Source organism: Kribbella qitaiheensis (assembly GCF_042657745.1).
GTDB classification, from domain to species: Bacteria; Actinomycetota; Actinomycetes; order Propionibacteriales; family Kribbellaceae; genus Kribbella; species Kribbella qitaiheensis.
This window is the reverse complement of the sequence record NZ_JBHSKE010000006.1, coordinates 1-223899: the sequence shown is the minus strand read 5'-3', so window position 1 is coordinate 223899 and position 223899 is coordinate 1. Positions and strand designations below refer to the sequence as shown.

At 68.6% G+C, this 223899-nt stretch carries 219 protein-coding genes, 1 tRNA gene and 1 riboswitch; of the genes, 134 read left to right on the top strand and 86 right to left on the bottom strand.

The window, feature by feature from the left end:
- Positions 1–279: 279 nt before the first annotated feature.
- A complete protein-coding gene (locus tag ACFPJ1_RS05490) occupies positions 280–1095 on the bottom strand; it encodes an ABC transporter permease (protein ID WP_380101760.1) in 816 nt (271 codons plus the stop codon).
- Complete coding sequence (locus ACFPJ1_RS05485; protein ID WP_380101758.1) at positions 1092–2066, bottom strand: ATP-binding cassette domain-containing protein; 975 nt, start codon at positions 2064–2066, stop codon at positions 1092–1094. The genes ACFPJ1_RS05490 and ACFPJ1_RS05485 overlap by 4 nt, the downstream gene beginning before the upstream one ends.
- A gap of 88 nt (positions 2067–2154) precedes the next feature.
- Here ACFPJ1_RS05485 and ACFPJ1_RS05480 point away from each other — a divergent pair, with 88 nt between their 5' ends.
- Positions 2155–3123, top strand: a complete 969-nt coding sequence (locus ACFPJ1_RS05480) for a helix-turn-helix transcriptional regulator (RefSeq protein WP_380101756.1) — start codon at positions 2155–2157, stop codon at positions 3121–3123.
- Between the two features lie 26 nt (positions 3124–3149).
- Here ACFPJ1_RS05480 and ACFPJ1_RS05475 read toward each other — a convergent pair whose 3' ends face one another.
- Positions 3150–4079: an NADP-dependent oxidoreductase gene (locus ACFPJ1_RS05475; RefSeq protein ID WP_380101755.1), complete on the bottom strand. Its 930-nt coding sequence runs from the start codon at positions 4077–4079 to the stop codon at positions 3150–3152.
- 104 nt (positions 4080–4183) lie between these two features.
- Between ACFPJ1_RS05475 and ACFPJ1_RS05470 the strand changes: the two genes are divergently transcribed.
- Together ACFPJ1_RS05470 and ACFPJ1_RS05465 are read left to right on the top strand one after the other, a co-directional pair.
- On the top strand, positions 4184–4831 hold the full coding sequence (locus ACFPJ1_RS05470; protein WP_380101754.1) for a TetR/AcrR family transcriptional regulator: 648 nt from the start codon (positions 4184–4186) through the stop codon (positions 4829–4831).
- Positions 4832–4900: 69 nt separating this feature from the next.
- On the top strand, positions 4901–5389 hold the full coding sequence (locus ACFPJ1_RS05465) for a VOC family protein (RefSeq protein WP_380101753.1): 489 nt from the start codon (positions 4901–4903) through the stop codon (positions 5387–5389).
- A 48-nt stretch (positions 5390–5437) separates the two neighbouring features.
- On the opposite strand, the gene ACFPJ1_RS05460 is transcribed toward ACFPJ1_RS05465, so the two are convergent.
- Entirely contained in the window at positions 5438–6253 is an 816-nt protein-coding gene (locus ACFPJ1_RS05460; RefSeq protein ID WP_380101751.1) for a phytanoyl-CoA dioxygenase family protein, read from the bottom strand.
- Positions 6254–6339: 86 nt separating this feature from the next.
- Positions 6340–7290, bottom strand: coding sequence for a prolyl aminopeptidase (pip, locus tag ACFPJ1_RS05455; RefSeq protein WP_380101750.1), 951 nt, complete (start codon positions 7288–7290; stop codon positions 6340–6342).
- A 49-nt stretch (positions 7291–7339) separates the two neighbouring features.
- On the opposite strand from pip, the gene ACFPJ1_RS05450 reads away from it, so the two are divergent.
- Complete coding sequence (locus tag ACFPJ1_RS05450; protein ID WP_380101748.1) at positions 7340–7828, top strand: MarR family winged helix-turn-helix transcriptional regulator; 489 nt, start codon at positions 7340–7342, stop codon at positions 7826–7828.
- On the opposite strand, the gene ACFPJ1_RS05445 is transcribed toward ACFPJ1_RS05450, so the two are convergent.
- Both ACFPJ1_RS05445 and ACFPJ1_RS05440 read right to left on the bottom strand, forming a co-directional pair.
- Entirely contained in the window at positions 7781–8467 is a 687-nt protein-coding gene (locus ACFPJ1_RS05445) for a 2OG-Fe(II) oxygenase (RefSeq protein ID WP_380101747.1), read from the bottom strand. The genes ACFPJ1_RS05450 and ACFPJ1_RS05445 overlap by 48 nt on opposite strands.
- A gap of 37 nt (positions 8468–8504) precedes the next feature.
- Entirely contained in the window at positions 8505–9434 is a 930-nt protein-coding gene (locus tag ACFPJ1_RS05440; protein ID WP_380101745.1) for a UbiA prenyltransferase family protein, read from the bottom strand.
- Positions 9435–9678: 244 nt separating this feature from the next.
- Here ACFPJ1_RS05440 and ACFPJ1_RS05435 point away from each other — a divergent pair, with 244 nt between their 5' ends.
- Positions 9679–10446 (top strand): SDR family NAD(P)-dependent oxidoreductase, encoded by a 768-nt coding sequence (locus ACFPJ1_RS05435; RefSeq protein ID WP_380101744.1) that lies wholly within the window; start codon positions 9679–9681, stop codon positions 10444–10446.
- A 62-nt stretch (positions 10447–10508) separates the two neighbouring features.
- Here ACFPJ1_RS05435 and ACFPJ1_RS05430 read toward each other — a convergent pair whose 3' ends face one another.
- Together ACFPJ1_RS05430 and ACFPJ1_RS05425 are read right to left on the bottom strand one after the other, a co-directional pair.
- On the bottom strand, positions 10509–10835 hold the full coding sequence (locus tag ACFPJ1_RS05430; protein ID WP_380101743.1) for a hypothetical protein: 327 nt from the start codon (positions 10833–10835) through the stop codon (positions 10509–10511).
- Position 10836: 1 nt separating this feature from the next.
- Entirely contained in the window at positions 10837–11292 is a 456-nt protein-coding gene (locus ACFPJ1_RS05425) for a helix-turn-helix domain-containing protein (RefSeq protein WP_380101742.1), read from the bottom strand.
- A 205-nt stretch (positions 11293–11497) separates the two neighbouring features.
- On the opposite strand from ACFPJ1_RS05425, the gene ACFPJ1_RS05420 reads away from it, so the two are divergent.
- Positions 11498–12052: a TetR/AcrR family transcriptional regulator gene (locus ACFPJ1_RS05420; RefSeq protein WP_380101741.1), complete on the top strand. Its 555-nt coding sequence runs from the start codon at positions 11498–11500 to the stop codon at positions 12050–12052.
- A gap of 37 nt (positions 12053–12089) precedes the next feature.
- Here ACFPJ1_RS05420 and ACFPJ1_RS05415 read toward each other — a convergent pair whose 3' ends face one another.
- Complete coding sequence (locus ACFPJ1_RS05415; protein ID WP_380101740.1) at positions 12090–13019, bottom strand: aldo/keto reductase; 930 nt, start codon at positions 13017–13019, stop codon at positions 12090–12092.
- Between the two features lie 105 nt (positions 13020–13124).
- Here ACFPJ1_RS05415 and ACFPJ1_RS05410 point away from each other — a divergent pair, with 105 nt between their 5' ends.
- Both ACFPJ1_RS05410 and ACFPJ1_RS05405 read left to right on the top strand, forming a co-directional pair.
- A complete protein-coding gene (locus ACFPJ1_RS05410; RefSeq protein WP_380101739.1) occupies positions 13125–13610 on the top strand; it encodes a GNAT family N-acetyltransferase in 486 nt (161 codons plus the stop codon).
- Between the two features lie 191 nt (positions 13611–13801).
- Positions 13802–14647 carry a DUF3152 domain-containing protein gene (locus tag ACFPJ1_RS05405; protein ID WP_380101738.1) on the top strand — a complete coding sequence of 282 codons (846 nt, stop codon included), beginning with the start codon at positions 13802–13804 and terminating at the stop codon, positions 14645–14647.
- A gap of 4 nt (positions 14648–14651) precedes the next feature.
- On the opposite strand, the gene ACFPJ1_RS05400 is transcribed toward ACFPJ1_RS05405, so the two are convergent.
- Positions 14652–15017, bottom strand: a complete 366-nt coding sequence (locus ACFPJ1_RS05400; protein WP_380101737.1) for a VOC family protein — start codon at positions 15015–15017, stop codon at positions 14652–14654.
- A 91-nt stretch (positions 15018–15108) separates the two neighbouring features.
- Entirely contained in the window at positions 15109–15663 is a 555-nt protein-coding gene (locus tag ACFPJ1_RS05395) for a MarR family transcriptional regulator (protein ID WP_380101735.1), read from the bottom strand.
- Between the two features lie 266 nt (positions 15664–15929).
- Between ACFPJ1_RS05395 and ACFPJ1_RS05390 the strand changes: the two genes are divergently transcribed.
- From ACFPJ1_RS05390 to ACFPJ1_RS05365, 6 genes are all read left to right on the top strand, one after another.
- The gene (locus ACFPJ1_RS05390) at positions 15930–16160 is read left to right on the top strand and encodes a hypothetical protein (protein ID WP_380101734.1); all 231 of its coding nucleotides are present in this window, start codon (positions 15930–15932) and stop codon (positions 16158–16160) included.
- 176 nt (positions 16161–16336) lie between these two features.
- Positions 16337–16702: a VOC family protein gene (locus ACFPJ1_RS05385; protein WP_380101733.1), complete on the top strand. Its 366-nt coding sequence runs from the start codon at positions 16337–16339 to the stop codon at positions 16700–16702.
- Between the two features lie 154 nt (positions 16703–16856).
- A complete protein-coding gene (locus ACFPJ1_RS05380) occupies positions 16857–18011 on the top strand; it encodes a sensor histidine kinase (RefSeq protein WP_380101731.1) in 1155 nt (384 codons plus the stop codon).
- Positions 18008–18658: a response regulator gene (locus ACFPJ1_RS05375; protein ID WP_380101729.1), complete on the top strand. Its 651-nt coding sequence runs from the start codon at positions 18008–18010 to the stop codon at positions 18656–18658. The genes ACFPJ1_RS05380 and ACFPJ1_RS05375 overlap by 4 nt, the downstream gene beginning before the upstream one ends.
- Positions 18659–18723: 65 nt before the next feature.
- Positions 18724–19314, top strand: a complete 591-nt coding sequence (locus tag ACFPJ1_RS05370; RefSeq protein WP_380101728.1) for a hypothetical protein — start codon at positions 18724–18726, stop codon at positions 19312–19314.
- A 9-nt stretch (positions 19315–19323) separates the two neighbouring features.
- On the top strand, positions 19324–20472 hold the full coding sequence (locus tag ACFPJ1_RS05365; RefSeq protein ID WP_380101727.1) for an epoxide hydrolase family protein: 1149 nt from the start codon (positions 19324–19326) through the stop codon (positions 20470–20472).
- A gap of 3 nt (positions 20473–20475) precedes the next feature.
- Here ACFPJ1_RS05365 and ACFPJ1_RS05360 read toward each other — a convergent pair whose 3' ends face one another.
- On the bottom strand, positions 20476–21204 hold the full coding sequence (locus ACFPJ1_RS05360; protein ID WP_380101726.1) for a M23 family metallopeptidase: 729 nt from the start codon (positions 21202–21204) through the stop codon (positions 20476–20478).
- Between the two features lie 178 nt (positions 21205–21382).
- Here ACFPJ1_RS05360 and ACFPJ1_RS05355 point away from each other — a divergent pair, with 178 nt between their 5' ends.
- Positions 21383–23143, top strand: a complete 1761-nt coding sequence (locus tag ACFPJ1_RS05355) for a histidinol-phosphatase (protein ID WP_380101725.1) — start codon at positions 21383–21385, stop codon at positions 23141–23143.
- A complete protein-coding gene (locus ACFPJ1_RS05350; RefSeq protein WP_380101724.1) occupies positions 23140–23718 on the top strand; it encodes a hypothetical protein in 579 nt (192 codons plus the stop codon). The genes ACFPJ1_RS05355 and ACFPJ1_RS05350 overlap by 4 nt, the downstream gene beginning before the upstream one ends.
- Positions 23719–23904: 186 nt before the next feature.
- Here ACFPJ1_RS05350 and ACFPJ1_RS05345 read toward each other — a convergent pair whose 3' ends face one another.
- Positions 23905–26157, bottom strand: a complete 2253-nt coding sequence (locus tag ACFPJ1_RS05345; protein ID WP_380101723.1) for a HelD family protein — start codon at positions 26155–26157, stop codon at positions 23905–23907.
- A gap of 132 nt (positions 26158–26289) precedes the next feature.
- Between ACFPJ1_RS05345 and ACFPJ1_RS05340 the strand changes: the two genes are divergently transcribed.
- The 4 genes from ACFPJ1_RS05340 (at position 26290) to ACFPJ1_RS05325 (ending at position 29719) form a co-directional block, all read left to right on the top strand.
- A complete protein-coding gene (locus tag ACFPJ1_RS05340; protein ID WP_380101721.1) occupies positions 26290–27648 on the top strand; it encodes a M4 family metallopeptidase in 1359 nt (452 codons plus the stop codon).
- Positions 27649–27743: 95 nt separating this feature from the next.
- Complete coding sequence (locus ACFPJ1_RS05335; RefSeq protein WP_380101720.1) at positions 27744–28277, top strand: NADPH-dependent FMN reductase; 534 nt, start codon at positions 27744–27746, stop codon at positions 28275–28277.
- A gap of 72 nt (positions 28278–28349) precedes the next feature.
- Positions 28350–29369: an LLM class flavin-dependent oxidoreductase gene (locus ACFPJ1_RS05330; RefSeq protein ID WP_380101719.1), complete on the top strand. Its 1020-nt coding sequence runs from the start codon at positions 28350–28352 to the stop codon at positions 29367–29369.
- Positions 29370–29419: 50 nt separating this feature from the next.
- Complete coding sequence (locus ACFPJ1_RS05325; RefSeq protein ID WP_380101718.1) at positions 29420–29719, top strand: YciI family protein; 300 nt, start codon at positions 29420–29422, stop codon at positions 29717–29719.
- Between the two features lie 4 nt (positions 29720–29723).
- Here the strand turns inward: ACFPJ1_RS05325 and ACFPJ1_RS05320 are convergent, their stop codons facing one another.
- The gene (locus ACFPJ1_RS05320; protein WP_380101717.1) at positions 29724–30224 is read right to left on the bottom strand and encodes an Lrp/AsnC family transcriptional regulator; all 501 of its coding nucleotides are present in this window, start codon (positions 30222–30224) and stop codon (positions 29724–29726) included.
- Between the two features lie 127 nt (positions 30225–30351).
- Between ACFPJ1_RS05320 and ACFPJ1_RS05315 the strand changes: the two genes are divergently transcribed.
- Positions 30352–31509 carry a trans-sulfuration enzyme family protein gene (locus ACFPJ1_RS05315; protein WP_380101716.1) on the top strand — a complete coding sequence of 386 codons (1158 nt, stop codon included), beginning with the start codon at positions 30352–30354 and terminating at the stop codon, positions 31507–31509.
- 4 nt (positions 31510–31513) lie between these two features.
- Here ACFPJ1_RS05315 and ACFPJ1_RS05310 read toward each other — a convergent pair whose 3' ends face one another.
- The gene (locus tag ACFPJ1_RS05310; RefSeq protein ID WP_380101715.1) at positions 31514–32095 is read right to left on the bottom strand and encodes a ClpP family protease; all 582 of its coding nucleotides are present in this window, start codon (positions 32093–32095) and stop codon (positions 31514–31516) included.
- Positions 32096–32218: 123 nt separating this feature from the next.
- Between ACFPJ1_RS05310 and ACFPJ1_RS05305 the strand changes: the two genes are divergently transcribed.
- Positions 32219–32575, top strand: coding sequence for a helix-turn-helix domain-containing protein (locus tag ACFPJ1_RS05305; RefSeq protein WP_380101713.1), 357 nt, complete (start codon positions 32219–32221; stop codon positions 32573–32575).
- A 22-nt stretch (positions 32576–32597) separates the two neighbouring features.
- Positions 32598–33596 (top strand): pyridoxal-phosphate dependent enzyme, encoded by a 999-nt coding sequence (locus ACFPJ1_RS05300; RefSeq protein WP_380101712.1) that lies wholly within the window; start codon positions 32598–32600, stop codon positions 33594–33596.
- Here ACFPJ1_RS05300 and ACFPJ1_RS05295 read toward each other — a convergent pair.
- Positions 33580–34464, bottom strand: a complete 885-nt coding sequence (locus ACFPJ1_RS05295; RefSeq protein WP_380101711.1) for a hypothetical protein — start codon at positions 34462–34464, stop codon at positions 33580–33582. The genes ACFPJ1_RS05300 and ACFPJ1_RS05295 overlap by 17 nt on opposite strands.
- Before the next feature lie 124 nt (positions 34465–34588).
- Between ACFPJ1_RS05295 and ACFPJ1_RS05290 the strand changes: the two genes are divergently transcribed.
- The 3 genes from ACFPJ1_RS05290 (at position 34589) to ACFPJ1_RS05280 (ending at position 37629) form a co-directional block, all read left to right on the top strand.
- Complete coding sequence (locus ACFPJ1_RS05290; protein ID WP_380102370.1) at positions 34589–35155, top strand: DUF4865 family protein; 567 nt, start codon at positions 34589–34591, stop codon at positions 35153–35155.
- A 105-nt stretch (positions 35156–35260) separates the two neighbouring features.
- Positions 35261–36517: an MFS transporter gene (locus tag ACFPJ1_RS05285; RefSeq protein ID WP_380101710.1), complete on the top strand. Its 1257-nt coding sequence runs from the start codon at positions 35261–35263 to the stop codon at positions 36515–36517.
- 179 nt (positions 36518–36696) lie between these two features.
- Positions 36697–37629: a DMT family transporter gene (locus ACFPJ1_RS05280; RefSeq protein ID WP_380102369.1), complete on the top strand. Its 933-nt coding sequence runs from the start codon at positions 36697–36699 to the stop codon at positions 37627–37629.
- A gap of 22 nt (positions 37630–37651) precedes the next feature.
- Here ACFPJ1_RS05280 and ACFPJ1_RS05275 read toward each other — a convergent pair whose 3' ends face one another.
- Complete coding sequence (locus ACFPJ1_RS05275; protein WP_380101709.1) at positions 37652–38350, bottom strand: TetR/AcrR family transcriptional regulator; 699 nt, start codon at positions 38348–38350, stop codon at positions 37652–37654.
- 72 nt (positions 38351–38422) lie between these two features.
- On the opposite strand from ACFPJ1_RS05275, the gene ACFPJ1_RS05270 reads away from it, so the two are divergent.
- On the top strand, positions 38423–39340 hold the full coding sequence (locus ACFPJ1_RS05270) for an SDR family oxidoreductase (protein WP_380101708.1): 918 nt from the start codon (positions 38423–38425) through the stop codon (positions 39338–39340).
- A gap of 23 nt (positions 39341–39363) precedes the next feature.
- Here ACFPJ1_RS05270 and ACFPJ1_RS05265 read toward each other — a convergent pair whose 3' ends face one another.
- On the bottom strand, positions 39364–40170 hold the full coding sequence (locus ACFPJ1_RS05265) for an MBL fold metallo-hydrolase (RefSeq protein WP_380101706.1): 807 nt from the start codon (positions 40168–40170) through the stop codon (positions 39364–39366).
- A 108-nt stretch (positions 40171–40278) separates the two neighbouring features.
- The gene (locus ACFPJ1_RS05260; RefSeq protein ID WP_380101704.1) at positions 40279–40875 is read right to left on the bottom strand and encodes a LysE/ArgO family amino acid transporter; all 597 of its coding nucleotides are present in this window, start codon (positions 40873–40875) and stop codon (positions 40279–40281) included.
- A 91-nt stretch (positions 40876–40966) separates the two neighbouring features.
- On the opposite strand from ACFPJ1_RS05260, the gene ACFPJ1_RS05255 reads away from it, so the two are divergent.
- The gene (locus tag ACFPJ1_RS05255; RefSeq protein ID WP_380101703.1) at positions 40967–41854 is read left to right on the top strand and encodes a LysR family transcriptional regulator ArgP; all 888 of its coding nucleotides are present in this window, start codon (positions 40967–40969) and stop codon (positions 41852–41854) included.
- A gap of 63 nt (positions 41855–41917) precedes the next feature.
- Positions 41918–42115, top strand: coding sequence for a hypothetical protein (locus tag ACFPJ1_RS05250; protein ID WP_380101702.1), 198 nt, complete (start codon positions 41918–41920; stop codon positions 42113–42115).
- On the opposite strand, the gene ACFPJ1_RS05245 is transcribed toward ACFPJ1_RS05250, so the two are convergent.
- Both ACFPJ1_RS05245 and ACFPJ1_RS05240 read right to left on the bottom strand, forming a co-directional pair.
- The gene (locus ACFPJ1_RS05245) at positions 42084–42980 is read right to left on the bottom strand and encodes an SCO6745 family protein (protein WP_380101701.1); all 897 of its coding nucleotides are present in this window, start codon (positions 42978–42980) and stop codon (positions 42084–42086) included. The genes ACFPJ1_RS05250 and ACFPJ1_RS05245 overlap by 32 nt on opposite strands.
- 35 nt (positions 42981–43015) lie before the next feature.
- Positions 43016–43528, bottom strand: a complete 513-nt coding sequence (locus ACFPJ1_RS05240; RefSeq protein ID WP_380101699.1) for a GNAT family N-acetyltransferase — start codon at positions 43526–43528, stop codon at positions 43016–43018.
- Between the two features lie 121 nt (positions 43529–43649).
- Between ACFPJ1_RS05240 and ACFPJ1_RS05235 the strand changes: the two genes are divergently transcribed.
- The gene (locus ACFPJ1_RS05235; protein ID WP_380101697.1) at positions 43650–44846 is read left to right on the top strand and encodes a calcium:cation antiporter; all 1197 of its coding nucleotides are present in this window, start codon (positions 43650–43652) and stop codon (positions 44844–44846) included.
- 41 nt (positions 44847–44887) lie between these two features.
- Here the strand turns inward: ACFPJ1_RS05235 and ACFPJ1_RS05230 are convergent, their stop codons facing one another.
- Both ACFPJ1_RS05230 and ACFPJ1_RS05225 read right to left on the bottom strand, forming a co-directional pair.
- Positions 44888–46324, bottom strand: a complete 1437-nt coding sequence (locus tag ACFPJ1_RS05230; RefSeq protein ID WP_380101696.1) for an ankyrin repeat domain-containing protein — start codon at positions 46322–46324, stop codon at positions 44888–44890.
- Between the two features lie 153 nt (positions 46325–46477).
- On the bottom strand, positions 46478–46846 hold the full coding sequence (locus ACFPJ1_RS05225; RefSeq protein WP_380101695.1) for a YybH family protein: 369 nt from the start codon (positions 46844–46846) through the stop codon (positions 46478–46480).
- Between the two features lie 184 nt (positions 46847–47030).
- Here ACFPJ1_RS05225 and ACFPJ1_RS05220 point away from each other — a divergent pair, with 184 nt between their 5' ends.
- Together ACFPJ1_RS05220 and ACFPJ1_RS05215 are read left to right on the top strand one after the other, a co-directional pair.
- Positions 47031–47468 carry a hypothetical protein gene (locus ACFPJ1_RS05220; RefSeq protein WP_380101694.1) on the top strand — a complete coding sequence of 146 codons (438 nt, stop codon included), beginning with the start codon at positions 47031–47033 and terminating at the stop codon, positions 47466–47468.
- Positions 47469–47583: 115 nt separating this feature from the next.
- Positions 47584–48252, top strand: coding sequence for a TetR family transcriptional regulator (locus tag ACFPJ1_RS05215; RefSeq protein ID WP_380101693.1), 669 nt, complete (start codon positions 47584–47586; stop codon positions 48250–48252).
- Between the two features lie 24 nt (positions 48253–48276).
- Here the strand turns inward: ACFPJ1_RS05215 and ACFPJ1_RS05210 are convergent, their stop codons facing one another.
- A complete protein-coding gene (locus ACFPJ1_RS05210) occupies positions 48277–48792 on the bottom strand; it encodes a DinB family protein (RefSeq protein WP_380101692.1) in 516 nt (171 codons plus the stop codon).
- Positions 48793–48880: 88 nt separating this feature from the next.
- On the opposite strand from ACFPJ1_RS05210, the gene ACFPJ1_RS05205 reads away from it, so the two are divergent.
- From ACFPJ1_RS05205 to ACFPJ1_RS05195, 3 genes are all read left to right on the top strand, one after another.
- Complete coding sequence (locus ACFPJ1_RS05205) at positions 48881–49318, top strand: hypothetical protein (protein ID WP_380101691.1); 438 nt, start codon at positions 48881–48883, stop codon at positions 49316–49318.
- The gene (locus ACFPJ1_RS05200; RefSeq protein ID WP_380101689.1) at positions 49315–50106 is read left to right on the top strand and encodes an alpha/beta hydrolase; all 792 of its coding nucleotides are present in this window, start codon (positions 49315–49317) and stop codon (positions 50104–50106) included. Before ACFPJ1_RS05205 ends, ACFPJ1_RS05200 begins: the two co-directional genes overlap by 4 nt.
- A gap of 185 nt (positions 50107–50291) precedes the next feature.
- Complete coding sequence (locus ACFPJ1_RS05195) at positions 50292–52154, top strand: DEAD/DEAH box helicase (protein ID WP_380101688.1); 1863 nt, start codon at positions 50292–50294, stop codon at positions 52152–52154.
- Between the two features lie 74 nt (positions 52155–52228).
- Here ACFPJ1_RS05195 and ACFPJ1_RS05190 read toward each other — a convergent pair whose 3' ends face one another.
- On the bottom strand, positions 52229–52792 hold the full coding sequence (locus tag ACFPJ1_RS05190; protein WP_380101686.1) for a CGNR zinc finger domain-containing protein: 564 nt from the start codon (positions 52790–52792) through the stop codon (positions 52229–52231).
- 172 nt (positions 52793–52964) lie between these two features.
- On the opposite strand from ACFPJ1_RS05190, the gene ACFPJ1_RS05185 reads away from it, so the two are divergent.
- From ACFPJ1_RS05185 to ACFPJ1_RS05175, 3 genes are all read left to right on the top strand, one after another.
- Entirely contained in the window at positions 52965–53858 is an 894-nt protein-coding gene (locus ACFPJ1_RS05185) for a phosphotriesterase family protein (RefSeq protein ID WP_380101685.1), read from the top strand.
- Positions 53859–53915: 57 nt separating this feature from the next.
- On the top strand, positions 53916–54284 hold the full coding sequence (locus ACFPJ1_RS05180; protein WP_380101684.1) for a DUF1304 domain-containing protein: 369 nt from the start codon (positions 53916–53918) through the stop codon (positions 54282–54284).
- Between the two features lie 76 nt (positions 54285–54360).
- A complete protein-coding gene (locus ACFPJ1_RS05175; RefSeq protein ID WP_380101683.1) occupies positions 54361–55755 on the top strand; it encodes an MFS transporter in 1395 nt (464 codons plus the stop codon).
- 4 nt (positions 55756–55759) lie between these two features.
- On the opposite strand, the gene ACFPJ1_RS05170 is transcribed toward ACFPJ1_RS05175, so the two are convergent.
- Positions 55760–56398, bottom strand: coding sequence for a LysE family translocator (locus tag ACFPJ1_RS05170; RefSeq protein WP_380101682.1), 639 nt, complete (start codon positions 56396–56398; stop codon positions 55760–55762).
- A 147-nt stretch (positions 56399–56545) separates the two neighbouring features.
- A riboswitch (cobalamin riboswitch) is annotated at positions 56546–56610 on the top strand.
- Positions 56611–56663: 53 nt separating this feature from the next.
- Between ACFPJ1_RS05170 and ACFPJ1_RS05165 the strand changes: the two genes are divergently transcribed.
- The 6 genes from ACFPJ1_RS05165 to ACFPJ1_RS05140 all read left to right on the top strand — a co-directional run bounded on the left by ACFPJ1_RS05165 (position 56664) and on the right by ACFPJ1_RS05140 (position 62046).
- On the top strand, positions 56664–56867 hold the full coding sequence (locus ACFPJ1_RS05165; protein WP_380101681.1) for a CbtB domain-containing protein: 204 nt from the start codon (positions 56664–56666) through the stop codon (positions 56865–56867).
- Between the two features lie 35 nt (positions 56868–56902).
- Positions 56903–57670 (top strand): CbtA family protein, encoded by a 768-nt coding sequence (locus ACFPJ1_RS05160; RefSeq protein ID WP_380101680.1) that lies wholly within the window; start codon positions 56903–56905, stop codon positions 57668–57670.
- On the top strand, positions 57667–58233 hold the full coding sequence (locus tag ACFPJ1_RS05155) for a histidine phosphatase family protein (protein WP_380101679.1): 567 nt from the start codon (positions 57667–57669) through the stop codon (positions 58231–58233). The genes ACFPJ1_RS05160 and ACFPJ1_RS05155 overlap by 4 nt, the downstream gene beginning before the upstream one ends.
- 176 nt (positions 58234–58409) lie before the next feature.
- Complete coding sequence (locus ACFPJ1_RS05150) at positions 58410–59702, top strand: alpha/beta hydrolase (protein ID WP_380101678.1); 1293 nt, start codon at positions 58410–58412, stop codon at positions 59700–59702.
- Positions 59699–60088: a hypothetical protein gene (locus ACFPJ1_RS05145; RefSeq protein ID WP_380101677.1), complete on the top strand. Its 390-nt coding sequence runs from the start codon at positions 59699–59701 to the stop codon at positions 60086–60088. Before ACFPJ1_RS05150 ends, ACFPJ1_RS05145 begins: the two co-directional genes overlap by 4 nt.
- Before the next feature lie 263 nt (positions 60089–60351).
- Complete coding sequence (locus tag ACFPJ1_RS05140; protein WP_380101676.1) at positions 60352–62046, top strand: HNH endonuclease signature motif containing protein; 1695 nt, start codon at positions 60352–60354, stop codon at positions 62044–62046.
- 1013 nt (positions 62047–63059) lie between these two features.
- Here ACFPJ1_RS05140 and ACFPJ1_RS05135 read toward each other — a convergent pair.
- From ACFPJ1_RS05135 to ACFPJ1_RS05125, 3 genes are read right to left on the bottom strand one after another with little or no spacing between them, the layout of a single operon-like run.
- A complete protein-coding gene (locus ACFPJ1_RS05135; RefSeq protein ID WP_380101674.1) occupies positions 63060–63461 on the bottom strand; it encodes a VOC family protein in 402 nt (133 codons plus the stop codon).
- Between the two features lie 43 nt (positions 63462–63504).
- On the bottom strand, positions 63505–64356 hold the full coding sequence (locus tag ACFPJ1_RS05130; RefSeq protein ID WP_380101672.1) for a fumarylacetoacetate hydrolase family protein: 852 nt from the start codon (positions 64354–64356) through the stop codon (positions 63505–63507).
- 25 nt (positions 64357–64381) lie between these two features.
- On the bottom strand, positions 64382–65077 hold the full coding sequence (locus ACFPJ1_RS05125; protein WP_380101671.1) for a GntR family transcriptional regulator: 696 nt from the start codon (positions 65075–65077) through the stop codon (positions 64382–64384).
- A 144-nt stretch (positions 65078–65221) separates the two neighbouring features.
- On the opposite strand from ACFPJ1_RS05125, the gene ACFPJ1_RS05120 reads away from it, so the two are divergent.
- From ACFPJ1_RS05120 to ACFPJ1_RS05105, 4 genes are all read left to right on the top strand, one after another.
- A complete protein-coding gene (locus ACFPJ1_RS05120; protein WP_380101670.1) occupies positions 65222–65380 on the top strand; it encodes a hypothetical protein in 159 nt (52 codons plus the stop codon).
- Positions 65371–65556 (top strand): hypothetical protein, encoded by a 186-nt coding sequence (locus ACFPJ1_RS05115; protein ID WP_380101669.1) that lies wholly within the window; start codon positions 65371–65373, stop codon positions 65554–65556. The genes ACFPJ1_RS05120 and ACFPJ1_RS05115 overlap by 10 nt, the downstream gene beginning before the upstream one ends.
- Positions 65557–65651: 95 nt before the next feature.
- A complete protein-coding gene (locus ACFPJ1_RS05110; RefSeq protein WP_380101668.1) occupies positions 65652–66755 on the top strand; it encodes a mandelate racemase/muconate lactonizing enzyme family protein in 1104 nt (367 codons plus the stop codon).
- 34 nt (positions 66756–66789) lie between these two features.
- A complete protein-coding gene (locus ACFPJ1_RS05105) occupies positions 66790–67635 on the top strand; it encodes an amidohydrolase family protein (RefSeq protein WP_380101666.1) in 846 nt (281 codons plus the stop codon).
- Here the strand turns inward: ACFPJ1_RS05105 and ACFPJ1_RS05100 are convergent, their stop codons facing one another.
- Both ACFPJ1_RS05100 and ACFPJ1_RS05095 read right to left on the bottom strand, forming a co-directional pair.
- On the bottom strand, positions 67636–68376 hold the full coding sequence (locus ACFPJ1_RS05100) for a PT domain-containing protein (RefSeq protein WP_380101665.1): 741 nt from the start codon (positions 68374–68376) through the stop codon (positions 67636–67638).
- A 67-nt stretch (positions 68377–68443) separates the two neighbouring features.
- Positions 68444–69487, bottom strand: a complete 1044-nt coding sequence (locus ACFPJ1_RS05095) for a DNA polymerase IV (RefSeq protein WP_380101664.1) — start codon at positions 69485–69487, stop codon at positions 68444–68446.
- Between the two features lie 86 nt (positions 69488–69573).
- Here ACFPJ1_RS05095 and ACFPJ1_RS05090 point away from each other — a divergent pair, with 86 nt between their 5' ends.
- On the top strand, positions 69574–70443 hold the full coding sequence (locus ACFPJ1_RS05090; RefSeq protein WP_380101663.1) for an NAD-dependent epimerase/dehydratase family protein: 870 nt from the start codon (positions 69574–69576) through the stop codon (positions 70441–70443).
- A 22-nt stretch (positions 70444–70465) separates the two neighbouring features.
- On the opposite strand, the gene ACFPJ1_RS05085 is transcribed toward ACFPJ1_RS05090, so the two are convergent.
- Positions 70466–70939 carry a GNAT family N-acetyltransferase gene (locus tag ACFPJ1_RS05085; protein WP_380101662.1) on the bottom strand — a complete coding sequence of 158 codons (474 nt, stop codon included), beginning with the start codon at positions 70937–70939 and terminating at the stop codon, positions 70466–70468.
- Between the two features lie 207 nt (positions 70940–71146).
- On the opposite strand from ACFPJ1_RS05085, the gene ACFPJ1_RS05080 reads away from it, so the two are divergent.
- From ACFPJ1_RS05080 to ACFPJ1_RS05070, 3 genes are all read left to right on the top strand, one after another.
- The gene (locus tag ACFPJ1_RS05080; RefSeq protein WP_380101661.1) at positions 71147–71305 is read left to right on the top strand and encodes a hypothetical protein; all 159 of its coding nucleotides are present in this window, start codon (positions 71147–71149) and stop codon (positions 71303–71305) included.
- Between the two features lie 108 nt (positions 71306–71413).
- Positions 71414–71725, top strand: a complete 312-nt coding sequence (locus tag ACFPJ1_RS05075; protein WP_132191678.1) for a WhiB family transcriptional regulator — start codon at positions 71414–71416, stop codon at positions 71723–71725.
- Positions 71726–71765: 40 nt separating this feature from the next.
- On the top strand, positions 71766–72179 hold the full coding sequence (locus ACFPJ1_RS05070) for a PaaI family thioesterase (RefSeq protein ID WP_380101660.1): 414 nt from the start codon (positions 71766–71768) through the stop codon (positions 72177–72179).
- A gap of 13 nt (positions 72180–72192) precedes the next feature.
- Here ACFPJ1_RS05070 and ACFPJ1_RS05065 read toward each other — a convergent pair whose 3' ends face one another.
- Positions 72193–72516 (bottom strand): TFIIB-type zinc ribbon-containing protein, encoded by a 324-nt coding sequence (locus ACFPJ1_RS05065; protein ID WP_380101659.1) that lies wholly within the window; start codon positions 72514–72516, stop codon positions 72193–72195.
- A gap of 52 nt (positions 72517–72568) precedes the next feature.
- Positions 72569–72979: a nuclear transport factor 2 family protein gene (locus ACFPJ1_RS05060; RefSeq protein ID WP_380101658.1), complete on the bottom strand. Its 411-nt coding sequence runs from the start codon at positions 72977–72979 to the stop codon at positions 72569–72571.
- 77 nt (positions 72980–73056) lie between these two features.
- On the opposite strand from ACFPJ1_RS05060, the gene ACFPJ1_RS05055 reads away from it, so the two are divergent.
- Both ACFPJ1_RS05055 and ACFPJ1_RS05050 read left to right on the top strand, forming a co-directional pair.
- A complete protein-coding gene (locus ACFPJ1_RS05055; RefSeq protein ID WP_380101657.1) occupies positions 73057–74775 on the top strand; it encodes an AAA family ATPase in 1719 nt (572 codons plus the stop codon).
- A gap of 242 nt (positions 74776–75017) precedes the next feature.
- On the top strand, positions 75018–76457 hold the full coding sequence (locus tag ACFPJ1_RS05050) for an alkaline phosphatase PhoX (protein WP_380101656.1): 1440 nt from the start codon (positions 75018–75020) through the stop codon (positions 76455–76457).
- A 67-nt stretch (positions 76458–76524) separates the two neighbouring features.
- Here ACFPJ1_RS05050 and ACFPJ1_RS05045 read toward each other — a convergent pair whose 3' ends face one another.
- Both ACFPJ1_RS05045 and ACFPJ1_RS05040 read right to left on the bottom strand, forming a co-directional pair.
- Positions 76525–78432 (bottom strand): penicillin-binding transpeptidase domain-containing protein, encoded by a 1908-nt coding sequence (locus ACFPJ1_RS05045; protein WP_380101655.1) that lies wholly within the window; start codon positions 78430–78432, stop codon positions 76525–76527.
- Positions 78433–78636: 204 nt separating this feature from the next.
- Positions 78637–79395, bottom strand: coding sequence for a VOC family protein (locus tag ACFPJ1_RS05040; protein ID WP_380101654.1), 759 nt, complete (start codon positions 79393–79395; stop codon positions 78637–78639).
- A 130-nt stretch (positions 79396–79525) separates the two neighbouring features.
- On the opposite strand from ACFPJ1_RS05040, the gene ACFPJ1_RS05035 reads away from it, so the two are divergent.
- Complete coding sequence (locus ACFPJ1_RS05035) at positions 79526–79855, top strand: L-rhamnose mutarotase (protein ID WP_380101653.1); 330 nt, start codon at positions 79526–79528, stop codon at positions 79853–79855.
- On the opposite strand, the gene ACFPJ1_RS05030 is transcribed toward ACFPJ1_RS05035, so the two are convergent.
- Positions 79852–80559: a pirin family protein gene (locus tag ACFPJ1_RS05030; protein WP_380101652.1), complete on the bottom strand. Its 708-nt coding sequence runs from the start codon at positions 80557–80559 to the stop codon at positions 79852–79854. The genes ACFPJ1_RS05035 and ACFPJ1_RS05030 overlap by 4 nt on opposite strands.
- 119 nt (positions 80560–80678) lie before the next feature.
- Between ACFPJ1_RS05030 and ACFPJ1_RS05025 the strand changes: the two genes are divergently transcribed.
- The gene (locus ACFPJ1_RS05025; RefSeq protein WP_380101651.1) at positions 80679–81584 is read left to right on the top strand and encodes a hypothetical protein; all 906 of its coding nucleotides are present in this window, start codon (positions 80679–80681) and stop codon (positions 81582–81584) included.
- A gap of 31 nt (positions 81585–81615) precedes the next feature.
- Here ACFPJ1_RS05025 and ACFPJ1_RS05020 read toward each other — a convergent pair whose 3' ends face one another.
- Positions 81616–82131 (bottom strand): DinB family protein, encoded by a 516-nt coding sequence (locus ACFPJ1_RS05020; RefSeq protein WP_380101650.1) that lies wholly within the window; start codon positions 82129–82131, stop codon positions 81616–81618.
- Between the two features lie 127 nt (positions 82132–82258).
- On the opposite strand from ACFPJ1_RS05020, the gene ACFPJ1_RS05015 reads away from it, so the two are divergent.
- The 3 genes from ACFPJ1_RS05015 (at position 82259) to ACFPJ1_RS05005 (ending at position 87513) form a co-directional block, all read left to right on the top strand.
- Positions 82259–84139 (top strand): caspase, EACC1-associated type, encoded by a 1881-nt coding sequence (locus ACFPJ1_RS05015; RefSeq protein ID WP_380101649.1) that lies wholly within the window; start codon positions 82259–82261, stop codon positions 84137–84139.
- 496 nt (positions 84140–84635) lie between these two features.
- A complete protein-coding gene (locus ACFPJ1_RS05010) occupies positions 84636–86792 on the top strand; it encodes a hypothetical protein (protein WP_380101648.1) in 2157 nt (718 codons plus the stop codon).
- 229 nt (positions 86793–87021) lie between these two features.
- Positions 87022–87513 (top strand): YcxB family protein, encoded by a 492-nt coding sequence (locus tag ACFPJ1_RS05005; RefSeq protein WP_380101647.1) that lies wholly within the window; start codon positions 87022–87024, stop codon positions 87511–87513.
- 756 nt (positions 87514–88269) lie between these two features.
- Here ACFPJ1_RS05005 and ACFPJ1_RS05000 read toward each other — a convergent pair.
- Positions 88270–89718: a S1C family serine protease gene (locus ACFPJ1_RS05000; RefSeq protein ID WP_380101646.1), complete on the bottom strand. Its 1449-nt coding sequence runs from the start codon at positions 89716–89718 to the stop codon at positions 88270–88272.
- Positions 89719–90247: 529 nt separating this feature from the next.
- On the opposite strand from ACFPJ1_RS05000, the gene ACFPJ1_RS04995 reads away from it, so the two are divergent.
- Entirely contained in the window at positions 90248–90601 is a 354-nt protein-coding gene (locus ACFPJ1_RS04995) for a MerR family transcriptional regulator (RefSeq protein WP_380101645.1), read from the top strand.
- Between the two features lie 54 nt (positions 90602–90655).
- Here ACFPJ1_RS04995 and ACFPJ1_RS04990 read toward each other — a convergent pair whose 3' ends face one another.
- Entirely contained in the window at positions 90656–92479 is a 1824-nt protein-coding gene (locus ACFPJ1_RS04990) for a sensor histidine kinase (RefSeq protein ID WP_380101644.1), read from the bottom strand.
- Complete coding sequence (locus ACFPJ1_RS04985) at positions 92476–93168, bottom strand: response regulator transcription factor (protein ID WP_380101643.1); 693 nt, start codon at positions 93166–93168, stop codon at positions 92476–92478. Before ACFPJ1_RS04985 ends, ACFPJ1_RS04990 begins: the two co-directional genes overlap by 4 nt.
- A gap of 138 nt (positions 93169–93306) precedes the next feature.
- On the opposite strand from ACFPJ1_RS04985, the gene ACFPJ1_RS04980 reads away from it, so the two are divergent.
- On the top strand, positions 93307–94305 hold the full coding sequence (locus tag ACFPJ1_RS04980; protein WP_380101642.1) for an acetamidase/formamidase family protein: 999 nt from the start codon (positions 93307–93309) through the stop codon (positions 94303–94305).
- A 9-nt stretch (positions 94306–94314) separates the two neighbouring features.
- Here ACFPJ1_RS04980 and ACFPJ1_RS04975 read toward each other — a convergent pair whose 3' ends face one another.
- Together ACFPJ1_RS04975 and ACFPJ1_RS04970 are read right to left on the bottom strand one after the other, a co-directional pair.
- Positions 94315–95286, bottom strand: coding sequence for an LLM class F420-dependent oxidoreductase (locus ACFPJ1_RS04975; protein ID WP_380101640.1), 972 nt, complete (start codon positions 95284–95286; stop codon positions 94315–94317).
- Entirely contained in the window at positions 95283–96245 is a 963-nt protein-coding gene (locus ACFPJ1_RS04970; protein ID WP_380101639.1) for a DMT family transporter, read from the bottom strand. The genes ACFPJ1_RS04975 and ACFPJ1_RS04970 overlap by 4 nt, the downstream gene beginning before the upstream one ends.
- Before the next feature lie 75 nt (positions 96246–96320).
- On the opposite strand from ACFPJ1_RS04970, the gene ACFPJ1_RS04965 reads away from it, so the two are divergent.
- The gene (locus ACFPJ1_RS04965; protein ID WP_380101638.1) at positions 96321–96815 is read left to right on the top strand and encodes an Lrp/AsnC family transcriptional regulator; all 495 of its coding nucleotides are present in this window, start codon (positions 96321–96323) and stop codon (positions 96813–96815) included.
- Between the two features lie 107 nt (positions 96816–96922).
- Positions 96923–98134 carry a pyrophosphate--fructose-6-phosphate 1-phosphotransferase gene (locus ACFPJ1_RS04960; protein ID WP_380101637.1) on the top strand — a complete coding sequence of 404 codons (1212 nt, stop codon included), beginning with the start codon at positions 96923–96925 and terminating at the stop codon, positions 98132–98134.
- A 58-nt stretch (positions 98135–98192) separates the two neighbouring features.
- Here ACFPJ1_RS04960 and ACFPJ1_RS04955 read toward each other — a convergent pair whose 3' ends face one another.
- Entirely contained in the window at positions 98193–98633 is a 441-nt protein-coding gene (locus ACFPJ1_RS04955) for a low molecular weight protein-tyrosine-phosphatase (protein WP_380101636.1), read from the bottom strand.
- A 19-nt stretch (positions 98634–98652) separates the two neighbouring features.
- Complete coding sequence (locus ACFPJ1_RS04950; RefSeq protein ID WP_380101635.1) at positions 98653–99039, bottom strand: phage holin family protein; 387 nt, start codon at positions 99037–99039, stop codon at positions 98653–98655.
- Positions 99040–99161: 122 nt separating this feature from the next.
- Between ACFPJ1_RS04950 and ACFPJ1_RS04945 the strand changes: the two genes are divergently transcribed.
- From ACFPJ1_RS04945 to ACFPJ1_RS04910, 8 genes are read left to right on the top strand one after another with little or no spacing between them, the layout of a single operon-like run.
- Positions 99162–100397 carry a DUF4185 domain-containing protein gene (locus ACFPJ1_RS04945; protein WP_380101634.1) on the top strand — a complete coding sequence of 412 codons (1236 nt, stop codon included), beginning with the start codon at positions 99162–99164 and terminating at the stop codon, positions 100395–100397.
- Complete coding sequence (locus tag ACFPJ1_RS04940; protein WP_380101633.1) at positions 100394–101098, top strand: FadR/GntR family transcriptional regulator; 705 nt, start codon at positions 100394–100396, stop codon at positions 101096–101098. The genes ACFPJ1_RS04945 and ACFPJ1_RS04940 overlap by 4 nt, the downstream gene beginning before the upstream one ends.
- Before the next feature lie 53 nt (positions 101099–101151).
- Positions 101152–102450 (top strand): ABC transporter substrate-binding protein, encoded by a 1299-nt coding sequence (locus ACFPJ1_RS04935; protein ID WP_380101632.1) that lies wholly within the window; start codon positions 101152–101154, stop codon positions 102448–102450.
- The gene (locus ACFPJ1_RS04930) at positions 102447–103379 is read left to right on the top strand and encodes a carbohydrate ABC transporter permease (RefSeq protein WP_380101631.1); all 933 of its coding nucleotides are present in this window, start codon (positions 102447–102449) and stop codon (positions 103377–103379) included. Before ACFPJ1_RS04935 ends, ACFPJ1_RS04930 begins: the two co-directional genes overlap by 4 nt.
- A complete protein-coding gene (locus ACFPJ1_RS04925) occupies positions 103376–104200 on the top strand; it encodes a carbohydrate ABC transporter permease (protein ID WP_380101630.1) in 825 nt (274 codons plus the stop codon). The genes ACFPJ1_RS04930 and ACFPJ1_RS04925 overlap by 4 nt, the downstream gene beginning before the upstream one ends.
- A gap of 10 nt (positions 104201–104210) precedes the next feature.
- The gene (locus ACFPJ1_RS04920; RefSeq protein ID WP_380101628.1) at positions 104211–104978 is read left to right on the top strand and encodes an SDR family NAD(P)-dependent oxidoreductase; all 768 of its coding nucleotides are present in this window, start codon (positions 104211–104213) and stop codon (positions 104976–104978) included.
- A complete protein-coding gene (locus tag ACFPJ1_RS04915; RefSeq protein WP_380101626.1) occupies positions 104975–106201 on the top strand; it encodes an enolase C-terminal domain-like protein in 1227 nt (408 codons plus the stop codon). The genes ACFPJ1_RS04920 and ACFPJ1_RS04915 overlap by 4 nt, the downstream gene beginning before the upstream one ends.
- Positions 106198–108261: a glucosidase family protein gene (locus tag ACFPJ1_RS04910; protein WP_380101625.1), complete on the top strand. Its 2064-nt coding sequence runs from the start codon at positions 106198–106200 to the stop codon at positions 108259–108261. The genes ACFPJ1_RS04915 and ACFPJ1_RS04910 overlap by 4 nt, the downstream gene beginning before the upstream one ends.
- A gap of 7 nt (positions 108262–108268) precedes the next feature.
- Here ACFPJ1_RS04910 and ACFPJ1_RS04905 read toward each other — a convergent pair whose 3' ends face one another.
- Positions 108269–108937 carry a GntR family transcriptional regulator gene (locus tag ACFPJ1_RS04905; RefSeq protein WP_380101624.1) on the bottom strand — a complete coding sequence of 223 codons (669 nt, stop codon included), beginning with the start codon at positions 108935–108937 and terminating at the stop codon, positions 108269–108271.
- A gap of 219 nt (positions 108938–109156) precedes the next feature.
- On the opposite strand from ACFPJ1_RS04905, the gene ACFPJ1_RS04900 reads away from it, so the two are divergent.
- The 5 genes from ACFPJ1_RS04900 (at position 109157) to ACFPJ1_RS04880 (ending at position 114634) form a co-directional block, all read left to right on the top strand.
- Entirely contained in the window at positions 109157–110731 is a 1575-nt protein-coding gene (locus tag ACFPJ1_RS04900; protein ID WP_380101623.1) for a phage tail tip lysozyme, read from the top strand.
- An 11-nt stretch (positions 110732–110742) separates the two neighbouring features.
- Positions 110743–111357 (top strand): PEGA domain-containing protein, encoded by a 615-nt coding sequence (locus ACFPJ1_RS04895; RefSeq protein WP_380101622.1) that lies wholly within the window; start codon positions 110743–110745, stop codon positions 111355–111357.
- A gap of 99 nt (positions 111358–111456) precedes the next feature.
- Entirely contained in the window at positions 111457–112329 is an 873-nt protein-coding gene (locus tag ACFPJ1_RS04890; RefSeq protein WP_380101621.1) for a dimethylarginine dimethylaminohydrolase family protein, read from the top strand.
- A gap of 349 nt (positions 112330–112678) precedes the next feature.
- A complete protein-coding gene (gene hisC / locus ACFPJ1_RS04885) occupies positions 112679–113773 on the top strand; it encodes a histidinol-phosphate transaminase (RefSeq protein ID WP_380101620.1) in 1095 nt (364 codons plus the stop codon).
- A 126-nt stretch (positions 113774–113899) separates the two neighbouring features.
- Positions 113900–114634, top strand: a complete 735-nt coding sequence (locus ACFPJ1_RS04880; protein ID WP_380101619.1) for an SDR family NAD(P)-dependent oxidoreductase — start codon at positions 113900–113902, stop codon at positions 114632–114634.
- A gap of 215 nt (positions 114635–114849) precedes the next feature.
- On the opposite strand, the gene ACFPJ1_RS04875 is transcribed toward ACFPJ1_RS04880, so the two are convergent.
- Positions 114850–115440, bottom strand: coding sequence for a hypothetical protein (locus tag ACFPJ1_RS04875; RefSeq protein ID WP_132191651.1), 591 nt, complete (start codon positions 115438–115440; stop codon positions 114850–114852).
- Positions 115441–115968: 528 nt separating this feature from the next.
- Entirely contained in the window at positions 115969–116931 is a 963-nt protein-coding gene (locus tag ACFPJ1_RS04870) for an EamA family transporter (protein ID WP_380101617.1), read from the bottom strand.
- A 195-nt stretch (positions 116932–117126) separates the two neighbouring features.
- On the opposite strand from ACFPJ1_RS04870, the gene ACFPJ1_RS04865 reads away from it, so the two are divergent.
- The 5 genes from ACFPJ1_RS04865 to ACFPJ1_RS04845 all read left to right on the top strand — a co-directional run bounded on the left by ACFPJ1_RS04865 (position 117127) and on the right by ACFPJ1_RS04845 (position 123364).
- Positions 117127–118455 (top strand): phytase, encoded by a 1329-nt coding sequence (locus ACFPJ1_RS04865; RefSeq protein ID WP_380101616.1) that lies wholly within the window; start codon positions 117127–117129, stop codon positions 118453–118455.
- Positions 118456–118812: 357 nt separating this feature from the next.
- On the top strand, positions 118813–119988 hold the full coding sequence (gene pdhA, locus ACFPJ1_RS04860; RefSeq protein WP_380101614.1) for a pyruvate dehydrogenase (acetyl-transferring) E1 component subunit alpha: 1176 nt from the start codon (positions 118813–118815) through the stop codon (positions 119986–119988).
- Position 119989: 1 nt separating this feature from the next.
- Positions 119990–120967 (top strand): alpha-ketoacid dehydrogenase subunit beta, encoded by a 978-nt coding sequence (locus tag ACFPJ1_RS04855; RefSeq protein ID WP_380101613.1) that lies wholly within the window; start codon positions 119990–119992, stop codon positions 120965–120967.
- Complete coding sequence (locus tag ACFPJ1_RS04850) at positions 120967–122406, top strand: dihydrolipoamide acetyltransferase family protein (protein ID WP_380101612.1); 1440 nt, start codon at positions 120967–120969, stop codon at positions 122404–122406. Before ACFPJ1_RS04855 ends, ACFPJ1_RS04850 begins: the two co-directional genes overlap by 1 nt.
- A 124-nt stretch (positions 122407–122530) precedes the next feature.
- Positions 122531–123364: an EamA family transporter gene (locus tag ACFPJ1_RS04845; protein ID WP_380101611.1), complete on the top strand. Its 834-nt coding sequence runs from the start codon at positions 122531–122533 to the stop codon at positions 123362–123364.
- 348 nt (positions 123365–123712) lie between these two features.
- Here the strand turns inward: ACFPJ1_RS04845 and ACFPJ1_RS04840 are convergent, their stop codons facing one another.
- Together ACFPJ1_RS04840 and ACFPJ1_RS04835 are read right to left on the bottom strand one after the other, a co-directional pair.
- A complete protein-coding gene (locus ACFPJ1_RS04840) occupies positions 123713–125164 on the bottom strand; it encodes a S8 family peptidase (RefSeq protein ID WP_380101610.1) in 1452 nt (483 codons plus the stop codon).
- A 164-nt stretch (positions 125165–125328) separates the two neighbouring features.
- A complete protein-coding gene (locus tag ACFPJ1_RS04835; protein ID WP_380101609.1) occupies positions 125329–126225 on the bottom strand; it encodes an SDR family oxidoreductase in 897 nt (298 codons plus the stop codon).
- A 191-nt stretch (positions 126226–126416) separates the two neighbouring features.
- Here ACFPJ1_RS04835 and ACFPJ1_RS04830 point away from each other — a divergent pair, with 191 nt between their 5' ends.
- The 5 genes from ACFPJ1_RS04830 (at position 126417) to ACFPJ1_RS04810 (ending at position 131283) form a co-directional block, all read left to right on the top strand.
- Positions 126417–127193 carry a GntR family transcriptional regulator gene (locus ACFPJ1_RS04830; protein WP_380101608.1) on the top strand — a complete coding sequence of 259 codons (777 nt, stop codon included), beginning with the start codon at positions 126417–126419 and terminating at the stop codon, positions 127191–127193.
- Positions 127190–128533, top strand: coding sequence for an MFS transporter (locus ACFPJ1_RS04825; RefSeq protein WP_380101607.1), 1344 nt, complete (start codon positions 127190–127192; stop codon positions 128531–128533). The genes ACFPJ1_RS04830 and ACFPJ1_RS04825 overlap by 4 nt, the downstream gene beginning before the upstream one ends.
- Positions 128534–128635: 102 nt before the next feature.
- Entirely contained in the window at positions 128636–129622 is a 987-nt protein-coding gene (locus ACFPJ1_RS04820; RefSeq protein WP_380101605.1) for an ATP-binding cassette domain-containing protein, read from the top strand.
- Positions 129619–130437, top strand: coding sequence for an ABC transporter permease (locus tag ACFPJ1_RS04815; protein ID WP_380101604.1), 819 nt, complete (start codon positions 129619–129621; stop codon positions 130435–130437). Before ACFPJ1_RS04820 ends, ACFPJ1_RS04815 begins: the two co-directional genes overlap by 4 nt.
- A gap of 219 nt (positions 130438–130656) precedes the next feature.
- Entirely contained in the window at positions 130657–131283 is a 627-nt protein-coding gene (locus ACFPJ1_RS04810) for a TetR/AcrR family transcriptional regulator (RefSeq protein ID WP_380101602.1), read from the top strand.
- Here ACFPJ1_RS04810 and ACFPJ1_RS04805 read toward each other — a convergent pair.
- Complete coding sequence (locus ACFPJ1_RS04805) at positions 131280–134621, bottom strand: ATP-binding protein (RefSeq protein ID WP_380101601.1); 3342 nt, start codon at positions 134619–134621, stop codon at positions 131280–131282. The genes ACFPJ1_RS04810 and ACFPJ1_RS04805 overlap by 4 nt on opposite strands.
- Positions 134622–134704: 83 nt before the next feature.
- Between ACFPJ1_RS04805 and ACFPJ1_RS04800 the strand changes: the two genes are divergently transcribed.
- Entirely contained in the window at positions 134705–136051 is a 1347-nt protein-coding gene (locus ACFPJ1_RS04800; protein ID WP_380101600.1) for a serine hydrolase domain-containing protein, read from the top strand.
- Between the two features lie 252 nt (positions 136052–136303).
- Positions 136304–136948: an NYN domain-containing protein gene (locus ACFPJ1_RS04795; protein ID WP_380101599.1), complete on the top strand. Its 645-nt coding sequence runs from the start codon at positions 136304–136306 to the stop codon at positions 136946–136948.
- Positions 136949–136991: 43 nt separating this feature from the next.
- On the opposite strand, the gene ACFPJ1_RS04790 is transcribed toward ACFPJ1_RS04795, so the two are convergent.
- From ACFPJ1_RS04790 to ACFPJ1_RS04775, 4 genes are all read right to left on the bottom strand, one after another.
- The gene (locus tag ACFPJ1_RS04790) at positions 136992–137513 is read right to left on the bottom strand and encodes a DinB family protein (protein ID WP_380101598.1); all 522 of its coding nucleotides are present in this window, start codon (positions 137511–137513) and stop codon (positions 136992–136994) included.
- Positions 137514–137648: 135 nt separating this feature from the next.
- The gene (locus ACFPJ1_RS04785; RefSeq protein WP_380101597.1) at positions 137649–139181 is read right to left on the bottom strand and encodes an acyl-CoA synthetase; all 1533 of its coding nucleotides are present in this window, start codon (positions 139179–139181) and stop codon (positions 137649–137651) included.
- Between the two features lie 66 nt (positions 139182–139247).
- A complete protein-coding gene (locus tag ACFPJ1_RS04780; protein ID WP_132191635.1) occupies positions 139248–140363 on the bottom strand; it encodes a DUF5938 domain-containing protein in 1116 nt (371 codons plus the stop codon).
- Between the two features lies 1 nt (position 140364).
- A complete protein-coding gene (locus tag ACFPJ1_RS04775; protein ID WP_380101596.1) occupies positions 140365–141168 on the bottom strand; it encodes an SDR family NAD(P)-dependent oxidoreductase in 804 nt (267 codons plus the stop codon).
- Positions 141169–141353: 185 nt separating this feature from the next.
- On the opposite strand from ACFPJ1_RS04775, the gene ACFPJ1_RS04770 reads away from it, so the two are divergent.
- Positions 141354–141974: a TetR/AcrR family transcriptional regulator gene (locus tag ACFPJ1_RS04770; RefSeq protein ID WP_380101595.1), complete on the top strand. Its 621-nt coding sequence runs from the start codon at positions 141354–141356 to the stop codon at positions 141972–141974.
- A gap of 7 nt (positions 141975–141981) precedes the next feature.
- Here ACFPJ1_RS04770 and paaK read toward each other — a convergent pair whose 3' ends face one another.
- The 3 genes from paaK to paaI are packed head-to-tail and all read right to left on the bottom strand — an operon-like array spanning position 141982 to position 144950.
- Positions 141982–143301 (bottom strand): phenylacetate--CoA ligase PaaK, encoded by a 1320-nt coding sequence (gene paaK / locus ACFPJ1_RS04765; RefSeq protein ID WP_380101594.1) that lies wholly within the window; start codon positions 143299–143301, stop codon positions 141982–141984.
- Between the two features lie 21 nt (positions 143302–143322).
- Positions 143323–144528 (bottom strand): 3-oxoadipyl-CoA thiolase, encoded by a 1206-nt coding sequence (gene pcaF, locus ACFPJ1_RS04760; RefSeq protein WP_380101593.1) that lies wholly within the window; start codon positions 144526–144528, stop codon positions 143323–143325.
- Entirely contained in the window at positions 144525–144950 is a 426-nt protein-coding gene (gene paaI / locus ACFPJ1_RS04755; protein WP_380101592.1) for a hydroxyphenylacetyl-CoA thioesterase PaaI, read from the bottom strand. The genes pcaF and paaI overlap by 4 nt, the downstream gene beginning before the upstream one ends.
- 113 nt (positions 144951–145063) lie before the next feature.
- On the opposite strand from paaI, the gene paaN reads away from it, so the two are divergent.
- The 9 genes from paaN to ACFPJ1_RS04710 all read left to right on the top strand — a co-directional run bounded on the left by paaN (position 145064) and on the right by ACFPJ1_RS04710 (position 156908).
- Positions 145064–146749 carry a phenylacetic acid degradation protein PaaN gene (gene paaN, locus ACFPJ1_RS04750; protein ID WP_380101591.1) on the top strand — a complete coding sequence of 562 codons (1686 nt, stop codon included), beginning with the start codon at positions 145064–145066 and terminating at the stop codon, positions 146747–146749.
- Positions 146750–146857: 108 nt separating this feature from the next.
- Entirely contained in the window at positions 146858–148228 is a 1371-nt protein-coding gene (locus ACFPJ1_RS04745) for a serine hydrolase (protein ID WP_380101590.1), read from the top strand.
- Between the two features lie 74 nt (positions 148229–148302).
- On the top strand, positions 148303–148821 hold the full coding sequence (locus ACFPJ1_RS04740; protein WP_380101589.1) for a flavin reductase family protein: 519 nt from the start codon (positions 148303–148305) through the stop codon (positions 148819–148821).
- 75 nt (positions 148822–148896) lie between these two features.
- Complete coding sequence (locus ACFPJ1_RS04735) at positions 148897–149928, top strand: zinc-dependent alcohol dehydrogenase family protein (RefSeq protein WP_380101588.1); 1032 nt, start codon at positions 148897–148899, stop codon at positions 149926–149928.
- A 208-nt stretch (positions 149929–150136) separates the two neighbouring features.
- A complete protein-coding gene (locus tag ACFPJ1_RS04730) occupies positions 150137–151414 on the top strand; it encodes an ABC transporter substrate-binding protein (RefSeq protein WP_380102368.1) in 1278 nt (425 codons plus the stop codon).
- A gap of 43 nt (positions 151415–151457) precedes the next feature.
- Positions 151458–152360: a carbohydrate ABC transporter permease gene (locus ACFPJ1_RS04725; RefSeq protein WP_132191624.1), complete on the top strand. Its 903-nt coding sequence runs from the start codon at positions 151458–151460 to the stop codon at positions 152358–152360.
- Positions 152357–153256 carry a carbohydrate ABC transporter permease gene (locus ACFPJ1_RS04720; protein ID WP_380101587.1) on the top strand — a complete coding sequence of 300 codons (900 nt, stop codon included), beginning with the start codon at positions 152357–152359 and terminating at the stop codon, positions 153254–153256. Before ACFPJ1_RS04725 ends, ACFPJ1_RS04720 begins: the two co-directional genes overlap by 4 nt.
- 163 nt (positions 153257–153419) lie before the next feature.
- A complete protein-coding gene (locus ACFPJ1_RS04715) occupies positions 153420–155063 on the top strand; it encodes a hypothetical protein (RefSeq protein WP_380101586.1) in 1644 nt (547 codons plus the stop codon).
- Between the two features lie 51 nt (positions 155064–155114).
- Positions 155115–156908, top strand: coding sequence for an NHL domain-containing thioredoxin family protein (locus ACFPJ1_RS04710; RefSeq protein ID WP_380101585.1), 1794 nt, complete (start codon positions 155115–155117; stop codon positions 156906–156908).
- Here the strand turns inward: ACFPJ1_RS04710 and ACFPJ1_RS04705 are convergent.
- The 6 genes from ACFPJ1_RS04705 to ACFPJ1_RS04680 all read right to left on the bottom strand — a co-directional run bounded on the left by ACFPJ1_RS04705 (position 156898) and on the right by ACFPJ1_RS04680 (position 163581).
- Positions 156898–157146: a DUF6458 family protein gene (locus ACFPJ1_RS04705; protein ID WP_132191622.1), complete on the bottom strand. Its 249-nt coding sequence runs from the start codon at positions 157144–157146 to the stop codon at positions 156898–156900. The genes ACFPJ1_RS04710 and ACFPJ1_RS04705 overlap by 11 nt on opposite strands.
- A gap of 182 nt (positions 157147–157328) precedes the next feature.
- Complete coding sequence (locus tag ACFPJ1_RS04700) at positions 157329–158099, bottom strand: DUF4097 family beta strand repeat-containing protein (protein ID WP_380101584.1); 771 nt, start codon at positions 158097–158099, stop codon at positions 157329–157331.
- 116 nt (positions 158100–158215) lie between these two features.
- Positions 158216–159481: a hypothetical protein gene (locus tag ACFPJ1_RS04695; RefSeq protein ID WP_380101583.1), complete on the bottom strand. Its 1266-nt coding sequence runs from the start codon at positions 159479–159481 to the stop codon at positions 158216–158218.
- Complete coding sequence (locus ACFPJ1_RS04690; protein ID WP_380101582.1) at positions 159478–160140, bottom strand: hypothetical protein; 663 nt, start codon at positions 160138–160140, stop codon at positions 159478–159480. The genes ACFPJ1_RS04695 and ACFPJ1_RS04690 overlap by 4 nt, the downstream gene beginning before the upstream one ends.
- Complete coding sequence (locus ACFPJ1_RS04685) at positions 160140–161474, bottom strand: hypothetical protein (RefSeq protein WP_380101580.1); 1335 nt, start codon at positions 161472–161474, stop codon at positions 160140–160142. The genes ACFPJ1_RS04690 and ACFPJ1_RS04685 overlap by 1 nt, the downstream gene beginning before the upstream one ends.
- Before the next feature lie 247 nt (positions 161475–161721).
- Positions 161722–163581, bottom strand: coding sequence for an acyl-CoA dehydrogenase (locus ACFPJ1_RS04680; protein WP_380101579.1), 1860 nt, complete (start codon positions 163579–163581; stop codon positions 161722–161724).
- 113 nt (positions 163582–163694) lie between these two features.
- Here ACFPJ1_RS04680 and ACFPJ1_RS04675 point away from each other — a divergent pair, with 113 nt between their 5' ends.
- From ACFPJ1_RS04675 to ACFPJ1_RS04665, 3 genes are all read left to right on the top strand, one after another.
- The gene (locus tag ACFPJ1_RS04675; protein ID WP_380101578.1) at positions 163695–164222 is read left to right on the top strand and encodes a histidine phosphatase family protein; all 528 of its coding nucleotides are present in this window, start codon (positions 163695–163697) and stop codon (positions 164220–164222) included.
- Between the two features lie 103 nt (positions 164223–164325).
- Complete coding sequence (locus ACFPJ1_RS04670; RefSeq protein ID WP_380101576.1) at positions 164326–165663, top strand: MFS transporter; 1338 nt, start codon at positions 164326–164328, stop codon at positions 165661–165663.
- Position 165664: 1 nt separating this feature from the next.
- The gene (locus tag ACFPJ1_RS04665) at positions 165665–166849 is read left to right on the top strand and encodes an anhydro-N-acetylmuramic acid kinase (protein WP_380101575.1); all 1185 of its coding nucleotides are present in this window, start codon (positions 165665–165667) and stop codon (positions 166847–166849) included.
- A 237-nt stretch (positions 166850–167086) separates the two neighbouring features.
- Here ACFPJ1_RS04665 and ACFPJ1_RS04660 read toward each other — a convergent pair whose 3' ends face one another.
- The gene (locus tag ACFPJ1_RS04660; protein WP_380101573.1) at positions 167087–167560 is read right to left on the bottom strand and encodes an AAA family ATPase; all 474 of its coding nucleotides are present in this window, start codon (positions 167558–167560) and stop codon (positions 167087–167089) included.
- Positions 167561–167683: 123 nt separating this feature from the next.
- Here ACFPJ1_RS04660 and ACFPJ1_RS04655 point away from each other — a divergent pair, with 123 nt between their 5' ends.
- The 3 genes from ACFPJ1_RS04655 to ACFPJ1_RS04645 all read left to right on the top strand — a co-directional run bounded on the left by ACFPJ1_RS04655 (position 167684) and on the right by ACFPJ1_RS04645 (position 169857).
- Positions 167684–168733 (top strand): DNA polymerase III subunit beta family protein, encoded by a 1050-nt coding sequence (locus tag ACFPJ1_RS04655; RefSeq protein ID WP_380101571.1) that lies wholly within the window; start codon positions 167684–167686, stop codon positions 168731–168733.
- 112 nt (positions 168734–168845) lie between these two features.
- Positions 168846–169439, top strand: coding sequence for an MFS transporter (locus tag ACFPJ1_RS04650; RefSeq protein ID WP_380101570.1), 594 nt, complete (start codon positions 168846–168848; stop codon positions 169437–169439).
- A gap of 121 nt (positions 169440–169560) precedes the next feature.
- Positions 169561–169857, top strand: coding sequence for a hypothetical protein (locus tag ACFPJ1_RS04645; protein WP_380101569.1), 297 nt, complete (start codon positions 169561–169563; stop codon positions 169855–169857).
- Between the two features lie 137 nt (positions 169858–169994).
- Here the strand turns inward: ACFPJ1_RS04645 and ACFPJ1_RS04640 are convergent, their stop codons facing one another.
- The gene (locus ACFPJ1_RS04640; RefSeq protein WP_380101568.1) at positions 169995–170585 is read right to left on the bottom strand and encodes a TetR/AcrR family transcriptional regulator; all 591 of its coding nucleotides are present in this window, start codon (positions 170583–170585) and stop codon (positions 169995–169997) included.
- 208 nt (positions 170586–170793) lie between these two features.
- Here ACFPJ1_RS04640 and ACFPJ1_RS04635 point away from each other — a divergent pair, with 208 nt between their 5' ends.
- The 5 genes from ACFPJ1_RS04635 to ACFPJ1_RS04615 all read left to right on the top strand — a co-directional run bounded on the left by ACFPJ1_RS04635 (position 170794) and on the right by ACFPJ1_RS04615 (position 177632).
- A complete protein-coding gene (locus tag ACFPJ1_RS04635) occupies positions 170794–172467 on the top strand; it encodes a DUF8094 domain-containing protein (protein ID WP_380101567.1) in 1674 nt (557 codons plus the stop codon).
- A gap of 55 nt (positions 172468–172522) precedes the next feature.
- On the top strand, positions 172523–173182 hold the full coding sequence (locus ACFPJ1_RS04630; protein WP_380101566.1) for a G5 domain-containing protein: 660 nt from the start codon (positions 172523–172525) through the stop codon (positions 173180–173182).
- A 119-nt stretch (positions 173183–173301) separates the two neighbouring features.
- Positions 173302–173745 carry an NUDIX domain-containing protein gene (locus tag ACFPJ1_RS04625; protein ID WP_380101565.1) on the top strand — a complete coding sequence of 148 codons (444 nt, stop codon included), beginning with the start codon at positions 173302–173304 and terminating at the stop codon, positions 173743–173745.
- 50 nt (positions 173746–173795) lie between these two features.
- Positions 173796–175013, top strand: a complete 1218-nt coding sequence (locus ACFPJ1_RS04620) for an epoxide hydrolase family protein (protein WP_380101564.1) — start codon at positions 173796–173798, stop codon at positions 175011–175013.
- 96 nt (positions 175014–175109) lie between these two features.
- Positions 175110–177632 carry a polysaccharide lyase family 8 super-sandwich domain-containing protein gene (locus ACFPJ1_RS04615; protein WP_380101563.1) on the top strand — a complete coding sequence of 841 codons (2523 nt, stop codon included), beginning with the start codon at positions 175110–175112 and terminating at the stop codon, positions 177630–177632.
- A 288-nt stretch (positions 177633–177920) separates the two neighbouring features.
- Here ACFPJ1_RS04615 and ACFPJ1_RS04610 read toward each other — a convergent pair.
- Positions 177921–177994: transfer RNA gene (locus tag ACFPJ1_RS04610), tRNA-Gly, on the bottom strand.
- Between the two features lie 231 nt (positions 177995–178225).
- Between ACFPJ1_RS04610 and ACFPJ1_RS04605 the strand changes: the two genes are divergently transcribed.
- Together ACFPJ1_RS04605 and dcd are read left to right on the top strand one after the other, a co-directional pair.
- Complete coding sequence (locus ACFPJ1_RS04605) at positions 178226–178669, top strand: MarR family winged helix-turn-helix transcriptional regulator (protein WP_380101562.1); 444 nt, start codon at positions 178226–178228, stop codon at positions 178667–178669.
- 127 nt (positions 178670–178796) lie between these two features.
- A complete protein-coding gene (gene dcd / locus ACFPJ1_RS04600; RefSeq protein ID WP_132196992.1) occupies positions 178797–179372 on the top strand; it encodes a dCTP deaminase in 576 nt (191 codons plus the stop codon).
- 55 nt (positions 179373–179427) lie between these two features.
- Here the strand turns inward: dcd and ACFPJ1_RS04595 are convergent, their stop codons facing one another.
- The 4 genes from ACFPJ1_RS04595 to ACFPJ1_RS04580 form a co-directional block, all read right to left on the bottom strand.
- Complete coding sequence (locus ACFPJ1_RS04595) at positions 179428–180927, bottom strand: PQQ-binding-like beta-propeller repeat protein (RefSeq protein ID WP_380101561.1); 1500 nt, start codon at positions 180925–180927, stop codon at positions 179428–179430.
- Positions 180928–181050: 123 nt separating this feature from the next.
- Positions 181051–181269 (bottom strand): hypothetical protein, encoded by a 219-nt coding sequence (locus tag ACFPJ1_RS04590; protein ID WP_380101560.1) that lies wholly within the window; start codon positions 181267–181269, stop codon positions 181051–181053.
- 72 nt (positions 181270–181341) lie between these two features.
- Positions 181342–182169: a DUF4097 family beta strand repeat-containing protein gene (locus ACFPJ1_RS04585; RefSeq protein ID WP_380101559.1), complete on the bottom strand. Its 828-nt coding sequence runs from the start codon at positions 182167–182169 to the stop codon at positions 181342–181344.
- A complete protein-coding gene (locus ACFPJ1_RS04580; RefSeq protein WP_380101558.1) occupies positions 182166–182921 on the bottom strand; it encodes a hypothetical protein in 756 nt (251 codons plus the stop codon). The genes ACFPJ1_RS04585 and ACFPJ1_RS04580 overlap by 4 nt, the downstream gene beginning before the upstream one ends.
- 110 nt (positions 182922–183031) lie before the next feature.
- Here ACFPJ1_RS04580 and ACFPJ1_RS04575 point away from each other — a divergent pair, with 110 nt between their 5' ends.
- A complete protein-coding gene (locus ACFPJ1_RS04575; RefSeq protein ID WP_380101557.1) occupies positions 183032–183826 on the top strand; it encodes an SDR family NAD(P)-dependent oxidoreductase in 795 nt (264 codons plus the stop codon).
- Positions 183827–183903: 77 nt separating this feature from the next.
- Here the strand turns inward: ACFPJ1_RS04575 and ACFPJ1_RS04570 are convergent, their stop codons facing one another.
- From ACFPJ1_RS04570 to ACFPJ1_RS04555, 4 genes are all read right to left on the bottom strand, one after another.
- Positions 183904–184713, bottom strand: coding sequence for an SCO4651 family lipoprotein (locus ACFPJ1_RS04570; protein WP_380101556.1), 810 nt, complete (start codon positions 184711–184713; stop codon positions 183904–183906).
- Positions 184714–184812: 99 nt separating this feature from the next.
- Positions 184813–185532, bottom strand: a complete 720-nt coding sequence (locus ACFPJ1_RS04565) for an SCO4651 family lipoprotein (RefSeq protein WP_380101555.1) — start codon at positions 185530–185532, stop codon at positions 184813–184815.
- Between the two features lie 163 nt (positions 185533–185695).
- Positions 185696–187843: a (Fe-S)-binding protein gene (locus ACFPJ1_RS04560; RefSeq protein WP_380101554.1), complete on the bottom strand. Its 2148-nt coding sequence runs from the start codon at positions 187841–187843 to the stop codon at positions 185696–185698.
- A 180-nt stretch (positions 187844–188023) separates the two neighbouring features.
- Entirely contained in the window at positions 188024–190873 is a 2850-nt protein-coding gene (locus ACFPJ1_RS04555; protein WP_380101553.1) for a M36 family metallopeptidase, read from the bottom strand.
- Positions 190874–191264: 391 nt separating this feature from the next.
- On the opposite strand from ACFPJ1_RS04555, the gene ACFPJ1_RS04550 reads away from it, so the two are divergent.
- Genes ACFPJ1_RS04550 through ACFPJ1_RS04535 form a run of 4 tightly spaced genes read left to right on the top strand, consistent with a single transcriptional unit; the run spans position 191265 to position 193713 of the window.
- Positions 191265–191678 carry an RbsD/FucU family protein gene (locus ACFPJ1_RS04550; protein WP_380101552.1) on the top strand — a complete coding sequence of 138 codons (414 nt, stop codon included), beginning with the start codon at positions 191265–191267 and terminating at the stop codon, positions 191676–191678.
- Between the two features lie 55 nt (positions 191679–191733).
- Positions 191734–191997 carry a hypothetical protein gene (locus ACFPJ1_RS04545; protein ID WP_380101551.1) on the top strand — a complete coding sequence of 88 codons (264 nt, stop codon included), beginning with the start codon at positions 191734–191736 and terminating at the stop codon, positions 191995–191997.
- The gene (locus ACFPJ1_RS04540; protein WP_380101550.1) at positions 191994–193142 is read left to right on the top strand and encodes a GH116 family glycosyl hydrolase; all 1149 of its coding nucleotides are present in this window, start codon (positions 191994–191996) and stop codon (positions 193140–193142) included. Before ACFPJ1_RS04545 ends, ACFPJ1_RS04540 begins: the two co-directional genes overlap by 4 nt.
- A gap of 16 nt (positions 193143–193158) precedes the next feature.
- A complete protein-coding gene (locus ACFPJ1_RS04535) occupies positions 193159–193713 on the top strand; it encodes a hypothetical protein (RefSeq protein WP_380101549.1) in 555 nt (184 codons plus the stop codon).
- On the opposite strand, the gene ACFPJ1_RS04530 is transcribed toward ACFPJ1_RS04535, so the two are convergent.
- The 3 genes from ACFPJ1_RS04530 to adh form a co-directional block, all read right to left on the bottom strand.
- The gene (locus ACFPJ1_RS04530) at positions 193699–194448 is read right to left on the bottom strand and encodes an NYN domain-containing protein (RefSeq protein ID WP_380101548.1); all 750 of its coding nucleotides are present in this window, start codon (positions 194446–194448) and stop codon (positions 193699–193701) included. The two genes, ACFPJ1_RS04535 and ACFPJ1_RS04530, sit on opposite strands and share 15 nt — an antisense overlap.
- Positions 194449–194605: 157 nt before the next feature.
- A complete protein-coding gene (locus ACFPJ1_RS04525) occupies positions 194606–194983 on the bottom strand; it encodes a DUF779 domain-containing protein (RefSeq protein WP_380101547.1) in 378 nt (125 codons plus the stop codon).
- A 4-nt stretch (positions 194984–194987) separates the two neighbouring features.
- Positions 194988–196511, bottom strand: coding sequence for an aldehyde dehydrogenase (gene adh / locus ACFPJ1_RS04520; protein ID WP_380101546.1), 1524 nt, complete (start codon positions 196509–196511; stop codon positions 194988–194990).
- A gap of 117 nt (positions 196512–196628) precedes the next feature.
- Between adh and ACFPJ1_RS04515 the strand changes: the two genes are divergently transcribed.
- Positions 196629–198077: a GAF domain-containing protein gene (locus ACFPJ1_RS04515; protein WP_380101545.1), complete on the top strand. Its 1449-nt coding sequence runs from the start codon at positions 196629–196631 to the stop codon at positions 198075–198077.
- Between the two features lie 114 nt (positions 198078–198191).
- Here the strand turns inward: ACFPJ1_RS04515 and ACFPJ1_RS04510 are convergent, their stop codons facing one another.
- On the bottom strand, positions 198192–199205 hold the full coding sequence (locus ACFPJ1_RS04510) for a LacI family DNA-binding transcriptional regulator (RefSeq protein ID WP_380101543.1): 1014 nt from the start codon (positions 199203–199205) through the stop codon (positions 198192–198194).
- A 173-nt stretch (positions 199206–199378) separates the two neighbouring features.
- Here ACFPJ1_RS04510 and ACFPJ1_RS04505 point away from each other — a divergent pair, with 173 nt between their 5' ends.
- The 5 genes from ACFPJ1_RS04505 (at position 199379) to ACFPJ1_RS04485 (ending at position 203285) form a co-directional block, all read left to right on the top strand.
- On the top strand, positions 199379–200317 hold the full coding sequence (locus ACFPJ1_RS04505) for an amidohydrolase family protein (protein WP_380101542.1): 939 nt from the start codon (positions 199379–199381) through the stop codon (positions 200315–200317).
- A 55-nt stretch (positions 200318–200372) separates the two neighbouring features.
- Positions 200373–200936, top strand: coding sequence for a cysteine dioxygenase (locus ACFPJ1_RS04500; RefSeq protein ID WP_380101541.1), 564 nt, complete (start codon positions 200373–200375; stop codon positions 200934–200936).
- A 94-nt stretch (positions 200937–201030) separates the two neighbouring features.
- Positions 201031–201843: a class I SAM-dependent methyltransferase gene (locus ACFPJ1_RS04495; protein ID WP_380101540.1), complete on the top strand. Its 813-nt coding sequence runs from the start codon at positions 201031–201033 to the stop codon at positions 201841–201843.
- Positions 201836–202396 carry a bifunctional DNA primase/polymerase gene (locus ACFPJ1_RS04490; RefSeq protein ID WP_380101539.1) on the top strand — a complete coding sequence of 187 codons (561 nt, stop codon included), beginning with the start codon at positions 201836–201838 and terminating at the stop codon, positions 202394–202396. The genes ACFPJ1_RS04495 and ACFPJ1_RS04490 overlap by 8 nt, the downstream gene beginning before the upstream one ends.
- 13 nt (positions 202397–202409) lie before the next feature.
- Entirely contained in the window at positions 202410–203285 is an 876-nt protein-coding gene (locus ACFPJ1_RS04485; protein WP_380101538.1) for a GNAT family N-acetyltransferase, read from the top strand.
- A gap of 99 nt (positions 203286–203384) precedes the next feature.
- Here ACFPJ1_RS04485 and ACFPJ1_RS04480 read toward each other — a convergent pair whose 3' ends face one another.
- Positions 203385–204509 carry a TIGR03118 family protein gene (locus ACFPJ1_RS04480; RefSeq protein ID WP_380101537.1) on the bottom strand — a complete coding sequence of 375 codons (1125 nt, stop codon included), beginning with the start codon at positions 204507–204509 and terminating at the stop codon, positions 203385–203387.
- A gap of 115 nt (positions 204510–204624) precedes the next feature.
- Here ACFPJ1_RS04480 and ACFPJ1_RS04475 point away from each other — a divergent pair, with 115 nt between their 5' ends.
- Positions 204625–205020, top strand: a complete 396-nt coding sequence (locus ACFPJ1_RS04475; protein ID WP_380101536.1) for a RidA family protein — start codon at positions 204625–204627, stop codon at positions 205018–205020.
- Positions 205021–205132: 112 nt separating this feature from the next.
- The gene (locus tag ACFPJ1_RS04470; protein ID WP_380101535.1) at positions 205133–205951 is read left to right on the top strand and encodes a PhzF family phenazine biosynthesis protein; all 819 of its coding nucleotides are present in this window, start codon (positions 205133–205135) and stop codon (positions 205949–205951) included.
- On the opposite strand, the gene ACFPJ1_RS04465 is transcribed toward ACFPJ1_RS04470, so the two are convergent.
- Entirely contained in the window at positions 205948–206586 is a 639-nt protein-coding gene (locus ACFPJ1_RS04465; RefSeq protein WP_380101534.1) for a hypothetical protein, read from the bottom strand. The genes ACFPJ1_RS04470 and ACFPJ1_RS04465 overlap by 4 nt on opposite strands.
- Positions 206587–206916: 330 nt before the next feature.
- Between ACFPJ1_RS04465 and kdpF the strand changes: the two genes are divergently transcribed.
- From kdpF to ACFPJ1_RS04430, 7 genes are all read left to right on the top strand, one after another.
- Complete coding sequence (gene kdpF / locus ACFPJ1_RS04460; protein WP_132197031.1) at positions 206917–207006, top strand: K(+)-transporting ATPase subunit F; 90 nt, start codon at positions 206917–206919, stop codon at positions 207004–207006.
- Positions 207006–208667, top strand: a complete 1662-nt coding sequence (gene kdpA, locus ACFPJ1_RS04455; protein WP_380101533.1) for a potassium-transporting ATPase subunit KdpA — start codon at positions 207006–207008, stop codon at positions 208665–208667. Before kdpF ends, kdpA begins: the two co-directional genes overlap by 1 nt.
- 62 nt (positions 208668–208729) lie before the next feature.
- Positions 208730–210748, top strand: a complete 2019-nt coding sequence (gene kdpB, locus ACFPJ1_RS04450; protein ID WP_380102367.1) for a potassium-transporting ATPase subunit KdpB — start codon at positions 208730–208732, stop codon at positions 210746–210748.
- A 15-nt stretch (positions 210749–210763) separates the two neighbouring features.
- Positions 210764–211411, top strand: a complete 648-nt coding sequence (kdpC, locus tag ACFPJ1_RS04445) for a K(+)-transporting ATPase subunit C (RefSeq protein WP_380101532.1) — start codon at positions 210764–210766, stop codon at positions 211409–211411.
- A gap of 23 nt (positions 211412–211434) precedes the next feature.
- The gene (locus ACFPJ1_RS04440) at positions 211435–214011 is read left to right on the top strand and encodes a sensor histidine kinase (protein WP_380101531.1); all 2577 of its coding nucleotides are present in this window, start codon (positions 211435–211437) and stop codon (positions 214009–214011) included.
- Positions 214008–214685 carry a response regulator gene (locus tag ACFPJ1_RS04435; protein WP_132197041.1) on the top strand — a complete coding sequence of 226 codons (678 nt, stop codon included), beginning with the start codon at positions 214008–214010 and terminating at the stop codon, positions 214683–214685. Before ACFPJ1_RS04440 ends, ACFPJ1_RS04435 begins: the two co-directional genes overlap by 4 nt.
- A gap of 21 nt (positions 214686–214706) precedes the next feature.
- Positions 214707–215723, top strand: coding sequence for a magnesium and cobalt transport protein CorA (locus tag ACFPJ1_RS04430; RefSeq protein WP_380101530.1), 1017 nt, complete (start codon positions 214707–214709; stop codon positions 215721–215723).
- 48 nt (positions 215724–215771) lie between these two features.
- Here the strand turns inward: ACFPJ1_RS04430 and ACFPJ1_RS04425 are convergent, their stop codons facing one another.
- A complete protein-coding gene (locus ACFPJ1_RS04425) occupies positions 215772–217604 on the bottom strand; it encodes an APC family permease (protein WP_380101529.1) in 1833 nt (610 codons plus the stop codon).
- A 180-nt stretch (positions 217605–217784) separates the two neighbouring features.
- Here ACFPJ1_RS04425 and ACFPJ1_RS04420 point away from each other — a divergent pair, with 180 nt between their 5' ends.
- A complete protein-coding gene (locus ACFPJ1_RS04420; protein ID WP_380101528.1) occupies positions 217785–218630 on the top strand; it encodes a hypothetical protein in 846 nt (281 codons plus the stop codon).
- A gap of 173 nt (positions 218631–218803) precedes the next feature.
- On the opposite strand, the gene ACFPJ1_RS04415 is transcribed toward ACFPJ1_RS04420, so the two are convergent.
- The 3 genes from ACFPJ1_RS04415 to ACFPJ1_RS04405 form a co-directional block, all read right to left on the bottom strand.
- Positions 218804–220225: an aromatic amino acid lyase gene (locus tag ACFPJ1_RS04415; RefSeq protein ID WP_380101527.1), complete on the bottom strand. Its 1422-nt coding sequence runs from the start codon at positions 220223–220225 to the stop codon at positions 218804–218806.
- 908 nt (positions 220226–221133) lie between these two features.
- The gene (locus ACFPJ1_RS04410; RefSeq protein ID WP_380101526.1) at positions 221134–221379 is read right to left on the bottom strand and encodes a type B 50S ribosomal protein L31; all 246 of its coding nucleotides are present in this window, start codon (positions 221377–221379) and stop codon (positions 221134–221136) included.
- Entirely contained in the window at positions 221376–222521 is a 1146-nt protein-coding gene (locus tag ACFPJ1_RS04405; protein WP_380101524.1) for a CobW family GTP-binding protein, read from the bottom strand. Before ACFPJ1_RS04405 ends, ACFPJ1_RS04410 begins: the two co-directional genes overlap by 4 nt.
- Positions 222522–222678: 157 nt before the next feature.
- Between ACFPJ1_RS04405 and rpmG the strand changes: the two genes are divergently transcribed.
- Both rpmG and rpsN read left to right on the top strand, forming a co-directional pair.
- Complete coding sequence (rpmG, locus tag ACFPJ1_RS04400) at positions 222679–222846, top strand: 50S ribosomal protein L33 (RefSeq protein ID WP_132197053.1); 168 nt, start codon at positions 222679–222681, stop codon at positions 222844–222846.
- Positions 222847–222855: 9 nt separating this feature from the next.
- Positions 222856–223161, top strand: coding sequence for a 30S ribosomal protein S14 (rpsN, locus tag ACFPJ1_RS04395; RefSeq protein ID WP_380101523.1), 306 nt, complete (start codon positions 222856–222858; stop codon positions 223159–223161).
- The last annotated feature ends 738 nt before the right edge of the window (positions 223162–223899 follow it).

Sequence of the window (223899 nt, the reverse complement as noted above, 5' to 3'; positions counted from 1 at the left end):
CTCAACCGGCTCACCCCACGACGGCAACGGACCAACACCTACGACCTCACACCCGACGGACAACGAGTCGCGATCTTCTACACCAAAGTCCACGACCGCCTCCTCAGCCCCCCTCGCCGCCGACCAACCCCCCGGCCCCCACCGAGATACGACAAGCCTGGCCACCCATCGACCGCCACGTCCGCAGCCGCATCGACCACGAACGCCTCGCACAGGCCGCCTGAAAACTCACGACAAACGCCACACTCCTAGCAGCCAAGCACCGCTAGCGCCGCAGCCTCACGTTGCCGAGCGCAACATGGTCCGGATGCCGACGGTGAGCCCGAGGGCAACGGTGATCAGTGCGGCGAGCCAGCCCCAGAGCACCGCCATCGAAGTGACGTCACCCGAGAACAGCGCACGCTCCGCGTCGACCAGGTACGAGAGCGGGTTGAACTTCGATGCGACCCGCATCCACTCCGGCCCGATCTCCAGCGGCAGCAGCATCCCCGACAGGATCATCAGCGGGAACAGGAACGTCTGCTGTACCACCCAGAACATCCAGTCCTGCTTGCGTACCGCGATCGCCAGCGCGTAGCTGAACGAGCCCAGCCCGATCCCGAACACCGCCAGCAACGCGAGCCCGAGGATCGCGCCGTCCAGGTGCAGGTCGAACCCGAACGGCACCATCACCGCGATCACGATCACCGCCTGGCCGAGCAGCGGGACCATCTCCTTCAGCGCCCGGCCGACCAGCAGTGACGACCGGCTCAGCGGCGTCACCATCATCCGCTCGTGCGCCCCGGTCTGGAACTCGAAGAGCAGGTTCGCCCCGGTCGCCGAGGTGCCGAACAAGGTCGTCATCACCAGGATCGCCGGCACGAACCACTGCCAGACGCCTCCGTCGAGCGACCCGCCCATCGACCCGGCCAGCAGCGGCCCGAAGAGGCCGAGAAAGATCAGCGGCTGGATCATCCCGAAGAGCAAGGAGAACGGGTCGCGCAGTACCGGCTTCAGTTCGCGGGTCATCACGATGCCGGTGTCGCGGAGCAGACTCCGGCGCCCCGCGGCGGCCGGCGTACCGAGGTGCACGGAAGAAGCGGTCAGGGTGGTCATGCCGCGGCCTTTCCGGTGGAGTCGGCCTCACGCAGGCTGCGGCCGGTGAGGTTGAGGAAGACGTCGTCGAGCGTCGGCCGGTGCACCTGCGCGGTCGCGACCGGTACGCCGGCGTGCTGGGCGGCGGTGATCAGTTCGGGCAACGCTGTCGGGCCATCCGCGACCCGCACGGTGATCCGGTCGCTCTCGGCCATCAGATCCTTCGCGCCGGGCAACTTGTCCGCCAGCCGGGCCAGCTCCTGCAGGTTGCCAGGGGCAACGGTCAGCTGGAGCAGGTCGCCGGCCAGCCTTGCCTTCAGGGCGTCGGCGGTATCGTCCGCGATCACCTCGCCGTGGTCCACCACGACTACCCGCTCGGCCATCGAGTCGGCCTCGTCAAGGTAGTGCGTGGTCAGCACGATCGTCATCGAGTACTGCTCGCGCATCCGCAGGATGTGGTCCCACAGGTTCGCGCGGTTCTGTGGGTCGAGGCCGGTCGACGGCTCGTCCAGGAAGAGCAGGCCGGGCGCGTGCACCAGGCCCATCGCGACGTCCAGCCGGCGACGCTGACCCCCGGACAGGTCGGACACCTTGCGGCGCGCGAGGTCCTTCAGTTCGAGCGACTCCAGCAGTTCCTCCGCCCGCTGTCGGGCCGCGCGCCGGTCGAGGCCGTAGATGACGCCCTGGCCGTACAACTCGTCGCCGACCCGCTGGGAATGCCCGGCGCCGTTGCCCTGGCCGACGTACCCGATCTGCCGGCGGACCTGGCCGGGCTCGGCGGCAACGTCGTACCCGGCGACCTTCGCGGTGCCGGAGGTCGGGGCGATCAGGGTGGTGAGCATCCGCAGCGTGGTGGTCTTGCCGGCACCGTTGGGGCCGAGCACGGCGACGAGTTCGCCCGGTTCGACGTCCAGGCTGATGCCGCGGACCGCGTGCACTGTCTCGGTGCGACTCACCACGAAGTCCTTCGTGAGCTCTCGGGTGCTGATCACGGGTCGTCTCCTTCGTCGGGGTTCTTGGGGACGACATTTCCAGGAGTAGAGGACAGGTTCTGGCCGTCACCCGTGGCAACCTGAGGTCATGTCCGAAACCTCGGCTCGACTTCTCTCGCTGCTGTCCCTGCTCCAGGCGCGCCGCGACTGGCCGGGCGCGCTGCTGGCCGAACGGCTGGAAGTGAGCCCGCGCACGGTCCGCCGCGACGTCGACCGGCTGCGCGACCTCGGTTACCCGGTGCGGGCGACCAAGGGGCCCGACGGCGGCTACCGCCTCGACGCGGGCGCCGACCTGCCTCCGCTGCTGTTCGACGACGACCAGGCGATCGCGGTCGCCGTCGCGCTGCAGACCGCGACGACCACCGTGACCGGCATCGAGGAAGGCGCCCTGCGCGCGCTCGCCACGGTCCGCCAGGTGATGCCCGCGCGACTACGGCAACGTGTCGACGCGCTGCAGGTCACCACGGTCGACCGGTACGCCGATTCGCGCCGGATCAAGGTGGACTCCGAACACCTGATCGCGATCGGTACCGCGCTCCGCGCCCGCGAGGTAATGCGCTTCGACTACGCGTCTCCTGGTACATCGGAGGACGAGTGGGTGCCGCCGCGTCGGGTCGAGCCGCACCATCTGGTGACCTGGGGCGGCCGGTGGTACCTGGTCGGCTGGGACCTGGACCGGAACGACTGGCGCACCTTCCGGGTGGACCGGATGTTGCCGAAGACCCCGACCGGGCCGCGCTTCACCCCGCGTGAACTCCCCGCGCCCGACGTCGCGACGTACATCTCGAGTCGTTTCCAGAGCCGGGACCAGTGGCCGTGCCGCGGTACGGCCATCCTGCAGGCGAAGGCCTCGGACATCGCCCGCTGGGCGGGCCGCGAGGCCCTCGTGGAGGAGGTCACCGCGACGTCCTGCCGCCTCACCCTGAACGGGTGGTCCTGGACCGGCCTGGCCGCCACCTTCGGCATGTTCGAGACCGACCTCGAATTCGTCGGCCCACCCGAACTGAAGGAGGCGGCCATCAACCTCGCCGGCCGCTACAACTCGGCGGCGTCCTAGCTTCCGCCGCGGCTGTGCGCCGCGGATCAGCGGATGGTGATGACCAGTTTGCCGAGTTTGTGGTTGCCGAAGTCGGTGACGGCCTGGGGTGCCTCGTCGAAGGTGTAGGTGTGGGCGACCGGGACCTGGAGGCTGCCGTCAGCCGTTGCCTTGAGCAACTTCGCGAGTTGCTCGCTGGTTGCGTCCGCCATCACCGGGAGGACGGTGATGTCCTCGCGACCGGTCTGCTCCGGGGTCGCTCCCTGCGCTGACGCCAGCCGTCCGCCTGGCTGGAGGACCCCGGCCACGGTGGCGGGGTCGCCGGCCGCGTGGATGACGGCGGTCACGCCGTCCGGTGCGACTGCCTGGACGGCGGCGCTGAGGTCGCCGGTGTAGTCGACGACCTCGTGCGCGCCCAAGCCGCGAACGAAGGCGGCCGCTCCGGGGCGAGCCGTGCCGATCACCTTCGCCCCTGTCGCGGCGGCCAGCTGTACTGCGATCGCTCCGACTCCGCCGGTCGCGCCGGACACCAGGACCGTGTCATCGGCGGTGAGCTTCAGGGCGTCGAGCAGAGCGGTCGCGGTGAGGCCGACGAGGCCGAGCCCGGCCGCCTGGCTCGAGCTGACGGCTTCGGGGATCACGGCGGTCGTGCCTGCGTCGACCGTCACGCTGTCGGCGATTGCGCCCTTGCCCGGGTTCATCCCGGTGATCGCCCCGGCCACCCGATCTCCGACCTGGACGTTGGTGACGCCGTCGCCGACTGCCTCGACGCGGCCGGCGAAGTCGCGGCCCAGGGCGACCGGGAAGGTGTGCGGCAGCAGGTCCCACAGGTATCCCGCCGCCGTCGCCGCGTCGATCCCGTTCACCGACGCAGCCTCGACCGCGACCCGGACTTGACCTGCCTCGGGGGTCTGGGTCGGTACTTCCTGGATCGCGGGCTTCTCGTCGCGTCCCGCAATCGCCAATGCGCGAGCCATCTGCAGCCACCTTCGAAGTCACTACCGGGGATTGGTCCTGCTTAGCGCCGACGGTACCACCGATAGCGGGGACTGCTCCTCACTTAGCCCCGTATGCTGGCGCCATGCCGACCGAGAACCTGCGGGCCGATGCCGAGCGCAACCGCCGGCTCCTCGTCGAGACCGCGCGGGCCGTCTTCGCCGAGCGCGGTCTCGATGCGCCTCTGGACGAGATCGCCCGCCGCGCGGGCGTCGGCAACGCCACCCTCTACCGCCGTTTCCCGGTTCGCCGGGATCTGATCGCCGCGGTCTTCCTCGACACCCTCCGGCAGGTTGTCGATGCCAGCGAACGCGCCCTGGCCGAACCCGACCCATGGAGCGCGTTCGCCGGTCACCTGGTCTTCCTGGGCGAACTCCAGGCGAGCAACCGCGCCCTGGCCGATCTGCTCACCGCGTCGATCAGTGGCAAAGGGGAGTTGGCCGAGCTCCGCGGGATCGCATTCGACAACCTCAACCAGTTGATCGACAACGCCCAGGACGCGGGTGTCCTGCGCGCCGACTTCGGCCACGCGGACGTAGTACTGATCCTGATGGCGGGCGCCGGCCTGATCCAGCGAACGGCCGACGCCGCACCCACCGCCTGGCGGCGCCACCTCTCCTACGTCCTCGACGGTCTCCGGGCCCCCGGTCCCACCCCGGCCACACCCGCCCCCACCGATCGTCAGGTCCTGGCTGCCATGCGCACTCTCACCCGAACCAGCGGGTGCGCCTGAGTCGCGCCCTCGAGTGATCGGTGAAGGTAGAGGACACAATCCGTCCTCTACCTTCGTGAGACTGGAGGCATGACGAAGAATCCCGGTGGTAAGGGCACTGTCACGCCGTACGTCTCTGTTCGGGGCGCGGCGGCCTGGCTCGAGTTCGTGGAGCGCACGTTCGAGACCGAGAAGGCGTTCCGGGTGTTGAACGAGGACGGGACGATCGGGCACGCAGAGGTCACGGTCGGCGACTCGGTACTGATGGCGTTCGACGCGCGGCCGGACTGGCCGGCCACGCCGAGCTTGCTCAGTGTGTACGTGGACGACGTGGACACGGTGCTGGCGCGGGCTCTGGAGGCGGGTGCGACGGTGGTGACCGAGCTGACCACGTCGAGGATCGTCGGCGATCGCGGCTGCCGGATCAAGGACCCGCAGGGCAACATCTGGTGGCTCCAGACCCACCTGTACGACGTCGATCCGGCGACGCTGCCCGAGTTGTTCGCGGATCCTGCCGAGGCGGCTGCGATGAAGGCGCTGCAGGACTCCTTCGACGCCGAGATGCGCAGCCGCCTCTGACCCAAGTCAGCTTCGCGGGGTGGTGAGTGAAGCCGGAGCTGAGCCGGGTCAGCCGGCGTACAGGACCGGGTTCAGCGGGGACGAGATCGTCTCGCCGGCCGCGTTGCCCGGCATCCAGGCGGCCAGGTCGGCCTCCTGGAAGTTGTTGGCCGGCGGCGCGATCTCCATCGCCGCGTCCACGTAGATGATCGTCATCACCCGCCGCGGTATGTCGGTACCGTTCGGCGCCGCGTGGTGGAACGTCCAGCCGAGGTGGTAGCTCACCTCGCCCAGTTCGTACGGTTCGACGACTTCTGGGAACGACTGCTCGGCCAGCGCCTTCTGCAGCACCCGCTCGGACTCGTCGCTGATGGGCAGGTCCCGCCCGTGCTCGAAGGTGTGACTCCCAGAGGCGAAGGCCAGCGGTCCCATCTCCAGCGGTGTCTCCTGCAGCGGGATCCACACCGTCACGCACCGATCCGTGGCGAACGGCCAGTAGTACTGGTCGGCGTGCCATGGCGTCACCCCGCCGCCGGACTCCTTGTAGAGCGCCTGGTCGTGGTACAGCCGGACCGACCGGACGCCGAGCAGTTGCGCCGCGATGCGGGCCAGCCGCGGCGACGAGACGAACTCGAGCACCTGCTCGCTGTCCTGCCAGAGGTTCGTCACCTGCAGGAACGCCTTGCCGTAGGTGTCGCGCTCCTCCAGCGGCAGGTCCTGGGTGTTCAACTCGATCACCTTGCCGGTGATCTCCGGCTCGTACCGCGTGACGGTCTCCGGGCTGAGCACGTTCTTCAGCTTGACGAACCCGTGCTCGGCGAACCGCGCGATCGCGTCGCGGTCGAGGCTGTAGTCCGACTCGAGATCAGTCCGGGTCACCGTCATCCCAACAGGGTCCAGGCGCGATCAATCGTTGTAAAGATGAGCGATCAACTTTTCTGCCGCCGATCCGGCCGGTGGCGATGCCTGAGTCAGCCGGCGAAGCGGTCGATCGCGGCCAGCACTAGGTCGGAAACACTCGCGCTGCTCGCCCCGTGGCCGGCATCCCCGACGATGTGCAACTCGGCGTCGGGCCACGCCTGCGCCAGGTGCCACGCGGTGTCCGGCGGGCTGCTGATGTCGAGCCGCCCGGTGATCAGTACGCCGGGGATGCCCGCCAGCTTCCCGGCATCGCGGAGCAGTGCACCGTCTTCCACCCAGGCCGCGTGTCCCCAGTAGTGCGAGACCAGCCGCGCGAAGCGGAGTCGCAGTACGGGGTCTTCGTAGCGCGGGTCCGGCTGGTAACCGGAGTACGTCGCGACATGGGTGTCCTCCCATTCGCACCAGGCCCGGGCCGCTCGGTCGCGGACGGCCGGATCCGGGTCGTGCAGCAGGCGGGAGTAGGCCAGGGCGAGGTTCCCGTCCCGCTCGTCCTCCGGTACGACGTCGCGGAAGCGGGCCCACTCCTCGGGGAAGATGCGGCCCATGTCGCGGGTGATCCACTCGACCTCGCGGGGAGTCGTGCTGGTGACGCTGAACAGGACGATCTCGGAGACCGACGACGGGTGCTGCTCGGCGTACGTGAAGGCCAGGGTGGCTCCCCACGATGCCCCGAGGATGAGCCACTTCTCGATGCCGAGGTGCTCGCGCAACTGCTCGAGGTCCGCGACCAGGTGCCAGGTGGTGTTGGTGCTGAGGTCCGCGTCCGGCTCGGCGGCGTCCGGCGTACTGCGCCCGCAGCCGCGCTGGTCGAACAGCACAACCTTGTACTTCGCCGGGTCGAAGTAGCCGCGCCAGAACGGCCGGGCGCCGGAGCCAGGTCCACCGTGCAGCACGACCGCGGGCTTGCCGTCGGGGTTGCCGCAGACCTCCCAGTAGACGAGCTGGCCGTCTCCGACGTCGAGCATGCCGTGGTCGTACGGTTCCGTGTCCGCCGGGTACATCGAGGGGCCTCCGTGATGCTGGATATAACAGTGCTGTTAGATTACTACCATGGACGGCGCGATCGGCACTCAATTGCGGCATGTGCTCGAGTTGCTCGACGGGGACGTGGCGAAGGTCTACCTGGAGCTCGGCCTGCCGGAATACCGGCCGCGGTTCTCGCCGATCGTCCGCACGATCGTTGCCGAGGGCCCGTTGTCGATCCGCGACCTGGCGACTGCGGTCGGAGTGACGCACTCAGCCGCGAGCCAGACGGTCGCGCAGTTGCAGCGCGCCGGATTCGTGACCCTGCAACCCGGCTCGGACGCCCGGCAGCGGATCGTCCACCTCACCGACAAGACGCGCGAACTGCTGCCGACCATCGAGGCCGAGTGGAAGGCGACGACGGCCGCTATGGCTGAGTTGGACGCTGAGCTGTCGGTACCGCTCGGTCGAGTCCTGGCTGAGGTGGTTGCAGCAGTCTCCCAGCGGTCCTTCCAGGAACGGATCAGCTCACGCGGCGTCGTGGAAAACCAGGCCCAGCGTGTGGCGGAGTCCTGACCGGACCGCGCTCACGCCGTGCCGCACCGGAGACGCGGACCAGCCGCGCGCGGACTTCACCGGGCGGTCGCGAGTGGTGAAGATCAGCCCGTGCCCCTGCGGCAAGGACGTGACCGTACCGCGGGACTGCGCGCGCGGCCGCTGCTCGACCAGGAGGAACTCGCCGCCGACGTGATCCACGCCCGGCCGGTCCAGCCCGATCACCACCTGCAGCGGGAACACCAGGTCGCCGTACAGATCGCGGTGCAACGCATTCCAGTCGCCGGCCTGGTACTTGAGCAGGATCGGCGTCGGCTTGACCTGCCCGGCCTGGTGACAGGCGTCGAGCCACTCGTCGAGCGTGTCGGGCCAGGGCGCGGGTCGCCCCAGCCGCGCGGCCCAGTCGCGCGCGATCGGCAGCAGGTGCGGATAGAACGCCTCCCTCAGTTCGGTGATCACCTCGGGCAGCGGGTGGTCGAAGTACCGGTACTGCCCCGAGCCGAACCGGTAGCGGGCCATGTCGATCGTGGAGCGGAACCGGTGCACCTCGTCGTACAGGCCGGAGATCTCGGTGCACTGCTCGGGCGTGAGCAGGGGCGGTGTGAGCGCGCAGCCGTGCTCGTCGAGTTCCGCGGTCAGCTTCTGCCAGTCGAAGTCCATACCCGTAGAACGGACCGCGGCCGGGATGTGTGAGTGCTCAGAGCACGCCGGTGTACGTCAGCGCGAACGTGCCACAGGGGAACAGGAAAAGCGACGCGAGTACGACGACACCCTTGAAGGTCATCCCCGGCCCGATCAACCGCCGGTACGCCGCGACGAGCACCGGCACCATCACGATCTCCAGCGCCAGCATGCTCCGCGGAATCACCGCGTCGAGCGCGGCGAGTACTACGGACAGCCCGGCGGCCGCGATCCAGAACGCGAAGCCCAGCCGGTACGTCGTACTCGCGCCGAGGCGAACCGCGATCGTCCGGTAGCCCGCGGCGCGATCCGCCTCGAGATCGGCGAGCGTGGTCGGGAGGTAGAGCCCGATCGCGGCCAACGTGCCCTGCAATGCCATCAGCCACGGGAAGTCGCTGAGGTCCGGGTTCACCGCGGCCCAGCCGGCGAGCGGGCCGAAGGTGCCCAGGGCAAGGGAATTCACGGCGACGTCGAACCCGGCCCGCGTCTTCAGCCGCACCGGCGGCACGCTGTACGCCCAGCCGAGCACCAGGGCGAGCACGACGCCCAGGGTGAACACGACACCGACGAGCAGGCCCACGGCGATCGAGGCAATCCCGGCCGCGATCGCGACTTGCTTGGCGCCCGTGAGTGTGACGCGGCCATCCAGGAGCGGTGACTTCGACTTCCGGGGGTTCAGCAGGTCGCCCGGCAGGTCGTACGCGTCGTTGATCGCCAGCACCGCCAGCCACAGCAGCGGGCCCATCACAACTGCGCCGATCAGCAACCGGGGCCAGTCCTCGACGGGCGGCACCAACCGATGTGTGGCCAGCAGAATCCCTACGTAGTAAGGAACTACCGACACTACCCAGAACGCCGGGCGACCCACCGCCAGCACGTCCTTGATCCGCGCGCCGGTCGAGCGTTTCGCCGGCGCCGCCACCCTCGGTCCCACCACTGTGGTCACGAGATCCACACTGCTCCCGCAGCGGTCAGCCTTCCTCCCTCCACCGGGTGAGTCGGCTCACTCGCAGGGCTTGCTCAGCCGTGGATGTGGGCAAGAACACCGGCTTCGAGCGCCGGTCACGGCTGACAAGCATCAGGTCTTATGTGCGCGGCCGCCGAACACTATGCGAGAGATTCCGCCGCAGGTGCCCCGGGTGGGGAGCTACGGGCACTAGGGTGCTTCTACACCGATGGAGGAGGCAGCAGTGTCTGGACGTCTGACGGACGAGGTAGTGCTGGTCACCGGCGCCGCCCGGGGTATCGGCCGCGCAGTAGCCGCCAAGGCAGCCGAGGAAGGCGCCGCGGTCGCGCTGCTCGACATACTGGCTGATGAGCTCGCCGGCACCACGGAGGAGATCAGGAAGACCGGCGCGACGGTGGCTGCCGCGGTCGGCGACATCACCGACGAGGACTCCGTCCGCCGATCCGTCGCCGAGTTGACCGAGGAGCTCGGCAGGCCGATCACCGTGCTCGTCAACAACGCCGGCAAGAACGCGTACGCCGACGCCACTCAGATGACCGTCGAGGAGTGGGACAGCGTCTTCGACGTAGACCTCAAAGGCGCCTGGCTGATGGCGCGCCAGGTACTGCCCGCGATGATCGCCGCCCGGCACGGCTCGATCGTCAACATCGCCTCGATCCACTCGAACCTGACCACCGCCGGCATGTTCCCGTACGCCGCGGCGAAGTCCGGCCTGGTCGGCATGACCCGCAGCCTCGCCCTCGACGTCGCCCCGCACGACGTCCGCGTCAACGCCGTCAGCCCCGGCTTCATCGGCACCGACCTGCTCGAAGAGTTCTTCGACACCATCCCCGGCGCCCGCGACTCCGCCCTCCAGGTCCACCCCCTCGGCCGCATCGGCACCCCCGAGAACGTCGCCGAAGTCGTCTGCTTCCTGGCCTCCCCAGCCGCCGCCTTCGTCACCGGCGCCAACTGGTCCGTAGACGGCGGCCTAGGCATCCGCTACGCCTGACCAGGTACGCCGACCCACGCCGCTCCTCTGTCGCCGGGAGTTCCCCCGGCCGGAGTCAGTCGTCAGCCGCGAAGGGCGGCGACTGTGCCGAGCAAGCCGAGGTGTTCGAGTGCGTTCAGGACGTCGTCCACGGTGCCCGGTGGGTTCTTCCAGGTATCGGCCATGCGCTGAACCTGGGCGTAGACCGCCTGCTGGTCGAGGTCGATGAGGTCCAGCAGGAACTCATCAGCACTCATGGCCTCGAGGTTCCATCCACCCAGCGCATCCGCCGGGAAGTCGTTCAGGTTCTCGGTGACGATGACTTGGGCGTTGGCCTTGATCGCCGCGGCCAGCACGTGCCTGTCGCCGGCATCAGGAAGCTTCAGGACCTCGATGCCGATGAATGCCACGTCAGTACAGGCCCATCTCCCGGTTGAGCTCGGTCAGCTCGTCTGCCACCTCGCGGCGTTCCTGGTCGTCCTTGCGCAGGTAGTCCAGCAGCGAGTCCGCTCGCACCCTGCGGTGCTTCCCGACCTTGCGGTACTCGATCTTGCCGTCGTCCAGCAGCCCGATCAGGTACGGCCGGGAGACGTTCAGCAGGTCGGCAGCCTGTTGGGTCGTGAGTTCGGCGTGCGTGGGAACTACGGAGACGGCCTGTCCGGCGGCCATGTGAGTGAGGATCCGGGCCAGGAGTTCGAGGGCTCCTCGCGGAACCACGAGGGTGTCGGGGTCATCGTCGACCACCAGACGGACATCGCGGTCGTCGTGATGGCTGGCCAGGTATCGCTGCACTCGCCTCACCGCGCCGGTGGCGGTCCGGATCGCCGAGGCATCCGGGCGTACGGATGACAGTTCTGCGGCACTCATGGAGTTGCTCCTTCCGGCGATCCGCTGGGTGGTCGACCAGAGTCCGCCAAAAGCAGTATCCGCAATAAACGAAACAAACGCAACAGATGCCCAAGACCGGCCGAGGGCTGGGCGGGGTGACCTAGAGTGGACGGCGTACCGGAGAGTTCTCCGGTGGAGTGTGCCGACGGTCCGGGCGTCGGTCTCAACCGAACGAGGAGCAGTCGTGGCCGAGCAGCGGACGGTGGCGATGCGCGCCGATGCTCAGCTGAACCGCGAGCGGATCCTCGCCGTCGCGTACGAGGCGTTCGCCGAAGACCCGAGGGTCTCGATGAACGCGATCGCCAAGCGCGCCGGCGTCGGAGCGGGCACGCTGTACCGGCACTTCCCCACCCGCGAGGACCTCGTGCTGGCCGTCTATCAGCAGGAGGTCCAGACGCTGGTGGAAGCCGTCGACGGCATTCTCGACGAGAATCCACCGCTGGATGCCCTCCGCGTGTGGTTCCTGCGGCTGGCTGCGTTCGTGCGGGTCAAGCACGGTCTTGGCGAGGCGCTCCAGACGGCCACGGCGCAGGATGTGGTGAACTCGACCGCCGCGCCGGTGATGCAGGCCATCCGGACCCTCCTGCAGGCGTGCGAGGACGTCGGCGAGGTCCGCCCGGGCCTCGATCCTGCCGACGTCCTGCAGCTGATGGGCTTCCTCTGGACCGTTGCTCCCGGCAATGACGGAGAGGAGCAGGCCAGACGCGTGCTCGAACTCGCGATCCGCGGCCTGAAGTAGCCGCCGGCAACAAAGCACCTGCTCTGCTCGGTTCGACCTACAGGAAGGTCTCCTGCAGGTCCGACTGAGTGGCTGTCCCCGCTGAAGCGATGCTGTTGATCGCCTGAAGGTCCTCAGCACTCAGCTCGAGGTCCTGCGCGGCCAGATTTTCGCGAACGTGCGCCAGGTTCGTCGTACCGGGAACCGGCATCATCGCGGGCGACTGCGCCAGCAGCCAGGCGAGTGCGATCTGCGAACTGGTCGCTCCGTGCCGGACGGCGATCGGTTCGATGACGCGACGGGCAGCCTCCGGGCCGGCTGTGTCTATGGGTGCGCCGGGCGTGCTGAGCGACACCGGCTGCCAAGGGGAGAAGACCAGGCCGGCTTCGGTGGCCGCCTCGAGCAGCTCGGCCTCCTGCTGGGCGACGACGTTGTAGTGAGCGGTGACCGCGGCGATCTCAACGATCGACCGGGCCGCACGCAGTTGCTCCGGGCTCACGTTCGAGAGGCCGATGTGCTTGATCAATCCCTGCTGCCGGAGTTCCGCCAGGGTGCCGACCTGCTCCTCGAACGAGGCGTCCTGCGCCCAGCCGGTGTGCAGGTAGTACAAGTCGATCTGCTCGACACCGAGGCGCCGGGCGCTCAGGTGCGCGGCCTGCCGCAGGTAGTTGGCGTTGCCGATCGGGCTGAGCGACGAGAGCTCTCTGCCGCCGCGGACGAAGCCGCCCTTGGTCGCGATGACCAGCTGCTCGGGATACGGGTGCAGCGCCTCGCGGATGAGCAGTTCGTTGGTGTGCGGCCCGTAGGCGTCGGCCGTGTCGATCAGCGTCACACCGTCCTCGACGGCCTGCCGCAGCAGCCTGATTCCGCCTTCACGATCGGCGTACTCGCCCCAGAGGCCCTCGCCGGTGAGCCGCATGGCGCCATAGCCGATCCGGCCGACCTCGAGGTCGCCGCCAAGTGTCAGTCGCGTTCTGGTGGGTGCCACAGTCCTGAGCCTTTCGTCGGGTGATTCGCTTAACCGGAGATTTCTCCACTTTAACGGAGAGTTCTCCGGTTACCAACCCTGGCCTCAGCGGGAGATGATTTCGGGGTGACTGGGATCGAGGTACGACGGGCCAAGCCGGATGACGCGGAGGCGCTAGTCAGGCTCAGGGGATTGATGCTTGCGGCGATGGGCCAAGACATCGGTGGTGCGGACGCACCATGGCGGGACTCCGCGCTGCGGTTCTTCACCGAGCAACTCGCCTCGCGGGAGACGTTCGCCGCGTTCGTCGTCGACGACCCGGAGATCGGGGTGGTCGCCGGCGCCGCAGGGAACTGCAACGTGCACCCGCCCGGCCCGAATGACCTCAGCGCGACGCGCGGGCACTTGTACAACGTCAGCACCGAGCCGGCCTTCCGGCGCCGCGGCCTGGCTCGCGCCTGTGTGATCGCACTGCTCGACTGGTACCGCGACGAGACCGGCGTCGGCCAGGTCGAGCTGCACGCCACCGAAGAAGGTGACGGCCTGTACCGCGCGCTCGGCTTCGCCGACAGCAGCTACCCGGCCCAGCGCCTGACGATCATCCGCGCTTGAGTCCTCTGGAGAGCGAGCGAGCATGGAGGGGCGATTCATGGGTCGCGCGGGAACGGGCACCAGGGATCGAGGTAGCAGGGATCGAGGCAGCAGGGGTCGTGAGATCTCCGGACCGAGAAGGGGTTCTGCCTGATCAGGCAAGTACGAGGTGAGGACGCGCTCAACGTGGGCGCGGTGTGAGGAGCTTGTCGATGCGCAAGATGAGGGTCGCCGCCCTGGGGATCGCGACGGCGGTCGCCGCGGGAGCTCTGTACCAGCTCCCGGCCAGCCCGTTCGCCCGCAACGGCTACCCGGAGCGGCCGGCCGCCAACACCTCCACCGGCCCATCCCAGAACGGCCGTGCGCAGAACGACCCAGGGGAAACCGAGAACCAGCCCGCCAGCGATCCCGGCACCAAGGTCTCGCCCAAGACGAGCTCGGCGCCGCGCGGACCGGCCGAGCAGATCACCTACCCGCGGCGGGGGACCGTGCGGTACTCGGTGCTCCCCGGCAACCCCGCCACGATCGGCAAGGCCGGCACTCTCCGCACCTTCCAGATCGCGATCGAGGGCGGCATCAAGGGTGTCGACCGCACGGCCTTCGCCAACTTCGTCCGGGCCACGTACGCCGCCCCGCAGGGCTGGGCCTCCGGTGGGCTCTGGCGATTCCGTCAAGTGGGTCCAGGCCAGGCGGCCGACTTCACCCTCATGCTCGTCACACCGTCGACCCGCGACACCATCTGTGGCGGCGGCCCCGACCGGTACACGAGCTGCCGGATCGGTGATCGCGTCGTGCTGAACGTCGCCCGCTGGGTGCACGGTGTCCCGAACTATGGAGCACCGCTGCCGCAGTACCGGCAGTACATGATCAACCACGAGACCGGTCACCGGCTCGGCCGCGGGCACGAGCTGTGCCCTGCTGCGGGACAGCCCGCGCCCGTGATGCAGCAGCAGACCCTCGGCCTGCATGGCTGCACCGCCTATGCGTGGCCGTATCTCGGCCACACTCGCTACAAGGGCCGCCTCGGGAAGTACGACGACCCGATCCCCAACAGCTGACCGCTCATTCCTCGATGATCGAGAGCACGTTGCCGGCCGGGTCCTTGAACCAGGCGATCGGCGGTCCGCCGGCCCGGAAGACCCCCTGCTCGTCGTGGCCGTCGCCGTACCGCTCGAACACGATCCCGCGGTCGGCCAGCCCCTTCGCGGTGGCCGCGATGTCGTCCACCGGGAAGTTCAGGATGGTGAACTCGGCCGGCACGTGGTTGTCTTTCGGGTAGACCAGCACCGGGTTGCCGCCGGCGATCCGCAGCTGGAGCATCCCGTTGTCCTCGGTCACCTCGAGCCCCAGCGTCCCGGCGTAGAACTCCCTCGCCGCCGGGATGTCGTCGACCGAGAACCCGCTGAACGCCTTCGTCTCCTTGAACATCTCGTCCTCCTAGCGTCGCGCACCATGCGGTGCCTTTCACCAGGTACGTCGACGCCACCCCCGCCCGCTTCGACATCACCCCGCCGGGTGGTCAGTTGTGGAGGATCGCTCGTGGGAGGGACTGGTCCGTCGTGGTGGCGGTGGCGGTGGCCGACTCCAGGCCGTCGGCGACGGTGTGCAGCAGGCGGACCAGCTGGGCCGCGTCGGCCGGACCGAGGATGCCGGTGATCACGTCGAGGACGCGGACAGTCAGGGCGTCGAGCTGAGCCAGTCGCGCCTGGCCCACTCCGGTGACAGCGAACTCGGGGGAGGTGCGGACCAGGCCCAGCGCGGCGAGGTCGGCGATCGCCAGCTCGGCCTCGCCCGGGGTGGTGCCGATCTGCTCGGCGACGGCCTCGAGGGTGTCCCGGCCGTTGGAGATCGCGCTCAGCACGAGAGCGGCGGGCATCTTCATGCCGACGGCGTCCTGCAGGCCGAGGATCAGTGGGTGTGCATGGCCGCGGACCCGTTCCACGGCGTCGAGCAGGCGGAGCGCGTCGCTGACGTCTCCGATCAGTTGTTCGGTCTGAACAGTGGCGATCCCCGTTGGCAGTACGACCCGTTCAGGAACAGCCAGAGCCCTCGGCCCAGCGTCTTCGATGGTCACGTCACCCAGCGTACGGAGCGGCGATGTCACACCCGGCGTGTCGTTCCTGAGGAAACCCTATGAATTGGCTCTCAAGTGAGAACCGAACAGAGCTTCGAGCGGCGATGAGGAATGGATTCCACTTTCTGGACGATCGGCCAAATTCGGGCGTGACCTAACGTCCGCGTCGTCCGTTGGATCTGACGTGACGGTGAACACACGGCGCACCGGCACCGCGCTCGCTCCGCGCCTGAAGGCCGACACCCCTCGAATTGCCAGGAGGACAAGTGACAACCGCCACCGCCACCCAGACGTCTGAGCGCCGACGCGTACGAGTCTGGTTCGGTGCGCACGTCATCGCCGACTACAACGCCGAACCGGCGTTGGCCGAGCGGTACGCACACGCCATGAGCCGTCGTTTCGCCGGTCTCCGGGTCACCAACGACCCGATGCCGGCCGTCGACCGTCTCCCCGACCCCCTGCCCGGCGAGCGCATGTGGGATGTAGCCCCCCGCTAGTAAGTCCCCGTTGTCTCAGCGCCTGATGGAGAAGAACATTCATCGTCCGCACCGTGACCGCCTGGTCCTCCGGTGCGGACGTTTTTCTGTCCCTGTCTCCGGACCGTGTCGAGCCCGCCGCCGCGACTCCGACGTACCGGTCGTGAGCCGAAAGCCGGCTCGGAGGAGGAGACATCATGGACCGGCCTGTTCTGAACAGCATGCTGCTCGGCAGCACCGACCCCGACCGTCTCAAGGCGTGGTACCGCGACGGCTTCCACGCTGAGACTGACGGCTACGGCAATCTCAACCTCGGTGGTTTCGGCCTGGTGATCGAGAAGCGGGACGACGTCGCCGGCCGTACCGCCGAACCCGGTCGGGTGGTGGTCAACTTCGCGGTCGACGACATCGAGGAGGCGGCCGCGCATCTGCGCACACTCGACGTGGAGTGGCTGGTCGAGCCCGAGGACCGGGGCGTCGGCTGGTTCGCGACGATGATCGACCCGGACGGCAACTACGTCCAGTTGATCCAGATGAAACCCGAGTACTACGCGAACGCCTGAAGAGCCGCTGATCGTCAGAGCCCGGCGGAGCCCGGTGCTGCCGCGATGCTGACCTGGCCGTGAGCCGGGTGAGTGGCCCGGTTGGGGGACAGCGACCAGGGACCTCGCTCGTGCGAGCGAGGTCCTGGCCAGTCCGCTGAGTCAGACTGGTGGCGTGCTCGGACTGATCGATGGCTGGTTGGCGCGGCTGGGGATCCCCGGTCCGCGACCGGTCGACCGCGCCGTCGACGTGGGCCTGGTGCTCGCCGTAGCCGTCGCGAGCTCGGTGCCATTCATCGGCGCCGCTCCGGGTGAGGTGACCGCCCTCGGTCTGCTGCTGAACCTCGCCACGGTGATCCCGCTGCTCTGGCGCCGACGCGCTCCCTTCGCCGTGATGGTGATCGTCGGCGCGGCCGCCACCGGAGTCTCGGCGTACCACCGTCCCGGACAGAACCTGCAGTACGCCGGGCTGCTGGCGATCTACACCATCGCCAGTCTCGGCCGGACACGGTGGCAGCGGCTCGGCGTCCTCGTCGCCATCCTCGTCACCTTCCCGCCGGCCTCGTTGCTGCTGAAGCACAACGACCTCGACGAGTTCATGTTCACCCTGTTGCTTCCGCTGGCCGCGTTCCTGCTGGGCTCGCTCGAGCGGACCCGGCGGGAGCATGCCGAGACCCTGCGCGAACGTGCGGAGCAACTCGGACGCGAGCGCGTCGCCGAAGCGGCCCGCGCCGCGGCGGAGGAACGCGCCCGGGTCGCTCGCGACATGCACGACATCCTGGCTCACGCGGTCAGCCTGATGGTGGTGCAGGCCGAGGCGGGCCCGGTCGTCGTACGGCGTGATCCGGAGCGGGCGGAGCGGGCCTTCGAGGCGATCGCGGACGCCGGGCGGGACGCGATGACGCAGCTCCGGCGGCTGCTCGGCGTGCTCAAGGCGGACGAAACACAGCGACTGCCTCAGCCGACGCTGGACGACCTGCCCGAGCTCGTCGGCGGGACCGCATCGCTCGAGGTGACGGGTGAGCGCCGGCTGGTGCCCCCGGATACGGAGATCGCGGTGTACCGCATCGTCCAGGAGGCGCTCACCAACACCTTGAAGCACGCCCGCGCGGAGCACGTCGCAGTACGGCTCGACTGGTTGGCAGATGAGCTGGAGGTGTCGGTCGTCGACGACGGTCGAGGGCCGCAGGCAACTGTTGTCGGGGGCCACGGGCTGGTCGGGATCCGCGAGCGCGCAGCGGCTTGCGGCGGTACTGCGGAGGCCGGTCCGCGTCCAGGTGGTGGGTTCGAGGTCCGGGCCAGATTGCCTTGTCCAGAAGGAGTCCGATGATCCGGGTGGTACTTGCCGACGACCAGGAACTCGTCCGCAGCGGGTTCGCGATGATCCTCGAGGCGCAACCTGACATCGAGGTGGTCGGCGAGGCGGGCGACGGCGCCGAGGCGGTCGAGCTGGTACGCGCGCAACGGCCCGAGGTCGCTCTGCTCGACGTCCGGATGCCGCGAATGGACGGGCTCGCGGCGGCCCGTACGATCTGCGCCGGTACTGCGACGAAGGTGATCATGCTGACCACCTTCGACTCCGACGACTACGTGTACGACGCGCTGTACGCGGGAGCGAGCGGGTTCCTGTTGAAGGACGTCCGCCGCGACGACCTCGTGCACGCCGTCCGGGTGGTCGCCGCGGGGGAGTCGCTGCTCGCGCCGAGCGTCACCCGCAGGTTGATCGCGGATCTCACCCGCAACCGCCCGCGCAGTGGTCCGGCCGCGAGCCTCGACGTGTTGACGTCGCGCGAGCGGGAGACGCTGGTCCTGCTCGGTCGCGGCCTCTCGAACGCGGAGATCGCCGCGGCCCTGACGGTGAGCGAGCACACGGTGAAGACGCACGTCAGCAACACCCTGGCCAAGCTGGGCCTCCGCGATCGGGTCCAGGCGGTGATCGCCGCCTATGAGACCGGGCTGATCACTCCCACGACCTAGTCCCGGCGGCAAGTTGGTCCTCAGCGGCGAGGTGCGGGCCGGATCGGCTCACCAGCATGGTGACCATGACCAAGACCTTCGTTGCCGCACCGCTCCTTTTCATTGCCTATGGCATCATCCGGTGGATCGACGGCGCCGATGGCGACCACGGCCCCGGCCTCGCCTGGACCATCGGCCACCTGCTCTTCCTGACCGGCTTCGCCCTGTACGCCGTGGCGCTGTTCGCCCTGCGCGGGTTGCTCGCGCGGGCGCGCGGGGTGAGTCTGGTCGCGCTGGTGGCCGGGCTGGTCGGCGTCGCCGCGTTCCTCCGGGTGATCGTGATCGACCTGATCGTGGGATTCCGCGCCGACGACCATGCGGCCATGTCCGTGGTCGGCGACGAGTACGACCGTTGGCCCGGCGACCTCGGCCTCTACGAGACCCTCTACACGGTCGGCCCGCTGCTGTTCCTGGCCGGTCTGCTCACACTCGCCATCCTCCTCACGCGCGAGCGCCGACTGCCGATCTGGTCCCCGGTCCTCCTGGTGCTCGGCTTCATCACCATCACGATCAACCTCGACCTGATGCCCCTCGGCGGCGCCTTCCTCCTCGTTGCCCTGCTGCCGCTCGATCTCGCGGACAGGAAAATCCGCACCGGATCGAAGGCCGCTCTCTAGCCTGGCGGAATGGATTCACCGGTGGGGATCGAGCAGTTCCGGATCGAGGTGCCGCAGGAAGCGATCGACGAGTTGCGCGAGCGGTTGGAGCGCGTCCGGTGGCCCCGCGCGCTCCCCTCGACCGGTTGGGAGCGTGGCGTGCCCGTCGAATACCTGCGGCGGGTCGTGGCTAGGTGGCTGGAGTATGACTGGCGGAGCTGGGAGGAGCGGCTCAACGCGTTCCCGCAGTTCACCACCCGAATCGACGGCCAGACGATCCACGTCCTGCATGCGCGATCGCCCGAACCCGCCGCGCTCCCGCTGATCCTGACGCACGGCTGGCCGGGCTCGATCGCGGAGTTCCTCGACGTGCTCGGCCCCTTGACCGATCCCGTCTCCCACGGCGGTGACCCGGCCGATGCCTTCCACGTCGTCGCGCCGTCCGTCCCGGGCCACGGCTTCTCCGTCCCACTGGAGGAACCCGGCTGGAACCACCAGCGGATCGCCCGAGCCTGGTCCACGCTGATGGCCCGCCTCGGCTACCCGCAGTACGGCGCTCAGGGTGGTGACACGGGGTCGGTGGTGTCGCCGTTGCTCGGGCGGATCGACGCCGACCACGTTGTCGGCGTACACCTCAATGGAGGTCTGGCCTTTCCTGCCGCGAGGCCAGGGGACTTCGACAATCTGAGCGAACGCGACCAAGCCAAGCTTGCCGCGGCGGAGCAGACTCGGTCCACCGGCACGGGGTACGCCGAACTGCAGTCGACCAAGCCGCAGACGGTGTCGTTCGGCCTGAGTGATTCACCGGTCGGGCAGCTCGCTTGGATCCTGGAGAAGTTTCACGATTGGACCGATCCGGCTCGTCCGTTGCCGGAGGATGCTGTCTCGCTCGACCACCTGCTCACCGATGTCTCGATCTACTGGTTCACCAACACGAGCGCCACCTCGGCCAACCTGTACTACGAGAACCGCCACGCGCCGGCTGATCCGCCGCCGCCTTCCACCGTGCCCACTGGTGTTGCCGTGTTCCCGACCGATCCCGCGATGCGGCACATCCTCGAGCGGGAGCACCACCTCACCCACTGGAGCGAGTTCGACCGTGGCGGCCACTTCGCCTCGCTGGAAGCCCCCGACCTCCTGGTCGACGACATCCGCGCCTTCTTCCGCCCGCTGCGCTGACCCTCAGCAATACGAGCGGCACCCGCGATCGACCCCGTACGCCGTCCGGGCGCGGGCGACCGCCTGGACCGGCGACAACGTCTTGCCGTCATGCCACGCGTTCAGGTAGCTCTGCGGGGAGACCGACCCGCGCCGGATCCACCACTTGCCCGCTGCAGTCGGCCAGCTGATCCCAAAATGCAGATGAGCCGGCGTTGCCCGAGCGCTCCCGGTCTTCCCTGTCAGCGCCAACGTCTGGCCGGCCCTGACTTGGAGGCCGGGCTTGATCCCCGCCGGGATCGCCGACAGATGCGACCCGTAGTACCGGACTCCATCGACCCCGACCACCGACACCGACAACCCACCGCGATCCCGGCCCACGTTCGTCTTCGGGTCCCACTCATCGACCCGAGTCACCTCGTCGACCCGCCCATCCACAGGAGCGACGAACCGGCACCCCACCTTCGCGAAGATGTCCGAAGCCGGATAGTCGTGATGACTCTGTGAAGCCGACGCCTTACATCCGCCGACCGGGAACACGTAGACGATCGGCCGCGTCCGGCTCGGCCTGGTGGTCGGAGGCGGCGCAGGCGTGACGACCGTCCTTGCCGTGGGCGACTCGCCGGCAGAGGGCACGGCATCCAGGTCCCCGCCGCGGGAGGCAGCGTCGTTGCGGGAGGCAAGGGCGACCACGACGCCGACCACCGCCACCAACACGGTCGCCAGCACCACCGCCCACACCTGCCGTCTCATCCGCGCCATTCAAACCGGGTCCGGCCGCTGTGTCCATGCCCGCAGGTAGATGCGACGTCGTCGCAGGACAACGGAAGGTGGGGCAGGAGGCGGCTTGTGAGGTTCATGTGGAGAACACCTTGTTGTCACTCGGAAAGGCGATGATCCCGGCGGTTTCCGCCATCCGAGAGGACGCACGATGGGACACTCGCACGCTCACCCGCACGACCATGAGGACGAGCACGGTCACGGGCATGGACATGGTCACGGCCACGACCATGATCACCACCACCCGAACACCGAGCTGGACGCGGCCACGGCGGCGGCGTTGGACGAGTCGATCCCGGACAGCGAGCTGTCGCCCACCGAGATGTCCCGCCGCGGGCTGCTCCGGTCCGCCGGCATCCTCGGGGGCACCGCCGCGTTGGCCGTCTCCGGCGCCCAGTTCGCGGCCGCGAACAAGCCGGACAACTTCGTGTTCCAGCAGGGCAAGCGTCCCAACGTGTGGCTCGCGGGTGACCACCACATCCACACCCAGTTGAGCTCCGACGGCATGTACCGGGTGATCGACCAGGCCCGGCACGCGGCCGCGTTCGGCCTCGACTGGCTCGTCATCACCGACCACGGTGGCGCCACCCACGCCCGGATCGGCGTCGACCTGGTGAACCCGCAGATCAAGGCGGCCCGGTCGGAGCTGAAGGACACGCTGATCTTCCAGGGCCTGGAGTGGAACATCCCGGCCGCCGAGCACGGCACGGTCTTCGTCGCGCCGGGCAGCCGTGAGGTCGAAGTACTGAAGCAGTTCGAGAACAGCTACGACGGCAGCGTGAAGAACGCGGGCGCGAACACCCCGGTTAACGAGGCTCTCGCCGTCTCCGGCATCCAGTGGCTCGGCCAGCAGGTCGACCGCCGCCGGGTCCAGGACGCGCTGTTCCTCGCCAACCACCCGGCCCGCAACGGCATCGACAGCCCGCACGAGATCCGCAACTGGCGAGACGCCGACCCGCGGATCGCCGTCGGCTTCGAGGGCGCTCCCGGCCACCAGGCCGCGGGTCTGCCCAAGGGCATCGGCGGCGCCAGCGCACGGGGCTTCTACGGCAACACGCCAGGCGCGAACTCCTTCCCCGGCTACCCGGCCGAGAGCTACCGCACCTGGGGCGGGTTCGACTGGATGACCGCGACCGTCGGCGGGCTGTGGGACAGCCTGCTCGCCGAGGGCAAGCCGTGGTGGATCAGCGCGAACTCCGACTCGCACGTGAACTGGAACGAGACCTCGCGCCGTCCGGACGGTTCCGACCAGGCCCAGTTCGACCGCGACGGCCGCTACATGGACCCGGTCTACGGCAACACCGTCAACCAGACCGCGGGTGACTTCTGGCCGGGCTTCTACAGCCGCACCCACGTCGGCTCGAGCCGGCGCGACTACCTGTCGGTGATGGAGGGCCTGCGCAACGGCCGGATGTGGGTCGACCACGGCGCGCTCGTCAAGGGCGTCGAGGTCGAGGTCCGCGAGGTCGGCCAGCGGTACGGCGAACCGCTCGGCGGCGCGCTGCACGTACGCCAGGGTCGCTCGGTCGAGCTGGTCGTCCGGATCACCGCGCAGACGATGCCGAACTGGGCGAACTTCGTGCCGACCCTGAACCGGGTGGACGCGATCCGCGGCTCGGTCAAGGGCACCGTCAGCGACCGGGACACCTTCAAGGCACCCGACACCAAGGTCGTCCGGCAGTGGGACACCTCGGGCAAGCGCGGCACGTTCGAGCTGGTACTGCCGCTCGGCAAGGCGGAGGAGGCGTTCTACGTGCGCGTCCGCGGTACCGACGGGAACCGCAGCCAGGCCGGCTACCTCGGTTCGGCGATCGACCCGAAGGGCCCGCAGCTCGACGTGGTCGGCGACGCGGACCCGTGGGCCGACCTCTGGTTCTACACGAACCCGATCTGGATTCTGCCGAAGAAGTGATCATCGCCGTCGACGCTGACAGCCGGGACACGCTCGAGGCCGAGCACCTCCTGCACCAGCTGCTCGCCACCGTGTCCGGTCCGGTCGTCGCCTGCACCCACGTGGTGCCGGGCGGCGACCGGCCGCACCTCGCCGTCTCCATCTCCGGTTCGGACCTGGGTCCACTCGGCGGTGGCCTGGGCTCAGACCCCGTCGTCGGCAAGGTCGGCTCGGCGATCATCCAGGCCGGCGCTGCCGAACCAGTCGTCGCTGGACCGAGCCAACTCGTCCGCGGCGCCTATGTCGCCGCCGTCGAAAGCGCCCTCGGTACTGCGGGACGACTGGTCAGGTTCCCCGGTCAGGAACAGGCCAGGGGGATCCTCACCGCAGCCGAGCTCCGCGAACGCGGTGGCATCGACGAGGTGGAAGCCCTCGGCGGTCTCCCGGTCGAGGACGGCACCGTGATCGACACCCTCGATTTCGTCCGCCCCATCCGCCGCAACGGCCGGGTGGTCCTCCTGGTCCAGCCGGCCGCCGGCGGCGTACTCATTCCCTTCGAGGTCGAGCACCAGCAGAAATGCTGCGCCGACCACTAGCTCTCAGAAACCGCCTCCGAAGTCGTTGAGTGAGAGCTTGTCGCGCGAAGTCCCACAACGCAGGCACAGCTGGTACCGCTGCCCCTCCTCGTTGCGCTCGGTTCTCCACCTGTGTAAGCCGAGAAGACACTGAAGTGGCTTCTTCATCTTCCGAAAGTAGGACGATCGGGGCGGCCGAAACAGGCCTCAGCTCCGGATCTCCCACGCGTCCGAGTCGCGGAGTACGCCGGGTAGCGGGCCGATGACGCCGAGCCGCTGAGTGCAGCGGGTCAGCGCGACGTACAGGTCCCGCAGTCCCCGGGGTGACTCGACCAGGATGCCGTCCGGGTCGACCACCAGCACCGAGTCGAACTCGAGCCCCTTGGCCCCGGCGACGGTCAGCACCGTGACATCTGCGAGGTCGCCGATCGCCTCCTGCACGATCTCCAGCCGGTGCCGCGAGGTGATCACGCCGACCTGCCCGTGCTGCACCTCTTCACCCGCCACCTTGCTCACGTACGCCGCCTGCTCGGCGGCCGGGACCTCCACGTGCCACGGTTTCACCCCGGTGGAGCGGACGGAGCGAGGTGGCTTCGCGGTCGGGTCGACCTCCTTCAGGACATCCGCGGCGAGTTCCATCACCTCGGCCGGTGTCCGGTAGTTCAGCGTCAGCTCCGCGAGCCGCCAGCGATCCCCGAACGTCGGCGCGAGCGCCTGCTCCCAGCTGGTACCGCCGCCGGCCGCACCCGTCTGGGCGACGTCCCCGACCAGCGTCATCGAGCGCAGCGGACAGCGCCGGGCGATCGCACGCCACGCCATCGGGGACAACTCCTGCGCCTCGTCCACGATCACGTGCCCGTAGGTCCACCGGCGATCGACCGCCGCCCGCTCGGCCAGCGTGCGATCGTCCCCAGCCTCGTACCGCGCGGCGAGGGTCTCCGCGTCGAGGATGTCCTTGGCGCTGAGGATCTCCGCCTCGTCGTCCTCGTCGTAGTCGGTAGACCCCGAGCCCGACAACACGTCCAGGGAGCCTTGGGCATAGGCGATCGCCCGGGCTCGCTCCGCGCGTTCGCGGGCCCGGTCGCGCCCGTCGTCGCCGAGGAGCTCGGCCGCCTCGTCGAGCAGCGGGACATCAGCCTGGCTCCAGTCGTCGCCGTACCGGAGCAGGTGTTCGCGGTCCAGCGGGCTGAGTTGCGGAGCCGCCGACGCGAGCCGGTCCTCATCGCCGTACAGGTCGACCAGCAGGTCCTCGGGGGTGAGCAGCGGCCAGAGGCGGTCGAGCAACGCGACCACGGCCGGCTCGGCCTCCACCTCGGCGCGGAGTTCCTGCAGGTCGTAGTCGTCGAGCAGGTTTTCGCCGCCGAGCGGGTCCTCGCCGATGATGTCCGCGTACTGGCCGGTCAGCGCGTCGATGATGTCCTTCAGGAGGAACGGCCGGGCCTGGTTGTGGGTCAGCCGGCGGGCGCGAGCCCTGGCGCGGGCGTCCTCGAACAGCGACGGATCCAGCCGGAGTACGGTCCGGTCGACGGTGAGCTCGAGCGGCTCGGCGGGCACCCACTGCCGGTCGGCGACCGCGGTCTCGATCACCTCGGCCATCACCGCGCGGCCCTTGACCTCGGACACCTCGGCCGGCTCCGGCCGCGTCGCGGTCAGGCCCGGGTAGAGCTCGGCGACGGTGACGAGGCGGACACCGTCCTCACCGAGCGACGGCAGCACCTGGCCGATGAACTTTAGGAACGTTAAATTGGGGCCGACTACCAGGATTCCGCGTTTTTCGAGTTGCTCCCGATGTGTATACAAAAGGAAAGCCGCGCGGTGCAGCGCGATTGCCGTCTTGCCGGTGCCTGGACCGCCCTGGACCACCAGCACCCCGGCCAGGTCCGAGCGGATGATCCGGTCCTGGTCGGCCTGGATCGTCCGGACGATCGACTCCATCGTGCCGGTCCGCCGGGCCTCGAGCGCGTTCAGCAGCACCGCCTCGCCGATCACCCCGCCACCGGGCTGGGACGCGCCGTCCGCGGTCCGGTCCAGATCGAGCTGCTCGTCGGAGACGTCGACCACCTGACGGAGCCGGGTCTGGATGTGCCGGCGGCGCACGATGCCGTGATTCGCCACCGCTGTGGCGATGTAGAACGGCCTGGCGACCGGGGCCCGCCAGTCCACCAGGAGCGGCTCGTACTCCTCGTCGTGCAGACCGATCCGGCCGATGTGCAGCACCTCGCCGGACTCGTCGTCCAGCCGGCCGAAGCACAGCCCCTCCTCGGCCGAGTTCAGCCGGGACAGCCGGGCGTTGAGGTCGCGGATCCGGCCGTCGCGCTGGTGCAGGGCCTGCGCGTTGCGGGTGCCGGCGACCTGCTCGTCGCCACGGCGACTCTCCGTACGCTCCCGTTCACGGTCGAGCGTCGTATAGAAAGTCGTCAGGTAAACCTGTTCAGCCTGGACCGGATTCAGCAATTCCAACCCCTCGTGATAAACTATCCTTCGCAGGTTCCCAGAGCCGATTTCCTTCATTTCTCTGGTGGTAGCCACAAATCCTCGACTTTACCGCATTTCGCCCTTTGCTGTACCCGTTCGAAAGGGCACCATCTGGTCATGACGGTCCATCACATCGTCCCGCCGTACCTGCTCGAGCACCTGGAGCGGACCGCGGATGACCCGAACCTGCGCGCTCGCTACCGCCAGTCGCTGCAGCACGACGCCGTGTTCCGGGCCCGGCCCTCGGCGACTCCTTCCCAGGATGCCGCTCCTTTCCAGGATGCTGCTCCTTCCCAGGATGAAGGGCCCGCACAAGGCCCGCGACGAGTCGTCCACGATGCGGAGCACGGCACCTCACTGCCCGGCACCGTGGTCCGCGCCGAGGGCGCGCCCGCCACCACGGACCTGGCGGTCAACCAGGCGTACGACGGGACGGGCGCGACCTGGGCCATGTTCCAGGAGTGCTTCGGGCGCGACTCGATCGACGGCGCGGGGCTGCTGCTGAGCTCGACCGTGCACTTCGACCGCGGCTACGCGAACGCCTTCTGGGACGGCGCGCAGATGGTCTTCGGCGACGGGGACGGGGAGATCTTCGGCGACTTCACCCGGTCCATCGACGTGACCGGCCACGAACTCACCCATGGCGTCACGCAGTACACGGCCAACCTCGCCTACGAGGGGCAGTCGGGCGCGCTGAACGAGAGCATCTCCGACGTCTTCGGATCGCTCGCCAAACAGCATCACCTCGGCCAGAGTGCCGCCGACGCCGACTGGCTGATCGGTGCCGGCATCTTTCGCCCGGGCGTCAGTGGTGCCGCACTGCGCTCGCTGAAGGCACCGGGCACGGCGTACGACGATCCGCGGCTGGGGCGGGATCCCCAGCCGGCCCACATGTCCGGATACGTCGAAACCACCGCCGACCACGGCGGCGTCCACATCAACTCGGGCATCCCGAACCACGCCTTCTACTTGGTGGCGAAGGAGCTCGGCGGCAACGCGTACGGGGATGCCGGCCGGATCTGGTACTCCACTCTCACCTCTGGCGAGTTGTCGGAGACGGCTACCTTCATCGACTTCGCCCAGGCCACGATCGCGGCGGCCACCACCCTCTTCGGCGCTGACTCCCCGCAGGTCTCCGCCGTCACCACGGCCTGGACCGAGGTGGGCGTCCTCCAGTCCGACACCGCGGACCCGTCCCAGCCACCGGAGTCCTCAGCTCAATCGGAGTCCTCAGAGCAATCGGAGGAATCGGAGCGGTCGCAGTCGTCGCAGCCTTCAGGGTCGGCGGAGTCCGTCGAGTTGATGCGAGCTGCGAACACAGCCCTCTCCACGCAAACTCCACCGCGGCCACCCGCCTCCATACCCCTGCCCTCCGACCAGCCGGCCGAGCCCGCCGCAGCCGACCCCGAAACCGCGGACCCGGACACCCCCGCCAACCCCTCCCGCCCCGAGACCCCTGCCTCCGGATCGGACTAGACCACCCGCGTATCGATGGGCCGCTGGAGCTGAGCCTCCGGCGGCCCGTTCGCTGGTTTGACCTCAAGTCTTGTTGAGGTACTACGGTCCGCAAGGTGACAGTTCATCCGCTGCGGCTGGTCCTGCTCGTCCGGAACTCCGAGCCGGGCAAGTTCGGCACGATCGTGGCCGACTGGTTCGGCCGGCAGGTGGAGCAACGCGACGACTTCAAGCTCGATATGGTGGACCTCGACCAGACGCCGTTGACCGAGCTGCCCGCGCGGATCGACGAGGCGGATGCGATCGTCATCGTCTGCCCCGAGTACAACCACGGCTATCCCGGTGACCTGAAGACCGCGATCGACGCCGTCCGCCGCCCCTGGTACGCCAAACCCGTCGCCTTCATCGTCTACGGCGGCCGCTCCGGGGGACTCCGTGCGGCCGAGCAACTCCGCCAGGTCTTCGGCGAGCTCCACGCCGTCACCATCCGCGAAACCCTCAGCTTCCATCAACCCACGGACCCGTTCACCCCCGACGGCAACCCGGCAGACCCCACCACCCCGCAGGCAGCCTCCACCCTCCTGACCCACTTGGCCTGGTGGGCCCGCCCCCTCCGCGAAGCCCGCACCTCCACCGCCTACCCCGCCTGATCCCGCCCACTCGGCGACACGCAGTACGGGTGGGTGGAATAGGGGTTGGGGACGGGTGGTTGGCTGTTGAACGTGAGTGTCGAAGGTATGCCGCTGTCCGTGCTCGACCTTTCGCCCGTGCCGACCGGGACGCGACCGTCCCAGGCGCTGCACGAGACCCTGGAGCTGGCGCGCACCGCCGAAGCCGCCGGGTATCAGCGGTACTGGCTCGCCGAGCACCACAACATACCGAGCGTGGTCAGCTCCAGTCCTGAGGTGATGATCGCGGCCGTCGCCGCGGCGACCTCGACGATCCGAGTCGGCTCCGGCGGGATCATGCTGCCGAACCACTCGCCGCTGAAGGTCGCCGAGACCTTCCGCGTGCTGGGCGGCCTCTACCCGGACCGGATCGACCTCGGCATCGGCCGAGCCCCCGGCACCGACCAACGCACCGCGCTGGCCCTCCGCCGCAGCCGCGAGGCTCTGAGCGCCGACGACTTCCCAGAGCAGTACACCGAACTGCGCGCGTACGCCGAGGGCTTCCCGGCGGGCCACCCGTTCGCCCCGATCTCCGCGCAGCCGGACGACGTACCGCTGCCGCCCGTGTGGATCCTCGGCTCCAGCGCGTACGGCGGCCAGGCGGCTGCCGCGCTCGGCACGGGCTTCGCCTACGCCGGCCACTTCGGCACCCTTGACCCGGCAGGCGTGATCCGCACCTACCGCGAGATGTTCCAGCCTTCGCCCGAGCAGTCCCAGCCGCACGCGATCCTCGCCCTGGCCGCGATCGTCGCCGAGACCGAGGAACGCGCCCAGGCTCTGGCTCGAGCGAACGAACTGTCCATGCTTCGTCTCCGCTCCGGCCGCCCCGGCCCGCTGCCGTCCCCTGAGGAAGCCGCGGCCTACCCGTGGTCCGAAGGCGAACGAGCAGCCGTCGAGGAATGGTCGGGCCTGGTCTCAGTAGGTACCCCGGACCAGGTAGCGGCAGACCTGGCACGCCGAGCGGAGTCCGCAGGCGCCGACGAGCTCATCATCACCACCAACATCCACAACCCGGCCGAGCGCCGCGCCTCGTACACCCTCCTCGCCAAAGCCTGGAACCTGAAGCCCCGCTAGTCCTTGGCCGAGTGATGGCCCAGCAGCCGGTCCGCGGCTAGCTTGTGGGGATGTATTTCCGGGTGCTGCTGACCGAGGTGCCGGACGGGCCTGCCGACGTACCGGAACACGAGCCGTTCATCGACTCCTTGATCAGCCGGCAGGCCGTGCTCCTGGGTGGAGCGTTCGAGGGAGAGCCGGCCACCGGCGTCTCCGCCGGTTATCTCCTCCGGTGCGCTGACCTCGCCGAGGCGCAGCAGATCGTGGCGAGCGATCCGCTGATCACCAGTGGCGCCTACCTGCCGGTGATCGCCCGGTGGGAGCTGGTGGGCATCGACGCGGAAGCCATCGACCCCGAGCTGCTCGTCTGACGCGTCAGGGAGTGGGGATGCCTCGGACGTGTTCGAAGATGAGGCTGGTTTCGGCGTGGCTGACCGCAGGATCTGCGGTGAGGTGGTCCAGGACGAACTCGCGGAGCGCGTCGGGGGAAGCGGCGGCCACGTGCAGCAGGTAGTCGTTGGCGCCGCTGACGTGGTACAGCGCGAGCACGCCCGGCAGGCGAGGAGCCTGGTGGCGGAAGCGGTCGATCTCGTCGCGTGAGTGGGCTCCGATCCGGATCGCCACCATCGCCTGCAGCGGCTGCCCGAGCGCCGCCAGATCCACGTCCGCGTGGAACCCGCGGATCACCCCGCGCTCGCGCAGCGCGCGGACTCTCGTCAGGCAGGTCGACGGCGCGATCCCGGTCGCCTCGGCCAACGCGTTGTTCGGCATCCGGCCGTCGGCCGTCAGCAGCCGGACCAGCTCCTGATCGACCTCGTCGAGCGCAGCGGGTACCGGCCGCGGGGCCGGTCCAGGCGTCCGACGATCCTTCGGCATGCCTCCACTGTAAGTCTCATCCACAGAATCCACAGCGTGTGGACAAGCCTGTGGACGAATTTTCTTCGGAACTATTGCGCTCAATCTGCAGAAGATTCCATCCTCGCCTCACCCGAAGGAGGCGAAGATGACTCAGCCCGACACCCGCTCCGTGCACGCCGGCCGTGACGACCTCCCCGCGCTCGGCGTCCACGTCCCGCCCATCGACCTCTCCACGACCTACCCGCTGCCCGGTGTGGCCGCCGGCGGCGCGTCGTACGACGCGCTGGCGCTCGGCAACGGCCCGGACGGCGGCAGCCTCGTCTACCAGCGCCTGTGGAATCCGAACGTCGCCCGCCTCGAGGAGGCTCTCGCCGAACTCGAGCAGTGCGAGGGAGCCGTCGCGTTCGGCAGCGGCATGGCCGCCCTCACCGCCTGCCTGCTGGCGACCGTCGCGGCGGGCCTCCCGCACGTGGTCGGCGTCCGCCCGCTGTACGGCGGCTCGGACCACCTGTTGTCCACAGGCCTCCTCGGTACGACGGTCACGTGGACGAGCCCGGGTGGTATCGCCGAGGCGCTCCAGCCGGACACCGGGCTGGTACTGGTGGAGACCCCCGCCAACCCGACGGTGGAACTCGTGGACATCGTCGAGGTGGTCCGCCTGGCCAACGGCGTACCGGTGCTGGTGGACAACACCTTCGCCACCCCGGTGCTCCAGCAGCCAAGAGCGCAAGGGGCCACGCTGGTCCTGCACTCGGCGACGAAGTACCTCGGCGGGCACGGCGACGTGATGGGCGGCTTGGTTGCCGCCGACACCGAGTGGACCGCCCGGCTCCGGCAGGTCCGTGCCCTCACCGGAGCACTCCTGCACCCGTTGGCGGCGTACGAGTTGCACCGCGGGCTCCAGACACTGCCGGTACGGGTGCGCGCGCAGCAGGCCTCGGCAGCCAAGGTGGCTGACTGGCTGAGCACCCACCCGGCTGTGGACAAGGTGTTTTACCCGGGCCTCCCCGAGTGCGACCCGCGCGGGCTGATCGGCCGGCAGCAGGCGGGGCCCGGCGCAGTACTGGCCTTCACCACCGCAGGCGGGTATGACGCCGCCGCCCGGGTGGCCGCGTCGCTTCGGCTGATTACCCATGCGGTGTCACTGGGCGGCGTGGACACCTTGATCCAGCACCCGGCCGGGCTGACTCACCGGCTGGTCGCGGACGAGGCCAAGCCGCACGCAGGGTTGCTGCGGCTCAGCATCGGCCTCGAAGACCCGGACGACCTCACCGGCGACCTGGCCCAAGCCCTCGCTCAGTAGTAGCTCACGCCGGAACGGGCGCTGGAGGACGCGTCAGTACCTCGTCGACGATCCCGTACTCCTGCGCCTGCTCCGGGGTGAACCAGCGATCCCGGTCGAAGTCCGTCTCGATCCGGTCCAGCGGCTGCCCGGTCCGGTCGGCGAGCAGCCTGGCCAAGTCCTTCTTGGCCAGGATCATCTGCTCCGCCTGGGTCTTGATGTCGGTCGCGGTCCCACCCATGCCGCCGAGCGGCTGGTGCATCATGATCCGCGAGTGCGGCAGCGCGAACCGCTTGCCGGGCGTGCCGCAGGTCAGCAGCACCTGGCCCATCGAGGCGACCAGCCCCATCGCGTACGTCGCGACGTCGTTGCTGATGAAGTTCATCGTGTCGTAGATCGCCAGTCCCGCCGACACCGAGCCGCCGGGGGAGTTGATGTACAGCGAGATGTCCGCCTTGGGGTCCTCGGCGTTCAGCAGGATCAGCTGGGCGCACAGGGCGTTCGCGTTCTCGTCCTTGATCTCTTCGCCGAGCACGACGATGCGCTGCCAGAGCAGGCGCTGGTAGATGTGGTTGTCGAGGGCATTCGGTGACGTGGTCTCGCTCATGTCTCCAGCGTGGGTGCCACGCGGCGGTATGGCCCGGGAATCTGCCCTTGGCAGATCTGCCCACCGCAGACCCGGGCGGGGTGGCACACTCGGTACAGGACATCGGACCGAGGAGGACCAGACGTGTTGCTACGCCAGGTGATCGGAAACGTCTTCCGCCGGCTGCGGCGCGAGCGGGGGATCACCCTGCGCGAGCTCGCCGACCAGGCCCAGGTGTCGGTGCCCTACTTGTCCGAGATCGAGCGCGGCCGCAAGGAGCCGTCCTCGGAGATCCTGGCCGCGATCTGCCGCGCGCTGGATCTCGAGCTGTCCGACCTGCTCGCCGAGGTGCAGTTCGACCTCGCCACCGCAGTGCGGGCCACCGTGCCGCTGCGGCTGCAGACCTCGTCGATTCGGGTGGCCGAGTCGTCGCCGCAGCGCACCGTTTCGTCCCCTGGGACGTACTCGACCTCCGCGCAGGCGTTCGCGCTGGTCGCCTAGGTAGTGCTCCGGTGGCCAGGTAGTGCTCTGGTACAGCAACCCGGCCGCTCGGGTCTGGCGCTGCTCAGCCGCGCCCGTTGACGTATTGGCCTTCCACCAAGGACTGGCCGACTACCGGCGGACGCCGCTGACCGAAGTACCGGCGTTAGCTGCAGAGCTAGGTGTCGGCCGCGTACTGGTGAAGGACGAGTCGCAGCGGCTGGGCCTGCCCGCCTTCAAAGCGCTCGGAGCCTGGTGGGCAATCCACCGCACGTTGCAGGACCGGCCGGCCGTGACTGAACTCGTCACCGCGACCGATGGCAACCACGGTCGTGCAGTAGCCCGCATGGCCGCCATGCTCGGCCTCGAGTCGCACGTGTTCATCCCGAACGTCGTGAGCGCTCCTGCGATCGAGGCCATTCGCTCCGAGGGCGCCACCGTCACGATCATCGAGGACTCGTACGACGCTGCTGTGGTTGCTGCGGCCGAGGCAGCCACCGATGGTGCTGTGCTGATCCAGGACTCGGCTTGGCCCGGCTATGAGGTCGTGCCGCAGCACATCGTCGACGGGTACTCGACGCTGTTCCGCGAGATCGACCTGCAGCCCGATCTGGTCGTAATACCGATGGGTGTGGGCTCCGTGGCTCAAGCGGCAGTCACCCACTACCGCAGCGGCTCAGTGGCGCCGTCAGTGCTCGGGGTGGAGCCCGCACGGGCTGCCTGCATCACCAGCAGCCTGCTAGCCGGCAAGCCCGTGACAGTGGAGACCAGTACAACCGTCATGGCCGGCCTGAACTGCGGTACCCCGTCCAGCCTCGCCTGGCCCGTACTGCGAGCCGGAATGGACGCATCCGTCACCGTGGAGGAGTCCCAGGCACTCCAAGCGGTCGACGACCTCGGTGCCGCAGGGATCTCCTCCGGTGCGAGTGGAGCCGCCACCCTGGCCGGCGTACGGGCCGCGCGAGACAAGTTGCCGCTGACCGATGACAGCACCGTCGTCCTGATCAGCACCGAAGCTGCGTCGCTCAACCTCCGGGATTGAGCACGGCGGTCAGGCGCTCGGTCGACACGCACGAGATCAGGCAGCGCTCCTTCGCGTCACCCAGCAGGTCCGCGGTCCACCGAGTGAACCCGCCATCGCCCAGATCGGCATCGCCCAGGCCCACGCCCAGCGCAGTACCGAAGTAGTAGTTCGATCCCGTCGTCCGCTCCGCATCCTCGGCGAACTCCACCTTGAGCGCAAGCCGCACGGTGTCGTCGATCCGCTCCCGTACTGCGGACGGCGCGAACATGGTGAAGGTCAGCCGTGCCTCATCGCCCAGTACGTCGTGCCAGAAGCGCAGGTGATCCACGAGCATCTCCGCCTCGACCCGTCCCGACCCCGTATCCCGCGCGCTCGACACCAGCGCGAACAACTGGAAGTGCGCGAACAGCCCGGGCCCGTCGACGGCCTGGGCGCGAACCACCCGCTGACAGGCGGCGAGGTCCACCCGGACCTGACCGGCCCGTCGGCGTACGGCGGCCTCGATCGCGAGTTCGTTGGTCGGGTCGCTCGCGACCTCCGTACTGCGGATGGTGCTGACCACCCGGTTCTGGTCGATCGTCGCGACGGACGAGCAGGTGCCGAGCGGGGTGACCGGCGACAACTCGACGCCCGCGAATCGCTCCGGCAGGCGTTCCCACAGCATCGCCTGGGTCTTCACGAGTGCTCGCGGATCCGCCGTGGACGGCCGGACGAACCGGTCCTCCTGCCAGCGCCGCATGACTCGCGCAGGAGTGACGGCCGCGGCGCGGGCGCGGCTGACCTCCAGCAGGACCGTCTGCAACTCCGACGGGCTCACGCCGGCAGTCAGACCTTCCCGAGCACCATCCGGAAGCTTCCGCCATACCCGCTCGCCAACATCGCTCATTCCCCAACCCTGCCGGACCGTCGGTGCGGTTGGCTTCCGAATTACCTGTCGGGCTGGACGAGCGCCCTTCTGTACCTACTAGTATGTACGGCAGTCGACGAAAGGGAGTGGGCGCGTGTACGCGATGCAGTACGAGATCACTTTGCCGGCGGACTACGACATGGGGATCATCCGGCGGCGGGTGGAGACATTGGGCGCGCGCACGGACGACTTCGACGGGCTGGGGGTGAAGGCCTACCTGGTCCAGGACCAGGCGAACGGCTCGACCGTGAATCAGTACGCGCCCTTCTACCTGTGGAACGACACGGCGGGGATGAGCCGGTTCCTCTGGGGCGGCGCCTTCTTCAGCGGGATCTGCAAGTCGTTCGGGCGCCCGATTGTGCGGCACTGGACCGGAGTGGAGACCCTGACCGGACCCGACATCGACCAGCCCGCGGTGGCCGCGACGAAGCACACGCTGATGCTGCCGCCTGACATCGATCCGGCCGAACCCGTCGCCGAGGCTGCCGAGGTCCTGCGGAGTACGGCCGCGATGGCGGGTGTCCACAGCTCGGCGATCGCGGTGGACCCGACCCGCTGGGAACTGGTCCACTTCACCTTGTGGAGCGGCGAACCAGGCATCGTGCCGGGCACGCGGTACCAGGTGCTGCACTTGTCCACACCCGGCACAAAAGATCTGTTCCGGCAGTGACTTCCCGGATACCTTCTTAGACATGACCTACTCGAGCCCGCACCTTTGACCTCCTGACCGCCTAGCTGCTCCGAGCCCCCCGATCCACCGACCGGGAGGGCTGCGATGAGCGCCGTACCGCGAAGCCTGTCCGCCCGCATCGTCGCGTACGAGGCGCTGCAGGACTTCATCCCGCTGTATCCGCTGTACCAGTTGCTGTTCACGGATCACGGGCTGTCGGCGGCCGAGATCTCGACGCTGTTCATCATCTGGTCGACGACCGCGTTCCTCCTCGAGGTGCCCTCGGGCGCCCTGGCGGACACGTTCTCCCGACGCAGACTACTGGTCCTCGGCTCGGTCCTCAGCGGACTGGGCTTCGCCAGCTGGATCGTCGTCCCCTCGTACGCCGGGTTCGCGCTGGGCTTCGTCCTGTGGGGTGTCAGCTCCGCGCTGATCTCCGGAACCTTCGAAGCCCTCGTGTACGACGAGCTCGCCGCGCGCGGGGCCGCCGACAGATATGCCGGGCTGATCGGTCGGGCGAGGTCGGCATCGCTGGTCCTCAACCTGGCGGCCACTCTGCTGGCAGCGCCGCTGTACGAGCTCGGCGGGTACCCCCTGGTGGGTGCCGTCAGCCTGCTCAGTTGCCTGATGCAAGTAGTTGTAGCCCTGTCCCTGCCTGAGGCGGCGCGTGTCGCCACGGCTGACGAAACGGAGGAGGTGGAGCCTGGCACCAGGCACGGGCCGTTGGGTCGGTATGCGCTGATGCTGCGCTCGGGTCTGGCCGAGGCGTCGACCAGCCGTACTGTCCGGAAGGCTGTTGCCCTGGTCGCGTTGCTGGGTGGATTCCTGGCGTTCGACGAGTACTTCCCCTTGCTGGCAAGGGATGTCGGCGCCTCGACGACGCTGGTGCCGTTGCTGATCGCCGGCACGGTGGCTGCCCAGGCGATCGGCGGTGCGCTCGCGGGACCGGCGTACCAGAGGCGCGCGTCGTTCTTCGGAGTGGCGCTGGGGCTGGCTGCCGGGTTGCTGGCCTGGGGATCGCTCAGCGGGACGGCGCAGGGCTTCGTGCCGATCGCCGTCGGATACGGGGTGATGCAACTCGTCATCGTCGTCGCCGAGGCACGGCTGCAGGACGCCATCCAGGGTCCTGCTCGCGCGACAGTGACGTCGGTGTCGGGGCTGTTCGCCGAGGTGTTCGCGGTGGCGGTCTACGCCGGGTTCGCGCTCGGGTCGGTCTGGTTCAGCCTGCCGATCCTGGTCGCGGGGCTGACCGTGCCGCTACTCCTGACGGCATTGATCACCCCGTTCACCCTGCCACCGCCGCGAGTTCGTGCCAACGACGATGCCGAGGAGCTAGCCGGCGAAGAGGGCGGACAGCGATGAGGCCATCCGGCGAACGAAGGGTGCGGTCGACGAAGTAGAACGACACGTCGTGCCGCCAGCCCCGCCCTCGGTCCGCCGAGGTTCGCGGTCCCGCGTTGGCGGGGGCTCACACTCGTGCGTTCTCGGGCGTTCAATATTCGGTGCCGGCCGAACGGTGGGGCGCCTACGGTCGGAGGGTGATGATGACGGATCGGCGGCAGGGTTTGCTCGCTGCGGGAGCGGCGGGCGTGACGGTGGTGCTCTGGGCCTCGGCCTTCGTGGCGATCCGGCATGTGGGACACGAGTTCTCGGCCGGTGCGCTGTCGCTGGGCCGGTTGCTCGTCGGCAGTCTGCTGCTCGGGGCGTTCGTCTTCAGCCGCCCTCGGCGCTGGCCCGCCCGGGGTGATTGGAAGTTGCTGCTGATCTGCGGCTTGTTGTGGTTCGGCGTCTACAACGTGGCTCTGAACGAGGCCGAACAACGACTCGACGCCGGTACCGCGGCCATGCTCGTGAACATCGGCCCGCTACTGATCGCGCTGCTGGCCGGTCTCCTGTTGGCCGAGGGATTCCCGCGGCAACTGGTGATCGGAAGCATCGCCGCGTTCGGTGGCGTCGTCCTGATCGGCACGTCGTCGTCCGAGGGCAAGGCCGAGACCTGGGGCGTGATCCTCTGCGTAGCGGCGGCCGTCGCCTACGCCATCGGAGTCGTCGCCCAGAAGCCGTTGCTCGGACGCCTTCCGGCACTGGAGGTGACTTGGCTGGCCTGCACGATCGGCGCCATCAGTTGCCTGCCCTTCGCCCCGGCCCTCGTTCGCGAGACGGCCGACGCACGGCCATCCACGATCTGGTGGGTCGTCTTCCTCGGTGCGTTCCCCACTGCCTTGGCCTTCACCACCTGGGCCTACGCCCTCGCGAGGACCAGCGCCGGGAAGATGGGCGCCACCACTTACCTGGTCCCACCCCTAACGATCTTCCTGGCCTGGCTCCTCCTGGACGAGGCGCCGGCTCCGCTCGCCTTCGCCGGGGGCGCCCTTTGCCTCCTCGGCGTCGCCATCTCCCGCCACAAGCCCAAGACCAAACCCCGCCAGGTCGCCTCCCCATCCCCCGACGAGACAGTCCCGGCCCCAGACTGACGCTCAGTCCGGCCGGACTCGGTTAGGTCCAGGTAGCGCTGAAGCCGTTGACCAGCGTAGTCAGTCCGGACTCGAAGCCCTCGGTGAAGTCGTAGTGCAGCCCTTCTTCGCCGAGGGATTCGACCACCCGGGTCAGCGTCGGAGCCTTGCCCGGTGGAAGGTTCTGGACCCGGGTCAGCAGATCCGGGGCGAGGTCGAAGGTGTCGGCGCGGACCGCGGCCTCTCCGAGCGAGAAGCCGTGGATGAAGTCGATCAAGGTGTTCACGGACTCGAAGATCTGGCGCGGCAAGAGGCCGGCACGATCCAGAGCGCGATAGAACGGTTCAACCGTGGTCACCACTACGTCGGAGACCGCGGACGTGTCGGAGAGGACCTGCAGCGCGAGGTTCGGATGGGCTCTCAAGGCGTTGCGATAAGCGCGGGCGGCGTCCTTCAGTTGGTCCTGCCAGGGGACGCCATCGCCAGGGTCGGGCGAGTCGACGTCCGCGAACACTAGTTCGGCCAGCCCGGCGAAGACCGCCGCCTTGTTCGGCAGATGGTGGTAGATCGACATCGGGTTCACGCCGAGCGTGGCGGCGAGCCGGCGCATCGTCATCGCGTCGATGCCCTCGTCGTCCACGATCCGCAGCGCCGCCTCGAGGATCGCCTGCCGGCTGAGCCGCTCCTCGCCCGACCGCGGCCGACCGCTGCGCCCGGGACCAGCCTTGCCAGCATTAACCATACGTCGTATGGTACAGAAATCATACGGCGTATGGCTAGCCGGGGAGTCCGGCGTTCGAGGAGGGAGCAGGGCATGAATGACAAGCCGTTGACGGGGAAGGTGGCGCTGGTGACCGGGGCGACCCGGGCGGCCGGGCGCGGAACCGCCGTGCAGCTGGGCGCCGCCGGGGCGACCGTCTACGTGACGGGACGGACGACCCGCGCACAGCAGTCGGAGATGAAACGGCCGGAGACGATCGAAGAGACCGCGGAACTGGTGGACGCGGCGGGCGGCCACGGCATCGCAGTACGGGTGGATCACACGGATCCTGAGCAGGTTCGTGCTCTCGTCGACCGGATCGAGGCCGAGCAGGGCGCCTTGCACATCCTGGTGAACGACATCTGGGGTCAGTCGGGCGAACCGGACTGGGACAAGACCGTCTGGGAGTCGGACCTCGACAGCGGCCTGCGGCTGTTCCGACTCGGCGTGGAGACCCATGCGATCACCAGCCACTTCGCGCTGCCGCTGCTGATCAAGTCGCCGGGCGGCCTCGTGGTGGAGATGACCGACGGCACCAACGACTACAACGTGACCAACTACCGGGTCTCCTTCTTCTACGACGTCGCCAAGGGCGCGGTGAGCCGGATGGCCTTCGCCCTGGCGCACGAGCTGGCGCCGCACCAGGCAACCGCAGTGCTGCTGTCGCCCGGGTGGTTGCGGTCCGAGGCGATGCTCGACGGATTCGGCGTCACGGAGGCGAACTGGCGCGACGCGACCGAGAACATCCCGCACTTCGCGATCTCGGAGAGCCCGTCGTACGTCGGTCGCGCGGTCGCCGCCCTCGCCGCGGACCCCGAGTTGGCGCGCTGGAACGGCAAGTCAGTGTCGAGCGGCGAGCTCGCCAAGGTCTACGGCTTCACCGACCTCGACGGCAGCCAGCCTGATGCCTGGCGCTACATCGTGGAGGTCCAGGACCCCGGCAAGCCGGCCGACACCACCGGCTACCGCTGAGCCCGGCCCTGTGGCCCCGCGCGTCAGAGCCGGTAGGTGCGACAGACCACATCGCCAAGACCTGAACCCACCAGCGGTAGGGCAGAGCCGTCGAGCGCCGTATGCGGGTGTGCTGCAGCGATCGGGATGCCAGTAGCGGCCGCTAGAGCCAGCACTTCGCGCCGGGAGGCCACCGCGACCACCGGGTCCCGCTCGTACACGTAGGTTAGCTCCGGCCACCGCGCCTGCGCCGGGTGCACCAGTACGTCCCCGCCAAGCACTGCCCGCTGAGTCACCACACACTGATGCCCAGGAGTGTGCCCCGGCGTCGGCAACAGCCGCAGGCCGCCGTCCAGCAAGGTCTCACCTTCGACGGCGCGGAGTTGCCCGGCGTCGGCGATCGGCTGGATCAACCGCTCGTACGTCGGTCCGCCGTGCGCGTGATCCAGCTCCGCCTGCTGCACCACGTACGTCGCGTTGCCGAAGCGCGGGTGCTCCCCGGCGGTGTTCCAGCCGGCGTGATCGAGGTGTATGTGGGTGAGGATCACCGTGCCGATGTCGGCCTCGCGTACGCCGGCGGCCTCGAGGAGCTCGGGGAGTCGCCCGGTCGTCCCCAGCCAGTTCGCCGCCTCTCCACCGGCCGGGCCGATCCCGGTGTCGACCAGCGTGGCACCCCGGTCGCTGGTCACCAGGTAGCTGTGGAAGTGCAGCCACCAGCCGCCGGCGGCATCCACGTTCCCCGGGAGGTTCGCCTCGGTCCAGTGCTGGTGCTCAGGCGACCATCCGGGCAGCGCCGCCTCCACGGGCTCGGGGAACACCGCCACCGCATCGCACAACACCGACACGTCCACGCGAACCCCCTGACCAGCAAGCGGATGCAGCTGATCTCACGCTAGATCAGGTCAGGAGCATCCACCCGGCGAGGTGCTCAGGGCAGGAGCATCCACCCGGCGAGGTGCTCAGGGCAGGAGCATCCAGACGGCGAGGGTGGTCATGACGAGGGCGATGCCGGCGTCGAGGAACTGCCAGGCGCGGGGCCGGGCGAAGACGGGTCCGAGCTTGCGGGCCAGGAACCCGAGCGCGAAGAACCACCCGAAGCTGGCGGCGACCGCGCCGACACCGTAGAGCCAGCGCCCGTCCGAGCCCCGCTGGTTCGCCAACGCGCCGAGCAGCACCACGGTGTCGAGATAGACGTGCGGGTTGAGATACGTGAACCCGAGACAGGTCAGTACGACGCTGCGCAACGCGGCCGGCGCGTGATCCGCCGGGCTCATCACGCCGGGGTTGATCGCCCGCCGCGCCGCGATCACGGCGTACCCGAAGAGGAATGTGGCACCGCCGTACTTCGCGATGCTCAGCGCGAGGGGGCTGCTGGTCAGGAGTGCTCCGAGGCCGGCGATTCCGCCGGAGATCAGGAGAGCGTCGGAGAGGGCGCAGGTCAGCACCACCGGCAGGACGTGCTCGCGGCGCAGCCCCTGCCGCAGGACGAAGGCGTTCTGCGCCCCGATCGCGACGATCAGGGACAGCGACGTGGCAAAGCCGGCGAGGAGGGGCATGTCTCGACCGTAGGGTCGTCGCGACAGGTATTCCAGCTAAAGATTCTTCATCACCATTAGCTGCACTTCATCGCCCAATAGACTCCGCAGTATGCAGATCGATGCAGCGCAGCTGGACACCTTCGCGGCCGTGATCGACGAGGGCAGCTTCGACGCGGCCGCGCGACGCCTGCAGATCACCCCGTCGGCCGTCAGTCAGCGGATCAAGGCGCTGGAGACCCACCTCGGACAGGTGCTGATTCAGCGGACCAAGCCGGCCAGGAGTACGGAGGCAGGGGAGGCGCTTCTCCGCCTCGCACGGCAGGTGTCGCTGTTGGAGTCCGAGGCGATCGCCGCGGTCAAGGGCAAGGCCGAAGGCCTGCGGCTGCCGATCGCGGTGAACGCGGACTCGCTGAACGGGTGGTTCCTGCCGGCGCTGCTCGCAGTACCGCCGGAGTTGGTGACCGCGTTCGACCTCCGTCAGGAGGATCAGGACCACTCGGCCGAACTGCTCCGGAACGGCACCGTGCTCGCCGCGGTGACAGCTGACCCGAGGCCGGTGCAGGGCTGCCGGGTTCAGGCGCTCGGGAAGATGCGCTACCTGTCGATCGCGAGCCCGGAGTTCGCCGAGCGCTGGGTGACCGGCCGACCGCTCCCCGAGGCGCTCGCGGTGGCGCCGATGATGGTGTTCAACCCGAAGGACATGCTGCAGCATCGGCTGATCCGCAAGGTCACCCGCCGCCGGCTCGACCCGCCGGTGCACTCGATCCCGGCGCCGGGACCGTTCGTCCGGGCGATCCGCCTCGGTCTGGGCTGGGGGATGATCGAGGAAGAGGTCGTCGAACGGGATCTCGCCGCCGGCCGCCTGGTCGAGGTTGCCCAAGGCAAATATGTGGACGTGCCGCTCTACTGGCAACACTGGAAACTCGACTCGGCCGTGCTCACCGCCCTCACGACCGCGGTCCTCCAAGCGGCCCGGGCGGGTCTGCGGACCTCCTGAGATCCCCGCCCGGAGATCGGCCGGAGAGGAGGAATCGGTGGCCGATGCGGCTAGGGTCGGAGCATGAAGAAGGCTGTGTTCGTGGCGCTGGGCATCCTGGTCACGGTGGTGGGCGTCGTCTGGGCGCTGCAGGGGCTCGGGTATATCGGCGGCAGTTCGATGACCGGAAGCTCGCTCTGGGCGATCGTCGGGCCGATCGTCGCTGCGTTCGGAGTGTCCCTGATCTACGTCAGCGTCCGAGGTCCGCAGAAGAAGCGGTAGACGGCAATTCCTCTGGTTCCCAGCGCATGGCCATCGGGTTGTCGGGTGGGACCGCGCCGGACGCCATGATCATGCCGCTGATCGGGCGGATCAGGCGGTCGAGCTCCGCGGCGGCCTCGTCGCCGAAGACTGACCAGCCCTGCTCGGCCAGTCTGTCGGTGGTGTCCTCGACCTGCTGACGCAGCGCGCGACCCGCCTCGGTCAGTACGCTGTCCGTGTCGAGCAGGCCTCGTGACTTGAGGTCGTCCTCGGCTTCGGCCCACTCCTCGTCGCTCCAGCGGCGGTTGACCTGGAACACCTGCTTGGGCGGTCCACCTGCGGCAGAGATGGTGATACACGCCTGGCAAGGGCTCAACTCCGCCCCGACCAACGCGGCGACGTGCCCGTCCCCTCTGGACTCCCGGAGGATGGTGGTCGCCTGCCACAAGACCAGGTGCGGTTCGTCGGGCCACTCCAGCGCCGCGTTGGCCGCGCCGAGAGCCCTGCCCGCTACCGGAGCCAGCTCGGCCGCCCGACGAGCCAGCTCAGCCGTACGGCGTACCGACGTACCGGGGTCGGGCAGGAGACGGCGTACTGCGCTGTCGACCGCCTTGAGGCGAGCGGCGAGCAGCTGCTCGGGTGAGGCGTAGTTCCAAGCGTCGGGGATCGCGCGGGCGACCATCGACGGGTGGAAGTTGTAGAAGAGTGCCGCGACCACGTCTGGGCCTACTGCGCCGAGGGGAGCCGCCCGGCAGCCGAAGTAGCTCATCCAGCCACCGCGCAGACCTAGTGCGTCAGTGGCCTGTCTGGTGTCGGGCGCGAAGTAGCTGATCGCGTGGTACGGCTCCAGGACTCGCCACATGCGCCGGGCGCGGGACTCGCTCATGAGCCGATCCAAGCAGACTTCCGCGCCATAGGCGGTCAGAGTGGGCGGTGCATGACATGGAGACCTACGTAGCCGTGGGTCGGGTGGTGGAAGGCTTCGGGGACGGTGCCGATGATCTGGAAGCCGAGCGCCTGCCAGAGCTTCACCGCCGACTCGTTCGTCTCGACCACCGCGTTGAACTGGATCGCGCGGAAGCCCTCCCGGCCGGCCCAGTCGATCATGTCCTGGCAGAGGGCACGGCCCACGCCCTTGCCGCGAGCAGACGCGTCCACCATGAAGCTGGCACTCGCGACGTGCGCACCGGGCCCCGGCCGGTTCGGGTACATGTTGGCGCTGCCCAGGACAGTGCCATCAGCATCGACCGCGACGCTGGTTCGGGCCTGCGGTGAGTTCGACGGCGCCATCCATAGCGACTCGGCCTGCTCCCGCGTCATCGCGGGGTCGTAGGCGTAGGTCTCCTGGGCGGTGACGATCTGGTGGAAGAAGGGCCAGATCGCCGGCCAGTCGGCGGCAGTCGCGTCTCGGATCTCCACAGCGGCCTCTCTCATCGGCTCGGCTCCCCGTGGCGAGCGAGCGGTTTCCAGGTGCGAAAAGCATCACGCGCTGAGCGGTCGATGCCAACTGGATTCCGTGCCGCACGGTTAGACTCGCGGGGGATGACAAACACCGTTGTCCAAGGGTTGCCGCGCTGGAGTCTGGCCGTGCCCCCGCTCGCTCTCGTCGTCCTGGGGTCGCGACCTCGGCGCAGTACTCATCGTCCTCGTCTGCTTGGGTCTCGGCGCCGCGGTGATCGCCGCCGTCCACCACGCGGAAGTGGTCGCGCATCGCGTCGGCGAACCGTTCGGCACGCTGATCCTGGCCCTCGCGGTGACCGTGATCGAGGTCGCGCTGATCGTGACTCTGATGGCGTCCGGTGGAGACAAGGCGGCCTCGCTGGCGCGCGACACGGTCTTCGCCGCGGTGATGATCACCTGCAATGGGATCGTCGGACTCGCGCTGGTGGTCGGGTCGGTCCGGCACACGACGCAGCAGTTCCGGGTGCACGCGTCGGGGAGTGCGCTCGCCGTGATGACCGCGCTGGTCACGCTCAGCCTGGTACTGCCGACCTTCACCACCAGTACTCCGGGCGCCACCTTCAGCCCGGCCCAGCTCGCCTTCGCCGGGGTGGCGTCGCTGACGATGTACGGCGTCTTCGTCTTCGTCCAGACCATCCGGCACCGTGACTACTTCCTCCCGGTGGTCGCCGAAGAGGCCGCAGCGGCTGGGGTGGGGATGGTCGCGGAGGCTTCCCCTAGGGCGGGGCAAGAGAGCGCGGGAGGCGGGGCCGGCTCGGAGGCCGAGGAGGTGCCGATCGCTGCCGATCTTCTAGATGACGAAGAGGACGGGGAAGTACACGCGGCGGCGCCGAGTGGGCAGGTCGCGCTGCTCAGCCTGGGCCTGCTGTTCCTGTGCCTGATCGCGGTCGTCGGCCTGGCGAAGACGGTCTCGCCCAAGCTCGAGGACGCGGTCGAGTCGGCAGGTGCTCCGGTCGCCGTGGTCGGCGTCGTCATCGCCTTGCTGGTGCTGCTCCCGGAAACCGTCGCCGCGGTCCGAGCCGCCTTGCGAAACCGGCTGCAGACGAGCCTGAATCTCGCACTCGGTTCAGCGCTGGCCAGCATCGGGCTGACGATCCCGGCGATCGCGGTCGCGTCCATCTGGCTCAGCGGCCCGCTGGTCCTGGGACTCGGCGGCACGGAGATGGTCCTGTTCGCGCTGACGGTGATCATCAGCATGCTGACGCTGGCGACCGGCCGGGCCACGCTGCTCCAGGGCGCGGTTCACCTGATGATCTTCAGCTCCTTCGTCTTCCTCGCGGTGAGCCCGTAGCGGCAGTCGACGAGACTCAGCCGCGAGGAGGACGAAGCACCTCAGAGGGCGGCGAGGTAGTCGACGACGTGCTGCTGGTGGTTGTGCTCGGCCCAGCCCTGCGGAGTGCTGTTGTAACCACGGTCGCGGATGGTCGGATCGGCTCCGAGCTCGATCAGCTTCTTCACCGTCTCCAGGTGCCCGTGGAACGCGGCCTGATGCAGCGGCGTGTTCATCCCGACGACATTCAGGTCGAAGCCCAGTTCCTTCAACGGTTCCAGCGCCTCGGTCCGTCCGAGTTCGGCCGCCCGCAACGGCAGGAAGCGATTCCGCTGCACCGCCCGGGCCGCCAGGTCGTCGTCAGCCTCGAACGACTTGCCCTGCATCACCGCGGCGTACAGCTCATGAACGTCGTCGAGCGGCGCCGCACCATGGGCCAGCAGGAGTTCCGCGACCTCGGTGTGCCCGACCACGGCGGCCAGTTCATACGCCCGATGACCGCAGAAGATCGGATGCTCGCTCCCGCGGCCGTCCGGATCGGTGCCTTGGGCAAGCACTAGCTGCACCCGGTGGACCAGGCCTTCCGAGGACGCGAAGACCAGCTCGTCCTCCAGGAGCTGTCGTGGCGGGTGATGTACGGTCGTCAACCGCTCGTGCCACGGCCCGCCATCCCCTCGGCCGAGCCCGAATTCGAGCAGCAGCTCGAGGTGGGCATCGTCGTACGGCGGCGAACACCCCGGTCCGCAGTTGTACATCGTCTGGCTGTCGTTCGCATCGGCCCCTGCCTCGAGCAGCAGCCGGGCCAGGGCGAGCCGACTCTGGTGCGGCGGCTGATCACCCTCGCCCCGGCCGAAGGCACCCGTCAACGCGGTGAACGGCGACGGAAATCCCTCCCAGAGGTACCCGGCGTTGGGATCAGCACCATGAGCCAGCAGCAGCCGGGCGATCTCCACCGGCGCCTCCGGCGTCACGTCGAGGCGCGAATAACTCAAGTAGAGCAGGGGTTCCCATCGGTACGGGCCACTTTCACGACTGGCCAGCGCGCCGTCCCGGGCCAGCTCCGCACGAACCGCCGGTACGTCGCCGGCCACCACCATCGTGTGGATGTTGCTCAGGGCAACGTCAGGGAACTCCGCCAGCAGTTCGCGCGCGGCGCTCCGGCGTACCGGGTCGTCCGAGCCGTACTGCAAGGTGGCGAGCCTGAGGAACTCGTCGGCCCGCCGGCCCGGGGTGTCCAAGGGTCCGCCGATCGCCTGGCGGTGGGGATAACGGCTGTACTGCGTGATCAGGTCGAGGTGATGCGTGAGCCGCGACCAACTGGCGAACCCATAGCTGCGGGCGATCACCAACTGGGCGTCGGCCAGGTTGCCGACGGGGTGGAACTCGGCGGCGAGTGCGACAGCCGCGGGATCCGCGGCCCGGACCTGCTTGAGCAGGGTCTTGGCCTGCTTCTTCAGGTGCTCGAGGCTCGGGGGATTGGGGAGTTGACGGGTCGGCATGGCGACCTCCTCTCTACGTGCCCGCTGTCCGCGTCGTCGGGCGAGAAAGGAGGTGGCTGGTACCGCGCAACCTCGGAACCAGGTGGGCTGAGCCCTTCCCGCGGACCGGTGGCACCCTGAGCGCCTGACGCCGATCCTACGCCCGGGGCGGGCTCAGGTCTTCTCCATCCACCACTCGGTGAACTCGTGCGCGCGCCCGTCCCGGTCCAGCCGGATCACCCACAGGTTGCTGAACTCGCTCGGCGGGTCCGTCAGGTACGTCGTCCAGCCGCGGACGAAGCCGACCCCGTCCCCGAAGCCGAGCACCTGGTAGTCGAAGGTCGTCTCCCCGGGCGCGTCCGCGACCTCGAGCCAGGCGTCGACGATCGCGTCCCGGCCGAGCACCGGCTCTTCGTCCGGCCGGCGGTAGAGGGCGGCGTCCTCGGTCCACAGCGCGGCGATGTCCGCCGGATCGTTCGTCTCCCAGGCCCGTCGGTACCGCGCGATCCACCGCTCCAGCACCTTCTCCCGCATCCCTCGCATCACTGCATCCTGCCGTCCCCCGAGCACAACCTCACGCGGGCACGCGGGCAGGGCACGCAGATGAAGCCGGGGTGGAGAGGAGACGCAGGTCACCACGAGCAGGTGTTGAACGTGTTCAAAAGTCGGGCTTACGCTCAGAGCGTTCAAGAGTTGAACGTGTTCAAATGGCGAGGATGAGGCGACGATGACGATGACGGTGACGACGTACCTGCTCTATCTGCTGATCGCGGTACCGCTGACGATCTGGGTGGCGCGGACGCTGAGCCGGAACGGGCGGATCTTCCTGGTCGACGTGTTCCACGGGAACGAGGACTTCGCGGACGCGGTGAACCGCCTGCTGGTGGCCGGCTTCTACCTGGTCAACCTGGGGTTCGTGACGCTGTTCCTGCGGACCGGCGACACGGTGGTCGACGCGCGGGGGCTGATCGAGGCGCTGAGCGTGAAGGTCGGCATCGTGATGGTGGTGCTGGGGGTGCTGCACCTGGTGAACGTGTGGGTCTTCAACTCGATCCGCCGCCGCAGCCGGATCGAGGAGATGGCCGCGCCGCCGGTCCCGCCGAATGGGTTCGTGGGCGGGCAGCCGCTCACCGGCACGCAGCAGCCGATGCCGTCCGGCTACTGACCGATCATGCAGCAGCTAGTAGTCCTGTACGACGCGCAGTGTGGCCTCTGCAGGCGGTTCAAGGAGTGGCTGGCGGCTCAGCGGCCGGCCCCGAACGGTGATTACTCTGACTGACGTGACGGACAGTGCGACCGCCAAGGGTGAGCAGACGCGTGAGCTGATCCTGTCGACCGCCCTGCGGTTGTTCCGCGAGCAGGGCTACGGCAAGACCACGATGCGCGCGATCGCCGCGGAGGCGGGCGTCTCGGTCGGCAACGCGTACTACTACTACAGCTCCAAAGAGCACCTCATGCAGGCGTACTACGACCACCTTCAGGTGCAGCACCGTGAGGCCGTCGCCGGCATCCTGGCCGGGGAGAAGTCCTTCACCAAGCGGCTCACCGGAGTACTGGAGAGCTGGCTGGAGGTGTCGGCGCCGTACCACGAGTTCGCCGGCACCTTCTTCAAGGCGGCGGCCGAGCCGAAGAGTCCGCTGTCCCCGTTCAGCGAGCAGTCGCGACCGGCCCGCGAGGCGAGCGTCGAGATCTTCCGTCAGGTGGTGGACGGATCCGACCTGAAGCTCCCGGCCGACCTCCGGGCCGAACTGCCCGAGCTGCTCTGGCTGATGCAGATGGGCATCGTGCTGTTCTGGGTGCACGACGACAGCGAGGGGCTGCGCCGGACCCGGACCCTCATCGTCAGCACGGTCCCCCTGGTCGACCGGCTGCTCCGCCTGACTCGCATCCCAGGCGTCAAAGGCGTCGCGAACGACCTGGTCGGCGTCATCCGCAAGCTCAAGGCCTAGGCCCTGGACGGCGGCCGGCCGCGTTTATTCGCCGGTCAGGCCGTCGACGCGTTCGCGGAGCAGGTCGGCGTGGCCGTTGTGGCGGGCGTACTCCTCGACCATGTGGATGTAGAGCCAACGCAGCGAGTACTCCGCGTCGCCCCGCGGTCGCTTGAACGTGTGGTCGAGGGAGTAGACCGCGGCGAGCTCGTCCGACGTCCGGATCGCTGCCTTCAGGTCGGCGAGATCCTGCTCGGCCCGAGCCGGGTCGACCAGGTCGAAGTCGCCATCCGGATGCTCCTCAGTCCACAGCTCCAGCTGCAGAGGCCGCCCCGCGAGGCACATCTGGAACCAGTACCGCTCGACCTCGGCGAGATGCCGGATCAACCCCAGCAGGCTCATCGTCGACGGCTCGGTGCTCGCCCGGACGAGTTCCTCGCCGGTCAGGCCGGAGGTCTTCCACAACAACGTGCCCCGGTGAAAGTCGAGAAATCCCTGCAGTAGTTCACGCTCCCCACCCAGGTTGGGCGGATCCGTGCGGAAGGCGTCGGCTGTGCTCACGGCCTGAACCTACCTGGTGATCCTGCTGCTTGACATCAGCCGTCAAGTACTTGACGATCTATGTCAAGCAGAGCGAGAAGGGTCGCCTATGGACGAGTTGGCCCAACAGTTGGTGGGGATCATCGAGCGCAGGCTGCTCGACCCGCTGGAGATCCTGATCGACTCCGACCTCGCCAACCTCCGGAGGAAAGCCGAAGCCGCGGCTGGATCCTTCGCCGCCCGCCTGCTCGGCCCTGACGACAAAGACGCGGCCTGGGCTGCCGCGACCCTGATCGGTGCGCTGTATCCGGGCGACACCGCGTTCGACCCGCCCGCCGACTGGTGGCGTACTCCGCTGGGCCGCGCAGTGCTGCGTCGGGTCGGCCACCCCAGCGCGACCGCGGTCCCTTATGCGCTGGCTGGAGCGATGCTCGGCATCACCCGCCAGGGAGTTCACGACTTGGTTGTCAGAGGCAAGCTTTCGCGCGACCCCGACGGCGGGGTCACGGTGTCATCGGTCCGCGAACGAGAGTTGGGACGCTCATGATCACCACCTACGAGTACGGCGAGGCCGGCCCGCGAGTGCTCCTCCTGCATGGCGGCGGTGGGAACGCGGATCAGTGGCAGGAGTTCGCGAAACACCTCGACGGGTTCCGTCTGACCGCAGTCGACCTGCCCGGCCATGGGGGATCCAGCGACAGTTCCTGGCAGTGGGACGAGGTGCTGGACGAGCTGGAATCCCTTGACCTCGGCAACCCGTTCGTGGTCGGGCACTCGCTCGGCGGGATGCTCGCCGTGCGCTGGGGCAGGCGACACCCGGAATGCCCTGGCGTGGTGAACCTGGACGGCAACGGCTGGCCTACGAAGTACCCAGGGCTGGTGGAGGTCGAGCCCGCACGCGAGAAGCTGAACGAGGTCTTCAAGGCGCAAGCGGACGCGATGGCGGCGCCGCTGACGCCGGAGATCGAGGAGATGCTCGTCACTCAGCAGCCGTACCTCCGGCGAAATCTCGTCCGCAGAAACGGGCAGATCTTCCTACGCCCCGAGCGTCCGGCCCTCGACGTCATCCGCGAACTGATCGCCGCCCCGAACGCACGACCGACCTGTACGACGGTCTGCGCTGCCCGGCGCTCGCCGTCGTCGCCACCAGACTGTTCCCCGCTCAGGAACTCTTCGCCGACCTGTTCCGCGCCCAGCAGCGCGGTGTCGTCGAGGACCTGCGCGGCCGGGAGGAGCAGGACGCGCGCGGTTGCCGGGTGGTCGAGTTCGACGGGTCGCACGGGATGCTCTTCGAGGACCCGGCCGGAGTGGCGGCGCTGGTCCGGGAGTTCCTGACGCCGCACTGAGTTTGGATACTCTCCGCAGATGGTCGCGGGGTGACGTACACTATCTGTGACGGCCCGCCCAGTTCTGCCTCGGGCCGATTCAGTGCACACGCTGCGCTAGCAGTCGACCACCACGCGCCGCGGCCCACCTGGCTGCGCCGGGCAGGACGACCCCCGACTTTCTTGGAGTACTTCATGGCGGCTAGCCGCCCCGGTAACACCACGCCCACTTCCACCCCCTCTACCTCTCTTCCGCGCGCCCAGGGTGAGGCCCCGGCGCGCCCCCGCCGCCGTCGCCGGACCGGTGCCAGCGGCAACAACCAGAACGGGATCGCCCAGAACGGGAACACCCAGATCGGAACCACGCTGAACGCCTCCTCCACCACCGCATCCCCGCAAGGCACCGTCAACGGCTCACGCCGGCCGGCTGGTGACACCGCCCCGCAGAGCCAGCGCGCCCCGCGCACCCGTCGCGGCGGCAACCAGCGCGGCACCGACTCCCGCAGTACCGGCTCCCGCGTCGAGCGCGTGGTCGAGACGGCTGTGGAGAGCGGGGCGTACGACGAGCTCGACGTGCCGGTGATCGGCGACGACATGACGTTCGCCGAGCTCGGCGTACCGGCCGGGCTGGTCAAGGTGCTCGCGTCGACCGGTGTGGTCAAGCCGTTCCCGATCCAGGCGGCGACGCTGCCGGACTCGCTGGCCGGCAAGGACGTGCTCGGTCGCGGCCGGACCGGTTCCGGCAAGACCTACGCGTTCGTGCTGCCGGTGCTCGCCCGGCTCGCGGCCAGCGGCACCAGGCGCCGGCCGAACCAGCCGCGCGCGCTGATCCTCGCGCCGACCCGTGAGCTCGCCACCCAGATCCAGGCGTCGATCACGCCGCTGGCGGACGCGCTCGACCTGCGCACCATGACGATCTTCGGCGGCGTCGGCGCCGGCCCGCAGATCAGCGGCCTGCGCCGCGGCGTCGACATCGTCGTCGCCTGCCCCGGTCGGCTCGAGGACCACGTCAAGTCTGGGCACGCGAAGCTCGACGCGATCGAGATCACCGTGCTGGACGAGGCCGACCACATGGCCGACCTCGGCTTCCTGCCCGCCGTCCGGCGGATCCTGGAGGCGACCCCGGCGAAGGCCCAGCGGCTGCTCTTCTCGGCCACCCTGGACGCCGGCGTCGACGTACTGGTCAAGCGGTTCATGAAGTCGCCCGTCACGCACAGCGTCGACTCGGCCCAGTCGCCGGTGTCGAAGATGACGCACCACGTGCTGCACGTGCAGTCCGACACCCGGCTGCCGGTGCTGGTCGACCTGACCGCCGCACCGGGCCGCACGCTGGTCTTCACCCGCACGAAGTACGGCGCGAAGTCGCTCACGAAAAAGCTGATCGCACTCGGCGTACCGGCGGTGGAACTGCACGGCAACCTGTCGCAGAGCGCCCGCACCCGGAACCTCGAGGCCTTCTCCGACGGCTCGGCGAAGACGCTGGTGGCGACCGACATCGCGGCCCGCGGCATCCACGTCGACGACATCACGCTGGTGATCCACGCGGACCCGCCGATCGAGCACAAGGCCTACCTGCACCGCTCCGGCCGTACTGCGCGCGCCGGCGCCGAGGGGACCGTCATCACGCTGATGACGGACGACCAGGTCCGCGACGTCCGGGACCTGACCCGCAAGGCCGGTATCTCCGCCAAGGTGACCAAGCTCCGCGTCGGCGACCCGCTGCTCGTGCAGCTGGCGCCGGGTGAGCGCACCTTCGTCACCCCGCCGGTGAAGTCCGCGGTCCAGTCGGAGTCGGTACGCCGCACCGGTGCCGGCGGATCTTCCGACGGCCGGGGCCGTGGTGGTGGTCGCCGTCGCCGCGCCGCCGGACCGGGCGCGCCGCGTGCGGCCGGCCAAGGCACTCGCAGCGGAGGTGGCCAGGGCGGTAAGTCGCGCGGCAACCCCCGCGGTGGCGCCTCTGCCCCGAAGAGCTACAGCACCACCACGCCGGGCGCGACCAGCCGCCCAGCTGGCGCAGCAGCCTTCTCCGCTGGCACCCGCGCAGGTCGCGGCCGCTAGTCACTCGAAGCGACAGAAGGCCGGACTGACCCCAGGGTCGGTCCGGCCTTTCGCTTGCACTGCGGCGGGCCCGGTCAGGAATTCTCTGACTGGGCCCGTCTCGCGCGTAAGGCACGGACTCGGCCTCGGCTGGCGCAGGCGGGGTTCGGGCACCAGCGGCGGCGGCCAGAGGGGTCGCTGAAGACGCCTCGGCAGTCGTGCTCGGGGCAGGCGGACAGGAACCCGCGCTCGGGTCCGGTCAGGTGGTCGACGGCCTGGCGAGCGATCCTGCCGAGAGCCTCGGCAGCTGTCTTCGGGCGCTCGCGAGTCAGCCGGTCCGTGAGCGCCAGGCGGATCGGCGCGGGGTGAGTCTGCAGGAAGCGGTCGAGCGCGCTGACGTCGGTCGGCTTCGGCTCGTCGCCGTCCACGGTCGCGAGTGCGATCGGGCGCAAGAGTTCGCGCAGTTCCCAGGTCCGTTGGAGGTCGCGGTTCGACAGCTTCCGCGCCGGGCTCAGTTCGGCCCGCTCGAACCACTCAGTCAACCGCTCGACCGTCGGGATCCGCTCGACCGGATGCTCGCCGAAGTGCGTGCCGCGGGTCGCCAGCAGGTTCAGCCAGGTCGCCCCGAGATCGAACCGCAGCGCCATCCGGTCGTTCACCCCACCCTCCAACTCACAGCGCCCCCGCACTCTCCAGCCCACAGCACCCTCCGGGGCCTCTGAATATCTACCTGGACAGCGTAACGCCTCGCCCGTTACCGTCGTAACGGGTCAGGCGTTACGTCAGAAGAGCAGGATGCGCGAAGGAGGTGGACGGATAAAGGTACGGACGGTGCTGGGAGATGTGGCGCCGGAGAAACTCGGGGTGACGGACTCGCATGATCATCTGTTCTTCAAGAGCGCGGTGTTGCCCGGTCAGGGACTGGACGACGAAGCCGCCGCCCTCGCCGAGGTGCGGGCGTTTGCCGAGGTGGGTGGACAGACGATCGTCCAGTGGACGCCGTACGGGCTCGGGCGGCGGGCAGCGGTCCTGCCGAAGATCTCTGCGGAGACAGGGATTCACCTGGTGGCGGCGACGGGTTTGCACCGGGAGGAGCACTACCCGGACGGTGTGGTGGAGGCGGTCAGGCCGAGGTTGGCGGAGGTGTTCGTCCAGGAGTTGACCGAGGGGATCGGCGATACCGGGGTGAAGGCCGGGCTGATCAAGGTTGCCGGTGGCTTTCATCGGCTGGATGAGCACGCGCTCATGGTGATGAGTGCGGCGGCCGAGGCGCATCACGCGACCGGTGCGCCGATCGCGGTCCACCACGAGTTGGGGACGGCGGCGGACGCGGTCCTGGATCTCCTGGTCGATGAGTACCACGTCCAGCCGGCGAGCGTGATCCTCGGACATCTGAACCGGTTCCCCGATCACGGATCCCACCTCGAGCTTGCCGCGCGGGGATCATTCCTCGCCTTCGACGGGCCATCGAGGGCGAACCACGCGACCGATGCGCGGCTGTTCGACTGCCTGGCCGCACTTGCCGACGCGGGGTACGCCGACCGCTTGCTGCTCGGCGGCGACACGACCACAGCCCGGGCGCGGTCGACCGCTGACGGTCCGGGCATTCCCTACCTGCTCACCGGACTCAGGCCAAGATTGATCCGCCGCTTCGGAGAAGATTTCGCGACCTCGGCGTTCGTCGCCAACCCGGCCCGCGCTTTCGCGACCGCCTGGCGAACATGAGTTGACCGGACGGGCGACATTCTGTTGCCGGGGGCATCCGGGCGGTACGGTTCGCTGGTGAACACGATCGCGCAGATCTTCGTCGCCCTGGCCGGTGTCTTCCACCTTGCCGTCTTCGCTCTGGAGAGCCTGCTCTTCAAGAAGCCGAGCACCTACCGGCGCTTCCTGATCAAGACCGAGGCCGAGGCGGAGGCCGCCCGGCCCTGGGCGTTCAACCAGGGCTTCTACAACCTGTTCCTCGCGATCGGCGCGATCGGCGGCCTGATCGCCGGCGGCGACAAGGGTCACGCGATCGCGTTGTTCGCCTGCGCCTGCATGGCCGGCGCCGGCATCGTCCTGATCGCCTCGGACCGCCGGATGGCCCGCTCGGCCGCCCTGCAGGCCGTCCCGCCGATCCTCGCTCTAGTCCTCGCCGCCGTCCTCTGACGCACACCCAATCCTCAAGGGCGCTTGAAGTCGAAAGGTTGACTTCAAGCGCACTTGATGTCCGAGGGTGCTCTTCATGACGACAACCGCCGAGCCCTCGACCAGTACCGCGGCAGCACCTCGGCCGCGCGGCGTGCTTGCGCCGGAGTACCGGGCACTGACCGTCGGGATGGTCGCGCTGATCACCCTGGTCGCGTTCGAGTCCCTCGCAGTCACGACCGCGATGCCGACCGTCGCGCAGTCGCTGGACGGGCTGTCCCTGTACGCGCTCGCGTTCGGTGGACCGCTCGCGTCGAGCGTCGTCGCGATGGTCGTCTCCGGCACCTGGAGCGACCTGAAAGGCCCGGCCCGGCCGCTCTGGCACGGCACCGCGTGGTTCCTGGCCGGCCTGATCATCGCCGGGGTCGCCCCGACGATGGAGGTGCTCGTCGTCGGCCGCATCATCCAGGGCTTCGGCGGCGGCCTCCTCACGGTCGCCCTGTACGTCGTCGTCGGCCACCTCTACCCCGCGGAACTCCGGCCTCGTATCTTCGCCGCGTTCGCCACCGGCTGGGTGGTCCCGTCCCTGGTCGGCCCCGCGATCGCCGGCCTCATCGTCGAGCACGCGAGCTGGCGGATCGTGTTCCTCGCAGTACCGGCGATGGCGATCCCGGCCGCGCTGGTGATGCGCCCCGGTCTGGCTCGTGCGGACGCTGGTACTACGGAGCAGGAGCACAGGTCGCTCTGGGACCGGCGGGCCATGTGGGCGATCGCCGCGGCGGTAGGCGTCGGACTGCTCCACTGTGGCGGTCAGCAGCGCGGGATTCTCCAGATCGCCTTGCTCGCCGCCGGTCTGGCCGGCGTGGTCGCCTTCTCGCCGAAGTTGTTGCCCAAGGGAACTTTCACCGTGTGCACCGGGCTCCCGGCCGTCGTCGCGCTCCGCGGCCTCGTCGCGGCGGCCGGATTCGGCGCCGAGGTGTTCCTTCCGCTGATGCTGACCCGGGAACGCGGACTCTCACCCTCCTTCGCCGGTCTGGTGCTCACCGTCAGCGCGCTCACCTGGACCGCCGCCTCGTGGTACCGGGGACGGCCGCACCAGCCGTTCTCGCACGAGGTGTTCCTGCAGGCCGGGATGATCTCGATCGTGCTCGGCATCACGGCGGCGACACTGACGCTGAACCCGCACGTGCCGGTGCTCGTCGGCATCCTCGGCTGGGGGCTGGCCGGTCTTGGGATGGGCACGGTGTTCCCGACCGTCTCGGTGCTGATCCTGCAGTACTCGAGTCGCGAGGAGCAGGGCGCGAACAGCTCCGCGCTGCAGCTCAGCGACGCGTTGGCCACGGCCACGGTGCTCGCGATCGGCGGCTCGCTGTTCGCCGCGATCGAGCCGCACTCGGCGACCACCGCCTACCTGACCGCCTTCGGTCTCCCCGCCGTCCTCGCCCTGCTCGGCGTCTTCGCCGCCCGCCGTACCAATCAGGAGGTCGGGTAGCGGGCTACTCCTTGGAGCCGGTGACCGCGATGCCGGCGCCGAGGCCGATGATCATCAGCCCGCCGGTGCCACCGACCAGTTCGAGGCGGCGCGGGGAGCGGGCGAACCACTCGCGCGCGGTCCCGGCGACCAGTGCCCACAGGCTGTCGGAGCACAACGCGATGGCGATGAAGATCAGGCCGAGCAGCAGGATCTGCACCGACGCCGGCGCCGCGTGCTTGTCGACGAACTGCGGCAGGACCGCGGCGAAGAACACCGCCGTCTTCGCGTTCGTCACCCCGACCAGGAACCCCTGACGCAGCGCCCGCCGGGTGCTCGCGGGCTTCACATTGCCCTGCAACGCCTCGACCAGCGACTTCCGGGTCCGGAACGCATGCACCCCGAGATAGATCAGGTACGCCGCCCCGGCCAGCTTGACCACGGTCAGCGCGATCGCGCTGGCGGCGATGAGCGCACCTAGCCCGAGCGCGACCGCAACAAGCATCACGGCCGCGCCGACCGTGTTCCCCACCATCGTCAACACCGCCTCGCGCCGCCCGACAGCCAGCGCCCGCCCCACGATGAACAACACGCTAGGCCCAGGAACCACGATGATCACGAACGAGGTGATCGCAAACGCAAGCAGATGATGACCGGGCGGCATCCCCTCAGACTAGGGTCCGCGCCGCCCGGGCCGCAGGTGAATTCCGACACTCGCCAGACTCCCGCATCTGGACGGCAGCGCGCCGGCGCGTTGACCGTGGGATCGCGGGGCGGCTACCTTTCCAGGGACAACCTGCGGTGCCATGAGGGAAACCGGTGAGAGACCGGTACGGCCGCGCCACTGTGAGCGAGCTTGCTCGTGAGTCAGGACGCTCGGGCATCAGCAGCCTTTCGAAGGGGACGCGCACTTCCCCAGGAGGTACTCAATGTCTGCACCCACGCCTGCCCGATCGGTCGCCGTACCGGCCATTTCGCCGCGCCTGCTTGCCGTCGCTCTGCTCGCGGTCGGCCTGCTGCTGACGCTCGCCTACCTGGTCGCCTTCGACCAGGGCGCCGTCTCGCAGTCGGGCATGTACATGCACGAGCTGATGCACGACGGGCGCCACCTGCTCGGCGTTCCCTGCCACTAGTCCTGTCACCACTTGATCGGAAAGACAGGATCGCCATGCGCACCTTCGGATCTGTTCTGGTGCGCGGACTCCTGGTGGGACTCTTCGCCGGCCTGCTGGCCGGAACCTTCGCGTACGTGATGGGCGAACCGCACATCGACTCCGCGATCGCCATCGAAGAGGCTGCCGGTGCCGCGCACACCCATGACGCTGACGGTCAAGCCGTCCCGGCCGAGGCCGAGGAAAAGCCCCTCGTCAGCCGCGACGGCCAGCGAGCCGGCCTCTTCCTCGCCACTTCCCTGTATGGCGTGTCGCTCGGCGGCATCTTCGCTGTCGGCTTCGCTCTGTTCCGGCGCAGGCTGCGGACCGGCAGCGACTCGTACGCCGCGCTCGGGCTGGCCGCCGCTGGGTTCGTCGGGATCGTGCTCATACCGTTCCTCAAGTACCCGCCGAATCCACCCGCGGTCGGTGATCCCGACACGATCACCAAGCGGACGGTGACCTACCTGCTGACCGTGATGATCGGCCTGCTCGCCGTCTGGGCCGGGGTCGCAGCCTCCCGCTGGGCCCAGCGGTTCGGCCCGGCGCAATGGATCCGCCTGGGCGTCGGCGCGGCCGCCTTCCTGGCGACTGTCGTCGTGGCGTACCTGATCCTGCCGTCGATCAACGAGGTTCCGGGGTCGTTCCCCGCTACCCTGCTCTGGCAGTTCCGGCTCGCCTCGCTCGGGACGCAGTCGGTGCTCTGGCTGCTCCTCGGGCTCGGGTTCGCCGCAGTGATCGACCGTCGTGTTCCGGTGTCCCATCCCGAGGTGGTTGCAGCTTGACGAGTCTCACGTTGGTCGCCCACGCCCTGACCCCGGATCTGCGCGGACTCGTCCTGGGCGGCGCGGCCGCACCGGACACCTCGAGCGTCAAGGCGGCTCGTGAGCTCAAGATCAACGCGGCCGAGGTGTACTCCGGTCCGGAGCAGGCCGCCGTGCAGACAGCGGAGGCACTCGGCGTGGTCCCGACGGTGGACCAGGCCCTGCGGGATCGCGAGTACGGCGACTGGGCCGGGCGAAGCCTCGAGGAGTTGCTGGCGGCTTCACCCGAGCCCCTGGCCGCGTGGCTCGAGCGGCCCCATACCGCGCCACCCGGCGGCGAGAGCGCGAACGACCTGATCACCCGGGTCGCCGACTGGCTGGGCGACCTGGCCCAGCCCGAGGCAGAGCGCAGTACGGGGGTCCGGGACGTGGCGGCGGTTGTCCACCCGGCGGTCGTTCGAGCGGCGATCCTGTACGTGCTCCAGGCGCCGGCGGAGTCCCTCCGCCACGTCGATGTCCGGCCGCTGTCCGTGGTGCGGTTCAGCGAGTACGACGGACGCTGGAGTCTGCTCGCAGGCAGCTGATCGGCTGTCCGAGACGGTGACTTGAGCGACCAGCGGACGCCCGGTCCAGGTCTGCGCGTCGTCGGCTTTGTAGGTCACTTTCCGGTAGATGGGACTTCCCGTCAGGGGGTTTCCGATGCCAGACTGCCGGAAGCCCGGTGTGAGGCCTGGGTGACCGACTGTGACGGGGAGTCGCGATGGCGGAGGCGGAAAAGCTCGAGAAGCTCGTACGGCGCGTGCGGAACCTCCCGCCCGAGGCCGCGGCCCGGGAGGCGCGCGCCTTCTTCGACAGGCTGCAGCCGGGGACTGGCATCGCCTTGGCCGACGGCCGGCCCGAGTTGGTCGGATCGCTCGACGGAGCACCCGCCGCGCTGCGCTACCGAGCCAACCACCTGCGCCTGCTCGCCGCCCGCGACCGCCTCCACGCAGCGATCGACGCCGGTACTGGGACCGATCACGAGCGGCGGCGCCTTCAGACGGTGGACGAGTTGCTGACTCCGGTGTCAGGGACCGACGTGGATGCCTCCGGCAACGTTGTGAAGGTTCAGCGGCCGCGGCAATTCCTGGTGGTCGAGCCCGAAGGACAGGGCCGGGCCGTCGAGGTGCTCGGTGATCTCGATCGGGCGCGGCACATCGCGATCCTGGTGCCCGGGATGGGCAACAACCTGGAGACCATCCGCGACCAGGTGGACCGGGCGGACCTGATCCGGCGCGAGGCCGGGCCGGGGACGGCGTCCGTGCTCTGGCTCGACTACGACTCTCCACAAGGCGTTCGCGACGCGATGAGTAGTGTGCCAGCCCAGGAGGCCGGTCCCGGGCTGCGGCGCTTCACCGCCGGCCTCGACACCGAGACGTTGCCCACGGCAAAGGTCACGCTGATCGGGCACAGCTACGGTAGCCACGTGGTGGGACAAGGACTGATCAACGGGGTTCGGGTCGACCGGGTCGTGCTGACCGGCAGCCCCGGCGTCGCGAAGTCGGTGAACGGGGCCGCCGAACTGGTGCCGCCCCAGACCCGGCTGTTCGTCGAACGGGCGCCGGGCGACTACGTCTCCTACACCGAGTGGCACGGCCCGGACCCGGCCACCTACCCGGACGCGACCCGCATGGCGACCAACGAACCGGCCGGAGGCAGGATCACGGTCCAGGGCCACAACGAGTACTACCGGCCGAACAGCGAGGCGCTCCGCAACGTCGGCCGAGTGGTCCGCGGCGACCTCGCGCACGTCACCACCACCGACACGAGCCGTTCGGCAGAGACCAAGCTCGCGCCCGGGCTGTCCTGGGGCGAGCCGCTGCACTCCGCCGTTGGCGCCGCCGCCAAGGTGTTCGACGGAATCGCTGCGCTCCGGAAGGCCACCCCGGACCGCGCCGCGGCGTCCACCCCGGTGCCGCAGCAGGGAGTGCTCGAGCACGGTACCCGCCCCGCAACGCACCCGGCCAGGACCGCCGCCGCGCACCCCCGACGGCCGGAAGGACCGAGGCGATGACGCTGACCGAGGCTCGCGACTTCCTGCGAACCGAACTCCTCGCCGTGGCGACGGCCGTAGTACCGGGTCAGACGGCTGTGGTCACCCACGATCCGGGGCCGATCAATCCAGGCGCGCTCTTCGACGGACGCGGCCCGGCTACGGTCTGCAGCATCACGGTCGAAACAGGCGAGCCGACCGCGTCAGACCCGGCATGGGCGGTTGCCGCGGCGGCGGCCGTTCTCCAGAGCCGCGGCTGGCGGGCAGAGGTCGAGCCGGTCGAGGAGAGCCACCACCGCGTAGCCGCCTCCCGCGACGGCTTCGAGATCGCCGTCCACGCCTGGACCACCGACTGGCGCCTAACCTTCACCGGCGAAACGCCGCCGCTCCCCGACTCGGGGGAGTAAGAGGTCACCAGCAGTCGTCGACGCCTCGAGAATCGTCCGCAGCCGGCTCGTGTGTCGCAGCCGCCTTGGCCAGTGAGCCCTCGGCGACCGGCTCTGTGCACAGTGCCCCTGTGCACAGACTGTCCTCATCCTGCCGCTGGACTGACCGGTGACGCGCGCGCGCCTGTGGACAACCTGACCGCTTCCGGCCAATCACGGGATCCCTTGTAAATAAGGGGTTCTCGGTTCGGAAACTGTCGGGGGGTGTGTCTACAGTCGTGGGTATGGAACTGGTGGAGATGCGCCCGGCGTACACGATGAGCGGCAGCGAAGCGCTGTCCGCTCTCGACGCCCTGCACATCGAAGCCGCTACGCGAGGCACCTACCGCCTAGAGCTCCTGGCCCGGCTCGAAGAAACCGGCTACGCCAAGGAACTCGGCGCCCGCGACACCACGCGCTTGCTGTCGATGCGACACCGTCTGGACGCGGGCACCGTCCGCCGCGACCTCAAGCTGGCCACCAATCTCGCCAAGTACCAGGCCGTCACTGCCGCCCTGCCCGACCCGCACACCCCGACCATCCACGCCGCCCCGACTGCCGCGCCGGACACCAACGACCTGGCGCACCCCGACACTGGTCCTGATGACACTCGGCCGCACCTTCACCCTGCCCAGGCCGAGGCGATCGTCAGTGCGCTAGAGAGGGTCCGGAAGTCGGCCGTGATCGCGGTCGAGGACTTGCAGGTGGCCGAGGACCAGATGGTGAAGGCCGCCGAGTTCCTATCGCCGTTGGACCTAGGCAAACTCGGCCGGCAAGTCCGCGACCGCCTCGACACCGACGGCCCTGAACCCGCCGAGGACCAGGCGTACCGGCGCGAGTCGCTGTGGCTGCACAACGCCGACCACGGCATCAAGTTCGGCGGCTTCCTGGCCAACGAGAACGCCGAGGCGCTGAAGACCGCGATCCACGCCCTCGCGAAGCCACACAAGACCGTCACCGGCGAGCTCGACCCCCGCTCCCGCGACAAGCGCCAAGCAGACGCCTTGACCACCCTCGTCACCCTCGCGGCCGGCGCCAACGACGCCGACTCCGGCCACCGCAGCCTCGCGGTGACAGTCACCATCGACTACGCCGACCTCAAGACCAGGCTCACCGCTGAGGGTGCTGGCGGAATCCTCGTCACGGATGTAGAAGATGTGGGGGCGGGATCCACCGGTGACGGATTCGGTGAACTCGTCTATGGCGACAACCTGTCCGCGGGCGCCGTGCGCCGCCTCGCCTGCGACGCGGGCATCATCCCGATCGTTCTGGGCTCCCGCTCCGAACCTCTCGACGTCGGCAGCGAACAGCGCTTCGTCACCCGGCCCATCCGCCGCGCCCTCAACAGACGCGACAAGGGCTGCGTGGTCTGCGGCGCGCCACCGATTCAGTGCGAGGCCCACCACCTCATCCACTGGGCCGACGGCGGCCCCACCGCGTTGACCAACATGGTCCTGCTCTGCAAGGCCCACCACGTTGACCTCCACAACGGCCACTGGACGATCACCATCACCAGCGGCACCGTCCACGTCACCCGCCCACCCTGGGCCGAACCAACCCGTGGAGACCCTCATCGCAGCCCAAGCCCCCACCCATCAGCCGACCGGCCAGCAGCCGACGGGTCAACTACAAACCACCCACCACCCGACCGCCCAACAGCCGGTGGGTCGGTAGCGGACGGGTCGGTAACCGACCGCCCGGCCGCTGATCGGCCACGACCTGTGCCCAATCCGCCACCCGACAGGACCGGGCCCACCCCAGGACCCATCCCCGACCACCTCACTTCGACCCGCCCTCCAGCGACGAGGCGTGATGAGCCACGGCCTGTACCTGCGCTCGGTCGGGCCTGGCCGATGGACCGCGACATCCCATGGATCACGCCAGAGGAAGCCGAACTCCTCAGGCCCTGGGAAGACACAACCCGCCCACGAGCTGGCTGATCGGCGAGCCCACGCACAGGCTGGGCGGGGAGTCAAGGAGCGGGCTGAGTGGGGTACCCATGAGTGGGCTGACCTGGGCCCACGCGCAGGTTGGCGGGGTAGCCCATGAGCTGGCTGAGCGGCCAGCAGCGAGAGCCGACTGCCGCCGCCGGCACGAGCGGTACCGGCCGCGGCACAGGTCCACAGGGTGCCGACCCCCTGAGAACGTCTGATTCACGGCGAACCAGACGGCGGTGCTCTCTGAGCATCTGCAGCTCGGTCTGGCCTGCGCGACGTGCTTCGCGGAGTTGGCCGGCCCGCGGACGCATCGGTTCCAGGCGGGCGACTTGTCGCATCCACTTGACCGCATCACGAGCTGCCGAGCCGCCGAGTCGTTGAGCTCATCGAGTCCACGCGGGCTGTCGAGCTGCCAGGCGGCTGGCTCATTGAGTCCGCGCTGGCCGCCGACGCTCGCTCGCCCCGTCGCTCCCTCCGACCGCTCCCATCCACCCCGGCCCGCCGCCAACCCCCGTTGCCCGCTCGAGCCGTTAGGTGGTTCACCGCCCGCCAATCGTCGCGGCGATGTGCATCCGCCCGCTCGGTCGGCTCCGCCGAAACTCCCGCCCGCCAGGCACGACACCGCGGGACCCGCCGGCACCAACGACACCGCAGGACACGCCGACACCCACGAGTGCGCTGGGACGTCCGCGGGCACGGCGACTCCGGCGTGGGAGCCGCTGAGCCCGCGGCGCTCGGCCCTCGGCGAATACGCGCTCCAGGGGAAGCCCCGGGCCGCGATCGCCTGCTCGGGGTGTCGTCGGCGCCTGTGTCAGGGGAGATGTTGCATTGCCACTCAGGTGGCGTACCCACCCACGGCGGATGCACGCCGCCACCAGGAGCCCACCCCTGCTCGGATCACCTGTAGTCACCGAGGCGGGGGACGGAGGGCGCGTGACACCGGGGTGGGTGGGAGCCGAGCGAGCGGGCGGAGGAGTCGACGGGAAAGCCGCGTGGTTCTGTGTCAGGTCGGCTTTCTAGGAGTTTGCCTTCCGCTCTGCGGCGCTTTGTAGTACGCAGAATTCGTTGCCCTCGGGGTCGCGCATGACGACGAAGCCGGCGCCGGGTTTTGCTCCGGGTTCCAGTTTGTCGGGGGTGGTGCGGTCGTCGTAGATGGTGGCACCCAGGGTGAGCAGCCACTCGACCTCGGCCTCGCGGGGGCCGTCTGGTTCCAGGTCGAGGTGGAGGCGGTTCTTGACGGTCTTGTCGTCGGGGTTCTGCCAGAAGAGGAGCGTCATCGAGTCGGTGATGACGCTGGCGGCGGGGTCGCCCGGGAAGTCGTCGTCGGCGAGTTTGCCGTTGAGCACCTTGGCCCAGAAGGTCGCCAGAGTGTACGGGCCGTGGGTGTCGAATGTGAAGGTGCGGACGGAGGAGGTCATACGGCAGACAGTGCCGCAGACCGCCCCCGTTCGCTACCGGATTTCAGGCCTTGCCGAGGGTCTGCTTTTGGCGGCCGAGGCCCTGGATCTCGCACTCGACGGTGTCGCCGGGGGACAGGTACGGGAAGCGGCCGGACAGGGCCACGCCCTCCGGGGTGCCGGTGTTGACGAGGTCGCCCGGGTCGAGAGTCATGTACTGCGAGAGGTCCCGGACCAGGGCGGCCACCGAGAAGATCATGTCGCGGGTATTCGAGTCCTGACGCGGTTCGCCGTTCACCCAGGACTTGAGGTCCAGGTTCTGCGGGTCGTCGACCTCGTCGGCCGGGATCAGCGCCGGGCCCAGCGGGTTGAAGGTCTCGCAGCACTTGCCCTTCGACCACTGGCCGCCGGACACCTCGAGCTGGAAGGCGCGCTCGGAGACGTCGTTGGCGATCGTGTAGCCCGCGATGCAGGCGAGCGCCTCCTCGTCGGAGGCCAGGTACCGGGCGGTCTTGCCGATCACGACCGCCAGTTCCACCTCCCAGTCGGTCCGGGTGGAGCCTCGCGGCACCAGCACCTCGTCGTACGGGCCGACGACGGTGTTCGGGTGCTTGAAGAAGACGATGGGCTCCTTCGGGGGTTCGGCGCCCGACTCGGCCGCGTGGGCGGCGTAGTTCTGGCCAATGCAGACCACGGCGGCCGGCCTAGCGATCGGCGCGCCGACCCGGAGCCCTTCGGCCGACGCGACCGGCAGGGAGCCGGCGTCGAGGGCGGCCCGGGCTCGGGCGATGCCGTCGGAGGCGAGGAAGGCGCCGTCGATCTCGGCGGTGACGGAGCTCAGGTCGTAGACGGTGCCGTCGGTGGAGCGCAGGTACGGGCGCTCCTCACCGACCGCGCCGAGGCGAAGCAGTTCCACAGACTCTCCTAGCTAGACGGAAGTTTCACTCCTGGTCGAACACGGGACGCAGCCGCGCCCGCGAGGCTTCGATGTGGGACCGCATCGCGGCGGCCGCCTCGACCGGGTCGGCCTTGCGGACCGCCGCCACGATCGTCTTGTGCTCGCGCAGGGCCTTCGTCGCGATCCCGCCGCCGTAGTACAGCCGGAAGAGGTGCAGGTGGCAGTGGGTGCGGGCGAAGGACTGCCGGGCGGTCTCGTTGCCGGCCAGTTCCAGCACCAGGTCGTGGAACCGCTGGTCGTGCGCGGCCATCGCCTTGTAGCTGTCGTAGTCCGGCCGGTCCGGGACGTCGGTGTAGCTGAGCATCTCGTTCTTGAGCCGGGTCAGGTCCTCCGGAGCGGTCCGCTCCGCGGCACGGCCGGCCGCCCACGGCTCGATGTGCAGCCGGTACTCGAAGAGGTCCTCGAACTCGGCCCGGGTCAGCGTCGACGACACCCGGTAGCCGCGCAACGGCTCCTTGATCACCAGACCGTCCGACTCCAGCCGGGCCAGCGACTCGCGGATGGGCGTCTGCGAGATGCCCAGTTCCCGGGTCAGGGCGTCGATGTTCAGCCGGGTGCCCGGCGCGACCACGCTGTCCATGATCAGGCCCTTGACCGTCTCGTAGACGTCGTCGCTCAGTACCTGTCGCTGAGGCAGGCGCGTGAGCTGCCCCGCCAGACCCACATGCGCATCCGTCACAGTAGCTCCTCCCGAAGCCTCATTCTGCCCGACCAACCGTCACAAGTGTGCACAGTCGTTACCGACACATGTCTTGACGCCATCAGTGTGAGGCGGCAGCATCAACTACGCAATATCCTATAGGATCTCCGAGGAGACATCTCCATGGTCGCCCCAACGTCGCTCTACCCCAGGACCGCTGTCGGGTTGGCCGTCGTCGCGCTCGCCGCGACCGACTGCAGCACCAAGCACTCGAACGACACCGCGGGCGGTCCGGCGGACGATGACGCCCCACCGGTACGTGGAACGACCCGGTGGGCCTGAAAGGCGGCTCCAAGGTGGAGCTTGCCCTGATCCCGGGTGGGGCGCACCCGCATTTCCAGCCCTGGAAGACCACCGCCGAGCAGGACAAGACGGAACTCAAGCTCGGGGGTGTCAAGTTCAACGAGACCGGCGAGTGGGACCAGGGCAAGCAGAACAACGCGGTCTCGTGCTCGTGACCGGCATGCAAGGGAACACGCGGGCCCAGCCGAACACACCGCCAACCGTCCAGGCGACCAACCAGGCGACCAACCAGGGGAACACGCAGAGGGACATGCAGACCTTGCCTAAGACGACCATCCGCCGGGCCGAGGCCTTCCTCGTCGACCTCGAGGTGGAGACCGTCCGGACCGACGCCGTGCAGTCGTTCCTCAAGCAGGAGACGATCTTCGTCGAGCTCGAGACCACCGACGGCTTCGTCGGCCTCGGCTACTCCTACACGATCGGCACCGGCGGTACGGCGGTGCTCGCGATACTGCGGGACCACCTGCTGCCGCGGCTGGTCGGTGCGGACGCCCGCAACGTCGAGGGGATCTGGTTCGACCTGTTCGCCTCCACCCGGGCGACCACGGTCGGCGCGATCACGTCGCTCGCGCTGGCCTCCGTTGACACCGCGCTGTGGGACCTCCGCTGCCGCCGCGCCGGGGAGCCCCTGTGGCGTCTGGCCGGCGGTTTCCGCCGGAACGTGCCGCTGTACGACACCGAGGGCGGGTGGTTGCACCTGACCACCGACCAGCTCGTCGCCGGTGCGCTTGCCTCGCAGAAGGCCGGCTGGCCCGGGGTGAAGCTGAAGGTCGGCAAACCCCGCGTGCATGAGGACCTCGAACGGCTCAGCGCAGTACGGGATGCGGTCGGCCCCGCGCTCGACATCATGGTCGACGCGAACCAGTCGATGACGTACGCCGAGGCGAAGCGCCGGGCCCGGGCCTTCGAGCCGTTGGACCTGAGCTGGTTCGAGGAGCCGCTCCCGGCCGATGACCTGACCGGGCACGTCCGGCTCGCGGAGTCCACCTCGATCCCGATCGCGGTCGGCGAGTCGATGTACTCCGTGTCGCAGTTCCGCGAGTACCTTGCTGCCGGCGCGGCGGGGATCGTCCAGGTCGACGTGGCCCGGATCGGCGGCATCACCCCTTGGCTGAAGGTGGCGCACCTGGCCGAGACCTTCAACCTCGAGGTCTGCCCGCACTTCCTGATGGAGTTGCACGTCAGCCTGACGGCCGCCGTACCGAACGGGCGGTACGTCGAGCACATCCCGCAGCTGCGGGCGATCACCACGGCCGAGATGGAGATCGTGGACGGGCACGCGGTGGCGCCGGACGAGCCCGGTCTCGGCATCGCCTGGGACCGCGACGCGATCGACGACCGGCGCGTTTCGTGATCCGGCTGATCCACGCGAGAAGGACGGCAGCGGCATGAACGGGCGGGTTGACGCGCATCACCACACCTGGGACCTGAGCGTCCGGGAGCAGAGCTGGATGGTCGGGCCGGCGATGGATCCGCTGCGGCGGAACTTCTCGATCGACGACCTCGCCCCGCTGGCGGCCGCGACGGACGTCACCGCCACCGTGATGGTGCAGACCGTCGGGATGCCCGAGGAGACACTGGAGTTCCTGGCCGTTGCCGCCGACAACGAGCTGGTCGCGGGTGTGGTCGGCTGGGTGGACCTCACGGCCGACGATGTCGCGGATGCCCTGGCCCGCCTGAAGGAGCGACCTGACGGCCAATGGCTGAAGGGGATCCGGCACCAGGTGCACGACGAGGAAGACCCGCGGTGGTTGTGCCGCTCCGACGTACGGGCTGGGCTTGCCGCGGTGGCTGAGGCCGGGCTGGTGTACGACCTGCTCACGAAGACGCCGCACTTGCCAGCCGCCGTGGAGACGGTGCGCGCGCTGCCGGAGTTGTCGTTCGTGGTCGACCACATCTCCAAGCCGGTGGTCGGCGAGAGCCTGGAGCCGTGGGCAGCCGAACTACGCTCGCTCGCAGCGCTGCCGAACGTGAGCTGCAAGTTGTCGGGCATGGTGACCGAGGCGTCGTGGACCGACTGGAAGGTGTCGGACCTCCGGCCGTACGCGGACGTCGTGCTGGACGCGTTCGGCCCGGACCGGGTGATGTTCGGCTCGGACTGGCCCGTCTGCTTGCTGGCCGCTTCGTACAGCGAGGTCATGCAGGCGGCCGTCGACCTCACCTCAGGTCTCACCAGTACCGAACGCGACGCCGTCTTCGGTGACACCGCCCGCCGCGTCTACGACCTGACCTGATCACGGTAGGCGGATGAAGTCCCGGGTGGCCGTGGCGGTGATCGCGGCGAGGGCCGAGGCGTCCTGAGGGCGGCCGCCGGCGACGATTTCGAACAAGGTGTGCTGGGCGTCGTTGACGGAGACGAGTCGGTCGACGACCAGCCGCGGACCGCGGGTGGGATCCGTGTAGGTGTAGGTGAAGGTCGTGTGGTGGAAGACCATCCCGGTGAAGTTCGGGTTGGTCGCCTTGGTGGTGCCGTCCACGCGGGAGATGAGCCTGAAGTCGGCCGACGCTGTGCTGGCCAAGGTGAGTTTGCGGTCGGTCAGCATCTTCACCGGAAGGTCCGAGGCATTGGCGTTCACCCGGAGGTTCCAGAGCTTGTTCGGGCTGCTGAACCGCACCTCGAAGGTGGACAGCTTGACCATCGACCAGGTCTTCGGCGCCAGGATGATGACACCGACCTCGGTGGCCGGATCTCCCCAGCCCCGATGCGCGTACTGCACTTGAGCCGGTGCCAGCGCGGGCACCGCCGACGTCGGCCTGGCGGTCGGCTCAGCGCTGGGCTTGGTGCTGGGCTCGCCGCTCGGCTGAGTGCTCGGCTCAGCGCCGGGTTTGCCGCTCGGCTCTGCGCTCGGTCCGGCTTCGGGGTGGTGCTCGTTCGCGTCGGCTGAGTGTGAGCCGATCACGAATCCGGCGGTGACACCGCCGGCGAGGACAACGGTGGCGGCTGCGCTGAGCGCGGCGGTACGACTGAGCTTCATCCGGCTTCCCTCAGGTCCTGACGGTCCTCTGACCGCACCCCTACGACGCCTTCGCCGGGTCAGAAGTTCACTCGGTCGCGAACTCCACTCTGACCCCGAGCAGCCGCACCGGCCGGCGGAGCTCGAACTTCTCCAGCAGCACCAGCGCGGCCGTCGCGATCACCTCGGGATCCTGGGTGATCTCCGGCAGTTTGCGGCTCTTGATCGGGGTGAAGAACGAGGTGAACCGCACCTTCACGGCGATCCGCTGGATGCTGCGGCCGTCCGCGACCACCTCCCGCGTCACCGTCTCGGCGATCCGGCGCAACTCCTGCTCGATCTCCGCCCGCTCCACGAGGTCGGTGGCGAACGTCTCCTCGTGGCTGCGCGACACCGGCTCGCGCGGTACGTCGGTCACCTCGGTGTCGCCGAGTCCGCGTCCGAGCGCGAGGTACCAGGTGCCCATCTTCGGACCGAAGCGTTTCTTCAGTACTTCGAGGTCGGCGGCCGCCAAGTCCGCGACGGTGAACAGCCCGAGTTCGTTGAGGTTCTGCGACATCCGGCTGCCGATACCCCAGAGGTCACGGACCGGGCGGTGGTGCATCACCTCGGCCCAGTTCGCGGCGGTCAACTCGTAGACGCCCTCGCCGCTCCCGCTGTCGCGCTTCCCGAACCCGGTGGCCAGTTTCGCCCGCACCTTGTTGTCGCCGATCCCGATCGAGCAGGACAGGCTGGTCCGCTCCAGGACAGCGCGGCGCATCTCCTGGGCCAACGCTTCCGGGTCGTCGGTCGAGGCGCCGACGAAGCACTCATCCCAGCCCCACACCTCGACGATCACCGGGAACTCGCGCAGCGTGTCCATCACCTCGGTGGAAGCAGCGTCGTACGCCGCTGGGTCGGTTGGCAGGAAGACCGCCTGCGGGCAGCGTTTCGCGGCCGCCCGGAGCGGCATGCCCGAGTGAACTCCGAATTCGCGAGCCTCGTACGACGCGGTGGCGACCACCTGACGCGCCTGGGTCGGGTCGCCCGAGCCACCGACCACCACCGGAAGTCCCCGGAGCTCGGGACGACGCCGGATCTCGACCGCCGCGATGAACTGGTCCATGTCGACGTGGAGAATCCACCAGCTCATACCCCAGAGGTATCACAGACGGCAGAACAGGTCTTGGACCACGACGCGTGACCGCAGGAGGCTTGAAACGACGAAAGGAACTGACCATGAAGGTATTTCTGACCGGCGGTTCCGGCTACATCGGCCGGGCCACGATCAAGTCACTGCGCAGGCACGGCCACGAGGTGACCGCGCTCGCTCGCAGCGACCGGGCGGTCGAGACGGTCACCGCGCTGGGCGCGAAGGCCGTCGTCGGCGACCTGACCGACCTCGATGTACTGCGGGCCGGCGCGTCCGCGGCGGACGGCGTGATCCATCTGGGCGCGGTGAACAGCCCGGAGGCGGCGACGATCGACCTGGCCGCGGCCGAGGCCATGCTCGACGGTCTCGGTGGTCGCGGACCGTACGTGCACACCGGTGGCGTCTGGGTCTACGGCGACACCGACGGGGTGATCGACGAAAGCGCTCCAACGAATCCACCTGCGATCACCGCCTGGCGACTCGACAACGAGGCTCGGGTGCTCGCCTCGGCGGCCGCCGGTTCGCGTCCGGTCGTGGTGATGCCGGGACTCGTCTACGGGCGCTCGAACGGCCTGATCGAGGCGTTCTTCGTGGAGCCGGCCCGTACGGCGGGCGCAGTACGGGTGATCGGGGACGGGGGCAACCACACGACGCTGGTTCATGTGGACGATGTCGCGGATCTCTACGTGCTCGCGCTGGGGGCTCCGGCCGGTGCGGTGTATCTCGGGGTCGCACAGAACTTGCCGTTCGCGGAACTCGCACCGGCGCTGGCGCAGGCGGCGGGTCACGCCGGCAAGATCGAGCAGCTCAGCCTGGAGCAGGCGCTCGAGCAGATGGGCCCGATCGCGGAGGCGTACGCACTCGACCAGCAGCTCAGCGGCGACCGGGCCCGGCGTGAGCTCGGCTGGGATCCGGCCCACCTCGACGCTGTGGCAGACCTGGCCGCAGGACGCTAGGCGCCGACTGAGACGGTCGGCGTCAGAGGGTCTTGCGCATTTGTTGTGAGGTGACGACGTAGCCGAGCGAGTCGTACAGCGCGATCGCTGTGCTGTTGTTGCCGAAGACGTTCAGCTCGAGGTGCTCGAACCCTCGGCGACGGCACTCCTCCTCGCCGGCCAGCATGATCGAGCGGCCGTAGCCCTTGCCGCGCTGGTCCTCGTCCACCTCGATGCCGTAGATGAACGGGTTCTTCTTCTGCGTGCTGATCCACAGGTTGCCGACCGGCTCGCCCTGGTGGCACGCCATCCAGATCAGGTGGTGCTCGGTGTCCCGGCCGTCCGGCAGCAGCTTGGCGGTCGCCTGGCGGGCGACCTCGAGAGCGGTGGCGGGGTCGAGCCCGCGGGACGGGCCGATCCCGTCGGCGAACGACGCGGCGGCCCGCTCGCTCCAGGCGGCGAACTCGTCCCCGGTCAGCGGACGGAGGGTGACAGGCGGTGCCTTCGGGCTGCTCACCCGTAGGAAGATACCGCCGCGGCCGGCTCGGTGACACCCGGCCCAGAACCGCACTGCGATAGTCTCCGCGCCAGATAGTTGCCGCTGGCCACTGTCTGGCGCGAGGCCGCCGCTCCGTCCGGGAGCCAACGGGATCGACGGCGACAGCCCGGGATGGAAGCCGGCAGAACGGCGAGACCGCCGTGCACCTGGGCGAAAGGCCAGTGGTTGCCGACCGACGCGAACCCGGCTCTGCGGAAGGATGACCGGAACACCTTCTGGTCGGCAGAGGTTCCGTCGTACGGCGTGAAGGTGCCGCATGCCGGCGCCACCATCAAGGTGCTGACGCAGACCGGGACGTCGATGCGGATCCTGGTCGCCCGGTAGGAGGTTTATCGGCGGGTACTTTGACAGATGCCGCGGTTATGCAGACAGCCGTGCGGAACCCGACCACTCCGAGGTGTCTGTGATGGCTCACCTTCTCCGGACCCACCGATGAGGCGCAAGCCGCCCGCCGGGGCGGTCACCAAGGCGCCGGAGGGACTCCCGTCCCCGCTGCTCGAGAACTGGGAATGGCAGGACGACGCCGCCTGCCGTGACGTGAACCCGGAACTCTTCTTCTCCGCCGAGTCCGAGCGGGGCATGCGCAAGCACGCCCGCGAGGTCCTCGCCAAGTCACTCTGCGGCACCTGCCCCGTCAGGAGACAGTGCCGCGAGCACGCGGTCGTCGTCGGCGAGATGTACGGCGTGTGGGGTGGCACCACCGAGGAAGAACGCGAACCCGCTCTGCACGGTCGCCGCCGCTGATCCCCTCAGCTCTGGGTTACTCGCCGGTTAACATGGCGGCATGGAGCTGACTCTGGAGCTGGCCGAGAAGGTGCTCGCATCGCAGCCGTTCAGCGTGCTGCTGGGGACCAGGCTGGTCGCCTTCGGTGACGGCGGAGCGGTCCTCGAGCTGGACGTCCGCGACGATCTCCGGCAGCAGAACAGCTATCTGCACGGGGGAGTCCTGGCCTACGCCGCCGACAACGCGATCACCTTCGCAGGCGGTACCGCGCTCGGGCCGGCCGTGCTGACCGGAGGATTCACGATCACCTACCTCCGGCCCGCCGCGGGCGCGGTACTGCGAGCCGAGGCCCGGGTGGCGCACGCCAGCAGCAGGCAGGCGACGTGCACCTGCGAGTTGTTCGTCGTGGACGAGCACGGCGACACCATGCTCTGCGCCATCGCGCAGGGCACGGTGATCGCCGTCCGCAGCTGACCCGGGCCGGGTCTCAGTCGAACAGCTCGTCGAAGAACGACTTCTTCTTCTTGCGCTGCGGATACTGCTGGTCGTCGTAGCGGCGCTTGTCCTCGTACCGGCGGTCGTCGTACCGCTTCTCCTCGTACCGAGGACGGTCGTACTCCGGCTGGCGGGCGGGCTGAACCGGTTGGCCCGGCTGCGGCCCGTTGAAGGCGATCTCGGCGTCGACGAGCTTCTCCAGCTCGCCACGGTCCAGGAAGATGCCGCGGCACTCGGTGCACTGGTCGACAGTGACACCGCTGCGCTCGTACGTGCGCATCGAGCCTCGGCACTTGGGGCAGGTCAGGGTCTCCATTGAGACACTCTAGGTGACGAAAACGCCGGAACCCCGGGAGTTCAGCGAACTCTCAGGAACCGCTCAGCCGATCCAGCCCGGTGACGCCGAACTCGACCAGATGCTCGCGTCCAGCCGGGGGAGCGTACGGTTCCGGCCAGAAATCGGTGATCCGGGCGATCAGTTCGCCGCGGAGTTCGAAGTACACGAGGCCGACCAGCTCCTCGTCACCCACGGTGAAGTTCATCGACGCGGCGGCGGTGGCGCCGTCCGCGAGCAGCCGGGTCACGGTGAGCCGCCAGTCGCCCGGATACTCCCGGTTGAAGGCGACGTACTTCTCCCGGCCCGTGATCCGCTCGCTGGTCTGCGGCATCTCATAGACCACGTCCTCGATCAGCAGCCGGCCGAATTCGCCCCAGTCGCGCTCGCTCATCGTCTCGAAGTACAACCGGACCACGGCCCGGGTCTGCTCGGTGCCAGTCATGACGCGACCGTAGACCCCGCCACCGACATCGGCTGATGAGAGGATGCACGAGCCGTTTCTGAACCTTGGGGAGAACGATGGCTGAGCAGTCCGCGGGTTTGCTGGCCCGGCGACGGGCCCGCGGTCTGTGGGTCAAGGGCGCCAAGCAGCTGGGCTTCGCGAAGAGCGGCGAGGAGGCCGGTACGCCGGACAAGCCCGCCGCGCTGGACACCTTCACCCGTGCCCTCGAGCTGGATCCCGGGATGACGGACGCGTGGCTCGGCTTCCACGCGGCCGGCGGCGACCACGACACCGCGCTCGACAAGCTGGTCGCCGGGCTGGGCCGCTTCGGCGAGGAGCGCGACCAGGACAAGCGCCGGCTGAGCTCGACCTTCCAGGCCGGCTGGTGGTTCACCCACCCGCTGGAGACCACCGACCACGTCTGGCACGCGGAGGTCCTTCGCCTGCTCGCGGCGGGTGACATCGACCAGGCCGCGGAAGCCGCCGACAAGGTGATCGAGGGCACGCGACGGCACTTCCTGCTCTCCAACGTGGCGATGCGCCGCAAGCAGTACGACGTGGCGATCCACGAGCTCCGGCAGCTCCCGCAGGACGGGCACCTCGGCGCCGAGGCGGTACTGCGGCTCGGAATGCTGCTCGCCACGATCGAGCAGTGGAGCGAGGCGGAGACCCTGCTCCGGCAGGCCGCCGGGCAGCAGCTGAACAACCTCGTCCAGGTGGACGCGGAGTACTACCTGGGCTTCGTCTACCGCGGCACGAACCGCGAGGAGAACGCGCTCCGCCAGTTCGAGTGGGTCTACGAGCGGAACAACGCGCACCGGCAGGTCGCGGAGGCCCTCGCGGACTCCGACCTGCGGTTGGACACCCGTCCGGCGCCCCGCAGTACCGGGCCTCTCGCGCCGGTCATCAGGCGAGGCGTGCCGACCCAGCCGTCGCTGCACCGCCAGCCCGACTGGGGAGCGGTGCAGGGCATCCTCAACGAGCTCGATCGCAACGTCGGAATGGAGGACGTCAAGCGCCAGGTCTCCGCGGTCGCGGCCCAGGTGCGGGCCGGCCTGATGCGGGCCGAACGCGGCCTGCCCACCGCCAAGCTCGGCGGCCACCTGATCTTCGCCGGACCGCCCGGCACCGGCAAGACCACCGTCGCCCGCGTTGTCGCCCGCCTGTACTGCGCGCTGGGCCTGCTCGCCGCGGACACGGTGATCGAGACCGACCGGTCCGGCCTGGTCGCCGAGTGGATCGGCCAGACCGCGGTGAAGACGAACGAGGTGGTCGACTCCGCGCTGGACGGCGTGCTGTTCATGGACGAGGCGTACGCGCTGCGCAAGAAGGGCACCGGCAACGACTTCGGCACCGAGGCGATCGACACGCTGCTGAAGCGGATGGAGGACGACCGCGACCGGCTGGTGGTGATCGTGGCCGGCTACTCCGAACCGATGGCCGAGTTCCTGGAGGCCAACCCCGGCCTCCGTAGCCGCTTCTCCAGCCGCATCGACTTCCCCCGCTACACCGCCGACCAGCTCCGCGAGATCGCCTACCGCTTGGTCCAGAAGCGCGGGGACCACCTGACCGAGTCCGCGATGGCCAGCCTGACCGCCGTCCTCGACCAGGTCTGCTCCAACGGCCGCATCGACGAACTGGGCAACGCCCGCTTCATCCGCACCGTGCTCGAAGCCGCCGCCAAACACCGGGACCTCCGCCTCTTCAACTCCCCGGGCATCCCCTCCGACGAAGCGCTGGTGACGCTGGACGCCTCCGACCTGAAGGCTGCCGTCGAGGAGATCCTGAGCTTCTAGTCACCAGCTCGCCACACTCGGCAACCAGGTCGGCCTCGACACCCCGGCTGCCATCGGTTGTTCAGGTTCCGTTTGCCGCAGGGCCGTCGGCCGGGGAGAGGATCAAGTCGCTCCGACGGCCACCGCGGCGGTCTGCTCGAGGAACCCGCCGGAGACCACGAGCTCCGCGCGAACTCGCGTGTACCGAACCTCGGCCGACGTCGAACGGACGTCCGCCCACGAATGCCCCAAGGAGCATCCGCATGTCTCTCGCTCGCCGTTCCGTCCTCCGCGGTGCCGCCGGCGCCGGTGCCGCGGGCGTCGGCTTCGCCGCCGTCGGCGCTGTCCCGTCGCTCGCCGAGGCGACGCCCCGGCCGCAGCACCAGCCGTTCCCGTCGCACCGCCCGTTCCCGCCGCTGATGGACGACCCGAAGGGCCTGCTGGCGCTGCCGCCGGGCTTCAAGTACACGGTCGTCACCCACGCCGGCGAGACCAAGCTCAAGTCCGGTCAGCCGACCCCGAGCCTGCACGACGGCACCGCCGCCTTCGACGACGGCCGGAACTACCTGCTGATCCAGAACCACGAGATCGGCGCCAACGACCCGCTGGGCGTGCCGCAGATCGCTGGCACCGTGTACGACGCGGGCGTCGGTTCGGCCGGCGGCTGCACGGTCATCTCGGTCGACAAGGACGGCCGGAACCGTGGCGAGTGGGTCGGTATCTCCGGGACGCTCACCAACTGCGCCGGTGGCCCGACGCCGTGGGGAACCTGGATGACGTGTGAGGAGACCGAGTCCAAGGCCAACGGCACCACCCGGCTCAAGGACCACGGGTACGTCTTCGAGGTCTGGGCCGACGGCGAGACGGCGCACCCGGTCCCGCTGAAGGCGCTCGGCCGCTACGCCCACGAGGCCCTCGCGATCGACAAGTCGCGGACCCACATCTACCTGTCCGAGGACGCCTCGGGCCCCAACGGCCTGTTCTACCGGTGGTCCGGACCGCGCGGCTACAAGCTCAGCTCCAAGAGCTGGAAGGACCTCGTGGACGTCAACTTCGGCACGCTCGAGGCGATGGCCATCCTCGGAGACGACGGCAAGCCGATCCCGGACGTCGCCTACCTGACGTCGGCCCAGTTGCTGCGTCCGTTCCGGGTCGCCTGGGTGCCGGTGCCCGACCGTGACGCGGTCTCGGTCTCGGTCCGCAAGCAGCTCACCGACGACAAGGTCACCCGGGGCAAGAAGTTCGAGGGCGTCTACGGCACCGACGAGGGTGTCTACGTGGTCAACTCCTTCGCCGAGGGTGGTTCTGCAGACCTGCCGGCCGACGCGGTGCCGCACGACGGCATGGTGTGGTTCTACAACTACGAGGCGAAGACCATCCAGCTGGTCACCTACTTCCCGGAGAGTGCCGCCGCCAACAAGGGCACCGAGGCGAAGTACAACGACTACAACTTCGACGGCCCGGACAACGTCACCGTCACCCCGTGGGGCTCGCTGGTCCTCGCCGAGGACGGCAACGCCAGCAGCCACGTACTGAGCTCGACCCCGGGCGGCCCGACCTACGCGATCGCCCGCAACATGCTCAACGACTCCGAGTTCACCGGCCCGACCTTCTCCGATGACGGGAAGGTGCTCTTCGTCAACATCCAGACCCCGGGCATCACCCTCGCCATCACCGGCCCTTGGCGCGACTACCTCGGCTGACAGCTGTTCCAACGACAAAGCCCCGCCCGGCGCGCGCTGCGCCGGGCGGGGCTTGTTGGTTCTGGGTCTACTTGAACTTGGTGAGGAAGGTTTTGAGGATCGGCCCGGCCGCCTTGGCTCCGGAGGCGCCGCCTTCGACGATGACGGCGAAGGCCACGTCACCGCGGTAGCCGACCATCCAGCCGTTGGTGATGACCTTGCCCTTGGAGACGAGTTCCGCGGTACCGGTCTTCGCCGCGACCGCGCCGTTCGCGGCCAGTACGTGCGCGGTGCCGCCGGTGACCGTCGTCCGCATCATCGTGCGCAGCGCCGCAGTCGTTGCTGCGGGCAACGGTGAGGCGGCGGCGCCGGCCGGGTCCTTGCCGGGGACGAGGACGGGGTTGAGCGCAGTACCGTGCTGGACCGCGCCGGCCACCATCGCCATCTGCAGCGGGCTCGCCGTCACGGTGCCCTGGCCGATCATCGAGGCCGCTTCGGCGACGTCGTCCTTGGGCGCCGGCACCTCGCCGCCGTACGCCGGGATCGACAGCTTCAGGTCCTTCCCGAAGCCGAACATCGCGGCGGCCTTGGTCATCCCGTCGGAGGGCAGCCGACCGTGCTGGGAGATGAAGGCGGTGTTGCAGGACTCGTTGAACGCCTTCTGCATGGATCCGTTGCCGTACGCCGCGAGGCCGTCGTAGTTCTTGAAGGTCTTGCCGAACACGTTGATGGTGTTCGTGCACGGCAGCGCGGTGTTCGCGGTCTCCCCGCTGCCCATCAACGCGGCCGAGGTGACGATCTTGAAGGTCGAGCCTGGCGCGTAGTGACCCTGGAAGGCGCGGTTGTAGTTCGTCGCGTCCGGTCCGTTGGCGGCGGCCAGGACCTGCCCGGTCGACGCCTGTACCGCGACCAGCGACGCCGGCAGCTTGCTGGTCGCCAGAGCGGCCTCTGCGGCGCGCTGCAGGTTCGCGTCGAGGCTGGTCTTCACCGGTACTCCGGCCTTGCCCTGCTGCGAGAAGACCGTCTTGATCGCCATCTTCGTCTTGCCGTCGCGCAGGGTCACGGTGCCGCCCGGGGTGCCCGCGAGCTGCTGCTGGTACGCGTACTGCAGACCCGTGGTACCAACCTGGTCCGCGCTCGAGGCGGTCGGTCCGGCGTTCTTCAGGGTCTCCTCGGTGGCGGTCTTCATGGTGCCGATCACCGAACGCGCGAAGGTCGAGGTCTCCGGCAGCGACTGGGTGCCACCCATCGTCAGCACGCCGGGCAGCTTGCCCATCGCCGGGCGCAGCTTCTCCCACTCCTCGGCACGGATCGTGATCGCGTCGACGAACTGCCCGGCCGGTGCGGCGACGGCGCGCGCCTTCAACTTGGCGCCGTCGACGTCCAGATTCTTGGTGAAGGCCGCGTACGTCGCGGGGGTGGCCACGTTGCCCGAGGCGACTCCGACGATCACGACCGGGCGGTTCGCGGTCAGCGCGCGGCCGTTCCGGTCGAGGATGGACGCCCGTGCGGGCAGGGCGCGAACCCGCTTCAGGTAGTTCGCGTCGCCCAGCCCCGGGTAGATGGTGTCGCCGGAGGCCTTGATCTTCCAGGCGTCGCCCGTCTTCACCGCGGTCGCGGTACTGGTCCACTTCATCGTGCCGATGCCACGCAGTACGGCCTCGACGGCGAGTTCCTGCGTGCAGGTGTTGCCGTCGGAGCAGTTCGGCTCGCCCTGCGGTGTCACGGTGGCGGACTGGGCGACGAGCGCGGTGTCCACGCCGTCGAGCCGCGGTCCGAAGGTGGTCGGCGCGTCGGTCAGCGCCGCCGCCTCGTCTGGTTTGCCGTTCGGCGCCCAGGCCTTCACCCAGGCGGCGGCGAAGCTTTTCACCGCTTCCGCGGAGGCTTGCTTCTCGTTGTTCGGATCGGCTTTCCCTCCGCTGTCCGGCTTGCTGTCGGAACAACCAGCGGTAACGAGGACAGCACTCAGACAGACGATGGCAGCAGTTCGCTTCACGTTCTCAACTCTCGCACGGCGACGGGTACACACCTGGAACAGTCTTCGGCGTGTGGCTAGCCTGCCACGAGAGGAAAAATACTCAGTCGCGGCCTGCCCGGACACTTCTACGACGCGCGATGCGGTCGTGAAGTTGACCCGAACCGCCCGATCCGGCAGTGATTGCCGAGACGAATCCCCTTGATCTACAACGGCAATCGGCGGTCAGCCGAGCTGGATGACCGCGAAGCGGGCGCCCTCGGGGTCGGCGAGCACCGCCATCCGGCCGAAGTCGGTGTCCAGTGGATCGCCGACGAGCTTGCCCCCGCCGCGTTCCACCTGCTCGACGGTGTGGTCGGTGCTCGCGGTAGCGAAGTACGGCAGCCAGTGCGGCGGCGTGCCGGCGGCGAAGTACGGGTGGAACGCCCCGGTCCCGGCGACGGGGCGGTCGTCGGCGTACAGGGCGGCGTACTGCGTGTCGATCTGCTCCGCGCGGTAGCCGAACACGGCGGTGTAGAACGTCTTGGCGGTCTCGTAATCGTCGCTCAGGGCCTCGCTCCAGACCAGCATGCCGGGATCGGCGCGGCGCGCGCTGCCGATGTGTTCGGCGGCCTGCCAGAGGCCGAAGATCGCGCCGTTCGGGTCGGCGGCGATCGCCAGCCGGCCGTGCTCGCCGATCTCCCGCGGCTCCGTCAACGCCTCGCCGTGTTCCGCGGTGACGGCCTCGAGGGTGCGTTCCAGGTGATCCGTCGCGAGGTACGTCGTCCAGCGGCTCGCGAGGTGCTCTGTCTCCGGCTGCTTCGGGCCGATTCCACCGACATCGTCGCCGTCGAGCCTGCAGACCCAGTAGTCACGCGCGCCCTGGTGTTCGCAGGTCCACCCGAACAAGCCGGAATAGAAACGTGCAGCCACGGCGGCGTCGTCGGCGGCCAGGTCCACCCAGTTCGGGGTACCCGTCGGCCACGGCACGCTCCGATCAACCATCGGGTCCTCCTGCCGGATTACGTTATCCAGAACAGCCTCGCCAAACCTGCCAGGGCACACCGGCCACGTCGAGAAAATCCTGCGCGGATCGCGTAACGGTTAGGTCACTGCTGGCGTATTCTGCACGATTGTGACCCGCCTAGCACTGCACAGCCGGCTGATCCCCGGCACCGAGGACGCCTACGAGGTCGAGCACGCCCGCGTCTGGCCCGAGCTGATCACCGTGATGAACCAGGCCGGCATCCAGGACTGGACCATCTGGCGCAGCGGCCGCGACCTCTTCCACCTGGTCGAGTGCGACGACTACGAGGCGGCCGTCGCCCAACTCGCCGACGACCCGGTCGACCAGCGCTGGCAGCAACACATGAGCCAGTTCGTCGAAAGCTTCGCCCAGAACCCCGACGGCCTCGCCGGGCACTCCCTGCGACTTGTCTGGACGATGTCCGAACAAACCGACTAGGCGAGCATCTCCCACACGAGCACTTCGGCTCCGTCCGGCCCAGCCGTGACGAGTTGCCCGTCGGAGGCGACCACCCGCGCCGCGTCCGCAGTACCGAGGTCTCCGGCGCCCTCCAACGTAATGGTGCCTAGGGCAACGAAGAGATGCACGTACGGCGCTCGCGGCAACAGGACCGACTGGCCAGGGGACAGTCGGGCGGCGTACAGGCCGGCCTTGCGCTGGTTGATCCGGATGGCGGCGTTGGTCGCGTGTTTCGGCAGGCCGGAGGCGATCGGGACGAGCTCACCCGTCGCGAGGATGTCGTCGACCTCGGCTTGCTGGTACGTCGGGTCCAGGTCGACCTCGTCCGGCCGGACCCACATCTGCACATACCGAACGGGTTCGCCCGCGTCGTTCCGCTCGGAGTGCTGGATGCCGCTGCCCGCACTCATCCGCTGGGCCAGCCCGGGATACACGATGCCGCTGTGCCCCTCGGAATCCTGGTGCACGAGCGCGCCCCGCAGTACCCAGGTGACGATCTCGAGATCCTGATGCGGATGCGTGTCGAACCCGGTGCCCGGAGCAACCACCTCGTCGTTGTGCACCATCAGCAACCCGAACCCCACGTTCGCGGGATCGTAGTACGGCCCGAACGAAAACGAATGCCGCGAGTCGAGCCACTCGTTTTGGGTACGGAAACGGTCGTCGGCCCGGCGGATGTCCACCCTCTAGTAATACCTGGTCCCACGGCTGAGGCGCTCATCTGGCTAGCTGATCCCGGCGGCGACCGCGTACTCTGCCGTCGGCATGCAGCGGCTGCCTTTGTTCCTGGGGGGTACGACGGATGCGTCGAGTTGGGATGGGGCTGGCGTGCGCGCTGGCACTGTCTGCATGTCACTCCACTGATCAGCCTGCGGTCGAGGAGCGCGCCGCCGAGCAGCCGGTGGGCAGCCTGTGCGAACGGGTGCGGCCGACGCTCACAGGCACCTGGAAGGCCGAGGACGTGCCGGCGACGTTGAATCCGCTATCGGACAGCTGCTGGCTCACAGACTCCACGAACCCGAACAACCGATTCCGGATCTCGGTCTCGGTGCTTCCGACGACGGCCAAGGAGACGGCTGAGATCCGCCTGGCCGAAGCAGCCGGGTTGCGCGGCGTCTACGTCGCGAAGCAGGTCGACGGTGGTGTCGGACCGGGTTCCTGGGCGATGAATCCTGCGGCAGTCGGTCCGTGGCTGGTCTTCCGTAGCGGCGAGCTGCTGGTGAGAGTCGCGCAGGACACCAGCGGGCAACTGGACGCCGTCCAGGCAGTCGCCAGGACCATCATCAGCCTGCCGGGCGGGATCCCCGAAGCTCCTGCCGTGGTTCAGCGCCCGGAATGCGCGCCGGGCACCGCGGCCGCCGAGAAAGTGCTTGGCACCAAGGCCGCGGCTTGTCGAGATGCCCTGGTCGACGGATTCGCACACTGCCTCTGGGGTTCGACCACCAGGACCGCCTTCACCCGCGCCGGGGAAGCCGCCTCCGACCAGGGCCTGAACTTCACCTATGCGAAGGACGCGGGAGCCGATTCATGGACCGGGGTCCGCGCGGTGAAGGTCGGAGCCCAGGGTTGGCAGCAGTCCGATGGCTTCACCGTGTACCGCGTGGGCAAGGACACCTTCGTGAACGTAGGTGCGGCACCCACCTCAGCAATGCGCCCAGCCGAAACCCTCGCTCTCGCCCGAGCGATCCTTCCGGTGTACGGCGGTTGAGTTTCACGGCACCCGCCGAAGTACAGGTCGGTTAGTAGTAGCCCTTTTCGCCGTCGAGGAGTTCTCGGATGGTGTCCAGGTGGCCGATGTGGCGGGCGGTTTCCTCGAGCATGTGGAGGAGCATCCAGCGGAGGGTTGCCTGGGCCGAGCCGAAGTCGGGGTGCTTGCCGGTCTCGTCGAGTGAGTGGGCGGCGATGATGTCGTTGGACTGGGCGCACTGCTGCTCGAAATCGTCCAGCAGCTTCGCGAGCGGGACGTCGTCGACCATCATGTCGGCGTCCTCGGGCTCCTCCTGGAACTGCGGGTTCCCCTCGAAGGACTCGCCGAGGAAGAGGACGTTGAACCAGCAGTGCTCGGTCCAGCGCATGTGTGAGACGAGCCCGGCCATCGTCATCAGCGGCGAGGTCGACAACACCGAGCGGTGCTCGTCGGCCTCGGCGAGCCCTTCGCACTTGTAGCGCACGAGCGCGCGCTGCATGTCCAGCCATCCGACCAGCTGGGTCCGTTCGTCGGCCACGAAGGGCGGACGCTCACGCGAGATCGTCATACCGGCGGACGCTATCGCGCCCAGCTCCACCGCCGCATGGCAATTACCAGGCCAGGGCCTGCTGATTGTCGGGTTCCGGTGTGCGGGTGCATATTGGCAGAGGGGTTCCACCGGGGGGCGGAGGTGTGTGGCCGGTGTCGAGCGGGTCGACGGTGGTTGGCGGCGGGTAATGGACGGGGCGCGGAAGGCGCTGATCGTCGCGAACGACGAGTACGAGCACGACGGGCTCAAACAGTTGCGGGCACCGGCGGCGGACGCCGTGGCGCTGGCAGGGGTTCTCGGAGACGCGGAGATCGGTGCGTTCGAGGTGCAGGTGGTGCGCAACGAGTACGCGCACGTCATCGAGGGACGGATCGAGGACCTGTTCTCGGACGCCCGGTCCGGCGACGTGCTCCTGCTGCACTTCTCCTGTCATGGGCTGAAGAGTGAGTCCGGGGAGTTGTTCTTTGCCGCCCGCAACACTCGGCCCAACCGGCTCGGCTCCACCTCGGTCTCGGCGGACTTCGTCCAGCGCTGCATGCGGGCCAGCCGGGCTCGCAGCGTCGTGCTGCTGCTCGACTGTTGCTACGGCGGGGCCTTCGCCCGAGGTGTCGCCGTACGGGCGGCCGGGGACGTCAACGTGCTGGACAGTTTCACTGGCGGGAGGCTGGGCGGTGGACGCGGCCGGGCGGTGATCACGGCGTCCAGCGCGATGGAGTACGCCTTCGAGGGCGATCAGCTCGCCGATGACCACAGCCCGCGCCCATCGGTGTTCACTTCGGCTCTGGTGGAGGGTCTGACGACCGGGGACGCGGACCGCGATCAGGACGGCTGGGTCTCGCTCAACGAGCTCTACGACTACGTCTTCGACCGCGTCCGCGAACAGAATCCCCATCAGACGCCGAGCCGTGACGTGGAGATGCAGGGTGAGCTCTACCTGGCCCGTCGCAGCCGGCCGGTGACCGCGCCGGCAGCGCTGCCACCAGAGCTCCAGCAAGTCATCGACCACCCACTCGCCGGCGTTCGCGCCGGCGCGGTCCAGGAACTCGCCCGGCTCTTGAACGGCGGCCATGCCGGCCAGGCGCTGGCCGCCAGAATCGCCCTCGAACACCTCGCCGACGACGACAGCCGCAACGTCGCAAGCGCGGCCAACTCAGCCCTCGCGACGGCCGACACCACCGAACCGCCGGAGACTGGCGTGTCGAGTCCAGTGCGGCCGGAGCCGCTTGTTGATCTCGAAGAGCTGCCGTCTGGTTCCGCTGGGGCAGGCGGGATCACCACCGCGCCCACGGAAGCGGGATCTGGCGAGCATGGCCGCTGGGGGCTCGCGCGGTTGGGGCGCGGCCGTGGGCGGTGGGTTGCGGCCGGTCTCGCGGTCCTGCTGATCGCGAGCGTCGCACTCGTCGTACTGCGGCCGTGGTCGGCCGGGTGCAGGTTCAGCGACGGGTTCGACGGCAACGCGATCGATGGCGGCTGGGAGGAGGTGCGGATCGGCGATGGTGCCCTGAAGGTCGCCGATGGTTCTCTCGACATGTCGGCGTCCGACGGCTCGGACATCAACGAGGAGCTCCAGACCGCGCCGAAGCTACTGCACCCGCTGACCGGCGATTTCAAGCTCGAGAGTGACCTGACCGCGAATCCTCAGCAGCTGTTCCAGAGTGCCGGGGTACTTCTGTGGAACAGCGCCGAGACCTATGTGCGGTTGGAGCGCAGCTACGGCGACGTCGGCGCGATCATCTTCGAGTACCGCCTCAACGGCGGCCCACACACCCGGATCCACTCGCCCATGAGCACCGACCCAAAGGTGATCACCACGGACAAGACCCACGTGGTCCTGCAGTTGACCAAGACGTCTACCGCGGTGAGCGCCCGCTGGCGCCCGGTCGAGGACTCCCAGTGGCGAGAACTGGGAACGGTCGACATGAAGCTCCCGAACACCAGCAAGGCCGGCATCGCGGTCCTCAACAGGACCGGCTCGGCCATCGCCTACAACGCCAAGTTCGACTACGCCCGCGCCACCTGCCTCTGACAAAACCGTCAAACGCCCAAGAAAAACGGGACTACGGCCGCTCGGTGGGTCGTCGTACCTGTGTTCGGCGGGATTCGAGAGTGCTCGCTGAGCCTGATCGACCGGATGAGGTGGACCCCAGCGAACGGGCCTGCACGGGGACGGTTGAGACCCGCCTTGAGACCCTCCGCTGACGTCTCGTCCTGGTCACCGACCAGCGGCTGGCGGCAGTGGCGAACGGCTGCGGCCAGAGGCGAATGAGACCAGAAGTGAGATCGCGCCGAGCCACGTTCGCCGCGCACTGTCCGCTCCCCGGCGACCATGGAACGCCGCTGGTCCGAGCACCCAGACGACCGCGTAGTGGATCCGGCGGCAGTCAGGTATCGATTCGGTATCCGGTTACACCTAGTAACGGACTTTGCTCTTGCGTGATGGGCTCGGATGAGTAACATCCATCCTCGGGAGGGATCAAGTTGAGGCTAAGACGCTCGCTTGGTCGCATAATTGGGGGGGATAAGTGTCTGACGTATTGTCGTCTAGGGGTAATCTTGAGCGCAGCGATACTAGCGAGATAGAGGCAAGTAATAGCTATGTCTTTGTAGGTGCTGTCCATAATCTGCTCGGGTCGGAGCGAATAACAACCAGGAGCGACTTACTTCTTTCCGCCGCCTGCCACGCATTGGATGAGGGAGATAAGAGTTCAGCGCAAGTCCAAATTCGTGTTAATCAGATATGGCCAGGTGTAGCGGAAATTGGCTCGATAGACGCCGCACTTACGCTGGGTCGCGATTTAAATCTGGTCGCTCAGTCCCCCGCCCAAACGCTTACTGGCGAGGCGATGTGGACGCTCACTCGGGACGGGCTGCTCGACGTCGAGCAGCACAAAGAATGGGTTGTGCGGGTCAAGAAGAATGCACTGGACTCTCTAATTCAAAAGGCTATAGAGGGGCTTGGGTACGAACCGTCCGTGCTCAAGGCGGAATTGTGGCTGGGTCGCATAATCCGAGCGCTGATCAATGGCGTGCAGTCTTCGCAGGATGCATATCTTGGACATGTCGAGGAGATTGTCGGTGGACGTCTACTGCCGAAGTCCTTCAAGAAAGACTTCGTCCTGGATGACTTGGTTGACGAGACTACGCCGCCAGAGGTAGGAGAATTCCTTCAGGCGTGCGCCTTGGCTGCATTCGATGCATTGGATCCATTCGGCAATGAGTTAATTTCGCACATCACGACTGGCTGCGTGCTGCATGCCTATGTTGCCGGACGAGACCGAGAAGCGATTCTTTCCAGAATCGGGCGGCCCACTAATGAGCGAGCCATTCTTGACACGCCGATATTACTCCAACTCCTCGGCCCCAGCCGCCTCAGTAACCAGGCTAAGACGACAATCATGGCGGCGATCTCAAATGGATGGGACGTCGTTGCCTTTGAGCATTCGATCGAAGAATTGCAAAGTCTATTGGCCAACGAGATACCCGAGTTGAAGACAAGTTTTATAGAGGCAGCGAATGCCGGCCTTCGGCAAGAGTGGTTCGCCTCTTTGTCGATGGATCACTTACCTGCTGTTTGTATAGAGTCGATCAATGAGGGCCTATATCAGAGTCCCGACGGTATTCTTGAAGCTGCTCAGAATATCTCCAAGGTTTTGGAGTCTATAGGCGTCACTGTTAGGCCGCACCACAATGAGAGTGACCAATTCTATGTTGATCGTTGTCGCGAAGAACTCACCTCGTACATCGCTGATCGGAATGCGAGGTATCGCTCAAAGTCAGTAATCCAGCGCGATGCTGAGACGATGGCGGCGATGTGGCGTAGGCGTAGGAGGCAAAGTGTTAGTAAGTGGCCCGGCGCATGGATCATTACTACTGACCGTGCAATCGGTCCTGTATATGTGAACCTTGACTCGGACGATAAAGTATCGGCCACACTTACGCTTGCGCAGTGGAGCTCGCTCGTTTCCCTCAGCGCCGATGGGCAGACTGTCGCGCAACTAGCGAAGGCCTCGGCGGGGCAACTGGTCGATGAGGCGATGTGGCTTCTGCCAGCACGATTCCCGAGTGCGACTGCTATGGCCCTGGCTAAGCAAATTTCTCCGCAACACGGGGGCTCCGGATTCGAGATTTCGGTTGCGCAATTGACGCTGGATGAAGCATTTGCAGAGGCGGCTCAGTCAGGAAATTCAGTCTCTTTGGCTGCATCTGTTTTGAGTTCTCGCAGTCGCCGGATGAAAGTGATCCAACGACAGAAGTCGGCGGAGTCCGTCGCGGCAATAGAGGACGCCAGGCGCACCAAGCAGGAAGCAAACCGTCAGGCTGCCAATGCTCTGTCTGAACGCGACCGGGCCGAGGAGAGGCTCGCTCAGACTAAGGCGGATATGGCCGCGAAGGACTTAGAAATCGCCGACATGAAGGTCAAGGTGCGGCGGATTTGGATATCCGTCATAGTCGGAGTTGCGCTCCTGTTGGTGCCTATTTTTGGTGTTTTTGCCCAGAGCCTGCTCATTGTAGTGAGTGGTTCTTTGGCAGTGTTGGCGTTTATTCTCGGTGCACATCGATGGATAGCGCAAAGGAAGCGGCAAATGGCGCCGCTCATCGTTGGAGCCCTGATGGAGCTGGTGGGCATCGCTGCAAGCGTGGCCCAACTTGCTCCAATAGTCGCCAAACTCTTCAAGTGACACTGCGCAGTGAAGGCATCGTGATTGCATGCGCTCCCGACCATGGCGCATTACACATCGGCGCCTTCAGACCTTGCGTGGGCCTCGCAGGCCACTGCCTAGTACTACAGCCGTAGATCGTTGCCTCCGCTGTTCGCGGGCCGCGTGCCCGGGTGACGACCTCTGACGAGAGGTACGCTCTGCGGCCATGGTGATCGAGACACACCCAGACGCGATCATGCTGCGATGGATGCCGGAGCCGGCGGACCTGCAGGAGCTGGCCCGGCGGCCGGCCTTTCGGAGGCAGATGGCGAAGTCGCTGGCCGTCGCCTCGACTCTTCTCGTCGTCGGCCTGCTTCTGTTGGCGACCGGGGCGGCGGAAAAGTCTGGTGGCTTCCTCGCCGCCGTCGGTGCCGTGTTCCTTCTGTTGCTTGGAACTGCGCCACGGCGATCGCTGCAACTGCGATGGAAAAACGACCCGCTGCTCCAGGATCTGGTCGAGTATGTGGCCGACAACCGGGGCCTGTCGCGCCGGCAGCAGGACTTCGAGTGCTGGTGGGGGTGGTCCCGGATCCGCGACGTCGAGGAGAGCAGCCGCGCATTTATCCTCCGGCTCGGGGTAGGCCGTCCCTCCGACGGGCCGATCCTGATCCTGCCCAAGCGTGGACTAGCGAATCCGGCCGACGAGACCCGCCTGCGCGAACTTCTGGAGGCCCAGGTACGCCGCCGCCAAGCGGCGTAGTGGGGCGTCTCCGTCCATAACGATCTACGGCTGTAGTACTAGAGCGTGTGTCCACACGTCCGGACGCTCCACCGACGAAGTCCCGAGCGGGACGGCGAACAATCGGGCTACCCGATGAACTGGTGTTGATCCTGCGAACCCTTCAGAAGCAACAGGTGGCGGAGCAGCAAGCTGCCCGGCAGCTCCGGACTGACGAAGGGTGGCTGTTCGCGAGTCGTACGGGGAAGCCACTGAACGCGCGCACTGATCACCAGGGGTGGAAGGACCTACTGAAGGCGGCTGGGATCCGCAAGGGGCTCCTGCACGACGCCAGGCACAGCGTGCCGTGATGGATGCGATGGGCTGGGCAACTACCGCCATGGCCAAGCGCTACCAGCACATCACCGCGCCGGTCCGACGTCACATCGCGAACCGCGTCGGCGGGCTCCTGTGGACTCAGGCGCCGGTCGAATCGGACGGCGGGGGAGGTGCCGGAGAGGTCGCCCCAGCTTGATCAAAAGGCTCTGTTGAGACCCTCGTTGAGACCCAACGCAAGAGATGCCCCTCCCGCGAGTGCGGGCGGGGCATCTCTCTCTAGGCGTGTCTCGTGTCGAAATCTGCCTCTGATGACCTGCGCAAACACCAAAGTCAGTGGGGGAGGAGCTTGCGTCTCCATGACGGCAAAGAAACGGGACTGCGGCCGCTCGGTGGGCGGTCGCAGTCCCAACCAGGGAGGTGCTCCCCGGCCCAGGGGGGTCGGGCCGGGGAGATCGTGGGTCAGCCGGTCGGGTTGCCGTTGTCGGAGCCGAGCTGGGCCTTGGCGGTCTGGGACTTGCCGTCCCGGGTGAAGGTGATGGTGACGTCATCGTCCGGGCGGTGCGAACGGACCGCGGCGACCAACGCGTCCCCTGACGCGATCGCCTTGCCGTCGATCGCGGTGACCACGTCACCGCTCTTCAGGCCGGCCTTGTCCGCCGCACCGCCGGACGTCACCTCGCCGAGGGTCGCTCCCTGCTGGAGCCCGTCGGTTGACTGCGCGTCGCCGACCGTGACGCCGAGCCTCGCATGAGTGGCCTTGCCCTTGGCCACCAGCTCGTCGATGATCGGCTTGGCCTGGTCGATCGGGATTGCGAAGCCCAGGCCGATGTTGCCGCCTTCGGATTGTCCCGATCCTCCGGCGGTCTTGATCGCGCTGTTGATCCCGACCACCTGGCCGGCGAGGTCGATCAGTGCGCCGCCCGAGTTCCCCGGGTTGATGGCGGCGTCTGTCTGAATTGCTGGGAAGACCGTGGTGCTGTCCTGCTCCTGGTCGCCCGAGGTGACCGGCCGGTTCAGCGCCGAGACGATACCGCTCGTCACGGTCGCCTCCAGGCCGAACGGCGAACCGATCGCGACGACGCCCTGGCCGACGCCGAGGTCGCCGCTCTTGCCGAGCACGGCCGGCTTCAGGTCGTTGGCGGAGGCCTTGATCACCGCGAGGTCGGTCAGCGGGTCGGTGCCGACGATGGTGGCGGACACGGTGCGGCCGTCGTTCAGCATCACCGAGATCTTGCCGCCGTTGCCGCCCGAGGCGACCACGTGGTTGTTGGTGACGATCAGGCCGTCCTTGCTGATCACGATGCCGGAGCCGGTGGCCGCGCCCTGCGAGGTCATCACGCCGATCTTCACCACGCTCGGCAGCACCTTCGCGGCCGCGTTCTGCACGGAGCCGTCCGGTGCGGACACCGGCGCGGCCTGGCCGCCGTTCAGCGGCGCCGTCACCGACGGGCTGCTGGAAGAGTCGTTGGTCGCCGAGTACACAGCCGCACTACCCACACCGCCGGCAGCACCGACCAGCAGCGCCGTGGCTGCCACCAGAGCAAGCCCCCGCCGCTTGGGCTTCGGGTGCTCCGGCTGCGCCACCTGCGGCGGCTGCGGGCCGAACGGCCAGTTCGGACCCGGCGGCGTCCCCTGATGCGCCCCGGCCGTCCCGAACTGCCCGCCCTGTTGGTAAGCACCTCCACCTGAGGGGTGCTGACCCGGCCGCTGCTGTCCACCCTGCGGCGCGTACTGCTGCTGCGGGTGCTGTCCGTAGCCGGACATCGGCAGCTGCTGCGTGCGATCGGGTGAGCTCGAACCGAACGACGGCGTCGCCCCCGGCTGGGGCTGGTTCCCGTACGTCGAACCCTGGGCCGGGATGTCGTTCCCGGGCTGGTTCTGCGGCTGGTGCGGCTGGTTCTCGGTCATGACGACTAGCTTGGCGGCAGCACCTGAGAACCCCCTGAAGATCCCGTCAGAGCTGCCGAAGAACTCCATGAAGATCCCCTGAAGGACCTGTGAGCCCGTCCACACAACTCAGGCGCGGCAGTGCCCGGTACGGCGTACCGGGGTGGCGCCGGCCTGGCGCGCAGGAGGAAGGTGGGCTGGGGAATTTCGAAAATCTGTGCTCGCGGGGGTAGACATTCGTGGTCAGCAGGACTAGCGTTTTTCGTGTTGCAACGCAAGAAGTCAGAACGCCTCGAGAAAAGGAGCGGATGACATCATCAGGATCGCCTGCCTTGGCTGTGCTTCGCCGGGCGGGTACCGCAGTCCCTTCGTGATTGGAAGGTGGTCCTCGGTTACGCACTCAGCGATCCCCGCTGGATCCGCCGGCAAGGGCGGATCGCGGAAGTAGAGGCCGGCCCCCGGGTCGGCCGATGGTGAGAATCCAACCCAGGGCCCTGGTGCTTCGGCACCGGGGCCCTCGACATGGAGGTTCGATCGACATGGAGGTTCGATGACCCCAGACCAGCAAGTGGAGCAGACGGTGACCGACCCCGAGACGACGACCGCGAACTTCGACGACGAGGACTATCCCGCCTACACGATGGGCCGGGCGGCCGAGATGCTCGGCACCACGCCGGGGTTCCTGCGCAGCCTGGACGAGGCGAAGCTGATCAGCCCGCAGCGTTCCGACGGCGGCCACCGCCGCTACTCGCGGTACCAGCTGCGCCTGGCCGCGCGCGCCCGCGAGCTCGTCGACAACGGCACCGCCCTGGACGCGGCCTGCCGGATCATCATCCTGGAAGACCAGCTGGCCGAGGCCCTCCGCATCAACGCCGAACTCCGCGGCTCAGACGACGAGAGCTGACCCCCGGTACGTCGTACCGGGGGCCAGCCGATCAGCCGTGGGGTCCGTACGACGTCAGCGGGACTGGGTGGCGGCGTGGGGGAGCCAGAGGGTGAACTGGGCTCCACCGGTCGGGGCGTTGCGGGCGTAGATCATGCCGCCGTGCTGCTCAGCCGCGTGCTTCACGATCGCCAGGCCCAGCCCGGAACCCGGCCGGCTCCGCGCCTCGCTCGACCGGTAGAACCGCTCGAACACGTGCGGCAGGTCCGCGTCGGAGATCCCCGGCCCGCTGTCGGTGACGGTCAGCACGCCGTCCACCAGCCTGACGGTGACCCGTCCGACCGGTTCGCCTTCATCACGATCGAGCTCCGGGTCGTCCGGCACGCTGTACTTCGCGGCGTTGTCGAGCAGATTCGTCACGGCCCGGCCGAGCAACCGCTCGTCACCCCAGACCGGGAACGGCGTCAGCTGCACGTCCCAGTCCACCCCGGACGCGCGGCGCCGTACCTTGATCACGGCATCCTCGACGACGTTCGACAGCTCGATCAGCTCGGCGTTGCGCACCTGCGGGGTGTCGCGGGCGAGCTCGGTCAGGTCGCCGATCAAGGTGGTCAGCTCGTCCATCTGGGCACGGACGTCATCGAGCAGTTGCTCCCGGTCCTCCGGCCGCAGCCCGCCGCGCTTGTCGGCCTGGGCGAGCAGGTCCAGGTTGGTCCGGATACTCGTCAGCGGCGTCCGCAACTCGTGCCCGGCGTCGCCGACGAGTCGTCGTTGCCGATCCTGCGACCGGGCCAGCGCAGCCAGCATCGCGTTGAACGCCACCGCCAGCCGCGAGATCTCGTCCGAACCCGTCACCGGGATGGGCTTCAGCTCCTCGGTCCGCGCGATCCGCTCCGCCGCGCTCGTCAGCCTCGCCAGGGGGCGGAGCCCGTTCTGCGCGATCGCGTTACCGGCCAGCGCGGCACCGATGACACCGAGCAGGCCCACGGCCCACAACACGATGCCCAGGTTGTGCAAGGTCCGGTCGATCGGCTTCAACGACTGCGCGACCACCAGCGCGGCGGGCTGGAGCTCTTCGGGCTCACAGGGCCTCCGCTCCTGGCCCAACGGACAGAACTGCGCCGGTACGGCGACCACGCGGTAGTGCGGGCCGCCCCGCACACCGACGGTCCGGATGCTTGCCTCGTCACCCTGGTCCCGCGCGATCTGGAGCTCCGTCGGCCCCATCGGCGGCAACGTGCTGTCGGCGGCCCCGATCTGCTGGCCGTTGGCCAGGTAGACCCCGAGCAGGATGTCGCTCAGGCCGAGCGCCTCCGGCGGGATCTCCTGCAGGTTCGAGAGCCTGGTGAGGACGCCACTGCTTGCGGCCTGGCTCGCACGGTCGACGAGGCTGGCGTCCAGGTTGCGGTACATCTGCTGCCGCACCGTCAGGTAGGCCGAGATGCTGACGAACGCGACCGCCAGACCGACGGCGACCGCCGCGAGCAGGGTGACGCGGGCGTGCAGGCTCAGCTTGTGCAGCTTTTCCTGCCACCAGTCCTGCGTCCGCGCCGCCGTCGCGGCGACCCGGTTGGTCCCGTTCCCGTTCTCGTCGGCCTCAGTTCCTGGCAGACCTCCGTCGGGATCAGAGCCTCCGAGCGGACCGTCGTTGGAGGCGGGAACGGTTCCGTTGGACTTCCGCCAGAAGCCCGGCACCTGGCCCAGCCGACGCGGCTGCCCGCCCGGTGGCTGCGGACCGACCGGTCCTTGCGGTGGGGCATCGCCCGGACTCGGGTCAGGTGCATCCGGGCGCGGTTGCCCGGCGTACCGGTTGCGGGTCTCCGGGCCGATCTCGAGGGTTTCTTCGTCTGACTTGGTGCTGTACCGCGGGAAGTCGTCCGAGGGGGGCTGGCTGCTCACGGCGGGGTGTCTCTCAGGACATAGCCGATGCCGCGGACCGTGTGGATCAGCCGGGGCAGGCCGTCGACCTCGGTCTTGCGGCGCAGGTAGCCGATGTAGACCTCGAGGGAGTTCGCTGTGGTCGGGAAGTCGTAGCCCCAGACCGCGTCCAGGATCACCGCGCGCTCGAGCACCCGGCGCGGGTTGCGGATCAGCAGTTCGAGCAGGGAGAACTCGGTCCGGGTCAGCGGGATCGGGGTCTGGCCGCGGTGCACCTCGTGCGCGTCCACGTCCACCACCAGGTCGGCGTACTGCAGGACCTCGCCGCGCGGGCCGCCCTCGCCAGGCGTCGTACTGCGGCGGAGCAGCGCGCGGAGCCGGGCCAGCAACTCCTCGAGCGCGAAGGGCTTCGTCAGGTAGTCGTCGCCACCAGCGTCCAGGCCGTCGACCCGGTCCGCGACGGCGTCGCGCGCGGTGAGCACCAGGATCGGCACGTTGTTGCCCGCGGCCCGCAAGGCCTTGGTGGTCTCCAGACCGTCCAGGCGCGGCATCATCACGTCCATCACGACCACGTCGGGGTCGACGTTGCCGATCACCGCGAGCGCCTCGGCGCCGTCGGAGGCCGTCACGACCTCGAAGTCGTTGAACTCCAGCGAACGGCGCAGCGAGTCCCGGACCGCCCGGTCGTCGTCCACCACCAGTACCCGCATCTCGCGCTCCCGCTCCGCCTGAGTCGTCCGAACCAACCATGAAGTTCCGCGTGTCGAGGTTATGCCGTCTGTTTGAGAATCGGCTGAGAACTCACTGATCACTCGCCGAGCGGGGGCCCGGCGGCGTAGGTTTCGCGGGTGGACATCGTCGAATTCACGCCTGAGACAGAGCAGCTCACCTGGACTTTCGGCGGCGCCGCCCCGATCCGCCGGGTGAAACCGGGCACGGTGATGCGGCTGTGGACCGAGGACGCCTTCTGCGGCCGGCTCCGCAGTACGGAGGACCTCGCCAGCGCCTCCCTGAACATGCCCTTCGTCAACCCGCAGACCGGCCCGTTCTACGTCGAGGGCGCCGAGCCGGGGGACACCCTCGTGCTGCACTTCGTCGAGCTCACCCCGGCCCGCGGCTGGGGCGCCTCCGCCACGATTCCGTTCTTCGGCGGCCTGACCAGCACCGACCGTACTGCGACCCTGCAGGATCCGTTGCCGGAGCGGACCTGGATCTACGAGGTGGACACCGACAAGCAGACCGTCGGATTCCGCGCGCAGGGCAGCGATCTGGAGCTGGCGCTGCCGATCGAGACGATGCTCGGCACGGTCGGCGTGGCCCCGGCGGCCGGGGAGGTCCGGTCATCGCTGGTGCCGGATACCTTCGGCGGCAATATGGACACCCCCGAGATGAGGGCGGGTGCGACTTGCTTCCTCCGGGTCAACGTCGAGGGCGCGCTCTTCTCGGTCGGCGACGGGCACTATCGCCAGGGCGAGGGCGAGTCCTGCGGTACCGCGGTCGAGGGCTCCATGAACGTCGTCCTCATCGTCGAGCTGCTGAAAACGCCGGGCCCCGCCTGGCCCCGGATCGAGAACGACGACTACCTGGCCGTGGTCGGGTCGAGCCGGCCGCTGGAGGACGCGTGGCGGGCGGGCCAGGTCGACATGGTCGGCTGGCTCAGTCAGCTGCACGGTCTCGACAAGCTCGACGCGTACCAGCTGCTCAGCCAGATCAGCGAGGTCCCGCTGGCGAACGTCGTCGACGCCAACTACAGCGTGGTCACCAAGGTCCCCAAGCGCCTGGTCCCCGCCTCGGAGGTCTACAGCGGCATCCACCGCCACCTCCGCGAGATCGCCGCCACGCTCTGAACCTGACTGTCACGCAGAGATGACGTCCTCGGCGAAGCGCAGCAGCGGTTCGTGGTCGTAAGCGACGCCGGGGATGTAGGCGATCACGTACTCGATGCCCACTTCCTCCAACTGCTCGAGGTGTGCGCGGATCTGCTTCTCGGACACGATCGACGCCCGGCCGTCCGGCACGCCACCGCCCGCGCCGATCTCGGTGAACTCGTCGAGGCTGTAGCGGCCGCGCGCCTTCTCCGTCGCGGTGAGGGGATCGGCGCCGGCCTCGATCGGGAAGACGTTGATGCTGGTCGACTTCACGATCTCGTCGTAGTCGCGGCCGACCATCTCGCAGTGCTCCCGCAGTACTGACAGCTTGTGCCTGATCGTCTCGACGTTCCCGGTGCCGAAGTTGCACGCGTCGCCGTACTGCGCGACGAGGCGGAGGGTGACCTTCTCGCCGCCACCACCGATCCACAGGGGCGGCTTGCGGCGCGGCTCGACGAATGGCCTGTCGACCGAGTGGTACTTGCCGTCGAAGACCACTTCCTCCTCGGTCCAGAGTCGGTGGATCAGCTCGACGGACTCCTTGAACGAGGCCATCCGATCTTTGAGGTCGGTCCAGGGGTACCCGTACGCCTTCCACTCGTGATCCGACCAGCCGGCGCCGAGTCCGGCGTACAGGCGTCCGTGGCTGGCGACGTCCACGGTGGCGGCGATCTTCGCGTAGAGGGCGGGGTTGCGGTACCCGTTGCAGCCGACCATCTGGCCGATGTTCACCCGGCGGGTGTCGCGGGCCAGCGCGGCGGTCGCGGTCCAGGCCTCGAACACCGTCTCGCGCACAGGTTCGGGCACGGTGTGGAAGTGGTCGAACAGCCAGATCGAGTCCCACGGCCCGGCATCGGCCGCGCGGGCGACCGCCGTCATCGCCTCCCACTGCTCGACCGGATCCGCGATCTCGACCAGGTCCATCCGCCAGCCCTGCGGCACGAACACTCCGAACCTCATCGCACTGCGCTCTCTTCCTTGGCTTCGTGGCTTTGCAGTTCTTCCGTACTCCGGCCGCGGCGCCGGGAGATCGCCACACCGGTCAGGCACAACGCGCCACCGGCGATCGCCAGCCCGGCCGGGGTCTCACCGAGGAACAGCCAGGCGAGCCCGATCGCGACCACCGGCACCAGGTACGTCGTGGCGCCCATCCGGCCTGCGCTGGTCCGCCGGAGGGCGAAGGCCCAGGTGGTGAACCCGAGCGCGGTCGGGAAAGCGCCCAGGTAGACGACCCACCAGATTGCCGAGGCGTCGGCCGTGCGGAGTTCGTCGATCAGGGCAGGGGCGAACGGCAGGCAGACGACCGCGCCGATCGTGCAGGCGAGCCAGGTGACCTGGGCGGCGGGGAGTCTACTCAGCAAGGGCTTCTGGGTCACCACGCCCACGGCGTACGAGATGGCTGCCGCCACGCAAAGCACGACACCCCAGGTCTCCGCGCGGCCGGTCGACGTCGACGTACCGATCAGGAGGACGCCAGCGAAGGCGACGAGGCTGCCGATCACCAACTGCTTCGGGAAGCCTTCGCCGAGGGCCAGCCCCGCGAGCAAGGCGATCAGCAGCGGCGCGATGTGCACGAGCATGGCGGCGGTCCCGGCGTCGAGGCGACGCTCGGCCTCGTTGAGGGCGAGGTTGTAGACGCCGAACCAGAGCAGACCGCACGCCAGCAACGGCGCCCAGTCGCGTCGGCCCGGCCACTGTCGTGGACCGGGTTGCTGTCCGGCTTGTTGTGGGCGGCGTCCGAGGAGGAGGAATGCTCCGAGGAGCACGCTGCCGACCAGGAGGCGAGCCAGCGACAAGGCGCCGGCGGAGAAGTCACTGCCGACGTGCCGGATCGCCACGAAGGCGGAGGCCCAGAGAACCACCGTCACCGCGGCTGCCCCGGTCGCGAGCAGACGCTTGGGTTCCATCGGAGTCGTCACTCTGGTAAGCCTAGAAACGGGTTCACTCGTTTCCCATGGCGAAATGACTTGGATGGTCGCCTCATGCTTTCCGGAATGAACGCAGAATCAGCCGTAGGCCTTCAGAGCGAGAAACCGCTGCTGGACGAGCTCAACGTCCGGCTGCTGAGGGAACTGACCGACGACCCCCGGCTGCGGACGACCGAGCTCGCCAGGCGACTCGGGGTCTCCGCACCGACTGTTCGCGAGCGCGTCACCCGGTTGGAGGAGTCCGGCGTGATCCGCGGTTACCGCCTGGACATCGACCCCGCCGCACTCGGACTACCGGTCGCCGCGTGGGTGCGGCTACGCCCTGGCCCCGGTCAGATCCCGAGGATCATCGAGTTGGCCGGCCGTACTCCGGAGGTGGTCGAGTGCCACCGCATCTCCGGCGAGGACTGCTTCCTGATGCGCGTCCAGGTCCACGCCATCTCCGGCCTGGAGGACGTCCTCGACAAATTCCTGGTCCACGGCCAGACCACGAGCTCCTTCATCGTCTCCACCCCGGTCGAATCCCGCTCGGCCCCGCTCCCGTCCACCAGCGGTCGGTAGGCACGCAGTACGGCTGTGTCCGCGAGGTGAACCCCAACCAGCGTCGGGAGTGGTCTGCATCACTACGCTGGGGGCGACTTCAGCGACCTCCGGAAGGACCCTGACCCATGGCTGCCGACAAGCCTGTCCGCAGAGTTGCCCTGCTCACCGCCGGCGGGCTCGCGCCCTGCCTGTCGTCCGCCGTCGGTGGGCTGATCGAGCGCTACAGCGAGGTGGCGCCCGACATCGAGATCATCGCCTACCTGAACGGGTACCACGGTCTGCTCAGCGGCCGGTACCTCGACGTCACGCCTGAGGTGCGGGCGAAGGCCGGGCTGCTGCACAAGTTCGGCGGCAGCCCGATCGGCAACAGCCGGGTGAAGCTGACGAACACCGCCGACCTGGTCAAGCGCGGCCTGATCGCGGACGGGCAGAACGCCCTCCAGGTGGCCGCCGAGCGCCTCGTCGCGGACGGCGTCGACGTGCTGCACACCATCGGCGGCGACGACACCAACACCACGGCCGCCGACCTCGCGGCGTACCTGCACGAGCACGACTACGACCTGACCGTGGTCGGGCTGCCGAAGACCATCGACAACGACGTGATCCCGATCCGGCAGAGCCTTGGTGCGTGGACGGCGGCCGAGCAGGGCGCGGTCTTCGCCCGCAACATCATCGCCGAGCACAGCTCGAACCCCCGGATGCTCGTCGTCCACGAGGTGATGGGCCGCAACTGCGGATGGTTGACCGCGGCAACGGCCCGGGAGTACCGCGGCTGGCTGACGGCGCAGGAGTGGAGCCCGGGCATCGGGCTGGACTCGAAGCGCTGGGACGTGCACGCGGTGTACGTGCCGGAGGCAACGATCGACCTGGACGCCGAGGCCGAACGGCTGAAGGCGGTGATGGACGAGAACGACTGCGTGAACATCTTCCTGTCCGAGGGTGCGGGCGTGCCGTCGATCGTGGCCGAGATGGAGGCCCGCGGCGAGGAGGTCGGCCGGGACCCGTTCGGTCACGTGAAGCTGGACACGATCAACCCCGGCGCGTGGTTCGCCAAGCAGTTCGCCGAGCGGATCGGCGCGGAGAAGACCATGGTGCAGAAGAGCGGGTACTTCAGCCGCTCGGCCGCCGCGAACGACCGTGACCTGGCGCTGATCAAGGAGTGCACCGACTTCGCGGTGGACGCGGCCCTGCGCGGCGAGAGCGGCGTCGTCGGCCACGACGAGGAGCGAGGCGACGAACTTCGCGCCATCGAGTTCCCGAGGATCGCCGGCGGCAAGGTGTTCGACCCCGCCGTCGACTGGTTCACCGCCCTCCTCAGGGAGATCGGTCAGGTCTGACCTCACCGGACAAACGAGAAGCCCCGAGCCCACCCAAGGGCTCGGGGCTTCCGCACGATCAGGCCTTCAGCCGCCCGACCCACACCTCGGCGGCCTTCTCGATCTGGTCGAGCACGTCGTCGAACCCGTGATCGTCCCCGTAGTACGGATCCGGTACGTCGGTCTCCGCGAACAACTCCACCGGTACCGCGAGGTCGGTCCCGCCGCGCCGCCGCAGCGCCGAGAGGTGCCCGGAGTCCATCGCCAGCACGAGATCCCGCTCCGCGAACCAGCCGCTCTCGAACTCCTGTGCCTGGTGCGCGCTCCCGTCGTACCCACGCCTGGCCAGGGCGGCCGACGCCCGCTGGTCCATCGGGTCGCCGACATGCCACCCGCCGGTCCCCGAACTCGTCACCACGACGTCGTCGATCCCCGCGTCCGCGAGCTTCGCGCGCAGCACCACCTCGCCGATCGGCGACCGGCAGATGTTGCCCGTGCAGACCACCTCGACGCGTCGCACCGCTGGCCTCACCACTGGCTCACCCGATCTCGGCCTTGTCCGGCAGCACCATGTTCAGCAGCATGCCGACGAGCGTGATCACCAGCGAGCCGAGCAGCGCCGCGACGAACCCGTCGACGTGGAACTGCACATCGAGTTTCCCGGTGATCCACGAGGTCAGCAGCAGCATCAGGGCGTTGATCACGAAGATCAGCAGCCCCAGCGTCAGGATGATGAACGGCAGCGACAGCAGCTTGGCGATCGGCTTCACCACCGCGTTCACTACGCCGAAGATCGCGGCGACGATGAGCAGCGTCAGCACCCGGCGGCCGGTGGTCGCGCCTTGCAGCGTGATCCCGCCGACGAGCCAGCTCGCGACGGCCAGCGCGACCGCGTTGGCCAGCAGCTTGATGATCAAGTTCTTCATGCCGTCGATCCTGCCACCCCGGGGTTCAACCACCCCGCGATAGCCGCGCCCGGCGATGAACACCTTGACACGATAATGACCAAGTGATCTGATCATTTTCATTCCCTGAGGAGGGCGTGAGGATGAGAAACCGCTGGAGCCTGGCGCTGGGCGCCGCACTGCTCAGTACTGCGACCGTGGCGCCGGGGCTCGCCGTAGCCGAGTCAGGTCCGGCTCTGGGTGTGCCCCGGGTCGGCGCCATCCCGCGGCCCGTCACCGCCGCGACCGCAGCGCAAGGCGGTCCGGTCGGAACCTCCGGCCGGCAGGACTGCGCCACGGTGCGGACGGATTGGGCAGCGGCAGCTCGGTCGCAGGCGGACCCCGAGACCCTGTTGAACGCGTACAGCGACTCGGGTCAGGGTTGGACCGGTGGTGACAGCACCTATTCGGTGAAGCTCCCCGGCGGTCGTACGGCCTGGATCTTCTCCGACACCTTCCTCGGCCCGGTCAACCCCGACGGCAGCCGGCCCACGACCACCCCGTTCATCAACAACTCCTTCGTCGTCCAGAGCGGCAACTCGGTGAAGACGGTCACCGGTGGCACGGCGACCGAGCCGACCGCACTGGTCCCGCCGCCCTCGAACGGCTGGTACTGGTTCGGAGCCGCCGGCACCAGCAAGGCGGGCCGGAATCTCGACGTCACCGCCCTGCGGTTCGAGCGGACCGGCACCGGGCAGTGGGACTGGCACTGGGCCAGCAACTACCTCGCCCGGTTCGACAGCAAGACGCTGAAGCTGCAGAAGCTGATCCCGCTTCCCTCCGCGGCTAACGTCCAGTGGTCGGCCTGGCAACTCCGCGACGGTGGCTACACCTACATCTACGGCGTGGAGGACCTCGGCGCCTCGAAGTACGAGCATGTCGCCCGGGTCCGTGGTGACGATCTGGCGGCGAAGCCCTGGCAGTACTGGACCGGTACCGGCTGGTCGGGGGACGAGAAGGCGTCGGCACGCGTGCTCGAAGGCGTTGCCAACGAGCACAGCGTGACCCGCTGGGGTGACGGCTACCTGCTCGTCACGCACGACACCACCGAGCTGTTCAGCAAGCGGGTACTCGGCTACTTCTCCTGCTCGCCGACCGGGCCGTTCGTGAATCCGGTCGAGCTCTACCAGACGCCCGAGACCGGTGCCACCGGCAGCTACGGGGACGCGGACATCATCACCTACAACTCGCACGACCATCCCGACCTGCGGCGCGGCAACCGGCTGCTGGTCAGCTACAACGTCAACAGCCTGGACGCCAACAACGACCTGTACGCCGACGTGAGCATCTACCGGCCCAGGTTCGTCGAGGTCACCCTCACCCCGAGCGGCACCCGATGAGCACGTCCGGTGGCGTCGTACGGCGCAGCCTGCTCGACGACCTGGCCACGTCGATGCTGGCCCTGATCGCCGACCGGAGGTTGTCGTCCGGCGACCAGTTCGAGTCGGTCCGGTCGCTGGCCGACCGGTTCAAGGTCGCCGTACCGACGATCCGGGAGGCACTGCGCCGGCTGGAGGCCACCGGTGCGGTCGAGCTGCGGCACGGATCCGGGGTCTACGTCGGCCAGCACATCGGGCGACTCGTGCTCGCCAATCCGCTGGCCCCGACGCCGTCCGGCGACCGGTTGGTGGAACTCCTCCAGGCCCGGGCGCTGATCGAACCACCGGTCGCGGCCTTGGCTGCCCGGCTTCGCAGCGATGACGCGCTGGAGCGGATGGACGGCCACCTGGCCGCGGCCGAGGAGCTGATCGCGTCCGGCGACCACGCCGCGCTAGCCGAGGTCAACATGGCCTTCCACCGGTCACTCGCCCAGGCATCCGGGAACGCGACGCTGGCCGAGGTGGTCGAGTCCGTCACCGTCGTCAACGTCCGCGAACAGCTGGAGATACTCCACATCCACGGTGATCGGCAGACCGATCTGCAGGAGCACCGGGCCATCCTCGAGGCGGTCCGGGCCGGCGATGCCGAGCTGGCCGAACGCCTCACCCGCGAACACCTGGACGGCGTCCTCGCCGTCATCGAACGCGCCGCCCACCCCTGACCGGGGCGAGTGGGGTGGGGGCAGAAATGACACTGAGCTGAGAGGGACGCACTATGTCACGCAGTACGTCGCATAACCACAAAACGAAGGCGCTGACCGCACTGGTCGTTGCCGCCGCGCTCGCCCTGACCGCCTGCGGTGGTGGAGCTGGTGACTCCGCCGCCGGCCAGGGCGAGGACAAGCCGGTGGACTCGCTGAAGTTCTACAACGACAAGGGCGGCTGGAAGGACGCCTTCGTCCAGGTCGGCGCGGCCAGCAAGAAGGACATCGGGGTCGGCATGGAGCCGGTCGGCTACTCCGACTCCAACGCCTACACCGCGTTCATCCGGTCCTCGTTCCGGACCAAGGAGAAGGCGGACCTGTTCACCTGGCACACCGGCAAGGAGCTGCAGGACCTGGTCGACCAGAAACTTGTCGCCGAGACCACCGACCAGTGGACCAAGGCGATTGCCGACGGCAACGTACCCGAGCAACTGAAGCAGTACTTCACCTATGCCGACAAGCAGTACTGCGTGCCGCTGAACGCCGGCTACTGGGTGATGTACTACAACAAGGCCGTCTTCAAGAAGGCCGGCATCACCCAGAACCCGAAGACCTGGCAGGACCTGCTCGCCGTCGCCGACAAGGTGAAGGCGGCCGGGGTGAAGCCGTTCTACCAGACCAACATCCTGTTCAGCTTCGTCTGGTTCGAGACCCTGCTGGCCGGCAAGGACCCGGACCTGTACGACGCCCTGGCCGCGGGCAAGGCGAAGTACACCGACCCGGGCGTGGTCGAGGTGATGAACGAGTGGAAGAAGATGATCGACGCCGGATACTTCAGCGACCCGGGCTCGAAGACCGAGCCGCAGGCGCAACTGAAGAGCGGCGACGTGGCGATGATCAACTTCGGCACCTGGTTCAGCGGCAACCTGAACACGCTGAAGATGAAGGCCGGCACCGACTACGACTTCTTCGTCATCCCGAACGTGAATCCGGCGCTGCCGAAGACCTCGATGATCTTCGAGACCGGCCCGGTCTGCTCCGCGGCGCAGAGCGACCACGCCTCCACGGTGAAGAAGTGGACCGACTGGTGGGTCACCCCGCAGGCGCAGACCGCCTGGGCGAACTCCCGTGGCGACCTGTCGTTCAACCCGAAGGCCGAGGTCAAGGACCCGGGGCTGGCCGCGCTGAACAAAGACGTCGGCGGTGACGGCTACCGGTTGATCAACCGCTGGTTCGAGGCGACGCCGGTACCGGTCGCGAACAAGGCGCTCGAGGTGTTCGGCGCGTTCGTCACCAAGCCGGGCGACCCGATGCCGGGCCTGCAGAAGATCCAGGCCGAGGCGGACGCCTACTGGGCCAAGCAGAAGTGACTTCCACCCCGACCATCGAGCGGCCGGCGCCGGTGAAGAACCGCGCGTCCAAGCAGCAGTCGGCCCGGACGGGGGCCAGGTCGGCCCCGCTGTTCGGGCTGCCGGCCGCGGCCGTGGTGGCTCTGCTGCTGTACCTACCGTTCCTGTGGACGACGTATGTCAGCTTCACCGACTACGACGGGCTGGCCTCGCCGGTCTGGTCCGGGCTCGCGAACTACAAGGCGATGTTCAGTGACCCGGACCTGATCGGGGCGCTGGTCAATACGCTGCTGTGGGTCGTCGGCATGGTCACTCTCCCCGTGATCCTCGGGCTGCTGATCGCCGTACTGACCTATGGGCATCGGTGGGGCTCGTGGCTGCGGCTGCCGTTCCTGCTGCCGTACGCGATCTCCGGTGTGGCCGTGGGGGTCATCTGGGGATTCGTGCTGCAGCCGGACGGCGCGCTCGGCCAGGCACTCGGGTACTTCGGTCTGCCCGGCGCGCACACCGGCTGGCTGCAGGCCGGTCCGGGCAACACGCTGATGATGATCGTGGCCGTCACCTGGCAGGCGGCCGGCGTGAACGCCCTGCTGTTCGTGATCGGGCTGCAGTCCATTCCGGCCGAGCCGCTGGAGGCCGCGCGGCTGGACGGAGCGGACGGGTTCAGGCTGTTCCTGCACCACCTGTGGCCCCAGCTGCGACCGATCACCACGGTCGTCATCGGACTGTCGATCGTCGGCAGCCTCAAGACGTTCGACGTGGTGTGGGTGATGACGCAGGGCGGCCCCGGTACGTCGTCGGAGACGCTCGCGCTGTCCATGTACAAGGAGACCTTCGTGCTGAACGACTACGGCCAGGGCGCGGCGATCGCGTTGTTTCTCAGCCTCGTCACGTTCGCCGCGTCGATCCTGTACCTGCGCTACCAGCTCGCGGACGGTGACTCGCGATGAACAAGACCTCATCTGGTCCGATCCGGACGACGATCCTCGTCGTCCTCGGGCTGATCTGGCTGGCGCCGGTGTACCTGCTCGTCGTGAACGCGTCCAAGGCGGTCGACGGGTACGACGCGTCCTCGGTGTGGAAGCCGTCCGGGTTCTCGCTGTTCGCGAACTTCGGGGATGCCTGGGAGAAGGCGGCGCTGGGGGACACCCTGGTGGCGACGACGCTCTACAGCGTTGTCGCGCCGGTGCTCGCGGTGCTGATCGGGGCGGCGGCCGGGTACGCGATCGTGGTCCTGCGGCTGCGGCGCGGGTTCCTGTGGTTCGTCTTCATCTTCGGCGGCACGATCTTCCCGCTGCAGATGATCCTGATGCCGTTGTTCTCAGGCTTCGCGGACTCGGGTCTGTACGACACCCGGGTCGGCATGATCATCGTCTACACGGCGATCAGTGTGCCGTTCTCGGCGTTCGTGATGCGCAACTACTTCACCGGGATCGCCCGGAGCGTGTTCGAGGCCGCGATCGTCGACGGTGGTGGGATGTTCCGGATCTTCCGCAGCATCTACCTGCCGATGGCGGGCAGTGCGCTGGCGGCAATCTTCATCCTGCAGGCCACCTTCGTCTGGAACGACCTGCTGCTCGGTCTGACGCTCAGCCAGTCCGAGTCGGTGCGGCCGATCATGCCGGCGCTCACCGGCCTGCAGAGCACGTACGGCGGCGCCGCCCTGCCGACCGTTCTTGCCGGTGGGCTACTGGTGTCGCTGCCGACCGTCGTGCTGTTCCTGGCCGCCCAGCGATTCTTCTCCCGAGGCCTCGCCCTCGGCCAGTTCTGAAAGGACATCCATGTCAGAGGGACCACGCACGGTGGTCGTGACCGGTGGCGCCGCCGGCATCGGGCGCGGCGCGGTGGAGCGCTTCGTTGCCGGTGGCGACCAAGTCGTCGTACTCGACCGGGACGCCGACGCACTCGCCGTACTCGAGGGCGAGCTGGGCGTCCGTGGCATCACCGTCGATGTCGGTGATCGGGCAGCGCTGGCCGCGGCTGCCCAGCAGGTCGGGAGCGTCGATGCGCTGGTGTGTGCCGCGGGCATCCAGCGCTACGGAACGGTGGTCGACACGCCTCCCTCAGTCTTCGACGAGGTGATGGCGATCAACGTCGGCGGGGTGTTCTTCGCCTGCCAGTCGTTCCTGCCGCTGATCCCGCGCGGTGGCAGCGTGGTTGTCGTCTCGTCGGTCCAGGCGTACGCCGCACAGCACGACGTCGCGGCGTACTCGATGGGCAAGGGGGCACTGCTCTCCCTCGTCCGCGCCATGGCGGTCGACCACGCCGCCGAGGGCATCCGGGTCAACGCGGTCTGCCCTGGTTCGGTGGACACCCCGATGCTGCGGACCTCCGCGGCGCAGTTCAGTGGCGGCCGGCCGGCCGACGAGGTAGTCGCGGAGTGGGGGCGTTCGCATCCCCTCGGACGGGTGGCGACACCGGGCGAGGTGGCCGAGGTCATCCACTTCCTGACCTCCCCGGCGGCGGCCTTCGTCACCGGCGCCGACGTGAAGGTCGACGGCGGCTTGACCGCTCAGCTGGCCGTCGTTCTGCCGGAGGGCAACCGATGAAGATCGTCGACGTCCGGGCGACCACGGTGACGATGCCGTTGGAGGCGCCCCTGCGGCACAGCAACGGCGCGCACTGGGGACGGTTCGTGCGGACGGTGGTCGAGATCGAGGCCGACAACGGGCTGATCGGCCTGGGCGAGATGGGCGGCGGCGGCCAGAGCGCCGAGGACGCCGTCACCGGCCTGAAGCCGTACCTGCTCGGCCATGACCCGGCCCGCACCGAGGCCTTGCGCTGGATGCTCGCGAACCCGACCGCGAGTCTCTACAACAACCGCACCCAACTGCTCGCGGCGGTGGAGTTCGCGTGTCTCGACCTGCAGGGCCGCCACCTCGGAGTACCGGTGCACGCACTGCTCGGCGGGAAGGTCCGGGACACCGTGCCGTTCGCCAGCTACCTGTTCTTCCGGCACCCGGCCGACGACGGTACCGGCGAGATCCGTACTGCTGACCAACTGGTGGAGCACGCTCGGGCACTCGTCGCCGAGCACGGGTTCAGCGTGCACAAGCTGAAGGGCGGAGTCTTCCCGCCGGACTACGAGCGCGAGTGTTTCCGGGCCCTGGCCGAGGCGTTCCCCGGGCACCGCGTCCGCTTCGACCCGAACGGCGCCTTCGGTGTCGAGGAAGCGATCCGCTTCGCCCGAGGGATCGAGGATCTCGACAACGACTATCTCGAGGACCCCACCTGGGGGATGAACGGGATGCGCCGGGTGCGGGCGAACACCTCGATCCCACTGGCCACCAATACGGTGGTGGTGAACTTCGAGCAGCTGGCCGCGAACGTCCGCGACCCCGCCGTCGACGTGATCCTGCTGGACACCACCTTCTGGGGTGGGATCCGGGCCTGCGTCAAAGCGGCCGGGGTCTGCGAGACCTTCCAGCTCGGCGTCGCCGTCCACTCATCGGGCGAGCTCGGCATCCAGCTGGCCACCATGCTCCAGCTCGGTGCGGTCGTGCCGAACCTGTCGTTCGCGGCCGATGCGCACTATCACCACCTGCGCGACGACATCATTGCCGGCGGCAAGCTCCCGTACCTCGACGGTGCGATCGCCGTACCGGACGAGCCGGGCCTCGGCGTCGAGCTGGACCGCGACAAGCTCGCCGAGTACGCGGAGCTGTTCCGCGAGCTCGGCCCCTATCCCTATGACCGCGACCCGGCCCGGCCCGGGTGGTACCCGCTGCTGCCGAACACCGACTGGGCCGATCCCACCGAAGGACTCCGATGACCAGCACCGCCGTCCCCCGCAGTACGGACCTGTCCAGTGACGTGCTGACCCACACCTACGACGACATGTTCAACCCGCCCGGGCTGACCAACTTCCTCGGCACCGCGCAGGTCGACCTGGACGTGTTCGCCGTCCGCAGCATCAACTTCCCGCCGTACTCGCACGGCGACACGATCACCGGGCAGCTGTACCTCGACGGTCGGCTGGCCCGCTCGTACGGCGGTCAGGTCGAGGTCGTCTGGCGGCCGGACCAGGTGGTCCGCAGTACTCGGATCGACGGGTTGTCGCTGCGCAGTACCACCGCCTGCGCGCCGGGTCGGCCCGCGGTCGTCGTACAGCTCGAGGTAGAGGGGGATCCTGGTCGGGAGGTACGTCTCGGTTTGGCTTTGGCCAGCACGGCAACCCGGTCGCCGAGTGGCTGGTTGAGGCCGGAGCCGCCGTCGGAGCCGAACACCCTCATGGCTGCCGATGGCCGGGTTGCGTTGCTCGGGACCGGTGAGTCGGGGAGTGCGGTCAGCGTGCAGGGTCTCGATGTACCGGGCGAGGTGCGCGGGCAATCGATGGTCGAGGCTTCGGTGACTCTGGACGAGTCCGGCCGGGCTCGGATCGGGTACGTCCATGTCCTGGCCGGCGACTCTGCTGAGGCGACCGAGCACTACGACGCCTGTCTGTCCGACGTGGCTGCGGTCTTCACGGCGGCCGAGGAGATGTGGGACAAGGCGCTGGCGGACGCGTTCGATCCGGACAGCGACGGCTTCAGCGGCTCGCTGCCGATCCTGGAGACCTCGAACGAGGCGCTCCGGAAGCTCTACTGGTGGGGTGTGCTCGGTGTGGTGTGGTTCCGCCGCGACAACCCGGCCAGCGTGATCGGCCGGACCTACGACACCCTGATGCCGCGGTACTGGCAGACCACCACCTTCATCTGGGACTACAGCCTCTCCTCGCTGACCCACGCGTTGCTCGACCCGGTACCGATGCGCCGGCACATCGAGCACTGGATCGACCTCGACACCCACGCCCACTTCGGCACCGAGTGGCTCACCGGCGGCCCGGTCGGCCAGTGGTACTCGGTCAACGACTTCGCGATGACCCGGCTGGTGCGGGACTACGTCAGGTTCACGGGAGACCAGGAGTTCCTGGCCGTGGAGGCCGGCCGGGACGCCGCGCGCAAGCCGGTGGCCGAGCACCTGCACGACTGGGCGACCGCGTGGCGCGGGCTGCGGAAGGACCACGCGCTGGCCGACTACGGCGGCATCGACAACCTGCTCGAGTGCGTCAGCAGTTACGTCCACGAGGTCGCCAGCTTCAACGCGGCGAACGTGTGGTGCCTGCGGGTCGCGGCCGAGATCGCGGAGCAGGCCGGGGATCTGGACCGGGCCGGACTGCTGCGCAAGGAGGCCGACGAGCAGGCCGGCCATGTCAACGAGTTGTACGCCGAGGGCACGGGCTACTGGCACGCCCGCCAGCCGGACGGCACTCTGCTCCCGGTCCGCCACTGCTACGACTTCAACCTCGTCGGTACGACGATGGCCGAGGACCTGTCGGAGACCCAGCGGGCCGAGATGGTCGAGTTCTTCCAGCGGGAGCTCCAGACGCCGACCTGGATGCGAGCCCTGTCGCCGTACGACGCGGACGCCGCCTTCAGCCTGCGGCCCGACCACCAGTGGAACGGCGCCTACCCGGCCTGGCCCGCCGATGCCGGCCGCGCGCTGTTCGCTCTGGGCCGCGGTGATGTCGCGCTGGACTGGCTGCCTGGGTTGGCGAAGACCGCGAACCAGGGCCCGTGCGGTCAGGCGCACTTCGTCGAGGAGGCAGTCCCGGCGATGGCAGGTGGGGCCCGCAAGTCCCCGCCGCAGTTCCCGTACCTGATCGACTGGTCCTGCTCCTCGTCGGGCGCCTGGGTCAGCCTGGTGCTCGAGGGCGTGTTCGGACTGGAGATCGCCCTCGACGGCACCGTCCAGGCGAATCCCCAGATCGCCGCGCTGGACCCGGAAGCGCGCCTCCGGGGCCTGCGAGTGGGCTCACGCACGTACGACGTCACCGCCGCAGGGCTTTCGTAGTACTCGGTCAGTCGGGTGGGGTGGCGATGGCTTCGAGGAGGGACTCCTCGGCGCCGGCGAGGTGGCGGCGGAGTTCCTCGACGCACTCGTCCAGGTCGCCCTTCTCCAGCAGGCGGACGAGCTTGCGGTGGGAGGCGACCTGCTGCTTAGCGTCCTGGCGGAGCGCGTCGACCCGGGCGAGCGCGAGTCTCGCCTCGCCGGTGATCGAGTCGGCGGTCGCGGTCAGCCGCTCGCTGCCGGTCAGGGCCACGAAGCTGCGGTGGATCGCCAGGTGCGTCTCCGTCATCGCCTCCGGGTCGGCGCCTTCCTTGGCGGTCGCGGCGAACGTGCGCATCGCCGCGCGGACCCGCTCCCGGGCGACCTCGTCGGCGTCGAACCACGCCCGGATGCCGGCCGACTCGAGCACGAAGCGCGCGCGGCAGATGTCCGCGACCGCGGCCGGGTGCAGGATCGCGACGCTGACGCCCTTGTTCGGCTCACGGACCGCGAGTCCCTCGGTGACCAGCATCGTCATCGCCTCGCGGACAGTACTGCGCGCGACCCCGAGCGCCTCGGCAAGCGGCTGCTCGCGCAACGGCGTGCCGGGTTCCAGGTCGCCCGCGAAGAGGGCGGCCCGGAGCGCGTCCACGACCCGGTCCACCGTGGTCGAGCGGTCCACCCGCAGCCGTTCGTACATGGGGAGATTCTCGTTCAGTCGGGGTCCGTTGTCGCGCGCGGCCCGGTTGCCGCGCGGCGCGAGCGGGCCAGCTGACGCGTTCCCCACCCCGCCACCCCGGCCGACCTGTGGATAACCAGCGCCATGATGAGCCGGTTTTCGGGCAGTCTGTACCGAGACGTCAGCGGCCGCCCTCTCCCCCCACCGCGGGAGAGCCGCCGACCGAACGAGGAGGAAGCCGTGGGTGAAGGCAAGTCCCTGCCCATCATCGGTGGCATCGCTTTCTTCCTCATGCTGCCGCTGATCATCGTGATCGCGATGCTGTTCACGGCGATGGGCTCGCTCGGCAACGCGGCGGAGTGCAACTCCGGCGCGACCGAGGGCGCGGCGTTCGGCTGGCCGACGGACAAGCACGAGGCGGCCCAGGGCTGGGACGACGACGGGCCCGAGAAGCACACCGGTCTCGACTACGAAGTTGCCAAGGGCAGCAAGGTGATGGCCGCCGAGGAGGGCACCGTCGTCTCCATCGAGGGCGACTGGATCAAGATCCGCCACCAGGACGCCGCGGTCGAGACCTGGTACGAGTTCTTCGAGTCCAAGAGCGTGAGCGTCGGCGACAAGGTCACCCGGGGCCAGGAGATCGGCAAGTCGGGCACCGGCACCGAGGGCGCGCCGGGCCTGCGCGGCGACCACCTCCACTTCGAGCTGCGGGTCCGCACCGGCGAGAACGGCACCGGCTCCCTGCAGCCGCAGGACCCGACCGACGCGGTCGGACCCGAGGCGACGACCGGGACGTCCAGCTGTTCCTGTGGAGGCGGCCCGCTGGTCGGCGGCAACAACCAGGAGAAGGCGTTCAACTTCTTCGCCTCGAACGGCTACTCCAAGGAGCAGGCGGCCGGCATCGTCGGCAACATGATCCACGAGTCGAGCGTGGAGCCGGCCCGGTTGCAGAACACCCCGCCGGGCCAGATCACCCACCCGTCCGCTGCGGCGGGCAGCTCGCTCGGCTGGGGCATCGTCCAATGGACACCGGCCGGGAAGATGATCAACCCGTCGATGCAGGCCACCAGCAACGACGAGGCCAAGGTCGAGTCGCTCGAGTGGCAACTGGAGTTCCTGCGCAAACAGCTCGAGGGTGAGGGTCCGCTCGCCGAAGGCCCGGCCGGCCAGCAGGTCAAGGCGGCCCAGTCGGTCGAGGACGCCGCGGTCGCCTTCGGCCGGTACTTCGAACGCTTCGCCGGCTCGAACGACCTGAGCAACCCGCGCTACACCGAGCGCAAGAACACCGCCCGGGAGGTGTTCGAGACCTTCGGCGGCGGGGACGCCCCCGCTGGTGGCTGCGGCGCGGGCAACGGCGACATCGTCGCCACCGCGAAGCTGCTCGCCTGGGATACCCCCGGCGGCCACGGCAAGGACGAGGCCGGCGCCAAACAGGAGTACCAGGACGCCATGCCGCTGTGGAACGGTTCGACCGGCGACGACCCGTTCTCCGACTGCGGCGTCTTCGTTGCCACCGTGATGCGGATGAGCGGCGCCGACCCGGATTATCCGACGCGAACCACGGGCGTCCAGGAGAACTACCTGCGCACCTCGGGCAAGTACGACGTGTTCGACGACATCACCGAGGATCAGCTGAGACCTGGTGACATCCTGATCGGACCGGGGCACACGTACCTGTTCGTCGGCGAGTTCAACGGCTACAACGCGGCCTCCGCCTCGCTGCACGGACATGTGCCCGAGGCCGGCAACACCTACTCGATCGGGCAGCAGTTCGCCGCCGCCCGGCTGAAGAACCCGCCCGCCCCGAAGAGCTGAGGAGAGGACAGATGGAAGAGGAGAGCCCCCGGCTCTGGCTGCTCAGCGGGGTCGTGGTCGTCATCCTGGTGGTCGTGATCGGCGGCTACCTGGTCTTCCGCGGCGGGTCGCAGTCGAAGCTGACGATCCAGTCGATCCCGAACGACCTGACTCTGACCTTGGACGGCCGGCAGATCGCGGCGAACGGCGAGGTCGAGGTGAAGGCCGGCCAGCACACGCTGACGGCATCACGGGAGGGTTTCCAGGACTACACCCAGACGGTGACCGCGAAGGGCGGCGACCCGCTCAAGGTCAAGATGTACCTGTACTCCAACGGGCCGGCCGGGCGCACCTGGGTACAGAACAACCCGGAGCAGGCGCTGGAGGCGGAGGCCGAGGCGGGCCGCCGGTACGACGAGATCCAGAAGCGGCTGCAGGCGAAGTACCCGGTGATGCGGGAGCTTCCGTACATCGGGCCGGGGTTCAAGGCGACGTACCAGGCCTCGAAGTCCGACCCCGACAACCCCGAGGCGATCTCGCTCAAGATCCAGGTGTTCTCGCCCGAGGGCAAGACCAAGGCGCTGCAGTGGATCGAGGGGCACGGCTACGATCCGGACACCCTCGACATCATCTACACCACCAAGTAGCGGAGCCGTGTTGACGGCGACCGCGCTGAACTGCACACTGACTGATTGTCGGACAATCAGGGGATCAGTCAATGCTGATCCGAGTCTCAGAGGTGGTTCATGGGTCAGTCGCTGGGGTGGGGTCGCCGTTATCTGATGGTCCGTCCGGACCACTTCCGGATCGACTACGTGATCAATCCGTACATGTCGACCCAGGACCAACCGGACCCCGAGCTGACCCGGAAGCAGTGGGAGTCCCTGCGGCAGGCGATCGTCGACGCCGGCGGTGAGGTGGAGGTGCTGGCCCAGCGCCAGGACTCGCCCGACATGGTCTACGCGATGAACCTCGGCCTCGGCGCCGCCGACGGTCGCGCGATGCTCTCGCACATGCGGTTCGAGCCGCGCCGCAAGGAGTCGCTCAGCGCCGCCGCCTGGTTCACCGGCCACGGGTTCCAGTTGAGCCGTACCGGCGGCGAGGGGGTCGGCCCGCACTTCGAGTCCGGCGACGCCTTCGCGTTCGGCGACAGCCTGGTGGTGGGCTACGGCCCGCGCACCGAGGCGGACGCGCTGAAGCACCTCGCGACCGAGTGGAACATCCGCGTCCGCGGCCTGCGGATCGCGCACGAGGGCATGTACCACCTGGACCTGCCGTTCTGCCCGGTCGACAGCACCCACGCGATGGTCTACCCGCCGGCCTTCGACGAGGCGAGCCAGGCCGAACTGTTCGGCATCGTGCCTGAACCGATCGTGCTCACCGACGAGGAGGCCTTCGCCTTCAGCGGCAACTCGCTGGTGGTGAACGAGACGATCATCATGCCCGCCTGCTCCCCGCGGTTGCGCGAGATCCTGACCGGCCTCGGCCTGCGCGTCGTCGTCCTGGACCTCACCGAGTTCCACAAGGGCGGCGGCTCAGCCCGCTGCCTCACCAACCCCCTCGACTTCGACCTGACCCCCGCCACGGTCCCCGGCGGCGAGGTAGTCCTCCCCACCTGACCCCAACCAACCACCCGGCCGCTGGGCGCCCCATGCCGCGGGGCGCTGCCCGCCCTGCCCGGGCCTCCAGGTTTCGTCGCTTGCGTCCGAAGAAGTGCTGAGGCGTCTCCGCAGTTCTTCGGACGCAACGGGAATGACTTTGCGGATCAAGCGAGGGCAGGGGTGCGGGATGACGGTCCGTTCAGGCGTTCGCAGTGTGCTCAGCGTGGGGTGTGTTGGCTGGACGAATGGGTGGTTGGGTGGGTGATTTGGTGGCTGGGTGACCCGCTTGGGTGGGGTGGAGTGGGCAAATTGTCCACCGCTGTTCGGCGGGGTTCTGCCCGCGCGAGCGACGGGCTAGCCTGCGGGCATGACCCCTGACGACGAGGTCCGCTTCCGTTCCGTGCTGGATGATGTCGCGGCTTACAAGCCGGGCAAGCCGCCGGAGCGCACCGACGGCCGGCCGACGTACAAGTTGTCCAGCAACGAGAACCCGTACCCGCCGCTGCCCGGGGTACTGGCTGCCGCGACCGAGGCCGCGGGGAACATGAACCGCTACCCGGACATGGGTGCGCTCGACCTGCTCGAGGCGCTGTCCGAGCGGTTCGACGTGCCGGTGGAGCACCTCGCGCTCGGTACCGGTTCGGTCGCCGTGCTCTACCACCTGCTGCAGGCCGCCTGCGCCGATGGTGACGAGGTCGTCTACGCGTGGCGCTCGTTCGAGGCCTACCCGATCGCGGTCCAGTTGACCGGCGCCACCTCGGTACAGGTGCCGCTGACCGAGGACGCCCGGCACGACTTCAAGGCGATGGAAGCCGCCCTGACCGACCGGACCCGCGTCGTCCTCGTCTGTACGCCGAACAACCCGACCGGCCCGGTGGTACGCCGGGACGAGCTGCTGGCGTTCCTCGACGTCGTACCGCGCAACGTGCTCGTCGTCGTGGACGAGGCGTACCGCGAGTTCATCCGCGAGCCGGAGGCGATCGACGGCACCGAGATCTACCGGGACCGGCCGAACGTGGTGGTGCTGCGGACCTTCTCGAAGGCGTACGGCCTGGCGGGCTGCCGGGTCGGCTACGCGATCGGGCATCCGCCGGTGATCGCCGCGATCCGCAAGTGCGCGCTGCCCTTCGGCGTCAGCGAGGTCGCCCAGGCCGCGGCGATCGCCTCGCTGCGGGCCGAGGAGGAGTTGCTCGCGCGGGTCGACGACCTGGTGACTGAGCGCACGCGCGTGCTCGGCGAGCTCCGTGCGGCCGGCTGGGACGTCCCCGAGACCCACGCCAACTTCGTCTGGATGCCACTCGGCGAGGACACAGTGGCGTTCGCCGAGGCGGTCCAGGCCGAAGGAGTCTCAGTCCGCCCCTTCCCCGGTGACGGCGCGCGGGTAACCATCGGCGAACCCGAAGCCAACAACCTCTTCCTCGAGGTCGCCTGCGCCTGGCACCAGGGCCGCAGCTCCGAGTAACCCGCGCCGAGTAGCCCGCATCGATCCGGGGCCTGTCGCACCGGGTGCCGGAGCACAGCCCGTCGACGCGCGCCGATGTTGGTGCGTGCGAGGGTGGGTGGATGGTGCCGGTGGAGGGAGTGCGCTGTGAGTGATCTGGTGTGGATCTCGGGGGCTTCGGGTGGGATCGGGGCTGCGTTGGCGGCGGGGGTGCCGTTTGCGGGGGCTCGGGTGATCGATCTGTCGCGGCGGGGTGGGACGGTCGAGCACTTCAAGGTGGATCTTGCCGACCCGGCTGAGTGGGCGCGCGTCGAGAAGCACTTCGCGGTCGAGGCGGCGGGCTTCCAGGGCGAGCGGATCGTCTTCGTGCACAACGCGGGGACGATCGTGCCGATCGGGCCGGCCGAGACGGCGGACAGCGAGGCCTACACGCGGGCTGTGCTGCTGAACTCCGCGGCGCCGCAGGTGCTCGGCCGGGCCTTCCTCCGAGCGACCGCTGGGCTCGACTGTGAGCGGCATCTGGTGATGCTGTCGTCCGGTGCCGCGAAGACGGCGTACCCGGGCTGGTCCCACTACAACGCCGGCAAGGCTGCGCTCGAGCACTGGGTCCGCACCGCCGGCGCCGAGCAGGTCCTCAAGTCCGAGGCTGGCGAGCGAGCTTGCCGGGTGATCGCGGTGGCGCCCGGAGTGGTCGACACGGCGATGCAGGACGACATCCGCGCAGTGGACGAGCAGGCGTTCCCGGCCGTCGAACGCTTCCGGGAACTCAAGCGCACCGGCACCCTCGTGACCCCCGAGCAAGCCGCCCGAGGCATCTGGTCCCTCCTCACCCGCCCCCTCGAGAACGGGGCAGTCCTGGACCTCCGCGACCTCCCCGCCTGAGCCGCCGCGCGTACTGCGGAGTAGGCCGGGGCGAGCCCGGACATGAGTTCGCCCGGCCCGTGCTGGGACAGGGGCCGGGCGAACCGGGTGCAAGAGAAACGGCACCGGGAAGGAGTGAGGCTTACTTCCCGATGCCGCTTCAAGGTGGTGCTACCGGTTCAATCGCCCCACCGAGGCGATTAGTCCGGTGTCCTGCATCACTGACCAGGGAGGGGTCAGTTGTTCTGCGAGGAGTCCTGCTCGCAGGTCTTCAGCAGGTCGGTGCTGTTGCCGTCGTTGCCGATGCCCAGGATGCCGGACAGGTCGCTGATCGGCACGTTGCCGCCGACACCGTTCACCGGGACCTCGTTGTGGCAGACCTGGAACGGGCCCACGTTGTTGCGGCTGACCGACACCAGGCCGTCGTCGCCGACGCGGTACCACTTCGAGCCGTTGGCCTGCTTCGAGTCCTGCTCGCAGGTCTTGACGGCGGTCGCGCTGTTGCCGTCGTTGAACAGACCAACGATGCCGACGATGTCCGTGACGGGCACGTTGCCGCCGACACCGTTCACCGGGACGAAGTTGTGGCAGGCCTGGAACGGGCCGACGTTGTTGCCGTCGATGGCAACGAGGCTGCCGTCGTCCTTGACCCAGGACCAGTGCTTGCCGCCCTGGCCGTAGCCCTTGCTGGCCAGCGAGGCGGCGTCAGCAAGGCCGCTGGTGGCCTTCGTGTCGTCGACCATGTTGGCGCTGACGACGGTGGCCAGGCCCAGCGTGGCAACGGTCGCCACAGCCGCTGCAGCGGCGATCTTGCGTGTTACCTGCATTATGCGAGGTTTCCTTTCGGGTTTGACGGATTCGTCTTAGTGGGTAACGACGCCTACTGGGGTGGGTTACGAATTCTTCGGCAGATTTTTCGGTCAGGCAGAAATCCCGTCGCCGGCCATAATGATCAGGTGATGGGTTTGCTTCCGCGACAGGAACCTGTCTCTGACCAGGCAACTTGCCGCCGATCGGGCCTGTGGAGTTCGTTGCTATGAGCCCGTAACCGATCCGGGACTTCGTCGTTGTCTGATCGCGGGTGACGCACGGCTGCTGATTCGGTGGTCACATTTCGGCGGACTCGGTGGCCGCCGGAATGGCATTGCCATGATGAAACGGATTGGCACGCGTCATTGCCGGAGTTTCGCGCGCCGTTGTTTTCGGGTCGCGGCGCCGGCCCGGCACACAGACCCGCTGCCGCGCGCATCGGCAGCGGTGGGAGACCCGGGCGCCCCATGGGAGCCCGGGTTCTTCCCTTTCCAGGGCCGCGCGGGGTTACTTCCAGACCTGCGACTACTTCGAGGGCTGCGCGACTACGACGTACGGCGGCGTTCGGCGCTGACCACCAGGGCCACGCCGAGGACCACGACCGCACCGCCGAGGAGGATCTCGGCCGTGACTCGTTCGTCGAGGATCAGCCAGCCGAGGAAGACGGCGACCACCGGGTTCACGTACGCGTAGGTGCCGATCAGTGAGATCGGGGCGTTCGCCAGCAGGTAGGAGTAGGCGGAGTACGCGAGCAGCGAGCCGAAGGCGACCAGGTAGGCCAGCGCGATCCAGCCCTTCGTGTCGATCGCACCGAGGTGGAGCCGCCCGGGCTCGCCCCGCAGTACGCCGATGAGGACCATCGCGGTACCGCCGATCGCCATCTCGTACAGGGTGGCCACGAGCGGGTCCTTCGGCAGGCCGAGGCGCGGGGAGAAGCGCGAACCGACCGCCCAGCTGATCGTGCCGAGCACCAGGATCGCGACCGACCACGGCTTCGCGCTGGTGTCGCCGCCGGACAGCGCGAGCAGAGCCGCCCCGCCGAACCCGATCAGTACTCCGAGCCAGGTCAGCGGGCGCGGGCGTTCACCCCCACCGACCCGGAGCAGCATCAGCCACAGCGGTACCGCGGCGATCAGCAGGGCGGCCAGTCCCGACGGTACGGTCTGTTCGGCGATCGCGACCGCTCCGTTGCCGAAGGCAAGCAAGAGCAGTCCGACCACGCCCGCGCCGAGCAGTTCGCGGCGGCTGACCCGCAGCCGGCCGACGCCTGACCTCAGCGCCAGGAACCCGGCGAGCAGCAGCGCGGCGACCAGGAAGCGGGCGGCCATCCCGAGCATCGGCGGGATCTCGGCCTCGACCACCACCCGGATGGCCAGGTAGGTCGAGCCCCACACGACGTAGACGACCGCCAGCGCGGACCAGATCATCGCGCTCGACGCGGGACGGCCCCCGGCCTCGGGCACCACTGCTACCGGCGCGGCGGCCATCGACCATCCCCTCTGCGTCATGGGTGTAATGCAAGAACGATGCTGACACTAACGCTCGTCCGACCGCGCCCACAAGCGGTTTCCGGCCACCCCGGCGATCAGATCCCGCCACCGGGTCCCGCTCGGTTCATCTGAGCGTCAACCGGCGGCCATCGGACTCCGTGAATCTGTGCGGTGGTGCCGCGCCGATCGGGCCGGCTGCCATGAGGAGGAACGATGCGCATCGCCACCGCTCTGGTGACCGGCTTCGCCGCCACCGCCCTGGTCATCTCCCCATCCGCCGCGACCCCCTTCGACGCCGCAGCCCCGGCGTCCAGCGGCTCGCCGGCAGCGAAGGGATCGGCAAACGGTCTGACGGACGTGCAAGCGGTGGCGGAGACCGCGGCCAACTGGGACGACGAGGCAGGTGGAGACGCGAACGCGGACGACCCCGCGATCTGGGTGCATCCGACGCGTCCGTCCGCGAGCGTCGTCCTCGGCACGCTGAAGAACGGCGGCCTGACCGCGGTCGACCTCAGCGGCAAGGAACTGCAGCACATCGCAACCCCGCCCGCGCCCACCCCGGACACCGAGGCCGGCCGCTTCAACAACGTCGACCTCGTCACCGACGTGTCCGTCGGGGGCCGCCGACGCGACCTCGCTGTCGTCACCGACCGCGGCCTGGACAAGCTGCGCGTGTACTCCGTGGATCAGCGCGGCGCCGCCGCCGGCCACAAGGTGCTCACCGACGTCACCAGCCCCAACGCGCCTCTGGTCTTCAGTAAGAACAGCGCGGAGGTTCAGGACCAGCGCACCGCCTATGGCCTCGCCGTACTGCGAGCCGGCGGCCAGCCGATCGTCGCGGTCACCCGCCGCAGTGAGACCCGGATCGGGCTGTTCCGCCTCGTCGCGGACCGGGCAGGCACGATCAGCTACCGCCCGATCGAGCAGCTCGACTTCCCGGCCTCCTTCAAGCTCTCGAACGGCACGACCTGGGCCCCGTGCGAGGACCCGGGCGACCGGCCACAGGTCGAGGGCATGGTGTTCGACCAGACCACCAGCACTCTGTACGCCGCCCAGGAGGACATCGGCATCTGGCGGATCCCGCTGACCGGCCACTCGCTGAAGGCGGGCAAACCATCGCTCCTGGAGAAGGTGCGGGAGTTCGGACAGCCCGCGGCGTACGACGAGGAGACCGAGGAGTGCGCGCCGACCGGTCCGGCCGGGCCCGACGCCGGCAAGCACCTCAGCGCGGACGCGGAAGGTCTCACCATCGCCTACCGCGGCGGTGCCAAGACTCTGTACGCGTCGAGCCAGGGCGACTCCACTTTCGCGGCCTACCGGATCACGTCCAAGGGCCTGGAGTACCGGGCCGGGTTCCAGGTCGTGGACGGTACGGCGGCGGACGGCGTACAGCACAGTGATGGGGCGGCGGTCACCACGCAGCCGCTGGGTCCGCGCTTCCCGCACGGCCTGCTCGCTGTGCATGACGGTGGGAACACGCCCGGTGACGATGACCGGGAGGGAACCAACTACAAGTTGGTACGGCTCGAGGACGTGCCCTAATCGGTACGCAGCTGTGACACATCTCGCACGAATCCCGTCGACGGCGTCACATCGGCGGGATTCAGGCGTGCGGCCCGGCCTCGACATGACCACTGAGCGGACTGGTGTCTCAGCGCGAGACGCCACCCGGTACCGGCGTACAAGTCCGCGTCCAGACAGTTAGCGGATCAACCAACCGGCTGGGTACGGTGTCCGGCAAGATAGGCAGTGATACCAGTGAGGAGGTTCACTGCCTGGCGGTGTGCATCAACCTGGATCCACGCGGTCCTGCCTGCGAAGCCTCACCCGGCTGGCTGGGCCGGGACCCGTGCAACGTTGCGGTCGCGGCGATCCCGCGCTCGAACCCGAGGAGTGCATGTGAGTGAGTCGGTGCCGGGCATTGCCCCGGAAGTGTTCGCGCCCGTGGAGGCGCCCGTCAGTCCCACCCAGGCCTCCGAGGAGGTCGAGTTCGTCCAGCTGCTGACGCCCGAAGGTGAGCGCGTCGAGCACCCGGACTACTCGTTCGACCTCGACGACGAGGTGATCAAGGGGTTCTACCGGGACATGACCCTGGTCCGCCGGATCGACACCGAGGCGACCGCCCTGCAGCGCCAGGGTGAGCTCGGCATCTGGGCCTCCCTGCTCGGCCAGGAAGCCGCGCAGATCGGCTCCGGCCGCGCGCTGAACAAGAAGGACATGGTCTTCCCGACCTATCGCGAGCACGGCGTCGCCTGGTGCCAGGGCGTCGACCCGCTCAACCTGCTCGGCCTGTTCCGCGGTGTCGACCAGGGCGCGTGGGACCCGCGCGACAACAACTTCCACCTCTACACGATCGTGATCGGCGCCCAGACGCTGCACGCGACCGGGTACGCGATGGGCCAGCAGCGAGATGGCGCAGTCGGCGGCGACCCTGACAGTGACACGGACGGTGAGGCGACGGTCGCGTACTTCGGCGACGGCGCCAGCAGCCAGGGTGACGTCAACGAGGCCTTCATCTACGCCTCCGTCTTCAACGCACCGGTCGTCTTCTTCTGCCAGAACAACCAGTGGGCCATCTCGGAGCCGATCGACCGGCAGACCCGGATCCCGCTGTACCAGCGCGCCGCCGGCTTCGGTTTCCCCGGCGTCCGCGTCGACGGCAACGACGTACTGGCGACCTACGCGGTCACCCAGCAGGCTCTGAAGCGGGCCCGCGAGGGCAGCGGCCCGACGCTGGTCGAGGCCTACACCTACCGGATGGGCGCCCACACCACCTCCGACGACCCGACGAAGTACCGGCTGTCGGAGGACCTGGAGTACTGGAAGCTCAAGGACCCGATCGAGCGGGTGAAGGCCTACCTGACCCGCTCCGCCGGAGTCGGCCCCGACTTCTTCGACGCGATCGAGGCGGAGGCGGACGGGATCGCGGCCCGGCTGCGGGAGGGCTGCCTGTCGATGCCCGACCCGACGCTGACCGACTTCTTCGACCACGCCTACGTCGAGCAGACCCCGCAGCTGGCGGAGCAGCAGGCGCAGTACGCCGCCTACGCCGCCTCGTTCGAAGGGGAAAACTGAGATGGCGAAGATCAGCCTCGGCAAGGGCATCAACATGGGCCTGCGCGCAGCGATGGAGAACGACCCCAAGGTCCTCATCATGGGTGAGGACATCGGCAAGCTCGGCGGCGTCTTCCGGGTCACCGAGGGTCTGCAGAAGGACTTCGGCGAGGACCGGGTGATCGACACCCCGCTGGCCGAGTCCGGCATCATCGGCACCGCCGTCGGCCTCGCGCTGCGCGGCTACCGCCCGGTCTGCGAGATCCAGTTCGACGGGTTCGTCTTCCCGGCGTACGACCAGATCATCAACCAGGTCGCCAAGATGCACTACCGGTCGATGGGCAAGCTGAAGATGCCGATCGTGATCCGGATCCCGTTCGGCGGCGGCATCGGCGCGGTCGAGCACCACTCGGAGTCCCCGGAGACGCTGTTCGCGCACGTGGCCGGCCTCAAGGTGGTCGCCTGCGGTGACCCGGTCGACGCGTACTGGATGATCCAGCAGGCGATCGCCTCCGACGACCCGGTGGTGTTCTTCGAGCCGAAGCGCCGGTACCACGAGAAGGCCGAGCTCGACGAGAACGCGGGCGCGACGTACCCGCTCTACAAGGCGAAGGTGGTCCGCGAGGGCACCGACGCGACGCTGTTCTGCTACGGCCCGATGGTGAAGACCTGCCTACAGGCGGCCGAGGCCGCGCTCGAAGACGGCCGGAACCTGGAGGTCGTCGACCTGCGCGCGATCGCGCCGCTCGACTTGGCGACGATCTTCGAGTCGGTGAAGAAGACCCGCCGCGCGGTCGTCGTGCACGAGGCGCCGCTGTCTCTCGGCACGGGCTCCGAGCTCGCAGCCCGGGTCACCGAGGAGTGCTTCTACCACCTCGAAGCGCCCGTACTGCGGGTCGCCGGGTTCGACACCCCCTACCCGCCCTCGCGGATGGAGGAGGAGTACCTGCCCGACCTGGACCGGGTGCTCGAAGGTGTCGACCGCGTGATGGAGTACTGATGGGCATCCAGCAGTTCCGCCTCCCCGACGTGGGAGAGGGCCTGGTCGAGGCAGAGATCGTCAGCTGGAAGGTCAAGGCCGGTGACACGGTCAAGCTGAACGACACCATCGTCGAGATCGAGACGGCCAAGTCGCTGGTCGAGCTGCCGGTGCCGTTCGCCGGCGTGGTCACCGAGCTTCTGGTGCCCGAGGGCGAGACGGTCCCGGTCGGTACGCCGATCATCTCCGTGCAGACGGGTGAGGCCGCCCCGGGCGATCTGGCCCCGCCGGTCGGCGAGGGCGCCGTCAACGAGGACATGATCCCGGTGATCCCTGACCCGGAGGGTGAGGAGATCGAGGCCGGCAAGATCGGCGGCGCGGCCCCCGGAGGCCGTACGGCGGTCCTGGTCGGCTACGGCCCCAAGACCACCGAAGCCAAGCGTCGCCCCCGCAAGGGGGCCGGCACCCCGGTCGTTCAAGAGCCGGTGGCTGTTCCGCAGCCTGTCGTCCCGGAGCCCGAACCAGTTGCTCAGAGCAATGAAGTGGCCGGGTCCGTGCACGTGCTGGCGAAGCCGCCGGTGCGGAAGCTCGCCAAGGATCTGGGTATCGACCTGGCATCGGTGACCGCGACCGGGCCGGGCGGGATCATCACCCGGGCCGACGTCGAAGGGCACAAGGCGGTTGCGACCGGCTCGGCGCCTGCAGCGGCTCCTGCGGCTCCTGCAGCTGTTGCGGCGCCGGTTGCCGCTCCGGTGGCGGGGCAGCTGGAGACCCGGATTCCGGTCAAGGGCGTGCAGAAGGTGATGGCCCAAGCGATGGTGAACAGTGCGTTCACCGCGCCGCACGTCACCGAGTGGATCACCGTCGACGTCAGCGCCACGATGGAACTCGTCGAGCGGCTGAAGACCGACAAGGCGTTCCGCGACCTGCGCGTCTCGCCCCTGCTGATCGTGGCGAAGGCGGTCACGCTGGCGGCCCGCCGTACGCCGATCATCAACGCGGCGTGGGACGAGGCGGCCCAGGAGATCGTGCTCAAGCACTCGGTGAACCTCGGCATCGCCGCGGCCACCCCGCGTGGGCTGATCGTGCCGAACATCAAGGGCGCCGACGCGATGACGCTGCCCGAGCTGTGTGCCGCGCTGAACGACCTGGTCGCGGTGGCCCGGGAGGGCAAGACCCAGCCGGCCGACCAGGCGGGTGGTTCGTTCACGATCACCAACGTGGGCGTGTTCGGGGTCGATGCCGGCACGCCGATCATCAACCCGGGCGAGGCCGCGATCCTGGCCTTCGGGGCGGTCCGCAAGCAGCCGTGGGTGGTGGACGACGAGATCGTCCCGCGCTGGATCACCACACTCGCGCTGTCCTTCGACCACCGCCTGATCGACGGCGAGAAGGGCTCCACCTTCCTCGCCGACGTCGCCGCGATCCTCGAAGACCCGGCCCGCGCGCTGATGTTCTGACCTGTACTGATGTTCTGAGCAGTACTCCGAGACCCCGGGTGGACCCGTCCACCCGGGGTCTCGTCACGTCCGGCGCCGGCTAACTCAGTGGTGGTGAGGGACTCCGACGGGAGAGGGTGGCGGGGTGGCGGTCTTGATAGCGGTGCTCGGGGCAGCTGTTCTGCACGCCGTGTGGAACGCGATGGCCCACGGGGTCCCCGACCGGCTGGCCGGGTTCGCGCTGCTCGGGCTGTCGTCGGGGTTGTGCGGCTTGGTCGCCGTCTCCGTGACCGGGCTGCCGCCCGCGAACACCTGGCCGTACATCGTCGCCTCGGTGCTGATCCACCTCGCGTACTACGGCGGCCTGCTAGCGTCGTACCAGCTCGGGCAGTTCAGTCAGGTCTACCCGCTGGCCCGGGGTACGTCGCCGTGGGTGGTCGCCGTCATCGCGATCGTTGTCCTGCACCAGCAGCCCGTGCCGCTGGAGCTCGCCGGAGTACTGCTGATCTCGGTCGGGCTGATCGCGCTCGTGTTCATCGGCGGACGACCCTCGCGGCGGCAGTCACCCGCACTGCTGGCCGCCTTCGGGACCGGGCTCACCATCGCGGCGTACACGGTGGTCGACGGAGTCGCCGTGCACAAGCTCCCCCTCGCGACGTACATGGGCTGGGTCTTCATGCTGCAGGGGCTGATCGTGCCGCTCGCGGTGTTCTGCTGGCGCGGGACCGGCTTCCTGACCCAGGAGCGACGCCACGTGTACGCCGGACTCGGCGGCGGGCTGGTCTCGATGGTCGCGTACGGGCTGGTCCTGTGGGCGCAGCAGCGGGGGACTCTCGCGTCGATCGCTGCCCTGCGGGAGACGAGCATCATCTTCGGGGCGATCATCGGCGCGCTGTTCTTCGGCGAGCGGTTCGGCCCGAAACGCGCCATCGCCGCGGCCGTCGTGGTCGCCGGCATCGTGCTGATCAGCACCCAGTAGGGCCCTCGGTAAACAGGAGAAAGGGGGCCCCGGGCGGGGGACCCCCTCTCTCAGTCCTGCGGTCGGCCTAGCGGCCAAGCACCGCTGGCGGACCCCCAGAGGGCGCGAAACCTCGCCCGCGCAGCCGCAGAGTGTGCTCCGCCCGTGCCGTGGGGGTTCGCCCACTGTCAGAACAGTGGGCGAACCCCCAGAGGAGGCAGCGAACCCCCACCGAGATACGACAAGCCTGGCCACCCATCGACCGCCACGCCCGCAGCCGCATCGACCACGGACGCCTCGCAAAGGCCGCCTGAAAACTCACGACAAACGCCACACTCCAGGCGGCCAAGCACCGCTAGCTCACCCGGTCTAGCGCTGGACCGCGTCGAGCGAGTCGGCGATGCCTTCACCGAAGAACGCGTTGTTCGCCGTGGTGCCGGTGCACCGCGCGTCCGGAGTGGTCGGGCATGCGGTGTCGTCGGCCTGGTGGCGCAGCGCCGACTCCAGGTCGCGCGGGCTCCACCACGGGTGGGTCGACTTCATCAGGGCGGCGATCCCCGTGACGTGCGGCGACGCCATCGAGGTACCGCTCATGTTGCCGTAGCCGCCGCCCGGCAGGGTGGACAGGATACTGCTGCCCGGAGCCGCGACGTCGATCTTGTTCAGGCCGAAGTTGGAGAAGCTGCTGCGTGCCCTGGCCTGGGTGGTGCTGGCCACCGTGATCACGCCGGGGAGCTCGGTCGGCATGTCGAGGCAGTCGTTGTTGATCTGCCGCGGCACCGGGGTGGTGTCGTTCGGGCTGCCGTTGTCGGCGGTCTTGTTGGCCAGGTCGTAGTTCGAGTTGCCGGCCGCCGCGACCGAGAGCACGCCGCGCTCGGTGGCGAAGGCGACCGCCCGGCGGACCGCTTCCTGGACTGCGCCCTGGTCGCCGTTGTCCTTGCACCAGAACTCGAACGGGTCGATGAAGTAGCTGTGGTTGGTCACGTCCATGTGGTGCTCGGCGGCCCAGACGAACCCGCAGATCGAGTACTCCGGGTAGATGAAGCCGTCGTCGTTCACGACCTTCACCGAGGCGATCCGGACGCCCGGGGCGACGCCGACGATGCCGATGCCGTTCCGCGCGGCGGCGATCGTGCCGGCCACGTGCGTGCCGTGCGAGCTGGTGGTCGGCCGCCAGGCGCCGGCGGTGGTGTCCGGCACGCCGTTGTTGACGCAGTTCACCGAGTCCTTGGCGTCGAAGTTCGGCGCCAGGTCCGGGTGGGTGTCGTCCACGCCGCTGTCGTTGACGCCGACGAGGATCCGGCGCGAGCCGTCCGTCACCTGGTGCGCCTGGTCCGCCTTGATCTGGACCATGTCCCACTGGTCGACCTCGCGTGGGTCCGGCGTCGGGGTGGCCTCGCCGGCGTTGAGGCCCTTGGCCGCGGCGGCCTTCTTGGCCGAGCCGACCGGGCCCTCGCTCACAGGCGCGGTCCGGGTGGCGCCGACCGACTGGATGTCCCGGCCGTTCTTCCCGGCCCGTACGTCGGCCCGGAAGTCCGGGTTGGTCGACTGGGCGATCACGACGCCGAGCTGGTCGTAGGACTGGACGACGGTGCCGCCGGCCGCCGCGATCGCCTTCTCGGCCTTCTTCACGTGGCCGTGGTCCGCGCGGGTGTTGACGACGTAGTTCATCAGCGGGCCGGGCTCGGCCGCGCTTGCGGACGAACCAGCCGGAGAGACGGGTACGGCCTGGGCGGCCGTGACGGTACCGGTCGCGGTGATGGCCAGAGCCGCCACGGCGAGGCCGGCACTGAGCCGGCGGGTACGGGAGCTTCGGGACAAGACTCTCTCCTCGGGGCAAATCGCGAGCTGGACGGGAACGCTGCCCGTGACTCTAGGACCCCGCGCCCCTCCCGGAGCCGTTCAACCCCCAACACACGGGAAACCCTGCGGCCGTCACTACCCACGGTCCCCACCGTCACCCTCGGCGATCGGAGTACGCGGTGTCAGCGCAGAGCGGCGGCCTGGGCTTTGATCCAATCGCTGGCGGAGCGCGGGGTGATGCCACGCTCGCGCAGCGGCGAGTCGTCCCAGGTGACCCGAGTCAGATCCTGCGCGAGCCCGCCGCCGAACACCGCGGACACCGCGTCGTTGGACCGTCTGAAGGCCACCAGCCCAACCCGCGCCACGAAGCGAGCCAGATGCTGTCGCTTGATCGTCCGGCCGAGGGCCCGCTCGGCGACGTCGGCTGCCTCGTTGCGGCTGAGTGCCTCCGGACCGCCGAACTCGATCAGTGCCGGTGGGTCCGTCTCGACCGCGACGGCCGCGAGCAGGGCGGCCACGTCGTCGGTACTCACCCACCGCACCGGGTTGGTCCCCTTGCCGATGATCGACACCTTCCGCGCAGCCAGGTCGAAGCGCCCCAAGGGACCGAGGTGCACCTCCTGGAAGGCGTCCGGCCGGACGATCACCGTCCGCATGGTCGAGGTGGCCAGCCGTCGCTCGACCGCGACTTTCGCGTGCTCCAAGGGAGACCCCTGTCCCTTGCCGGCACCGGCGTACGAGACGTAGACGAACCGCTCGACCCCGGCCCGCTCGGCGGCGTCGACCAGTGCCGTCATCCCGTCTTCGTCGACCTCACGCAGCGTCGGATGGCGCGCCCCGGCGAGCCGTCGGGCGATCACCGTCGCAGTCGCGACCACCACGGTCACCCCCGCGCAGGCACCCGGCAGACTGATCGGATCGGTGAGGTCTCCCCGCACGATCTCCACGCCGGAAGCCCGCAACCCGCTGTCATCGGTCGCGGCGCGGACCAGACACCGCACGACCTCGCCACGCGCCCGCAGCAGCGTGACGACGCGTCCGCCCAACTGCCCTGTCCCACCCACCACCAGAATCGCCATGCTGCCCACCCCCGGCAGCTTCAGAATGATCCCGCCCCACCAGCCCGTCAACGCACTCGGCTGTCCACAGCAGCCCACATCTGTGGACCACCTTGTGGATAACTTCCCTGGGCCGGGAACAAACGAGCGCTCGAACTGTTGTGTGTAGGATAAATACAACAAAGATACGTACGGTATGGGTGAGGAGTGCGGTGGGTAGCGGGGTGGCCGATGGTGAATCGGCGAGTGTGGGGCCGGCGGAAACAGCGCCGGAAAATCTGGGGCCGGCGGGGTTCGAGCTAGGGGATGAGACGACCGAGATCGCTCGGATCGTCGCCGCGGCCGAGCCGGGGGTCGAGAAGATCCCCGCGGCGGAGCGCGTCTATGCCTATGTGAAGGCGGCGATCCTCGACCGGGTCTATCCGGGCGGCGAACTGCTCACCGAAGGTGAGCTCGCGACAGCGGTAGGAGTCTCCCGTACTCCGGTCCGCGAGGCGTTGCTGCGGCTGGAAGAGTCCGGCCTGGTCAAGCTCTACCCGAAGAAGGGCGTGCTGGTCCTGCCGGTGCTGGCCCAGGAGGTCAACGACGTCCTGGAGGCGCGCGAGCTGATCGAGACGCACGCCGCCGCGAAGGTGTGGCCGCGCCGCAAGCAACTGGCCGCCACCCTCGAGCCGCTCGTGCAGGAGATGCGCAAGCACCGCCGGGCGGCCGACGCCAAGAGCTTCCTGGAGGCCGACCGGGCCTTCCACGAGGCGATCGTGGGTGCCGCCGGCAACGAGATCCTGGCCAAGCTCTACAACAGTCTGCGCGACCGGCAGGTCCGGATGGGCGTGCCCGGCATCGAAGTACAACCGGCCCGGATGGAGCGCTCGATCGGAGCGCACCAGGAGATGATCGACGCGCTCGGCGGGAACAGCGCCAAGCGGTTCCGCGACCTCGTCATCGACCACATCCATGTCGCCGCGACGGATCTGCGGGGCATGCAGTGACCGAACTCCTCTTCCCCCTGGGCGGTCGTCGAGCCTGGGCGGTGTGGGCGACTGCTGTCTTCACCTACCTGGTCACCGTGCTGCACCGCGGCTCCATGAGCGTCGCCGGTCTGCAGGCGGCCGAGCGGTTCGACATCTCCGCCTCGGCGCTGGCGAGCTTCACCGTCGTGCAGTTGACCGTGTACGCCGCGATGCAGGTGCCCGTGGGCATCCTGCTGGACCGGTACGGCTCGAAGCGGCTGCTGATCGCGGCCTCGGCTCTGCTCTTCGTCGCGCAGTCCGCCTTCAGCCTGGTCGACTCCTACCCGGCAGCCCTCGCGGCTCGGGCGGTCCTCGGGGTCGGCGACGCCCTCGTCTTCATCAGCGTCCTGCGGGTGGTGATGTCCTGGTTCCCGGCTCTCCGGCAGCCGGTGATGTCGCAGGCCACCGGCATGCTCGGCGGTGTCGGCGCGATCGTGTCGACCGTGCCGATGGCGGCGGCGTTCCACTCGTTCGGCTGGACCGGGACCTTCGCCGGCGCGAGCGTTCTCAGCCTGGTGACCGGCCTCGCTGTGATCTTCCTGCTCAAGGACAGCCCGTACGACGAACCGCTGCACCGGGCGAAGCACTCGCTCACCCACGTACGGCGGAACCTGCGGCGCGCGTGGAAGGAGCCGGGCACCCGGCTCGGGTTGTGGACGCACTTCACCACCAGCTTCGCCGGCGGCACGTTCGGTCTGCTCTGGGGCTACCCGTTCCTGGTGAAGGGCCAGGGCGTGGCACCGACGACCGCGGCAGCGATGCTGATCCTGCCGGTGCTCGCCGGGCTCTTCTACGGCCCGCTGGTCGGCCGGTACGCGGCGCGCTTCCCCTTCTACCGCTCGTGGATCGTGCTGGCCGTGATCGGGGGATCCGCCTTCATGTGGACCGTCGTGCTGCTCTGGCCCGGCCGGGCTCCGATGCCGGTCCTGCTCCTGCTGATCGTCGTCCAGGCCGCCGGCGGTCCCGGGTCGATGCTCGGCCTGGACTACGCGCGGACCTTCAACCCGACCACTCGGTTCGGGGCGGCGAACGGGATGGTCAACACCGGTGGCTTCATCGCCATGCTGATCTGTATCGGCATGGTCGGAGTGCTGCTGGACGTCTCCTCCGGCGGCGCGGCGCAGACGCTCACCGATTTCAAGTGGGCGCTGACCTTCCAGTACGTGCTGTGGGCGATCGGCACCGTCCAGATCCTGCGGTACCGCCGCCGGGCCCGGGCGACCCTGGCCCGCTACAACCCGGAGATCTACGAGGCGCTCCGCGCGAACCAGATCGTGCCGCTCAAGGCCGACACCGCAGAGCTCGCGAAGGTGAGCTGAGACAGGCTGACAGCGCCTGGCACGGGCTCTCAGCCCAGTGCCAGGCCGGTGTCAGCGGTGAGGCGCACGGTAGTCCCAGTAACAGTCAGCTGGGAGGAACCGATGTCCACAACGAACCACCTCGCCATCCGGGCCGAGGGTCTGGTCAAGAAATATGGCAGCACCACCGCACTCGACGGCGTCGACCTGAGCGTGCCGACCGGCACCGTGCTCGGCGTGCTCGGCCCGAACGGCGCCGGCAAGACCACCGCCGTCCGCATCCTCGGCACGCTGCTGCGCCCGGACGCCGGCCACGCGACCGTCGGCGGGTACGACGTGGTCCGCGAGGCGCCGCGGGTCCGCGAGATCATCGGCCTGACGGGGCAGTACGCGTCCGTCGACGAGGACATGTCCGGCCGCCGCAACCTGGTCATGATCGGCCGCCTGCTCGGCCACAACCGCGAGCAGTCCCGGGCCCGGGCGGACGAGCTGCTCGAGCGGTTCGAACTGTCCGACGCCGGTGACCGGATCGCCAAGACGTACTCCGGCGGCATGCGCCGGCGGCTCGACCTCGCGGCCAGCCTGGTCGGCAACCCGAGCATCCTGTACCTCGACGAGCCGACCACCGGGCTCGATCCCCATGCCCGCAACGGGGTCTGGGACACCGTGCGCAACCTGGTCCTCGACGGCACCACCGTGCTGCTGACCACGCAGTACCTGGAAGAGGCCGACGCGCTGGCCGACTCGATCATGGTCTTCGACAAGGGCAAGGTCGTCGCCTCCGGGCGTCCGGCCGAGCTGAAGGCGCAGGCCGGCAAGCAGTCGCTCGACGTCCGCCCGGCTGAGCCGGGGCATCTCGAGCGGGTCGCCGCGATCGTCTCCGAGTCCGTCGGCGTGCGGCCGACCGTCGACGTGGTCAACGCAGTCGTCAGCGTGCCGGTCTCCGACGGCTCCTCGATGCCGGTGGTGGTCCGCCGGCTCGACGAGGCCGGGATCGCCGTCACCGAACTGTCCCTGCGGCTGCCGAGCCTGGACGAGGTCTTCCTCGCCCTGACCGGACACACCGCCGAAGAAGAGAGCACCGCAGTACTGGAAGGAGCGGGCCGATGAGCACCGCAACGCTTGAAGCACCACCCGCGCACGCGGCTCGCCGGAGCAGGCCGTTCGCCTGGATCGAGCAGAGCCTGACCCTGGCCTGGCGCAACATCGTGCGCATCCGGCAGAACCCGGAAGCGCTGGCGGACGTGACGTTCCAGCCGATCATCTTCCTGGTGCTGTTCCTGTTCGTCTTCGGTGGCGCCGTCGCCAACGGCGGCACCTGGCACGACTACCTGCCGTACCTGCTGCCGGGCCTGCTCGTGCAGACGGTGGTCTTCTCCACGATGGGCACCGGCGTCGCGCTGAACGACGACTTCGCGAAGGGAGTGTTCGACCGCTTCCGGAGTCTGCCGATCTCGCGGATCGCGCCGCTGGTCGGTGCCGTGCTCGGTGACGCGGTCCGGTACACGTTGTCGATCGTGATCCTGATGGGGACGGGCTTCGCGCTCGGCTTCCGGTTCGGCAACGGCGTCGGGAACGGGCTGCTGGCCTGCCTGATCGTGCTCGCCTTCGCGCTGTCCCTGTGCTGGATCTGGGTCTGGCTCGGCCTGAAGTTGAAGACCGCCCAGGGCGTGCAGGGCATCGCCTTCCTGGTGATGTTCCCGCTGACCTTCGGCAGCAACGTGTTCGTCCAGACGGACACCCTGCCCGGCTTCCTGCAGGCGTTCGTGAACGTGAATCCGGTGAAGTACCTGGTCGACACGATGCGCGGTCTGATGCTCGGGGGCGACGTGCAGAAGCCGCTGCTGATCACGCTGGCCTGGATGGTCGGACTGGTCGCGGTGTTCGCGCCGCTCGCGATCCGCGCCTACCGGCAGCGCACCTGAGCCAGGGCAAGACAGTGGGGGCCGAGGAATGATCCTCGGCCCCCACTGCCGTTGCCCTTGGCATTGAAGATGGTGAGCAGCTCCGGGTACTCACGGCTTACGCCGATCGCGGCCGCAACGAGTGAAAACCGTTCTTTTCGCGGAAAACACGTCCGTCAGGGCGATCCGGCATGGCTAAGATGACAAGAGTTCAGGCACGGGGTATCGACAAGAGGTGCAATGAGCGAACCCTCCGCACGCCGCTATTCCGGACGCTCGGTCGACGAGTGGAAGGCGGCGCGACGGGAACGTCTGCTGGACGCCGCGCTGGAGCTCTTCGGGACCGAGGGTTACCCCGCGACCTCGGTGGAACGCCTGTGTGCACAGGCGAAAGTGTCGACCCGGCACTTCTACCACGAGTTCCAGAACAAGGAAGCCGTGCTGCTCGCGGTGCACGCCCAGGTGATCGAGCTCGCGGTCCGCAGTACCGGCGAGGCGCTCAGACAGGCCGCTGACGCGCACGTCGGGGAGCGGATCGGCGCGGCGGTCGAGGGGTACCTGCGGACCATCATGGCGGACCTGCGCCGGGCCCGGATCTCGTTCGTCGAGGTGGTCGGCACCAGCCCGGCGGTCGAGGAGCAGCGGATCGCCTTCCGCGAGCTGATCATCTCCAGCGTGGTCAAGATCGGCGAGGCCGCGGTCGCGCGGAACGAGATCGCGCCGAAGGACTTCCGCTTCCTCGGGCTCTGCTTCATCGGCGCGGTCAACACCGTCGTCTACGACTGGATGCTGGCCGACCCACGCCCGCCGGAGAAGGAGGTCCAGACCGCGCTCCGCAACCTGGCCGTCTCGCTGATGGTGAACTAGGCCTTGCCGTGGGGCGTCCGCAACGTCCCGCTCGGACCGGAGCCGACTCGGATCGAGCCACCGGGCTGGGTCATCCCCGCCGCGGCCCGCGGGTCGGGCAGGTCGAGGCGCTTGCGGAGCTCGGCGATCGCCTCGTCGCGGATCATTGCCGCGCCCTCGCCGTACAGGGCCTCGTACCGTTCGGTGCCGAGGCTCGCCTGCAACCGCTCGACCGTACGCCGGACGTCGGAGTCGGGCACGGTCCGCATGCCCCGCATCGAGGCGGCGAGACCGAGGACGCGCGCGGCGATCTCGTCGCCGCCGGTCAGCGGCTCGACGTCGGCCACCGCCTCGACGATGCCCGAAGCGAGCGGCATGTCCTCGGTGCTGAGCGCGAGCTCGACGGCCTGCCTGCTGTAGTCGCGCGCCCGCTCCTGGTCGCCGCGGGCCACGCTGACCCGGCTGAGCTGCGAGAGCACCATCGCCTGCCCGTGCGGAGCGACCCGCTCGGCCTGGAGGTCGAGCATCTCGTAGGACTTCTCGGCGATTTCCATCGCCTCGTCCAGCCGACCGGTCCGCCGGGCAACCGCACTCAGCCCGATCATCGCGATCCCTTGCCCACCACGGCTTCCGGTCTCCTCGGCCAGCCGAAGCGAGCGGTGCAGGTCGTCCCGCGCGCCGTCGAGGTCACCCAGCTCGGAACGGCTCAGAGCGCACTGGGCCAGCAGCTGGGACACCCCTTCGGTGGTGCCGAGCTCGCCGATCAGCCGCAACGCCTCGGTCAGGGACGCCAGCGCGCCCTCGTGGTCGCCCCTGTTGCCCTGGTAGCTGGCGAGGCCGCGCAGCGCCAGCGAGATCCCCCAGCGGTCGCCGATGGTACGGAACCCGTCCAGCGCGACGGCCAGGTCTGCGGCCATCTGCTCGACGTCGCCCTCGTTCTCGCGGAACATCGCCGACATCATCACGGCCATGTACCGGGTCCACGGGTCGGGATGTTCGCGAGCCTCGTCCAGCTCACGAAACGAGCCGGCCCGGTCCCGGCGGACCGCGGCCCAGACGGCGTTGGTGAACCGGCCGACACCGGACTCGGCGACCCGGCGGTGTCGCCGGCTGAGCAGCCGGACCGAGGCGAGCCCCCGGACGGCCTGCGCGAACGACGCTGACGGGTCCTCGCCGTTGGACAAGGTACCGAGCGAGTACAACATCAGCGTGGTCGCGCGGTGCAGCGGATCGGACGGCCCGGGCACGGCCAGTGCCGCTTCGAACCAGCTGACCGCCTCCGCCGGCCGGCCGCGCATGTTCCAGTACTCGCCGAGCACCGACACGAGTTTCAGCGCGGTCGCGGCGTCGCCGAGGTCGACCGACGACCGCAACGCGTCCAGCAGGTTCTCGTTGTCCGCGTCGAGCCTGGCGATCCACTGCAACTGCTCGCCGGTCCGCAGCTTGGGGCGTGCCTGCTTGAGCAGCCCGCCGAAGTACGCGGTGTGGGTCTCGCGGACCTGGTCAAACTCCCCGGAGGCCGCGAGCCGTTCGGCGCTGTACGCCTTCACGGTCTCGAGCATGCGGTAACGGACCGACCGGTCGTCGGCCGCTGCCTCGACGAGCGACTTGTCCACCAGGGAGGCCAGTACGCCGAGCACGGCCTCAGGTGGCAGTCCCGGACCGCTGCAGATGCGTTCGGCTGCTTCGAGAGTCGCCCCGCCGGAGAAGAGCGAGAGCCGGCGGGCGACTGCCTGCTCGTCGGGGTCGAGTAGCTCCCAGCTCCACTCCACCACCGCTCGCAGGGTCTGGTGTCGCGGCAGCGCAGTCCGGGAACCGCTGGTCAGCAAGCGGAAACGGTCCGTCAGCCGTTCGACGATCTGCTGCGGGGTAAGGGCGCGCAGGCGGGCCGCGGCCAGCTCGATCGCCAGCGGCATGCCGTCGAGCCGGCGGCAGATCTCGGCGATCGCGTGGCGGTTGTTCTCGGTGATTGCGAAGTCGGGCCGCACGGCACGGGCTCGGTCCACGAACAACTGGACCGAGGGGTACGCGTCGTCGTCGCTGTCCTCCGGTGGCAGCCCGAGGGGGCCGACCTGGTGCAGGTGCTCGCCGGGGATGCTCAGCGGTTCGCGGCTGGTCGTGAGCACCCGCAGCCGCGGGCAGGCGGCCAGCAGCGAGTCGACCAGATCGGCGACCTCCTGGACCAGGTGCTCGCAGTTGTCGAGCACGAGCAGCATGCGCCGGTCGGCGATCACCTCGACCAGTCGCTCGGTCGCCGCTCGCCGGGTCGGCAGCTTCGGGGCCAAGGTGGTCTGCAGGTTGTCGACGTACTCGCTCGCGCCCAGGGCGGTCAGCAGGGTCGGGGCGACATCGGCCGCGTCAGCGAGTGGGGCCAGCTCGACGAACCAGATCCCGTCACCGGTCTGGTCCACCAACGTTCGCCCGGTCTCGGTCGCGAGCCTGGTCTTGCCGGCGCCACCCGGGCCGACCATGGTGACGAGCCGGGTGCCGTTGCCGAGCAGCCGGGTCAGCTCGGTCACATCGTCGGCCCGGCCCACGAAACTGGTCAGCGGCGCGCGCAGGTTGTTCCGCGGTACAGGCTCAGGAGCAGCCGGTACTACGGACGCCGTGGCGGCCGGATCGATCGAGTCACCGCGCAGGACCGCCACATGGAGGTCGCGCAGCCTGGTCCCGGGATCCGCGCCGAGCTCGTCGGCCAACGTGGCCCGCACCCGCTCGTACGCCGCGAGGGCCTCCGCCTGGCGGCCATCGGCGTACAGGGCTCTGATCAGCAGTTCGTGCAGGCGCTCGCGGAGGGGATGGGCGACGCTGAGCCGCTCGAGCTCGGCGATCACGTCGCGCGAGTGGCCACTCGCCACGGCCGCCTCGGCGAGATCCTCGCCCGCTCCGAGGCGCAGCTCGCTCAGCCGGTCCGCCTCGATCGCGGCGAACGGGAGGTCCCGGAGATCGGCCAGTGCGTCGCCGCGCCAGAGTCGCTCAGCCTGGGTCAGGAGTGCCCGCGCCTGCGCCGGATCCGTGACGAGGAGCCGCCGGCCCCGGCGTACCAGGTCTTCGAACTGCAGGGCGTCGACGGACTCCGGCGAGATGGTCAGCGTGTAGCCGGCCGGACCGGACTGGACGGAGATGCTCGACTCGGTGGCGGGGAGACCGGCCCGGAGTCGCGAGACGAGCGACTGCAACGCGTTCGCGCTCGGCGCCTCGGTGCCCCAGAGACCGTCCACCAGGGTCTCGAGCCCGACCGGCCGGCCGGCGCTGAGGGCCAGCCGCGCGAGCAGTCCACGCAGCCGGACTCCGCGGACGTCCAGCGGAGAACCGTCGGCCGCCCACATCGCGAGTGGACCGAGCACCGCTATGCGCACTCCTCCAGCCTCCCACACGACCCCGCTCAAACCCCTGTCGTTTGTCACATGCGGTGGTCCCTGGCATGGCTTACTGTCGGCTGGTGACCGAGATCTCCGCTCAGACCAGTTCCGCGCTCAGCCGGATCCTCGCCGAACGACAGACCAAGGGGCGGGTGCCCGGCATCGTGGGCGCCGTCGCCCGCGCCGGTGCGCTGGCCTGGTCCGACGGGGTGGGATCGGCCGACCTGGCCGCCCCCGGGGTGGCGCCGACCGCCGATACGCAGTACCTGATCGCCTCGCACAGCAAGACCTTCACCGCGGTCGCGATCATGGCACTGCGCGACGAGGGCAAGCTCAGCCTGGACGACACGATCGAGCAGTTCATCCCGGAGAGCAAACACGAGGGCATCACCATCCGGCAGATGCTCAGTCACATCAGCGGCATGCAGCGCGAACCCGTCGGCGATGTCTGGGACCAGATGACGTTCCCGGACCGCGGCGAACTCGTCACCGGCTGGAACGGGGCCGAGCGGATCGGCAAACCGCACCACCGGTTCCACTACTCGAACCTGGTCTACTCGATGCTCGGCGAGATCGTCGCCCGGCTCGACGGACGGTCGTGGTACGAGTCGATCCAGGCCCGGATCCTCCAGCCGCTGGAGCTGACCCGGACCACGGTCGGCATGGACGGCGGTCCCGCCGCCAAGGGGTACTACGTGCCGCCGTTCTCCGACGTACCGGTCGACGAGCCGCTGATCGACATCGGCGCGATGGACGCCTGCGGCGGCCTGGCCAGTACCGCGAACGACCTCGCCAAGTGGATGATGTTCATCGCCGACCCGGTCGCGGAGGTGCTGTCCAAGGACACCGTCGAGGAGATGTGCCAGCCGCAGATCATGGCCGACGTGGACCGCTGGCAACTCGGCATCGGCCTCGGGTTCATGCTGTTCCGCCGCGGTGAGCGGGTCTTCGTCGGCCACACCGGTGGCATGCCCGGCCACATCACCGGCAGCTTCGTGCACCGCCCGTCCGGTACCGCCGGCATCACGCTGATGAACACCACCTCGGCCCCCGACCCCGCCGCGATCGCCACCGACCTGCTGATCAAGGTCCTCGAGGACGACCCCGAACCGCCGACCCTCTGGACCCCCGGCACCGAGATCCCCGCCGACCTGGCCGGCGTCCTGGGCACCTGGTTCTCCGAAGGCAGCCCGTTCGTCTTCTCGGTCAAGAACGGCACCCTCCAGGCCACCGCCCAGGGCGCCCCCGACTGGAAGCCCCCGGCCGTCTTCGAGAAGGTCTCCGACGACGTCTACCGCACCGTCTCCGGCCGCGAAACCGGCGAACTCCTCCGCATCACCCGAGACGCCACCAACACCCCCACCACCCTCCACTGGGCCACCTACCTCTGCACCCGAGCCCCCTTAGCCTTCGGCGAATGGCTCTGAGTTGCTCCTGCTGTAGGCCGTTGACTACGTTGGCGACAACCGTCGATCGCCAACGCGATTGAGCGCGAGGCCCCACTCCGGTGGGGCCTCACCCACACCACGGTGTCGGGAGATGAGGCGTCGCGGACGCCCAAACCGGTACGCACAAAAAAACGACCCCCTTTCGGGGGCCGTTCTAGCCGGGCGTACCGGCATGGGACAAAAAATGTACCACGCCATCCGTACGCGCATTCGCGAACAGGAGATCACGGCGTGGGCACGGTCGCCGCCTATATAGACGGTTTCAACCTGTACTACGGCATGAAAAGCAAGTACGAACGCAGGTATCTGTGGCTCGACCTGGTCGAGCTCGTCCGGCACCTCAGACCGAAAGACGAGGTGGTCCGGGTGCGCTACTTCACCACCATCGTTCGCGGTGAGCCGGCGGCGTCGGCCAACCAGATCAACTACGTAGACGCGTTGCGGGCGCACTCCGGTGACCTGCTGGACGTCCAGATCGGATGGTTCAAGAAGCGCACGCTGTCACCTTGCAAGCTCTGTGGTGCTCATTGGCAGTGCGCGTGCCCTAGAAGGCCACGGACCTTCGAGGAGAAGGAGACTGATGTCGCGCTCGCGGTCTCCATGGTCGAGGACGCTGCTGCGGTATTGGCAGATCTGACTCTTCTGATCAGCGCTGACTCCGACTTCGCTCCAGCAGTGGCAGCGCTCAAGCGGATGCGGCCCGGGCACCCAGTGATCCTGGCGATGCCCTCCGGCACTCTGAAACCGCACAAGCGGTTCGACGACGTCGGGTACTTCACAATCAACGAGACCGCCCTGCGGCAGTCGCAACTGCCGGAGCGCATCTACGACCCGCTGGCCAAGCGGCAGCGCAGTCGACCTGCGAAGTGGTTTTGAAGCCGGGTGGCTCCCGGTGTGGGACCCACCCGGCTTGCTGGTGTTACTCGTTGTAGCTGGTGTGGCCGTCTAGGAGTTCTCGGATTATGTCTAGGTGGCCTACGTGGCGGGCGGTTTCTTCGATCATGTGGCAGAGGACGTAGCGGAGGGAGGCGGCTTCGCCCTTGGTGGCGTACGGGCCTTGTTCGACGGCGTCCAGCGCGAGTGAGGCGATGATCGCGTTCGACCTCGCGCACTCCTCGTCGTACTCGTCCAGGAGTTGGGCGAGGGGGACGTCGTCGACGAACATCTCGGCGTCTGGGTGGCCGCCCTCCGTCCACGGGGTCTGGCCCGTGTCGGGGGTGCCGAGCATGTTGAGGTGGAACCAGGAGTACTCGTTCCAGCGCAGGTGCGCCACCACGCCCGCCATCGTCATCAGTGGTGAGGTGGGCAGCGTCTTGCGGTGCGCGTCGGCCTCGCTGAGGCCTTCGCACTTCATCCGGACGAAGGACCTCTGCAGGTCCAGCCAGCCGGTCAGTTGGGTCCGCTCGTCAGAGGTCAGCGGCGGACGGTTCACTACGGTCATCACAGCTCCAGAGGTGGTACGAACGCCACCTGGTCAGCCGCGGGTGCGGCGGGCAGGTGGCACGACGGAAGGACTCGACATCGCGCTCACCTCCTCTCGCTCGACCAGAACCTTAGCGCCCGAGCGAAGCAACGCCTACTGATTTAACAGGCGAGTCTTCACCTCGGTCTTCAGCACCTTGCCGACCTTCGAGCGGGGCAGGTCGTCCCAGACCTCCACCTGCTTCGGCGCCTTGACGCTGCCCAGCCGGCTCTTCACGTAGTTGCGGACCTCCGACTCGGTCACGGTCAGCCCGGGGTGGAGTTGCAGTACGGCGGTCACCCGCTCGCCCCACTTCTCGTCGGGGAGCCCGACGACCACGCAGTCCCGGATCGCCGGGTACGTCATCAGCGCCTGCTCGACCTCGGCCGAGTACACGTTGAAGCCGCCGGTGATGATCATGTCTTTCGCCCGATCCACTATGTAGAGGTAGTTGTCGTCGTCGAGGAAGCCGATGTCACCGGTGTGGTGCCACCCGTACTGCGCCGCGGCCGCGGTGGCCTCGGGGTTCTGGTAGTAGCCGGCCATCACCAGCGAGCCGCGGACGACGATCTCGCCGCGTTCCCCGCGCGGCAGCAACCGCCCGTCGTCGGCCATGATCGCCACCTGCGTCAGCGGCGACGGCCGTCCGGCTGAGGCGAACCGCTCGACCGCGGGCGACCCGTCCGGGTGGAAGTGGTCGGCCGGCGCCATCGTGGAGATCATCATCGGCGCCTCGCTCTGGCCGAAGAGTTGCGCCATCACCGGCCCGATCCGCGTCAGCGCCTCTTCCAGCCGGGCCGCGGACATCGGAGCGGCGCCGTACCAGAAGCATTGCAGTGAGCTCAGATCCGTTGTGGGCAAGGAGGAATGCGCGAGCAGCATGTAGATCAGCGTCGGCGGCAGGAACGTGTGGGTGACGCGATGCCGCTCCACCAGTGTCAGGAAGTCGCCCAGGTCCGGCGCCGGCATGATCACGATCTGACCACCGAGTGTCAGCACGGGGAAGCACAGCACCCCGGCCGCGTGGGTCAACGGAGCCAGTGCCAAGTAGACCGGACGCCCGGAGAACGGGTAGCTCATCAGCGTGATCGCCGACATCGTCTCCAGATTCCGCCCGGTCAGCATCACCCCCTTCGGTCGCCCGGTGGTACCACCGGTGCCGACCAGCAACGCGGTGTCGTCCAACGGCTCCCGCTCGAAAGGCTCAGCTGGTACCGCGTCCAGCCACTCCGCGAGACTGATTGCCTCAGGCAAGGAGTCGTCCAGGCAGATCACGGTGGTCAGCTTCGGCAGGTCCGGGAGGATCTTCTGCACCAGCGGAAGGAAGGCTCGCTGGAAGATCAGGCAGGAGCAGTCGAAGGCGTCGAGCAGTTCGCGGTTCTCGGCCGCCTCGTTGCGCGGGTTCACCGGACACCAGATCGCGCCGGCCCGGGCGATCCCGAACACGCAGGCGAACGAGATCGGGTTGTTCGCGGACAGGATCGCCACCTTGGCACCCGGCGCGATCCCCGACCGGTCGAGCGCCCGCGCCACCTGCCAGGAGAACTCCTGGACCTCGCCGTAGCTGAGCGACGTACCGTCCATCGTCAGGCAGGGCGCGTCGCTGCCCAGCGAGGCACCCTTGTCGAGATAGTCGAACAGCCGCACGGGAAACTCCAGGTGGTACAGGTGCGGGGGAGCCTGGGGGGTGGTGGCGGCGCCCCCGCACCTGGTCTAGTGGTGAACGGTCAGGACCGGCTCGAGCACCAACCCGAAGCTGCGCAGTACGCCGAGTAGTTCGCGGTGTCCGAAGGCCTGGCAGGCCGAGGCGAGCCCCGCGCGCCTCGGAGGCTGCTGCAGCAACGAGTACGCCGCGTACGCCTGCAGGGCGCCGGTCTGCTTGTAGTTGCTGTTGCCGTAGATCACGCAATGCGCCCGGCCGAGCGGCCCGGAGGCGTGCACCGAGTCGAGCGAGGTGTTGATCCGCGGGTTCTCCCGCGGCGGCATGCTCGCCTGGACCGAGGCGGCCACCTCGCCGAGCGCTGCATCCTGCTGCTCGACCGGGAGCGTCTTGATCTGCGTCTCCACCATCTTCACGGCGTCGACCACGCCCTGCATCACGGCCCGGTCGAACACCCCGCCGGCCACCTTCACGTTGGCCACCCGCGGGTCGTTCTTGAACCAGACCGGGTGACTCGTCCCGCCCCAGGGCAGCGCGAGCGCACTCGCGTGCTGGCCGGGTACGTTCACCTCGAAGGTGGTGAGCGGGTCCCATTTCACCAGTTCGTTCTGCTCCAGGTAGTGCCAGTCGGCCTTCAGGATGGTGAAGATCGTCTGGGTCGACGCGTACGTCGGGAACCCCTTCCACAGCACCAGGATGTCGAGGGTGTCGAGGCCAGGAGTCTCCAGGCAGATGTTCGCGGCGATCTCGCCGGTGGTGTACATCTGCGCGACGCCGGGGGAGAGCAACAGCCCTTCGGCGGTGAACTTGTCGCCCCACCTCGCCTGCGCGTCCAGGATCCAGTCCTGCTCGCCGGTGGTGTCCAGGTAGTGGCACCCTGCCGCGAGACTCGCCTCGACCACCTCGGGGCCGTACTTGATGAACGGCCCGACCATGTTGCTGACCACTTTCGCGCCGCGGAAGAGGTCGGTCAGCGCACTCACCTCGTGCTCGACCTCGACCACCTCGTGGTCCACGGTGTCGATCCCGGGCACCCGGTCGAGCACCTCCTGGACCCGCTTCTTGTCCCGCCCGGCGGCGATGAACGGGACGTTGAACTCGCGCAGGTACTCGCAGACGAGCCGCCCGGTGTACCCGGAGGCGCCGTACACGACGACGGGTTTGCTCATCTCACATCCCCATTCCGCCGTCGACCGGTAGGCCCGCGCCGGTGATGAAGCGGGACGCGTCCGAGGCGAGGAAGACCACCGCGTCGGCCATGTCGGAGACCTCGCCGAGCCGGCCGAGCGGGGTCAGCCCGATGACGTCCCCGACGGCTGCCTCGGCGGACGGCCAGAGCCCGAGGGTGACCATGTCCGCGGCGAGCTTCATGCCCATCTCGGTCGGCACCAGACCGGGGTACACGCAGTTCACTCGTATGCCGTAGCCGAGCTTGCCGGCCTCCATCGCGGCCACCCGGGTCAGCCGGTCCACCGCGGACTTGGTCGCGGAGTACCCCGAGATGCCGGGGAAGGGGATCGTCGCGGCGACGCTGGAGATGTTGACCACCGAGCCACCAGTCCCGGCGGGTCCCTCCGGCCGCATCGCGCGGAACGCCTGCTTCAGCCCCAGCGCGGTACCGAGGACGTTGATCTCCAGCATCTTGCGGACGTCGGCCGGGTCGAGGTCGACCACCAGGCCGGACAGTTCGACGCCGGCGTTGTTCACCAGGATGTCCAGGCCGCCGAGCTCGGAGATTGTCGCGGTGATCGCCGCTTCCCAGCCGGCGTCGTCGGTCACGTCGAGCGGCACGAAGGCCGCGGTCGCACCGGTGTCCTTGAGCGCGTCGGCGGTTTCCTTGCCGAGGACCTCCTGGATATCGGCGATGACCACCGAGGCGCCGGCCTTGGCCAGAGCTGCCGCCATCCCGGCCCCGAGCCCGCGCGCACCCCCTGTCACCAAGGCTTTTCGTCCGGTCAGGTCGTACCCGCTCATGAACTCTCCCCTTCGGCCGGCTGCTGGACCTACGCTGACCGCCCGATCACCGGTGAGGTGCGGTGACCGGGCGATGAGCTCAGCGTTACGAAGTTCTTGACACTCGTCAAGAGTTTCTTGGACAACTGTCAAGAAATTCTGCCGGCCGGGTTAAACTGCCCGGGAGCTATCCCTGGAGGCTGACCGTGACCGAGGTGACGGACCGGATCTCGCGCCGGCAGGTGGACAAGTTCGCTGAGCGTCGTGCCCAGCTCGCCACCTCCGCGCTGCGCACCCTGTCCGAGCTCGGCTATGCCCGGACGAGCCTGCGGGAGATCGCGCAGAACTCCGAGTTCTCACACGGCGTGCTGCACTACTACTTCCGCGACAAGGTCGAGCTGATCACGTACTGCGTGAAGCTCTACAAGGCCGAGTGCGTCACCCGCTACGACCAGATCGTCGCGACAGCCCGGTCGGCCGACCAGCTGCGCACCGACTTCGCCCAAGCGCTGGCCACCACCTGTGACGAGGACGGCTCGATGCACCGCCTCTGGTACGACCTGCGCAACCAGGCCCTCTTCGAGGAGAACTTCCGCGAGGACGTGCTGGAGATCGACAAGACCCTCGAGCTGATGATCTGGCGCATCGTCAGCACCTACGGCGAGCTCAGCGGCACCCCGATCACCGTCTCCCCCTCAACGGCGTACGGCCTCTTCGACGGCCTCTTCCAGCAGGCCCTCCTCCGCAACCTGTCCCACCAGCCCAACGCCCTCACCGACCTCCGCACCGGCGTAGAACAAACCCTCCCCAAACTCCTGATCCCCTGAGGCCCCGCTAACGGCGGCGGTCGTCGCGGATGCGTTTGGCCTTGCCCAGGGAGCGTTCGAGCGCGTGTGGGGGGAGGACCTCGACGGTGGCGGTGACGCCTACGCGGTCTTTGACTCGGCGGGACAGGGCTGACGCGGCGCTGGCGTAGGAAGACGTGGGGAGGTCGGGGGCGGCTTCCACCTGGACGGTGAGTTCGTCGAGGCGGTTGGGGCGGCTCAGGACGCAGAGGTAGTGCGGGGTGAGGCCTTCGACCAGCAGGAGTTGTTCCTCCATCTGGGTGGGGAAGACGTTCACGCCGCGGACGATCATCATGTCGTCGGTGCGGCCGGTGATCTTCTCCATCCGGCGCATCCCCGGCCGGGCGGTGCCCGGCAGCAACCGGGTCAGGTCGCGGGTGCGATAGCGCAGTACCGGGAAGGCTTCCTTGGTGAGGGTGGTGAAGACGAGTTCGCCGACCTCGCCGTCCGGCAGCACCTCGCCGGTGACCGGGTCGATGATCTCCGGGTAGAAGTGGTCCTCCCAGATGTGCAGGCCGTCCTTGGTCTCGACGCACTCCTGCGCAACGCCCGGCCCCATCACCTCGGACAGCCCGTAGATGTCGACGGCGTGCATCCCCGTCTTGCTCTCCACCTCCGCGCGCATCTGCTCGGTCCACGGCTCGGCGCCGAAGATGCCGACCCGCAAGGAGGTCTCCCGCGGATCCATGCCCCGGGCAACCATCTCGTCGACGATGGAGAGGAAGTAGGACGGCGTCACCATGATGATCCGGGCGCCGAAGTCGCGGATCAGGTCGACCTGACGCTCCGTCATTCCGCCCGAGACCGGGACGACCGTGCAGCCGAGGCGTTCCGCGCCGTAGTGGGCGCCGAGCCCGCCGGTGAACAGCCCGTACCCGTACGCCACGTGGCACACGTCGCCCGCGCGGCCGCCGGCGGCTCGGATCGAGCGGGCGATCAGGTCGGCCCAGTTGTCGATGTCCCGGCGGGTGTAGCCGACCACCGTCGGGCGTCCCGTCGTACCAGAGGAGGCGTGCACGCGGACGACCTGCTCACGCGGTACGGCGAACATGCCGAAAGGGTAGTTGTCGCGCAGGTCCTGCTTGGTGGTGAACGGCAACCGGCTCAGATCCGAGAAGTCCCGCAGATCGCCCGGCGCGAACCCCGCCTTGTCGAGCGCCGCACGATAGTGCGGCACGTTCTCGTACGCCGCGCGCACCGTGGTCTGCAGCCCGGCCAGCTGCCGCGCCCTGAGCTCGTCGACCGACAGCCGCTCGCCGGCGTCGCGCAGGTCGTCAGGGCACGCGTCGCCGAGGAATCGATCCGTCATGAGGGACCTCCGGGGGAAGGGTCAGGGGCGGGCCAGCAGGGTCGCGATGCCCTGGCCAACTCCGATGCACATGGTGGACAGCGCGTACCCGGCGTCGCGGTGGCGAAGCTCGAGGGCGGCGGTGAGAGCCAGACGGGCGCCGGACATCCCCAGGGGGTGACCCAGGGCGATGGCGCCGCCGTTCGGATTGACGTGCTCGGCGTCGTCCGGGAGGCCGAGCTCACGCAGTACTGCCAGGGACTGGGCCGCGAAGGCTTCGTTCAGTTCGATCACGCCGACGTCGGCCAGGTCGACCCCGGTCCGGGCCAGCACCTTGCGGGTCGCCGGGACCGGGCCGATGCCCATGATGCGCGGAGGTACGCCGGCCGCCGCGGTGCCGACGATGCGAGCCAGCGGAGTGACGCCGAGCCGCTCGACGGCCTCGCCGCTCATCACGAGCAGGGCGGCCGCGCCGTCGTTCACCCCGGACGCGTTGCCGGCGGTGACGGTGCCGGGGTCGCGGAAGGGAGTCTTCAGGCCGGCCAGGGCCTCGAGCGAGGTCTCGCGCGGGTGCTCGTCGACGTCGACCACCGTCACGGCACCGCGCTTGCCGGGCACGGAAACAGGAACGATCTCCTCGGCCAGCCGTCCGTTCGCGATCGCCTTGGCCGCGCGCTGCTGGCTGCGCAGCGCGAACAGGTCCTGGTCCTCGCGGGACACGTTGTACTCGGCGGCGACGTTCTCCGCTGTCTCCGGCATCGAGTCGATCCCGTACTGCTTCTTCAGCACCGGATTGACGAACCGCCAGCCGAGCGTGGTGTCGTAGATCTCCGCCTGCCTCGCAAAAGCAGTGGTTGCCTTCGGCATCACGAAGGGCGCCCGCGACATCGACTCGACGCCACCGGCCAGGACGATCTCGTTGTCCCCGGCAATGATCGAGCGGGCGGCCGAGGCCACCGCGTCCAGGCCGGATCCGCAGAGCCGGTTGATCGTCGTGCCCGGAACGCTGTCCGGCAGGCCGGCCAGCAGCAGGGCCATCCGGGCGACGTTGCGGTTGTCCTCGCCGGCCTGGTTCGCGCAGCCGAGGATCACGTCGTCGATCGTCGCCGGATCGAGCGAAGCGTGCCGCGCCAGGAGTGCCGAAACGGCGTGGGCCGCGAGATCGTCCGGGCGGACCGGGGCGAGCGCGCCGCCGTACCGGCCGATCGGGGTGCGGACGCCGTCCACCAGGTAGGCCGCGCGGGTCATGACTCCTCCTTGACGATGCTGCCGGACAACTGACGGCTACGGCCGCGGAACTCGGCGATCACGTCGTCCCCGCGCCGCACCGTCACGTCGTAGATCCCGTTCCGCCCGTACGACGTCCGCTCGCGGGCCTCGGCGACCAGGAGGTCGCCGCGCTGGGCGGGGGCGATGAAGACGATGTCGCAGGCCTGCGCGACGGTCACCTGGTTGCGGGAGTTGCAGGCGAAGGCGAACGCGGAGTCGGCCAGGGTGAAGACGAAGCCGCCATGGGCAATCCCGTGGCCGTTCACCATGTCGTCGCGAACCGGCATCTCCAGCACCGCCGTACCGGTACCGACCGAGACCAACCGCATCCCCAGGCTCGCGCTGGCGGTGTCGTCCGCCCACATGGCGGCCGCCACCCTCGATGCCAGTTCGTCAGCCATGAGGCCCACCCTAGTTATGACACTGTAGTCGCGATATGGACAGAGACTGTAACATCGCCCACGTCGCCCGATATCCCTAGGCTGGGACCACCCGAGATCCAGGAGCGCGCCCGATGACGTCGACCACCGCAGCCGGCTGGCTGGAGACCCACCGCGAACGACTGGACGGAGCGCTCGAGGCGATCCGCAGCCGCGGCTACTACTCCGCCTACCCCGAGTCCCCGAGCCCGCGCGTGTACGGCGAGACCGCCGCCGCGGACGGGAAGGCCGCCTTCGAGGCGCACCGCGGTACGACGTACCCGGTCGAGACGCCGGGCGCGAACGGCACGGTCACCACCGAGCAGTCGCCGTACGGGGTGCCGCTGGACGTGCAGTACCCGCGGACCACCGAGAGCGGCCTGGACGAACTCCTCGATGCTGCCCGGCACGGTATGACGGACTGGCGCAACGCGGGCGTGGACGGCCGCGTCGGCGTCACCCTGGAGATCCTGGACCGGCTGCACAAGCGCATCTTCGAGCTCGCCAACGCGGTCCAGCACACCAGCGGCCAGGCCTTCGTGATGGCGTTCCAGGCGGGTGGCGCGCACGCGCTCGACCGGGCGCTCGAGGCGATCGCCTACGCGTCCGAGGAGATGAACCGCTACCCCACCACCGCGGTCTGGGAGAAGCCGGCCAAGGGCGACTCGATCCGGCTGCAGAAGAACTTCACCGTCGTCGGTCGCGGGGTCGCGCTGGTGATCGGCTGCAACACCTTCCCGACCTGGAACTCCTGGCCCGGCCTGTTCGCCTCGCTCGTCACCGGCAACGCCGTCGTGGTGAAGCCGCACCCGCTCGCCGTCCTGCCGCTGGCCCTGACCGTCGAGGTGTGCCGCGAGGTGCTCGCCGAGGCCGGCTTCGACCCGAACCTGGTGACGCTCGCCGCCGAGCGCCCGGGCGACGGCCTGGCCAAGCCGCTCGCGCTGCGCCCGGAGGTGAAGATCATCGACTTCACCGGCGGCAGCGAGTTCGGCCAGTGGCTGGAGCAGAACGCGACCCAGGCCGAGGTCTTCACCGAGAAGGCCGGCGTCAACGCGGTCATCATCGACTCGACGGACTCCTTCAAGGCGCTCTGCAACAACCTCGCCTTCACCCTCTCCCTGTACTCCGGCCAGATGTGCACCACCACCCAGAACCTCTTCGTCCCGGGGGACGGGATCGAGACGGACGAGGGCCACAAGTCCTTCGACGAGGTCGGCGCCGGGATCGCGAACTCGATCGGCAAGCTGCTCGGCGACGACGCCCGCGCGGTCGAACTGCTCGGCGGCATCGTCAACCCGGGCGTGATCACCCGCCTCGAGCTCGCCCCGGAGTACGGCGACGTCGTGCTGGCGTCGCGCGCGATCAAGCACCCGGCGTACGAGGACGCGGTGGTCCGCACTCCGCTGCTGGTCGCCATCGACGCCAAGGACGAGGAGGTCTACGGCCAGGAGTGCTTCGGCCCGGTCTCGTTCCTGGTCCGCACGGCCGGTACGGCGGAGTCGGTCGAGCTGTTCCGTCAGACGGTCGCCGAGGGTGGTGCGATGACGGCCGGGGTCTACTCGACCGATGAGCAGACCCTCGAGCAGGTCCGGGACGCGGCGCTCGACGTCGGTGTCGCGTTGTCGGAGAACCTGACCGGTCAGGTGTTCGTGAACCAGTCGGCCGCCTTCAGCGACTTCCACGGCACCGGCGCCAACCCGGCCGCCAACGCCACCTACACCGACGGCGCGTACGTGGCCGGCCGCTTCCGAGTGATCCAGTCGCGTCGCCACGTTGCGTGACTTCGGCTGGACTCGCGGGGTTGAAGTTGCTGCCCTCGCGCCGGTGAGCGGAGTCTGTCCGGGAGGTAGGGATGACTGCCTCTTCCGCCGATCCTGCAGGGAGCAACCGTGGCACAGACGTTGACCGAGGTTCTCGCGTACTACGACAGCTGGCTGGCGTTCAACCAGCGGTACCAGCGGATCCCCGGGGTCCAGGCCGCGGTGTTCGCCGATGACGGGATCGTCTACTCGGCGGCGTACGGGCTGGCCGATGTGGAGCACGGGGTCGAGCTGACCGAGCAGCACCTGTTCCGGATCGCCTCGCACTCCAAGACGTTCACCGCGACGGCAGTGCTGCAACTGGTCGAGCAGGGCAAGATCCGGCTCGACGACAAGGCCGGCACGCACGTCACCGAGATCGTCGGGACGCCGGTGGGCGAGCGGACCGTGCGGGATCTGCTCAGCCACGCCGGCGGAGTCACCCGGGACAGCCCGGAGGCCGACTTCTGGCAGCTCGCGACGAGCTTCCCGGACCGGGAGCACCTGCTCGGCGTACTGCTGCAGCCGGAATCCGCGGTGATTCCGGAGAACGACCGCTTCAAATACTCGAACATCGGCTACGGCCTGCTCGGCCTCATCATCGAGGCGGCCACCGGTACGTCGTACAACTCCTACGTGCAGAAGGAGATCGTCGACAAGCTCGGGCTGACCGCGCTGGGTCCGGAGCTCGACCCGAACCGGAGCACGGAGTACGCCGCCGGGTACAGCTCCTTCGCCTACGCCACCGAGCGGGTGCCGATCGAGCACGTGGACACCCGGGCGCTCGCCGCGGCGACCGGGTTCTACGGCAACGCGCGCGATCTCGTCACCTACTTCTCCGCGCATCTGTCCGGCGACGAGCGGTTGCTGACGGACGCGTCGAAGCGGCAGATGCAGCACCCGCTGTGGCAGACCGGCGAGGAGGCCGGGCCGCGGTACGGGCTCGGCATGCAGGTGTCGAAGGTCGGCAAGCGGGAAGTGTTCGGGCACGGTGGCGGCTACCCGGGTCACATCACCCGGTCCCTGGTCGACGGCGAGCGGCGGATCGCGGTGTCGGTGCTGACGAACGCGATCGACGGTCCGGCGGCCCAGCTCGCCGAGGCGGTGCTCAAGCTGGTCGACCTGGCCGAGTCGGAGGATCGCGGCGAGGCCGCGGACCTGGCCCGATTCACCGGCCGCTACGCGAACCTGTGGAGCGTGAACGACATCGCCCTGCTCGGCGGTCGCCTCTACGTCATCGACCCGACCTCGCCGGACCCGGCCGCGGAGCCGACGACGCTGGAGGCCGATGGCGACACCCTGCGCGTCACCGGCGGCAACGGGTACGGCTCGTACGGCGAGTCGTACCGCTTCACCTTCGACGCTGACGGGAAGGTCGAGTCGGTCCGCGGTTCGAGCGGCCTGATCAGCCACCCGCTGGACACGTTCACCCTGCCGGCCCGGGTGACGGCACTGAAGTGATTGCCTGAGGCACCCGTCCCGGCCCCGCACCACGGGGCCGGGACGGATTTCCCGGGGGGCGTAGCGTTCGGGGCATGACCATCCATGGTGAGCATCCGTTCCTGCCGCCGGAGTCGGAGCGCAGCCCGGTCCGCCGGCTCCGCGGCCGGCTGCCGTCGCCGGTCAGCCTCTGGACCACCGCGTACGACGGGAAGCGGGCCGGGCTGACCGTGTCGTCGATGCTCGTCGCCGACGGTGATCCCGGCTTCGTGATCGGGCTGATCGACCCGGACTCGGACCTGTGGGAAATGTTGCGGGAGGCAAGGACCGCGGTGGTCAGCCTGCTCGGTGCGCCGCATCAGCAACTCGCGGACGCCTTCGGGTACGTCGCGCCCGCGCCGGGTGGGCCGTTCCGGATGATCGAGTGGGACGACACGGACTGGGGCCCGGCGCCCGTCGGGGTCAGCACCTGGGCGGGCTGCCGGCTGGTCGACCCGGATCCGCCGGAGGTGGGCTGGGCGCTGCAGGTCCAGCTGGAGATCGTGCAGGTGGAACTGGCTGCGGACGAGCTCCCTCCTCTCGTCCACCGCCGCGGCCGCTACACCGCTCTCTGAGCCGAACCCGGGCCACCGCCGATGTGTGGAGGACCCTCCGGTTCGGCCGGAGATCCTCGTGCTTAGGGTGAGCGCATGCGAGCTACGACGATCCACGCTCCGTTCGACGTCCGGCTGAGCGAGGTCCCGGACCCGGTGATCAGCAAGCCCACGGACGCGATCATCAAGATCGTGGCGGGTTGCATCTGCGGCTCGGACCTCTGGCCGTACCGCGGCGAGAACAAGATCACCCCGGGCAGCCGGATCGGCCACGAGTACGTGGGGATCGTGCAGGAGGTCGGCGCGGAGGTGCGCACCGTCAAGCCGGGTGACTTCGTTGTCACTCCGTTCGTGGCGAGTGACGGCACCTGCCCGAACTGCCGGGCCGGGCTGCAGTCGGTCTGCCAGAACCTCGTCGGTATCGGCAGTGACGGCGCGGATGGCGGCCAGGGCGAGTACGCGAAGGTCCCGTGGGCCGACGGGACACTCGTCGCCACCCCCGAAGTACCGGACGACGCGCTGGTGCCGTCGCTACTCACGTTGTCCGACGTGATGGGCACCGGCTGGCACGCCGCTCGGGCCGCGCGGGTGAAGCCCGGCGACACGGTTGTGGTGGTCGGCGACGGCGCGGTCGGGCTGTGCGGTGTGCTGGCTGCCTCCCGGATGGGCGCGGAGCGCGTGGTCGCACTGTCCCGGCACGAGCCGCGGCAGAAGATTGCGCGCGAGTTCGGCGCCACGCAAATCATTGCCGAACGGGGTGACGAGGCAACGACCGCGGTACTGGAACTCACCGACGGCGTGGGTGCGGACGCGGTACTGGAGTGCGTCGGCACGAACCAGGCGTTCGAGACGGCCTTCGCGGTGGCCCGGCCGGGGGCGACCGTCGGCTTCGTCGGAGTGCCGCACGGCGTCGAGGTGCCGATCCGCCGGATGTTCAGCCGGAACGTCGGTCTGGCCGGAGGCGTCGCCCCGGCGCGGGCTTACCTCCCGGACCTGATGGCGGACGTACTCTCAGGTGAGATCAACCCCGGGCTCGTCTTCGATCTGGAGTTGCCGTTGGATCAGGTGGCGGAGGGCTACAAGGCCATGCACGAGCGGCGCGCGATCAAGGTGCTGCTGCGTCCGTAGGTCGCGGTGGCCTCGTCGGACCAGTAGGTCAAGAGGCCTACGGCGGCAGTATGTGTGCGCTCTCATACCAGATGTGCGCAAGGGATCACGTCTGCGCAACGCGCCTGCGCGGAGCGTTGACACCTGACCGGCCCCGTGCCCACAGTTGGGCCGTCAAGGGGGCATTCGGTGTCAGACAGCTCCATGAGCTGATCGGAGAGTGAACAAGATGCGTGGTGGTTGGAGCAGGACCTTCGCGGTGGTGGGTGCCGTGGGTCTTCTCGCGGTCAGTGCCTGCGGAAACAGCGATGACAGCAGCAGCGGGGACTCGGCTGCCAGCAAGGACGTCACCGTCTTCACCTGGTGGGCTGACGGTGGCGAGAAGGCCGGCCTGGACGGACTCGTCTCGGTCTTCGGCACCGAGTGCAAGGACTTCAAGTTCGTCAACTCCGCCGTCGCCGGTGGCGCCGGCTCGAACGCGAAGCAGGTGCTGGCGAACGACCTGGCCGCGGGCAAGCCGCCGGCGACGTTCCAGGCGCACGCCGGCGCCGAGCTGGGCGACTACATCAAGGCGGGTCAGGTCGACGACGTCAGCGGTCTCTACAAGGAGTTCGGTCTGGACAAGGCCTTCCCGCAGAGCCTGATCGACAACCTGACCGTCGACGGCAAGATCTACTCGATCCCGGCCAACGTGCACCGCGCGAACGTGGTGTGGGCCAACCCGGCCGTGCTGAAGAAGGCGAACCTCGACGGCGCTACCGCACCGGCGAACGTGGACGCGTGGATCGCGGACATGGACAAGCTGAAGGCCGCCGGCGTGAAGGCGCCGCTGGCCATCTCCAAGGGCTTCGCCCAGGAGATGCTGGTCGAGGCGGTGCTGCTGGCCGACCTCGGGCCGGACAAGTTCATCGGTCTGTGGAAGGGCGAGACCGACTGGGCCGGCGCCGACGTGACGGCCGCGCTGGACAAGTACAAGAAGCTGCTGTCCTACACCAACGCCGACCGCGAGGCGATCGACTGGCCGGACGCGCTGCAGTACGTGAACAAGGGTCAGGCCGGCTACACGCTGATGGGTGACTGGGTCGCCGCGCAGCAGCTGGCCGACAAGATCCCGGACACGGCCTACACCTACTGGCCGGCTCCGGGTACGGCGGGCAACTTCCAGTACCTGGCGGACTCCTTCACGCTGCCGACCAACGGGCAGGACCCGGACGGCGCGAAGTGCTGGCTGAAGGTCACCGGCTCGGCCGACGGTCAGAAGGCGTTCAACACCAAGAAGGGCTCGATCCCGGCCCGCTCGGACGCGGTCCCGGCGGACTACCCGAAGTACCAGCAGACGGCGATGGCCGACTGGAAGAAGGACAAGATCGTTCCGTCCTGCGCGCACGGCGCCGCCTGCACGCTCGGCCAGAACAACGACATCCTGTCCGCGATCAGCCAGTTCAGCGGTAGCCAGAACGTAGCCCAACTGCAGACGGCGTTCGCCAATGCGATGAAGACGAGCTGATGCCGGCCGAGTTGCGGACAAGCGTCGGTTCGGAGGACTGAGCATGCACGGAAGAATCCGCACCTGGGGCCCGGGCGCCCTGGTGCTGCTGCCGACGGTGCTGCTGCTCGGGTACTTCGTCTATGGGCTGATCGCCTGGACGTTCAACACCTCGCTGACCGACCGGCACACGGCCCGCAGGGGCGGCCCGGTCGACTACGTCGGGTTCGAGAACTACGCGAACCTGTTCGGTGAGGAGCGGTTCCTCAACTCGCTGAAGAACCTCGGCGTGCTCACGGTGTCGTTCATCGTGGGCACGCTGATCTTCGGCGTGATCTGGGCGTTGCTGCTGGAGAAGGGGGTCACCGGGGAAGGCGTGTTCCGGTCGGTCTTCCTGTTCCCGATGGCGATCTCGATGATCGCCTCCGGGGTGGTCTGGGGCTGGTTGCTGAACCCGTCCCAGGGTGACGACGCGCGCGGCCTGAACCGGCTGTTCTCGATCCTCCAGCTCAATTTCCTGGAGAACCCCTGGTGGACCGCGGGCAGTAGATGGACGACGATGATGGCCATCGCGCTACCCGCGGTCTGGCAGTTGTCGGGCTACATCATGGCGCTGTTCCTGGCCGGGTTCCGGGGCATCCCGCCGGAGCTACGGGAGGCGGCCCGGGTCGACGGTGCGAGCGAGTTCAAGCTGTATCGGCACGTGCTGTTCCCGCAGCTGTCGCCGATCGCCCTGTCGGCCCTGATCATCCTCGGCCACATGTCGCTGAAGCTGTTCGACCTGATCTACGCGATCACCGGGCCGAACCAGTTCCGCACCGAGGTGCCGTCGATCTACATGTGGAACACCTTGCTCCGCGGTGACATGGCCAAGGCGGCCGCGATCGCGATCGTGCTGCTCGCGGTGGTCGCCGTACTCGTCATCCCGTACGTCGCGTACACCGTCCGGCAGGAGAGTGAAGAATGACCGCCGTAGAGGCTGCGACCGGCCAGGCCGCCGCGGCGATCCGCCGGAAGCCGCAGCGTGGGGTCATCTCCGACGGCTCGACCCGTCGCAGCCGGACGGTTCGCTACCTCCTGCTGCTGCTCTTCCTGCTGTTCATCCTGACCCCGGTGTACGTCGTGGTGATCGGCAGCTTCAAGACGTCCAGCGACACCACCGCCGCCGCGCAGTGGTCGTTGCCGGAGACCTGGACGCTGGAGCCGTGGCGCAAGGCCTGGGACGTGCTGCAGCCCTACATGGTTCGTTCGCTGTCGCTGGCGATCCCGGCCGCGATCATCTCGTCGCTGATCGGGTCCGCGAACGGCTTCGTGCTGGCCCGCTGGCGGTTCCCGGGGGCGAACCTGGTGTTCGCCCTCATCCTGTTCGGCATGTTCATCCCGTACCAGGCGGTGATGCTGCCGCTGCGGACCACGTTCCAGGAGCTGGACGTGACCCGGGGCGTGCCGACCCTGATCATCGCGCACGTCATCTACGGCATCCCGATCTGCACGCTGATCTTCCGCAACTACTACGCCACGGTGGTCCCGAACGAGATCATCGAGTCGGCCCGGGTGGACGGGGCCGGCCTGGTCCAGACGTACCTGCGGATCATCCTGCCGATCTCCATCTCCGGCTTCGTGGTGACGCTGATCTGGCAGTTCACCTCGGTCTGGAACGACTTCCTGTTCGCGCTGTTCCTGACCCAGCAGAACAACGGTCCGGTCACGCTGGGCCTCGCGGCGCTGGCCGGCGGGCAGAAGGTCGACTACGCGGCCAGCATGGCGGGTGCCCTGATCACCTCGATCCCGACCCTGATCGTCTACATCGTGCTGGGCCGCTGGTTCATCGGCGGCCTGATGGCAGGCGCCCTGAAGGGCTGATCCGGGGGTCCTGCCCCTGTACTACGGCCTGCGGCCCGTGGAACCGGTACCTCGTACCGGAGCCACGGGCCGCGGGCTTTCGTGACGGAGTGTCGAGGTGGTCATCCACAGGACGCGCGCACCGTCCTGCGGCAGGTGCCCGGTCGGCGGTAATCTCGCCAGAGTGACCAAGTCACGAGGCCGGGACGGACGCGGCAGCCACTTACGGCTGGTCGGCTCGAGTTCAGGCCCGACCCCAGGGCAGCCGCCGGCGGGTGTCTCGGGGCAGGACCTCGACACCACGCCGAGCGTCGCTGTCCTGGACACTCTGCAGGAGACGCTGCTGCTGGACCTCGCGGCGGCCCCGCCAGCGCTGCACCCGGTGATCGCCGAGGCCTCGGTGGCCCGCTCGGCCGCCCTGCTCGCGGACCAGCTCTGGCCGGCCGGGCAGCCCGACGAGATCGGCGAGGTCGAGCGGTTCTTCTGGGCGGACGCGGCCCGGGTGCTCGGCGAGCGACGTGACCCGGATTCCTTTGTCCTGTTGACGAGTCTTGCCCGCACGGTCGGCCCGGCCGGGCGACTCCCGCTGCAACGAGCCCACCTGTCCCGCGGCCGGACGCAGTACGACGTGCCTGACTGGGTGTCGCGGATCGCGGGATTCCGGCTGACCAGCGCGATTGTCTCCGAGGACGTCACCGGTGACGGGCTGAGCGTGGTGCTCGACTACGACGACGACCAGCACCCGCACACGGTGGTCGTCTTCGTGGACAACAACCTGGGCGCGATCGCGAAGGACGTGTTCGTCGGGCCGCCGGTGGACCGGGTGGTCGAGGCATACCAGCGGGGCGGCCGGGTGACCGTCCGGACGGTCCGGCCCGCGACCGCCGCCGGGATCATCCTGCAGGCGCTGGGCGAGACCCACGACAGCGACGACCCGCCGGTCACCGAGGACTTCGAGTTCTTCTCCGGCCTGCTGGTGAACCGGCTGACGCAGCTCCCGGAGCGCCCGGTCCGGCCGCCGGTCAGGGCGCAGCTGTCCGGCCGGCAGCGGGATCAACTGGTGGACGAGTTCCTCGAATCCTCTTACGGGGTTGGCCTTCCCGACGATGCGACCGACATCGCGCGGCTGTGGATCGACCATGCGGTGGACCGGACGGTGGGCGGCCCGCTCCGCGTCAGCGCAGTACTGGTGGAGCTTTTCCTGTCCTACTGGCTGCCGCGCAAGGTGCTTGCCGACAGCACCTACTTCGCGGCGGTGCCGGTGGTGGTCAAGGCGTGGCTGCGGTTCGCGGGGGAGCGGACCGAGCTCGATCTGGACGCGATCGAGGAGGCCACCGACGCCGTGGACGTGTGGACCCCGGCCCTGGAGGCGGCCGCGCTGGCCGATCCGATCGGCTCGAAGTCGGGCGAACGCGTCTTCCTGGACGACACCAGCGCCGACCTCGAGGAGGCCTACCGCAGCCTGGCCGGCCTGGGAGCACCCCCGCGCCCGGACCTCCGCGGCCTCGACAAGTCCCTGGGGGCGACCCTGACCGTGCTCGCCCCGCACGCCTGGCTCCTGGCAGGCGAGACTCTCGGCGCGAACTACGCCGCCGAAGCCTTCGAGATCGCCGACAGCCTGGTCCGCGACGCCCCCGAACTCCTCGGCAAGGCCCGCCTCTCCACCTGGCCCCGAGCCATCGTCTGGCTCCTGGCCTACCGTCACCGCCTGGTCGGCCCCGGCGAACCCCTGACCCCCCAAGCCCTCGCCGCCGACCTCTCGTCCTCCGCCCCGACCCTCCGAAAAACCGCCAAACTCCTCACCGACACCCTGATCCTGCCGCGCTAGCTCCAGCCGGATGCCGGGCACCCCGCCGGGCGGTTGGGCGAGAGGCGGACAATGGGTTGCATGCATGTGCGCGCGCCGGAGCTCAAGGGTCGGGGATGGCTGAACACCGGAGGTCAGGAGCTGAGGCTCGCCGACTTCCGGGGGCGATTTTTGCTGCTCGATTTCTGGACCTTTTGCTGTATCAACTGTTTGCATGTGCTGGACGAGCTGCGGCCCCTGGAGGAGAAGTACGGGGACGCGTTGGTGATCGTCGGGGTGCATTCGCCGAAGTTCGCGCATGAGGGGGAGGAGGCGGCCGTCAAGGCGGCCGTCGAGCGGTATGAGGTGGGGCACCCGGTACTGGACGACCCGCAGTTGGTCACCTGGGAGAACTACACGGCGCGGGCCTGGCCGACGCTCGTGCTGGTGGACCCGAACGGCTACATCGTCGCGCAGTACTCCGGGGAGGGGCACGAGCACGCGCTGGACGCCCAGTTGGCGGAGCTGATCGCGGAGCACGAGAAGGCCGGCACTCTCACCCGCGGCAAGTCGCCGTACGTCGCGCCGACCCCCGAGCCGACGGACCTGCGTTTCCCGGCCAAGGTGGTTGCCCTGGGCGACGGGTTCCTGGTCGCCGACGCGGGCAACCACAGCGTGGTCGAGCTGGCGGCCGACGCGACCACCGTCCTCCGCAGGTTCGGCACCAAGCAGCGCGGCCTTCACGACGGCCCGGCCGACCAGGCGACCTTCTCCGAGCCGAACGGTCTCACCTTGCTCCCCGCCGAGGTGGCGGAGCAGGTCGGGTACGACGTGGTCGTCGCGGACACGGTCAACCACGCGCTCCGCGGGATCAACCTGACCACCAACGAGGTCAGCACGCTCGTTGGTACCGGCAAGCAGTGGATGGACGGCGACGGCACGGATGTCCTGAGCTCGCCGTGGGACGTCGCCTGGTGGCAGGACAAGGTCTGGATCGCCATGGCCGGCGTGCACCAACTGTGGACGTTCGACCCGTTCACCAAGATCACCGAGGTCGCCGCGGGCACCACCTACGAAGGGCTGCGGGACGGCGCCAAAGAGCAGGCCTGGTTCGCGCAGACGTCCGGCCTCGCGGTGGACGGCGACCGCCTCTGGCTCGCCGACTCCGAGATCTCCGCGCTGCGCTGGGTCGACACCGAGGTCCACACGGCCGTCGGGACCGGGCTGTTCGACTTCGGCCTCCGCGACGGCAAGGCCGAGGAGGCGCTCCTCCAGCACCCGCTCGGCGTGACGCTCCTCCCGGACGGTTCGATCGCGATCGCCGACACCTACAACGGCGCCGTACGCCGGTACGACCCGCGCAGCGAACTCGTCGAGACGATGGCGACGGGGCTCGCCGAGCCGAGCGGGGCTGTTGTCGTGGGCAACGAGCTGCTGGTGGTCGAGTCGGCGGCGCACCGGCTGACGCGGATCCCGCTGGGCGCCTCGGCGAAGGCGGAGGAGTTCAGCACCCGGACGCAACGCCCGCCGATGGAGATCGCGGGTGGCGAGGTGACGCTGGAGGTCGTGTTCACGCCGCCGCCGGGACAGAAGCTGGACGACCGGTACGGGCCGTCCACCAGGCTGCTCGTCTCAGCGACACCGGAGGGCCTGCTCAAGGAGGGCGCGGGTGACTCCACCGAACTCGCCCGGCGACTGGTGATCGACGAACGCGTCGGCGACGGGGTGCTGCACGTCGCAGTACAGGCTGCTTCCTGCGACGACTCGGCCGAGGTCGAGTTCCCGGCCTGTCACATGCATCGGCAGGACTGGGGTGTGCCGGTTCGGGTGGCCGCGGGCGCGCCCGACCGGCTCGAGCTCGTGCTGTCCGGAGCGACTACTCCTTGATGTCGCGGTTGTGTTCCTCGACGACGCGGTACTCCTCCTCGACCGCCGGGTCGAGCGCGTCGTTCGGGACCCGCCGCTTCCGGTTGGTGATGTAGAAGGAGAGGGCGATCCCGGCGGCTCCGGCGAGCATCAGGATGTAACCGACCACGGTCAGGTCGACCGCGTCCCAGGAGTCGCGGACGGCGAACGCCAGAATGGCGCCTACCACCATCAGGAAGATCCCCACACCGATGCTCATGTCGAGCCCTCCTCGAGAAGTCACGGACACTTCGACGCTACGCCTGCCAGCTCCGGGGATCCAGCAACGACGCATGTCGATCCGGCCCCGGGCCGGACGACCCGCAGCGCTCTCTCGGAGTACCCACCCGTAAACGTGCCTCGCGGCCCCTGCTCCAGGCTCGGCCAGGCCAGTCGGAAGCGTCAGCGAGTGGCCAGTGTCACGTCGCCGCTGACCGTGCTCGCGTCGATGCTGTGGCTGCCGTCGGGCGCGTTCCCGAGCCCGTTCTCGACGTCGCCGCTGCGGGTCTCGGTGTGGACCTTGTAGTCGCCGGCCGGTGCCTTCACCTCGACGTCGCTGCTGGTGCCCTTGGCCCGGACGTCGTTCTGCTCGTCGAGCTCGAGCTGCAGGTCGCCCGAGGTGGTCTCGACGTTCACCGCACCGCCTTTGAGCCGGGTGGCGTCGATGTCGCCCGAGGTCGCCACGATGTCGAGCTTGCCGGTGATCCGATCGAGCTCCACGTCCCCCGAGGTGAGGTCGAGCTTCACGTCCCCGGTGATGTCGCGGACCGAGATGTCCCCGGACCGGGAGCTGGCGTCGACCCCGCCGACGCCGGTGATGGAGAGGTCGCCGGTGCCGTTCTCGCCGGTCACCCTGGTACCGCGGGGGACCGTGACGACGAAGTCCGCGGTGCACTGCCAGCCACAGTCGCCGTCCAGCTTCAGCGTCTCGCCGTCCACCGAGTAGGTGTCGCCGTGCTTGATCAGCCAGTACTTGCGCTTCTCCTGCACGGTAGTCGTGTCGCCGTCGCCGACCTTGATGGTGATGTCCGCGTTCGGCGAGTCCAGCCGCACCGTGGAGATCTTGCTGTCGACCGTTTGCTCGCTGGCCGAGTCCCGGTCCCCGAAGGACCAGAACGCCAACGCCGCCCCGGTCACCAGCAGCAGCGCCCCCACCTGCTTGGTGTCAGCCATCCCGACCCGCCCCATCTCATCCGCCCCGCGCCAACCTGTCGCTTGACAGTAGGTCCGTACGGCGGCAGCCCGGATCCGGCAAGACCCTCAGATCCGCCCTGACCCCGCGCTCAGGGTCAGCGGTGGTGGTCCCCACGGGTGACGGCGTTGGGCAGGTCGTCGGTGAGGACACCGAAGAACGTCCGGGCCCAGAGGTCGTCGTTGTGCCAGTAGGGCCCGTCCTCGCCCCGCAGAGAGGCCGGTGCCGTACCGCGTTTCAGCGCGCGCCGGCAGTCGGCGCAGAGCGGCAGGGTCAGCGTGGTGCCGTCGGCATCGACCTGCGTCGGACGACCGGAAGCCCTTCCGTGCAAGGGATTGAAGGCACACAGCGGCTGTACTTCGACGGGCTTGCGGCCGGCCGCCAGAGCCTGGGCGATGTCGTACTCGCGGCGTCCTTGGTCCAGTAGCACCATCGCCCCGACCACGTCGACCAGGTCGCGCGAGGAGTCCAGCACCCGGCTCGCGGCATCGTGGGCGTCGAGGGCCAGCTGCTGATGTCGCAGACCTTCGCCGGCGACCGTGGGCAGCGCCGCCAGGTCTGATCCGAGCGTGGTGAGCTCGGCCGAGGTCTCGCGCGTCAGTCGGCGACGTCGCTCGGCGGCCACCGTCGCCGCGACGTGCGGCGGAATGGTGAACGGCTTCTCCCGCCGAGGCGAACCGCTGCTACCTGAACTGCGGCGGCGAAGCCCGATCCACAACCCCAGCGCCACCAGGCACGCAAGCACTGCCAACACGATGCCCAGGGCAATGACGCCGCCGGAACGACCGGCATGGTCATAGTTGGCAGGGCCGGTCCGCCGGTCCGTCTCCGGCCGCATCGCCGGCGGCAGAGCCGGCCCAGCCAGGAGCTCGTAGAACCGCGTCAGTACCTCGGTCGGCCCGGCGTCATACTCGGTGTCGTCGAGGGCTAGCTCGCGCGCCGGGCTCAGCTTCTTCTCGTCGAGCTGCGGAACATCGAGCGTCTCGTACCAGGGGAACCGCCCGCCGCCCTCGACCACGACGTACAGGCCGGGTTTGCGCATCGCGTCCATCACCAGGGTGAGGACGTTGCGCTCCTTGCCCTGGAAGCCGTCGCTCGGGGAGAGCGGGAGGATGATCGTGTAGACCGGGTATCCCAGCGCCTTGGCTTTCTCCCGCACACCCGCCCGCATCGTCTCCGGCAGCCCGGGCGCGTACGTCGGGTCGACGTACAGCGGGTCCTTCGTCAGCGCGGTCGCGATCTCGCGCGCTCGTTCCGCGGGGGTCTGACTCGTACCCACCTCGGCTGCTCCGGCGGGAGCCGGGACGAATGTCAGCGGCAGCAGCAACGCGGCCGCCAGGATCAGGACTTGCCGGGTTCTCACTGCTGACCTCCACGTCGAGGGGCGACGAGTGCCGCCAGTCCGAGCACGATGCCGGCCAGGAGTGCGCCGCCCATCAGGCCGATCGTCATTCCGCCGACGCCGTTGCCGATCGCCTTGCCCACGGTGAACCGCTCCCGCTCGTAGGTGCGCTCCGGCGCCGTCGGCAGTTCGGCGGTCCGGGCCGGCTTGACCTTCACCCGGTCGTTGAGCTCGAGATCGTCCAGGTACTGCGAGAGTTGGTCGGCCAGAGCGGTCTTCGAGGATGCGAAGGTGTCGAAGGGCGCGCGGGCGCCGAGCAGGTGCGCCACCCCGGTCGTGGCTGTCCCGTCCATCACGACGTAGATCCCGGGCTTGCCGTTGGTCACGGCGAGCCAGCCCGCGAGCCGCTCGGTGTCGTCCTTCTCCTGGAACCATGCGCCAGTCGGCATGACGGCGACGAATACCGGCGCTGGTGCCGTTGCGATCCGCTCGGCCAACTGCTGGTCCTGGGTGCCGACGTACTCGGCGTACAGCGGATCGACATACACCGGCTTGGTCTTCCAGGCGGCGACGGCGGCCGTGACCCGTGGATCGGTGGGGAAGTCGGCGGCGGATGCGGTGAGTCCGCCGCCGAGGAAGACGACCAGGCCAGTCAGCAGGATCAGGACGAGGCGCTTCATCACTTGTCCTCCTGGCGGCCGACGCGCTCGGCGAGATCGTCCTCGAGCGAGCCGAAGCCTGTGGCGACCAGGGGCTGCTGCCTCGGGTCGAGCGTCCAGTACGGCACGGCCGACTGGTCCATCCCGAACAGCCCCGACTTCTTCCAGACCAGGAAGCCCCGCGGCGTCTCGCCACGCTCCAGCAGCCGCGCGCAGTTCCGGCAGGCCGGTACTTCGGTCCCTTCGGACCAGGCGGCCTGGACGGTTCCCGGCTGGTGGGTCGGGTCGAAGAAACACGGCGGCTGGACCGTGCCGTCACCCGCGACCTGCCAAGCCTGCCGAGCCAGCACGAACGCCCCAGCCGCCGCCGTCAGGTCTTCGGAGGAAGCTCCGGCGGTTGCCGTCACGCCCTCGGAGGACCTGAGTGTGCGAGCCGCATCGAGCCGCCGGGCCGCGTCATCGCGCCGGTCGAGCAGGTCCAGACTGTTGTCTCTGGACGCCTTGATCCGGGACTCCAGTCCGCGCAGCGCCTTGTCGGCCTTGCTGATCCATCGATCGGCCTGCGTCCGCACGGCTGACACACTGACCGGTTCCCGCGGCGCGACCACTGCCCGGGACTGCCCGGCCTTGCCCCTGCCGTTGCTCCGGCCGCCCTTCGCGCTCCTGCGGTCCTTCGCGGGGTGCTTCCGCCGGCTCCGCACGGTCAGGAGGATCACGATGATCACCCCGAGCACTGCGCCGATGCCCATCCCGATGAAGGCGGACAGGTCTTCCTTGTCCGTGGTGGACCTACCGGACCGGCGGGAGGAGGTGTCCTCGCGGAGGTCGCCCGCAGGGACCGCCGGCAGCGGGCGCCCGTAGTACGCCGTCGCGGCCTGCTGGATCGTCCGCACGATCCGCGGTGCCGGCCGATCGGTCACGATGCGGTTGTCCTGCTTGTCGTCCAGTTGCACGCCGACGAGTTCACGGCCCTTGAGCCCACCCGGCCTTATCAGCTTCTCGGTGCCCGACCAGTAGTCGTTCGAGACCGTGAACACCAGATACAGCCCCGGCTCACCCGTACGGGCCTGCAGCAACGTCGGCAGATCTTCCGGGAGCTCTCGCGTCGACGGCACCCGCGGCAGCAGCGCGACGTACACAGGAAAGTCGACGGTCCTGGTCGCGGCCCGGATCCGGTCCAGCTCCGCCTTGGGGAACGCAGCCCGCATCGCGCCGTAGATGAAGATCCGGTCGGTCTTCCAAGCGGCGGCGATCTGGTCCGGGAGTTCCGGCGGAGCGGCGGTGGCCGGGGCAGGCGAAAGGAAAGCCAGTACGGCGAACAGGGCGGCGCCGAGGCAGGCGAATCGGGCGGACATCGCAGTTAGGGTACGACGACGGCCTGGCGGGTTCACTTCGGGACTGACGCGCGGCTCACCGCCCAGGTTCCGGCAGGGCCTGACGGGTTCCACCAGAGCTCCGATAGGGGGTCCGACAGAGCGCGGCCCTGGCTCGGACAGGGGAAGCCGGGCCAGGGTCGCGGTGTCGCTCGGGGAGAAACGATTCCTGAATCCGATCAGCCCGAACAGGGCAGATCGGCGGGCAGCGCGGGGCAGATCGGCTGGATCAGAAGGCCGACTCGGGCAGATCCATCACGTCGAGGTCGGTCATCTCCGCCTTGATCCGCTCGGCGCGCACGGTCGGCATGGTCGACCGGACGAACCACTGCGCGGCGGCGAGCTTGCCGGTGTAGAAGTTCTGGTCGGCCGGCGACAGCTCTCCGCCGAGCTTCTCCAGGGCGATCTCGGCCTGCCGCAGCATCAGCCAGGAGCAGACCACGTCACCGAGCACGTAGAGCAGCCGGGACGTGTTCAGGCCGACCTTGTAGATGTTGCGCGGGTCGCCGTTCTCGGCCTGCGGGTTGCTCGCCATCAGCGCCTGGCTCATCACGCCGAGGATCTTCTGGGTGTCCGCGAGGCCCTTCGCGAGCAGTTCGCGCTCCTCCTTCAGCCGGCCGTTGCCCGCCTGGGAGGCGACGAACGCCTGGATCTGCTCGGACAGGTGGCCCAGCGCCTTGCCCTGGTCCTTGATGATCTTGCGGAAGAACAGGTCCTGGCCCTGGATCGCCGTGGTGCCCTCGTACAGGGTGTCGATCTTGGCGTCGCGGACGTACTGCTCGATCGGGTAGTCCTGCAGGAAGCCCGAACCGCCGAAGGTCTGCAGCGACTCGGTGCCGAGCAGCGTCCAGGACTTCTCCGAGCCGTAGCCCTTCACCAGCGGTAGCAGCAGGTCGTTGACGCGCTCGGCCTCCTCGTCGTGCTCACCCGCGTACCGCGCCTGCTCGGCACGGTCCTGGTACGTCGCGGTGAAGAGGACCAGCGCGCGTAGCGCCTCGGAGTACGACTTCTGCGTCATCAGCGAGCGGCGTACGTCGGGGTGGTGGGTGATGGTGACTCGGGGCGCGGTCTTCGCGGAGTTGGTCAGATCGGCGCCCTGGACCCGCTCCTTCGCGTACTCCAGCGCGTTCAGGTAGCCGGTGGACAGCGTGGCGATGGCCTTGGTGCCGACCATCATCCGGGCGTACTCGATCACCTGGAACATCTGCGCGATGCCGTCGTGCACCTCGCCGAGCAGGTAGCCCTTGGCCGGGGTGTTCTCGCCGAAGGTGATCTCGCAGGTGGTGGAGACCTTGATGCCCATCTTCTTCTCGACGTTCGTGACGAAGGCGCCGTTGCGCTCCCCGGTCAGCTCGCCGGTCTCCAGGTCGAAGTCGAACTTCGGCACGATGAAGAGGCTGAGGCCTTTGGTGCCCGGGCCGCCGGCGCCCTCGATGCCCTGCGGGCGGGCCAGCACCAGGTGCACGATGTTCTCGGTCATGTCGTGCTCGCCGGACGTGATGAACCGTTTGACGCCCTCGATGTGCCAGCTGCCGTCGTCCTGCAGGGTGGCCTTGGTGCGCCCGGCGCCGACGTCGGAGCCTGCGTCCGGCTCGGTCAGCACCATCGTGGCGCCCCAGCCGCGCTCGATCATGTGGTGCGCGATCTTCTTGTCCCGCTCGGTGCCGTTGCGCCACAGCACGTGCGCGAAGTTCGGGCCCGCGGCGTAGATGTGCACGGCCGGGTTCGAGCCCAGCACCATCTCGGCGGCGGCCCAGCGCAGCGACGGAGGCGTCGGCTGGCCACCGAGCTCCGGCGGCAGCTCGAGCTTGAACCACTCGGCGTCCATGTAGGCGTGGTAGCTCTTCTTGAACGCCTCGGGCATCCGGACCTCGTGCGTCGCCGGGTCGTAGACCGGCGGGTTCCGGTCCGCGTCCTCGAAGGACTCGGCCAGCTCGTTCTTGGCGAGCCGGTCGATCTCGGACAGCACCTCACGTGCGGTGTCGACGTCCATGTCGGCGTACGGGCCCTGGCCGAGCACCTCGCCGCGGCCAAGCACCTCGAGCAGGTTGAACTCGATGTCCCGCAGATTCGACTTGTAGTGGCTCACAAGGTTCCCCTACCTCTTCGCTACGCTGTACTCACGAGTAACTTAAGTATATACCCACCAGTAACGACCACCAAGCGGATTCCTTTGTGACCTGATCGGGGAGGGTGGTCGGCGTGACTGTGAAACTGGTTTACGAGACGCATTCGACGACCGTGGACAACGAGACGGGCATCGCCACCGGGTGGCTGCCGGGAGAGTTGTCTGCCGAGGGCCGACGCGAGTCGGTGCTGCTGGGTGAGCGTCGCCAGGACGTCGACGCGATCTTCAGTTCCGACCTGCTGCGCGCGGTGAAGACGGTGGAGATCGCGTTCGAGGGGAAGGCGATCCCACGGTTCCAGGACTGGCGACTGCGCGAGTGCGACTACGGCGAGCTCAACGGGGCGCCGGTCGAACAACTCGCGCCGCGGAGGCCGAAGGTCGACGTACCGTTCCCGGGCGGTCAGAGCTATCGGGACGTGCTCGGCCTCACCCAGTCGTTCCTCGCCGACATCAAGGGCCCGTACGACGGTCGCAAGGTGCTGGTGGTCGGGCATGGGGCCCAGCGGTGGGCTCTGCGGCATCTCCTCGGCGACGGGACTCCGCTGGAAGATCTCGTGGACGCGCCCTTCGCCTGGCAGCCGGGCTGGGAGTACGAGCTCTGAGGACCCCTGTCCGGCACGCCGCACTCGCCGCATGTGGAACTGATAGACCAAGATGGACCTTGAGGCGGGAGGAAAGTTACCGGGGGCTAGTGGAAGGCGAACGATGAGCACAGCACCCGCGACCCTCGACGTCCGGCGGACCCGCAGGTCCCTGGTGGCGGGCACGGTCGGCAACTTCGTCGAGTGGTACGAGTTCGGCGCCTACGGCTTCTTCGCCACCGTGATCGCCGCCAACTTCTTCAGCAGTACCTCCACCAGCGACGCCGAGAGCCTGATCAAGACGTACGCCTCGTTCGCGCTGGCGTTCTTCTTCCGGCCGATCGGCGCGGCGGTGTTCGGCCGGGTGGGCGACCGGATCGGCCGCCGACCGACGCTGATCATCGTCCTGCTGCTGATGACGCTGTCCACCACGCTGATCGGCATCCTGCCCACGTACGCGACCGTCGGGGCGGCGGCGCCGTGGCTGCTGACGCTCGTCCGGGCGCTGCAGGGCCTGTCGGCCGGCGGTGAGTTCGGTGGCGCGGTGTCGATCATGACCGAGTTCGCCCCCAAGACGAAGCGCGGCCTGTACGGCGCGTGGCAGTCCCTCACGGTCGCGCTCGGGTTGCTCGTCGGCGCCGGGCTCGCAGTGATCCTCGCGACGGTGCTCAGCAAGGAGGCGCTGAACGACTGGGGCTGGCGGATCCCGTTCCTGCTGGCGTTGCCGCTCGGCCTGGTCGCGTTGTGGTTGCGGCTGAGGCTGGACGAGACGCCGAACTTCGAGCGCCTGCAGCAGGAGGCTCGGACGGGTGCCACCGGTGAAGTGACCGGAAGGAACGTCGCGCAGGTGCAGTCGGCGGACAAGGCTGAGGTGGCCAAGGCGATCGCGCTGGGCATCGGGCGGCTGATGGGGTGGTCGGCGGCGGGTTACACGTTCCTCGTGGTGATGCCGACCTACCTGCAGGCGACGCTGAACGCGACCTTCCAGCAGGCGCTGGTGGCGACCGTGCTGGCGAACCTCGGGTTCGCGGTCTCGATCATGCCGGCGGGCTGGCTGAGCGACCGGATCGGCCGCCGCCCGGTGATGGTCACCGGCGCCGCGCTGGTGGTCGTACTCGCGTTCCCGTTGATGAATCTCCTGCAGGACAAGGAGAGTTCGACCGCGGCCAAGGGGATCGCCGTCTTCGTGGCCGGGCTGGTCGTCGGGTTGATGGCCGGGCCGGGTCCGGCGATGCTGGCGGAGATGTTCCCGACCAGAGCGCGCTACACCGGCCTCGGCCTCGCGTACTCGCTGTCGAACGCGGTCTTCTCCGGCTGCGCCGGCCTGATCATCACCGAACTGATCAAGCGGACCAAGAACGTCGACATCCCCGCGTACTACGTGGCGGTGACGTGCGCGGTCAGCGTGGTCGCGCTGCTGACCTTGCGCGGCGACGACTACAAGCGCGAGTTGCGGGACTGACATGCGCGTCATCGGGCTGATGTCCGGCACCTCGTACGACGCGATCGACGCGGCGGCGGCGGACCTGCGGATCGAGGGCGACCGGATCGTCCTCACTCCGCTGGGTCTGCTGAGCCAGGAGTATCCGGAGTCGCTGCGGGCCGAGCTCGCCAGTTCTTTGCCTCCGGCAACCACCACGCTGGAGCGGGTGTGCCGGCTCGACACCGGGATCGGGCAGGCCTTCGCTGGACTGGCGGAGCAGGCGGTCGAGCAACTCTGTGGTGGTCACGCGGATCTGATCGTCTCGCACGGGCACACGATCTTCCACTGGGTGGAGGAAGGGCGAGTCCGCGGCACGCTCCAACTCGGGCAGCCTGCTTGGATCGCCGAGGCGACCGGCACCACAGTGGTCTCGGACCTGCGCTCCCGCGATGTCGCCGCGGGCGGTCAAGGAGCCCCACTGGTCAGCATGTTCGACGTCCTCTGGCTCCGAGGCCGCTCCGGCACTCCCGTTGCGCTCAACCTGGGCGGCATAGCCAACATCACGGCCGTCCCAAGCTCCGGACCCTCCGGGCTCGTGGGGGAGCCGATCGCGTTTGATACCGGGCCGGCCAACGCGTTGATCGATGCGGTGGTGCGGGATACCACCGGTGGGCGGTCCACCTTCGACGCGGACGGCGTGATGGCCGGTCGGGGGCGGGTCCACCCCGAGCTGTTCGAGCGGCTACTCGCCGAGCCCTACTACCGGAGGCCGGCACCCAAGAGCACCGGCAAGGAGCTGTTCCACCTCAGCTACCTCGCCAAGGCGATGACCGGGCTTCCCGAGATCGCACCAGACGACCTGGTTGCGACAGTCACCGCGTTGACCGCCCGGACCGTGGCTGATGCGGTGCACGCGCACGGCGGCACTGAGGTGATCGCGGCAGGGGGTGGCATCAGGAACCCGGTGCTGATGCACCTGCTCGCCCAGGAGCTCCGGGGGATCCCGGTGCGGAGTACGGACGAGCTCGGGTTGCCTTCCGCGGCGAAGGAGGCGTACGCGTTCGCGGTGCTGGGGTTTCTGACGGTGAACGGGCTGGCTGGGACGGTGCCGAGTTGTACTGGGGCGCGGCATGCGAGTGTGCTCGGGTCGATTACGCCCGGGCTCGGCGCGTTGCCGATCGCGGCGGCTCCCGACCGGATCCCGGTCGCTCTGCACATCGAGTGAACCGGGTGGCGTGTAACAGCTGCCGGAGATGGCCTTCCTGCTGTTGCTCGGTTGCGCCGGGGTGAGCCCGGCCGAGCAGATGCGGCACGCGACCATGGAGGCCGTACGGCGAGCCGGGTACGACGAGGAGGCGGGTCCCGGGCGTCGGTCACTGGCCGGGGTCGGCCGATCGCCGTCTGGAGGGGATCAGCGAGGACTACGGCGACATTCTGCGGGACTGGGTCACCCGGTGGCTGGCTACTCGTTGACCCAGGCAAGGATCAGGCGAGCGGAGTCCTCGGGGGTTCCGTCGCCGGGGACAGAACGGGGGACCAGCTTGCGGATCTGCGCGGCGTCGGCGATCGCCTCTTCGATCTGCTCGTCGGACCACCCTCGCTCGGACAACCTTTTACGGCGTACAGAGTCCGGGCAGTCGAGGTGCAGCCAGCGGCCTTCGGGCAACTCCGTCGGCACCAGCGGCGAGAGCAGCAGCATCGGGGTGCCGGAGCGCCGGACCAGCTCGGTGATCCGCAGCCACAGCGCGTTGTACGCCGGCCAGTTCGCGGCGGCGGACGAGTCGGCGATCTCGATGCCGAGCACCCGCCCCTCGGAGTCGAGCAACTCGTCCATGTCCATCACGACCAGCTGCTTGGCGCGCAGCCGCAGCAGCTCCGGGATCACCGTCGACTTGCCGGCCCCAGGCGCTCCGGTCACCACGAACAACCTCGTCACGCCCCCATTTTCACCGACCCTCCAACCTCCCGCAGCACGACCCGACCCTTCAGTTCCGCAACGGCTCCCGGGCCCGGCGCCGGGGTTGACCTTCGAGTTGGTCGAGGATCGAGGATCGGGGGCATGACGGACGAGTTGCTGGCGATCAGTGCCTTTGCGCGGCGAGTGGGATTGACTCCGAGTGCGCTGCGCTTCTACGACGACTGCGGGCTGTTGCGGCCCGCGCAGGTGGACGACCAGAACGGCTACCGGTACTACGCGCCGGACCAGGAACCGCGGGCAGCCCTGCTCCGGGATCTGCGGGAGATCGACCTGCCGCTGGCCGAGGTACGAGTGGTGCTCGACGAGGGCCCGGCTGCGGGTGCCGCGGTGGTGCGGGCGCATCTGCGGACGGTCGAGGGCAAGGCCGACGCCGCTCGCCGGGCCGCTGCGCGGATCCTTGCCTCGCTCCCGGCGGTTCCCTACGAGTGCGCGGTCACCCTGGGCGGCGCCGAACTCGCAAGCGCGATCCGCCAGGTGGCGGCCGCCGCGGCGCCTACCGACGAGATCCCGGCCCTCGCCTGCGTTCTGCTCGGACTCGACGAGGACGAGGTCACCCTGGTGGCGACCGACCGCTACCGCCTGTCCGTCCGCAAGCTCCACCCGGTCGGCTTCACCGGGTACCCGCGGAACCTTCTCGTCAAGGCGACCGAACTGACTGCGCTCGCTCGCTGGGTGTCGGCCGCGGCCGAGGTGCGGATCGAGACGGGCCCGGCCGGTACGACGTTCGCGGCTGCCGGTACCTCGCGCGAGGTGCCGGTGGTCGACGAGGAGTTCCCGGCGTACCAGTCGATCCTCGACGGACTGGCGCCGCCGACCAGCCGGGTCGTCGTCGACCGGCTCAGACTGCTCGAGCTGCTGACCGACGAAACCGTTGCCCTGAGCATCGACTCGGACCGGCTCGCCGTGACGCCGAAGGGGGCGACGGCACCGTCGGGCGAGCTCGAGGTGATCGCGTCGGGCGAGCCGCTCCGGATCGGGTTCACCGCCTCGCTGCTCGCGGCCGCGTTGACGGTGAGCGTGGGACCGGACGTACTGCTGGAGATCGGGCCTGTGGACCGGCCGGTCATCGTGCGCTCAGCCGATCAGGGCACCTTCACCACGTTGGTGATGCCGGCCATTCTCGACGGGTGAACCGGGCCTACTACGGCTGGCTGGCAGGCGCGTCACTCTCGGCATTCGGCGACACCGCGGTCTTCTTCGCCCTCGGCTGGGCGGCGCCCCCGAGCCCGTCGCCGGATCCGTGGTGAAGGAAACACTCGACGGCATCCGCCTGGCCTGGACAGACCCCGTATTGCGTGCGCTGCTGCTGACCGTCGGTTTGATGGCGGCCTCCGTCCTGCCGGTGACTTCGTTGTGCGTGCCGCTCCTTGCCCGCTCGAACGGCTGGACCGCCTCGCAAGCAGGATTGGTGGTCGGCGCAACGGTCGCCGGTGGACCGACAGTGACGCTGGCGGTCGCCCGATTCGGCACCTTCGCCCAACCCGGACGGACCGCCGCGGTCGGTTGCCTGATCGCTGCCGCGGGAGTCACCGGTCTCTCGCTGGCGTCGTCCGCCTACTCAGCGGCAATGTTCGCGGCTGTCCAAGGCGTCGGCATCGGCATCTTCACCTCGCACCTGGCACCGGTGTTTGTCGCGAGCACGCCCCGGTCTCACCTGACCCGGCTGCAGTCGTTGCTAGCGCTCGCCCAGACCCTTCCCCTGATCGCTTCGACGAGCCTGCTCGGCCTGATCGCCGCAGCCGGCGCACAGCTCGCAGTAGTGGCCTGCGCCGCCGGTACTGCGCTCGCCGGGGCGACGCTGTTGGCCATGCCACGAGCGATGACGGCGGTCGTCTGACGAGACAAGGAGTATCAGGACGGCGGCCGTCTGAGGAGACAGGGAGTATCTTGAGGGATCGGAGTCGGTGGCGTCTCACTGTCGAGCGCCTGGAAGTCCCCGGTGTGACGAGGCGATGTCTATGTCGTTCCCACTGTTCCTGCAGTCGTCCGTTGAGCAGTCCGGTCCGGTCCGGCTGCGGCCTGCGGACATCACCCTCAACGCACTGTTCGCCGAGCTGACCGAAGCTCGGTCCGCGAACCAGTTGGAGCGCGGAGCGCCTCGGCTGGGCACCGCCGGCGGCCGTCGCGCGGACCGTCTCCTGCAGAGTCTCGAGGCCTGCGCCTCTGCCCTCGAGGATCGCAACCTTCCGATCCCCCCGTCCCTGCGAGACGAGCTCCGCCTTCGCCGGAGTCTGCACGCGACCAGCCGTACCTGACCAGCGGACGGAGGCGGCGACGCGCAGTACGGGCGTCGGAGCGGCCTCCTCCGCGAGGTGAGTATCGTCGGCCGTGAAGGCGGCGACGCGTGCTCGATGCCGAGGGCTGCCTGGGTCTCGAAGCGGCGGACCAGCTCTCAACCAGGGGCGAGGTAAGGGGACAGCACGAGGTCGAGTTGGTCCCGTAGGAAATCGGTCAGTAAGCCCCAGCCGGTTACGGCCCAGACCTGCAGGGCGCCGTTGAAGCAGACCAGGGTGAGGCGGGCCAGGGCTGGCACGTCGGCGTCGGCCTTGAGCTCTCCGGCCTCCTGAGCGGCTCGCAGCATCCGGGCGGAGCTCTCGACGATCGCGTTCGAGTGCGCCAGCGCGTGCGCGCGGAACTCCGGATCGGCGACGTCCAGCTGGACGAAGGCGAGGCCGTTGCCTAGTTCCTCGCGATGCTTGATGTGCGCCACGCTGGACAGCGCGAAGTCGCGCAGGCCGGCTAGCGGCGAGGTGTTCCGCGCTTCGGCCTCGGCTGCGGCCAGCTGCACCATGTGCGGCGAGCGGGCCGCCGACGCGAGCAGCAGACCGCGCTTGGAGCCGAACCGCTGCATCAGCGTGGGAGGAGCCAGCCCGACCCGGGCGCCGACGGCCGCGAGGGTGAGCTTGGTGGGGCCGAGCTCGGCCAAAACCTGGCGGGTCGCGTCGAGGATCGTGTCGTCGCTGATCAGGCGTGGTCTCGCCACGATTTCCCCTCGATTTCCCGCCACCGCCCGCTCGGGCAGTTTGTGAATGGCCATTCGTTAACTACCGGGACAGTAACAGATCGCTGTCCGCTCAGTTATTCGATGACGACGGGTGGACGGTGGGGCGCCCTGCACGCCTCGCTATGGTCTGTGCCTGGTCGGCCCTCCGCCCTGGGCCGAACTTGTCGTACCAACGGGGAGTTCTTTCATGCGTTTCGCCCGCATCACCCTCGGCCTGCTCTTGGCCCTGGTGGGAGTACTAGTCACTCTGGCCGGGGCCGTCGTCGCTTTCTGGCTGGTCGGCCCGGACAACACCGTCGACACCGGCGAGCAGCGCCTGGCGAGCAAAGGGCTCGCCGTGATGACCGCGCCGGACCTGCTCGATCGGCACGGCCCGACGCTGCACGTGACCGCCAGTGCCAGCAAACCGGTCTTCGTCGGCATCGGGCAGGACCTCGACGCGGCGAGCTACCTGAGCGCCTCGGAGTACTCGCGCGTGGTGCGGTTCGACGTACCGGTCAGCTTCGACACTCAGGAGATGAAGGGCGGCCAGACTCCGCTCGCCCCGCCGGCCGGGCTCGACTGGTGGAGGGTGAAGGCGGCCGGTCCTGGGGAGCAGACCATTTCCTGGGAGATCGCGGACGGCCGGTACGACGTCGTGGTGATGAACGCGGACAGGTCTCCCGGGGTGGCTGCCCGGATCACCTTCGGCGTCGAGCTCGCCGGGGCGTTCCGGACCTGCCTGCTGGTCCTCGGGATCGGCGTCGTGCTGCTCGTTGTGGGTCTGGTGCTGATTCTCTTCCGCCGCCGCAACCAGTCCGCTCCGCCCGTTCCGGTCACGGCCAACGCCGCGCCGCAGATGCCGTACACGCCGCCGACGTACGAGAAGCAAGGCCAGGTGCGCCGGTACGCCGGGGTGGCGACGGGGGTCGTCTTGTTGCTGGCGGCAACTGGTTGTGTCGCGGTGCCGGAGAAGAACACCAGCCAGTCGCTGAGCCGGCCGGCAGTCACCCTGGCCGACGGGAAGACCGTGGTCGCGCGGTACAACGAGATCAACAACAAGGCGAACCAGGCGCGGGACGCCAAGCTCTCGGAGACCATCGAGGGTGACCCGACGCTCGCGCAGACCCGCGCGGGGTACCGGATCGATGGCACGCTCGATGCGGCCCGCAAGAACAAGATCAAGCCGTTCACCTACACCAAGCCGCAGATCGGTGCGCCCGAGTTCAGCTCGTACCCGATGCGGTTCGTCGTCAGCTCAGGTGTCTCCGACGACCCGGACAGCCAGCAGCTCGGCGTCTGGCAGCGGCAGAACGCTGGTACTCCGTGGGTGCTGACGCATTCCGTCTACCCGGGCGCGACGACGAAGCTCCCGTCGATGGAGGGGCTGCGGACGCCAGCGAAGGCCGATATGGCCAAGCTGTCCACGCTGCCTCAGACGGCCGGCAACGATCTGGCCACCTATCTGTCTGCGGGAGTGAAGTCTCCGAAGGCGGCGCTGTTCGTTCCGTCGCCTGGAACGGTCAGCCTGCTCGGCCAGCGCGCCAAGTCCAAGGTCGCGGACGCCAAGGAGGACTACATCTCCACCGTCACCGACACGTTCCGCCCGTCCGGCGAGCCGGTCACCTTCATCACCGCGACCGGCGAGGCGCTGGTCTTCCTGACCCTCACCGAGCAGTACCTGCAGAACGTCGAGCCCGGCTCCAACGCCTACTGGACCAGCGGCGCCGCCACCGCCTTCAGCAGCTTCGTCAAGTACACCCAGTCCCTCCACCAGGACTACCTCCACCAGGTAGCCGTCCTGATCCCACCCAAAGGCCCGGCCGCCAAAACCCGCATCCTCTCCCTGGACGGCCAACTAGTGGGCGCTGGCGGCTCCTGAGACCCGAACCTCACAACCTGCACTCAAGTGAACAAGCTGAGGTCTGGCGGCCGGGGTGACCGAGCAGGAGACTCAGGGCATGCGAGTGGGGGTTGCGGCCGCGGTTGTTGTGCTTGTCTCCGGTGGAGTGCTGACGGGCTGTGCGGGAGAGCCGCCTGACGAATCCGTGTCCGTGACCGTGGATTCGCCGCACCCGACTGCTCCGAAGGCACTGCCGACAAAGGCGGCGCCAAAGCCAACCAGTTCAGCACCGACGAGGCCGAAGCCAACGCCGACGGTCACGTCGACACCCGTGGTGACCCGCAGGATGGTCACGGAGACTAGGAAGGTTGCCTTCCGGAAGGTCACGCAGAGGGATCCGTTGCTGGCCAAGGGGCGAAAGGTTGTCACTGTCCAGGGCGTCCCAGGCACGAAGCGCCTGACCTTCGAGCTGACCCTGACCAATGGCGTGCAGACCGGCAAGCGGCTGGTGAGCCAGGTCGTCGTGCGGGCGCCGGTAGCTCAGGTCACCTCGATCGGCACGAAGGTCGAGTCTGAGCCCGCAGGGAATTGCGACCCCAACTACACGGGCGACTGCGTGCCCATCGCGAGCGATGTTGACTGTTCGAGAGGCAGCGGCAATGGCCCGGCGTACGTCGACGGCCCGGTCGAGGTGGTAGGTACAGATATCTACGGGCTGGACCGAGACAACGACAGCATCGGTTGCGAGGACTGAGTCCCGGCGTGCCAGGGTGCTGCTGGGAGGTATAGCCGATGACAGAGGTTGGGCGTCAGACTGATCTGGCTGCTGAGGGGGAGCCTGAGGCGGAGTTTCATCAGGGGATTGCGCAGCGGATGCCGCGTAAGGGCGTGGCCGGTGGGGCGTTGATCCGGAACGAGGACGGGCTGATCCTGTTTCTCGAGCCGACCTACAAGCCGACGCTCGACATTCCGGGTGGGATGGCGGAGCAGGACGAGTCGCCGCTCGAGGCCTGTCGTCGCGAGGTCCGGGAGGAGATCGGGCTGGAGCTGGAGATCGGTCCGTTGCTGGTGGTCGACTGGGTCCCGGCCATCGGGGTCTGGTACGACGCGGTGAACTTCGTCTTCGACGGTGGTGTCCTCAGCAACGAGCAGATCCAGCAGTTGAGGATCGACCCGGTGGAGGCGCGTGGGAGTGAGTTCCTGACGCTCGAGCAGGCGAGCACTCGGCTGCGGCCGTCGATGGCGCGCCGGATTGCCGCCGCCCAGGAAGCGGTCAGCCGCGGCGCCACGCAGTACACGGAGTTCGGGCGTCTCTGAGGGTGGAAATTCGGTCGGCGCCGAACGGAGCCGGGGATACGTTACGAACCATGACTCGCTTCCCGTTGGAGCCGACCCCGATCCATGTTCCCGACGCGGTGCTGCAAGACCTCCGAGCGCGGCTCGAGCTCACCCGGTGGCCGGATGACGTAGGGAACGACGACTGGTCCTACGGGGTCGGCCGGACCTACCTCCAGGAGCTCGCCGAGTACTGGCTTCACCAGTACGACTGGCGCAAGGCCGAGGCCGCGATCAACGCCTATGAGCACTACCAGGCGCACGTGGACGGCGTACCGGTGCACTTCATGCGAAAGCCGGGAGTCGGCCCGGCTCCGACACCGTTGATCCTCAGTCACGGGTGGCCGTGGACCTTCTGGCACTGGTCGAAGGTGATCGACCAGCTCGCCGATCCAGCCGCCTTCGGGGGAGACCCGGCCGACGCGTTCGACGTGATCGTGCCGTCGCTGCCGGGCTTCGGGTTCTCCACCCCGCTGCCGAAGAACCCGGACATGAACTTCTGGAAGGTGGCCGACCTCTGGCACACCTTGATGACCGAGACCCTTGGCTACTCGAAGTACGCCGCGGCCGGGTGTGACGTCGGCGCGTTGGTGACCGGTCAGCTCGGCCACAAGTACGCCGACGAGCTGCACGGCATCCATATCGGCTCGGGGCTGCGGCTCGACTTCTTCACCGGCGACCGGGCCTGGGATCTCAGCGGCGGCCGGCCGATCCCCGAAGGTCTGCCCGAGGCCGTCCATGCGCAGGTCGTCGCGCTCGATCGCAGGTTCGCCGTTCACCTGGCCGCGCACCTCCTCGACCCCAGCACCCTCTCCTACGGACTGACCGACTCGCCGGTCGGCCTGCTCGCCTGGATCCTCGAGCGCTGGGAGCGGTGGAGCGACGACCACGGCGACCTCGAGAGCGTCTTCAGCAAGGACGACCTGCTCACCCACGCGATGATCTTCTGGGTCAACAACGCGATCGGAACGTCGATCCGGTACTACGCGAACGCCAACCGCTATCCGTGGACGCCGTCGCACGATCGCAAGCCGGTGATCGAGGCCCCGACCGGGATCACCTTCGTCGGGTACGAGAACCCGCCCGGCGTGACCACCGAGCAGCGCGTCGACAGCTGGCTCGGCCTGCGCGAGGGCTGGTACAACCACGTCAACCTCACCGCCCACGACGCCGGCGGCCACTTCATTCCCTGGGAGGTCCCCGACGCCTGGGTGGACGATCTGCGCCGTACCTTCCGCACCCGCCGCTGATCCGGGGAAGGAAAGAGGCGGTAAGCGGTTGCCGTAAGATAGTTCCGGCTGGTTGACTCCGGGTGTGAGCTTTTTCCCCTTCGCCCGGGAGTACCAGTGGACATCACCCGCCGTCGCCTGCTGTCTTTCGTCCCCGCCGCCGCTCTGCTGACCGCGGTCAACCCCGCGCCCGCGAGCGCCTCGATCCCAGGACGTGCCTCGAACCAAAGCGCAGCCGGTACCGCGCAGTTGCTGGCGAATCTCGTCGGCATCTTCGCGGGCACGCCCGAGTCCAACCAACGGCCCGAGGTGCAGGCCAAGCTCGCGGCCCTCGACCAGACCGCGCGGACCTGGCTGTCCGCGATGGACCGGGCCCAGGCCGGAGAACTCTTCGCCGGCCTCCCCCTCGGCACGAGCGACCCGAACCTCAACGCGTCGTACCAGCATCTCTACGAGATCGCGCTGGCCACCCGGCGGCCGGGCCCGGCGTCGGACTTGCAGGGCAACGCCGCGATCCAGGCCAGGGTGATCGAGAAGCTGCGGTGGTTGCACGACAACTTCTACGGCGACCAGTCCAAGGGGTACTACGGCAACTGGTTCACCTGGGAGATCGGCATCTCCACCCACGTCGGCAAGACCCTCGCGCTGCTCGACGCGCCCGCCGACCTGATCAGCACATATGTCGCGTCGATGGACGCATATCTGCGCAACGGCAAGGACGGTGACGTCGACCTCGACTCCCGGTTCCACACCGGCGCGAACCTGTCCGACATCACCGCCAACCGGATCATCCAAGGCGCCCTGCTCGACGACGACGCGCGGATCCGCAAGGCGCTGCAGGACCAGTTCACCGTCTTCGCCACCATCGACCCGTACAACCTCCAGCACGGCGTCACCGACGGGTACTACGCGGACGGCTCGTTCATCCAGCACGACTCGGTCGCGTACACCGGCTCGTACGGCAAAGCCCTGCTGACCAGGGTCGTCCAAACGGTGAAGACCCTCGACGGCACGGACTACGCGCAGTCGGATGAGTTGGTGAAGGTGGTCCAGGGCTGGGTCGAGGAAGGCTTCGCGCCGCTGATCTTCGAGGGCTGGATGACGGAGGTGGTCAAGGGGCGCGCGATCTCCCGCCCCGCCACCGGGTACGACGATGTCGCCATCGTGGTCGAGGCGATCGTCGACCTCGCGGACTACGCGGAGCCGGCGGATGCCGCCCGGCTGAAGAGCTACGTGAAGTTCACCGCGCGCCCGACGTTGAACCCGAGCAGCTTCGTCTCGCCGGTCAGCATCACCCGTTTCGCGGCCATCACCGCCGACCCGGCGATCGTGCCGGCCGACCTCAACCCCGCCGCGAGCAGTGTCGCCTTCAACGCGATGGACCGGAACGTGCACCGCCGGCCCGGGTACGCGTTCGCTCTGTCGCGGAACTCGGCCCGGATCAGCAAGTACGAGTACATGAGCGGCGAGAACCTGATGCCGTGGTTCCAGGGCGACGGTGCCTACTACCTCTACCTGAGCGGCCAGGACCAGACCCAGGCGTTCGGCGTCGACTACCTGACTACGGTGTCGCCGTACGCCCTGGCTGGAGTCACCGCGCCGGTGGAGCAGCGCAGTACGATCCCGCAGCTCTACGGCACGCCGTACTACGACAACCCGGGGCATCCGCTCAACTTCACCGCGTCGTCGGAATCGCAGAACAAGTACGTCTACTTCCCCGTCGGCACCAACCAGTACTCCGGTGGCGCCACGCTCGGCCCGTACGGCGCCGCCGGGTGGATCCAGTCGAGTGATATCGCGTACGCCGACCAGGACCTGCTCCCTGAGGACTTCGTGGTCTACCGCAACGCGGACTCCACCAAGTCCTGGTTCATGCTCGACGACGAGGTCGTCGTCCTCGCCGCGGGGATCGGCGACCAGGACCAGCGCGCGGTGACCACCTCGATCGATGCGCGCCTGGCGGCTCCGGCCGACCAGTTGACGATCAACGGAGTACTGCGGAACGGGCGCGCGTGGTCCGGCACCGGCGACGCCGACCTCAGGTGGCTCCGCTACGCCAACACCACCGCGGGTACGTCCCTCGGCTACTACTTCCTCCAGCCCAGCAAGGTCACTGTCGGCGTCGAGAACGTCACTCGCAGCCGCCGTGTGGTCCGGACACCCAACCCGGACACTTCTGTCACCAAGCAGGTCTTCTCCCTGAGCCACCAGGCCCCAGGCCGAACCGCGCTCGCGTACGCACTGGTGCCGAACGCAACGGAAGCCAAGCTGCGGTCATACCTCTACGGGCGGCTGCTGGTGCTGGCCAACTCCACGCGAGTGCAGGCGATCCGTCACAGTGGCCTGGACCTGATTGCCGTCAACACGTTCACCTCTGGGCATCACCAGGTCTTCGGGCTGACTATCGATGGACCGGCATCGGTGATCACCAGGCGGAACGCGGATCGCACCACCTCCATCGCCGTCTCGGACCCGACGATGTCGCGGGCCACGATCTCGGTCTTCGTGCTGGCCCGCCGGCTCACCAAGGTGACCGCCGACCCCGGCATCACCGTCACGCACACCCTGGCCGGAACGCGCCTGACGTTCACCACCCACCACCTGCACGGCACATCGCTGACAGCAACCTTCAGGGGGTAGTGGAGCCCGATCTCCGGCATCGATTCCGCATCTGAGGTCGTCGCCGGGGTTCGGGTGGACGAAGTCAGCGGGGATAGGGGCCGATGGCACGGACCTCTGTCCCTGCAGGGATTCCGCGGGTTACCCGTGGGCCGATGACGCCGAACACCGCGGACCAGTCGATGTTCGAACGGGGCCCGGAGAGGGCTTGGCCGCGGTCCTGCCCGGCAAAGCGAAAAGACGCCCGCTCCGGACCGGAGAGGCGCCTTATGCGCTGGTCAGAGGCATGTTCTGACCAGCGGTACTGCGTGGAGCGGGTGACGAGAATCGAACTCGCACTGTCAGCTTGGGAAGCTGATGTTCTGCCATTGAACTACACCCGCGAGCGCCGGCCGGACCAGCGAACGAAGAGGATCATACCCGGTCATCGGTGCGGTTTGCACGGGGGGGTGAGCGGGCAACTTTCCACAAAGGCACGCCGAGGGCTGGGAATGCTGCTCATCTTCTGGCAGATTAGAACGCGTTGCCGGGGGCAACATTTGGACGCAACGTGAGGATGCGGTCCTTGCCGGGACCGGACAAGATGGTTGCGGGGCAACTGAAAGAAGGGGTGAATGGTGGCAACTGACACTAATGACGCGCTGGAGAATCTGGAGAAGGAACTCGTCACCATGGCGCGCCGGCTGCGTGGTCTGCAGCGGACGCTGTCCGACGAGGCCCACCCGGACCTGGAGCCGGCGCAGTACGCACTGCTGAACCACGTCGAGGAACTCGCACCGGTGCGGATGGCCGACCTGGTCGCGGCACTCGAGGTGGACAAGGGTCCGGTCAGCCGGGCCTGCGCTCGCCTGGAGGAAGAAGGCCTGCTGAAGCGGGCCGCGGACAAGTCGGACGCCCGGGCCACCCTGCTGACGCTGACCGCCAACGGCAAGCGCAAGCTCGCCGCGGCCCGGAAGAAGCGGCACAAGGTGATCGAGGACCTGCTCAAGGACTGGTCGCCGGCCCAGGTGAAGACGTTCGCCACCCAGGTGTCGAAGTTCAACAAGCTGGCCGGCTGAGCCGTTGCCGACGGCCCGTAGCCGCCAGGGCGTTCCGGAGAGCTGAGGGCTCCGGAGCAGGACATCAGCGGTGACGGGCCCGGCCCACGGCGGGCGGAGCGGCAGCACGCTGCGGTAAGTTGCGTTCGTGCTGCTCTCCGACCGTGACATCTTGGCCGAGCTCGACGCGAAGCGGGTCCAACTGGACCCGTTCGATGCTGCGATGGTGCAGCCGTCGAGCGTCGACGTACGGCTGGATCGATTCTTCCGGGTGTTCGAGAACCATCGCTACCCGCACATCGATCCGGCCCAGGAACAGCCCGACCTGACCCGGATGGTCGAGCCCGAGGGCGAGGAACCCTTCATCCTGCATCCGGGTGAGTTCGTGCTCGGCTCCACCTACGAGCTGGTGACGCTGCCCGACGACGTGGCGGCGCGGCTGGAGGGCAAGTCCTCGCTCGGCCGGCTCGGCCTGCTGACCCACTCCACCGCCGGCTTCATCGACCCGGGCTTCTCCGGGCACGTGACGCTGGAACTGTCGAACGTGGCGACGCTGCCGATCAAGCTCTGGCCGGGGATGAAGATCGGCCAGCTCTGCTTCTTCCGGTTGTCCTCGCCCGCGCAGCACCCGTACGGCTCCGCCAAGTACGGCTCGCGGTACCAGGGACAGCGCGGCCCGACGCCGTCGCGGTCGTACCTGAACTTCCACCGCAGCGACATCTGAAGCAACCGGACAGACGAGAGGCCCCTGGCCGATCCGCCAGGGGCCTCTCGCTAGGTCAGCCGATCGCTTTCTGCACCACGAAGATCTTCTCGGTGCCCATCGGCGCCTTGCCACCCGGGTCCAGTAGGTAGGTGCTGCCGTACTTCGAGACCATCTGCGGCGACCTCGGCTTACCCCAGATCAGCGACGTGTCACCCCAGCCGCCCATGTTCTTTCCACCGAGCGTGGGTCCGTCACTCGGCGAGTTGCCGTCTGACGGGCTGACCTCGGAGTCGCCGCCATCGGACGGCGTGGCGCCCTCGGAGGGGGTCGCACTGGGAGTCGGGATCGGCACGTCCTGGCCGGTCTTGGCGTCCATCACGACGGGCTGATCGCCGGCCAGGCCGTAGATCGCGCCGTTGTAGACCGTGGTGACATCGGGGACCACGCGGTTGGCCGACTCGGAGGTGTAGCCCCAGCTCTGCTTGCCGGTCGTCTCGTCGAACGCCAGGATCTCGTCCTTGTCCTGGCTGGCGTTGCCGTTGCAGACCAAGGCGGTCACGTGGTCGGAGAAGCAGGTGTAGCCCTCGGAGCGGCTGGGGGTTTCCGCCCGCTTCGTCTCCACGATCGCGCCGGTGGCAATGTCGACGGAGTAGATGGACGACACGAAGTGCCCCAGGCCGCCGTCGACGAATCCGGTGCCGTGCAGGTAGGCGCGCCGGCCGCCGGTCCCGAGCGCTGACAGGTAGTTCTTCCCCGGCACGGCGGTGGCCTTCTTGACCGTGCCGGTGGCGCCGTCCACGGTGGCGATCGAGAGGCTCCGCTTGCCTTCGCCCTGCTGGCCCTTGGCTGCGATCACGACGCCGTTGAGCACTCCAGCGGCCTTGAGGGACGGGATCGCGGTGGCCTTCTTGGTCTTCGGGTCGGCGTAGACGCTGAGGTCCTCGATCTTCGCGGTGCCGTCCGGTGACGAGACCGTGAGCGCGATGACGACCTGTCCGGTCGCGACGTCGTAGGCCTGGCTGAGAATCCTGCCGCCACCGTTGCCGGGACCGAGCGTCGGGGTGAGGTCGAAAGCGATGGAGGTGACCACCTTGCCTTCGGCCGGGTCGATCCACTGGAAGTTGATCTGACCGTGGGACTTCTGGGTGCCGCTGCCCTGCACGTCCTGGACGTAGGCGGTCGCGATGACCTCCTTGCCGTCCAGCTGGACAGCCATCGGCCCAGTGAAGTCTGTCGTCTTGGTGGTCTGGACCTCCTTCGCGAGCACCTGCCAGCTCGAACCGGCCAGAGTGCGGCCGGTGATGGCGGTGCGGTTCGCGTAGAGGGAGGTTTGGCCGACCATGCCGGCCTTGGCGGAGTCGATGGTGCTGTCCTCGGTCCGCGGCTCCGCGATCGCCGACAGCGCGGCGAAGGCTTTGGGTGGATCGAAGGAGGTGAGTTCCGGAGTGGTCGGGGTCGGGGAGGCCGACTGGCCCCCGTCGTCCTGACTCGAGTCGGACGACTTGTCGTCACCGCCGCTGCAGCCGGCCAGTAGAACGACCGCCGCGGTGGCGATGATCAACGGACGCAACATCGTTTCTCTCTCCCCAGATCGACCAAGAGTGACGGCGAGGACACTAACAGCGTCAGCGGGCCCTCACCGGCACCAGACCCAGGCGCTGCAACAAGCTGCAAAGTGCCTGCGAAGTCACGGTGTTCACCGGACGACCGAGAGACCGGTACGCCGGTGCCGCGGCTGGGGCTCGAGCCGGTCGGCCAGCCTCCGCAGTACCGTCGCGAGCTGGTGCCGCGGGCCACTCGGGGCGGAGGCCGCGCGACGGGTCGCGCGGTCCTCCTTGCGCAGCGCCCGCAGCTCGGCGGCACGGAGCTTCTCTTCCACCTGGTAGCGCGCGACCTCTTGGTGTTCGGTAATCATCGTCCTGCTCCCCTCACGTTGGTCCCCGTTGACGAATGTGGTGGTGCTGGTACCGCTGATGGCGCTGGTGGTTCAGACCCGGACGACGGTGATGTCGCCGGAGACGGTGCGGGCCCGCAGGATCAGCGAGGGCTCGCCGTCGGCCGGCTTCTCGCCGGGCTCGAGGTCGCACCGGATCTGCCCGGTGACCGTCTTCAGGTCGAGGTAGGTCGGCAGCCCGTCCGGTACGCCGATCTGGACGTCGCCGCGGGCGGTCTCCGCCCGGACGCTGGGGCCCTCGGTCAGCTCGACCCGGACGTCGCCCGAGCCGGAGGTGACGACCGAGTGGTCCCGGATCCGCTCGATGGTGATGTCACCCGAGCCGACCTTGACAGTGGTCGGGCCGGCCGCGTCGCCGATCCTGACGTCACCGGACCCGGTGGTCACGCCGACCGAGTCGTTCGCCTCGCCGATGTCGATCGAGCCGGAGCCGGTGCTCGCGCGGACCGTGCCCACCGAGCTCCCGACCCGGATGTCGCCGCTGCCGGTGCTGGCCGCCAGGCTGCCCTCGATCCGCTCGACCCGGAGGTCACCCGAGCCGGTCGAGAGCCGGGCCTCGCCCAGCGGCATCCGGGACGAGATGTCGCCCGAGCCGGTCTTGACCCGCGCGTCCAGGGTGGCCGGGGTCGCGATGTGCACCCGGACCTCGGGGCCGCGGCGGGCGAACTGCTTGGCCAGCTCGACCACCAGCTCGCCGTTGGTCACCTTGAAGGTGACGTCATCGGCGGAGCCGTTGATCACCTCGAGGCTCGCGGTGGTCTGCTCGCCGTCGGCGGGCACGATCTCCACCAGGCCGGCGCCGATCTCGATCCGGACCCGCTGGATGTCGTCGGTCAGTTCGGCGCGGATGCTGTCGCTCACTGCGCCCACCCCGTCACCCGCTGGCCGCGGCCGCCGCGGCCACGTCCGTTGCCACGGTCGCCGCGCTCGCCCCGACGGTCGCCGCGGTCACGGCGCTCACCGCGCTCGCCGCGCCGGGAGCCCTCACCGAAGACGCCGTCCGGGCCGAAGGGTCCGTCGGGTCCGAAGACGCCGTCCTTGCCGAAGACACCCTCGGGGCCGAGCGGGCCTTCCGGGCCGAGTGGTCCGTCCGGGCCGAAGAAGCCACCCCGCGGAGCGCGCGGCGGCCGGGGCGGCCGGGGTCCGCGGCCACCGGTCAGGGCGGTCATCACGGTGCGCATCAGCCACGCGTTCGAGGAGATGCCCTCGGCGTTGGCGGCCTCGTCCACCTTGTTCTTCACCGACATCGGCAGCCGCAGCGTGATCCGCGCGGTCGGCTCGTCGGCATCCGGCGCGACGTCCTGCGCGGCCGGCTCGTGGTTGTCGTTGTCGTCGTCCAGATCGTCGTCATCGGCTCCGGTCAGCTGGCTCGGGGCCGGCGTGACCACGAACTCGGGACGGCCGCCGGCCATCCGGAGCTCGACCGATCCGGGGGACAGCTCGCGGCTGATCTCCCCGGCGGCGTCGGACAGGGCTGAGATGAGGGCCAGGCGGCCCGCGTCATCCAGCGTGGCGCCGAGGCGCTGGGCCACGGAGCGAGTTTGGTCGTCGGCCAACGCGGTGGCGTTCTCCACGCTACGGCGGACCGACTCGAGGTAGTGATCAAGTTCCATGACGCAATACTGACGTCATCATGACGTCACTGTCAACCCCTTCTGATGTCATCGAGCCGCCAGGGTGGTGTCAGGGCAGAATGAGGGCAGTCCACGGAGAGGGGAACAGGGTGTCCAGAGGAGTGCTCGTCACCGGTGCGTCGCGAGGTGTCGGGGCCGAGGTGGCGAAGGCCTTCGCCGCGGCGGGCGACCGGGTCGTGCTGCACTGCCGCGGCGCGGCCGACAAGGCCCGCGCGGTGCTGGCGGAACTACCCGGGCAGGGACATGCGGTGGTGGTCGGGGATCTCGGCGATCCGGCCGGAATCCCTGCCCTGGTTGAAGAATCGGCAGCAGCACTCGGGCGGATCGACGTCCTGGTGAACAACGCCGCGCTGTTCGTGGACGACCCGGTCGCCGGGTCACGCCGGATCGGCCACCCGCTCGCCGACACGTCGTACGACGAATGGGTGGCGGCGTGGCGCCGGACGCTGGCGGTGAATCTCGAGGGGGCGGCGCATCTGACCTGGTGCGTGGCCCGGCAGATGCTCGACCGGGAGCCGGCCGAGGGGGTCAGGCGGGGCGCGATCGTCAATGTCGGGTCGCGCGGGGCCTATCGAGGGGAGCCGGATGTGCCCGCCTACGGGGCCAGCAAGGCGGGACTGCACGCCTTCGGGCAGTCGATGGCGGTCTCGCTGGCGCCACATGACATCACCGTGACGTCAATCGCGCCCGGTTTCATCGCCACCGACATGGCCGCGCAGGGTCTGAACGGGCCCGGCGGCGACGCGATCCGCGCTCAGAGCCCGTTCAACCGGGTGGCGACGCCTCAGGAGGTCGCTGCCGCCGTCCTCTGGCTCGCGTCCCCGCCGGCCGGCTGGTCCAGCGGCGCCGTGCTCGACTTCAACGGCGCCTCGTACCTGCGCTGAAACGACGACGTCCGGAGCGGTGAGGGGCTGCCTCACCACTCCGGACGTCCAGTCGAACGATCGCCGGTGCCGCTCGGTCAGCGGCTGATGATCTTGCTCGCCGGGGGAGCCTTGATGCTGATCGGCTTGCCCCAGTCGGAGGCGTTCATGGTCATGCTCACGCCGGCCATCTCGAAGAAGATCTTGTACATCAGGTGGTCGGTGGAGCCCATCCAGATCGTGTAGACCAGCGTCTTCGGCATCCCGGCGACCATCTTCTGGCCCTTGGCCTTCAGCGCGGCCGCCATGTCGACGGTGACGGCATACCGGTCCACCTTGCGGCCGTCGAGCGTCTCGGTCTTGACGAACTTGGCAGCCTTCAGACCGCCGTCGAACGACTCGAAGGTCTTGCTCGGGTCCATATCGTTCAGCATCCCGCCCAGGCTGGCCGCCATCGGGTTGCTGGAGTCCTTCGGGTCGATCTTCAGGTACTTGCCGGCCGGGACGTCCGGGGTGGACAGGTAGAGCATGTCCTTGACGACGATCATCTTGGCCTTGCCGCCGAAGGCCGCGCCGTTCATCTCCAGCTGCATCGCGACCGGCTTCATGGTCTGCCGGCCGGTCACCGTCATGGTCTGACCGCCGGCGACCATCTTCATGGTCATCTTGACCGAGTCCTTGCCGACCATCGACTTCTTCATCGCCGGCAGGAAGCTCGCCGTGTTCAGGTGCGCGACGGCCGGAGCCACCCGCTCCGGTGCCTGGCTCGGCGTGGTGACCGGCGTGCTGACCGGCGTCGGCGTGGTGCCCGCGTTGACGGTGGCCGTCTTGTCGGAGCCGCAGGCGGCGAGTCCGAGCATCAACGGAAGGGTGACGACCGTGGTCGCCACCCGAGAACTGAACCTCACTTTGTATTCCTCCCAGTGGATCAAGGCGTTGGATCCTACGGGCTGGGATCCCTGCCTAGGAAGTCAATTACCGCTTCGTGCAAGGACTTGTCCTGAGCTTTACCCGCGCTTCACCGAGGCGAGCTTGCTCGCAGGCGGAGCCTCGATCGAGACGGACTCGTTGAAGTCGTCCATCGTCAGCTCCGTGGTGACGTACGCCACGGTGAAGGACATCTTCCGGGTCAGCCCGGAGGGGTCGATCCAGATGTCGTAGGTGATCGTCTTCGGCGCGGCGGCGGGGACTTGCTTGCCCTGCGCCTCGAAGGCGGTCGTGGTGTCGACGGTCACGGCGTAACGGCTGAGCTTGCGGCGGGAAACGGCCTCGGTGCCGACGAACTCGACCTTGCGCAGCGCCTCGTCGAACACCTCGAAGGTCTTGGTCGGGTCGGAGCTGTCGGTCAGCGACCCGAGCTCACCGGCCGCCGGATCGTCCAGTTCGACGGCCAGGTACTTGCCGTCCGGCGCTACGTCCTTCGCCTGCAGGTAGAGCCGGCCGCCGGTGACGATCACTTTGGCCTTGTCGTCACCGACCGCCGAGCCGCTCATCTCCATCGACAGCGCCGGCGGTTCCGCCTGCTGGACCCCGTTCATGGTTAGCACGGTGTCACCGCCGGCAGTCATTTTGCCGTCGACGCGCCAGGTCCTCTGCTGCGCGAACGCCTCCTTCATCGCCGGCAGCAACGTCGCCTGGTCCAGTTGGGCCACAGGCTGCGCCCGCTGGTCTCCACCGCAGGCGGCGATCCCGAGAATCAGCGGCAGGGCGACGACTGTGGTCGCCACCCGAGAACGAAACCGCACGCTACTTTCCTCCCAAATGGATCCAGACGCCGGACCTTACGGCTCCGGAGGTCCACTGGGACAGGGTTTGCAGCTACTTGCAAACCACAACGTCCGAAGAACCCGAGGTCAGGCCCCACGGTTCTTCGGACGTAAGGGGTGAGAGCTAGGTGCGCTTCACCGAAGCGAGCAGGAGTTGGGCGACGTCGGCGACCTCGACATCCTCGCGGGCCGATCCCTCCGACTGCTTGGCGGTCAGGCCGTCGGACAGCATCACCCGGCAGAACGGGCAGCCGGTGGCGATCTTGTCCGCGCCGGTCTCGACCGCCTCGGTGGTCCGGTTCAGGTTGATCCGGGTGCCGACCTTCTCCTCCATCCACATCCGCGCACCGCCCGCGCCACAGCAGAACGACTTCGTCTGGTTCCGCGGCATCTCGGCGAACTCCGCGCCCGGGATGATGTCGAGCAGCTCGCGCGGGGCGTCGTAAACCTGGTTGTGACGGCCGAGGTAGCACGGGTCGTGGTAGGTGATCTTCTGGCCGTTGAGCGCGCTGTCGGTCGGGGCGACCGGGGTCAGCTTGCCCTCGCGGACGAGGCGGTTCAGCAGCTGCGTGTGGTGGATGACGTCGAGCTCGACGCCCAGCTGGGAGTACTCGTTCTTCAGCGTGTTGAAGCAGTGCGCGCAGGTGGAGACGACCTTCTTGGCGCCGGTCTCCTTGAACACCTCGGCGTTCTGCATCGCCAACTGCTGGAAGACGAACTCGTTGCCGGCCCGCCGCGCCGGGTCACCCGTGCAGGTCTCGCCGTCACCCAGTACGGCGAACGAGACGCCCGCGAGGTTCAGCAGTTCCGCCACGGCCTGGGTGGTCTTCTTGGCGCGGTCCTCGAAGGCACCCGCACACCCGACCCAGAACAGGTACTCGACCTCGGCCAGCGTGTCCACGTCGGTGCCGACCTGCTTGACCTCGAACGGCAGATCCTTGGCCCAGTCCATCCGGCCGGACGGGTTCATGTTCCACGGGTTGCCCTTGTTCTCCAGGCCCTTGAACAGGCCGTTCAGCTCGGACGGGAACGAGGACTCGATCAGCACCTGGTAGCGGCGCATGTCCATGATGGCGTCGACGTGCTCGATGTCGACGGGGCACTGCTGCACGCACGCGCCGCACGAAGTACAGGCCCAGAGGGCTTCCTCGTCGATCACGGCGACGTCGGGGGAGCCGACCAGCGGGCGCTCCTGCTCGGCCTTCACCAGGTCCGGCAGCGACTGGCGCTCGTCGTCGGAGGAGGCCAGCAGGTACGGGGCCTTGGCGTACGCGTGCTCGCGCAGGTTCATCATGATCAGCTTCGGCGACAACGGCTTGTCGGTGTTCCAGGCCGGGCACTGCGACTGGCAGCGGCCGCACTCGGTGCAGGTGGTGAAGTCGAGCAGGCCCTTCCAGGTGAAGTCCTCGACCTTGCCGACCCCGAGCGCGGCGTCCTCGTCGAGCTCCTCGATGTTCTCGAAGTCGATCGGCGCGCCCTTGATCATGATCGGCTGCAGTGCGCCGAGGGCGGTGCCGCCGTCGGCCCGGCGCTTGAACCAGATGTTCGGCCAGGCGGTGAACCGGTGCCACGCGACGCCCATGGTGGCGTTCAGCGAGATGGTGATCATCCAGGCGAACGAGATCAGGATCTTGATCATCGCGACCAGGTAGACCGCGTTCTCCAGCGCCTGCTCGCTCAGCCCGCCGAACAGGGCGGTGCCGATGAAGAACGTGGTGGGGAAGTGGAACTTGGAGCCGGCGCCGAGCTCGTACTCCAGCCCGCGCAGCAGCAGGATGCAGACCAGCACGCCGAGGATCGTGTACTCGACGTAGTACGCCTGCCAGGCGCGGGAGCCGAAGAACCTGCTGTACCGGCCCTTCTCGCCCCTGGGCAGATTCCGCAGCCGGATCGCGATCAGCCCGATGATGGAGATCAGGCCGGTCCAGGTGAGGAACTCGGTGGCCCACTCGAAGACGAACCAGTGCCCGATCACCGGCAACGCGAAGTGCGCGTCGAACAGCTGCCCGAACGCCGTCACCAGGGTGAGGAACAGCCCGATGAAGCCGAACGCGACGAACCAGTGCAGTACGCCGATGTGGCTCCACTGCAGCATCCGGGTGTGCAGCAGCGACTCCCTGGCCAGCGTCGCGGTGCGCTGCCCCGGGTTGTCGGTACGGCTCGCCGGCTGGCCGAGCTTGATGACGGACACCAGGTGCCCGATCGTCTTGCCGAACAGCGCGACGCCGACGGCGGCGATCGCGAGCGAGACGACGATGGCGAGGATCTGCATACCAGCGATGTTATTGGTTGGTTACCGGCGAGTCATGTCGGTGTCGGCCTCATCACGCCCGCGTGTTGCGTCTCACTTCCCGGGGGCGGACCTTCTGAGGACCGGTTCCTGACAGAAGCTGGAAAGCCGGAGGGCCGGTCGAGCGGATGCTCGGCCGGCCCTCGCGGGTGGTGCTGGGTGTTACTTGGTGCCGTAGACCTGGATCTCGGTCATGTCGGTGAACTGGCAGCCACCGAACGCGCCGAGCGGGCAGTTGGTCGCGAAGTCCGGAACCTGCGGGCTCAGCATCACGAACCGGACGAACTTCACGCCGGCGGTGTTGCCCGACGGGGTGAGCTCGGTGTACTTGCCGCGGTTGGCGGCGGTGAACTCGCCCTCCTGGGCGGTCGCCCAGGTGGTGCCATCGACCGAGGTCTCGATCCGGTACTTTCCGGTCGAGGCGCTGCCCGGGTCGCCACAGGTGTTCGACGGGTCGACCGAGAACTTGGTGATGTTCACGGCGGCCGGCAACGCGATGTCGATGTTCTTCGGGATCATCACGTTGGTGGGGGTGCCGTTGTTGTCACCCGTCGTGCTGCCCCAGCCGGTGCCCTGGCTGGAGTCGATCGCGTAGTCCGGCCCACACTGCGGGATGAAGTCCGGACCGGTGAAGTCCACCACCGAGCCGCCACCGGACGCTGCCGCCCAGTTGCGCCGCGGGGCGAAGTTCGCGGTGGTGCCGCCGGCCTTGACCGCAAGCGGGGCGCCGAGCACCTCGTAGCCGGCGCCGGAGACGACGAACTTGCCGTAGGTGCCGGGCAGGACGCCCGTGATCGTGTACTTGCCGTTGGCCGCGGTCACGGCGGAGTAGTCGCCCGCGTAGCCCGAGGCGTGGCCGCCGATGAAGACGAGCGCGCCGGCCACCGGAGCGCCGGTGTCCTTGTCGGTCACCGTGCCGGTGATCGTCGTGGTGGCGCCCTTCGGCGGGATGTGGAAGTCCTCGACCGGATGCGAGTCGCCACCGTCGAGCACGCCCGCGAACCAGCCCATCCCGCGGTTGGCGAAGACCTGCCAGATGATGCCGGCGTTCTTGCCGCCGCTCGCGACCAGGTCGGCCTGCACGATCGCGTTCCGCATGTCGAGCATCGTCGGGTCGGCGGTGGACAGCTCCATCGCACGGGTGATGATGCTCATCGCGTAGCTACGGCCGAAGCGCTCACGCAGGTCCCACAGGGTCTGCGCCCACACCTCACCGGAGGAGTGCACCTCCGGCGTACCGCCGATGGTCGGGAAGTCACCGTAGGTGTAGCCACCCTGCGAGCCGTCGAGGCCGATGCAGTTCGGGCTGACCGCCTTCACGCGGCAGTCGATCGCCTGGGTGCGGATCGTCGTGCCACCCGTCACGTACTTGCCCTCGAGGACCTCACCGGGAGCAGTGGTGTCCTTCTCCAGGTTGTGCGAGACGAGGTAGTCGAGCGCGTAGAAGTCGCTCCACGCCTCACCCATCGAGCCGGCCTGGATGCTGTTCAGCGTCGAGTTGCCGGTCGCGTCGACGACGAGGCGGTTCGACAGGCCGTGGGTGTACTCGTGGTACAGGATGTCGGCCGAGTTGCCGGAGCTGCTCGACACGGTGCCCTCGCCACCGAACAGGTACATCTGCATGGTCGGCGGGATGCCGTCCGGCGGGGTGGACATGTTCGCGTTGTTGATGTGGTTGCCGTCCGGGCCGCCGTCGGCGCCGGTCGCCGCGCCGTCGAGCGCGTTCAGCAGCACCGGGTCGCCGCCCGCGGCGTCGAACGAGCCGGCCGCCGGGGTGAAGCTGATCGGCGGTTTCGCCAGCCAGTCGTGGAAGTTGCTGGCCAGGTAGAACGCGTTGGTGACGTCCTGGTTCATGTTCGTCTTCCAGGAGTCCGGCTTGGCCGGGTCCCAGGTGCAGACGAATGCCGCCGAGCAGAGCCCACCGGCCTGGAACGGGACCAGCTTGTACTCCGAGGTGGTCTTGGTGCCGGGCACCTTGACCGTCTCGTTGCCGTTCGGCTGGTTGTCGTCGTTGACATCCGCGAACGCGGCCACCGAGGTGCCTTCGAGCAGCGTCTTCGCGTTCTTCGGCAGCCACTTGTTGTAGATCAGGTTCTCGGTGCGCTGCGTGCCGCCCTTGGGGGCGCCCGGGTAGTTGTCCTGCACCAGGGCGTCGCCGTTGCCCTCGCTGACCAGGTCCTTGCGGTACAGCAGGCCGCCGGTCTGGGCGTCGATGACGTGGGTGTAGATCTTCGAGCCGCCGGCGTTGACATACGTCATCCAGCCCTTGCGCAGGCCGTTGGCGGTGTAGAAGTACACCTGCTTGGCGCTGTCGCCGTTGCTCCACTTGGTGGTCACACCGGACTTCGTGGCCTTGGCGGAGACCAGCTTGCCCGAGATGTCCTCGGCGGCCGCGCTACGGGCGGCGTCGGCGCTGACGGCGGGGTCGGCCGAGCGGGCCTGCGCCTGCGAGACGAGCCCGGCGATCGGGGCGCCCTGCAGTGAGATGAGCTGACCGGCCTTGGTCACGTTCGCCTTCAGGCCGTTGCCGAACACCTCGATGCCGTCGACCTCCTGGACCCAGGAGATGTGGTGGGTGCCGAGGTCGTCGACGTAGTCCTTGCGCAGCTTGAGGGTGCCCAGGTCGGACTCCGAGAGCTTGAAGACCTCGGGGTGCGCCTTGACGTAGGCCAGCGCGATGTCGGTCGCCTTCTTGGCGCTCTTACCGGTGAGGAAGCCGTCCAGTTTGGTCACCTGGTCCGGCGTACCGGTGTTGGCGTCCACGGACACGACGCCCTGGGTACCGAGGGAGTCGCGGAACTTCTTCGAGGCCGCGGTCTCCTTGCCGACCACCTTCGCGGCGCGCGCGTAGGTCGATCGAGCATTCGGCGTCCGGGCGTCGTAGTTGCCCTTCCGCTCCTTCGACGAGATCGGATTGGTCGCCTCGCCCGGGCCCTTGGAGTCCGGGTTGGCGGTAGTGGCGGCCGTGGCACCGCCACCGGCCGCTACGGCCAGCAGGGTGGTGGCGGACACCGCAGCGACTGCCAGGAGCCCCCGCCCTTTGCCTGAAACTTTCACTGCAACGCTCCATGAAGTTTGTCTTAGCGGACCGCCCTCCACGGTCCGTCCCGGGCTGACCCTAAGTCCCCGCGCCAGCCCGGGGAAGGGTTATCTGCGGAATCTGGCGGAAGCAAGGGTTGTCCTCTGTGCACGGACTACCACTGCGAGCGACACGATAATGGTCGCACTGAGCAACGACCCGGCTGCGAGCAGGGGTCGGCGTGCCGGGGTGCACGAGGGACTCGCCGCGGGGCCGCCGGCCGCCGTCCACAGGAGCGCTGTCTCCCCCGCGGCGAGGGGGGTCTGGGCCTACCCTGAGTCGTCCCTGATTTCGATTTCCCCGCCGATGCCGTGGAGGTCCCTGGTGCTGCGTTATCCGTTGATCCATCCGCCGTTGCTCGGGGCACTCGCGCGCGCCGGGCACGGGTCCGTCGTGCTGTTGGCCGATGGCAACTATCCCTATGCCACCGCGGTGTCGGCGACGGCCGAGACCGTGTGGCTGAACCTGCGGCCGGGGCAGATCCCGGTCGACGACGTGCTCGAAACGCTGCTGGGTGTGGTGCCCATCGAGGCGGCCCGCGTGATGGCTACCGGCACCGGGGAAGAGCCCGGCATCTACGAGCGTTTCCGCTCGCTCCTGCCCGACATATCGCTGCAGCCGTTGGCCCGCGGGGACTTCTATGCCGCTGCCCGCGGCCCCGAGTTGGCCGTCGCCGTCGCCACCGGAGAACAGCGGCTCTACGCCAACATCCTGCTGACCCTCGGCGTCGTGCAGTAGGCCGGCGGTTTGACCGAACTCCCTTGACAGGGCCTCGGCGGCCGGGCCTATGCTGGTGAGAAATCGATTTCCCGCCAATGGACGCGACAGCGACCCTGGTGAGGCAGTCGCGCCGGACCGAGGAGCGAGCGAGGGGACGCTGGGCGCGTCCACGGTGATGTGGGGCGGCCGGTACGGCGGTTCGTGCCCGTTGAACTGCACGCACGTGTGGAACTACGAGCAGACGTTGTCGCGGCTCTTCCCTGCGCTTGAACGCGACATGCGCGACACGGAGTACGACGTGATGCAGGCGCCGGAGGGGTACATCCCCACCGGGTGATCGCGCCGACGTACCAGCGTCAGCTCTGGGACGTGGTGATAGGCGGCCCGGAAGAGCCCGCACTCGACGGGATGCTCGGCAGCGTGCTCAAGACCTACCGGGAGGTCCGGCAGGGCGCGGGGATGGAGTGGCTGGCCGGCAGGTGGCCGAACGTCGAGCGGCTGCTCACCCACATCCGCGGCAAGTGGGATCCGGAGGCTACCGGCGTACTGCGGGGCATCCAGCCCAGCACGCACGACATCGACCTGTGCGGGGTCAACTCGTTCATGGGGACGCTGTGGCTCGCGGCGCTGCGTGCCGCCGAGGAGATGGCGCGCTTGCTCGGCGAGGACGCCAAGGGCTACCGGGTGCTGTTCGAGGCGGGCAGCAAGGCGTACGACGAGTTGCTGTTCACCGGCGAGTACTACCGCCAGGTGCTGGCGCCTGAGGAGAACCAGGACTTCCAGTGGGGCGACGGATGTCTGGCCGATCAGCTGATCGGCCAGTGGTGGGCGCACCAGCTCGACCTCGGGTATCTGCTCCCTGCCGAGCACATGAAGACGGCACTGCGGGCTGTCGTGCGGCACAACCTGCGCACGGGCTTCGCGGACTTCTCCCACCCCTACCGGGTCTTCGCGGACGGCGACGACACCGGCCTGCTGATGTGTACCTGGCCGCACGGTGGCCGCCCGGTTGTGCCGACGCGGTACTGCGACGAGGTGTGGACGGGCTCGGAGTACCAGGTCGGGGCGCACCTTCTGTATGAGGGCCTGGTGGACGAGGGAATGGCTGTACTGCAAGGGATGTGGGACCGGTACGACGGGACGCGGCGGAACCCGTTCAACCCGATCGAGTGCGGCGACCACTACATCCGCAACGCCGCCGGGTGGTCCGTACTGGAGGCCCTCGCGGGATTCAGCTACAACGCGTTGACCAACACGCTCACCTTCGCACCGCTGGAGGTGGCTCGCCTGTCCGGCGGCTGGCAGGTCCCCTTCGTCGCCGGGACGGGCTGGGGCGTAGCCACCTTCCGCGACTCCACCCTGACCCTCGAGTGCCACGCCGGCCACCTGGACATCCACGCAATCCACCTGGACGGCTCCGCCCTCCCGCTAGACACCCAGGTCGTCGTACCAGGGAAACCGCTGGCGATCCCGGGGGTGTGAACCTACCGTCCTCGGCATGGACCTACTCGCCCGCGCCGAGGCACTACAGGCGGAAGGCCTTCACGTGCTGGAGGACCTCGACCTAGAGACGGCGTTCCCCACGTTCGGTCCACCGCAACTGGTGGGGAGCGTCCTCTCCGGCCTGATCACCTACCGGGACCTGGACGTCACCTTCACGGCTCCCGCCGCTACCGCCTCCGAAGTACTGCACGGCCTGGCAACGATCGCCACCCGGCCGGGCCTCCTCACCGCCGACTTCCGCGACGAACGAGCCGACCGCCGTCCTACCCCGGCCATCACCGACGAGCGCTTCTACGCAGTCCTTACCCACCACACCTGGAAGATCGACCTGACCTTCTGGCTCCACGACATCCCCCGCCCCCACGTCGCCGAAGCCACCAGCCTGCGCGCCGCCCCCACCGACCAGAAACAAGCGATCCTCCACCTCAAACACACCCACCCCGACTATCCCCACAAACTCACTGGCACCGACATCTACACCGCAGTCCTCAACCACGGCGTCTGTACGGTCGACGACCTGACGGAGTACCTGGCCTCAGGTCCACTTTGACGGCCGGGAGAAGGAGCGGCCGCTGATCGGATCCACCACAGTGCGCGGCAATTGAGCACCTGTCAGCTTGGACAATCCGATGCTGAACGACGCAGGCATCAGGTTTCTCAATTCTGCTGAATAGCGCTTGGGAGGAAAGGCCGCGGCCATGAACATCGTGCTGTTCAGCAGCCGAGCAGTTCGGACCGCGGGACTCAGGTCACTGTCGGCGCTGATGATCAACGCCGAGTCGGCCACGCCCCTGGCTGCATCGGCGACCATCGTCGTCGCGATGCTGACGTCAGTCTCCTTCTCCTCGTACTGGATCCAGGAGGCGCCGCAGGCGCGACATGACCGGGCCTTCTTCTGATATCGCCCTTGGGTGATCTCCACCAGTCCGGGGTTTCGGGCGACCAGGGCCCGCTGGTAGCGCGCCTGACGGGAGGCCGCCGGTGGATCGTCGAGAACCGGCGCGGTGAAGTATTTGACCTTGACCAGCAAACTCCGCGGCCTGAGCAATCGCGAGAGGCTGACCAGATCCAGCCACAGCAATCGCCGTCCAGAGCGGTCCTTCAGCCCGTGGTACAGGTTGAAACCGTCCACGTAGACGATCAGTCGCTCAGATGGATTCGGCCGGGTGTTCGGGGGCATTGCATGACAATAAGTGTCCACAGCCTGTTCCCGCTGACTTGTGCGGATGGCCTGTGGATAGCTAGTGTGTGGGTACCACGCCATGGCCTGACGGCTGTGGTCCAACGGCCTCCTTCGGGAGGCCGTTTTTGTTTGTCCTGATCGAGCCTTTGCGCGAATGAAGAGTGCCGGCCGTCCGGCAACGCCACCGGACGGTCGGCACTCGCTGGGCACGCAAACGGTCGCGACCGTTGGTGGCGGGCGCGGCTCGTCCGCGTGAGCATCAGAGGAGACCCAGGTCGGCGGTCTCCTGGTCGCTGAAGAGGCGGGAGCGGATCAGGAAGCGGACGCCCTCGGGGGCCTCCACCGAGAAGCCGCTGCCGCGGCCTTTGACGACGTCGACGGTCAGATGGGTGTGCTTCCAGTACTCGAACTGGTTCTTCGACATCCAGAACGCGACCGGCTTGTCCAGCCCGTCGACGGCCAGGTCACCCAGGTGGATGTCCGCCGCGCCGGTCCGGAACTCGCCGTCGGGGTAACACATCGGGGAGCTGCCGTCGCAGCACCCGCCGGACTGGTGGAACATCAGCGGGCCGTGCAGCTCGGTGAGGCGGCGGAGCAACTCCGCCGCCTCCTCCGTGAACGAAACCCTGTCGACCATGGGTTTAGAAGAACCCGTCCGGGGTCGGGCTGTAGCTGACCAGCAGGTTCTTCGTCTGCTGGTAGTGGTCGAGCATCATCTTGTGGTTCTCGCGCCCGATGCCGGAGTTCTTGTACCCACCGAAGGCCGCGTGCGCCGGGTACGCGTGGTAGCAGTTCGTCCAGACCCGGCCGGCCTGGATCTCCCGACCCGCCCGGTACGCCGTGTTGATGTCCCGCGACCAGACGCCCGCGCCGAGCCCGTACAGGGTGTCGTTGGCGATCTTCATCGCGTCGGCGTAGTCGTCGAACTTCGTCACCGAGACGACCGGGCCGAAGATCTCCTCCTGGAAGATCCGCATCTTGTTCTCGCCCTCGAAGATGGTCGGCTGGACGTAGTAGCCGCCGCTCAGGTCGCCGCCGAGGTCGGCCCTCTCGCCGCCGGTGATCACCTTGGCGCCCTCGGCCTTGCCGATGTCGATGTAGGACAGGATCTTCTCGTACTGGTCGTTGCTGGCCTGGGCGCCCATCATCGTCTCGGTGTCGAGCGGGTTGCCCTGCTTGACCGCCTCGGTCCGGGCCTTCGCGTCGGTCAGGAACGAGTCGTAGATGCCGGCCTGGATCAGCGCGCGGGACGGACAGGTGCACACCTCGCCCTGGTTCAGCGCGAACATGGTGAAGCCCTCGAGCGCCTTGTTGTAGAAGTCGTCCTTGCTGTTCGCCACATCGTCGAAGAAGATGTTCGGGCTCTTGCCGCCGAGCTCCAGCGTGACCGGGATGATGTTCTCCGACGCGTACTGCATGATCAGCCGGCCGGTCGTGGTCTCACCGGTGAACGCGACCTTGGCGACTCTGTTGCTGGAGGCAAGCGGCTTGCCGGCCTCGACGCCGAACCCGTTGACGATGTTCAGCACGCCCGGCGGGAGCAGGTCGCCGACCAGCTCCATCAGCACGTGGATCGAGGCGGGTGTCTGCTCGGCCGGCTTCAGTACCACGGCGTTCCCCGCCGCCAGCGCGGGCGCGAGTTTCCAGGTCGCCATCAGGATCGGGAAGTTCCACGGGATGATCTGCGCGACCACGCCGAGCGGTTCGTGGAAGTGGTACGCGACCATGTCGTCGTCGACCTGCGAGATCGAGCCCTCCTGGGCCCGCAGCGCGCCGGCGAAGTACCGGAAGTGGTCGATCGCCAGCGGCATGTCGGCGGCCAGCGTCTCCCGGACGGCCTTGCCGTTGTCCCAGGTCTCGGCGACCGCGAGCAGTTCGAGGTTGTCCTCGATCCGGTCGGCGATCTTGTTCAGGATGTTCGCGCGCTCCGCCGACGACGTCCGGCCCCAGCCCGGCGCCGCCCCGTGGGCGGCGTCGAGCGCGAGCTCGACGTCGTCGGCGGTGCCCCGCGCGATCTCGGTGAAGTTCTCACCGGTCACGGGAGTCGGGTTCTCGAAATAGCCGCCCTTGGCCGGCGGCACCCACTCGCCGCCGATGTAGTGGTCGTAACGCGACTTGAACTCGACCGGGCTGCCGTCCTGCCCGGGAGCTGCATAGATCGTCATTGATCCTCCAACGAAGGGGTTTGGCGGTTGGCCGCACCGTAGGTCCCGCGACGTTGCATCGACGTTGCATCACTCTCCGCTCTTGAACGCGGGGCGGTTCCGGGCGAGGCTGAAAGCGTGGACGCAGCGCAGGAAGCGCGCCGGCTCAGTGAGCTGTACGACGAGGTGCTCGGCGAAAGCCGGGCACCTGCCACGCCACGGCCCCTTGTCGCGGAGTCCTGGCAACGGTCACTCGCGGCCTCGGTCGACCCCGAGCTGGACGCGCCGCCGGTGGTCGTCTCGGCCGACCTGCTGGAGACGCTGCGGGAGAACCATCCGCTCCGCGCGGTCCTGCCGGTACTGCGGGAAACGCTGACCACGATCGCGGACGAGGCGTCTCACATCATGATCATCACCGACGCCCAGGGTCTCATCCTGTGGCGCGAGGGTGCCGCCGACGTACGCCGCCAGGCCGACCGGATCGCGTTGTCCGAAGGCGCCGTCTGGGCAGAGGACGCGATCGGAACCAATGGCATGGGTACTGCGCTCGCCGCCGACCAGCCCGTGCAGATCCACTCGGCCGAGCACCTGGTACGCCGCATCCACGCGTGGACGTGTGCCGCCGCCCCCGTGCACGACCCGGACACCGGCAAACTGATCGGCGCGGTCGATGTCTCGGGTCCGTTGCGCACGGTGCACCCCGCGATGATGGCGCTGGTGACCGCGGCCGCTCAGCTGGCCGAGGGACAGCTCCGGGTCCGGATGGCCGCCGCCGACGAGCAGCTCCGCGCCCGCAACATGCGGCACCTGACCGCCCTCGGCGATGCCCCCGGCGCGCTGCTGACGCCGACCGGCCGGGTGCTCGCCGTGCAGCCGCTCGCCTGGCTGCCAGACCGCCTCGACATCTCCGGCGGCGCCGAGCGGATCGAGCTCGGCGACGGTCGCGAGGCCGTGGTCGAACAACTCGACGAGGGCTACCTGCTGCGCATCCCGGGCGCGGCACGCCGGCACCGCCGCTCGCTGCGGCTCAAACTGCTGGGCTCGGGTCAGCCGATCGCGATCGTCGGCGGCCGGGAGATCGCCCTGACGCTGCGCCGCGCGGAAGTGCTCGCCCTGCTCCTGCTCCACCCGTCCGGCCTCACGGCCGAGCAGTTGATGCTGCAGCTGTACGGCGACGAGGGGAACCCGACCACGGTCCGCGCGGAGATGCACAGGCTGCGGAACCTGCTCGGCGCCGGCATCCTGGACACCAAGCCGTACCGGATCCTCGCGGACGTGTCGGGCGACGTCACCGACGTACAGGTCGCCGTCCGCCGCGGAGAACTCCGCAAGGCACTCGACCTGTACGCCGGGCCGCTGCTCGGGCGGTCCGACGCGCCGGCCTTACGGGCGGAGCGGGACGAGCTCGACGCGACGTTGCGCCGCGCAGTACTGGACTCAGGGGATTCCGACCTGATCTGGCGGTTCGCACAGACGGCGACCGGCGCCGAGGACATGGAGGTCTTCGAGGCGCTGGAGCGGGCGTTGCCCAGCACCGACCACCGGCGCCCGGCGGTCACTGCCCGGCTGGACCGTCTCGCCCGCTGATCCCACCTGTCCGGCCGGCAATCCGGTTATCCAGATAGTGGACAGTGGAATTTAAGTGCACTGATCTAGTCTAGTTTCGCGGGTGTGGCCGTCGTGGGTGACTCAGCGTCGTCGTCACGCCCTCGCAGGCGGGGCGGCGACCGAGCCGCGCTCGATCAGGGTCGGTTCGACCGTGGTACGGCGGACCCGGCGGTTCGTGTCGACGGCCGAGGTGACCCGGGCGACGACGTCCGCGACCAGGTCGTCGAGCGGCCAGTGGAAGGTGGACAGCGGCGGCGTCAGCAGCTGGGACATCGGTTGGTCGTCGTACCCGAGGAGGGACAAGTCCTCCGGGATGCGGATGTCGAGCTCCCGGCAGGCGGCGTACACCCCGAAGGCCATCGAGTCGGCCAGCGCCAGGATGCCGGTTGGCCGTTGTTTGGACGTCAGCAGCTCGCGAGCGACCTCGGTCGCGCCGCCCAGGTCGTGCGGGCACGGGATGATGCGGACCTTCAGCTTCAGCCCGGCCGCGATCCGCAGGGCGATCTCCTCCACGGGGCTCTCGATCTCGACCCGGCGGGACGGGCTCAGGACGGCGACGGTGCGGTGACCCGCGTCGGCCAGCCGGCGGAGCGCGGTACTGACTCCGGACTCGTTGTCGAAGAGAACCTCGGACTTCGCCTTCGCGGCCGGCAGCGCGTCGCCGATCGCGATCACCGGCGCCTGCTGGGCGATCTTGGCCCAGCTCTTGGCGGCCGGGTCGATCGGGATCACCACGATCGCGTCGGCCCGATGGTCGACCAGGTGCTGGGCGAGCTGCAGTTGCCGGTCGGCGTCGCCGGCGGAGTCGATGATCCAGGCGTTCCGGTCCGGGGCCAGGAGTTCGCGGCCGAGGGCGGCGGCCAGGCGCTGTTGCCAGAGATCCTCGAGCGAGGCGCAGAGTACGCCCACCGAACCGCTCCGGCCGGAGGCGAGGGCACGGGCCACGGGGTCGGCCTGGTACCCGAGGCGCTCGGCGGCGTCCTGCACCCGCTGCTGCGTCTCCGCGGTTCCTTGCAGACCTCGCAGGGCGTAGGAGACGGCCGCCATCGAGAGGCCGGTCTCCGCTGCGATGTCCTTGAGGGTCGGCCTGCGGCCAGTTCCGGACATGTGATCGACCCTAGGGCACCCCGCCGACAAAAGCCTGCCGACAGGTCGCCGGTGCTGAGACACGACTTGACAAGACAGCCTTTGAAGCGCTTCACTGCAAGTGTTGTGAAGCGCTTCAAAGTTTCCCTCGTGACCAGCCCCGAGGGATCCGGCGACCAGCGAGAGGAGGGCCTGTGAACGGTGTGATCGACGTGCACCAGCACCTGTGGCCGGCCGAGTTCGCCGACCGCCTCCGGGCCCGGACCGAGCCGCCGTACCTGGACGGCTGGACCCTGCACACGACCGGCGAAGCGCCGTACGAGGTGGACCCGGCGGCACACGCCGTCGACAAGCGGCTGGCTCAGGAACTGGGGGACGGGGTCGCCCTGGTCGGGTTGTCGCTGTCGAGCCCTCTCGGGATCGAGCATCTCGGTGACCAGGCGTTGCTCGATGCGTGGCACAGCGGCGCGGCCGCGTTGCCCGAACCCTTCAAACCCTGGGCGGCCGTCAATCTTCTCGAGCCGGACCTCACCGGCCTGGAATCCGTTCTGGACAAGGGATTTCTCGGTGTGCAGCTTCCGGCCGAGGTCGTCGGCATTCCGGCCGGCTGGGCTCAGCTGAGCGACCTGCTGGCCCTTGCCGAGCGGGTGAACAAGCCGATCCTCGTCCACCCGGGCACGCCCGCACCGCCGACCGAGGACCTGCCGGGCTGGTGGTGCCCGGTGGTCGACTACTCGCTCCAACTGCAAGCGGCCTGGTGGGCCTGGCACGCTTTCGGCGGCCGTACCGCGTTCCCGCGCCTGCGGCTCTGCTTCGTTGCCGCGGCCGGCCTGGCTCCGGTCCACCACGAGAGGCTGACCGCTCGCGGCGGCCGTCTCGGCACCATCGACCCCAACCTGTACGTCGACACCTCGAGCTACGGCCCGCAGGGGATCGACGCGGTCGCCCGGGTCCTCGGCATCGACCAGGTCGTGCACGGCACCGACCGGCCGTACGCCGGGACCGTCGACCTCCGTCAGGGCGACGCCGCCACCGCGGTGATCCGCCACGACAACCCGCACCGGCTGCTGTTCGGTGCCGCAGATCTCTCGCCGCGCCCGCGGCGGGACAAGCCCTCCCCGCGCTTGCGGTGAGGTATCCGACCACCTGCCGGTCCTGGATCGGCAGCATCTCCGAGAGGGGAGTGCAGTGACTGCTCAGCCCGTTTCCGACGCACCCGTCGTTCCCGCGCGCCAGGCCAGCCGGCTCGTGGAGCTCAACGACTGTCTGTCGCTGGACAAACTTCCCGGACGTGATCTGGACCCTGCCGAGCTGGCCGAGCTCGCCGGCGGGATCGCGGCCCAGCCGCACCTGTGGGAGGACAAGGTCGCCTACAGCGACGAGGAGCGCGTCTTCGCCTCGCTGCACCGCGACGCCAACGTCGACGTCTGGCTGATCTGCTGGACCCCGGTCAACGACACCGGCTGGCACGACCACGACGTCTCCTCCGGCGCCGTCGCGGTAGCCCGCGGCAAGCTCGTCGAGCACAACCTCGCGATCGGCACCGAGTCGATCGAGACCGAGATCGAGGCGGGCGACGTTTACGGCTTCGGCCCGGACCACATCCACCGCGTGGTCGGCCTGGACAAGGGCAGCGTCACCGTCCACGCCTACAGCCCGCCGCTGTGGCGCATGGGCCAGTACTCGGTCAAGGAAGGCGTCCTCCGTCGGGTCTCCGTCTCCTACGCCGACGAACTCCGCCCCCTGGACTAGCCCGCCGGGCCTTGCGGCAGCCAGCGGATCTGCCCCGGGTTGCCCCGCGATCTGGCCTGCCGCGGGGCTGAGCCGCTGACCAGACTCGGCTGGCATGACGACCCAGTTGGATATCGAGGCCCACTACACGACCCGGCACGACGAGGCGACTCGGCTGAGCTCGACCTTGAAAGGCCGGCTGGAACAAGCCCGGGTCCACGACCTGCTCACCCGCTACCTCCCCGAACCTCCCGCCGTGGTGGCGGATGTCGGTGGCGGACCCGGTGTACATGCGAGCTGGTTGATGGACCGCGGGTACGAGGTCGAACTGCTCGATCCGGTGCAGCACCACGTGGAACAAGCCACGGCCGCGGGCATCAGCGCAGTACAAGGGGATGCGCGGCGGTTGCCGTGGGAGAACGAGTACTTCGACGCCGTGCTGCTCGCCGGTCCGATGTATCACCTGCCGGAGGCGGCGGATCGGCGGCTGGCGCTGCGCGAGGCGATCCGGGTGATCCGGCCCGGCGGCTTCATCGCGGTGGTCGCGATCAACCGGGCGGCGAACCTGATCGGGTCCATGCTCGCCAATACCTTGCTGCTGCGGCGTGGGATCGTGGCGGACATCCTCGAGACCGGGTTCAGCCCGGACAACGACCGGATGGCGGAGACGACGTACCACACGACCACGCAACTGCGGACGGAACTGACGAACGCGGGGCTGCGCTCCGTGACGGTGCACGGGCTGACCGGGCCGGGCGGTTGGCTGACGGTCGCGATCGACGCGCACTTCCGAGACGTGCCGCCGCCGGAGAGCCTGCGGGAGCCGGATCCGTTGAAGACCGCGCTGGAGTGTTCGCGGCTCGCCGATCGCTGCCCGGAGCTGACGCCGTCGAGTTCGCTGCTGTTCGCGGTCGGTCAGCGTGCCTGATGGCTGGATCGGGCGCGGCCAGGTGCGCAGGCTGCGCGAACGGGCCATACGGTACGCCGTGAACGGGTGGCCCGTGGCGCCGCTGATCGTGCCGCGCCTCGGGCGATGTCCTTGCGGGAGGGCGTGCGTGGATCCGCACCTTGCCGGTGCGGCCGTGCGGGACGGAGCCCGGGCGGAGGTGGTGTGGCGGGAGCGGGCGTGGGAGATCGCCTTGGTGACCGAGGGGTTCGAGGTGCTCGACGTCCCACCGGAGTACGGCGCGTTGCTGAATCAGCAGCTGAAGGCCACCTGCCCGACGGCGATGGCGCCCGTCGGCCGGCGGTGGTGGTTCTTCCTGGTGCCGGGGTCGATGGAGCCGGATCGGGTCGCCCGCGCCGGTGGCGTACTGCACTCCACCTCGGCTGCTGCTGGACCGGGTGCGGCGGTGGGGTGGGTGGCGGCACCGGGAACGGTGCTGGAGTCGACCGGGCGGATCCGATGGCTGGTGCATCCGTACCTGACCCGCTGGCAGCCGTACCAGCGGAGAGATGCTGTTGACCAGGTATTTCTCTGACTATAGTCAGGGAATGGCCATCACTGACGTCAGGAGATTCAACCGGACGGTCACGCAGCGGATCGGCGCGCTGAACGACGCCTATATGTCCCGCGACCGGCCGCTCGGGCAGGCGCGGGTGCTGTGGGAGATCGGGGCGGACGGGTGCGACCTCCGCTCGCTCCGGTCCCGGCTCGACCTCGACTCCGGCTACCTGAGCCGGCTGCTCCGCGCCCTCGAGAGCGACGGGCTGGTGGAGGTCGAGCAGAACGGCGACGACGGCCGGGTGCGGACAGCCCGGCTGACTGCCCAGGGCCTGGCCGAGCGGGCGGTGCTGGATCAGCGGTCGGACGAACTCGCCGCGTCGATCCTCCAGCCGTTGAGCGACAAGCAGCAGGCCCGGCTGGTCGCCGCGATGGGCGAGGTCGAGCGGCTGCTGATCGCGTCGACGGTCCAGGTCGCGATCGTCGACCCACGGCACCCGGACGCGCGGCTCTGCCTGCAGTCGTACTTCGACGAACTGGGTGAGCGCTTCGAGGCCGGGTTCGACCACGCCCGGAGCATCTCGGCCGGCGTGGACGAGCTCACCCTGCCCGCAGGTCTCCTGCTGGTCGCGACGCTGCACTCCGAGCCGGTCGGGTGCGGTGGCCTGAAGTTCCACGAAGGCGAACCAACCGAGGTCAAACGGATGTGGGTGTCGCCTGCCGTGCGCGGCCTCGGCCTAGGCCGCCGCCTGCTCACCGAGCTGGAGAACCAAGCCGCCACCCACGGCTCCGCGGTACTCCGTCTGGAAACCAACAAGAACCTGACCGAGGCGATCTCCCTCTACCGCGCGGCCGGCTACCGCGAGGTTCCCGCCTTCAACACCGAGCCCTACGCCCACCACTGGTTCGAGAAAGCCCTCACCTGAAGGCTGGCAACCCGCGCCGCAGTACAGGAACGCCTGCGTGGAGAGAGGCTGAGGATCCCCCTGGCATCCTCAGCCTCTCGATCCCCCGTGAGTCGTGGGTTACGGGTGACGCAGGACGCCTACGAGGCCGTGGGTCTCGTTGTCGATGCCCGCCGAGAACAGGAGGGAGTCGGTGCCGCCGGTGGTGGCGGTGCCCTGCAGGAGTGCCCACAGGCCGGGGATCACCAGGGTGCGACCGTTGGCGCTGTTCTTGACCTGGCCGGAGATCTTCGACGCGAAGCGGCCGTGGGACTTGGGTGCGATGACGTTGATGCGGCCGTCGCCGAAGTTGCCGACCAGCAGCGAACCCGCCTGCTTACCCCACGAGGCAGGAGCGATCGCCAGACCCCACGGCGCGTTCAGGGTGTCGCGGGAGGCGATCCGTGCGACGAACTTGCCGTTCACGGTGTACTCGTCGACGAAGCCGAGGCCCCGGCCGCTGGCGTTGCGGCCCGTCGTCGGGTCGATCTTGGCGTAGGCGACGAAGATCCGGCCGTTCAGCGTCTGCACGTTGAACGGGTTGTAGCCCTTGGGCAGGTGGGAGTCGCGGAACGCCCACCGCGGCTGCGCGACCTTCTGGAAGGTGCTGTTGAAGACGTCGATCCGGCCCTGCGCGAAGTTCGCGGCGTACAACTGGTCGCCGTGCTTGGCGGTCGCGAAGGCGAGGCCGGTGTAGGACGCACCGGGCACGGTCGCCTTGATCTCGGCGGCCCCGATCAGCGGGCTCACCGGCGGTCCCCAGGCGGCGATCTGACCGGTCAGGGTGGCGAAGATGAAGCGGGCCGGCCCACTGGCGGTGCCGTTGCTGAGCACGAACCCGGTGCCGGGGTTGCTGACCTGGCCGGTCGGGACCGGGACGGTCACGCGGATGGTCGGCACCTTGGTCGCGGTGGTCGCGCCGGGGGCCGAGGAGTAGAGGGTCGAGGACGAGGTGCCCTGGTTGGAGACCCACAGCGGGGTGGCCGCGCCGAGCGAGAGACCCCATGGGTTCACCAGGTCGGCGTCGAGCAGCGGCGCCTTGCCCGGCACGTCCGAGACCAGATTGACCTGCTGTACCGCGAGGTCGCGCGAACCGTGACCGTGGGAATCGTGCGCGCTGGCTGTACTGGGCGCAACCAGTGCGAGCCCGCCGAGTACGGCGGTCGCGACGGCGAGTGGTCGGCCCTTAGAACGGAAAAGCGACATGACACATTCCTGTCACTAGGAAGCTGAACAACCCCAACACGTGTGGCTGACGCTGCCGGTTCAACCTTTTTCAAGGTATTCATGAGGACCGGACAACGACCCTGAGGGGAAACCGATGAACGCGCTCGCCATCCAGCCGCTCAACCCGCCGATCCTGCCGGCGGCGACCGGGAACTACACGCACGGTGTCCAGGTGACCGGCGCCGGGCGGCTGGTGTTCGTCAGCGGGCAGGTGCCGTGGGCTGATCAGCAGGGCAAGATCCCGGCCGCGTTCGAGGACCAGTGCCGGATGGTCTGGCGCAACGTGCTTGCCGTCCTCGCCGAGGCCGACCTGGGCGTCCGCAACCTGGTGAAGGTGACGACCTATCTGTCCGACCGCCAGTACCGCGCCGCGAACTCCAAGATCCGCGAAGAGATCCTCGGCGGCCACTCTCCGGCGCTCACGATCATCATCTGCGACATCTACTCCGAGGAGTGGCTGCTCGAGATCGAAGCCGTCGCCGCCGGCTGAGCCCGTACTCCGCCCCGCGGGCTGAGGCCGGCCGGCCGGCGAGGCGCGGCGTGGCCAGTGGTCGGGGAGTGGCTATGGATCGGTGGGGGCCTGGTCACCTAGCGTCGGGTGTATGCGGATCAGGATCGTCGACGCGTTCACCGACCGGCCCTTCGCGGGCAACCCGGCGGCAGTCTGCCTGCTGGAAGCGGGCCCCTGGCCGGAGGAGACCTGGATGCAACAGGTGGCGGCGGAGATGAACCTGTCCGAGACCGCCTTCGCGCGTCCGCTCCCGGCCGGGGAGGACGCCGACTGGGACCTGCGCTGGTTCACCCCCGCGGTCGAGGCCCAGATGTGCGGCCACGCGACCCTCGCCACCACCCACGCGATGGCCGCCGAAGGTCTGCTCGGCGGCAAGGTCCGCTTCAACAGCCGCAGCGGCATCCTGGTCGCCGAGGTCGGAGAGGACCAGGCGATCACGCTCGACTTCCCCGTCTCGGTCCCGACGGCCATCGAAGCGCCGGAGGGCCTGACCGCTGCGCTCGGAACCGAGCCGTCCGAGGTTCACCGCACCGATCCACTCGGCGATCTGCTGGTGGTGGTCGAGGACGAGGCGACTGTCCGCTCCGCAACCCCGGATCTGGCCGCCCTGGCCGTGCTCACCCGGGCCAACGGCCTGCGCGGCACCATCCTGACCGCCCCGGCCACGGACTCGGAGTACGACTTCGTCTCGCGGTTCTTCGCCCCGGCCCAGGGGATCCCCGAGGATCCGGTGACCGGCAGCGCCCACACCGGGCTGACGCCGTACTGGGCGAAGCGCCTCGGGCGGGAGCGCCTGGTCGGTTTCCAGGCGTCCACCCGAGGCGGCATCGTGCACGTAGTACTGGCAGGTGAGCGGGTCTACCTCACCGGCCGTGCGATCACCGTGCTCGACGGTGAGCTGACCGTCTAGGCCCAGGTCTCGGCGTGGGTGATCGCGCCGTTGGGGGCGCTCACCTCGGTCAGCACGTCCTCGGCGTCCGCTTCGAGCGGCTCGAACGGATACTCCGGTACGACGTACGCGCGGGCTCCGGCGACCAGGTCCACCCCGGGCAGCTCGAACCACGCCTCGCCGACCTCGCGGCTGATCTCGTAGATGGCCTGCTCGGCCGACTCCACCGGCTCCCGCTCGCCGGACTCGTCCAGCTCGGCGGGGTGCCGCTCCTGTGCGGCGCGGCCGGCCTCGAGCAGGGCCTCCAGGTCGACCACGCGCAGGTCGAACCGCGACACCACGCTGATCACCTGGTCCTGCTCCTCGGGCTCTTCCTCGTCCTCTTCGTCCTCGAGCTCGTCGTCGAGCAGCAGCGGCGCGGTTCCGGTGTGCTCGTAGACCGCGTCGTTCCAGCCCTCGACGAGCTCCTCCAGCGCGGCGTTCTGCTCGTACAGGCCGGCCTGCTCCTCGTCGCCGGTCATCGCCAGCAGGGCCTCGGTGTGGGCCTGCAGGCGCTCCGCCAGCAGGCGGCTCGCCTCGGCCAGCGCCTTGCGCGACTCCTCGGAGAAGAACTGCTCCCCGGTGGTCGTGAGCTCCTGGTTGTCCACTTCAGTCACTGAGTTCGTCCCTAACTCTGGTGGGGGCCTCTGATTGCCAGGCGTAAGTATGCGCACTCGGCTGCCGCAGACGAAGTCGTGTCCGGAAACAGGCGGGTTTATTCCCCGGCCGCCCGCTCGGGACTCTCGTGTGAGAGAGCCGTGAGAGGTGTGTGAGTGGCTGTGAGAGGCCTGCGAGAAGGCTCCGGACCTGGCAGCCAGCGGTGTGCAGTGAACGCATGACCACTTTTGTCGAGGGGTGGGGCCGGCCATGAAAGACGTGCTGTTCCTCGCCGTGACCATTGCCACGTTCGCGACCGTCTGGTTCGCACTGCGAGGGGTGGAGAAGCTGTGAGCACTGAGAACATCGCCGGCCTCGTGGTGGCCGCGGCTCTGGTCCTCTACCTGATCGCCGCCCTGATCTTCCCCGAGAGGTTCTGATGTCCGACACCGCAGCCGGTCTGCTTCAGATCGGCCTCCTGGTCGCGCTCCTGGCGGCCGTCTACCGCCCGCTGGGCGGTTACATGGCCCGGGTCTACACGTCCGAGAAGGACTCTCGGGTCGAACGAGGTACCTACAGACTGCTGGGGGTCGACTCCAAGGCAGACCAGACGTGGGCCGTCTACGCCCGCTCGATCATCGCCTTCTCGGCCATCAGCATGATCCTGCTCTACCTCCTCCAGCGGCTCCAGTCACACCTGCCGCTGTCGCTGGGTCTGCCCAACGTCGAACAAGGGCTCGCCTTCAACACCGCGGCGTCCTTCGTGGCGAACACCAACTGGCAGTCGTACTCGCCTGAGGTGACGATGGGCCACCTGGTCCAGTTCGCCGGCCTCGCGGTGCAGAACTTCCTGTCCGCCGCGGTCGGCATCACCGTCGCGGTCGCGCTGATCCGCGGCTTCTCCCGGTCCAAGACCGAGCGGCTCGGCAACTTCTGGGTCGACCTGACCCGGACGGTGATCCGGGTCCTGCTGCCGATCGCGGTACTGGGCGGTCTGGTCCTGGTCGCGATGGGTGTCGTCCAGAACCTGTCCGGCGGTCACGAGGTGGCCACCGTGGTCGGCCAGAGCCAGACGCTTCCCGGTGGTCCGGTAGCGAGCCAGGAAGTCATCAAGGAACTGGGCACCAACGGTGGTGGCTTCTACAACGCCAACTCCGGGCACCCGTTCGAGAACCCGAACGGGCTGTCGAACCTGTTCGAGATCTTCCTGATGCTGGTGATCCCGGTCGCCTTGACCCGCACCTTCGGCCTGATGGTCAAGGACAAGCGGCAGGGCTACGCGATCCTCGGCGTGATGGCCACCCTGTGGACCGCGTTCACGTTCGCCGCGACGATCTTCGAGGTCAACGGCGCCGGTACTGCGACCCGCGCGGCCGGGGCTGCGATGGAAGGTAAGGAGACGCGGTTCGGGGAATGGGCGTCGACCCTTTTCACCTCGACCACGACAGGTACCTCCACAGGTGCCATCAACGCCGCGCATGACTCGTACACCCCACTGGGCGGCGGTACCGCGCTGTTCCACATGATGCTGGGAGAAGTCACACCAGGCGGTGTCGGCGCAGGTCTCTACGGCATGCTCGTGCTCGCCGTGCTGGCGGTCTTCGTCGCCGGCCTGATGGTCGGCCGGACCCCGGAGTACCTGAAGAAGAAGATCACCGCCCGCGAGATGAAGCTGGTCTCGCTGTACATCCTGACGACGCCCAGCTTGATCCTGATCGGCAGCGCGGTCGCCATGGGGCTGGAGACAGCGCGGGCATCGATCTTCAACACCGGCAGTCCGCACGGGTTCTCCGAGGTGCTGTACGCCTTCACCTCGGCGGGCAACAACAACGGCAGCGCGTTCGGCGGTCTCAGCGCGAACGTTCCGTTCTACAACACCGCGCTGGGCCTCGTGATGCTGCTCAGCCGGTTCCTCCCGATCGTCCTCGTGCTGGCCCTGGCCGGCTCGTTCGCTCGGCAGCAGCCCGTTCCGGTGAACGAAGGCACGCTCCCCACTCACAAGGCCTTGTTCGTCACGATGCTCGTCGGCGTCGTGCTGATCGTCACCGGCCTGACCTACTTCCCTGCACTCACTCTCGGACCCCTCGCGGAGGGACTGTGACCACGCTGTTGAATACTCCTACGCCGACCCCGGCGCAGGCGGCGAAAAAAGCACCGTCGGGTCTGTTCGACCCGAAGATGCTGCTGACCTCCCTGCCGGACGCGCTGCGCAAGCTCGACCCGCGGGTGATGGTGAAGAACCCGGTGATGTTCGTGGTCGAGGTGGGAGCCGTCGCCTCGACGATCCTCGCCTTCACCGACTCCAGCGTGTTCGTCTGGTGGATCGTCGTCTGGCTCTGGCTGACCGTCGTCTTCGCCAACCTGGCCGAGGCTGTCGCCGAGGGTCGTGGCAAGGCCCAGGCGGACACGCTGCGCCGGGCGAAGACCGAAACGGCGGCCCGCAAGCTGTCCGCGGACCGCACCACCGAGCAGGAGGTACCGGCCGCGTCGCTGCAGCTCGGCGACCTCGTGGTGGTGGAGGCCGGTCAGGTCATTCCCGGTGACGGTGACGTCGTCGAAGGTGTCGCAAGCGTGGACGAGTCGGCGATCACGGGTGAGTCGGCTCCGGTGATCCGGGAGTCTGGTGGTGACCGGAGCGCGGTGACCGGTGGGACGAAGGTGTTGTCGGACCGGATCGTGGTGAAGATCACCACCCGGCCGGGTGAGAGCTTCATCGACCGGATGATCGCGCTGGTCGAAGGCGCGTCGCGGCAGAAGACGCCGAACGAGATCGCGCTGAACATCCTGCTGGCGAGCCTGACGATCGTGTTCTTGATGGCGACGGTGACCCTGCCGCCGTTCGCGAACTACGCGGGTGTGAACCTGAGCATCGTCGTGCTGGTCGCGCTGCTGGTGTGTCTGATCCCGACCACGATCGGTGCGTTGTTGTCGGCGATCGGTATCGCCGGGATGGACCGGCTGGTGCAGCGCAACGTGCTGGCGATGTCGGGCCGCGCGGTCGAGGCGGCCGGTGACGTGAACACGCTGCTGCTCGACAAGACCGGCACCATCACGCTGGGCAACCGGCAGGCCTCGGAGTTCATCCCGCTGGCCGGGGTCACCGAGACCGAACTGGCCGACGCGGCGCAGCTGTCCAGCCTGGCCGACGAGACCCCCGAAGGCCGCTCGATCGTCGTCCTCGCGAAGAGCCAGTACGGGCTGCGCGAGCGGCACACCGGAGAGTTGCCCCACGCAACGTTCGTGCAGTTCACCGCCCAGACCCGGATGAGCGGCGTCGACGTCGACGACCGGCAGGTCCGCAAGGGAGCGGCGGGCGCCGTGAACGCTTGGATCAGCAGCCAGGGCGGCAGGGTCGACAACGCGCTCGGCGAGGTCGTGGATGGCATCTCCGCCTCCGGCGGCACGCCGCTGGTCGTTGCTGACAGCAAGGGTGGGGTGGCCCGGGCGCTCGGCGTCATCCACCTCAAGGACGTGGTCAAGGAAGGCATGCGGGAGCGGTTCGACCAGATGCGCGCGATGGGCATCCGGACCGTCATGATCACCGGTGACAACCAGTTGACCGCGAAGGCGATCGCCGAGGAGGCCGGGGTCGACGACTTCCTGGCCGAGGCGACGCCCGAGGACAAGATGGCGTTGATCAAGAAGGAGCAAGAAGGTGGCCGGCTGGTCGCGATGACCGGTGACGGCACCAACGACGCTCCGGCGCTGGCGCAGGCTGATGTCGGGGTCGCGATGAACAGCGGCACGTCGGCGGCGAAAGAGGCCGGCAACATGGTCGACCTCGATTCGAACCCGACCAAGCTGATCGAGATCGTGGAGATCGGCAAGCAGTTGCTGATCACCCGTGGTTCGCTGACCACGTTCTCGATCGCGAACGACGTGGCGAAGTACTTCGCGATCCTGCCGGCGCTGTTCGCGGCGGCCTACCCCGGCCTGGACAAGCTGAACATCATGCGGCTGGACTCGGCGGAGTCGGCGATCCTGTCCGCGGTGATCTTCAACGCGCTGGTGATCGTGGCGCTGGTGCCGCTGGCGTTGCGAGGGGTGCAGTACAAGCCGTCGTCGGCGTCGGCGATGCTGCGGCGCAACCTGTTGATCTACGGTGTCGGCGGGCTGATCACCCCGTTCATCGGCATCAAACTCATCGATCTGCTGATCTCGCTCATCCCGGGCATCGGCTGAGAGGCATAGAAAGAAATGGCTAGCAGACTCCCCACGACCTTCCGTCAATTCGGGGTGGCGACGCGGGCGCTCGTAGTGTTCACGATCGGGCTCGGTGTGATCTACCCGCTGGCGATGACCGGCGCCGCGCAGGCCCTGTTCAACGACAACGCCAACGGCTCGGTCGTCCAGGTCCACGGCAAGGACGTCGGGTCCGACCTGATCGGCCAGGCCTACACCAAGCAGGCGACCAAGGACGGCAAGCCGGAGGTGGACGCGGACGGCGAGCCGGTGATGGTCGCCGACCCGCTGTGGTTCCAGACCCGGCCGTCAGCGGTCGACTACGACGCCATGGGCAGCGCGGCGTCGCAGCTCGGTCCGAACAACGCCGACCTGCTGGCGGCGGTTCAGGAACGCCGCAAGGCCGTCGCCGACCTGGAGGGTGTGAACCCCTCGCAGGTGCCGCCGGACGCGGTCACCGCCAGTGGCAGCGGCCTCGACCCGCAGATCAGCCCGGCGTACGCCGCGCTGCAGATCAACCGGGTCGCGCGCGAGCGTGGGCTGGACGTGGCCAAGGTGAACCAACTGGTCGAGGACAACACCCAGGGGCGCACGTTCGGGTTCCTCGGGGAGCCACGGGTGAACGTGGTCACCCTGAACAACGATCTTGCCGCCCTGAAGTAGGCCCCGGCTGAGACGATGGATGTATGAGTAGCAGTGGTCGCGGGCACCTGAGGGTCTACTTGGGTGCCGCGCCCGGCGTCGGCAAGACGTACAAGATGCTGGGCGAGGGGCAGCGGCGGCGGGAGCGCGGTACGGACGTGGTGGTCGGCTTCGTCGAGACCCACGGCCGCGAGCACACCGCCGCCATGCTCGATGGCCTCGAGGTGATCCCGCGGCGGATCCTGGACTACCGCGGGGCCAGCTTCACCGAGATGGACCTGGACGCAGTACTGGCGCGGCGGCCCGAGGTCGCGCTGGTCGACGAGCTCGCGCACACCAACGTGCCGGGCAGCCGGCACGCGAAGCGCTGGCAGGACATCGACGAACTGTTGTCCGCCGGGATCGACGTGATCTCGGCGGTCAACATCCAGCACCTCGAGTCGATCAACGACGTGGTCGAGAAGATCACCGGCGTGCCGCAGCAGGAGACCGTGCCGGACCGGGTGGTCCGGGCGGCGGACCAGATCGAGCTGGTCGACATGACGCCGGAGGCGCTGCGCCGCCGGATGGCGCACGGCAACGTCTACGCGGCGGACAAGGTCGATGCTGCCCTGGGCAACTACTTCCGGGTCGGCAACCTTTCCGCTCTGCGGGAACTCGCGCTGTTGTGGCTGGCGGACCGCGTCGACGCCGGGTTGCAGCAGTACCGTTCTCAACATGACATCGACTCCACCTGGGAGGCGCGCGAGCGGGTTGTCGTCGCGCTCACCGGCGGACCCGAAGGCGAGACCCTGATCCGGCGTGCCGCCCGCATCGCCGCCCGCTCCTCCGGCGGGGACCTTCTCGCAGTCCACATCACCCGGTCCGACGGACTGACCGGGGCCAATCCCACCACGCTGGAACAGCAGCGCGACCTGGTCGAGAGCCTCGGTGGCACCTACCACCAAGTGGTGGGCGATGACGTCCCGGCCGCGCTGTTGTCGTTCGCCCGCGCGGAGAACGCGACGCAGTTGGTGCTCGGCGGCAGCCGCCGGTCCTGGTTCTCCTCGCTGCTCGGCCCGGGCATCGGCGCCGGCACCATCCGCGAGTCCGGCGACATCGACGTCCACATCGTCACCCACTCGGAGATGGGCCGCGGCCGGCTGCCGCGCCTGCACGGCAGCCTGTCCCGCCGGCGGCAGGTGCTGGGGTTCGTGCTCGCGCTCGCGCTGCCGCCGCTGCTGGCGCTGCTGCTCGGACTCGGCGGCGACACGCTGAACCTGACCAGCAACGTGCTGGCGTTCCTGCTCGCGGTGGTGGTGGTCGCCCTGGTCGGCGGCCTCTGGCCCGCGATCCTGACCGCGGTCGCCGGCAGCCTGGTACTGAACTACTTCTTCACCCCGCCGACGCGTGCCTTCACGATTGCCGAGGTCAACAACGCCCTCGCGCTGGGCATCTTCGTGCTGGTCGCGGGGCTGGTGAGCTCGGTCGTCGACCGGGCCGCCCGCAGGACCCGGCAGGCGGCCCGCTCAGCGGCCGAGTCGGAGACACTCGCGACCCTGGCAGGCAGCGTGCTTCGAGGTGAGACTGGTTTGCCGGCACTGCTCGAGCGGGTCCGGGAGGCGTTCGGGATGACCAGCGCCTGTCTGATGGAACGCATCGACACCGACGAACTGGTGGAGACCTGGCGCCCGCTCGCTTCGGCCGGTACTCCGACCTGCCGGCGCCCGGAGGATGGCGACGCCGAGATCCCGGGCCGCGAGAACCTGGTCCTGGTGCTGCAAGGTCGCCCGCTGGCTGCTGACGAGCGTCGACTGGTCGGTGCCTTCGCTGCGCATGCTGCCGCCCTGGTGGATCGGACGCGGCTGAGTGAGGCGGCCGCGGAAGCCAAGCCGCTGGCCGAGGCCGACAAGCTCCGTACTGCGCTGCTGCGCGCCGTCGGCCACGATCTGCGGTCGCCACTGGCTTCGGCGAAGGCGTCAGTGACCAGCCTCCGTAGCGACGATGTGGAGTGGACCGAGTCCGAGCGGGACGAGCTCCTCGCGACGGCCGACGAGTCCCTGGACCGGCTGGCGCGTCTCGTCGACAACCTGCTCGACCTCAGCCGCCTGCAGGCCGGTGTCCTCCCTGTCTTCAACCGGCCGATGGCGCTCGACGAGATCCTGCCCGGGGTGCTGGCGGAGCTGGGTGACGATGCCGACCAGGTCAGGGTCGACATCCCGCACACTCTTCCCCTGGTCGACGCCGATCCGGCGCTGCTCGAACGCGTGATCGCGAACCTGCTGGCCAACGCGGTCCGCTACGCGCCCCCGGGCCGTCCGCCGCTGGTGACGAGCAGCGCGCTCGGGGACGTGGTCGAGATCCGCGTCATCGATCGCGGTCCGGGCATCCCGCCCGCCGATCGGGGCCGGGTCTTCGCGCCGTTCCAGCGGCTCGGGGACACCGACAACACGGTCGGCGTCGGCCTCGGCCTGGCGCTGTCCCGCGGTCTGGCCGAGGCGATGCACGGCACGGTGCAGCCGGAGGAGACGCCCGGTGGCGGTCTGACCATGGTCGTCTCGATGCCGGCGGCAACCTTGCGGCCGGGGGACACACCGGTGCCCGGCAGCCGGGAACGCTCCGAACCGGAGGTCAAGGGATGACCCGGATCCTGGTGGTCGACGACGAACCACAGATCGTGCGAGCCTTGCAGATCAACCTGAAGGCCCGGCGGTACGAAGTACACGTGGCCGGTAGCGGTACGGCGGCGCTCAAGGTGGCCGCGCAGTACCCGCCGGACCTGGTCATTCTCGACCTCGGCCTGCCGGACTTCGACGGGGTCGACGTGATCCGCGGGCTGCGCGGCTGGACCGAGGCGCCGATCCTGGTGCTGTCCGGGCGGACCGACAGCACGGACAAGGTGGAGGCGCTGGACGCCGGTGCGGACGACTACGTCACCAAGCCCTTCGGCATCGACGAGTTGCTGGCCCGGATGCGCGCCGTACTGCGCCGCAGCAACCTGGCCCAGGACCAGCCGGTGGTCACCGTCGGCGGTGCCCAGGTGGACCTGTCGGCGAAACGGGTGACACTGGACAGCGGGGAGGACGTTCGCCTGACGCCGACCGAGTGGCACCTGCTGGAGGTGCTGATCCGGCACCCGGGCAAGCTGATGTCCCAGCGGCAGCTGCTGACCGAGGTGTGGGGACCGGGGTACGAGACGGCCAGCGGCAACCTGCGCTTCTACATGGGGCAGCTGCGGCGCAAGCTCGAGGCCGACCCGGCGCGACCCGTGCACCTGCTCACCGAGCCGGGCATGGGCTACCGCTTCGAGCCCTGACCACTGGAAGGGAGGCCGGCGTTGACGATCATCGACAATGCCGTCTATGTCGACGGGCAGCGGGCTTGTGAGCCCGCCACCCTGGACGAGACCTACGAGCTGCTGCGGGACCGGCACGGGATGGGCTGGATCGGCCTCTACCGGCCGGATCCGGTCGAGATGGAGTCGGTGGCCGACGAGTTCGGCTTCCACCGGCTGGCCGTCGACGACACCATCTCCGCGCACCAGCGCCCCAAGCTCGAACGCTACGGCGACGTGCTGTTCACCGTACTGCGGTCCGCGCGGTACCTCGACGACGTCGAGCGGGTCGAGTTCGGCGAGCTGCATGTCTTCACCGGCAAGGACTTCGTCGTCACCGTCCGGCACGCCGAGTCGCCGGATCTCGGTCTGGTCCGCAAGCGCCTCGAGGAGACCCCCGAGCTGTTGAAGCTGGGTCCGGAGGCGGTGCTCTACGCGATCTTCGACCAGGTGGTGGACGAGTACCAGCCGGTGATCGACGGTCTGCAGGGCGACATCGACGAGATCGAGGACCAGGTCTTCGGCGCCGACCCCGAGGTGTCCCGGCGGATCTACGAACTGCTCCGCGAGGTGGTCAAGTTCATGCGCGCGACCCAGCCGCTGTCCGGCATCATCGCCGATCTGCGGTCCGGCTTCGAGAAGTACGGGGTCGAGCGGGAACTGCAGCGGTACCTGCGCGACGTGGCCGACCACGTCGAGCGCGTCGTCGAGCAGGCGGCCGGCTTCAAGGTGCTGCTGATCAACCTGATCGGCGTGAACGCCACCCTGGTCGGACAGCGCCAGAACGAGGAGACGCAACGGCTGTCCGAGCTCAGCCTGCGGCAGAACGAGGAGGTCAAGCGGATCTCGTCCTGGGCGGCCATCCTGTTCGCCCCGACCCTTGTCGGCACCATTTACGGGATGAACTTCGTCCACATGCCCGAGCTGAACTGGCAGCTCGGCTATCCGTTCGCGGTGGTGCTGATGTTCCTGGTCAGCGTCGGTCTCTACACCATCTTCAAGAAGAAGGGCTGGCTCTAGCTCCGGGCCACGCGGAGGCCTTGACCGGGCCTCTGCCTGGCGTCTTGCTCAGCCCTTGCTGACCGACAGCAGGGTCGGGGCCACGTCTTGTTCCGGCTCGTCGTCGGGGACGCGGAACCGCAGCCGGCAGACCACCGCGTCGGTGTCCTTGCGGAGCGCGTGCGCCAGCAGAGCGCCGCGGTTGTTCTGCAGGATCCGTTGCCACAGGTGTTCCGGCTCGACCTCCGGGATCAACACGAACACGGTGGTGATCTCCAGGTGGCGGATGTAGCTGACGATCGGCGCGGTGATCCGCCGGCGCTCGTCGTACAGGGCGACGAGGGGGACTCCCGGGTGCCACGCCTGCCAGTCGTCGAGCAGCCGTACGAAGGCCTGGACGTCGTCCGGGTCGCCGGTGTTCACGGCATGCACCGCGACCACGTCATTCCCCAGTCCCTTGGCCACGGACAGCGCCTCGCGGGTCAGTTTGCTGACGGCGTGGACCGGCACGATGATGCGCGATCGCCGGGCGTCGGGCTTGGCCGGGATCCGGCCGAGCTCGAGGCGGGAGCCGATCCGGCGGTAGCTCCGGTGCACCGCCTCCGTTCCGAAGACCAGCAGCGGCAGGGCGACAGCGATCAGCCAGGCGCCGGAGGTGAACTTGGTCGCGGTGACCACGATGGCGGCCACTCCGGTGAGGAGCGCGCCGAAGCCGTTCAGCGCCAGCTTGAGCCGCCAGCCGGCCGGACGCCGGCTCCACCAGTGCCGGACCATGCCGGCCTGGGACAGGGTGAAGCCGATGAAGACGCCGATCGCGAACAGTGGCACCAGGGTGTTCACGTCGCCGCGGGCCGCGATCAGCAGGATCGCCGAGACCCCGGTCAGGAAGCCGATGCCGTAGCGGTACACCTGTCGCTGGGCGCGAAGCTGGAAGACATGCGGAAGATAGTGGTCCTTCGCCAGCAGTTGGCCGAGGACCGGCAGGCCGCCGTACGACGTGTTCGCCGCGAGCGCCAGCAGCACCACGGTGGAGGCCTGCACCACGAAGTAGCCGAAGCCGTGGCCCAGGGAGGCATCCGCCAGTTGCGAGAGCACGGTGACGCCTTCGACCGGCTTGATCTCGAACCGCTTGATCAGGACCGCGAGACCGATCAGCATCACCGCCAGCAGGATCCCGAGCGTCAGCTCAGCCCGTTGGGCGCGGACGATCCGGGGTTTGCGGAACGACGGGACGGCGTTGGCGATCGCCTCGACGCCGGTCAGGGCGGCGCAGCCGTTGGCGAAGGCCTTCAGCAGGAGCAGCAGCCCGATGGTCTGAACCTGACCGGCCTGCTCCGCGCTTCCGGCGGCAACCGCCGCCGGGCTCTCGCGGAACAGACCGGCCAGGATCACGGTCAGGATCGCGGCCACGAAGACCGCGGTGGGAACGATGAACATCCGGGCGCTGTGCGCCACGCCGCGCAGGTTCACCGCGGTGACGAGCGCCAGCACGCCCAGCGCCAGCCAGACCCGGTAGGCGTAGAGGCCCGGTACGGCGGAGGTCAGCGCGGCCACACCGGCCGCGACCGAGACGGCGACGTTCAGGACGTAGTCGATCACCAGCGACGCGCCGGCGACCAGGCTGGCCCGCCGGCCGAGGTACTTCTTCGACACTCCGTACGAACCGCCGCCCTCGGGGAACGCGGCGATCACCTGCCGGTACGACAGGACCAGGACGAGCAGCAGGACTGCGATCGCGATGGTGACGGGCAGCGCCAGGCCGATCGCGGCCGTACCCCCGAGCGCCAGGACGAGCACGATGGCTTCAGGTCCGTAGGCCACCGACGCCATCGCATCCAGCGACAGTGCCGCCAGACCACCCAGTACGCCGAGCCGGTGCCGATCCGCAGTTGTGACTGTCACCTACTCACTGTCGGCACGATCGACTCAGTCCGGCGCGCCTCCTCACAACATCCTCATGGCGGCGACGGCAATGCCAACACCGCCCTCACGGTCGCGGCCTGGTTGCCACGACTTGCGAGTTCGTCCCGGATGTCTGATTCCTTCAAGACGTGGAGGGTGCGGAGACGGCAAGCTGAGCACATGGACATCTTGAACGCTGGTCGTGACTTCGTACGCCAAGAGGGCCGGCTGGTCGAGCGCCGGCTGTTCGCCACCCTCTTCGAGGGCGCCGATTCCGCCGGAGTCGTCGACGCGCTGCGCGGTTACCAGAACGCCGACGGCGGCTTCGGTCATGGGCTGGAGCCGGACAAGCGCTGCCCGGACAGCCTCGCCCTCGACGTCGAGGCGGCCTTCGACAACCTGCTCGCCGCCGGCGCCCGCGACGATGAGATGGTGCGGCGCGCTTGCGACTGGCTGCAGTCGGTCGCCACGCCTGAGGGCGCCGTGTCGCTCGCGTCGCCGGTAATCGAGGGCTATCCGCGGGCCGAGCACATGAGCGAGTGGACCTATGTGCCGGGGCTCAACCCGACCGCGGGACTGGTCGGCCGGCTCTACCGGCTCGGCTTCGAGCACCCGTGGCGCGACGCGGCCGCCTCCTGGTGCACGAAGGCCCTGGCCGACGACGGATTTCCTGAGGACGCGCACGCGATGCACGAGGTGATGGAGTTCCTCGAGCACACCGAGGTCGACGTCGCCAAGGTGAAGGAGTGGTTGCCGAAGCTGTCGTGGTACCGCGCGGACGCGGCCGACCCGTCGTACGGCGTGACGCCGTTGCACTTCGCTCCGACCCCGGACAGCTTCTGGCGGCAGTTGTTCACCGACGCACAGATCGAGGGCCACCTGGACCGGCTCGTCGAGGACCAACAGCCCGACGGCGGCTGGGTGCTCACGTGGGAGCCGCCGGGTGCCGCGGCGACGCTCGAGTACCGCGGTGCCGTCACGGTCAGAGCCCTGCAGACTCTGCAGGCCTACGGCCGCCTGGGCTGACAGCCAGGTTGCACGCGTGGGTCGGCGACGCTGGGTGGGATCGAGGTGACACTCCGTATCCGCCCGGTACGTCGGGGATCTCGGCGACGGGAGTCACCGACACCACCCTGCGCCAGGTCGCTCACCTGCCCGTCCCGACCTGAAGGCGTTGTGCCGCTGACTCGCTGGTGGTCCTAGCCCGCCTCGGCGGGATGCTCGACCTGGCGGTCGCCCCACTGCGTGAGCAGCCCGCGGGCGATCTCCAGGTCGTCCCGCAGCGAGCGGTCCTTCAGGTCACTCGGCAGCGCGGCCAGCGCATCAGCCAACCATGGTCCGATGGCGGCCGGCGCGAGCTGCTCCGGCTCCAGATCCGCCAGCCGGACAGCACGAACCGCCGTCACCAGTTCACACGCCAGCACGTCCCGCAGCGCATCCAGCAACTGCGCAGTCAGTACTGCGGCCTGCGGCGCGAAGCTCGCGTGGTGCTCGGCTCCCCGGGACAGGGTCGCCGTACCGAGGGTCGCGGGTTGTACCGTCGAACGGACCGAGGCGAGCGCGTCGTGGGCGACGTACTCGATCATCATCACGCCCGAGCTGGCCTCCGCCCCGCTGGCCAGGAAGCGGCTCAGGTGGGTGAAGTCCGGATCGACCAGATTCGCGACGCGCGAGGTGGACAGCGTGGCCACGCTGTGCAGACTGAGCCGCAACGAGTCCAGCGCCAGCGCGATCGGCATCGCGTGCCAGTTGCCATTGTGCAGCACGGTGTCCCCGGCGACCAGCGGGTTCTCCGCGGATGCGTTGATGTCGATCTTCAGAGCGTTGCCCAGGGCATCGACATGGTCGACCGCGGGGCCGAGCACCTGGGCGAACGCGCGCAGGCCGAACGGGTCCTGCACCCGGGCCGGCGGGATCGGCAGCCCGTCGAGCAGCCCGCGCATCCGCCGAGCCACCCGGACCTGGCCCGGCTGCGGGCGAGCCTCGTGCACGCGGACGTCGTACACCTCGGCATTGCCACGGAGCGCGACATGGGAGAGGCCGCCGACCAGCGGTACCACGTTGATGAGGGTGGCCGCTTCGACGTACGCGAGGCAGCACTCGGCCAGCGTGATCGCGTTGCTGGACAGCAATGGGAGGGCGCTGGTGCCGTCGATGACGTCGCCCAGGGCGAGCCCGAGCTCAGCGAGCGCACCGAGGTCGCCGGTCCCGATCGCGCCACCGCGATGCAGGTCAGGCAGGTCATCATCGTTGAGCAGGGCAACGATCGCGTCGGCGACCTCTGGGGCCAGCCCGGAACCGCCCGAGGCGAGCTGATTCACCCGGATCAGCAGCCCGAGCCGAACGACATCCCGCGGATACGACGAGGTCCCGGTGGTCGAGTGGGACGCCAGCAGCCGGGCGCCATGCTCCGGGTCCGACGTCAGCACATCCCGATTGGCCCCGACCCCAGTGGTCCGCCCGTACACCGGCCGGCGCAACGCGATCTCGGCTACCGCGACCGACGAGTCCGCCATCCGCTTCCGCGCGTCCTCAGCCAACTGCACGGGCGTCCGCCGCTGCTCGAGCGACACCGCATCCAACGGCGTCAACCCCACCCCGGAAATCTCGATCGGCTCCACCCGCCCAGTGTGAGCCCCGCCCCACCCGGCCGCCATGTACCTCCACCCGGCTGCTGTCTGAAATCCGAGACGTTCCCACCGCGACAATCCCTAGCCGTCGAGCCGACGAGTTGGCCCCCGCCTCCCGGCGGCTCGCCTCGGCCACAAAGCGCGGCCTAGGACACCAAGTGGAGACCTCGACCACCATGTCGGGCCCTCGAACACGAAACAACCCGTCCGCACCACCGACAACCTGTCCGAGGTCCCCAAACCCACCCCGCCAGCTACCCCAGATCGACCCACGCAGGTCCCGATAGCGGGTTGCTCGGCCAACAACGCCTTACACAAGCCACCAGCCGCCGAACACCCCGCCAGCGGCCAGCCCCCGAGTCGGCACACCACCACCCACCGGGCGAAAACCCACCCCCGGGGCCGCCGCCGTACCGAAGGACAGGAAGTAGTCGCCGCAACACCACCCGGCAGGCAACCCCACGCCTGGAACCTCCGCCATCCGCCCGGTACTACCTGTCGGTCGGTACACCCAGCCCCGAAAACACCACCCCGACGCGGCTCAGACCTCTGCGCGGGATCCGCGTAGCTGCGTCCTTCCCTGGTCGGGATGGGGTGGGTCAGGAGTCGAGCTTGTTCGATCCCGAAGGGACGCCGGAGGCGCTCTTGACGCACACCAGCACGACTAGAACCATCACGCAGCGGAGACCGCGAACCACCCGCCTATGCCTGGGCGAACTACTCGTACCGACGTACCGACGTACCGACGCACCGATGTACCGACGTATCGGCGAACCGGCGGACACCCCGCGGCTCGTGATGTCTCGGGCGGATGGGTGCCGAGGTGTGATGGCAAGGCAAACGGCCCGCCGATCCCGTGAAGGGAGGATCGGCGGGCCGTTCTGAGTTCTATTGGGGCGTCAGATCTTGCCGTAGCGCTTCTTGAACTTCTCGACGCGGCCCTGGGTGTCCATCACACGCTGCTGACCCGTGTAGAACGGGTGGCTGGCGGACGAGATCTCGACGTCGACGACCGGGTAGGTGTTCCCGTCGTGCCACTCGGTGGTCTCGTTGCTCTCGCGCGTGGAGCCGGTCAGGAAGCTGAAGTTGCCGGACTTGTCCCTGAAGACGACCCGGCGGTAGTCGGGGTGGATGTCCTTCTTCATGCTGCGGTACTTCCTTCCAGGTAAGGGGCGAACGGGTCGGTCATTGTGCTGTCCCACTCATCCGCACGAATGACACAACCATCGAGCAGCCGCGCTAATTCCCGGACGTCCAGATCGATCCCGGTGATGGACAGGTACGACGCCCGGTCGCCATGTTCGGGGTGCCACTCGAGCGCCGAACGGGCCTGGTGCGTCGGCCCGACCTCGGACCAGCGCTCCGCCGGCAGGTCCGCGAGCCATGGACCCAGGACGCCGAGCGCGATGTTCGTGCCGAAGCTGTCCCAGGCGAGTCGGGCATGCGGCTGCGAGGCGAGCCAGACAGTGCCCTTGCCCCGAGCGGTCCCGGCGACCAGGTCCTCGAGCGCGTCATACAGCCGCTCAGGGTGGAACGGCCGCGTGGACTGCCACACCAACGTCTCCACCCCGCCCTCCGACTGGAGCGGAGCACTGATCGACCCGGGCTCGACCCACGTCTCAGCCGCATCCGGATCATGAAGCCGTACTCCGGACAGCTCGGCGGCCGTCTCGGTGGTCCGGACCAGAGCCTGCGGGTTCATCGCCTCAGCCAGGGCCTTCGCCACCTGCGCCTTCGCCTGCTCGGGCTCGTCGGTATGGAGGATCACGGCGTTCGCGTATTCGACCTGCCGGACCAGGACCTCCGCGATCGCCCGGCCGTCCTCGGCGGCGGTCGGAATACGGCGATCGTGGATCAGGTCCTCGCTCGTGACGTCCTCGGTGAAGGTGGCCGTATCGAGCACGGTCAGTACCGAGATCACCCGCAGATCGTCACCGGCTTCGCGGGCGATCTCCTCGGCCAGCGCCTGGGTGTCACCCGCGCCGGGGACCGACACGACCACCGAGGCGTACTTTCCGGTCGCGGCGATGCTCACCAGGAGAGGGACCAGGGAGTCCCGCATCGCGCAGGACACGCACGGGTGTCCCATCCGGATCACCTCGCCGTCGATCACGCCGGACGTGGTGCGCGCGATCCGCAGTACGGACCCGCCCGCCAGGCCGCTCACGTCGTACTCGACCAGCACCGCTGTGGCCGGTTCGGCGGTCTCGAGCAGGGTGGTCGCCACGGTGCCGCGGGAGGGTTCGTCGACGCCCGTCAGCAGGGTGATCGGCAGGTGGCTCGGCATGGCACCTCTTCGGTCTTATTGAAAACGATAACCAGTACAACGTATACTGCTGCCGAGCGGTTCCGGCAGGACAGCGGTCCGGAATACCCGACCAGGCGACTGGCGTTCACCGTACAGAGGTTCAACGGCACCACTGGGTGCCTGGAGGGAAGGTCTGATGGCCAAGCACAACGACGTCCGCCCGATCGTCAAGCTGCGGAGCACCGCGGGGACCGGTTTCACCTACGTGACCCGGAAGAACCGCCGGAACGACCCCGACCGGCTGACGATGCGCAAGTACGACCCGAAGGTCCGCCAGCACGTCGACTTCCGCGAAGAGCGGTAAAGCCGGCTCGTGGCGAAGACGAGCAAGATCGTCAAGAACGACCAGCGCAAGCAGACAGTCGCCCTGTACGCCGAGCGCCGGGCGGAGCTGAAGCGGATCATCGCCGATCCGGCCACTCCGTTCGAGGCGCGCGGCGAGGCGCAGCTGAAACTGCAGAAGCTGCCGCGGGACGCCAGCCCGATCAGGGTGCGCAACCGGGACGCGGCGGATGGCCGGCCGCGGGGGTATCTCCGCAAGGCCGGCATCTCCCGCATCCGTTTCCGCACCATGGCCCACCGCGGGGAGCTCCCGGGCATCACCAAGTCTTCCTGGTGATGCGGGAATAGCTCCACGGAGGAGCTGGTTACACCAGATGTCGTCCAGTGCATGACCCCCGGGCCTCACACTTCGCCGCTACGAGCGGCCACTCGCCGAGAGGCGTCTGCTGGACGATGCGGTACTCGGATGGGTGGGAGCGGATCCTTCGCTCTCACCCATCTACCGTCTCTCCGTCACCCGGCTTGAGTCGTCGTGCACGATGGGGGGACGAGCTCGCGGAGACGCGAGTGACTGGTGTGGCGAGAGGGGCTCTCGGGCCTCGATTTGTATCTTGGGCCCGAATGTCAGTAATGTTCTTCTTGTTGGAGCGAGTGCGGGACGCGAGAGCGGCCGGCGGCTCCAAACTCCCTGAAGGTTCTAGGAGCTGAGACACGCCTCGAGCGGGTTTCAGTAACACAGACATGCAGGGGGACTGGGACAAAAGAAGCCGATTTGACCGGCTTCGGTTAGAACAGTAAAGTTTGGCGGGTTGCCCCGGAGTCCAGGCCGAAAGGCTGGGGATGCGGTGTGCGTCCGATTCTTGAGAACTCAACAGCGTGCCGAAAGTCAATGCCGAAATACAGTATTATCCCCGTTCACGGCATTGGATGATCTTGTCCACCCTGGTCCTGTCTGGGATTTTGGGTGTTGGGTTGTCTTTTGTTTGTGGCGGATTCCTTTGAATAACAATGATTCAAGTCAGTTTGATTGTTTCTGAGATATCCAGAGGATCTACTCGATGTGTTGACTCTCCGC

What these genes read in the sequence shown, in the direction of transcription:
- ACFPJ1_RS05490 (WP_380101760.1), bottom strand. Translation starts at nt 1,095, where the DNA reads ATGACCACCCTGACCGCTTCTTCCGTGCACCTCGGTACGCCGGCCGCC.
- ACFPJ1_RS05480 (WP_380101756.1), top strand. Translation starts at nt 2,155, where the DNA reads ATGTCCGAAACCTCGGCTCGACTTCTCTCGCTGCTGTCCCTGCTCCAG.
- ACFPJ1_RS05475 (WP_380101755.1), bottom strand. Translation starts at nt 4,079, where the DNA reads ATGGCTCGCGCATTGGCGATTGCGGGACGCGACGAGAAGCCCGCGATC.
- ACFPJ1_RS05470 (WP_380101754.1), top strand. Translation starts at nt 4,184, where the DNA reads ATGCCGACCGAGAACCTGCGGGCCGATGCCGAGCGCAACCGCCGGCTC.
- ACFPJ1_RS05465 (WP_380101753.1), top strand. Translation starts at nt 4,901, where the DNA reads ATGACGAAGAATCCCGGTGGTAAGGGCACTGTCACGCCGTACGTCTCT.
- ACFPJ1_RS05460 (WP_380101751.1), bottom strand. Translation starts at nt 6,253, where the DNA reads ATGACGGTGACCCGGACTGATCTCGAGTCGGACTACAGCCTCGACCGC.
- pip (WP_380101750.1), bottom strand. Translation starts at nt 7,290, where the DNA reads ATGTACCCGGCGGACACGGAACCGTACGACCACGGCATGCTCGACGTC.
- ACFPJ1_RS05450 (WP_380101748.1), top strand. Translation starts at nt 7,340, where the DNA reads ATGGACGGCGCGATCGGCACTCAATTGCGGCATGTGCTCGAGTTGCTC.
- ACFPJ1_RS05445 (WP_380101747.1), bottom strand. Translation starts at nt 8,467, where the DNA reads ATGGACTTCGACTGGCAGAAGCTGACCGCGGAACTCGACGAGCACGGC.
- ACFPJ1_RS05425 (WP_380101742.1), bottom strand. Translation starts at nt 11,292, where the DNA reads ATGAGTGCCGCAGAACTGTCATCCGTACGCCCGGATGCCTCGGCGATC.
- ACFPJ1_RS05405 (WP_380101738.1), top strand. Translation starts at nt 13,802, where the DNA reads ATGCGCAAGATGAGGGTCGCCGCCCTGGGGATCGCGACGGCGGTCGCC.
- ACFPJ1_RS05400 (WP_380101737.1), bottom strand. Translation starts at nt 15,017, where the DNA reads ATGTTCAAGGAGACGAAGGCGTTCAGCGGGTTCTCGGTCGACGACATC.
- ACFPJ1_RS05385 (WP_380101733.1), top strand. Translation starts at nt 16,337, where the DNA reads ATGGACCGGCCTGTTCTGAACAGCATGCTGCTCGGCAGCACCGACCCC.
- ACFPJ1_RS05375 (WP_380101729.1), top strand. Translation starts at nt 18,008, where the DNA reads ATGATCCGGGTGGTACTTGCCGACGACCAGGAACTCGTCCGCAGCGGG.
- ACFPJ1_RS05370 (WP_380101728.1), top strand. Translation starts at nt 18,724, where the DNA reads ATGACCAAGACCTTCGTTGCCGCACCGCTCCTTTTCATTGCCTATGGC.
- ACFPJ1_RS05365 (WP_380101727.1), top strand. Translation starts at nt 19,324, where the DNA reads ATGGATTCACCGGTGGGGATCGAGCAGTTCCGGATCGAGGTGCCGCAG.
- ACFPJ1_RS05360 (WP_380101726.1), bottom strand. Translation starts at nt 21,204, where the DNA reads ATGAGACGGCAGGTGTGGGCGGTGGTGCTGGCGACCGTGTTGGTGGCG.
- ACFPJ1_RS05355 (WP_380101725.1), top strand. Translation starts at nt 21,383, where the DNA reads ATGGGACACTCGCACGCTCACCCGCACGACCATGAGGACGAGCACGGT.
- ACFPJ1_RS05340 (WP_380101721.1), top strand. Translation starts at nt 26,290, where the DNA reads ATGACGGTCCATCACATCGTCCCGCCGTACCTGCTCGAGCACCTGGAG.
- ACFPJ1_RS05325 (WP_380101718.1), top strand. Translation starts at nt 29,420, where the DNA reads ATGTATTTCCGGGTGCTGCTGACCGAGGTGCCGGACGGGCCTGCCGAC.
- ACFPJ1_RS05320 (WP_380101717.1), bottom strand. Translation starts at nt 30,224, where the DNA reads ATGCCGAAGGATCGTCGGACGCCTGGACCGGCCCCGCGGCCGGTACCC.
- ACFPJ1_RS05315 (WP_380101716.1), top strand. Translation starts at nt 30,352, where the DNA reads ATGACTCAGCCCGACACCCGCTCCGTGCACGCCGGCCGTGACGACCTC.
- ACFPJ1_RS05310 (WP_380101715.1), bottom strand. Translation starts at nt 32,095, where the DNA reads ATGAGCGAGACCACGTCACCGAATGCCCTCGACAACCACATCTACCAG.
- ACFPJ1_RS05295 (WP_380101711.1), bottom strand. Translation starts at nt 34,464, where the DNA reads ATGAGCGATGTTGGCGAGCGGGTATGGCGGAAGCTTCCGGATGGTGCT.
- ACFPJ1_RS05290 (WP_380102370.1), top strand. Translation starts at nt 34,589, where the DNA reads ATGCAGTACGAGATCACTTTGCCGGCGGACTACGACATGGGGATCATC.
- ACFPJ1_RS05285 (WP_380101710.1), top strand. Translation starts at nt 35,261, where the DNA reads ATGAGCGCCGTACCGCGAAGCCTGTCCGCCCGCATCGTCGCGTACGAG.
- ACFPJ1_RS05280 (WP_380102369.1), top strand. Translation starts at nt 36,697, where the DNA reads ATGATGACGGATCGGCGGCAGGGTTTGCTCGCTGCGGGAGCGGCGGGC.
- ACFPJ1_RS05275 (WP_380101709.1), bottom strand. Translation starts at nt 38,350, where the DNA reads ATGGTTAATGCTGGCAAGGCTGGTCCCGGGCGCAGCGGTCGGCCGCGG.
- ACFPJ1_RS05270 (WP_380101708.1), top strand. Translation starts at nt 38,423, where the DNA reads ATGAATGACAAGCCGTTGACGGGGAAGGTGGCGCTGGTGACCGGGGCG.
- ACFPJ1_RS05260 (WP_380101704.1), bottom strand. Translation starts at nt 40,875, where the DNA reads ATGCCCCTCCTCGCCGGCTTTGCCACGTCGCTGTCCCTGATCGTCGCG.
- ACFPJ1_RS05255 (WP_380101703.1), top strand. Translation starts at nt 40,967, where the DNA reads ATGCAGATCGATGCAGCGCAGCTGGACACCTTCGCGGCCGTGATCGAC.
- ACFPJ1_RS05250 (WP_380101702.1), top strand. Translation starts at nt 41,918, where the DNA reads ATGAAGAAGGCTGTGTTCGTGGCGCTGGGCATCCTGGTCACGGTGGTG.
- ACFPJ1_RS05245 (WP_380101701.1), bottom strand. Translation starts at nt 42,980, where the DNA reads ATGAGCGAGTCCCGCGCCCGGCGCATGTGGCGAGTCCTGGAGCCGTAC.
- ACFPJ1_RS05240 (WP_380101699.1), bottom strand. Translation starts at nt 43,528, where the DNA reads ATGAGAGAGGCCGCTGTGGAGATCCGAGACGCGACTGCCGCCGACTGG.
- ACFPJ1_RS05230 (WP_380101696.1), bottom strand. Translation starts at nt 46,324, where the DNA reads ATGCCGACCCGTCAACTCCCCAATCCCCCGAGCCTCGAGCACCTGAAG.
- ACFPJ1_RS05225 (WP_380101695.1), bottom strand. Translation starts at nt 46,846, where the DNA reads ATGCGAGGGATGCGGGAGAAGGTGCTGGAGCGGTGGATCGCGCGGTAC.
- ACFPJ1_RS05220 (WP_380101694.1), top strand. Translation starts at nt 47,031, where the DNA reads ATGACGATGACGGTGACGACGTACCTGCTCTATCTGCTGATCGCGGTA.
- ACFPJ1_RS05205 (WP_380101691.1), top strand. Translation starts at nt 48,881, where the DNA reads ATGGACGAGTTGGCCCAACAGTTGGTGGGGATCATCGAGCGCAGGCTG.
- ACFPJ1_RS05200 (WP_380101689.1), top strand. Translation starts at nt 49,315, where the DNA reads ATGATCACCACCTACGAGTACGGCGAGGCCGGCCCGCGAGTGCTCCTC.
- ACFPJ1_RS05195 (WP_380101688.1), top strand. Translation starts at nt 50,292, where the DNA reads ATGGCGGCTAGCCGCCCCGGTAACACCACGCCCACTTCCACCCCCTCT.
- ACFPJ1_RS05175 (WP_380101683.1), top strand. Translation starts at nt 54,361, where the DNA reads ATGACGACAACCGCCGAGCCCTCGACCAGTACCGCGGCAGCACCTCGG.
- ACFPJ1_RS05170 (WP_380101682.1), bottom strand. Translation starts at nt 56,398, where the DNA reads ATGCCGCCCGGTCATCATCTGCTTGCGTTTGCGATCACCTCGTTCGTG.
- ACFPJ1_RS05165 (WP_380101681.1), top strand. Translation starts at nt 56,664, where the DNA reads ATGTCTGCACCCACGCCTGCCCGATCGGTCGCCGTACCGGCCATTTCG.
- ACFPJ1_RS05160 (WP_380101680.1), top strand. Translation starts at nt 56,903, where the DNA reads ATGCGCACCTTCGGATCTGTTCTGGTGCGCGGACTCCTGGTGGGACTC.
- ACFPJ1_RS05150 (WP_380101678.1), top strand. Translation starts at nt 58,410, where the DNA reads ATGGCGGAGGCGGAAAAGCTCGAGAAGCTCGTACGGCGCGTGCGGAAC.
- ACFPJ1_RS05145 (WP_380101677.1), top strand. Translation starts at nt 59,699, where the DNA reads ATGACGCTGACCGAGGCTCGCGACTTCCTGCGAACCGAACTCCTCGCC.
- ACFPJ1_RS05140 (WP_380101676.1), top strand. Translation starts at nt 60,352, where the DNA reads ATGGAACTGGTGGAGATGCGCCCGGCGTACACGATGAGCGGCAGCGAA.
- ACFPJ1_RS05135 (WP_380101674.1), bottom strand. Translation starts at nt 63,461, where the DNA reads ATGACCTCCTCCGTCCGCACCTTCACATTCGACACCCACGGCCCGTAC.
- ACFPJ1_RS05120 (WP_380101670.1), top strand. Translation starts at nt 65,222, where the DNA reads ATGGTCGCCCCAACGTCGCTCTACCCCAGGACCGCTGTCGGGTTGGCC.
- ACFPJ1_RS05110 (WP_380101668.1), top strand. Translation starts at nt 65,652, where the DNA reads ATGCAGACCTTGCCTAAGACGACCATCCGCCGGGCCGAGGCCTTCCTC.
- ACFPJ1_RS05105 (WP_380101666.1), top strand. Translation starts at nt 66,790, where the DNA reads ATGAACGGGCGGGTTGACGCGCATCACCACACCTGGGACCTGAGCGTC.
- ACFPJ1_RS05100 (WP_380101665.1), bottom strand. Translation starts at nt 68,376, where the DNA reads ATGAAGCTCAGTCGTACCGCCGCGCTCAGCGCAGCCGCCACCGTTGTC.
- ACFPJ1_RS05095 (WP_380101664.1), bottom strand. Translation starts at nt 69,487, where the DNA reads ATGAGCTGGTGGATTCTCCACGTCGACATGGACCAGTTCATCGCGGCG.
- ACFPJ1_RS05090 (WP_380101663.1), top strand. Translation starts at nt 69,574, where the DNA reads ATGAAGGTATTTCTGACCGGCGGTTCCGGCTACATCGGCCGGGCCACG.
- ACFPJ1_RS05075 (WP_132191678.1), top strand. Translation starts at nt 71,414, where the DNA reads ATGAGGCGCAAGCCGCCCGCCGGGGCGGTCACCAAGGCGCCGGAGGGA.
- ACFPJ1_RS05070 (WP_380101660.1), top strand. Translation starts at nt 71,766, where the DNA reads ATGGAGCTGACTCTGGAGCTGGCCGAGAAGGTGCTCGCATCGCAGCCG.
- ACFPJ1_RS05065 (WP_380101659.1), bottom strand. Translation starts at nt 72,516, where the DNA reads ATGGAGACCCTGACCTGCCCCAAGTGCCGAGGCTCGATGCGCACGTAC.
- ACFPJ1_RS05060 (WP_380101658.1), bottom strand. Translation starts at nt 72,979, where the DNA reads ATGACTGGCACCGAGCAGACCCGGGCCGTGGTCCGGTTGTACTTCGAG.
- ACFPJ1_RS05055 (WP_380101657.1), top strand. Translation starts at nt 73,057, where the DNA reads ATGGCTGAGCAGTCCGCGGGTTTGCTGGCCCGGCGACGGGCCCGCGGT.
- ACFPJ1_RS05050 (WP_380101656.1), top strand. Translation starts at nt 75,018, where the DNA reads ATGTCTCTCGCTCGCCGTTCCGTCCTCCGCGGTGCCGCCGGCGCCGGT.
- ACFPJ1_RS05040 (WP_380101654.1), bottom strand. Translation starts at nt 79,395, where the DNA reads ATGGTTGATCGGAGCGTGCCGTGGCCGACGGGTACCCCGAACTGGGTG.
- ACFPJ1_RS05025 (WP_380101651.1), top strand. Translation starts at nt 80,679, where the DNA reads ATGCGTCGAGTTGGGATGGGGCTGGCGTGCGCGCTGGCACTGTCTGCA.
- ACFPJ1_RS05020 (WP_380101650.1), bottom strand. Translation starts at nt 82,131, where the DNA reads ATGACGATCTCGCGTGAGCGTCCGCCCTTCGTGGCCGACGAACGGACC.
- ACFPJ1_RS05005 (WP_380101647.1), top strand. Translation starts at nt 87,022, where the DNA reads ATGCCGGAGCCGGCGGACCTGCAGGAGCTGGCCCGGCGGCCGGCCTTT.
- ACFPJ1_RS05000 (WP_380101646.1), bottom strand. Translation starts at nt 89,718, where the DNA reads ATGACCGAGAACCAGCCGCACCAGCCGCAGAACCAGCCCGGGAACGAC.
- ACFPJ1_RS04995 (WP_380101645.1), top strand. Translation starts at nt 90,248, where the DNA reads ATGACCCCAGACCAGCAAGTGGAGCAGACGGTGACCGACCCCGAGACG.
- ACFPJ1_RS04985 (WP_380101643.1), bottom strand. Translation starts at nt 93,168, where the DNA reads ATGCGGGTACTGGTGGTGGACGACGACCGGGCGGTCCGGGACTCGCTG.
- ACFPJ1_RS04975 (WP_380101640.1), bottom strand. Translation starts at nt 95,286, where the DNA reads ATGAGGTTCGGAGTGTTCGTGCCGCAGGGCTGGCGGATGGACCTGGTC.
- ACFPJ1_RS04965 (WP_380101638.1), top strand. Translation starts at nt 96,321, where the DNA reads ATGAACGCAGAATCAGCCGTAGGCCTTCAGAGCGAGAAACCGCTGCTG.
- ACFPJ1_RS04960 (WP_380101637.1), top strand. Translation starts at nt 96,923, where the DNA reads ATGGCTGCCGACAAGCCTGTCCGCAGAGTTGCCCTGCTCACCGCCGGC.
- ACFPJ1_RS04950 (WP_380101635.1), bottom strand. Translation starts at nt 99,039, where the DNA reads ATGAAGAACTTGATCATCAAGCTGCTGGCCAACGCGGTCGCGCTGGCC.
- ACFPJ1_RS04945 (WP_380101634.1), top strand. Translation starts at nt 99,162, where the DNA reads ATGAGAAACCGCTGGAGCCTGGCGCTGGGCGCCGCACTGCTCAGTACT.
- ACFPJ1_RS04940 (WP_380101633.1), top strand. Translation starts at nt 100,394, where the DNA reads ATGAGCACGTCCGGTGGCGTCGTACGGCGCAGCCTGCTCGACGACCTG.
- ACFPJ1_RS04935 (WP_380101632.1), top strand. Translation starts at nt 101,152, where the DNA reads ATGTCACGCAGTACGTCGCATAACCACAAAACGAAGGCGCTGACCGCA.
- ACFPJ1_RS04925 (WP_380101630.1), top strand. Translation starts at nt 103,376, where the DNA reads ATGAACAAGACCTCATCTGGTCCGATCCGGACGACGATCCTCGTCGTC.
- ACFPJ1_RS04920 (WP_380101628.1), top strand. Translation starts at nt 104,211, where the DNA reads ATGTCAGAGGGACCACGCACGGTGGTCGTGACCGGTGGCGCCGCCGGC.
- ACFPJ1_RS04915 (WP_380101626.1), top strand. Translation starts at nt 104,975, where the DNA reads ATGAAGATCGTCGACGTCCGGGCGACCACGGTGACGATGCCGTTGGAG.
- ACFPJ1_RS04910 (WP_380101625.1), top strand. Translation starts at nt 106,198, where the DNA reads ATGACCAGCACCGCCGTCCCCCGCAGTACGGACCTGTCCAGTGACGTG.
- ACFPJ1_RS04905 (WP_380101624.1), bottom strand. Translation starts at nt 108,937, where the DNA reads ATGTACGAACGGCTGCGGGTGGACCGCTCGACCACGGTGGACCGGGTC.
- ACFPJ1_RS04895 (WP_380101622.1), top strand. Translation starts at nt 110,743, where the DNA reads ATGGAAGAGGAGAGCCCCCGGCTCTGGCTGCTCAGCGGGGTCGTGGTC.
- ACFPJ1_RS04890 (WP_380101621.1), top strand. Translation starts at nt 111,457, where the DNA reads ATGGGTCAGTCGCTGGGGTGGGGTCGCCGTTATCTGATGGTCCGTCCG.
- hisC (WP_380101620.1), top strand. Translation starts at nt 112,679, where the DNA reads ATGACCCCTGACGACGAGGTCCGCTTCCGTTCCGTGCTGGATGATGTC.
- ACFPJ1_RS04875 (WP_132191651.1), bottom strand. Translation starts at nt 115,440, where the DNA reads ATGCAGGTAACACGCAAGATCGCCGCTGCAGCGGCTGTGGCGACCGTT.
- ACFPJ1_RS04870 (WP_380101617.1), bottom strand. Translation starts at nt 116,931, where the DNA reads ATGACGCAGAGGGGATGGTCGATGGCCGCCGCGCCGGTAGCAGTGGTG.
- ACFPJ1_RS04865 (WP_380101616.1), top strand. Translation starts at nt 117,127, where the DNA reads ATGCGCATCGCCACCGCTCTGGTGACCGGCTTCGCCGCCACCGCCCTG.
- ACFPJ1_RS04855 (WP_380101613.1), top strand. Translation starts at nt 119,990, where the DNA reads ATGGCGAAGATCAGCCTCGGCAAGGGCATCAACATGGGCCTGCGCGCA.
- ACFPJ1_RS04850 (WP_380101612.1), top strand. Translation starts at nt 120,967, where the DNA reads ATGGGCATCCAGCAGTTCCGCCTCCCCGACGTGGGAGAGGGCCTGGTC.
- ACFPJ1_RS04835 (WP_380101609.1), bottom strand. Translation starts at nt 126,225, where the DNA reads ATGGCGATTCTGGTGGTGGGTGGGACAGGGCAGTTGGGCGGACGCGTC.
- ACFPJ1_RS04820 (WP_380101605.1), top strand. Translation starts at nt 128,636, where the DNA reads ATGTCCACAACGAACCACCTCGCCATCCGGGCCGAGGGTCTGGTCAAG.
- ACFPJ1_RS04815 (WP_380101604.1), top strand. Translation starts at nt 129,619, where the DNA reads ATGAGCACCGCAACGCTTGAAGCACCACCCGCGCACGCGGCTCGCCGG.
- ACFPJ1_RS04810 (WP_380101602.1), top strand. Translation starts at nt 130,657, where the DNA reads ATGAGCGAACCCTCCGCACGCCGCTATTCCGGACGCTCGGTCGACGAG.
- ACFPJ1_RS04790 (WP_380101598.1), bottom strand. Translation starts at nt 137,513, where the DNA reads ATGACCGTAGTGAACCGTCCGCCGCTGACCTCTGACGAGCGGACCCAA.
- ACFPJ1_RS04780 (WP_132191635.1), bottom strand. Translation starts at nt 140,363, where the DNA reads ATGAGCAAACCCGTCGTCGTGTACGGCGCCTCCGGGTACACCGGGCGG.
- ACFPJ1_RS04775 (WP_380101596.1), bottom strand. Translation starts at nt 141,168, where the DNA reads ATGAGCGGGTACGACCTGACCGGACGAAAAGCCTTGGTGACAGGGGGT.
- paaK (WP_380101594.1), bottom strand. Translation starts at nt 143,301, where the DNA reads ATGACGGATCGATTCCTCGGCGACGCGTGCCCTGACGACCTGCGCGAC.
- pcaF (WP_380101593.1), bottom strand. Translation starts at nt 144,528, where the DNA reads ATGACCCGCGCGGCCTACCTGGTGGACGGCGTCCGCACCCCGATCGGC.
- paaI (WP_380101592.1), bottom strand. Translation starts at nt 144,950, where the DNA reads ATGGCTGACGAACTGGCATCGAGGGTGGCGGCCGCCATGTGGGCGGAC.
- paaN (WP_380101591.1), top strand. Translation starts at nt 145,064, where the DNA reads ATGACGTCGACCACCGCAGCCGGCTGGCTGGAGACCCACCGCGAACGA.
- ACFPJ1_RS04740 (WP_380101589.1), top strand. Translation starts at nt 148,303, where the DNA reads ATGACCATCCATGGTGAGCATCCGTTCCTGCCGCCGGAGTCGGAGCGC.
- ACFPJ1_RS04735 (WP_380101588.1), top strand. Translation starts at nt 148,897, where the DNA reads ATGCGAGCTACGACGATCCACGCTCCGTTCGACGTCCGGCTGAGCGAG.
- ACFPJ1_RS04730 (WP_380102368.1), top strand. Translation starts at nt 150,137, where the DNA reads ATGCGTGGTGGTTGGAGCAGGACCTTCGCGGTGGTGGGTGCCGTGGGT.
- ACFPJ1_RS04725 (WP_132191624.1), top strand. Translation starts at nt 151,458, where the DNA reads ATGCACGGAAGAATCCGCACCTGGGGCCCGGGCGCCCTGGTGCTGCTG.
- ACFPJ1_RS04720 (WP_380101587.1), top strand. Translation starts at nt 152,357, where the DNA reads ATGACCGCCGTAGAGGCTGCGACCGGCCAGGCCGCCGCGGCGATCCGC.
- ACFPJ1_RS04710 (WP_380101585.1), top strand. Translation starts at nt 155,115, where the DNA reads ATGGGTTGCATGCATGTGCGCGCGCCGGAGCTCAAGGGTCGGGGATGG.
- ACFPJ1_RS04705 (WP_132191622.1), bottom strand. Translation starts at nt 157,146, where the DNA reads ATGAGCATCGGTGTGGGGATCTTCCTGATGGTGGTAGGCGCCATTCTG.
- ACFPJ1_RS04700 (WP_380101584.1), bottom strand. Translation starts at nt 158,099, where the DNA reads ATGGCTGACACCAAGCAGGTGGGGGCGCTGCTGCTGGTGACCGGGGCG.
- ACFPJ1_RS04690 (WP_380101582.1), bottom strand. Translation starts at nt 160,140, where the DNA reads ATGAAGCGCCTCGTCCTGATCCTGCTGACTGGCCTGGTCGTCTTCCTC.
- ACFPJ1_RS04685 (WP_380101580.1), bottom strand. Translation starts at nt 161,474, where the DNA reads ATGTCCGCCCGATTCGCCTGCCTCGGCGCCGCCCTGTTCGCCGTACTG.
- ACFPJ1_RS04670 (WP_380101576.1), top strand. Translation starts at nt 164,326, where the DNA reads ATGAGCACAGCACCCGCGACCCTCGACGTCCGGCGGACCCGCAGGTCC.
- ACFPJ1_RS04665 (WP_380101575.1), top strand. Translation starts at nt 165,665, where the DNA reads ATGCGCGTCATCGGGCTGATGTCCGGCACCTCGTACGACGCGATCGAC.
- ACFPJ1_RS04655 (WP_380101571.1), top strand. Translation starts at nt 167,684, where the DNA reads ATGACGGACGAGTTGCTGGCGATCAGTGCCTTTGCGCGGCGAGTGGGA.
- ACFPJ1_RS04645 (WP_380101569.1), top strand. Translation starts at nt 169,561, where the DNA reads ATGTCGTTCCCACTGTTCCTGCAGTCGTCCGTTGAGCAGTCCGGTCCG.
- ACFPJ1_RS04635 (WP_380101567.1), top strand. Translation starts at nt 170,794, where the DNA reads ATGCGTTTCGCCCGCATCACCCTCGGCCTGCTCTTGGCCCTGGTGGGA.
- ACFPJ1_RS04625 (WP_380101565.1), top strand. Translation starts at nt 173,302, where the DNA reads ATGCCGCGTAAGGGCGTGGCCGGTGGGGCGTTGATCCGGAACGAGGAC.
- ACFPJ1_RS04620 (WP_380101564.1), top strand. Translation starts at nt 173,796, where the DNA reads ATGACTCGCTTCCCGTTGGAGCCGACCCCGATCCATGTTCCCGACGCG.
- ACFPJ1_RS04605 (WP_380101562.1), top strand. Translation starts at nt 178,226, where the DNA reads ATGGTGGCAACTGACACTAATGACGCGCTGGAGAATCTGGAGAAGGAA.
- ACFPJ1_RS04595 (WP_380101561.1), bottom strand. Translation starts at nt 180,927, where the DNA reads ATGTTGCGTCCGTTGATCATCGCCACCGCGGCGGTCGTTCTACTGGCC.
- ACFPJ1_RS04590 (WP_380101560.1), bottom strand. Translation starts at nt 181,269, where the DNA reads ATGATTACCGAACACCAAGAGGTCGCGCGCTACCAGGTGGAAGAGAAG.
- ACFPJ1_RS04580 (WP_380101558.1), bottom strand. Translation starts at nt 182,921, where the DNA reads ATGGAACTTGATCACTACCTCGAGTCGGTCCGCCGTAGCGTGGAGAAC.
- ACFPJ1_RS04560 (WP_380101554.1), bottom strand. Translation starts at nt 187,843, where the DNA reads ATGCAGATCCTCGCCATCGTCGTCTCGCTCGCGATCGCCGCCGTCGGC.
- ACFPJ1_RS04535 (WP_380101549.1), top strand. Translation starts at nt 193,159, where the DNA reads ATGGACCTACTCGCCCGCGCCGAGGCACTACAGGCGGAAGGCCTTCAC.
- ACFPJ1_RS04525 (WP_380101547.1), bottom strand. Translation starts at nt 194,983, where the DNA reads ATGGTCGACAGGGTTTCGTTCACGGAGGAGGCGGCGGAGTTGCTCCGC.
- adh (WP_380101546.1), bottom strand. Translation starts at nt 196,511, where the DNA reads ATGACGATCTATGCAGCTCCCGGGCAGGACGGCAGCCCGGTCGAGTTC.
- ACFPJ1_RS04510 (WP_380101543.1), bottom strand. Translation starts at nt 199,205, where the DNA reads ATGTCCGGAACTGGCCGCAGGCCGACCCTCAAGGACATCGCAGCGGAG.
- ACFPJ1_RS04495 (WP_380101540.1), top strand. Translation starts at nt 201,031, where the DNA reads ATGACGACCCAGTTGGATATCGAGGCCCACTACACGACCCGGCACGAC.
- ACFPJ1_RS04485 (WP_380101538.1), top strand. Translation starts at nt 202,410, where the DNA reads ATGGCCATCACTGACGTCAGGAGATTCAACCGGACGGTCACGCAGCGG.
- ACFPJ1_RS04480 (WP_380101537.1), bottom strand. Translation starts at nt 204,509, where the DNA reads ATGTCGCTTTTCCGTTCTAAGGGCCGACCACTCGCCGTCGCGACCGCC.
- ACFPJ1_RS04475 (WP_380101536.1), top strand. Translation starts at nt 204,625, where the DNA reads ATGAACGCGCTCGCCATCCAGCCGCTCAACCCGCCGATCCTGCCGGCG.
- ACFPJ1_RS04470 (WP_380101535.1), top strand. Translation starts at nt 205,133, where the DNA reads ATGCGGATCAGGATCGTCGACGCGTTCACCGACCGGCCCTTCGCGGGC.
- kdpA (WP_380101533.1), top strand. Translation starts at nt 207,006, where the DNA reads ATGTCCGACACCGCAGCCGGTCTGCTTCAGATCGGCCTCCTGGTCGCG.
- kdpC (WP_380101532.1), top strand. Translation starts at nt 210,764, where the DNA reads ATGGCTAGCAGACTCCCCACGACCTTCCGTCAATTCGGGGTGGCGACG.
- ACFPJ1_RS04440 (WP_380101531.1), top strand. Translation starts at nt 211,435, where the DNA reads ATGAGTAGCAGTGGTCGCGGGCACCTGAGGGTCTACTTGGGTGCCGCG.
- ACFPJ1_RS04435 (WP_132197041.1), top strand. Translation starts at nt 214,008, where the DNA reads ATGACCCGGATCCTGGTGGTCGACGACGAACCACAGATCGTGCGAGCC.
- ACFPJ1_RS04420 (WP_380101528.1), top strand. Translation starts at nt 217,785, where the DNA reads ATGGACATCTTGAACGCTGGTCGTGACTTCGTACGCCAAGAGGGCCGG.
- ACFPJ1_RS04410 (WP_380101526.1), bottom strand. Translation starts at nt 221,379, where the DNA reads ATGAAGAAGGACATCCACCCCGACTACCGCCGGGTCGTCTTCAGGGAC.
- ACFPJ1_RS04405 (WP_380101524.1), bottom strand. Translation starts at nt 222,521, where the DNA reads ATGCCGAGCCACCTGCCGATCACCCTGCTGACGGGCGTCGACGAACCC.
- rpmG (WP_132197053.1), top strand. Translation starts at nt 222,679, where the DNA reads ATGGCCAAGCACAACGACGTCCGCCCGATCGTCAAGCTGCGGAGCACC.